The following is a 196791-nucleotide window of genomic DNA, read 5'->3' on the forward strand; positions in this document are numbered from 1 at the left end:
AGGCCATCAGACAGCTTATCCCCCATTCCCCGGCAATTGCTCGCGGATCGCAGCCCGAACAAGGTTCGTCCGCTTCTGGCAGTAACGGCCATTCAGGATGCTTCTAGGAAATGGCAGAAATGTCCCACGTCCAGTCGAACGTTGACACATCGCTCCGAAGGCAGAGGCCACAGGTTCAAATCCTGTCGGGTGCACCATCTTTTCAATGATTTAGCGAAGCATCGCGATGGCCGTACGGAAAACATCGTCGGACGAAATGCGCTCAAATGAACCCTCGGCAAGACGATTCGGGCGACGCTTTTGTGCGCGCCGCGCTAATCGCACAACCTCCTCCACCGATCAGGCGAGGGTTAGCGGGAGGAAGCCTGAGGCTGATATTAAATCATTGATTTTATGTTCAATATATAAAGTCGCAAAAGGTGCCCCCACATTTTTCCCCACACTTTACTGTGAGATTGCCAGGTACGATCTGGTACGGCTGCCGACCGCTACGCGCCCTAATCTCAGCCGTTCAGCCTGACTTTGCCCGGTCCTGAAACCTGCCATTTGTCCAGCCGGCTCCGGGCGGCAGCCTAGATGCCCCTCATGGGCGGCAAAGCCGTCGCTCGCGATGTGGCGGGGGATGCCGGCTTCCTGCCGGAGCGGACATGTGAGGCTCACAGCACCTGCGACAGTGCTGAAAGCATTTAGAGCGATCATAGGTGGTCGAAGACTGAGCCCATCCGGGGGCTAAATAGCCGTTCGTAGGTCTTCAACAAATAGGAATCCGTCATGCCTGCGATATGGTCGCATATAACTCGTATGTCGCCGCCGTCGCGTTCGAACAGAGCGAAGGTGCCGCGTGGGAGAAAGGCCTCTGGTTCGGATGCGAACGCCTCGAACACGGCGACGACCATTTGCTGGCCCTTGAACTCGAGATGCTGGACCGCCGGACTGCGAATAACGCGCTTGTAGACTAGCTTCTTCAGCGCCTTCAGCAGAACGGCCGCACTCGGGTTGATGGCGGCGCGGTAGCGGATGAGAGGCTCTTCGAAATCGCTCTCGTCTTCTAGCACGCAGTGTTGGACGAAATAGCCGACCAGCCTGCTGATCGCGTGTTTCCGCGGCGCCGCGCTACCGAACAACATGGCGACAAGATCGCCATAGGCGTCGTTGCCGGAGGTGCTCCGCTTTCTGGAGTTTACGAAGTCCAGGAAGTGCCCGCAGGCATCCGGCGGAACATATAGTTCGAAGTCCTCGCGAGTGATGAGGGCGAGCGCGAGCGCATCCTCGAGGTCGTGGACGCCGAACGCGATGTCATCCGAGACGTCCATGATGCTGCAGTCCAGCGATTTATGGCGCGTCCGGTGGTGCTCGGGAAGGCCTTGGGCAGCAGGTTCGCTGGTATCGAAGCGCGTGAACAGGTTACGGTCGCTCTCTGACAGGGTCTCCAATATCCACATGACGGCGGCATGTTCGGAGTCCATGTAGCATTTGGGCGGCTTCGCAGACTCGCGATCAATTAGGCTCAGCACGGATGTCTCGGCGCGCAGAGACGGCCTGCGTTCAGGATGCGCCACTGCGCGATAGGAAACCGGATATTTGAGAGTCCCAAGGAGCGTGCGTCTCGCCAGATCGGCACCGTCGCTATCCGAATATTTCTCGAGCCGCGTGAGAATGCGAATGGTCTGACCGTTCCCCTCGAAACCGCCAGATGAGGCCATGCAATAGTTGAGTGCGGCCTCTCCGCCGTGGCCGAAGGGCGGGTGGCCGAGATCATGGGTCGCGCCGATCGCCTGGATTTGGGCCAGCGTCGGCAGATGCTCCGCCGCGGGCTGCCCGGCAAAGTCCTCCCGCAGCTGCCGCGTGACGCTACCGGCGATCTGGGCGACCTCGAGCGAATGCGTCAGGCGGGTCCGGTAGAAGTCGCTGTCGCCGAGATTGAGGATCTGGGTCTTGCCCTGGAGGCGGCGAAACGAGGCCGAGTGGATGATCCGGCCATAGTCGATATCGGCGTCGCTGCGGGCATCGCCGGCATGTTTGCGCCAGCCACTTCGACGGTCACTCCACGGCATTCCGAGCTGTTCCTCACATCATTCCGGCATGCAGATATCACCCTTTCCCGAGCGGTGACATCGCTGCCCGCCGATGGCGTGCCCACGGGCCCTGAATGCGGCGAAGATGTGCGGCAGAACTTGCGCTCCGTTAGCCTGGCGCGCGATCGGCGGATACGCCAGCTTGCTGACTATCGGCGAACTGCTTCGCCCAGCACAGACCGTCCACCAGCTCCATTTGCGCGATCGTCGAGCAGGAAATCTCGAGAAGCCTGGGGTTGGCGAAAATCACAGCGAGGCAGCGCGCTCGGCTGATGGCGACGTTCAACCGGTTGCGGCTGTAGAGGAATTCGATGTTCCGCGGCAGGTCGTCACCCGAGGAGGTCGCCATGGAGATGAGCACCACCGGTGCCTCCTGGCCCTGGAACTTGTCCACCGTGCCCACTCGGGCACCCTCGGGGAGCGTTCGCCGCAGCAGCTCCACCTGCATGTTGTAGGGGGACACGACGAGGATGTCGGCGGTTCCGATGCGATGCTGGATGCCTTGCCGGTCGGTCCAGGAAGAGCCGAGCAGGGCGTGGTAGGTGATAGCGAGCCGCTCGGCTTCCTCCTGTGACCGCTGGGTGCAACCCAGATGATCCACGTCCACGAACCGGAGGCCGGTGGCGGCGAGCGCTGCCGGATCGCGCGCAGGATCGAGTTCGAGCCGCTGCCGTGCGGTCGTCGCTTCGGCGTCGAGGCGGCTGTCGTAGACGGCGTCGGAGATGAATCGGCAGAGATCCGGGTGCATCCGGCGCGACAAGGGCAGGAAGACCCCCTGATCGGCCGGAACCGTGGCATGCCCCTCCAGCAGATGCTCGAGCGCCGACCGGCCGCTGCCCCCCGGGTGCGTCCCCTTGATCGGCTGCGAGAGCTGCATCTGGTCGCCCACCAGGACGATATTGCGCGCGGAGGTTCCCATGGCGATCACGTTGGCGAGGCTGACCTGGCCCGCCTCGTCGACGAACAGATAATCGAATGTCGCGTCCAGCTCCTCGCGGGCGAACAGCCAGGCCGTGCCGGCGACGAGCTGGTGGTGCGGCGACACCCCGCTGCCGTTGCCGCCGACGACGTCTTCGATCCAGCTCCCAGTGCCGAGCATCTGATCCTCGCGCGACGATTTCTTCATGCCGCGGCAATGGAGGCCCTGCGCGGACGCCATGGTCTCGACGTCCTTCAGCAGGTTGTTGATCGCCTTATGCGAATTGGAAGCCACCCCGATCCGCTTGCCAGCGGCGAGAAGCGCGACGATCGCCTGCGCCGAGGTATAGGTCTTACCCGCACCCGGCGGCCCCTGGACTAGCAGATAGCTGTCGTCGAGCACGCGGAGCGCGTCGATCGCGCCGCTCGTCGCGTCGGCACCGCTGGGAACGATCGGCTGCCCGGACGCGCGGCCGGCCAGCTTCGGGCGATCCCGCCGGAGAATGGCGGTGACCGCGCCGTATTTCTGCGCGCCTGCCGCGATGCTCTGTGCATAGCGATGCACTGCGGCGCGAAGCACCTTGTCCCCGATCGGGCCTTCCGGGATCAGCCCGCAGCCGGGCTCGATACGCGAGCGGCTCGGGCCGAGCTTCAGCTCGACGACGCGCTCGTCCTCGTCGAGCGAGACGATCTCGCCGGCCGGCTCGAGCGTGCCCGAGCGTAGCGGCTTGTCGCCGACGCGCATCTTGAAGTCCTGTGGCGGGAAGGTGAACGGATAGACGACCGACTTCTTATCCGCCCATGGGCGACGCATAGGGTGTGGCTGCAGATCGGCGATGCACTCGGCGTCATCGAGCAGCGCGTCCATGTCCATGTCCTGCCGCGCGAACATCGCCCACCAGCCGGGCTTGGCTTCGCGACGGTGGAACTCGAGCAGATCCGCGAGCAGTCGGCGCCACGGGACATCCCCGCCCGCGATCAAGGCTTCGGCGAGCTGGCGGGTCCGTTCGTCCGCCTCCTCCCGCGCGGCGACCTTCGCGGGGTCGGCTGGCTCGAGTGCACGGCCGGTGAACCACGGGGTTTCCGGCAGCCGCAACGACACGAGCCAGTCGCGGCACATGCGCGTCGAACGGCAGTCCAGCTCGTTATATTCTGCGATCTCCTGCAGAAGCTGGTCGCCGCCGATGCGGCGCCAGCGCTCATAGATCACGATGCTGTCACCGGCATTCTTCACCGCGCCCTGACGGCCGCCGGGAAGATAGAAGGCTTCCATGTTCTTGATCGAGTAGCGCGGCTCCGACGTCCGGATCGACTCCGCCACCACCTTATAGAGATCGACGAGCCGGTCACCGCGCAGCAAGTCGTCGACCTCGCGCTCACGGGTCCCGTGATACATCGCCAGCCGCTTCAGCGCCGTCTCCTCATAGGATGCGTAATGGTAGATATGCGCCTGGGGGTGGCACGCCAGGCGCGCGGTCATGAAATCGATGGCCTGCTCGAACGCGATCTTCTCGCTCTCGCGGTCATGGGCCCAGAAGGCATGGAAGCGGTCCTCACCATCCACGAGGCCGAACAGATATTCGAGGCCGTCCTCGAACAACGGGTCCCCTTCCATGTCGAAGAACAGGTCGCCCGCGTCCGGACGGGGTAGGCGCGCGAAACCACGTCCAGGCACGGGCGGGAGGAGTTCGACCCGTCGCTCGCCGGTTTGCCGCTGATGAGCCTGCAGGCGGGCCTGCGCCGACAATTTGGCCAGCGTGCCCGGTTGCATGCCGGCAATCCTGGCGCCGTCCGGCAAGGCGGCAAGGCTGCCGATGTCGTCGATGCCGGCCTGCCGCAGCGCCGTCCTCTGGCTGCGCCCCATGCCGGCCACGATCGAGAGATGATCGGCCGCCTCCCAATCGTCATCGCAACGCTGCGACCAGCGGCAGAAGGTGCAATGGCCGCAGGGGTCCCCCATGGACGCGCTCGGCACGCTGTCCGCGAAGCGCTCGAAGCGATCGCGCGCGATCGAGAAATAATGAATCAGCGCTGCGGTGCGCAGCGTCACGATATCGCCGGTGCCGAGCACGACATGCATCGACGGTGGTGCGGTGCCCTGCACCTCCCGCAGCATGTCGGCATAGACGCATAGCTGCAGCACGTGCTTCGGCTTGGCAGAGCGGGCGAGTTTGGTGTCGGCCACGTCATAGGCGAAATCGCCGAGCGCAGAGGGTATCCCGTGGCGTTTCAGCAGGAAGTCGGAATAGCCGTGCCACCGCCCGGCCAGGAAGGCACCCTGGTAGATGACGTCGTGCCCTGCCTCCATGGCGCGGCGGGTCGCCTCTGCCCGCTCTTCCAAGCTACCGTCGCCGGGAATCTCCGCGACCGAGCCTCGCTCCTGGCGCAGCCGCTCGAGATACGCACGCTCATGCTCGATCCCCTTCTCTTGCAAGAGGACGGCGCTTTCGTCATCGGGTGGAAAGCTGGTCGGAGTGACGAGGTTGCGCAGGTCGAGCACGGTCGCGTGCGCGCACCCCATGAAGTTGACGAGATCGCTCGCGGAGAAGAGCGTCTGCGCGCCGTGCTTCAGCATTGGTGATCCTCCCGTTGCGGAGCATGATCCTCTCGACTCATCTTGGCAGATGGGCATGATAGTAGGACACGACAGAAGTTGTCGCTTCCAGGGGGGAGGTTCGAATTTCTTACCGCAATGCAATCGACTTGCTGACGATCGCGGCCCGCGCGGCATCGTTGCGCGGCGTCAGCCTGGCGGAAATCGAAGAGATCCTCGAGCGCGACTACCGGACCGCACAACGCGTGATCGCGGCACTGGGGCAGTGTTTCCCAGAACTCGAGAAGATCAAGGACGAGGAGTCGGGCAAGGCCAGATGGAGGCTGCCGTACAAGTCCTTGGCCCCGTTGCTCGCGCCGACCGCGGAGGAACTGGCAGCCCTCTCGTTGGCGCTGGAGGTGCTCGGCAAAGGAGCCGGCACGGACCAGGTCGAGGCGCTTCGCTGCCTCCACGCCAAGATCCTGGCACTTATCCCCGGTGAACGCAGCCGGCGGCTCGAGGCCGATGAGGAGGCACTTCTCATGGCCTTGGGCCACGCCGCGCGCCCGGGTCCGCGGCAGGTGGGCAACGAGGCGGTGGATGTGGCGATCTCCACGGCGCTAAAGGGCACGTCCCAGCTGCGCATTCTCTATCGCGGCTGGAAGGACACGGCAGCGCGCGAGCGTATCGTAGCCCCGCATGGACTAATGCTCGGGGCCCGGCGTTATCTCGTCGCCGTCGATCTCGGCAAGGTGGGGGGCGGCATCCAGCATTTTCGCGTCGACGCCATCGAAGCGGCCACCGTTCTCCCCAAGACCTTCGTCCGCAAGGAGGGCTTCGATCTCAACGAACATGCGGAGCGCTGCTTCGGTTCCTATCAGCACGAGGGCGGCATCCATGATGTCGCCTGGCGATTCGCCCCCAAGGCGGTTCGATGGGCCGAGAGCTTCCTGTTCCATCCGGCCCAGACCGTCGAGCACGAGGCGGACGGTTCGCTGGTCGTACGGTTCCGAGCCGCGGGGCTGCTCGAGATGTGCTGGCATCTCTATATGTGGGGAGATGCAGTCGAAGTGATATCGCCACCCGAGCTCGCGCAGATGGTCGCGGGCCACCGCCGCTCCGACTTTCCGGCGATGCCGTGACAGGAGAAGAGCCGGAGCGCTGCTCCGGCTCCCGATCCGGTTGATCAGCAGTCGGGCAAGTCGTCCAGATTGTTGCGCGACGTGGTGTCGCGATCGGTCCGGAGGTACTTGCCGGTCGGGCCGCTGACGACGCGGATCTTGGTCTCCGGGGCGTTTGCCCAGTTGACCCAATATTCGTGCAGATTCTGCTCGATGTCGTTGATCGCATCGGCCTTGCTGCGCGGGGACCAGAACTCGCCGGCGTTGCACAGCCGGGTGATGTCGCCCTGGGTGTTCTTGCCGGTGGCACGCACATAACGCTTTGCCATGATCAGCTCTCCTTGACGGTGGTGTGGGGGCTGGCCTTCCCGTGCGCGGTGGTCACGTACCGCCCCGAGATGGCGCTCCGGTAGTGGCTGCCCGAGCTCCCGCTCCGGCCGACGCTTTCGCGGACGGTGGTGCGGGGGCTGGCCTTGCCATGCTTGGCGGTGACGTACCGCCCACTGATCGCGCTGCGGTAGCTCCCGCCGCCTCGACCTTTGCTCATATTGGTTCTCCATCGTTGATGCGACTCGTGTTCATCGCGAGTCGCAACGTGGAGCATCGAAGCGACAGATCGTGTCGCATCGGTTGGATGGTCGAGTTGTTCGCCGCTTCCCGAAGGACGAAGCGGCATAACCCCAGCAATTCGGCTGCTAGCGTCTCGTTCTGTTGGCTGAGGCCGCGTGACCTACAGCAAGGGCCCGCCATCTAGCGGAGACAGCTTTCAGCGATCCCACATTGAAAGCTGACCGGCAGAAAACGGCCCAGAAGCGGCCCCACCCGCATCAATCGCTCTTTGCTTGGTGGATCTCGATGGAGCACTTTATCGGTTCACTGAGCTGCTCTGCACGTTTACGGCATCCTGCGAGCACATCCGCATTGTCCTTCGCGAGCCGGGCGGCGTCGGCCAGTGCCCGCGCCTGCTGCGGATCGGCAACCTGCATAAGCCGCACGCCCGCGTCCCAAGGTGTTCGCCTGAGGATCGCCGCAGCCCGTTCCTCTGGCCAATGCCAGCTCTCGGGCGCGAGCTGAGCGATAACCGGGGGCACAACAGTGCCAAACGCGAAGCCGATCAATAGCGCCAAAGCGGCTGCCCCCACGATCCAAAGCTGCTGGGTCTCCGCGGAATGGGCCGACGCGACCATCACCTTCAATTCCTGGACTGTGCCGGCAAGGGCATGGCTGGCGCCGTTCCATGCGCGATGATCGTCCGCTCGTCCCTGCGTGCCAGCCGCCTCGATCTGCTTAGCGACATCCTGCGGCGTCAATGCCATCGCAGGCCGCTTGGCCAGGATGTTGATCGCACCGCATACCTTGTCGTAGCACTCTCGAATCTTCTCCAGGTCCGGTCCATAGTCGCGCGCATGCAATTCCTGCTGCCGCGCGGCGAAGCCGTCGACGGCAGCGGTCAGCCCGGCGAGCTTGCGCGACATGTCGTTGAACGCCTGGACGGTCTGGTCCGCTTCTACGGGAGGTTCGTGGATACCCATGGCTACATTCCAATCCCAAGGCCCCGATCGCGATCGATCGAGAAGGTGAGCTGACGGATGATCGAACGGGTGCGGGCATCGTCGCCGAAGGCCCGGCTGACGCCGCCATCGCGGCTGCCTGGTGTCCATTCCGGCGACCACTGCCGCCCGAATAGCTGGTTGCCCCTGCGGCTAAGCGCGACGCCGAGGGCCGGGTCTTTCTCCAACCCCTTCGCCATCGAGCGCATGACGTTCTCAACACCGGCGCGCTTCTCCTCATTCTCCCACCCGCTCAGATTGCCCCGACGCGCCTGAAGCTGCTGCCAGGCTTGAACGAACCGGTCCGCGCGCAGCTCGGGATTGGTGCGCACCTCCGCTTCCAGCTGCATCTGGCGAATGGCGTTGGCGGTGCGACCATTGGCCGCTTCGCTGACCAGACCCGGCGTTCGCTCAAATGCCGTATCGAGATCGTGTGCGCCGTGGGGATGCAGCGCGTTGATCGCCTCGGCAGTGCGCACGAGCGCCGCCTTCTGAACTTCGAGCGGCGTTCGGCCCTGCCCGGTCATACGGCCAGCATCCTGCACGGCACGCGCATAGCCTTCGACCGCCCGCTCAAGCTTCTGGGTTGCGGATGCCTCGGGCGCAGCCGCCGGCACCGACAGCTTGAGCCCATCGAAGCGCAGCTTGGTTGGTGCCCGTTCCGGCTCGGGGATGGACAGCCGCAACCCCTCAAACATGCCGCGGCGCCGTGCTGGTGCAGGCGCGCTGCGTTCCGGTTCGGCGAGTGGTTCCTTGGCGAGCGTATGGAGGATGCGCGACCGTTCGACTCCGCGCCGAGCACCGAAGCGCTCAGCGGCTGCATCATAGTCGAGCGCATTGTCCTTCGGCCGGTCTCGCGACAGCGTGCGGTCCAGCTTGCCCTGGTCGGCGAAATCGTCGCGGCCATAATGGAGGTGCACCGCGTCGCGGTGCCGCGACAGCGCGACATAGGCCGCGTGCCGATCAAGGCCCGGCGTTGCCAGCACGTGCACCCGGTCGACGGTGACACCCTGCGCCTTGTGGATCGTAGCGGCATAGCCATGGGTGATGTCGCCGTAATTCTTGTGGTCGAAGGCGACCTGGCGGCCATCGTCGAGCCGCACGGCCATGCGGGCGTGATCGACCTGTTCGATGGTGCCGAGACTGCCATTCTTCACATCCAGGCTGCGTTCGTTGCGCAGGAACATGACCCTGTCGCCGGCCCCGAACAAGCGTTCTCCTCGGGCGGTTTCGACAGCAATATCAGTATCTAATGACCCACTGCGTTTCATCGCATCCCGGGCTAGTGCATTCAGTTCATCGCATTCCTGGTTGGTATGGGTGAGAATGATGCGCGACGCGCCCGGATCGGCGATCCGCTCGCGATTCCAGCGCGCAATCAGCGCCGATCGCGCCTCGACTCGCGTCTCCGAGTCGACGACCATCCCGGCCTCGGCATAGGCCTCCAGCGCCTCGGCTGTGCGGCCGGTTGCGAGCTGGCGCGTTGCCAGCCGCTGCCAGTCTTCGCGCTGCCGGCGAATGTCGGTGATCTCGATGGCACCATGTCGCTCGGCCACTGATCGGAACGCGGCCCCCGCTTCGATCGCCTGCAGCTGCTCGGGATCACCTACCAGCACCACCTTGGCGCGGCGCTTCTCGGCTTCGGCAATCACCCGCTCCATCTGACGCGAGCCGATCATGCCGGCTTCGTCGATCACCAGGATCGTCCTGTCGGTCAGCAGTTCGCGCCCTTGCTCCCATTGATGCTCGATGCTGGCGATGGTGCGCGACGCGATGCCCGAGCCGCTCTCCAGATTCTCGGCGGCGATGCCCGACAGCGCCAGGCCCTGCACCTGATAGCCGGCACTTTCCCATGCTTCGCGGGCAACGGCGAGCATCGCCGATTTTCCGGTACCGGCATAGCCGACGACCACGCCCAGATCCTTGCCGCTGGTGACATGATCAAAGGCGCTGCGCTGTTCGCTCGACAGGACCAGCCCGCGCATCTCGGCGCGGGCCAAGGCAAGCTTACGATGCTGCTCGTCCATGCCGTGGCGGCGGCTGCCGTCGAGCTTCACGGTCGAGCGCTCCAGCCGCGATTCGGTCTCGATCATGTCACGACTGGTGAAGCGGTCTTCGCCGCGCCCGTCCTTGCCCAGCTTCACCAGCTCGGGCGCAGCGCGCACCGCCGCCATCACCTGGTCAAACTGGTCCTTCCCTTCGCTATGGCGATGCACGAACATCGCCAGATCGCGCGTGGTGAAGGTCGCCTGGGTGCGGGTGATTGCGTTAAGCGCCAGCGCCGGATTGGCGAGCAGCTTCTCGCCATTGGCGCGGGCAATGTCGTGATGCTCTTCCAGCCGTTCGGAGGCGAGCCCCTGGTCGGCCATTCGGGCCGCCGCTGGGCCGATCTTGTGCTGCGGTTCGAGGTCGATCCCCTGCGTTTCCAGCGAACGATGATCGACACGCGCGTCGATATCCAGTTCGGCTAGCCGAGCATTGACGTGCCCAGCCCAGCGCTCGCGCCATTTCTCCAGCAGATCGGTACGGTTCCAGTCGCGATTCTTCTTGCCGAACCCGTCGGCATCCACCTCGCGCAAAGCCAACATGACGTGCGAATGCGGTTTGGGCTCGCCATCAGCGCCGATATCCCAATGGACGTTGAGATCGGCGACCATGCCGCTGTTCACGAACTCCGTCTGGACAAACTCGCGCGCCAGCCGAATGCCCTCGGCCTGGTCCAGCTCACGCGGAATCGCGAATTCGATCTCGCGGGCGAGCTGCGCGTCCTTGCGCAGCTCCACCGCTTCAACCGCATTCCACAGCTTTTCCCGATCGGCGAGATGCTCGGGCGCGCCGTCCGGCAGCAGCACTTCGGAATGCACGACGCCGGCCTTGTTCGAGAAATCATGATGCCGATCCAACCGCTGGTCGTGCAGCCGCGACGCCGAGCGATAGGCAGCAGCGGCCAGCGCCGACGATCCGCTGGCGCGGCTGATGATCTTTGCCGAGAAGTGGTAGATCGCCATAGCGACACTTCACTTACACTAAAACAAGCGACGTCGGCACGACGTATAAGCGCGCCCTCAAAAGATTTCATCTTTTTCGCGACGTGATCATCCCAAGATGTTTCACGACATTTGCGCTGATCGACGCAGTTCCTAAATCACGGATCATCATCCATCAACTGCGGAGGGTTCGATGCGCAAGCCACGGGACTTCGATTCGGAGCTGAAGGCGCTCGACAACAAGGCGCGACAGCTCAAACAAGCCAAGTTCCAACAGCTCGGCGAACTGGTGGTCGCGACCGGTGCCGATACGCTGGCAGTCGAGCAGCTGGCGGGCGCGTTGCTCGCCGCTGCTAACGCGTCCGATATGATCGTACGGGAGGACTGGCGCCAGCGTGGCGCGGCCTTCTTTCAACGGCAGGGCAAAGCTCGCGGCGGCGCTCGTCCGCGTGCGGTATCGGCTGCGGCAGCTGACGGGGGCACGGCACCGGCTGGAAGCCCAGCGGGCGCGGAATGACACCCGGGAATGGGTGGTGAAGCGCCGCGAACGAACGCGCCAGCTGATCGAGCTGGGCGGGTTGGTTGCCAAAGCCGGATTGGTCGAACTCACCGACGATGATCGCGCCGTATTGTTCGGTTTGATGATCGACGCTGCCGCTACGCTCAAAGGCGAACAACGGGATCAGGCGCTGACATTATGGCGAAGACGCGGGCGTCGTGCCTTCGAGCAGCTGCAGAATGAGTAGTCCCGCTGCATCTTCCAATATATTTCAGCAGACGGAGTACGTTCGCTCCTATAATCCTGTTGTCGGAACTATGCCGCAAAAAAGGAGCAGGGACGCAGAATGTCTGAGCAGAGCAATACCGACCCCGTTGAACTCGCAAGCGACCTCACCATTGCCTGGTTGTCGAACCCGAACAATCGCGCGACGATGGACGATGTCTCCACGTTTCTGCGGAAGATGCATGCAGATGTGATTGAGCTTTCAGGTGGCGCCGCGACCGTGGAAGTTGCGAACGAAGAGCCTGCCTCGGAAGAATTCACGCCGGCCGTCTCGGTCCGCAAATCGCTGGCCTCGAAAGACCACATTATCTCGCTGATCGACGGCAAGCCCTATCGCACCCTGCGCCGGCATCTGAGCACGCACGGCCTGACGCCCGAGGAATATCGCGCGCGCTACAATCTGAAGTCCGATTATCCGATGGTGGCGCCGACTTATTCGGAACAGCGCCGCGCGATGGCGCACAAGATTGGTCTGGGCGCAAAGGGCCGCGCAGCACGCAACGCGCCTGCTGAAGCGCCTGCACCGAAGCCGGCGCGCAAGCCGCGCGCGAAGGCGGCACCGACTGCCTGAATCCGATCGCGCGCCGAGGCTCCAAGCCTCGGCGCGCGACGATCATGCGGCGGCAGCTTGCTCCAGCGCCGCGATGCGTTCTTCGCAGATCACCTGCACCGCCTGCCCCAGCACTTCGACGCGCTCGCCGAGCCACGCCAGCTCCTCGGCGGTGATCCGGTAGTGCTTGGAATAGCGCGCCTTCACATAGGCTTCCTTCAGCTTCTCGAACCGCGAACGATCGATGCGTTGGTCCCGGGGCCAAGCGTCGATCAGGCGCGGATCGATGCGTTCAGCCTGCGTGCGCAGAAATCCGAGATTGTGGGTGTGCGGCGTGTAGAAGGTGCAGACCAGTAAAACGCAGTGATAGAGGCGTTCAGCGGCTTGATGCATGTTGAATGCAGCTTCCCGGAGCCCATCTTCTGCCGCCAGGAAATCGGCCGCTCGCTTAAACTTCTCGGCGCTCGGAAACCACTCGACAAAATATTCCCGCGCCAACGCCAGCGCCTGCGGCGGCGTCTTCGGCTTGGGCTGGTGCAGTTCGGTGGGGTCGCTCTCGTAGAGCGCGATGCCGTCGCGGGCGACATCCATGAAGAAGTAGCGGCCATGCGCCAGGCCGTCGTTCACCTCCTGCAGGGTGTGAATGATGAAATTGACCGGCGTGCGCAGCGTCTTGGTGATCCCGAGTTCGCGGTTCAGCCGATCCTCCGCCGTCGCCCAGAACTCCACCCGATCGGTGAGCTTGTCCTTGTTGACGATCACCAACAGGTCGAAGTCCGACTGATAACCCTTGGCGGTGTGCGGCTCGTCTACCCAGCCGCCGCGCGCATAGCTGCCGTAGAGGATCACCTTGAGAATGCGCGCCTGCTTCTTCCAATCCGATGTGGCGATGGCGATCGCGTCGCCAAACTCCTCGAACAGGATCTGGACGACACGCTCCAGCTCGCGCTGCTTGGCTGGGGGCAGATGGTCGAGGCTGGTCCTCATGGATCGATCCTAACGCACTGATGCTGCGGCGTACACCTCGCCCGGTTCCCCGGGCGAGGTGTCGCATCGCTCATGGCTGCTCGCCCCGCTCTGCTCGACCCAGCGCGATCAGCACGCGGGCGACCGTCCGCTCGACCTCCGCCACCGTGCAGCCATGCCGCCGGGCCGTTTCGACGTAGTCCAAATCGTCGAACCGCACCGATCCGAAGATCGCCCGATCCCGCTCGGGCAGCGCGCGGAAAGCACGGCGCATCCGCCGCAGTCGAAGCCAACGCATCATTGCCCCGCCTCCTCGTTTGAGGTGAACGCAAGCAGGTAGTCCGCCGCCTTGCTGGCAGCGCTCGCCGCCCGAAAGATCGCCTTTTCGTCCTCGCGCAGCACCGCCAGCCAGCTACCGACATAATCGGCGTGCCGAACTGTCGGTCGGATCGCCAGCGACGCACAGGTGAACGCGCTCGCCATCTCGGCAACCAGCTCCTCCCTACTATAGGCGGCGCTTCCAAATGCGCCGGATTGGTCGCGACCGAGCCGGGAGCCATGCCCAGTCCAGTGCCCAAGCTCGTGCAGCACGGTGCGATACCAGTTGATGCGGTCATAAAAGGCGAGCTGCGGCGGTACCGCGACATAGTCGCCGCCTGGGCTGTAATAGGCTTCGCCACCCCCGATCCGGATATCCGCGCCGCACGCTTCCATCAGCGCGTGCGCGGCGGGAATGCGGTCGGCCTCCGCCACCGGCTCGCTCTGCGCCACCGCCGTCAGCCGCTCGGGTAGCCCCTCGCACTGGTCGACGTTGAACACGGTGAACCGCTTGAGAAATGCCAGCTGCCGCGCCTCCCGGTCCTCGTCGCGCGCCCGCTCGGCCTCGTCCTTCGGGGTAAAGCGATCCGCATAGCAGATCGTCGTCCCCCGCTCGCCGCGTCGCACGCTTCCACCCGCCGCCTGCGCCTGCCGAAAGGTCAGCCAGCGCTGCGAGGCATAGCACCCCTCGATCACCGCTGCCCAGAGGATCAGCACATTGATCCCAGAATAGCGCCGCCCGGTCACCGCATTGGCCGGCATCGCGCACCCGCAAGCACTGGCATCCCAAGGCTGCACCCAGGGCAGCCGCCCCTGCTCCAGCTCGGCAATCACCCGTCCCGTCACCTCGGCATAGAGGCTCGCCCGGTTCTCGTGTCCAACACCCATGGTCCTGCTCCTTTTCAAAACACCGCAACCGGCGCCGGAAGGGCGGGGGGAGCGGCAGGAGCGAACCGGCAGTCCTGCCAACAGAGGCAGGCCGCACCCCCCGGGGTCCCCATTGCGCAGGCGCAATGGGGACCCCGGGGGGTGCGCCTGCGCAATGGGGTGGGTCTCAGGGCCGAAACAGAGTGGAGGAGCCGGGCACCGCCCGGCTTGCGGCATGCCGCGGCAGGTCTAGAGGCGAGCGACGCTCCCCCCGCCCTTTCCCGCGTGCCGGCTGCACAACGCCGCCGCGCATCCGCGCGGCGACCATCCTGTCAGCGCGACCGCGCTGCCGGGCGCCCAGGCGCCCGGACAAGAACCGCACCCTTGCAACCGGGCGGGCCTCGCACGGGCGGTGTGCGCGCGCCAGCACGTGCGCCAGCCGCCGCCCGTGCCTCTCGCCCGGGCAAGTGTGCCCACGCGGGCACCAGCAGCCTGCAAGCCCTGGTGTCGCCGCAGGCGTGCGCCAGCGCGCGCACCGTACCCGCGTTCCGCTGCCGGCACCTGCCGGCCCGATCCGCAGGATCGGCCAGCGTCCGCGATCAAAACCCGAAGGGCCGAGACGGCCAGGCCGACTCGGCGCCGCGCCAGCGGCGTGCGAGCGCAGTCACGCCGAAGGCGTGAGACGCCCTGGCACCCGCCTTGAACCTCAGAGTTTGCCCATTGGGCGACAGGGGGCCGGGGATCCTCAGATGGCCCCATCTAGCCCCAACCAGCCTCTTTTCCCGACCAGCCGCGCGACGCAGACTTGCCCCGGAGCGCTCCACCAATCCCCAAAAGATACAAGGTGATAGCAATGCAGATCCAGCCCGACCCATCCGATCGCATTCTCCGGATCAAGACCGTGCTCGCACGCACCGGCCTGACCCGGTCCACCCTCTACCGAAAAATGGAAGCCGGCACCTTTCCGAAGAACACCCGGATCAGCACCCGCTGCATCGGCTGGCGCGAGTCCGCCATCGCCGAGTGGCTGCGAAACCCGACCCCGGATCGAACGGGTAACGGTCCAGCCTGACACAGCCAGCGCAACAGCGACGAGATCGGCATGAGTCGCGCGCTGGTCTTCGAACAAACACCACCGCCCTTGCGCCGCGCACGGCCCATGGCATCCTGTTCTCGCGACTCAACCAGAGGAGAGGATCGCCATGTTCCGCGTCTCGACCATCGCCGCCGCCATTGCTCTGATCGCCACCCCTGCCCTCGCCGCAGGACCGTGCAAGGATGCCAAGGGCAAGTTCACGAAATGCCCGCCGGCCGCCTCTGCCGCAACCGCAGCCGGCGGCGTGACCAAGGACAAGAACGGCAAATGCCATGTCGCGTCCGGCCCCAAAAAAGGTCAGTTCACCAAGTGCCCTTGAGCCGCTCGGCACGCTGACGGACGCGTTCCCGTCTCGGAGACGAAGACGGGATCGCGCCTCATGCGGAACACTGCGCCAACACCATCAGCAGCTGCAGCGCCATCAACACTGCAATCACGATCGCCAGCCATCGCGGCTCCGGTTCCTGGTCGCGGGGATCAGGCCAGAGCCGTGGCATGGCCCAGCTTTTCACCCAGCGGGCCGCATGGCAGAGCGGCAGCATGCCGCGCCTCCCCACCGCCCTTCTGCTTACCCTCTCCGCCCCAGCGCCCGCTTACGCCTGGGGAAATGAAGGACATGAAGCAATCGCGCTCATCGCGCGGACTTACCTGACCGTCACTGCCCGCGCGCAGGTCGATGCCATCCTCGCCAGCGACAGCGACCCACTCACCGCTTCCGACATGGCGGCAAGCGCCACCTGGGCAGATGTGTGGCGCGGATCCCACCGCTTCACCGCATCGTGGCACTTCGCCGACATCGAACTGGAGGGAGGCAGCCTCGATACGGCATGCTTCGGCTTTCCACCCCGTCAGGGCCTCGCCAGCGAGGGGCCTGCGCAGGATTGCGTGGTCGCCAAGATCGAGCAGTTCACCCGCGAACTCCGCGACCCCGCGACGTCCGACGCCGAGCGCCGCCTCGCCCTCAAGTTCGTACTCCACTTCGTCGGAGATGTGCACCAGCCGTTGCACGCCGCCGATCATCAGGACCGTGGCGGCAACTGTGTCCGTATCACACTTGGCGGCACACGGACGGTCAATCTCCACAGCTACTGGGACACGGTCGTCGTTGGGGAGATCGCCCCAGACGCCCAGACGCTCGCCATGACACTGCGGGGACGAATAACACCAGCACAGGTCGCGACCTGGAGTACTGGGTCCCCGCGCGACTGGGCACGCGAGTCCTTTGCGCTGGCAAAATCTGCGGCCTACACGCTCGGCTCCGCCGCTGGCTGCGATCGGGACGCTGCGCCGATACCGCTGCCGAATGGCTATGATGCCCAAGCGCGCGCTATCGCCGCCGTCCAAATCGAAAAGGCGGGCGTGCGCCTCGCAACGGTGCTGAACGATGCGTTCAACCACCAGGCGCAGATCGATACCGCGCGTGCGCCGATGGCCGACACACATCGTACGACTCGCTCGCCCGCATCGATCGCGTGCTCGGAGCAGGCCAATCAACAGAACCTCCACGGTAAAGAACGGCGCGCCTTTCGCCGCCGCTGTCTGCGCGGCTAGAGCCAGCGCGCAACGCCACCGTGGTGCGAACATGTGCCGCGGCGATGGAGACTAAAGCTATAGGAACCATCGCCGCAACGTGCGCTCGCTCCATCGGGCGCACGGTTGGTGAACACCGGTCGGTGCACAGACCGTCCGTCGACGTTGGTATAGTACCCGCCGCCATAAGTGATGTTCGATCGATGATGGCTGCCGTGCCCAGCGCGTGCGTGTTGATGATAGCCATGGTGACCGCGCGCGCTCGCCGGAGTTCCGTAAACAACCTGCAGCATCGCTGTCGCCAGCAACGCGAGTGAAATGACCTTTTTGAAGATCATGGAGCCCCCTCCCTGTTCCGCGTCTTCTTAGACCATCACGATGAACAGCTGCAATCGTATCGTTGTTTATCCAGGTTGCAAAAGCGAGAACTAAACTTTGGCTTCCCCGCCCACTTGAAGAACGGCTATGAAAGCGGCCGTGACGAAGAAATGCTCAAGCTAACCGACGAATGGAAGGTTGCCCTGGGCATACGCTTCTAACGCACCCCTGAGCGTGAGCGCGAGGTTTTCACGGGAGGGTCGGCCACGGGTGCGGTCGGCGCGCCTGTCCCGGCTTTTTTGTTCGCTCCTACGCGATCACCAGCTGTTAGACTTGGCGCGACCATCTCATTTTGGCCTCCAGCGGCGCCAGCGGCACGCCCCAAAGAATTGCTGCCCACCGCCTCTTCGCCAGAGGCCGCGACATTATTGGGATCCGCCGCAATTGTTGAATTTCCAGACGCATCGGCAGCGGCATCCTTTTTCGTGCCTTGGTCCGGTTTCGCGGGCGCGGAGGGGGTCAGGATGGCGAGCGCGATCAGCGCTATGGCGGTGATCGCGTAAGCTGCAATCGCGACCTTGCGGGTTCGCTCATAGACGCCTTCGGCTTCGCTCAATGGCTCGGTCGCCAACGCCTTAAAATCGTCGGGGTCGACGAAGCCGTAGAGCTTGACCTGCCATTTCGCCTGGACCTTGCGAAACAGCGCCATGAACCGCGCGTTGGCATAAAGCACCATGCCGAGGCTGAAGGCGAGATAGACCGCGAGCCCATAAAGCAACATATCGGCAAAGGCCGCCTCGCCCTTCCCGGGCGTCGCCAACAATGTGAAGCGCCCGAGCACGGCGGCGACCACGACCAGCAGGTCGCGCCACAGCGTTCCCGTCAGCTCCCGGGTCTGGGTGACAACGCGGGCGACGTCGTCCGCCAGTGTCTTGCGCAGCTCCTGAAGGGATTTGAGCGTTTCCTTGCTCGCGTCGCGCACATGCATGCGGAAAGCCGTTCGGGCGGCTTCAAGCGCGCCGGGGGCACGGTCCGCGAAACTGCTCGCCAGAGGTTCCTCGCCAGGCCATTCGCGCGCGAGTTCATAGACAAACAGGGTATGCCTCGTCTCGGCATCGCGGCCCGAGTTGAAGATCCAGTCGGCGACCTCGGTGGCCAGCTTGAAATCGCGCTCCGGATCGACCGTCTCCAACGCAGCGCGGAGCTTGCGCTTGCGCGGCCCGGTAATCGCCACGCGGGTCTCGCCATCCTGTTTCCAGACCTCGTCGACAAGGCACAGGAGCAATTGCGGAAGCGCGGCAGCCCGCCAGGTTTCGAAGACTCCGCTGACCCGGGGTTCGCCTTGGTGCTGTGGCACAGCAGCATCGGCCGGCGCTTCCTGGCGCGCTTCGCCCGCAACCAGATCGTCGGCCTGAGCCGGAGAAGCAGGCGGTACCGTTAGCAGCAAGGGCCCGATCGAGAGGGGAACAACCGCCAGTTGATCGCGGACGATGCGGCGCGGCACGGGCAGGCCTGGCTCGTCTCCGACCGGTGCGTCGGCGACCATCCCGGTCCAGGGCTCAAAACTGCACTGGACGGTGCGGAATGGCACGAAATCCTTGGCCACGAGCACACGTCGGGCGAGCGCAGCCTTGTCGCAGTCGTCGAGCAGGGTTGCGAGCCCGCGCGCGTGCAGAAAATAATACGTCGAAGCCGTCGGCAGCTTGATGAAGCTCACGCGCAATTCGCCATCGCTCTCCGCCAGAGCTGGGATCGCAACCGCCTCGCCCAACGCGTCGATGGCTTCGAAGGCGCCGAAACCGCCATCGCACCAGGCGGCGGCGGCCGCCGCCAGCTCGGCGCGCAACGGCGCCTCCGGCGTGCCGCGCACGTCCAGGCGATCGAGGCGTTCGCTCAACGACCCGCCGCAGGCAGCAAGGGCGTCAGCGCAGGCGCGAACGCGGTTCGGCGTAGTCATCCTCAACCCTAATGCCGCCGGTTTCGATCACGATCCGCTCGCCGCCGCCCGCAAGGGCTTCGCGCCGGACACGGTCTTCGAACTGCCGGTCGTAAATGACCTCGATCCCCTCGTCGGTGACCATATGCTTGCGCCGCGGCCGGGGCACCGCTTCGCGGTCGAAATCGAACACTTCATTTTCGATCCGCGAGTTGCGCAGCTCCTTATCGAAGGTGCTGCGGACCGGTGAGTCTTCGGGCAGCGGTCCGAACACGGCGGCAAGAAAGGGTTCGCGATTGCCTGGATCGAAGCCGGGCTGCGCCTGGACCGCGTCATAGACCCGCCGGTTGAGCTGGCTCATGACCGCAGGACCGAGCGTGCCGGCATGTTTCCGCGCGGTCTTCTTGGTGATTTCGGAGAGTGTCGTAGTGAGCTGATCCGGTTGAAACCGACGCCGAGCACCGAGGAAACCAGCAAAATAGCGGGTGATCTTGCTTGGCGCCACACGGTCGCGGACCGACAGTTCGCCGCCGGCTCCCGTCAGGCGGATGATCGCTGCCTTTTGCAGTGCGTCGGGTGAACGCACGAAGGTGCTGGTCAGCGCGGCGATGAGGGCGCGGCGCACATCCTCCTCTTCCTCGATCGTGTAGGAAAGCACTTCCTCATGGTCATATTTGATGATCGCGTACAGACGCTCACCCGCGACGTTGAGTACGAACATCAGGAACACGCCGACGCTCGCGGCAGCCGAGTGCATGGTGTTGAACAGGGTCGCGAGATCTTTGGTCTCTGATACGAAGCGGCTCGCATCCTCCTCGATCCGCGTCAAAGACGCCAGCACCGGCGATGCGGCGACGAAGTCGAACATCACGCCATTGGAGGCGGTCCGAATGCGATCGACAAAGAAATCGGCATGATCGCCGGCATCTATTTCTTCGAGCAGCACGAGATTGCCATCGTCGGGTCCGACAACGTGGAAGATCATACGTTCAATAGTGATGTTATTCAGGTGATCGGGCTCAATCATATGGCACTCCCCCTTTGCTCTCAAACCCGAGGTATGCCGAATTCACCACATAGCCAATATCAATGATATATGTTCATTATATGTTCTAGTTAGTGTCGTCAACATCGCTCGCGCACGGGCGTTCGGCTGCTTTAGCGAAATCGGGGCTGATGGCCCGCCATCGGGATTCAGGCAGGAGGATCGCTGAAGAACTCCACCGCGACCGCCCGATCGACATCGTCAAGGCGGCTGCACGGGTCATGCCTGGGACACCTTGCCAATGACCACGAACCGGCGATTTGCTGTGTTTGATATCCATGAGGCGCTTACCAACACCGGCCGACCGACTGCGCGCGCAATCCTTTGGACCAACGCATGTATCTGCTAGCCTCGACGGCAATGCGAGACTCCAACGCCCTTGAACCAAATGATCTTCCGATTCCCGCGACGATGACTTCTGAGCAGGAGCGCTGGGACGAAGCGCTGGCGGTGGATCGGCTGCATGGCCCCCGCGCACCGCTTCATGTCACCGAGCGGATCGGCACGCTTGCGCTGGCGGACGATCTGGCCGGAATGGCGCGTTGGAAAGAGATTGCTGCACGGCTCGATCTACTGATGACCCAGCGCACCTTGCCGCCGCAATGAGCGGCAGCGACGCATCGATTGCAGTCTATGACGCACAGGCGGGCGACCTTGCCGCGCGCTACGACGACCCTGCCTTGCTCCGTATCCACGATCCAATCCTCGGCCTGCTCCCCGAACAGGTGAGCGATGCCGTCGCACTCGATGTTGGGGCGGGTTCTGGGCGTGACGCCGCATGGCTTGCGTCTCGCGGCTATGAGGTGGTGGCAGTCGAACCGGCGGCTGGCATGCGCGCCGAAGGCCAGCGCCGCCATGGCGCTAGCATGATCCGCTGGCTCGACGACCGCCTGCCCGGCCTCACAAAAGCCCATGCGCTGGGTCTCGCTTTCGATCTGATCATGGTCTCGGCGGTCTGGCAGCATGTTGCGCCCGCCGACCGGATGCGTGCCTTCCGCAAGCTCACCACCTTGCTCAAGCCCGGCGGTCTCCTGATCCTGTCGTTGCGCGAAGGCGAAGCCCCCGCCGACCGGCCGATGTTTGCGGTGAGCTTCGGCGAGGTCGAAGCACTCGCAAGGCTAAACGGCGTCGAGGTGCTGCGCGCGGCGCCGAGCGGCGACCGGATGGGACGCGGCGATGTATTCTGGACCCATGTCGTGCTGCGCATGCCTGATGATGGCAGCGGCGCGCTCCCACTCATTCGCGGCATCATTCTCGGTGACGAAAAGAGCGCGACATACAAGCTTGCGCTGTTGCGTGCGGTTGCGCGGATCGCCGATGTCGCACCGGCCACCGCCATGCCGTCTGTGACCGAAGCCGATGCTGTCGACGTGCCGCTGGGTCTCGTCGCGCTCAACTGGTTGCGCATGTACCTGCCTTTAGTCCGTGCCGGTTTCCCGCAGATGCCGCGCAATGCCGGTCCCGATGGACTGGGATTCGCCAAGGCGGGGTTCCGCGCGCTGCTCGACGATCGCTTGTCGGGTATCGATCTGCGGCCCGGAGCCAGTTTCAGCGGCCCCCGTGCGGCGGCGGTCGCCAGCGCGATGGGCGATGCAGCCGCGACCATCGCGACCATGCCCGCCAGCTTCACGCGCTTTCCCGGCAGCGACCAGCGCGTGTTCGGCGCGAACCGCATGCGCGCCCCGCGCACCCGCCAAGCGCTCATCCTCGATGTGGCGACGCTGCGGCAATGGGGCAGCCTCAACGTGCCCGGCCATGTCTGGCGCGCGCTGACCCGGCTCGGCGCCTGGATTGAGCCCGTGCTGGTCAGCGAGTGGGCACGACTGATGCGCGGCTACGCTGATCGCATGGAGCTTGCCCTGCCCCTCGGCGCTCCTGAAGCTGCCCTTGCCTGGGAAGAGCCGCAACGCGATACCTCGCTCGCCCGCCAGGCGGCGGCGCGCATCCGCAAAGGCAGTGCGACAATCGCCTGCATCTGGACCGGCAAGCCGGTCCCCGACACGCAGCTCGACATCGACCATTGCCTGCCCTGGTCGGCATGGCCCTGCGGCGATTTGTGGAACCTGATGCCCTCGACCCGAAGCATCAACCAGCATCACAAGCGCGACCGGCTCCCGGCGCGCGACGCGATGGCGGCGGCTCGCCCTTTTGTCTTCGATTGGTGGCAGCGCGCCTGGCTCGACGATGCAGCGCTGGGACCGCGATTTCTGCGGGAGGCCGCCGCTGCGCTGCCGATCGACGATGCGCCAGAACTTGAGGGCATATGGTCGGCATTGGAATGGCGACGATTGCGCCTGCGGCAGGATCAACAAGTGCCTGAGTGGGGCGGCGTTTCTGCAGCTTTCCGCTACATCTGAACGGGCAATCGAGGTGCTTCATGTCCGCCGAACGGCGGGTCTTGGCACAAGCCGACGTTCCTGCACGTCCCGACGAACGGCCTATGTTGGTCGACTGCTGCCGAATGCGGGATTGACGTGTCTTGGGACTTTACTGCCGTTCGGAAGGCAATTGCCAAGCGTCCGCTTTCACCAAGAGCGGTCATTCGGCCTCCAAGACTGCGGCTTCTAAACCATAGTCGGCTCATCCGCGTCGAACGCCGGTCTTGCCCATAGGAGAGGTAGACCGGCCAGCAACGGGCGTCAGGACTAACTGAAGGCACCATCCATCACCAGATCGTCACACATCATGAAAATCAACTCTTCGGGGACGAGATGCACGCCCCCACATCTCATCGGCGCCCCCAGTCGATCAATTGGTTGCACCTTGTTCTACTCATCGATTGCCGCTTCGCGTGGCCCAATGCCTGCCCCGCCGCCGCCGTTGGTGAACGTCGCGCCGTTCGAAACCTCCAGCGTCGTGCCGTTCGTGGTGATCCCGATGCCGTCGGTATCCACACCGGTGTGGGTTGTCGTGGTTGGAGGTGGGCTGGTTCGGCGCGCATTGCGCCTGCTCCATCGTGGGCAGGAAGACTCCGCGCGCCAGCGTGCTCGTGCTAAGCGCGAGCTAAAGCCGACTGCGGCGCAGTGACGACGCGAAACGAACCATGTCGTATTCCCCGGGGTACGGACTTGTTGCCGCGGTGTGACAAGGCGAAGCCGCGCCGTAAGTCCATTCCTGCCCTCGAAAAATTCGGCGGCCCCGCCGAAATGCTTTCGCCGGAAGCTGTAGAGATGCCAGTCCGGCTCGTTCCAGATCCACCCGCAGACATTTTCCCGCCCTTGATCTCAAGCAGCGCGAAGGGATCGACCGGCGCGCAGCGTTCGCGATGAACCGCGCCGCAATCCTCCATTTCGTTCACTCAGCTGAGATCGGCGCCCAGATAGGGCGTGGCGCCCTTCGGCGACGGCGAACCGGCGGCAAGCAAGCGCGTATGGCGGGCCACGCTAGGCCTCCGCGTCGCTCGGCTGCGCGTGGATCCGCTGCAGCAACCGCAGCAACAGGTGGCGTTCGGCGCTCGACACCTGGGCGAGCAGCTGATCTTCATGTCGGCCGATCCGTTCCAAGCAATCGATCAGCAGCGCCTCGCCTTCCGGAGTGAGCGTGAGGGCGAAGGCGCGGCGATCCTCCGGCGCGACGTCGCGCCGCATCAGCCCGCGTTCGACCAGTTCGTTGGAGAGGCTGACCATGTTCGCCCGCTGGATGCCCAGCGCGGCCCCTACCTGGCTCTGGCTGATGCCGGGATTGGTCGCGACCACCGAAAGGATGCCGAACAGCACCTGCCGCATTCCCGTGCCCGCCGTCGCCGCCGCGAAGTCGCTGGCGAAGACGGCGGAGGCACGACGAAGATGATAGCCCAGCAACGCCTCCTGCAAGCCCGGCCGGACCTCGTCGTTTCCGTCGTTCGCCACATCCACCCCATCGTGATCCGCCCGGCGGCGGACACGCCGCCGGGCGGATCCGCATATCGCCTAGCCAGGACCGATTGCCATCCCCAATAGCGGGCCGATCAGTGGAAGTTCATCCCCAGGCGGATGCCATAGGTACGCGGCGGATCGTAATTGGCCGTCGTCGAACTCCACACCGTGACCAGGTTGTTCGATACGCGATTGTCTTCGAGATTGTTGACGAAGGCGGTGATCGAGAAGCGATCCGCCCCATCCTCGAAGCGCAGGTTCAGATCGGTCTTGGTATAGGCGTCGCGCCGGCTGGTGGCGTAGTTGGCGACATCGCTGTACGTCATCGACTGGGCGTAGAAATCGACGCTGGGGATCACCCGGCCGCCGGCGATGTCGAAGGTGTGGGCGTAGCTGAACCGTCCGCTCCATTTCGGCGCGTTGGCCATGCGGTTGCCCGACGCGTCCAGGGTCAGGTTCGCCGGCAGCGGGGTATAGCCGAGCGCGGCGGCGAAGGCGTTATAATTGCCGCTCGCTGAGCCGAGATTGTCCGACGCGGTGGGGAAGGATCGGATCCGCGCATCGAGGAACGACACATAGCCGCTGATCCGGTCGCGCCGCGTCGGGCGGACGGTCGCCTCCAGTTCGACACCGCGCAGCCGGGCGGTCGCGGCGTTGGTGGTCACCGCCGAGACCTGGTTGGTCAGCGGGTTGAGCACGACGCTGGAGACCTGCAGGTCCTTATAGTCCATCGTGAAGCCGGTGAGGCTGAGATACAGCTTGCCGCCGAGCAGCGTCGATCGCAAACCAGCTTCATAGTTGGTCACCGTTTCGGGCCGATATTGGCGATATTGCGAGGCGTTGCCGCTCGCCTCAAGGCCGCCGCCGCGGAAGCCGGTGCTCACCGTCGCATAGACCAGCGTGTTGGCGTTGAGCGCATAGTCGATGCCGCCCTTCCAGCTGACGTTGGAGAATTTGGCTTCGGGGCGGTTGGTGTCGTCGGACAGCGCATAGACGAATGGGATGCCGGGACAGGTCGTCGCACTCAGATTGGCGAGGGTGACGGTGTCGCCGGGGCAGACCAGTTCGATGTTGCGGGCGTTGACCTGCTCCCAGGTCGAGCGCACGCCGCCGATCAGCTTCAGGCCCGGCAGCACTTCCACCGTGCCCTGGCCGAACACCGCCTGCGACTTGGTCCCCTGCCCGTGATAGCTGGTGACGACGTCGACCCCGCTGATCGTCGAGATCGCGGCCTGCGAATATTTCGCGCCGAACGCGTTGAACACGGTGTTCATCGGCGCGGGCGCGGTATCGCCGGCGTGGAGCAACCGCGTGCCCGAGGGCTGGCGATCCTGGTAGAGGAACCCGCCGACCACGAGGTTGAGGATCCCACGGGTATAGTTCAGGTCCAGTTCGTGCGACCAGCTTTCGGTGCGGCGGTCGATCGATTGCTGCGTGAACACGCCGGTGGCGGAATCGATGCCGTTGTTCTTGAGCAGCGAGAAGCCGGCGAGATAGGTCAGCGACAGATGGTCGGTCGCCTGCCACGACAGGCGCGAGCGCGCGGCATAATAGCGCAGGTCCATGCGGTTGTCGGTGACCTGGGCCTGGCCGATGTTGAGCGCGTCGGTCTCGATCACCTGGCGCGGGCCGAAGGTGCCGGCCGCGAGGTTGGCCTGCGGATAGGCATTGATGCTGGTGAGGAAGGTCGCCGGCACGGTCCCGCGATTTTCGCCATAGTTGAGCGACAGCCGCCACGTCACCGGCCCGAGGTCGAGCAGCGAGGTGACGCGCAGCCCGGCCTGGTCGGTCTTGCCATAGCGGTCGCGCGCGCCATAGGCATCGTTCACGCCGTCATCGGCCTGGCGATAGCCGGCCACGCGGAGGCGGAACGCGTCGCTGATCGGCAGGTCCACCGCCGCCCGCGCGCGAACCTCGTTGAAGCTGCCATATTGGAAATCGGCGGTCACGCCCCGCGTCCGGCCCGGATCCGCGGTGTTGATGTTGACCACGCCCGCGGTCGCGTTGCGGCCATAGACCGTGCCCTGCGGCCCGCGCAGCACCTCGACCGCGCCGAGATCGAACAGGCCCAGCGCCAGCACCGATGCGGATGGCTCGTAGATGCCATCGATCTGCGTCGCGACGGTGGAGTAGCCGCTGAAGCTGTTGTTGTTGCCGATGCCGCGGATCGCGAAGCCGTTGGCGCTGAGCTGGAGATTGGGCGCGGTGGTGGCAAGCGCGTTGGCCGAATCGACGCCTTGGCGGGTCAGCATGTCCTGCGAGACCACGCTGATCGCGACCGGCGCGCGCGACAGGCGCTCGGACGTCTTCTGCGCGGTGACGATGATTTCGCCCGCCATGGTGGCGTCGACCTGCTGGCCATCGGCGACCGGAGCCGGCGGGGCCGCGGGCGCCTCTTGCGCCCGGGCGGCTGCGCCCAGGGGCAGCGCCGTTCCAGCGAGCAGCATCATAACAGTGCGCATCCCACTCCTCCCATCCAAGGTCAGGAGGTGGTGTGCAATCCGAAGCCGCACGACGGCCTCGACGAAACGCGCACGATGCGCGGCCTCGCCCGTCGCGGAAACGCCCTTCGGCACCGCACCCTCTCCTGGTTGGTGTTTTCCAACTGCGATGTGACATAGCTAGTTGCGCAATCGATTGCAAGCGCATCGGCATTCGTCTCCCCGCAAAGGAAGATCAGCCATCTTTTGTACGATATTCACTTGTACACCGCACTATACGCTAGGTCGGCCGGGCCTCTGTGGCGCCGTGGAGCCTCGCCGCCACGCGCCGGTCAACGGCCTTCAAAAGTAATTGCACATATCGATTACGCAAAGCTATCATCTATCTCGACCGGCCCACACAGGGGTATCAAAACGATGTCGGACGCTCTCCCTTCTTCCGCCTGCGCCTGCGCCACCGCCGCCGGCCCGTCACGCCGGACCCTGCTGGGCTTTGCCGGCGGCGTGGCGGGCTGCCTCGGCCTGGCCGACATCGGCCTCGGCACCGATGCGGAGGCCGCGCCAGCACCCAGCCGGCTGACCAGCGTTCCGCTCAGCTTCGTCTATGAGGCGATCGTGACGCTCGGCCCGCCCGAACAGGTGGGCGCCACGCCGCTGGGCAAGCGCGTCCGCATCCCGATCACCGGCGGCCGCTTCGCCGGCCCGCGACTGAGCGGTACCATCCTGCCCGAAGGCATGGACTGGCAGCTGATCCGCGCCGACGGTTCCACCCTGCTCGAAGCCTCGTATCTGATGCGCGAGCGCGACGGCACGCTGCTCCAGATCGTCAATCGCGGTGTCGCGCTGGGGGCGTATGTCCGGACGACGCCGGTGTTCGAGGTGCCGCTGGGCAAGCACCAATGGCTCAACGACGCGATCTTCCTCGGCACGGTAGGCCCGGCCGAACCTTCGGACGGCGCCGCCGTCCGCATCACCGTCTACCAGATCGAATGAAGGACTCCCCGATGATTGACTCTATCCCGGCGACCGAGCGCACCCTGGCCATAGCGTTGATGCTGGCAGGCGTGACGCTGGCGGGCTGTCAGCAACAGGCCGCCCGAAGCCCCGCCGCCCTGCCCTTGCGCGCCGGCGGCAGCTGCGCGGCGCTGCTGTCCGCGGGCAACTGGCCGGACCCGAGCATGCGCATCGTCTCCGCCCAGTCGCAAGCCGCGGGCACGGTGCTCGACCTCGGGCGCGGCGGCAAATCGCCGCCACTGCCGGCGCATTGCGAAGTGACGGGCGTCCTCCAGGAACGCACCGGGCAGGACGGGCAACGCTACGCCATCCATTTCCACCTGCGCCTGCCCGACCAGTGGAACGGGCGCTTCCTGTTCCAGGGCGGGGGCGGCACCAATGGCGAGATCGGCGACGCGATCGGCACTACGCCCAACGGCGCCGCCCCGGCGCTGACGCAGGGCTTCGCGGTGGTCAGCCAGGATTCGGGCCATTCCAACGCGGACAATGCCGATCCCGCGCGCGGCGGCGCGGTCGCGTTCGGCTTCGATGCGGAGGCGCGGCGCAATTACGGCCATGCCTCGCTGAAACTGACCTATGACGCCGCCCGCGCGATCCTGGCGCGGCATTATGGCCGCGACCCCGATCATTCCTATTTCGCCGGCTGCTCGAAGGGCGGGCAGGAAGGCATGGCCTTCGCCCAGCGCTACCCCGATGCGTTCGACGGCATCCTCGCGGCGGCGCCCGGATTCGCGCTGCCCAAGGCGGCGATCGCCGAGGCGTGGGACACCCAGACCTATGCCGCGCTGGTGCGCCAGCCCAGCGCGAAGAGCGTGCCGATCGGCCGGCTGGCCGCCGCCTTTTCGGACAGCGACCTGATGCTCGCACGCAGCGCCGTCCTGGCGGCGTGCGACGCGAAGGACGGGCTGGCCGACGGGCTGGTGCAAGCCTTTGGCCAATGCACCACCCCCGAGGTGACGGCGGCGCTGCGCACCCGCATGTGCAGCAGCACCAAGAACGCCTCCTGTCTCTCCGCCGGGCAGATCGACGCGCTGGTTCGCGGCTTTGGCGGGCCGCACGACAGCCACGGCCGGGCCCTCTATGCCAGCTTCCCCTGGGACGCCGGCATGGCCGATACCGGCTGGCGGATCTGGAAACTGGGCCTGGGCGGCGGCGCGGGCCCCACCGTGCCGGCAATCAACGCCGTGATGGGCGCCCCTGCGCTCGCCACCCTCTTCTCGACGCCGCCGCGCCTGCTTGGCCCCAGCCCGCAGGACGGCATGGACGCGCAGCTCGCCTATGACTTCGATCGCGATCCCGCCGCGATCAACGCGGTCGCGCCGGGCTTTCCCCGCTCCGGCTGGGAGGATGTTTCCGCCCGGTCCAGCGATCTGGCGGGGTTCCGCAGGCGCGGCGCCAAGATGATCGTGCCGCATGGCGTTTCCGATCCGGTGTTTTCGCTCAACGACACGCTCGACTGGTGGCGAGAGGTCGATCGCCGCAACCAAGGCCGGGCGGCATCGTTCGTCCGCGTCTTTCCGGTGCCGGGCATGGCGCATTGCGCCGGTGGCCCCGCCACCGACCAGTTCGACGCGCTCGCCGCGCTGGTCCGCTGGGTCGAACAGGGCAAGGCGCCCGAGCGGATCGAGGCGAGCGCCGGCCGAATGACGCCGTGGCCGGGACGCAGCCGGCCGCTCTGCCCCTATCCGCTGGTCGCCCGCGCCATGCCCGGCGCCAAGGACACCGAGCGCTCGGCCGCCTTCGCCTGCACGCGATGACCCGCATCGGCTGCGCTGGCGCCTGACAGCCGCCGGCGCAGCCAGCGATCGAACAGGATCGGCCAGCAGCCGGCGGCGGCATTGCTGGGCCCCACCCCGAAGCCATGGCCGCCTTCTTCGAACAAATGGAGTTCCACCGGCCGGGCCGCCGCCGTCATCGCGGCTTCGAGCAGCACGGCGTTGCGATAGGACACCTGCGAATCATCGCGGCTGTGCGCCACGAAGATCGGCGGGACCGATGCGTCGATCCGCTCCAGCGGCGAGCGTCGCGCCAGCGTCGCCGCAACCGGCTGCGGCCCCAGCAGGGCGTCGCGCGATCCCGGATGCGCTTCGGCCCCGGCCATGGCGAGCACGGGGTAGAGCAGCCCGCCGGCGACCGGCAAGGCCGAGAGCGCGTCGGCCGCATCCACGTCGTCGTACACCGGCTCCGCAGCGCCGACGAGGAGCGAGGCGGCGAGATGCCCGCCCGCCGAGAAGCCGAGCACCGCGACCGCGGAGGGCGCATAGGCCTCCTGGCCGGCACGCGCGCGGATCAGTCGCATTGCGCGCTGCGCATCCTGCAGCGGAACATCGTCGCGCCGCGCCCACCCCTCGCCCGGCAGGCGATAGGCCAGCACGAAGACGGTATAGCCGCGCGGGCAGAACGCTTCCGCCACGTCTACGCCCTCGTTCTTGATCGATACGAAACCATAGCCCCCGCCGGGCAGCACCAGCAGCGCCGTACCGTTGCTTTCGGCCGGCCGGAACACGCGGAGCTGGGGCTGCGCCAGCTGGGTGCGCCAGCTGGGTGGCAGATCGGGATCCCGCGCCGCAAGCGTGATCGGGCCGCCCGGGGGCGTCCCCGGCCAGAGGTCGATCTGCTCCGCCGCGTCCCATGCCATCGGGATGGCGCACCGCGAAATCGGGACGCACAGGGGCTCCGGGTCGTTCGTCGCGGGCATGGGCGTTCTCCTCGTCGCTGCACCAGTCTCCACCACTTGCCGCGCGGCGACAAAGCAGCTAGCACCTCATAACCTGTGTAATCGTTTGTTCAAGCGATCTAGGGGTCTAGGAATGCGCGAAGAGCCAGTGGAGTCGATCATCGCCCCACGGCCGAGCGAAGGTGCCGCGCGCTGGTGCGGCGCGCGGCTCTCCCGCGCCGGGATCGCGGCGGCGCAGACCATCCCGGCCTTCGCGCTCGACCCCGCCCGTCGCATCCCCGGCCATGACCTGTGGGACATGTGGCCGATCGAAACCGCCGATGGTCGGCAGGCGCGGGGGAGCGGCGGCAACCTGTGGCTCGCGCTCGCGGCGCCGGCCGCCGCCGATCCCGAAGCTCGGCATGCCGTCGCCCGTATCCACCTGGTCGTCGAGCGGGAAGCGGGCTGGCACCTCGGCGCCCCGGTCCTGCCCGACGGCTTCTCGGCAGGCAGCCGCGAATGGTCCGGCTCGGCGCTGTTCGATCCCGAAACCGGGCGCATCACCCTGTTCTACACCGCCGCCGGACGGCGGGGCGAGCCCGCCACCAGCTTCGAACAGCGGCTGTTCCAGCTGAGCTTCGCGCTGGAGGCGCGCGACGACGGCCTGCGTGCAGTCGATCACCGGGACCACCAGCTTTCCGTGGCGGCGGACGAGTACTGGTACATGACCGTCGACCAGCGCGAGGGCGTCGCCGGCATGATCAAGGCGTTTCGCGATCCCGCCTTCTTTCGCGATCCTGCGACCGGGCGCTGGCGACTGTTCTTCACCGGGTCGGCGGCGGGATCAGCCTCCGCCTGGAACGGCGTGATCGGCGTGGCCGAGGCGGTGGACGGCAGCCTGCTGGCATGGCAGCGCGCGCCGCCGGTGGTCGACGCCGACACGCTCAACAACGAACTCGAGCGCCCTCACATGCGGCGCTTCGACGGCCTCTATTATCTGTTCTGGTCCACCCAGGCCAAGGTGTTCGCGCCCGACGGGCCGATCGGCCCCACCGGCTTGTACGGCATGGTCAGCACCAGCGCGGCGGGGCCGTTCGAGCCGCTGAACGGCACCGGCCTGGTCGCAGCGAACCCGGAGCAGGCGCCGTTCCAGGCCTATAGCTGGTGGGTACTGCCCGATCTGCGCGTCACCAGCTTTGCCGATCTGCCCGGGGTCGCCGCAGCGGACGCGCCGGCCGATGTCGCGCGCCGCCGCGCCGCCGCGCCGCCGCGCCGCCTTCGCCGGCTACCCCGCGCCCTATTTTCGGCTGGCCCTGAACGGCAACCGCGCTAGCATCGCCTGAGCGCTTCAGGCCGAGGCGCGCACGATCAGCTTCGGCTCGATCCGCCGGCTTTCGGTTTCCTGCCCCGCTAGCCGCCGCAGCAGCAGCTCGACCATGATCGCCGCGCCTTGCCGCAGCTGCTGGTCGATCGTGGTGAGCGGCGGCGAAACCTGCGCGCCGACCGGCAGCCCGTCATAGCCGACCAGCTTGATCCGGCCCGGCACGTCGATGCCCAGTTCGCCCAGCGCCCGCAGCACGCCGATTGCGGTCACGTCGGATCCGGCGACGATCCCGTCCGGCAGTGCGTCAAGCCGGCCGATCTGGTCGAGGATGTCGGCATAGGCGGCGTTGGGTTCGAAATGCGAGGGCAGTTCGAGCAGCGTCTCGCTCTGCCCCGCTTCGCGCAGCGCCTGCTTGACGCCATCCAGCCGCTCGCCGAATTCCGGGCCGCGGGTGGGCCCGGCAAAGGCGATGCGGCGGCAGCCGCGCGCGATCAGATGGCGGGTGGCCAGCGCGCCACCCTGGCGGTTGTCGGTGCCGACCGAGCAATGGTTCTGCCCCGGGACAAGCCCGCCCCACACCACCATCGGCAGATAGCGGCGCGAAACCGTCTCGATCACACCGAACTCAGTCGACTGCCCGATAACGAGGATCCCGTCGACCTTGCCCGATCCAATATAGCGGTCCAGCCAGCGGTCGCTCTTGGGCAGCACGCGGGAGAGCAGCAGGTCATAGCCATGGTCGCTGAGCTCGTCGGCGAGGAACCCGGTCATCGTGTTGAAGAACGGATCGGAAAGATGCTGCGACGTCTCGTGCCCGAGCGGCACGAGCACGCCGATCGTCATCGTCCGCTGGGTGCGCAGGTTGCGCGCGGTGACGTTGGGTTGATAGCCCAGCCGATCGGCCAGATCGCTGATCCGCTGACGGGTCTCCTCGCTCACCCGGCCGGTCCTGGAAAGCGCGCGCGACACCGTGGCGGTGGAGACGCCGGCGAGTTGGGCGAATTCCTTCAAATTCTTGATCGTCGACATGGTCAGGCCGTTCGTGCCCCTGTTGTTGGTGCTGTGATAGCGACATCCCTGGCGCGCACTTCAGGGCTATTGTGCAAAAAATCGGTTGCAGCAATGCACAATCGATTGCACACCCAAGTATGATCCGGCGCAGGATAGCGTCGGCGACCGGAGGACAGGATGCAGCTAGGCAGGCGTGAACTTCACCGCTGGGCGTTCGGGATGGGCATGACGGCGTTTCTCGCCGGCCCCTCCCGCCTGCTGGCGGCGGCCGATGGCGACCCGCTCACGCTGGTCGATCCCGAGCTGCGGCCCGCCGCGCAGGCGATGCTGGCCCAATCCTTCCCGCCGATGACCCGCGCGGCGCTGCCCGCGCTGCGGGCCGGATGGGTGGCGCCGCCGCTGCTTGCCCCGCCCGCCCCGGCCGTCGAGGTCCGGCAGATACCGGGCCCCCGGGGCGCGCCGCCGGTGAGCATCGAACTGATCGGGGTACGGCCGCGCGCGGCGCCCGCGCCCGCGCTGCTCCACATCCATGGCGGCGGCATGATCTCAGGCCGCGCGCGCAACCTGACGGCCTTCTGCCAGGCGCTGGCGGCGGAGTTCGACTGCGTGGTCGTCAATGTCGATTATCGGCTCGCGCCCGAAACGCCCTTCCCAGGCCCAGTCGAAGACAATTACGCCGCGCTGGCCTGGATCGCCGCACAGGCCGACGCGCTGGGCGTCGATCCGCGGCGCATCGCGGTGATGGGCGAAAGCGCCGGCGGCGGCCTCGCCGCGATGGTGTCGTTGATGGCGCGGGATCGCGGCAAGGTGCAGCCGTGCCAGCAGATCCTGATCTACCCGATGCTCGACGATCGCACCGGCAGCATGGTAAAGCCTTCCCCCCATCTCGCGCCGGTCGGCTGGCCCGCGGCGGCGAACGCGTTCGGCTGGAGCGCTTTTCTCGGCAAGCCTGCTGGATCGGCGCAGGTCCCCGCCGGGTCGGTGCCTGCGCGCGCGGCGACGCTGTCTGGCCTGCCCCCGACCTTCATCGGCGTCGGCGCGATCGACCTGTTCGTCGATGAATCGCTCGCCTTCGGGCGGCGCCTGATCGATGCGGGGATCCCCACCGGGATCCATGTCGCGCCCGGCGCCTTCCATGCCTTCGACTTCGTGGTCCCCGAGGCGGCGGTATCCCGCGCGTTCACGGCGGCGTGGAAGGCCGCGCTGCGCACCGCCTTCGCGGCACGGGCCTGACCATGGCACCGGAACTCACCCGCCGCACGCTGATCGCCGGCGCCGGTGCGGCCGTCGCCGCGACGCCGCTGCTGGCCGCGACTCAGGCAGCGCGCGACCCGCTCGGCCCGCTGCCGCCCAGCTGGCACGCCGCGCCGGTGGTCGACCTGTGGGGCGATCGGATGCCGGAAACCGGCTTCGCTCCGCAGCCGCTGCCGCCGAACGCGCCGCCCGGCTTCTTCCGCAACGTCGCCCGGCCGACGCTGCACCGCTTCCCCGCCGCGACGCCGAACGGGACAGCGGTGCTGCTGATGCCCGGCGGCGGTTACAGCATCGTCGTCGGCACGCATGAAGGCACCGACACCGCGGAGGCGCTCGCCGCGCGCGGCTATGACGTACACGTCCTGATCTATCGCCTCCCTGGCGAGAGCTGGTCGCACCGCGCCGACGTGCCGCTGCAGGACGCGCAGCGCGCCATCCGCCTCGTCCGCGCGCGGAGCAAGGCGCCGCGGGTGGTCGCGATGGGCTATTCGGCAGGCGGCCACCTCGCCGCTTCGCTGACCACCGGCTATGGCGAGACGATCTATGCCCAGCGCGACGCCGCCGACCAGCTTTCGGCACGCCCGGATGCCGCCGGGCTGATCTATCCGGTCATCACCACCGATCCGCGCTACACCCATGCCGGATCGGTGGCCCAGTTGCTCGGCCCCGCGCCCGATGCCGCGGCGCTTGCCCGCCGCTCGCCCGACCTGCACGTCGATGCGCGCACCCCGCCCTGTTTCCTGGTCCACGCGCTCGATGACCCGGCGGTGCCGCCGGAAAACAGCCTGCGCATGCTCGCGGCGCTGCGCCGGGCGAGCGTGCCGGCGGAAGCGCATCTGTTCCAGCGCGGCGGCCACGGCTTCGGCCTGGGGACGCCCGGCCTGCCCAACGGCACCTGGCTCGACCTGTTCGACCGCTGGCTGCGGCAACCCTGAGCAAGGCCAGGGCGTTTTTGGACGAAGAGATACCGAATCCTTTAAGCTTTTGGAGCTAGCCCCTCCTAAACGAAGGGGAATAGGGATGAACGGCGTTACTCTCGTTGGCCCTCCGGGCAGCACATTGGCACTCGGCCCGACGACCCTCGATGCACCGGCTTGGGTCCAGGCCATCGGTTCGATCTTGGCGATCGTCCTCGCGATCTGGATCATGAAAGAACAACGCAGGCAGCAACTCAACGACGAAGTCGTTCGCGACGCTGCTTTCGCGGAGTATATCGAGCGCTTTCTCGATGAAGTGGGGAATACGTTCCGGTCGATCGACGATACGATCGATGCCGTCGGCAGCAAAGACGGCATCGCAGCCGCGTCCGCCTCCGCACTGCAGCTGTACAAGCGACACGTCATCGATTGCCTCAAGAAGCTGGCGGACATGGATCTCACCAGTTGGCCCGACATCGAATTCGCCAATGCCTTCAACGACACCTATCTGGACATGAACGCGCAGTTCAACACGTTGGAAGCGACCGCGGCGGAATTGATGCAGGCCGATGTTCGCGAAAAGCGGCAACGGATCGAACGCGCCGCGCGAGCCCGCGCGGAGGCCGCCACCAGTTTCGCACGATGGCAGGCGGAAGAAGAGGAAGCGCTGGGGGATGTAGACGATGACGAGGTCGTGGTGCGCAACCCGGGCGAGAGCTGGGGTGCGGCCGCGAACCGCCACCGGGAGGTATCCGATGAAGAGCATGATGAGAGGATCGCCTGGAACAAGCATGCCGCGGAGATGGAGCAGTATGAGGCAGAGGACGCCGAGCGCTGGGTTCAGCTGGAGTGGGAACAGGAGAAGGAAATCCTTCAAGAACGCCTGATCAAGCCACTGCATGGCATTTCCGACAAATGGAGTTCAAAGAACGCGCCTTTGTGCAAACTTATCGAGGCATATAAATCCGGCATTCCCGATAAGAACATGAACTACACGCGCAGGGCAGAAGATCGCAAATATCGCCCGATCTGGAAGATCCTGTAATCGAGAGAATTGACGCAACCGCGCGGCGCGCGGCTACCGACATGTTCATGCGTTAGAGCGTTTTCACCTGCCGTAAAGACGCTCTATTCTTTTACGGACTCATTCCCCGAATCGTTGACCGGAAACGAGCAACTTGAAAATGCGCTAACGCCCCAGCTTGCGATCGAAGAACCGCAGGATGACGGCATAGGCCTCCTGCGACTCGGGCACGTCGCTGTTGTAGAAGAAGCCGTGGAACAGGCCCTCCCAGACGTGCAGCTCGGCATCGACGCCCAGGCGCACCAGCGCGCCATGCGTGCGCACCGCCGAGCTCAGCTCGAAGCCGCGCGTCGCGGTGAGGATCAGCGTCGGCGGGAACTTGCCGAGTACTGCATCCGACGCGGCGGGAGCGACCAGCGGATCGCTGGGATCGGTGCCCGCCAGATAGGGTAGCGCCGACCCCGGCCTGGACGACCCGCTCGGCGCGGGGCGCGCCTCCCCCACGGCGGCGGTCATGTAATCGGCGTCGCCGCCGAACCCGTTGGCCGAGCTGGTCAGCCCCGCGCAGAACACGCCGATCGCGCCCGGGCGCGGCAATCCGTGGCGCTGGAACCAGGCGGTCGCCATGCCGGTCAGCATGCCGCCCGCCGAACAGCCATAGATGCCGATATTGGCCGCCGGATAGGTGCGGAGCAGCACCCGGTAGACCGCGGCCACATCCTCACTGGCAGCAGGGAATTTGTGCGCCGGACCCTGGCGATAATCGACCGAGACGACGCGGATCCCGCCCAGCGCCGCGATCGGGATCGACTCGAGCTCGGCGCAGCCGGGGAAGCAGCCCATGAACCCGCCGCCATGCAGGTTGATCAGCACGCGGTGGCGGTTCCCGGGCTTGATCCCCGCGCGCGGCGCATAGTCGAAGACGCGCACCCCGCCGATCCGCCGCTCCGCCAGGCCATAGGCGAAGCGGGCCTTGGCGCGCGCGATATAGGGCATCATGAAGACGGGCACGCCGTCCTTCTGCGCCACCATTGCCGGCTGCTGCATTTCGCGCAGATGCTCGGCGACGTAGCGCTGCGCCTCGGGGCTGAGCATCGGTGAGACCGGGACCGTCATTGCCGGCACATGGACGGTACCATCGGGGTCGACCTGCACGGCTGGCGCGGCGACCTGCTGCGCCCCCGCCGCGCCCGTCGCCAGAAAAGCGGCCAACACGCCCATGCCGATGCGCACCCTTGCCTGCCGCACGCCGCCTCTCCTTCACTGTCGCTTCGGCGAACCTAGTCTATCGCGAAGCCGTCGACAAATAAATTGCAAACGATTACGCATTTGGGTGGAGAGACACTTGCACGGAAGGAACAGGTGCATGCAGCGACAGCCCGAGCACAGCGAGGACGCGCTACTCGCGCGGGTCGATCCGGAACTGCGCGACGGCGCGCAGCAGATCCTTGCCCATCCCCTGCCCGATCCGTTGACCCACGACGCCGTGCTGAAGATGCGCGCCGCCGCGCCGCCACCGGCGAGTCCGCTCCCCACGCCCCGCATCGAACCGCGCGTGGTACCGGGCGCGAACGGGCATCCGGACGTGCGGATCGCGGTGATCGGCGCTCGCACGACGGGAGCCCGCCGGCCGGCGGTGCTGCACATCCATGGCGGCGGCTTCCTCGTCGGGCGATCGCAGGACACCTATGCCGCCTCGCAGCGGCTCGCCGAGGCGCTGGACTGCGTGGTCGTGGAAGTCGAATACCGCCTGTCCCCGGAAACGCGCTTCCCGGGCCCGCTGGAGGACTGCTACACCGCGTTGCTGTGGCTGCACGCCCAGGCGGATGCGCTGGGGGTGGATCGGACGCGCATCGCGGTGATGGGCGAGAGCGCCGGCGGCGGGTTGGCCGCGATGCTCGCCATCGCCGGCCGCGACCGCGGGCAGGTGCCGCTATGCTGCCAGATCCTGATCTACCCGATGCTCGACGATCGCACCGGCAGCACCCGTGCCGTGCCGCCCTTCATCGGCACGATCGGCTGGAACGCGCAGGCCAATCGCTATGGCTGGTCGGCGCTGCTCGGCCAGCCCGCGGGCGGCGCGCGGGTGCCGCCGCGCGCGCCTTCGCCGACGCCTGGCAGCGCGTGCTGCGGGCGGCCTTCGCCACCGCCTGAACCGCCCCCGCCGCAAAACAGTTGCGAGCGTGCGCAGCCGATGATACGCATTGCGCAATCGATTACAAAATCGAATGACGAAGGGGAGGATTGTGATGCCAGGTTTCGAGCCGATCATCGGCGGGATTGCGTGCCGGACCTCCGGTTCGCGGCGGTTGTGGCGGGCGCTGCTGGGTGCTTCCTGCGCGGCGATGGCCGCTTCGCCCGCGCTGGCCCAGCAGAATGACGGCGCGCAGCAGACCCCCGCCGACGACTCCGGCGACGGCGAAATCATCGTCACGGCGCTCAAATCGGGTGCGACCCGGCTGGACCGCGTGCCGCTGGCGATCCAGGCGCTGTCGGGCGAGACGCTCAAGCAGCGAAACGTCCGCGACGGCGCCGACCTCATCCAGCTGATCCCCGGCGCCTCGCAGGCGCAGGAAATCGGCGCCGGCTATCGCATCTTCTCGTTTCGCGGGTCGGGCGCCGGCGGTCCGATCGGCGACGGGCTGATCGGCTATTATCTCGACGACACCCCCTTCGGCGTGCCGAACAACCAGGCGGCGCCGCCGGTCCAGTATTTCGACATCGACCGCATCGAAGTGCTTCGGGGGCCGCAGGGCACGCTGTACGGCCTCGGATCGTCGGGCGGCACGATCATCTACCACACCAAGAATCCGGACCTCGAAAAGGTGACGAGCGCGGGCGAGGCGGAAATCTCGACCACGGCCGATACCAGCACGCCCAATTACCGCGCCGCCGCCGCGGTATCGGTGCCGCTGGTGCCGGGCAGCCTCGGCCTCAGGATCAGCGGCGGCTACGACTATCGCGCCGGCACCGCCGACATCTATGCCGGCGCACCCACCGGCACGCCGCGCGAGCGCAACGCCAACGACGTGCGCGCCAAAGACATCCAGGCGGTGCTGCTGTGGCAGCTCGATACGCGCACCACCGTGCGGCTACGCGGCTGGTACTTCAGCACCGACCAGCATTACCTCAACGTGATGAACTCGGTGAACCCGCCCTATGCGTCGTATCAGGGCGACGTGGTCGGCTATGACAAGCGCCGCGCCTTTTATCTGTCCGGCACCGTCTCGCGCGAGATCGGCACGCTGACGCTGACCAACGCGACGTCGTTCCAACGCTCGCTGCCCGGCGGCTTCGCGGTGGGCCTCAACCTGGGGGCGCCGCTCGGCATCGGCACGTTGATCAATGGTGGGGATGCGAACAGCTTCGTCAACGAACTGCGTGTCGCGACCTCCAAGGAGGGGCCGTTCCACGGCGTCGCCGGCATCTTCTACCAGAAGGCGAAGGGCCTCTACACCTTCAGCCTGAACTTCCCGGCGCTGCAGCTGAGCGGCAACACCATCACCCGCACCGAGAACGCTGCGGTCTTCTCCGAAGCGAGCTACGAGCTGTTCGGCGGCAAGCTCGTGCCGCTGGTCGGCCTGCGCTATTTCAAGGATACGCGCTCATCGGACTCGCTGTCGAACGGCGACCGGGTGTTCAGCCGGGCGACCCCCGATGCGCTCACCTGGCGCGGCAACCTGGCCTATTACCCCAGCCAGCATTGGATGCTGTTCTTCAACGCCGGCACCGGCTTTCGCAGCGGCATCCTCCAGTCCAAGGCACAGGCCGATGCGGTGATCGCCGACGGCGTGCCGAGCGCGCTGTCGCTTTCGCCGGACAAGCTGCGGAACCTGGAAATCGGGGCCAAGGGTTCGCTGTTTGACGGCGCGCTGCGCGTTGCGATCAGCCTGTACGACATCAAGTACACGAACATCCAGAGCGCCTTCAACACCTCGATCGGGCTGTCGGCATTCGCCAATCTGGGCGACGGCAAGACCCAGGGCATCGACCTGGAGACGACTTGGCGCACCCCGCTCAAGGGACTGACGCTGTCACTGATCGGCAACATCAACGATTCCACCTACACGGCGGTGATTCCGGCCTATACCGCCAGCGACCCGCGGATTGCCAACGGGACCCGGCTGCTCAACACGCCGCCGCACAATTTCCGGCTCGACGCCAATTACGATCGCAAGCTGGGCAACGATCTCGACCTGTTCGCCACCGCATCCGCCACCGCCGCCGGCCGCGCCCGGAACGGCGATGCGACAATCAACACGCTCAACCCCTATCAGTTGTTTCAGGCGAGCATCGGCGTGCGGTTCGATCGCTACGAGGTGCGGCTATTCGGCGACAATCTATCGGACGAGCGCGGCCCCACCTCCGCCAATGGCCCGACACTGCTGGCGGGCCCGCGCCCGCGCACCATCGGGCTCACCTTCCGGATGAACAGCCTATAACGGGTGCGGATCCGCGGCTTGATGAAGACGTTTGGCCTTGTCGTGCCTGCGGGCAAAGGCAGCACATTCGACGCTCACGTATGTGCCAAGCTTGGCGAGAGCTCGGACCTGGCGGGCATCATTTTGCCGCTGCTCGAGGCTTGGCGCAGCGTGCGAATGCGCGCAGCCGAACTCACGCGGCGCCTGATAGGCGATGCACGTCAGAGCGAGGCCTGCCAGCTGCTCATGTCTATCCCAGGCGTTGGCGTCGTCACCGCGACCGCCTTCGCGACGGCCGTGGAAGATCCAAACAACTTCCGAACGTCGCGATCCGTCGGTGCCTGGCTCGGGCTGACCACGCGACGCTACCAATCAGGTCAGGTGGACTACAACGGGCATATATCCAGGCGTGGCGATCACCAGGTACGAAATCTTCTGTACGAAGCGGCCTGCGTCATCCTGACTCGCAGCTCCGCTGAGAGTACCTTACGAGAATGGGGCCTCAAGCTTCGCGAACGCATCGGCTTCAAGCGTGCCGCCGTCGCCGTGGCGCGGAAGCTCTCAGTCGTGATGCACGCCATGCTCAAGTCAGGCGAGCTGTTCGACAAAACCGCAGGCGTACCGGCGTAACAACTTCGCCGGCGAGCCGCCGGCGAGCGGATCCGTCCCTGCCGGGACGTGGGCTGAACCATTCCGCTTGATGGGATGCACCGGCTTCTGCCGAGTGCGCCGTCCACATAGGAAGGTTCCGTCCGCCGAAGACCCACCGTGCGGCGGCCCGTGCCGACCGCGAAGACGACCCTGAACCCGGCATACGGTCAGCTCAAAAACTACTTGCAACGGAGGCGGCGATTAGACGACCCCATCAGCTTTTGGTAAAACCCGACGTTCCTGCACCTCCCAACCAAAGGCGTATACTGGGTCGGGAGCAGCCGCGAACCAAAGATCAGCGCGGCCCCGTCAGTCCGACGGAGATGCCTGAAAGCTCCCTGTCCGACGATTCGTGCGGTTGCCTCCCATCTCCTCTCTGAAACCTTGCCCCTCCCCCGGTCATTGAGACAAAATGGCGCTGAGAACTGCTGGTATTTTTGATGGCACCAGGCAATCACTGCAGTAATATTATGACGCATTATCAATGTCATAATTCACTTTCGCAGCACCCGTAGGGGTCACCATTTTCAAGCAGAAAATGGCGCAACACAGTCCGTTTAGGCGATTTGGCCTGATGGTACCCCACAGTTGGTCCCACACATTCTAGTTGCTTCAGCGGCATGAGTTGATGCGTCTTGAGCGATTGGAAAGGTCCTTAACTAGGAGGTTCGCGAGCTCGTGTCTTCGATGGGTGGAGCTTGGGAAAGGGTCATCGTGCGTTCGAACTTGATTGCGAGCTCGATCGACGATCCGACATACTAGCTTTTCGGCGCCGCGGCTGGAAACGTTCGATTACGGTTACCTAGGCAGCTGCATAAGCACTATCTGGAGATGTCAGGCTTCGAAGCGGCCCCTCTCGGCCGCTCAGCAACACGTTTTCCGTTACCATGAGCGGTCCTTCCGATTCCCGGCTCTGGATACTCAAGACCGGATGCCGGCAGCCGTAATGATTTTTGATCCCGAAGCCGAACGCGCGGAAGCGACTTGAGCCTGATGGATCAAGTCTCGGACCACCTGCTGTCCGCAGAGCGTTTCCAAACGAAGGGCCGGGAGCAATCCCGGCCCCCTACAGCATGGCATAAGCCTCAAGCGAAAGACCGCGCGCGATCGGGCAGCGCCCCTCGCACGTGTACGTCGCGCTGAAACGATCGAGGATTCGCCCCAATTCTGTCCACGGTAAACGTCGCCGCCTGTGCGCTCAACGATGTCACTTCGATCGAGAGATTGCGTGCCGCCGCCGAGGTCTGTTCCACCATCGCCGCGTTCTGCTGCGTTGCTTGGTCCATCGCGCTGAGTGCGGCGCTAATCTCTGTCATTGCTGCGGATTGCGCTCGGCTGTCCTCCGCCATGGTGCCGAGCAGGCCGTGCACCGACTCTACATCTTGAGCGATGTCGACAAGGGCGGTATCCACCCGTCGCACTGCCTGCACCGCCGCAGTTATGTCGGCCTGGGTCGCGGTCAGCTGGTCGCGCGCGATCCGAGCTTCCTCTTCCGCGCGCATCGCCAGTGCCGAGACGAGATCGGCGACCACCGCGAAGCCGCGGCCGGCATCGCCAGCTCGCCCGGCCTCCACCGCCGCGTTCATCGCCAGCACGCGAGTTTGGAACGCGATCTTGTCGAGCCCCTCGATCACATTGTCTATGCCCTCGGCGCTGCTGCTCACCCGTCCCATCGCCTGCATTGCTTCGTCGGCAGTTGAGCGGCCGCCTTGCACCGTCAGGATCGCTTGGTCCGCGCGCTTCAGCGTCTGGTCGGAGGCGCTTGCACCAGCGCGCAACCGGCCGTCGATCTGCACCAGCGCGGCGCTGGTTTCCTCTAGGCTCGCCGCATTACTTTCGGTGCGGCGGGCAAGGTCCTCGGAGGCCTGGGCGATTTCCTGCGATCCGGTGCGGATCGTCTGGGTGCTTTCGCCAACCGCGCCGATCAGGTCGCGGAGGCTAGCGAGCGCGGTGTTGAAGTTCTGCTTCAGCCCCTCATACTCGCTCGGAAAGGCCTGGGCGATATCGACGGTGAGGTCGCCCTTGGAAAGGCCGCCCAGGCTGGTGGAAACCGTCTCGACGACGAACTCGGTCTTGGCCTGCTCGTCCACCCGCCGGGCGAGATTGGCCTTTATGTCCTCCTGCATCTTGCGCAGCGCCTCGGCCAGCGTGCCCACTTCGTCCGCCTGGTGGATCGCCAGCGTCTGGTCCAGCTGCTCCTTGGCGATGCCGTTGGCGAACTGGGCGCACTGGCTAATCGGCGTCGCGATACGCTTGGCGGCCAGGCCGATCGCGAAAACCGCGCCGACCGCGACGCCGATGCCGATCAGCAGCTGCAGCACCATGCTTGTGATCGCCTTGGCGCTGAGCGAGCCGCTGAGCGTTTCCGCCTGCGCCATCACCAGCGCGCGCGGGACCGAGATCACCACCGACCAGGGCGTCTTGCTGCGGCCGAGCGTGATCGGCGAATAAACGTCGATATTCGGCTGCTTGGGATCGTCAATCACCCGCGCTTCGCCGGTTTTGACGATTTCGGCGAGTTGCGCCCAGTGCGGATCGGCGCCGGCGGCGGCCTTCCCGATCGTCTCGGGCGCGGCGCTATTGGCAGCGATCAGCCCGGTATTGTTGACGATCAGCACCACGCCCTTGCCCGAGAACAGCGACGCGTTGGTCTTGCTCGCCACCTTCTGGAGAAAATCGAGATCATAATCGGTACCGGAGACGCCGACGAAGCGGCCATGCACCGTGATCGGCACCGACATGGTGGCCAGGAACACCTGCTTGCCCTGCACGATATAGGGCAGCGGGCCGAGAATGCTTTCCTCGCCACTGGCCTTTGGGCCGAGATACCAGCCGCCTTTCACCAGCCCATTCGGGTGGCGTTCGGCGCTGTCATATTCTACAAGAGGCTGGATCGCGACATTGCCGTTCGCGCCGCGCGTCCAATAGGCGAGGAAACGGCCAGTGCTGTCCGATCCGGCCGCGCGATTGTTGGCAAAACCGACATCGTTGCCGTCGATCGCATTGGGCTCCCAGGCCGAATAGGTGCCGTTGAAGCTCGAGTTCTGCTCCAGCACATGGCGCAGCAACGCATTAAACTGCGCGCGGCGTTCGCCAGGCGCGGTGCGTTCTGCGAGCACCGAAAAGCTGTGCGCGTCAGTGCGCGCGGCATCGAATGCGACGTCGAGGGCGCCTTTGATCCCCTGCGCCTCTACCGCAGCTCGGTTCTGCAGCATGTCCTTCGCTTGGGCGCTCACAATGGTGCCGACCTCCCGACCGACGAAAGCATGCGAGTTCCAAGCAAAAATCGCGCTTGCGAGCACGAGGATCATTACTGTCACTGTCAGGAAAAAACCTGCTATCAAAGCGATCTTACGCTGTAGCGAGGTCATTCTATTCAGATATCGCATTGCGTTCATTATTGACATCCTTCCAGGCCCGTAACTCGGCACCCGCCGACGGCAACCCCTCCCTTTTCTTGTAGGCACATAGGGCGGAAGGCATTTTCTTCGATCGAAAGCTCAGGGTGAATGCGTCTCGCATTTGAGACAACGCGTTGAACATTGATTTTCTGTCCAAATGACGGCATCCTGGTGCGCCTGTATGCGAAAGTAGATTCCCCAACTTACTTCGTATCTTGGCAACAAATGCTCAGAGGCAGTCAAGATGATGGGCTTGGCAACAACTCGGGCGCTCAATCTATCTAACCAGAAGCCGAAGGTGGCGCCGCGGAGCACGTCACGCGGATCGTGCCACGCTCCGCAGCGATGGACCGAAGCCGGCAGCTGCGCCGATCAGCTGTCAGGCTTGAAAGGTTCCACCTTGGCGTTTTCTGGTGACTGACCGGCGGCCTTCGTCAAACCGTGCATTCGGCCAAGCAAATCAGAGCATGGCGCTTTGGCGACACTTATATCGAGCGCTGACGCGACGATGCCTCTGGGAGCGGTTGCAATGACGGTGTCACCGTCCGGATGGTTCGCTCATGCCCTCTCGAAGCTGCTGCACGACCATGGGATCCGCCAGCGTAGAGATATCGCCGATCTGATCAGCCTGACCTTCTGCCAGTTTGCGCAATATGCGCCGCATGATCTTACCCGATCGGGTCTTTGGAAGCCCTGGGACGAACTGGATGACATCCGGTGTGGCTATTGGCCCGATTTCCTTGCGCACCAGGCTCCGCAGTTCCTTCCGTAGCGCCTCGCTTCCCTCCTCTCCTGCATTCAGCATCACGAAGGCATAGATTCCCTGCCCCTTGACGTCGTGCGGCATACCTACGACGGCGGCCTCGCTCACCAGTTTGTGCATGTCCAGCGCGCTCTCCACTTCCGCAGTTCCCATGCGGTGCCCGGAGACGTTGATGACGTCATCGACCCGACCGGTGATCCAGAAATAGCCATCTGCGTCGCGGCGCGCCCCGTCACCGGTGAAATAGGTGCCCGGGAAGGTGCTGAAATAGGTTTGGAAAAACCGTTCGTGATCGCCGAAGACGGCACGCATCTGGCCCGGCCAGCTGCGGGTGAGGACCAGATTGCCCTCGGCCGCGCCGGCCAGCGCATGGCCTTCGCCATCGACCAGCTCGGGGCTGACACCGGGCAGGGGAAAGGTCGCGCTGCCGGGCTTGGTTGCCGTCGCGCCCGGCACGGGAGCGATCAGCGCCCCACCCGTTTCGGTCTGCCACCAGGTATCGACGATCGGGCATTCTCCCCGACCGATCCTCTCGTGATACCAGTCCCATGCTTCGGGGTTGATCGGCTCCCCCACCGTTCCGAGCAGGCGGATCGACGACAGGTCGTGGGGCGTCACCCATCGGTCTCCCTCGCGCATGAGCGCGCGGATCGCCGTCGGTGCGGTGTAGAAGATCGTCACGCCCAGGCGCGCGCTCGTTTCCCACAGCCGGCCCGGATCCGGGTAGTTGGGCACGCCATCGAACATGACCGTCCGCGCGCCGTTCGAGAGCGGGCCATAGACGACATAGCTATGCCCGGTGATCCAGCCGATGTCGGCGGTACACCAGAACAGGTCGTCGGACACGTCCCGTCCGTGCTCCGGTCCGAACAGCAGGTCATATGTCAGCGTGGACCACAGCAAATAGCCCCCGGTGGTATGGAGCACGCCCTTGGGTTTGCCGGTCGAGCCGGAAGTGTACAGGATGAAGAGAGGATCTTCGGCATGCATCGCCTCGGGCGCGCAATCGTCGGGGGCGGCGGCGCAAGCCTCCTCCCACCAGATGTCGCGCGCCTCCCGCATCGACACCGGGCCACCGGTTCGCCGCATGACGATGACCGAGCGAACCCCGCTTGCCCGCTCCAGCGCGCAATCGACATTGGCCTTGAGCGGAATCCGCTTGCCGCCGCGGGTTCCCTCATCGGCGGTGACAACGAGAGTCGCGCCGCAATCGATGATCCGGTCGGCCAGGCTTTCGGGCGAAAACCCGCCGAACACCACCGAATGGACCGCGCCGATCCGTGCGCAGGCGAGCATGGCGATCGCCGCCTCCGGCACCATCGGCATGTACAGGACCACGCGGTCCCCCTTGGCGATGCCGTTGATTTTCAGGACGTTGGCGAAGCGACAGACCTCGCGATGCAACGCGAGATAGGTCAAACTACGCCCTTCACCCGGCTCGTCGCCCTCGAACACGATCGCTGGCTGATCGCCGCGCGCCTCGAGATGGCGGTCGAGGCAGTTGACCGACACGTTCAGTTCGCCATCGGCAAACCAGCGTATGCCGAAGTCGCGCTTGTCGAAGCTGCTCTCGTCCGCCTTGGTCGGGAAGACGCTCCAGTCGAGGCGGCGCGCCTCCGCAAGCCAGAAGCCGTCCGCATCCCGATCGTGCGCTGCCTGCATCGCGCGAAGCCGATCTGCCCGGTGCAGCATGGCGATTTCCCCTTCGTCGTAGGCGCGGCTCCGCACGAGGAAGCGCCGGCCCGTCCCGTTGTCAAGGCTGAACATGCCGCCCCGCCCCTCCACTACGTCCAGGATCAGCTGCGTGTGCTTCCATGCCGCGAACTGCCCCGCCCCGATATAGACCGGGGTGGTGTCGATCGTGCCCAGCAGCACGTCCGCGCCGCCGAGGCGGAACTCGCTGCGCGGGTAGACCATGGGACTGGAGCCGTCGCAGCACCCGCCGGACTGGTGGATCAGCACCGGACCATGGCGTGCAGCGATTTCGGCCAGCAGCCTCGCGGCTGCTTCCGTGGCAAGCACGCGGTGGACGGGGCGAGCCTGTGACAGGACCGCCCCGCCCATCGGCGCACGGCTCGTCATCATTGCGTCAGGTCGAGCACGACGCGCCCGTTGATCTGTCCCTTGCGCATCCGCTCGAACACCGAATTGATATCGTCCAGTTTGGCGGTGGAGATGGTCGCCTTCACCTTGCCGTCACCGGCGAAATCGAGCGATTCCTGTAGGTCCAATCGCGTGCCGACGATGGAACCGCGCACGGTGATGCCGTTCAGCACCATGCCGAAAATGTTGAGCGGGAAGTCGCCCGGCGGAAGTCCGTTGAGCGCGACGGTGCCGCCACGCCCGACCATGCCGACGGCCTGTTCGAAGGCCTTCTCGCTCACCGCCGTGACCAGCACGCCGCGCGCGCCGCCGCCGGTCATTCGCTTTACCGCGGCGGCGGGGTCCTTTTCGGTCCGCGCGTTGACGGTTTCCTTCGCGCCGAGTTCGCGTGCAAGCGCAAGCTTGGCGTCGTCCACGTCCACGGCGACCACGTCCAGCCCCATCGCGACCGCATATTGCACGGCCATGTGGCCCAGACCGCCGATACCGGAGATGACCACGGCATCGCCGGGCTTGGTGTCGGTCATCTTCAGCCCTTTATAGACCGTGACGCCCGCGCACAGTACCGGCGCAATCTCGTTGAACCCGATATTGTCGGGCAGTTGACCGACGTAATTGGGGTCGGCCAGGACATAGTCGGCGAACCCGCCATTGACCGAGTAGCCCGTGTTGCGCTGGCTTTCGCAAAGCGTCTCCCATCCGCCCAAGCAGTGGGTGCAATGGCCACAGGCGGTGTAGAGCCAGGGCACACCGACCCGATCGCCCTCCTTCACATGGGTTACCCCCTGCCCCACCGCGGACACGAAGCCCACGCCTTCATGCCCGGGGATGAAGGGCGGGTTGGGCTTGACCGGCCAATCCCCCTCCGCCGCATGCAGATCGGTGTGGCACACGCCCGATGCCTGGATCGCCACCTGGATCATGCCTGGCCCGACTTCGGGCACCGGCACCTCCTCGATCCGCAGGGGTTCGCCGAAGGCGCGCACGACGGCGGCTTTCATGGTCTTCGTCATGATGTCTCTCCTGGATTCTCTTTTGGGCACGGCGCGGCGAGGATTCGCCGCAACGCACCGCTCCGCCCTCGCCTCAGAAAAAGCCGAGTTTCTTCGGGCTGTAGCTGACCAGCATGTTCTTGGTCTGCTGATAGTGATCGAGCATCATGCGATGGTTTTCGCGCCCTATGCCGGACTGTTTGTAGCCACCGAATGCGGCATGGGCGGGATAGGCGTGGTAGCAATTGGTCCACACGCGCCCTGCCCGGATCGCGCGACCGAAGCGGTAGCACGTGTTCGCATCACGGCTCCACACCCCCGCTCCCAGGCCGTAGAGCGTGTCGTTGGCGATCTGCAGCGCCTCGTCATGATCCTTGAAGGTGGTCACGGCGAGTACGGGGCCGAAAATCTCCTCCTGGAAGATACGCATCCGGTTGTTGCCCCGGAACACGGTCGGCTTGACGTAGTAGCCGCCCGCGATTTCGCCGTCGAACCGCGCGGCCTCGCCACCGGTCAACAGTTCGGCGCCCTCCTGCTTGCCGATGTCGATATAGGACAGGATTTTCTGCTGCTGTTCGGACGAGGCCTGCGCGCCGATCATGGTTTCCATGTCGAGCGGGTTGCCGGCCTTGATGGCTTGTACACGGGCGATCGCGCGCTCCATGAAGCGATCGTAGATGCGTTCATGCACGAGCGCGCGGCTGGGGCATGTGCAGACCTCGCCCTGGTTGAGCGCGAACATCACGAAGCCTTCGATCGCCTTGTCGAGATAGTCATCGTCGTCACGGCACACATCCTCGAAGAAGATGTTGGGGCTCTTGCCGCCCAGCTCGAGCGTGACCGGGATGAGGTTCTCGCTGGCATATTGCATGATGAGACGGCCGGTGGTCGTCTCCCCGGTGAAAGCGATCTTTGCGATGCGGCTGCTGCTGGCGAGCGGCTTGCCCGCTTCCAAGCCGAAGCCGTTGACTACGTTCAGCACGCCGGCGGGCAGCAGGTCGCCGATCATTTCCAGCAGCACCATGATCGATGCCGGGGTCTGCTCGGCAGGCTTCAACACCACGCAGTTGCCCGCGGCCAGCGCCGGCGCAAGCTTCCACACCGCCATCAGGATGGGGAAGTTCCACGGGATGATCTGGCCGACCACGCCCAGCGGTTCGTGGAAATGATAGGCGACCGTATCCTGATCAATCTCGGAAATGCCGCCTTCCTGCGCGCGGATGCAGCCCGCGAAATAGCGGAAATGATCGATTGCCAGCGGGATGTCGGCCGCTACTGTCTCACGCAGCGGCTTACCATTGTCCCAAGTTTCCGCGACCGCGAGCTTGAAGAGATTTTCTTCCATCCGGTCTGCGATGCGATTCAGGATCAGCGCGCGCTCGCCGGCACTGGTGCGGCCCCAGGCGTCCTTGGCGGCATGGGCTGCATCGAGTGCGGCTTCGATGTCGGCCGCCTGACTGCGCGCGACCTTGCAAACGGGCTTGCCGGTGACGGGCGAGATATTGTCGAAATACCGCCCATCCTTGGGTGCCGTCCACTTGCCGTCGATGAAGTTGTCGTACTTCTCTGCGAAGGGCGCGCTCATGGAAGCCGCCGGATTGGTTCGCATATCCATCATTCATCCTCTCACGTTGCCGGATGCTCCGGTCTCGAAGAGGATGATTTCGTGAAACAGCGGCACTGAGAAGAGCGGACAGCGCGAAGGGGGCCGGCACTGTCTCGTTGTCGAGACAGCTTGACGGCACCTCGTGTCAATCGCGCGTCAAGCCGACCTTCTCCATCCGCCGATAGAGCGTGGCGCGCCCGATCCCGAGAGCCCTGGCGGCACGCGTCGCGTTTCCATCCGCCTGCGCCAAAGCGCGTCGCAATACCGCGCGTTCCGAGTCGCGAAAGGATGCGGCCTCGCCGCCGCCGAGGATGTCGGCAGCGCTGCGACACCCGGTCAGGCATGCATCGGTAAGATGAAAGCGGTGGCGCGCGGCGTGCGTGGCGCCGATCACCAGATCGTCGCGATCGACTGCCAGCAAAGCCGAATCGCCCCCGGGAAGGTTTGCATCGATGATGCGATGCCCCTCGAAATATCGACGAAAGATGCCGCTTTCGATCCGCCGCGCGGCGTCCTGAACGATCTTCTGGATCAGAGAGCCCATCGCCATCGTGTGATCGTCGCGGCAATTGGAGATGTCCAGCGCGCCTACCAACTGCCCCGCCGCGTCTCGAACCGGAGCATCCATGCAGCTGATGCCGATATTCCGGCTGGCGAAATGCTCATCGCGGTGAATCGTGATCGGACGGCCTTCCACGAGGCAGGTGCCGATCCCGTTGGTGCCTTCGCGGCTCTCGCTCCAGACGCCACCCGGCGTCAGCCCGACCTTGTCGAACATCTCCCGATCACCCGCGCTGCTCCGCGCTTCGAGGATGACGCCTTCATTGTCCGATAGCATGACGGCGCAACCGGTGACTGCGACGATCTGAAACAGCTGGTCGAGCAGAGGGCGCGCGACCTCGAGCATCAGCCCATGACGATGCCGCCGCTGCGTGAGATCGCATCCCGATACCAGATCGGATGCTCGCGCGGCGCCCGCGTCTAACCCGTGCTTGAGGCCCGATCGACACCAGCTTGCCGCGACGAAGGACCTCGCGGCACTCGAGGATGAGTGCAACACCTCCGCCACCGAGTCTTCGTGCTGAGCTGCCATAAGGTCCTCATAATCGGTTTTGCGCAGGTTGGCGACGGAGGACTCGGCAACAAGCTTGCGTCCGCTGCCGATCCTCAATCCTCCGGCTTCATCATGGTGCGCAGCTCAAAACGAGCTCCACTCCCCAGCGCCGGGAGAGGATGAGATCGAGCGTGCGGGCTTCTGCTGCGCGTAAGCCTCCGGCTTGTTCCAGCCGGAACGGACTGCGCCCCGTTCTGATGGCTGACCGATATTGAAATGCGAAGCAGCTTGGGTCAGCTGCATTACTTCGCTTGCGAGATTGCGCGCCGCGGCAGATGTCTGCTCGACCATCGCTGCATTCTGCTGCGTCGTTTGATCCATCGCGTTGACCGTTTCGCTGATCTCGCTAACAGCGTTCGCCTGCGCGTTGTTGTCTTTAGCGATGTTGCCAAGGAGGTCATGCACCTCGCCAACGTCATTCGAGATTCCAACAAACGCGCCGTCGACCTTACGCACCATTTCCACGGCGGATAGAATCTCGGATTGTGTGGTGGTAAGCTGATCACGAGCCCGTCCGGCTTCCTCCTCCGCGCGCATCGCAAGAGCGGACACGAGATCGGCGACGACAGCAAAGCCGCGTCCGGCTTCGCCTGCGCGACCAGCTTCGACAGCAGCGTTCATGGCAAGGACGCGCGTTTGGAAAGCGATCTTGTCCAAACCTTCGATGACGCTGTCGATTCCTTTCGCGCTATCCGAGACTCTCCCCATGGCCGACACCGCATCATCGGCGATAGCTCGCCCATCTGCGACCGTCGAGATCGCAGCATCCGCACGCGAAACCGTCTTGGCCGCCGCAGCAGCCGTTTGCTTCAGGCGGCTGTCCATTTGGGTGATTGCCGCGGTGGTTTCTTCCAAATTCGCGGCGTTCGCCTCCGTTCGCCGCGCCAGATCTTCAGAAGCCGTTGCAATCTCGTTGGCGCCACTCTCGATGGTGGTGGCACTAATAGAAACTGCTCCGATCAGCTCCTTCAGACCTTCCAGCGTCAAATTGAAATCATCTCGCAGCGAAGCGTAATCGGAAGGAAAGGGGTGATCAATCTTGGCTGTTAAATCTCCCGCCCGCACGCGACGGAGGTGCTCACCAAGCTCCTTCACCACATCGGCTTGCTTGATCGCCTGCTGCTGCTGTTCGACCGCGGCATCGCGGAAGGTAAGCATCGCCTTTGTCATGCGCCCCACGCAATCTTTGTAATGCGTGAAGGCAATAGCGCTGCTGAGATCGCCGGCAGCTAGTCCGTAGACTCATAAGCGCGAAGCCACAGTCGCATTGAGGCGAGTTGGACCATGGCGAGGAAGTTAGCCGCTAGCTTGTCGTAGCGGGTGGCGACACGGCGGAAGTGCTTCAGTTTGGAGAAGAACCGCTCGATGAGGTTGCGCTCGCGGTAGAGCCGGTTGCTGAAGCACGGCTTCCAGCGGCGGTTTCTCTTGGGTGGGATGTTGGGCGTTGCCCCCTGTCCCTCGATCAGTTCACGGATGCGGTCAGCGTCATAGGCCTTGTCGGCCAGCACGATGGTGCGCGGGCCGAGATGGTCGAGCAGGATGTCGGCAACCTGTCCATCATGCGCCTGTCCCGCCGTCAGGCCGAGCCTGATCGGGAGCCCTTGCGCATCGACGACCGCGTGGATCTTGGTCGTGAGCCCGCCCCGGGAGCGACCGAGACAATGATCTCGATCCCCCTTTTTGCCGTCGCGGCCTGCTGGTGGGCGCGAACGGAGGTGCTGTCGATCATCTGGATGTCGCCGTCGTGCGCGGCGGTGATGGCGTCCATCATCCGATCCCACACGCCAGCCTTCCGCCATCGCACGAAGCGGTTATAGCAGGTGGTGCGCGCGCCGTAGCGCTCGGGCAGATCGCGCCATGGCGCACCGGATCGCAGCACCCAGAAAATGCCGTTCAGCACGCGCCGGTCGTCGACACGGGGCACACCTCGCGGCTTGTTGGGCAACAGCGGCTCGATCACGCGCCACTCGAAGTCGCTCAGATCATATCGGCTCATGCCGATGCTGAATCAGCTCCGAGCGCGTTGCGCAAGCTGGTGCTGGGGGGACGGGAGAAATCCCTCTGCTCTTCTCAGAGCCCCAGCTGATCCCCTCGCCAAGTCTAACCTCCCGGCTTGGCTGAGAGCACCGGCAGCATAATCGCGCAAGCAGCGCGTCCGCAAGTTTATGGGTTCACAACCTTGTTGCACGGCAGGTTTGAGGTCTCGGCGGTCCGAGGCTAAATGGCAAAGATTGGGTCGGAAGCCGTAGGCCCGTTTGTCGTCATCATCCGCCTCGGACGTAAAAGTTGGCCAACGGTCAGGTGCTGCCTATCGGGGAGGGTACATTGCAAGGTTCGAGCGTCTGCTCCCGCCGAAAGCCGTCGTAGAAGCCGCGAGACGGGAACGACGGCTTCGTCCCGAATTCAGTCTGCCGCGCAGGCGACTTTCACGAATGCTCCAAAGCTCCGACCAGAGCCAAAGCTATGACGGCAAAATGACATAAGGCGCGATCAACGATCCCCGTCGGGCTGGTCGTCTCGATCATAGAGCGCCAAAATCATACGCTCGACAACGCCGTCTTCAGCTTCCCCCCGCCTCCCCTCGTCGGGCGAAGAAAGATCGCGACGAACCGCCTCGGGGGTCGAGGCAAGGCTCGCCGTCAAAATGGCGCTGGCCAGGAATGGGTGCATCACCTCGGCTAAGGGTGGCCGGGCGCCGTTGCCCGCAATCGGGCGGCCACGCTGAAGCAGCGCTGCGATGCTGGTCATCGGCACGAGCGTGATTGCCCCCACCTTGATCACCTCGATCTCACCAGCCTTGATCAGCTCGTAGAACTTCGACCTACCGATGCCAGTGATGCGGCAGGCATCAGCAATCCGCAGCGTGATGGGCGACAGGTCGGTGTTCGGCTTGCTCAGCGTAGGACGCATGGCACACTCCTTCATCTGTCCCTCCCCAGTTCTGGGGATTGACGGTTGGCGATGCGGTTGTTCGTGTCGCCCCGGGCGATTGCTCGACCGACGAGCTCGACGAAGGCGTCGTAGCGAAGCCGGCCGAGACGCTGCGTCTCGGTATCAAAGGCCGGCCGGTGCGCCGTGAGGGTAAGCTGGTGGCGGACGAAGAGCCCGAGGGCTTCGGTCAGATAGTCGAGCTTCTGCTCCATCCGATCGGCGACGCGGTTCTGGCGGTCGAGCCGCGCGCCGAAGCGCTGGTCGAGTTCATGACCGGCACGGCGATCGAACCAGGCGGTCAGCGCGTCGGTCAGGATTGCGGTCTTCGACGATCCCGGCTGCGCAGCCATCGCGTCGAGCTTCGCCGACAGTTCGTCGGGAAGGTAGAATTGGTGGCGGGTCTTGCGCGTCTGCATGTGGCGCAGAATCCGCCTGTTCCCGCTTCCGTTACAGGTCCTGGCTGGTGAATCCCGGTACCTCTTTGAGGACTCTCAGAACCCGCCGATCTCCGGCCCCGAACGCTGGCGCCCGAATGTCCAGCTGATCGTGCCGCCACGATCGATGCCGGTGACGGTTCGGCCGATCTGCTTTTCCAGCACCGGCCGCCAAGGCACCAGCGTGAACTCCCGCGATTTCTCGATCACCGCATATTTCGCGGCGCCGACCTGCACCGCCTTGCGATAGGTACCCTCAATCGCGCCGCCGCGATGCTCGGAATAGCCAAGCCCCATCTCTTTCGAGAGCTGCCCCGCCACCTGCCGCAGTTCGCGACGGCGGAGCTCGGTCAGCAGATTGGCGCGGAAGCGGACGGTATCGCCGTCGCGCCAGGCGAGGTCTTCTTCGATCAGCCACTGGCGGCGAAGCACCAATGCCTGTCGCACCTGCGCGCCGAAGCCGCCGCCCAGCACTTCCGGTTCTTTCGCGACCTGCTGCTCGTCGAGCCAGGTCACGCCGTTGCGGCGGACCAGTTCCAGGACCGGGCGCTCGGCAAGCGCTTCGATCTCAACGGGTCGTGCCGCAGCCGCCCTTCGCTCGAAGGCCAGCACCTTGTCGAGATGATCGGCACAGATTTTCCAGCTGCCATCCGGCATGCGCTCCACCTCGCCCCCTCCCCGTCGCAGCGCTTCCAGCCGCCGGACATGGGCTTCGGCGAAACGCTGGCTGGCACTGGGGTCGTGGCGGAGATGCCCGTCGACGCTGTAGATGCCGTTGTTGGCGGCAGCGACCTCGGCAACAGTTCGATCGACATCGCGGATGCCGGCGATGACCGGCGACACCCGCACAATCTCGGGGCGCTCGCTCACTTCCGAGAGCGACCGATTGCCCAGCTCGACATAGTGGCTGCGCCCGTCGGTCGCTGCCACGATCAGGTAATGGCGGTCGCGATGCTCGTCGGCCAGTCCCGTCGCCACGACACGGCCGATCAGCGGCTTGCCCTCGGCTGGGTCGTAGATCGCATAGTCCTGCGGATGCACCTCGGGCGCCCGTTCCTTCAGCTGCGCGTGCATCGTCGCGATGATGTCGCCGCGGCGGCCCATCACACGCAGCGTGGCTTCCAGATCGTCGGCGAGCCGGTAGCGCCCTTTGCCTTCCTCGGTCGCTAATCCCATCCGGGCGAGCGTGCCGAGGCGCGCGGCGCGCAGCCCCTGCTCGACGCTGTCACCATGCCAGGAGGATACCAGCCCGTCGGCCTCGCGCGCGACCAGCAACCTGCGGTCGATGCTGGTGAACCGCTCTTGGCCCACCTCGCGCTGGCGGCCCTCAAAAATCTCGCGGTCGGTGCGCGGCCCCAGATCAAGATTGACCAGCTCCGCCGCCCGCGCGGCGAGCCCGCGGCTGACATATTCGCGGGCGACGATTAGATCCTGGCCGCGATCGTCGATCCCACGCACCAGCACATGGGTATGCGGATGGCCGGTGTTGAAATGGTCGACGGCAACCCAGTCGAGCTTCGTGCCGAGGTCCTGCTCGACCTGCGCCATCCAGCGCCGCACCAGCGGCTTCAGGTGTTCATATTGCGCGCCGTCTTCGGGTGCAACGATGAAGCGGAACTGGTGCCGGTCGCCGGTGCTGCGTTCGAGGAATGCCTTGCCGTCAGCAACGTCCTGATCAGCAGCATAAAGCGTGCCGCGCTCACCCTCCCGGGTGGTGCCATCCCGCTGCAGATAGCGAAGGTGCGCGGCAGCGCCCTTCGCCCCCTTCCCCGTCACCTTCACGAAGCGGGCCTTCACGACGACGCGGCGCGCGCGAATTCCTGCAAACCGATTGGAAGACCCAAGCACCCGGCCCACGCCCGAACCGCGACCGATCCTGCTGCCATCGAAATGCCTGGCGCGCGCAGCCGGAGATCGGGCCGCGCCGCCCGCCAGATTGGTGGCCTTGCGAAGCTGGTGCGCGAACGGCCGATCCGCGCCGACCCGCCCCAACCATAGCTCGAATGGATCCTCGGCCATGACGCTGTCCCATGCTGGAAAGCGCCAGAAGAGGGGGCGCCAGCGCAGCCCTTCAAGGGCCTCCATTCGGGGGAGCCGGAAAGCCACAGAAATGCTGGCATTCCGGCGACCGCGCCTTCCCGATGGAGGCATCGCCGTGGGTATGCCTCCATCAAAAACGACGTGCAGACGCCACTTCCGGGGCCGCTTGGAGGCACCGCTTTTATCTTGCCATCCCTTCTACCCCCCCGCCGATCCCCACCAGCCTTTCATATGTTCCCTCTACGTTCTACTATCGCGGCGTTTACGAGTCGCTAGGAATAGGCCAGATATGTCGATCAGGATCGAACCACTGGAGAACGGCCGGCTGAAGCTTTCCGGCGACGTGGAGGACGAGATTTGCCTGTCCGCGCGGGCGCTCGATGAGGGCTTTGCCATCGCAATTTCGGACGGCACACTGGTGCAGGGACGCTTCGATAATTGGGTCGACGAGTGCCGATTTTCGGTCGCCGTCGAGGGCGCCGGTATCGCTACAGTCAGCCGCGCGGAGCGCGGCGACGTGCTCGATCTGGCGTGGAAAATCGAGTGGATCAGCGTCGCGATCGCCCGCGATATGCGCTGCGCCGAACGCAGCGAAGCGCCGCAGTTGCAGCGCGAATTGTCGTTCGCGGACGCCGGGAAAATCGCCGCCTAGGTCAGGCGGCGGCGCTGCGTTCCAGTGCCGCGATCCGCTCTTCGCAGATCACCTGCACCGCCTGACCGAGCGCTTCGACACGCTCGCCCAGCCACACCAGTTCCTCTTCGCTGATCCGGTAGTGCTTCGAATAGCGCGCCTTCACATAGGCCTCTTTCAGCTTCTCGAAGCGGGCACGATCGGTGCGCTGGTCACGCGGCCAGGCATCGACCAGACGCGGATCGATGCGCTCGGCCTGGGTGCGCAGAAAGCCCAGATTATGCACGTGCGGGGTGTAGAAAGTGCAGACGAGCAGCACGCAGTGGTAGAGGCGTTCAGCCGTCTGGTGCAGCAAGAAAGCGGCCAGCTTTAGGTCGCCATCACGCTCAGCGTACCCAGCATTCCGTTTGAACCCGGCTGCTGTTGGAAACCATTCTCCGAAATACTCCTGCGCCATGGCCAACGCCTGCTTCGGCGTCTTAGGCTTGGGCTGATGTAATTCGGTATCGTCGCTCTGGTACAACGCGATGCCGTCGCGGGCGACATCCATGAAGAAATAGCGGCCATGCGCGAGGCCGTCATTCACCTCCTGCAGGGTATGAACGATGAAGTTGACCGGCGTGCGCAGCGTTTTGGTAATCGCCAATTCACGATTGAGCCGGTCGTCGGCGGTTGTCCAAAACTGGGCGCGATCGGTGAGCTTGTCGTTGTTGACGATCACCAGCAAGTCGAAGTCCGACTGATAACCTTTGGCGGTATGTGGCTCGTCGATCCATCCGCCGCGCGCATAGCTGCCGCAGAGAATTACCTTTAGGATGCGCCCCTGCTTCTTCCAGTCCGATGTCGCAACAGCGGTCGCGTCGCCAAATTCCTGGAACAGGATTTGAACGACACGCTCCAGCTCGCGCTGCTTGGCTGGCGGCAAATGATCGAGGCCGGTCCTCATGGATCGATCCTAACGCGCTGATGCGGCGGCGTACACCTCGCCCGCAGGTAGCGGGCGAGGTGTCGCGTCTATCACGGCCATTTGTCCCGTTCGGCCCGATCCAAGGCAAGGATCACACGGGCAATGGTCTGCTCCACCTCGGCCACTGTGCAACCATGCCGTTCAGCTGTTTCGATGTAGTCGCAATCGTCGAACCGGACCGATCCGAAGATCGCCCGATCGCGCTCGGGGATGGCACGAAAGGCACGACGCATCCGCCGCAGTCGAAGCCAGCGCATCATTGCTCCGCCTCCCCATCCGACGTGAAACCGAGCAGATAATCGGCTGCCTTGCTGGCCGCGCTCGCCGCGCGAAAGATCGCCTTTTCGTCCTCGCGCAGCACCGCCAGCCAGCTGCCGATATAATCGGCGTGCCGAACCGTTGGCCGGATCGCCAGCGATGCGCAGGTAAACGCGCTCGCCATCTCGGCAGCCAGTTCCTCGCGGGCATAGGTGGCACTGCCGAATGCGCCGGACTGGTCGCGGTCAAGGCGGGAGCGATGCCCGGTCCAGTGCCCCAATTCGTGCAGCACAGTGCGATACCAGTTGATGCGGTTGTAAAAGGCGAGCTGCGGCGGCACCGCGACATAGTCGCCGCCTGGGCTGTAATAGGCTTCGCCACCCCCGATCCGGATATCTGCCCCGCATGCTTCCATCAACGCATGCGCGGCCGGAATGCGGTCGGCTTCTGCCACGGGCTCGCCCTGCGCCACCACCGTCAGCCGATCGGGCAATCCCTCGCACTGGTCGACATTGAATACGGTGAACCGCTTGAGAAACGCCAGCTGCCGCGCCTCGCGGTCCTCGTCGCGTGCCCGTTCGGCTTCGACCTTTGGCGTGAAGCGATCCGCATAGCAGATCGTCGTCCCGCGCTCGCCGCGCCGCACGTTGCCCCCGGCCGCCTGGGCTTGTCGAAAGGTCAGCCAACGCTGCGAGGCATAGCGCCCCTCGATCACCGCCGCCCAGAGGATCAGCACATTGATCCCCGAATAGCGCCGCCCGGTCACCGCATTGGCCGGCATCGCACAGCCACATGCCGCCGCATCCCAAGGCTGCACCCAGGGCAGCCGTCCCTGTTCCAGTTCGGCAATCACCCGTCCCGTCACCTCGGCATAGAGGCTCGCCCGGTTCTCGTGTCCAACACCCATAATCCTGCTCCTTCCAAAACACCGCAACCGGCGCCGGAAGGGCGGGGGGAGCGGCAGGAGCGAACCGGCAGTCCTGCCGTCAGAGGCAGGCCGCACCCCCCGGGGTCCCCATTGCGCCCGCGCAATGGGGTGGGTCTCAGGGCCGTAACGGAGTGGAGGAGCCGGGCACCGCCCGGCTTGCGGCATGCCGCGGCAGGACTAGAGGCGAGCGACGCTCCCCCTGCTCTTTCCCGCGTGCCGGCGCACCAACGCCGCCGCGCATTCGCGCGGCGACCATCCTGTCAGCGCAACCGCGCTGCCGGGCGCCACCGGCGCCCGGACAAGAACCGCACCCTTGTAACCGGGCGGGCCTCGCGCGGGCGGCGTGCGCGCGCCAGCACGTGCGCCAGCCGCCGCCCGTGCCTCCCGCCCGGGCAAGTGTGCCACGCGGGCACCGACAACCTGCGCGCCCTGGTGTCGCCGCAGGCGTGCGCCAGCGCGCGCCCCGCACCCGCGTTTCGCTGCCGGCACCTGCCGGCCGCCGATCCGCAGGATCGACGCTCGCGTCCGCGATCAAAATCCGAAGGGCCGAGACGGCCAGCCCGACTCGGCGCCGCGCAGCGGCGTGCGAGCGCAATCACGCCGCTGGCGTGAGACGCCCAGCATGGTCCACCAAGCCGCCTGTCGATCAAAAGGCGCGACTGAACACGAATAGCCTCAGGCCCATTCAGATCCGTCTGGCCAAGGCTATAGGACCAGCACCGCACTGCCGAAACCGCAGGTTGGATCGCAAGGGAGCGGCACATGGTCACGCGTGAGGAACTCTACCGCCTTATCTGGGCGATGCCGATGACCAAGGTCTCGGCGCAACTGGGCATCTCCTACGGCAAGCTGGTACAGATCTGCACCGCTCTGGGCGTACCGAGGCCAGCGCAGGGCCACTGGACACGCCTTGAGCTCGGCAAGGCCGATCCTGTTCCGCCGTTACCCGCAGCAGCGGAAGGACAGCCCACCACATGGACCGGCGACGGCATGCCCCTCCCCAAGGCGCGACCCGCCGTCCGCACACTTAGGAAAAAGGCGATAACCGGCAACAAGACGGCTCCGGCCATGCACCCGCTCCTGCGCGGCACGAAGGCACAATTCTTGAATAGCCGCCCGGCCAGGGATGATGGCTTTCTCCGACCGTATAAACGCGCCCTGCCCGACCTGCGCACCTCCTCCGCAGCGCTCGATCGTGGGCTGCTGCTGGCGAATGCTCTGTACAATGCCTTCGAGGAGGCTGGTCACCACGTGGTACTCAGCGGGCTCAATTCTGCCGCCCGCCGCCTGCAGATCGACCCCAGAGAGGCACCGATAAAGGGACAGCGGTACGACCCGTATCCACAGCCATGGCGGCCCGATCGACCCACGCTCGTCCAGACAGGCGGGTTGAGCATCGGTCTCATTGTTCTCGAGATGACCGAGCACGTAAAAATGCGCCACACGAACAACGGGTTTGTCCGAGACAGCCCCGAGCTTGCTGCACGCCTGGAGCGGTCCCACGGCTCCGGCTGGACAACATTCGAGGATGTGCCGTCGGGTCGGCTCCGTATCTTCGCCTATGCTGCAGACTCCGGCGTCGACTGGTCGCGAAGCTGGCAGGAATCGGAGGATCAGCCAGCACCGCTCTCGCCCGAAACCATCGTCAAAGCCGTTCTGGCGCAAAAGCGCCAGCTTTTGGAAATGGCAGAGGAAGCCGCGCGCCGGGCCGAGCTTCGACACCGCGCATGGTTGGAGGAACAGGAGAAATGCCGCCGCCGCGAGGACGAGCGCAATATCGCCAAATCCTATGAGAAAGCCTGGCAACCCTGCAACGCGCTATCCAGCGATGGTCGAGGGTGATGGAGATCGAGCAGTTCTTCTCCCAAGCCCAGCAACGCGCAGCGACACTCCCGAGCAAGGCCCAAACGGTCGTTTTGGAGCGGGTCAGCCTTGCCCGAAAACTGATCGGTAATCAGGATCCCCTCGACCTCCTTCGAGAATGGAAGGCACCTGCCGAGATATACCAGCCGCTATATGCCGACTCCGCCGATACCGTGCGGCAGCGAACGCGAAGCAAACTTTGACGGCCGATTGGCGGAAGCCGTGCTCTGGAGTCGGCTGAACATGAGGCCAGCCAGGGAGGCAGCATCCGACCAGATTCAGTCATTCATTAAACGGCGACGACCGGCAGCTTCTGTCGAAAACGGACGTAGCTTCCGCGAGAAGCACTTTTAAGAAAACTCCCGAAGACATCAATTGCAGAGAATATTTATTGATAGTGGTGAGATCGTTTGAGGTGCAATTCTCGGTCAAGCTTCCAGCTATGTCGCTGCGCACGTTTTGCACCTAAATAGTTATGACGCAGCGCTGTAGTTCTTGTGTGAGGTACAATACGCTCTGCTGAAGCCATCTTGTCAGAGAGGGAAGATCGGGCGGAGCGTTCATATGATGTGCAGATCCACCCGGCTTTGGGGAAAGCCACCAGGGAGCCGCGCTTGCGAGATGCATGCGCTCAATTGAGAATTTTGAGAGGAGTTCAGTCGTGCTTCGCTCAGGCAGCGCGGCGTCGAAGTCTTCGACGACTTCCTCCGCATCGGGAACGAAGTTTGCTTCGCTCGCCGTTTGCGCCAGCGCTTCGAGCAGATCAAATTGCCAATGAGGATGGCCCGCGCCCGGACTTTGAAAGGAGAGCTCTCCACCTGACCATGTGCTGATCCCTGGCCATTCCAGTCGGAGGATCTGCGGTTTTGTGGCCTCATACCGTTTCCCGAGGTAGATCGTCAGCCCGGCATTGCGAAAACGGTAGGGTTTCGGACCGGCTATGACATCCCAGACCTCTTGCCAGCCAAGCCAGGATGTGAGGCCGCCGGAGATCTCGCACAACGGTGCGACCAGGGTGGTACCGCCGCGGTTCCGCGTCACCCGTTTGAGCTATGAGGAAAGAATACGTGATAGGGTTTGACGATCCGCCCGTTCTGGATCGAATCCGTCATCGTCGCCAGGCGGAAGTAACGACGCTCCCGTGCCGGCAGCGACTGCCACTCGTCCTGTGTCAACAGTAGGGCATCATTATACCCGGTCTGAATACCTTGTGAGACTTCGAACAGGTCCGAGACGGTCGGCAGGCCAAGTTCCGCCATTTCTGCTAGCAGCCGCTCCGTCGATGGCGTCGGCAATCGCCACGTTCTGCGCCCGACGAGAGAGCTCGCGTTGACGGGAAACAGGCTCCACTGGGGTTCGATAAGCGGCGTCGACGGGGCCGCGCCATCCAGCTTTCGGACCTGACGAAGCGCTTCGCCGGTAGCTGCGGGGTCGTTTTCCGTCAGCAACGCCATCAACGGCTTGGGTTCGGCCGACTGGCCCTTGCGGATTACGGTGCAGGCAACCTGAACGAGGGCGTGGGAGAACAGGCCGAAATCACCAATGGAGGCGAGCATGCGAATGTCGCCGCGATCGGCGAGCTTTTCGCGCCACGTCTCTGCGGCCTTGAGCGACAATAAGCTTGCAGGAAAAAGCGAGCCGAGCGCGCCCCCTTCTTTGAGAGCATCGAGCGCGCGCGACACAAAGGCCATACTATAATCGCCGCGCGCGGCGCTACCGTCGGTCGCTTCACGCAGCTGCTGGCGCTGCTCGGGCGTCTGCGCGCCGAATCCGATGAAAGGTGGATTCATGACGATGACGTCCGCGCGCGGGAAACCCGCTTCACCTAGCGCGTCGCGCTGAACGATCTCGAGTTGAACGCCGCCTGCCGGCGTCCAGTCGCGCAGTGAGAGACTGATGACGAAGCGTGCCATGGCGATCGCCGCTGAGGATATATCCAGGCCTATAATCGTCAGCTTGCCGGCGAACCGGGCGCGCCTGAGCGCACGCAGTGCCTCATGCAGAAACGCGCCGGATCCGCAGGCCGGATCGCACAGAACCAGCTCGGGGCGGGTCGAGAGATCGGGCATTTGAGCAAGAACCTGCTCGACGATGCTTCGGGCTAGCGCGGGCGGCGTAAAATGGGTTCCACCGCGGTGCGTAGCACGTGTTTCCGGGGCATCCACCAGCCCGAACAAATCAAAATCCGGCGAAACCCGGAGCAACTCGAAATGCGCCTCCTGGAACAGCTGACCGCCAGCGTGGCGGATCGCGAGCGCTGGATGGAGCCGAAGGTTAGAGAGCGCGCCGGGCGCCGCGGCTGCCTCGCTACTGGCGGCGTTTAATGCATTTGCCGGAATGCGCGCGTGTAGCTCAGCGACGTCCTCAGCCAAGCCGAGCCCAGACAGGTTCTGCCCGATTGCATCCGGAGCAATGAGCCCGGCTAGGGTCGCCAGGTACACGTCGATCGCCCGCCCGTCCGGCACCTTGGCATGATGAGCGAGCGAACGCACACGCCGGAAAAGATTGAGAAGATGCTCGACGATGCCACGGTTCGACCGCACGCGGTCTTCATTCAGATAGGTATAGAACCGGTCGAGGCTGCGTTCGACGCCGCCGCGCTCATAGACGCGCACATCGCTGGGCATATCCCACCGCACGACTGCCACCTTGCTATCCGTCACCGTCACGTGATGGGGAATGTCGCTCGACCACGCCCAGCCGGCGGTCTCACCAGTGCGCCAGAGATCCTCGGACGACGTCGAGAGCGCGAACGTTCCAAATCCGCCGTCAAGCAAGACGTGGTGATCGCCCGGAATCGCGGTGGTGTCCTGCGCCTCGAAGAGGGGTGCAAGCGCCAGACCGAAGCGGCGGCTCCAGTCGTGGGCGAGAGGCTGCAACTGAGTCATCGCACCGCTATCGCGGGGAAAAGCGGTAGCTGGCTTTCGACCCGCAGATCATTGGGCGTCGCGAGGATTTCCAGATGCGCGTCGAGCTCGACGACTAAGCAGGAGCAGTTCCGCAAAGGGTCGCTCGATACACGCAACGAGGCCTCCCGCGCGTTCGAAAACATAACAGCATGGCCCCAAAGGGACGGAAAGGCACGTTTGCGCAATAGCGCTTGGAGTTGCGCGATCGCCTCGCGCCACCCACTGACCTCAATGGCGTAGCGAAGATGCACCTCGTGCAGCACCCGCAGCGCCAGGATCGTCTGCCAGGAAAACAAGGCGAGATGCCCGCGCCCGGCGGGAGGAACGTCGGCCTCAACGAGCGCCCGACGCCCACACCACTCGCGTAGTTGATGGGCTGTTAGGCCGGAAAGGCGAACAGCTTCTGAGGCCTGAACCAACATATCCGGATGGGTAGCATGCCCATCCCAGCGACACCAACGCCTAATTTGGGACCTGCTTAAGGGCTATCGTTGGTCGCTTTCAGGAAAACCGACCCACTTCACCAGATTGTGCGATGCTGATCCGGCAAATGCCGAATGACAGCTCCGCATTAAAGCCGTCACTCAGCCCTTTGCTCGGTAACGGCAGGAAAGTTCCACTTTTCGCCATTGCCAGCGGGTGAACTCCGACACGAGCGCAAGTCTGGTGCAGGCGCCTCGCCGAGTCCACGCACGGATGGGATCATTGACTTTACAAGCGCCGGTACCGCGGAAGTCGAATACCCGCCGTTTCTTGCTCAGATTTGCATTTCTGGGCGCCAGATGCCAATGTCTCATCCTGCGTTAGGCCCAAGCAAAGCTGGAATCGCCAGCCATTTTGGAATCGAACCCACCCAACATTTGCCGGTGACGGTATATCGCGCGGTATCAGGGCTGACGGTATCTTGTTCAAGTCTTTGAATTAACTTTCATATTTCAGCCAGTTCGATTCCGTCCCCGCATGCTCCATGTTCTGCGGATTGCCAATCTGACAACCAAGAAAGCATTGCCGGCATGCTGGAACAGCAGCGACGCCGGCGATCGAACTCGGAGACCGACTGCTATTTGCGGAGGTGGCGTTCGGGGAGCTTGATGGTGGCGTTGAGGTTCGTGCCACCGGCCGAGGGGGCGCTTGTGAAGCTGTAGGTGGCTGCGGCGAGATGCCATCCCTCCGGAGTCCAGTCGGCGAGGACCTTCGGCTCGATCTTCACGACCACCGAGCGACTCTCGCCGGGCGCCAGCTCTACGCGTTGAAAACCTGCCAGGCGGCGCGTGTCGACGGCGCCCCGCCGGGTCAGGTAGAGCTGCACCACCTCGGCGCCGGCGACCTTGCCGACATTTCGCACGGTAACCGTCGCCTCGGGTTGGGCGCCGCCGCGAATCTGCAAGTCGGACTGCTCGAACCGCGTGTAGCTCAAGCCATAGCCAAACGGGAAAAGCGGTCGGGTGCCTTTGGCGGCGTACCAGCGATAGCCAACGTCCGCGCCTTCGGGATAGCTTACGATACCCTGCGCCCCCTCCGGCTGCCCCCAGCCGGGAATCTCCGCGCGGGGGAGCTGCGTCTCCTCCGACGGGAAGCTTATCGGCAGCCGGCCCGAGGGATTGACCTTGCCGGTCAGCACGTCGGCGATCGCCGCGCCGCCCTCCTGCCCCGGATACCAAGCCTCGACGACCGCCTTCACCTTGCCCAGCCAGGGCATCTTCACTGGATTGCCGGTCTCCAGCACCACGATCGTGTTGGGGTTCGCCTCGGCGACCGCCGCGATCAGCGCGTCCTGCCCTTCCGGCAGTGTCATGCTGAAGTCGTTGCCCTCGCTGCTCCAGGCGGTGGCGAACACGATCGCCACGTCGGACTGCTTCGCGAAGGCCGTCGCCGAGGCGAGGTCATAGCCGCTGTCATATTCCACCTTCGCCCCCGGCATGGCAGCGGCCAGCGCGCGCAGCGGCGAGGAGGGCATGTAGAGCTGGCGCGCCCAGGCTCCCATCATGCCGCGCCCGCCCAGCGGCAGCACGGTCACCGGCCCCTTGGGCGTCACCTGGCTCGACCCGCCGCCCGAAAGCACGCCGAGATCGGCATGGCCGCCGATCACCGCGACCGACTTGGCGCCCGCCAGCGGTAGCGCATCGCCGTCGTTCTTGAGCAGCACGATACCCGCTGCGGCCACTGCGCGCGCAGCGGCGGCATGGGCGGCTTCGTCGATCGCGCCTTCCGCCAGCGGCGCGTCCGCGCCGACGGCATAGAGCGAGCGCAGGATCCGCCGGACGCTGTCGCGCACCCGCGCCATTGGCACCCGCCCGGCGGCCACTTCGGCGCGCAGCGGCTTGTCGAAGAACACCTGCTTGTCGAGCTGCGCGCCCGATTGCTGGTCGAGCCCCTTGGCGAAATAGCTGACGTCGTGCACCGCGCCCCAATCGGACATCACCCAGCCGGGGAAGCCCCAGTCGCGCTTGAGCACCTGGTTCAGCAGGAAGTCATTGCCGCAGGCATAGTCGCCGTTGACGCGGTTATAGGCGCACATCACCGATCCGGGCTTGCCGTCCTCGATCGCCAGCTCGAAGGCGAGCAGGTCGCTTTCCCGGAACGGCTTCTCGTCGATCCGCGCGTCGATCGTGTTGCGCAGCGTCTCCTGGTCGTTGAGCGCGAAATGCTTGATCGTCGAGACGACCTTCTGGCTCTGGATGCCCCGGATCGAGGCGCCCGCCAGCCGGCCGGCGAGCAGCGGATCCTCGCCGAGATATTCGAAATTGCGGCCGTTGCGCGGATCGCGCGCCAGGTTCACGCCGCCCGCGAGCAGGATGTTGAAGCCCTTTTGCCGCGTCTCGTTGCCGGCCACCGCGCCGCCCTTGAAGGCGAGTTCGGGGCTCCACGTCGCCGCCAGCGCGAGGCCGGAAGGCAGGGCGGTCGAATAGTCGCCCTTGCGCAGCTGGAGCGGGTTGGCGACGCCCAGGCTGGCATCGGTTTCGTACAGGTCGGGAATGCCGAGCCGCGGCACGCCAGGGATCCAGCCGGCGGTAGGCTTCAGGTCCGCGCGCGGCAGCGGCGGCGTGCCCGGAAATGCGATCGGCATGATGCCGTGGAGCAGCTGGAACCGCTCGTCGTCCGTCATCTTCGCCTCGGTCGCGAGGGCGCGCGCATCCGCGGTATCGGTGCCTTTCGACGCCGTCTGCGCCATCGCCGTGCCGCTCATCAGGCCCAGGACGAGCCAGCCCAAACCGATCTTCTTCATGTCCCTCTCCCTCTTTTATCGTCGGTTGCGCGGCGGCTGCGGTGCCGCGCAGATGAAGTCGCTTTCCTTCGTGCCATCGCCGTCGCGATGTACGGCGCGTGCCGGATAGGCGCAGATCGGCCGGGTCGCGCCGTCGGCGAGCGTGCCGGTGAGGCGCGCAGGCGCCCGCCCCTGCTCCACCCAGCGCTCGATCGCCGCCTGCGCATCGAACCGGTTGGGTCCGTCGCCACCGCCGCAATGTCCCATGCCCGGCACGAGGAACAGCCGGTACCAGTCCGCCGCCGCGCCGGTGCGCGCGAGCATCTCCCGACGATAGGCAAGCGTATCGAGCGGCGAGACCACGGGATCGGCAAGGCCATGATAGACGAGCAACCTGCCGCCACGTGCGCGATAGGCGCGCAGGTCCGGGTCGGTTGCGTCGATTACGGGCGACAGACGCCGCATCGCGGCGGGCAGGTCGCGCGCATAGGAGAAGCGCCACCAGTTCCAGGCCGGATCGTCGAAGGCCCAGACCCGCCAGAAATTCACCCGCATCGGCTGGTCGGGCTGGCGTGGGTCGGCCCAATAGGCGCTCCACCCCGCCTCGCTGCCGGGCAGCCAGGGGAAGGTGACCTGCGCGCCGCGCGCATCGCGCACCCCCGCCCGCATCTTGGCGACCGCCGCCACCTTCTCGGCGCTGAGGCAACCGCTGCTCTGTCCCGGTCGGCAGAGCAGCGCAGCAGGATCGAGCCGACACTGGAGCGGATCGTTCAGCCAGCGATCGCCGGGCAAGCCTCCAGCCGCATTGCCGTTGGCACTGCGACACGAGGCGAAGCTCTGCGCAGCGATCAGCTTCAGGTCTTGCTTATCCAGGATCGGGGTCTGATCGTCGCCCGTGCGGTGGTTCGAAAGATATTGCCAGAGGAATGCGGCGTTGAGGCGGACGCGGTTGGAACCCGGCGCACCGGCGACGATGCCGTCGAAGTCGCGCGGGAAGCGCTGCGCCTCCATCATCGCCTGGTGGCCGCCGGTCGAGCAGCCGTTGAAATAGCTGTGCGCCGCCGCGCGGCCGTAGAAGCGTGCCACCAGCTGCTTCGCGGCAAGCGCAGTCTCATGCACCGCCCTCCATCCCCAATCGGCGATCGCTTGGCGGCGGCCGCGGGCGAAGTCGGGATCGTCGCCTTGGTGGCCGGTATCGGTCGCGACCACCGCGCTGCGGCGCGCCAGACCGTCCGCCATCGCCGCTTCGGGCAGAGCCGAGGCATAGCCGCCATTGCCGAGCATCTGCAGCCGACCGCTCCATGCACGCGGCAACCAGAGTTCATAGCCGATCCCCGAGCCCGGTACCGGATGCAGCGTGCCGATCACCCGGCAGTGCGCGGGCAAGGGCCGTCCGGATACTAGCCGAGCCTCCGTCCATTCGGTGCGGGTGTCGGGGATCTGCCGCGCCAGCGCCGCGCAGGCGGCTTCGGGTGCCGCCGGGGCCGCCAATGCCAGGGCAAGGCTAGCGAAGGACATCGCTCTTCTCGGCCTGATCGATCAGCCGCGCGCCGTCGTCCGCCAGCAGCCAGCCTTGCGCGATCTGCTCCGCCACCACCGCCCGGACGCGCGCCACGAAGCCTGCATGGTCGCGGTAGCGCGCCTCCAGCGACGGGCGCGGATCGCCCTTGGCGCGGCGTTCGGCTTCGGTGCGAGCGAAGGGGATGAAGCCGCCGATAAAGCCGCAATTCCCGCCCGCACCATAGCCGCGCGCCAGCTGGTTCCAGCCGGTATAGGTGCCGAGCGGCACCAGCAGCTGCACCGAGGGCACGCCCGCCGTCTCGTTGCCGTCAGCATTCACCCGCGGCACCAGCTGCGGGATCGTGCCCCGCACCACCGGCGGCTGGCGGGTGAGCACGCCGCTGAGATCGACGGCATGGAAACCGGGACCGAAATCATAATCGGGCAGCTGGTTGAGCATGCCGGTGGGGCCTGGCACGCCGGGAATTGCCGGCCAGCCCATTGCCGAGGCGGTCGCCTCCACCAGATCGGCCGCGGCGAGCATCGGATAGCGGCTCGGCGGGGGCGCCTTGCCGGTCTGTACCCAGTCGGCCAGCGCCTTGAGCAGCGCACGCCGGGTGTCTATCGAGGGATTGGGGTTGAACGCGAGCGTGCAGGCGGGCGCGCCGGGGAAGGCCTTGTCGCCGTCCAGCGGGAAGCCGCCGACATAGGAACCGCCATGCGTCACGCTGGGGAAGTAATAGCGGCGGACATTGGCCGGCAGCGGCACGTCCGCCCTGGCATCGGTGCCGATCAGCCCCGGCGACATGCGCAGGCCCCAGAACTCGGCCGAGCCGAAGGTCTCGACGATCTTGGGGCAGGTGCGCGTCGCGGTGCAGCGGTCGAGCAGGCTGGAGACGCCCCTGTGCCGTCGCTTGTCGTCGTAGCGGCTCCACCACAGGCTGCCCTCGCTGCCGGGCTCGAACATGCCCGCCGCGCCGCCGGGAACGCCGAAGCGAATGTTGAGCGGCACTTGCCGCGCGGCGATATTGGGGTTGGCGCCGTCGAATATCTGCTGCCCGTCCTCGGCCTGGTTGAAGCCGAGCGCGATCAGGCTGCGGACGAAGTTGCCCGATTGCGATGTGCCGCTGACGATCGCCCAGCGGATCGTGCCCGCCAGCGGATTGGGCGTGCCCTCGTCATCGGCCTTGGCGAAGCGCAGGAACGCGTTGAGGTCGCGCACCGCGGCGAAGCCGATGCCCAGCACCTTGGGATCCTTGCCGCGATAGACGAGCGTATAGCCCTTGGCGGCATCGAACCCGCCGCGCAGGCAGAGCTGGCGGGGGTCGGGCGTGCCGGGAAAAGGCTGTGTGCGGCAATCGGCAAAGGCCCAGTCGCGCGGGGCAATCGCCTTGCGCGGGGCAGCGTCACCCGCCTGCGCGAACAGGGTGGCCTGGCGGGTGTCCAGCGACACCGGCAGCGGGCGCGGCGTCGGGCGGCCGATGCCGCCGTCGATCGGCATGCTCGCCGTGGTGGTGGCGACGCCGGTGAAGCGCTGGAGCACCCAGCCGGTCAGCCCCGCTGCCGTGGGCGCGACGAGGGTCTGGATGCCCGGCTGCGGGGCAATGTCTCCCTGCCAGCCGCTCACCACGCGCACATGGCCTTCGGCGTCGGCGGCGACGTCGCCATTGCCGCGATTGGGCACGTCGTACATCAGGAAGCCGCTGGCCCGCGCGGGATAGGCAGGCAGGGCGATGGCGAAGGTCGCCCGGTAGCCGACCCGGCCATCCTTCTGGCGGGGCGCGGCGGCGAGATCGGTGATGATCGCATTGCGACGATCGCGGGGATCAATCGCGCCTTCATAATAGCCGCGCAGGATCACATAGGCGGGCGCACCGGGCCGTACCGCCGGCACCTCGCGCCGCTGCTCGACGACGAAGCGAGTGACCCGTGCTTCCGCCGCGCCGGTCCTCAACAGGGTGGCCGTGGTGGCCGCCAGCAACAGGTGATGGCGCTTCATTCCGCATCCTTTCCGGGCACGTCATCATCGATCGGCAGGTCGAGCAGTTGGGCGCCCAGCGACTTGCCATGCGCGTCGAGCGCCAACGAGCGGGTGACGCCGCCGCTCAGCGCACCTTCGAGGACGAAATTGAGCGCGCCCAGTCCCGGCAAGGCATAGCGGGTCGCCTGCCGCACCCGCAGCCCGCCGAGATGCGCCAGCACGCGCGGCACGGTCACCGCCGCGACCAGGCGCGGATAATCGGCCGGGTCGAAGGCGATCACCGAGATTTGCGAGAGGTCACCCTTGTCGCCGGTACGGACGTGCGCGATGTCGCCGAGCAGCATTCAGGCCTCCACCAGCGTGATGGCGGGCCGTACCTGCGCCGCCGGGATCAGCGTCGAGGCGACGGCAAGCACCGGGCGCACCGCCGCCGTCGCGCCGCCGCCACCGAAAGGCCCGTTGGTGTACAGGGCCTCGACCTCCCGCCCGATCAGCGCCGCCGCCTCCGCCGTGGCGGAACGACCGACGAGGCGAAGCCGCACCTCGCGCGGGTCGACCGCCGGCGGCCGGCCGGTCCGGTCGACCGAGTCGAGCCCGATCAAGGTGCTGCGCAGCTCCGTCACCGGCGCGCCGATGATCGCCAGGCGCTCCTCGACGATGGCGGCGGCGAGCCGGGCGCGGCCGACGGCACCGGGCCCCGCATAGGAAATCTGACCTTCGCCGATAAAGCCGTCGTCATAGCCGATCGAGACCTTCAGCGCGTCGGGCCGTGGTCGACCGTCGCCGCCGGAGACAGCGATCCGGTCGGGCCCGAGCTCTGCGAAGCGCACCGATCGGAAATCGGCCACGACATCGGCCTGGGCATAGGCGCCCGGATCGAGGATCTCGTACAGCAGCTGCTCCTTGCAGCTGGCCAGCGTCAGCGCGCCGCCCGAGCCGGCGACCTTGCCGAGCACGGCGCTGGCATCTGCCGCCACCTCGGCGAAGGGGAAGCCCAGCCGCGCGAGGCCAGGCACCTGCTTGCGGCCGTCATCGGCGAAATAGCCGCCGGTCAGCTGGCCGGCGCATTCGAGCAGATGGCCGATCACGGTGGCGCGGCCCATCAACGCCGCGTCGTCAAGCGACCAGCCGAATGCGTGCACCATCGGCCCGACGAACAGCGCAGGGTCGCCCACCCGGCCGGTGATCACCACCTCGGCGCCTTGCGCGAGCGCGTCGGCGATCGGCCCGGCGCCCAGATAGGCGTTGGCGGAGACGATGCGGGCGAGATCGGCGCTGGTACCCGGACGGTCGATCAGCGGATGCTCGGCGCTGCGGACCAGATCGAGCACGTCGTCGCCGGTGACGGCAGCGATGCGCAGGCCGTGCAGCCCCATGTCGCGCGCCAGCGTGGCAACGGCTTGTGCGGCGCCGACCGGGTTGGCGGCACCCGCATTGGTGACGATCCGCACGCCGCGCGCGCGCGCCGCCGGCAGCACCCGGCGCATCCGCTCCAGCAACAGCGGATCGAAGCCGCCGTCCGGGTCGCTCTGGCGGAGCTGCTGCGCCGCGGCGATGGTGCGCTCGGCCAGGCATTCGAAGACAAGAAAGTCGAGATCGCCCTGCTCGACCAGCTCCAGCGCCGGTTCGATCCGGTCGCCTGCGAAGCCGGCGCCGGCGCCGATGCGGATGGGTTCCGGTCTCACAGCGGGAGCACTCCGATCAGCAACGCGGCGGCGACCATCACCAGCGTCGCGGCGAACAGCCAGGGGATGGCGAAGCGCTGGTGCGCGCCGAGTTCGATGCCGCTCAGCCCCGCGACGAGGAAGGTCGCCGGGGTGAGCGGGCTGACCGGGAAGCCGGTGGTCATCTGTCCGAGCAGCGCGGCTTGCGCCATGGTCGCCGGCGCGTGGCCGAACCGCGTGCCGACCTCCGCCAGCACGGGGAGCACGCCGAAATAGAAGGAGTCGGGATCGAACAACAGGCTGAGCGGCATCGAGGCGACCCCGAGCAGCACCGGCAGGCTGCCGCCGACTCCGTCTGGCACGTGCCGCGCCACCGCCTCGGCCATCGCCCGGATCATGCCCGATCCGTTGAGGATGCCGGTGAACGCGCCCGCCGCGAACAGCACGCCCGCCATCAGCAGCGCCGCGCGCGCATGCGCGTCGATCCGGGCGCGCTGCTGGGCGGCATCGGGATAGTTGATCATCAACGCCAGCGCCGTGCCGATCATGAAGGCCACAACCGGCTCGACCAGCCCCGCGATCATCGTGCCCACAACCGCGAGGGTGAGCAGAATGTTGAGCGGCATCCGTCGCGGGCGGCGCAAGCCGGGATCGTCCGCCATTGGCTCGGCAGGAGCGCCCGATGCCATCGTTGCGCCGGCCGCGCGGGGCAGCGGGATGCCGGCGGCGATGCGCCGCTCCTCGCGAAGCCCAAGCCACCAGGCCGCGGCGAAGACGAAGCCGAGCCCCGCCGCCTGCACGCCAATCATCGGCACGAACAGCTGCGCCGCCGGCACCTTCAGCGCAGCCGAGGCGCGCAGCGTGGGGCCGGTCCAGGGGAGGAAATTGACGCCGGCGGCGAGCGAGGCGGTGCAGGCCAGCACCCGCCGGTCCATACCGAGCCGGTCGTAGAGGGGACGGAGCGCCGGGATGGTGATGAGGAAGCAGACCGCCCCCGAACCGTCGAGATGGATCAGCAGCGCCAGCAGCGCGGTACCGATGGCGATGCGGCGCGGCCGTTCGCCCACCAGCCGCAGCACCAGCCCCACCAGCGGCGCGAGCAGCCCGGCATCGGTCATGATCCCGAAGAACAGGATGGCGAAGATGAACATGCCCGCGACCGGCGCGATCTTGCCGATGCCCGCCAGCACATAGGCCGGGATCGCCCCGCCCAGCCCGGCGAGCAGCGCCGCGGCCACCGGCACCAGGATGAGTGCGGCAAGCGGCGATGTTCGGTTCGACAAGATGAGCGCGAGCAGTGCCAGGACCGCAAGGGCGCCGATGATGGCCAGCATAATCCTCCCCACCCGATCGATGCCGGGCAGCGCAATCATGCGGAGGTGCAACCCATACCGCAATGTCAAACATTCTATTGATCAATGCAATTTGTTGATCGCTGAGCATCAACGACGACCCATCAACTTTACGGATCAATGCTTCCAAACTTTCTATTTTTTAAAACCGTGTCCGCGTCGCATAGCTGTGGGGCAGGCTCGGGAAGACACCAGCCGAACACCAGGGGAGGTTCTGCGCACCTGCTGCGCCAAGGCCGGCATTTCGCCAGCTGCACAGTCCCCGCCTGCCAAAAATGGAGGGGATTGCCATGACCAACGCTCGATCGCACCGCCTGTGCGCCAGCATCTCGCTCGCGGCCGCCAGCCTTGCGCTGCTGCATGCCGGAACCGCCTTCGCGCAGACGACGCCCGCGCCCGAGGCAGCAGCGCCCGACACCGCGCAAGCCGCGCCGCCCGTCGAGCAGGAGATCGTCGTCACCGGCTCCTTCCTTCGCAACGTGCGCCAAGAGGATCGCGCCTCGCCGGTTCTCTCGGTGAGTTCAGCCGACATCGCGCGCACCGGCGTCAACGCGCTGGCCGACATCACCCGCTATATTCCGCAGAATGTCGGCAGTGCCGGCGGCATCCAGGATCTTGCCAAGGGCGGCGGCGCGGACTCGCGCGACACGCGCTCGGCCAATCTCCGTGGCCTGGGCGCTGGGGCGACGCTGGTGCTGCTGAACGGCCGCCGCGTCGTGCCGACCGACGGCTTCGTCAACCTCAACAGCCTGACGCCCGAGATCGCCGTCGGCCGGATCGAGACCGTGCTGGACGGTGCCTCCTCCACCTATGGCGCCGATGCGGTGGCGGGCGTGCTCAACGTGATCACCGACACCCGGTTCAAGGGCGTCAAGCTGACCGGCCAATATACCTTCATCGAGGACAGCCCCGCGTTCAACGTGCAGGGCATGGTGGGGCTGGGCGACGATCGCATCCGCAGCGTCACCTCCTTCGCCTATCGCAACATCGAGCGGCTGCAGAATGGCGACCGCGACGTCACCAACTTCTTCAATCCTTCCTCGGGCTCCGGCGCCAATCCCGGCGCCTTCGTGCTCTATGCCCGCCCGCGCACTGCGAGCGGCGGCGACGTCGTGATCAACGGCAACAATTATTCGACCCTCTACGACCGCTTCAAGAACGCCGCCGGCACGGTCACGGTCGTCGATCCGGATTGCGGCTCGGCCGCGACGCAGAGCCGTTACGTGCCGGCCGCGAACAGCCCCGGCTTCGGCCTCGGCGCCTGCCAGTTCAGCTTCCAGGCGCAGAACCCGATCCGCCCCGCCTCGCAATCGGTGCTCGTCCACAACGACACGCGGTTCAAGTTCGCACCCGGCCACGAGCTGTACGTGGAGTTCGGCCTCTATCATCAGGATGCGCAGCGCTACGGCGTTCCCTCCTTCGCGCAGAATCGCAACGGCCCTACCCCGCCGATCGTGCCGGCCGCCAACCCGCTCAATCCGTTCGGCGTCGATGTCGGCTTCATCGGCCGCGCGATCGGGTCGCAGGGATTTGCCGGCACCCGCTACAAGGTGCAGCGCGACCAGGTCGACCAGCGGCACCTCGTCGTCGGTGCGGAGGGCGCGATTTCCACCCGCTGGAACTATGCCGCCACCTTCACCTGGTCGCGCGGCGAGGTGAATTCGGTCGACAAGGATACCGACATGCGGCTGTTCCAATCCGCGCTGAACGGCTTTGGCGGGCCGAACTGCAACATCCGCTTCAATGGCGCGGGCTCGGGCGCGGTGCCGGGGTCGGGCAACTGCCTGTACCTCAGCCCCTTCGCCAAGGACAGCCAGACGCAGGACCCGTCGCTGCTCTACAACATCCAGACCGAAGAGGCCTCGACCAACATCCGCGAATATCTGATCGGCGAGGCCGTGCTGAATGGCACGCTGGTGGAGATCGCCGGGCGGCCGTTGGACATCGCGGTCGGCACCCAGTTCCGCAAGGAGCGGCAGGTGGGCCGCTATTCGGACCTGTTCCAGAACGGCTTCGGCGCCTTCAACGGCCCGTTCCGGGATACCGATCTGAAGCGCGAGGTGAAGAGCGTCTTCGCCGAGGCGAACTTCAAGCCGCTCGACACGCTCACGCTGAATGCCGCCGCCCGCTACGAGGATTATGGCAACTTCAACACCGTCGCGCCCAAGCTGTCGGCCAATTGGCGGATCATTCCGGAAATCGCGATCCGCGCCTCGGCCAGCAAGGCGTTTCAGGCGCCGGCGATCGCCAATTCGAGCAGCGCGCTGATCGGCACCAACGTCGCCAACATCATCGATCCGCGCGATGGCTCGCTCGTGTTCCGCTCGGTGCTGCAATATGGCAACCCGTCGCTCCAGCCGCAAAAGGCCGACGTCTTCAATATCGGCACCACGCTGCTGCCGGTGCGCGGTGCCAGCCTGTCGGTCGACTATTGGCACTATCGCTATCGCAGCCAAATCCAGCTGCAGAACGGCCAGGCGGTGATCAACGCCGACCCCAATGGTCCGAACGTGATCCGCGATGCTGCAGGCGTGGCGCAATCGGTGATCGTCACCTCCTACAACGCGCCCAGCGGCACCGCCACGGCGGGCATCGACGTCGCAGGGCGGTATGAAGGCACGATCGGCCCGGTCGGCTTCACCTTCCGCGACAATCTCAGCATCCTCGTCAAATATGACGTCGATACCGGCACGCTGGTCTATGACGGCGTCGGCAAGCGCAACAACTACCAGACCTCGCCGCTCACCGCCGCCGCCGCGCCGCGCTACCGCAACGTCGCCGGTGTCGACTTCTCGCTGGCCGACCATGCGCTGAGCATCGACTGGCGCTACGTCTCCAGCGTCCGCGACGACTACCAGCAGGTCGTCGGTGCGCCGGAAGTGGCGCGGATCGGCGCCTGGTCCGTTTTCGACGCGCAGTATAATTTCCGCTTCGGCCCGGATCGCCGGTTCGAGCTCGGCGTCGGCATGACCAACCTGTTCGGCAAGGCGCCGCCGCACGCGATCTATACCGGCTATCTCTCCTCGGTGGCCGATCCCTATGGCCGCCAGACCTATATTCGCGCGAGCGCCCGCTTCTAGCGCTTGGCCCGATCGGTTCCCTCCTCAGGGGCGCGCGAGCGATCGCGCGCCCTCCTTTTTGTCAGCGGGCGACCTTCAGGAAATGCTCGAGGAAGCGCTGCGCCGCCGGCGGCAGCGTCCGGTCCGCCAGCCGTGCCACGCCGATCGTGCGCTCGATCACCGGATCGACCAGCGGGCGTGCCGCGATGCGGCCACCGTGGAGCATCCGCAGGGTCGATTCGGGGAGTGCCGTGATCCCCAGCCCCGCCTCGATCAGCGCGCCTACCGTTGCCAGCTGCGTGCAGTCGTATAGCGCCCGCGCAGCGACATTCGCCTGGAGCATCGCCGCATCGGTGAGCGCGCGGACGCTGCTACGCGGCGCCATCGCGATAAAAGGATGCTCGGCGAAGATGCTCCAGCGCGCGGGCTTGCCGGTGTCGAGCGGCCCGCCGGCGGGGACCACCAGCACCATCGCGTCCTGCATCAGCGGATCGAAGACGAACTTGCCGGCATCGGGCGGCGTCGTCACCGCCAGGTCGAGCTGGCGCTCTTCCATCGCCTGGAACAGCGCGCCGGACAGGTGATCGCGCAGCACGATCTCGACCTGCGGGTGCAGCTCGCGGAAGCTGGCGATCGCCGCCGGCAGCGTGCCGGCAGCGACCGACGGCAGCGCACCGATCACCACGCGCCCCCGCGATCCGGCGAAGTTCTGCGCCAGTTCCGAGAAGGCGTGGTCAAAGTCCCCGGTCAGCCGTTCGACGATCGGCAGCAGCGCCTCGCCGGCGCTGGTGAGCGCGACATTGCGAGAGTTCCGATCGAACAGCCGGACGCCCAATTGCTCCTCGAGCAGCCGAATCGTGCGGCTCAGCGCCGGCTGCGACACATTGGCCGAGCGGCCGGTCTCGCTGAAACTGCCATGCTGGGCAACCTGCATAAACAGGCGCAGGCTGGTGAGGCTCGGTGTCCGCCGCATTGCACCCTCTCTCCCCTTGAACACTTCGATTTTTGTTATGGTATCGGGGCATCAATCTATTCGGCAAATCGGCTGGGCCGCAAGACGCGACGCATCGTTCCAGCTTTGTAATCAATCGATCCACTAATTCTATTTCTTCGCTGAATAGTGATACGTCATACCTATTTCCGAGCGAAGCCGGTCGACACAGGCCGGGCGCGAGAGGGGATTTCTGAAGCGCACGCGCCGGCATATCCTGCCGCGCCGATCATCGACACGCGCCCGTTCGACACCCGTTCTCGGCCCACCCATCCGACCGACACCCGCTACGGGACGAGCGATCGACATCGTCCCGCAAGACGAAATGGGAGGATGACGATGGAAGCGACGCGACGGCTGGTTCTGTCCGCAGCGGGCATGAGTATTTTGGCGCTGACAACGGCGCTCGCCGCACCCGCCTGGGCGCAGGAGGCGGTGCCGGACACGGCGACGGCCGAGCCGCTCTCGCCTGCCCAGGAGCAGGAAATCATCGTCACCGGCACCAACATCTCGGGGGTCAAGCCGGTCGGGTCGGAGACGGTCACCGTCAATCGCGACCAGATGCTGGCGACCGGCCTTACCGACGTCGCCTCGGTGCTGCAGACGCTGCCGCAGGTGCAGAACAACCCGAATTCGGGCGGCTCCGGCCCGGTCTACCGGCAGGGCGGGACCGCGGGCTATGGCGGCAACTCGACACAGGGCACCGCGATCAACCTGCGCGGCCTGGGCACCTCGGCCACGCTGACGCTGGTCGACGGTCGGCGGGTGGTGCCGAGCGGTGCGGCAACGACCTTCACCGAAGCCATCCAGCTGCCCATCGCCGCGATCGAGCGGGTGGAAGTGGTGAGCGACGGCAACTCGGCCATCTACGGGTCGGACGCGATCTCGGGCGTGATCAACTATGTGCTGCGCAAGCACTTCACTGGCATCGAGGTGACCGGCCGCGGCACGGTGACGCGCTACAACAACCAATGGGGCGGCTCGATCACCGCCGGCTATGACTGGGGCAGCGGCAACGTCATCGCCACCTATGACTATGACTATCGCGAGCCGTTCGCCAACGGCCGCTCCAAGTTCCTCCGTCGCGACCTGCGCGGCGTCGGCGGGCCGGATACGCGCGCGGTGGACGCGACCCTCGGGGTTACCGGGCCGACGCTGATCGTCGGCGGCAACGGCAGTCCGTACAGCTATTACACGCTGCCACGCGCTGCCGGTCCCGGCCTTACCTTCGGGCAGCTGACGCCGGGCGCCAATCTGGTCGACGCGGCCGACTACACCGACTTCCTCGGCAAGCAGAAGCGTCACCAGGCGGCGCTGATCCTGAACCAGGACGTGAACGACGCCATCTCGGTGTTCGCACAAGGCTTCTACACCAAGCGCGATACGCTGAGCCGCGCCTATGGCAACAGTCGGCTGGGCAACAACATCACCATCTGCCAGGGCAGTCCCACCTATATCAGCGGGGCGCCGGCCAATGCCGCCTCATCGAGCGCGCTGTGCGGCGGTGCGCCGGGGCAGCTGATCGCGGTCGACCCGCTGCTGTTCTTCAACGGCCCATCCGTCACCAGCAATCCGGCCGAGACGATCAGCGTCACCGCCGGCTTCACCGGCAAGCTGCCCGGCAGCTGGAAGGTCGACGGCTATTTCACCTACGCGCACGATTCCACCTGCGGCATCTGCAACTACGACAACAACGCCAATGGTGCCGCGCTGTCCGCAGAGATCCGCGCCGGCCGCATCGATCCTTTCACGACGACGCCGCTCACCGCCGCGCAATACGGCACGTTCATGGGATCGAACGTCCAGCTGGCGTACAACACCTTCTACGATAGCGTGCTGAAGCTCGACGGCCCACTGTTCGCATTGCCGGCCGGATCGGTGCGGACTGCGTTCGGCGGCGAGCTCGCCTATAATCGCCAGCATCTGGTCAACGGCAGCAACAACGCGTTCGAGAACAACCCCACCAACAACAGCTACGCCGTCACCAACGATACGACGGTGCGGCGCACCACCGCTTCGGCGTTCGCCGAGCTGTTTGTGCCGATCCTCGGTGCCGACATGGGGATACCGCTCGTCCAGTCGCTCGATCTCGACGCGGCGGTGCGCTACGACAATTATTCGGACTTCGGCTCCACCACCAACCCCAAGGTCGGCGCCACCTGGCGTGTGAACGACGCACTTTCGATCCGCGGGTCCTGGGGCACCTCGTTCCGCGCGCCGGCACTGACCGACACCAACCCAAACAATTTCTCGGCGGCGGTGATCGGCGTGCCGATCGTCAACGGATCCGGACGGCCGGACATCGGCTTCGTCTTTCCGGGCAATTCCAGCGCCTACCAGATCATCGGCGCCAATCCCGACCTTCAGCCGGAAACCGCCACCACCTGGTCCGCAGGTGTCGACTTCGCGCCCAAGACGTCCGGCTTGCGCGCGTCGATAACCTATTACAACACGCACTACAGCAATCAGATTGTCGGCCAGAATACCGGTCTGTTCCTGTCGAGCCCCACCTTCGCGTCGCTCTACAGCCGCTACATCATCCCGGTGAACAATCCGGCGAGCTGCGTCAGCGGCAATCCCGCCACCTATGACCCGGTGCTGGCCCGCTTCATCGCCGGCCATCCCGCGCTCTACAACGTGCCCGTACTCGGCGCCTGCTCGGTCAACGTCATCGTCGACGGCCGCTCGGCCAATGCTGCGACGACCTTCCAGGACGGCATCGACGTGCAGCTGAGCTATACGCTGCAAACCGGGATCGGCCGCTGGTTCGTCAGCGCCAACGCCACGCGGATCCTGAACCAGACGCTGCAGACCGTCGCCGGCGGGATGACCCAGGACGTGCTCGACACCTATTACTATCCGGTCAGTCTGCGCGGCCGCGGGCAGATTGGGTGGAGCAAGTCGGGCTTCGGGGTGAACCTGTTCGTCAACTATGTCGGCAGCTACACCAATACGATCCCGCTGCCCGGGCAGCCCCAATCGAAGGTGCCGTCCTGGACCACCGCCGATCTCGGCATCAGCTATGCCGTGCCCAAGGGCAACAAGCTGCTCGGCGGCCTGCGGCTCGGGCTCAACGTGCAGAACGTCACCAATGAGGATCCCCCGATCGTCCTGACCCGCGCCGGCAGCAATTTCGGTGCCTATGATCCGTCGAACGCGAACATCCTCGGGCGCACGTTCAATTTCCAGATCACCAAGAGCTTCTGATCATGAGACTTATCACGGGAGATGCGAGCATGAAGGCATGGATGACGGCGCTGGCCTGCGGGGCGGCGGCCTGCGCGATCCCCACCGCCACGGTGGCGCAGACGAACGCGCCGGTGGCTGCCACCGACACGGGCAAGGTGCAGGGCGCGATCGAGGACGGCGTGGCCAGCTGGAAGGGCATCCCCTTCGCCGCACCGCCGGTCGGCCCCTTGCGCTGGCGGGCGCCGCAGCCGGCGGCGAACTGGCAGGGCGTGCGCCCGGCTACCCAGTACAGCCATGACTGCATGCAGAAGCCATTCCCCAGCGATGCCGCACCGCTGGGCACCACGCCGGCCGAGGACTGCCTGTACCTCAACGTCTGGAAGCCCGCTGCCGCGCCGGCCACCGCCAAGCTGCCGGTGATGGTATGGATCTATGGCGGCGGCTTCGTGAACGGGGGCGCCTCGCCGCCCACCTATGCCGGTGCCAACATGGCCAAGCAGGGGGTGCTGTTCGTCAGCTTCAACTACCGCGTCGGGCGGTTCGGCAGCTTCGCCCTGCCCCAGCTCACCCGCGAGAATCCGGACGGCGGGCTGCTCGGCAACTACAACTTCATGGACCAGATCGCCGCGCTCAAATGGGTGCAGAAGAACATTGCGGCGTTTGGCGGCGACCCGTCCAACGTGACCATCATCGGCGAGAGCGCCGGCGGCATGTCGGTCCACACGCTGGTCACCTCTCCCCTTTCGCGTGGATTATTCAGCAAGGCGATCGTGATGTCGGGCGGCAATGCCCAGACCGCGAAGAACGCGACGCTCAAGGATGCCGAGGCGATTGGCGAGAATCTCGCCCGCGCGCACAATATCGACCCCGCCGCCCCCGATGCCCTCGCCAAGCTGCGCGCGCTGAGCGCCGAGCAGGTGACCGACGGCCTCAGCATGATGGAGCTGTTCCAGCCCAAGCCGGGCCCGCGCACCTATGGCGGCCCGGTGCTCGACGGCACGCTGCTCGTCGATCAGGAAAAGGCCTATGCCAGCGGCAACTTCGCGCATGTGCCGATGCTGATCGGCGCGACCAGCGCGGACATGGGCGGCAAGTCCGGCTTCATGATCGCTGGCGCGCGCGAGGCGAGCGCGATGGTCGCCGCGCAGAAGGTGCCGGTGTGGGAATACCGCTTCTCCTATGTCGCGGATTCGGTCGGCCAGCCGGGTGCCGGGCATGCGACCGACATCCCGTTCTTCTTCGACAATGCCCGCATCAAATATGGCGCGGCGACCACGGCGAAGGACGAACAGGTCGGCAAGACGATCAGCGCTTATCTCGCCAATTTCGCCAAGAAGGGCGATCCCAACGGTGCGGGCCTGCCGGCCTGGCCGCGCTTCACCGCGTCGGGCGACGAGATCCTCGACTTCGCCGCGGACGGCAAAGCCATCGCGGCGCGCGATCCCTGGGGCGCGGAAATCGACGATCTGCAGGCGCGCACCAAGGCCGCGCAAGCTTCGGGCAAGTATAACAGTCTGACCACGCCGCTGGGCACGATGCTCGACGACCCTGCCGCCCGTGCGGTGCTCGCCAAGCATCTGCCGGACATGGTCAAGAACCCGCAGATCGACATGGCCCGCGGGCAGACGCTGGTCGGCATCCAGGCCTATTTTCCCGCCCTGCTTACCGATGCCAAGCTCAAGGCAATCGATGCGGACCTGGCGACGATACCCACGAAGCCGAGCTGATCCGCGGCTCTCAAGCATCCGGTGACCCCACCGGGCGCAGCAGGCGCGGCACCAAGCGCCGCACCTGCTGCGACGTCTTCGGTCGCGAAGCAGAGACGCCGGCCCGCTCGATCGCACTAACGATCTGATCAGCGCCGCCTGCTCGCCACCGCGAGTGCGAATCCGTCGGCGCTTAAAGCGAGCGACGAATGATCACGCGCGCTGGGCTGCAGCCCGTTCAAGCGATACCGCATATAGGGCGGCGCCGACCCCAGGCTCGTGCAGCGGAGCGACCACTTCGTAGCGCCCTGCCCGGGCAAGGCTGTCAAGGAACGGCTGCCGTACCGCTTCTAACTTCGTCAGCACCCCGCCCGACCAGGACAGCAGCACCGTTTCCTCCACTGCAAATTCAAGCTGCTCGCGAAGCGCCTGCGCGATGGCAGCCAGCTCGGCACCGGCGCGATCGAGAACCGCCAGCGCGTGGGCGTCGCCCGCCTGGGCTGCGCGGGAGACGAGCGGCGCCAGGCCGGCGATCTCGTCGCGCCCCATGCCGCGATCGCCCATGACACGCGCGCAGATGTCCAGATCCTTCGCGAGTCCGAGCGCATCGCGAAACGCCTGCCACAGCGGGGTCCTGGCCAGGCGCCCGTCGCTCATCCGGGTAAACAGGTTGAGGCCCTGGATCGCGATCCAATAGGCCGAGCCTTCGTCACTGAACACCTCGCCCCAGCCGCCGGCCCGCGCCTTGCGACCCTGCCGCTCGCCATAGCCGATCGAGCCGGTGCCGGCGACGAGGTTAATGCCGTCGGCGCAGGCCAGCGAGCCGGCCCAGCCGCACACCATGTCATTGTCGCAGGCGTAGCGATCATGGCCCAGCAGCCGGGCGCACGCGGTGTCGAGCAGCGGATCGATCGCCGCATCTTCGCCAAAAGCCGGAAGTCCGAAAAAGGCGTGGCCGAGATCACCGGGGGCGATCCCCGCCTCGCCGCACACCGCAGCGATGCCCTCTACCAGCCGCGCCACCGCAACGTCCAGCCCGACCTGCAGATGGTAGGTCGTGCCCGTCAGCGCGCGGGCGACGACCTTGCCATCTGCTTCGACAAGGACGAACTCCGTTTTGGTGCCGCCGCCGTCGACGCCGAGGAACAGCGTCATGCAGCCAGCGTATGAATGCGCACGCCCTGCACGACGCGGTTCACCGTGCCGGCGGCGTTGGGCTGGTCGGGCGTGCGGCCGAGCCGCAGCGAGCAGTGCAGGCCGTAGAGCTGCGCGAAGACGATATAGGGGAAGAGCAGGTCGGCATCGGAAAGGTCCGCAGCATGCTCCACCAGCAGCACCTCGCCGCCGGTATCCTGCGCGGCGACGACGAGCACCTCGCTGCAATGACCGTCCGCGCGCAGTTCCTCGATGATGTCTAGATCGTAGCGCCGGGTCAGCGGATCGTTGGAGACGAACACCACTACGAGCGTGCGCGGCGTGACGATCGTCTTCGGGCCGTGGCGAAAGCCGAGCGACGACTCGAACAGCGTCGGCACCGCGCCGTCGGTGAGTTCCAGCAGCTTGAGCGCGGCCTCGCGGGCAAGGCCCTGGAACACGCCGCTGCCCAGATAGACGACGCGCTCGAAGTCGCGCGCGGCGAGCGACGCCGCCACTGCATCCGAACGCCCGAGCATCGCCTCCACGACGCGCGCGATCGCCTCCACCCGCGCATGCATGCCCTGCCCGGTGAAGATGGACAGCGCAGCCAGCAGCATCGCGCTGAAGCTCGACGTCATCGCGAAGGCGCGGTCATGCGTTTCCTCGGGCAGCAGCACGACATGGTTGTTGCCCGTGCTGCGCCGCGACAAGGCGCCCTCGGCATTGCAGGTGATCACGAGGTGGTGGACCGAGGCGATGCGGGCGTCCGCCAGTTCCACCGCCGCGATGCTCTCCGGGCTGTTGCCGGAGCGGCCGAACGATACCATCAGCGTCGGCCGTGCGGCGTCGAGATACAGATGCGGCGCGCTGACGATATCGGTCGTCGCCACCGCTTCCACCGGCCGGCCGAGCGTCGCCGACAGCCAGGGGGCGAGGCACTCGCCGATGAACGCCGACGTGCCGGCGCCGCAGAGGATGATGCGCAGCGCGGCCTGGTCGAGCAGCGGATGCACGAACGCCGCGATCTGGGCTTGGTGCGCGTCCAGCAGCGCCTGGGTCGCGCGCAGGGTGGCGGGCTGCTGGAGGATTTCGCGCCGGGTCCAGCTTTCGGGGCTGGCGGACGGCTGGGCGTCCGCCGGGATCGTGTCACGCATTGGGGTTGCAGGCTCCATGATAGGCGTCGAGCGTCGCGCCGATCTGCGCGACGATGAGGTCTTTGGGGTCACGCGTCACCGTCCCCGCGCGCACCGCCGCATAGGCGACAGGCATGTACTGGCTGAGCAGCGGCAAGGGCGGCACGGCTTCGCGCAGATTGGCGAACAGCCGCGCCTGCGCGTCGGCGATTTCGGAGTCCGGCCAGTAATAGCGGATGCGATCGCTCAGCGAATATTGCAGCTGCAGATCGAGGGCGTGGCCCGCGTCGTGATAATATTTGCGCCAGTTGTTCGGCTCGGCCTTCATCCGCGCGATCGCGGTGGCGCGGAGGTTGGCGCGCTTTTCCGGCGCGACCGTCTCCTGCTCGATGGCATCCAGTGCCCATAGCGCTTCGCGCAGCGCGAAGGTGACGCCCGGGCCGACCTTCAGGATGGCGAAATGGTCGCGCACCAGCGCGGCGAGCGCGCCGGCGGTTTGATAGTCGGTCGAGTGCGCCTCGAACACGATATGGTCGACCGGCACGATTGCGTCGCTGAGCGCGATGGCGGCGGCGGGCTGATAATCGACCACCTTCATGTGATCGAACTCGACGCCCGGCTGGACGACGGTGGCGATCACGCGCTGCCACGCGTCCGCCAGCCCCATCTCGGCGAACAGGCTGCGGTGCATGTCGAGCGTGGCGAGCGCCGCATCGGGGGTGGTCACCGCAAGCGTCTCGAGGTCCTCCGCCGCGCCGCCGGGCACGGGCACTTCGGTACCGATCACATAGACCGGGGCGTCAGCGGCATCGCCGGTAAAGGCATCCTCGGCAACCCGGCATAGTCGGGCCGCCCGCTCGGCGATGGTGCGCTCCGGCAGCGGCGTCGGGTCGTCGGCGCACGACATCGAGCAGTCGAGATGGATCTTGGCGAAACCGGCGCGGACATAGGCGGCGATCATCACCTCCGCCTTGGCCATGGCCGCTTCCGCCGGCAGGCTGGTCCAGGCGTTGGGGCCGAGATGGTCGCCACCAAGAACGAGCCGCGCGCGCGGGAAGCCGACGCGATCGGCGATGCCCTCGACGAAGGCGCGGAAGTCGGCGGGCACCATGCCGGTATAGCCGCCGTCCTGGTTCACCTGGTTGGACGTCGCCTCGATCAGCACGACCGGCGTTTCGTTCCGTAGCGCATGGGCGAAGGTCGCTTCGATCACCAGCGGGTGCGCCGAGCAGACCGAAGTGATGCCCACGGGCGTTCCGCGCTTGTGCTCGGAAACGAGATTTCGAATCAGCTGCATCCAAGTCTCCTTTCCCTGCGATCTACGGCGGTAAAGAATATAACGCAATAAAGAGATGGAAAACGAAACTTACGTGTTTTCCGCTTTGGTTTCGCCGGCGCTGTCGGGCTCCACCGCGAGCAGCAGCGAGGCCGCCACCGCCAGCACGATGCCGACCAGTTTGATCGAGCCCGGCATGACGCCGAGCGCGACAAGGGAGATGATTGCGGTGGCAAGCGGCGCACCGGCATTGGTGAGCGGCGCGACGATGATCGCCTTGCCGTAGCGAAAGGCGAACACCAGCGTCAGCGCGCCGATCGCGTTGAGCAGTTGGATCACTGCCGCCAGCCCGGGCCCGTCCAGCCCGTAGTTGATCGGCCGGCTGAAATCGGTGAGTGCCAGCGCCATCGGCACCAGCGCCAGCCCGGTCACCGTCATGTAGAAGAAGATGCTTTCCCCGGACATGATCCGGTTGGCGGATTTCATGAAATAGGCCTGCAGCCCCCAGCACAGCATCACGATCAGCGCAAGCACCAGCCAGCCGCCGCCCTGCGCACTTCCGCCGGGGGCGAAATCGAAGGTCGGCAATGCCAGCAACGCCAGCACGATGCCGACGGCGCCGAGCCGCCCGGTCCGCTCCCCCATGAAGAGGAAGGAGAGCGCGATCGTCACGACCGGCGACAGCGAGATCACGGGGAAGATCAGATAGGCCGGCCCGCGCGTCACCGCGTAGAACAGCACCATCTGCCCCCCTGCCCCGAGCGCGCCGACGGCAAGGCCATAGGCAATGGCGCGCGGGTTCAGGTCCAGCTTCCACTTGGCGAGCGCTAGGACGATCAGCGCGGGCGGGACCATCGTCAGCGCCCAGACGCAATAGACCAGCGTCTCGGGAAAGCCGTGCTGGGGCGAGAGACCCGAGAACGCTCCCCAGAATCCCCACAGAACCACCGTGGTCATCGCATTGAGCAGCCAGGCGCGGCCGCTGGCACCAGGCGCCGTCATGCAGCGGCCTTTCCGTCAACGGGTGCGGTCTCGAGCATGAGGAAATGGGTGAAGCGCGCAGGCAGCATCGCCTCGGGGCCGCTGACGGTGCCGAGCGACTGGCCGGTGAAGCTGTCGGTCACGTGGTGCCGCCCCGGGGGCAGCCCGCGGAGCGCGATGGGTCCGGACCAGCTATCGGCATAGAAGGCATAGTGCATGCGCCCTTCCTTGCGGACCGCATGGCCCTCGGGCTTGTCGAAGCCGATGTCGTAGAGCCCGCCGAGATACTCGCCCTTGGGCAGCATGTTGGCGCGGTAGAGTGCGATCCACTTGCGCCACAGCGCTTCCTTTTGCGGGTTCAGCACGATGCCGCCCGGCGGCAGCGGATCGGTGGTGTTCACCGGGTCGAGCGGCCAGGTGAACTTGGTCGAGAGCACCGCGCCGATGCCGTAATGGCTGGCGAAATCATCATGCCGGTCGCTCAGCTCGACATGGTCGCCGGCGAACGGCGCGGAGGGCCCCATCATCGCCTTGAACGTCTTGCCCTTGAGGCGGACCTGCCAGGACGAGGTCGGGTCCGAAGCGGGCGTATGGTTCATGCCCGGCATATTGTGGAAGGCGAAGGCATCCCCGCAGGGGCAGATTTCCATCACCGCATGCGGGTTGATCGCAATCGCCTCGTCATAGAGCGCCTTCCAGAAGTCCTGGAGCTTCTCGTAGGATTCCTCCGGCCGCTTGTGATTGTGCGCGGGGTTATAGCAGGGGGCGACGCCGTTGAGGTGCTGGCCGTCGAGCTTCAACCCCTCGAACCCCCAGCCCAGGATGCGGCGGACCTGCGCCCGGAAATAATCGACAACCGGCGGATAGGCCGGGCACAGCGTGAACGCATCCCAGAAGCTGACATTTTGCGCTGCGCCGTTGCGATCGAGCAGCAGCATGTCGGGGTGGTCGCGCAGCAGATCGGTGCCAGGATCCGCGGCGAGCGGCGCGAGCCACAGCCGTGGGCGCATGCCGGCCGCGCGGATCTTCGCGACAAAAGCCTTCATGTCGGCGTCGCCGCGTGGAAATTTGGTGCGGTCGAGCTTCCAGTCCCCCTCCGAGGTCTGCCAGCCATCGTCGAGTACCGTCCATTCGAGGCCGATCTCGCGCGCCTTGCCCATGGCGGTGAGCACCTCGGGAATCTTGAAGTCGCGGCCATAGCCCCAGGCGCACCATACCGGCGCATAGCTCGGCTCCGGGGTGGGGGGGGCGGCGATCCCGCGCTCGGCCATCAGGCGGCGATAGGCGTCCAAGGGACGGAAATGGTCGCCGCCATGCACCATCAGGAACAGCGGCGGCAGCGCCAGCGTGCCGCCCGGCGGCAGCACCGCCGCTTCATCGCCGGCGATGCCGATACGCGTGCCGCTCGGCTGGCCCGCCACCGGCAGCGACACGAGCCGCGGCACCGTATCGACATGGCCGACAGCAAGGCCGGCATCGCGCCGCCACACCACCGCGACGGGCGTGCCGCCGCCATAGTCGGACGCGTTCATCCCCATGAAATTGCGCTGCCCGGTGCCGGGGCGGATCGGCTGCACCCAGTCCCGCCGATCGGGATAGGAGGCGCCCGAAAAGCTCCACGCGCCGTCGGGATGGGCCAGCAGATCGTGCGTCGCCGCCTGCCACCCGGCCACCGCGAGCGGCGAAGCGCCGGTGTTGCGATAGCGGATGTCGAGCAGCGCAAGGCCCGGATAGGCGCTCAGAAACGTAACCGAGATCTGCTTTTCGATGCCGCCCTGCGCGGTGCCGCGCAGATGGTGGACGCGGCCGCCGGGCACGGCTTCCTGGCTATGGTCGAGCAGCAGGAAGCGATCGACGATCCGCTGGTCTTCCAGCCGAAGCCCCTCGCCCGGCTCCATCGCGGTGATCGCGTTGCCGCCCTTGGAGACGCGCGAATGCATGCCCGTGTCGAACTCGAGGGTGAGCACCCCGTCGCCCAACGCCAGGATCGGTGCCTCCTTGAGCGTGATCCGGGCAGCGGCCGGTGCGGCCACGACCAGCGCGGCGGTGCCCGACAGCCTGCCCAGGAGGCGGCGACGGGTCAGCAGGGAATGGGACACGGAACGAACCTCTCACGAAACGCCGCTTGAAATGTGGAACATGCGGCTTTTGCGAGAATGTGCCCGAAGGTTAGCGCTTGCGCAAATCAAAACGCAACATAGTGTAAAGTTCGTTACGTTTCGTTTGGAGAGTATCATGCGCCTTTCGATGAGTCTGATCCCCATTGCCGCGCTTGCGCTCGTCGGGGCGGCGCCCGCACCCTCCACCTATAGCGAAGCCGATTTCGCACGCGTCGCCAAGCTCGACGCACATGTCCACGCCAATCGCGATGCGCCGGAGTTCCTCGCCATCGCCCGCAAGGACGGCTTCGAGCTGCTGTCGATCAATGTCGACTATCCCGACTTCCCGCCGCTCCCCACCCAGGCGGCGATCGCCTACAAGATGCATGCCGCCGATCCCAAGCGCTTCCACTTCGCCACCACCTTCTCGATGGACGGATTCGGCGGCAAGGACTGGACCGCGCAGGCGATGCGCCAGGTCGATGCCGGCTTCGCGCACGGCGCCGTCGCGGTGAAGGTGTGGAAGAATATCGGCATGATCGCCAAGGACAGCGCAGGCAAGCGCGTGTTCCTCGACGACCCGCGCTTCGACGCGATCATGGCGCATATCCAGGCGCGCGGCGTGCCGCTGATCGCGCATCAGGGCGAGCCGAAGAATTGCTGGCTCCCGCTCGACCAGATGACGACGGACAATGACCGCAGCTATTTCAGCGAGCATCCCGAATATTACATGTACCGCCACCCGGAAGAGCCCCGCTACGAACAGTTGATGGCGGCGCGCGACCGCTTCGTGGCGCGGCACCCGAAGCTGGCCTTTGACGGCGCCCATATGGCGAGCCTGGAATGGAGCGTGGACGAGCTCGCCAAGTTCCTCGATCGCTATCCCAACGCGGTGGTCGATCTCGCCGCGCGGATGAGCCAGGTGCAAGTCCAGTCCAACGCCAACCACGCCAAGGTGCGCAGCTTCTTTATCAAGTATCAGGACCGGCTAATGTACGGCACCGACCTGACCGACAGCCCGCCCGATCCCAAGGCGCGCGCACAGAACCCGCCGGCGACCGGCAATTTCATCAAGGAAGCCGACGATGCCTGGCGCTCGGACTGGCGCTACCTGGCCACGCCGCTGTCGCAGCACATCGCCGCGATCAAGGCAGAAGCGCCCGGCCTGGCGCTGCCGCGCGCGGTGATCGACAAGATCTACTATGCCAATGCGCGGCGCTTCTTCCATCTGAAGGGATGACGAGGTGGCCAGCGGCCCGGCGGGCAAAGCGCCCTGCCGGCCCGCGGCGCTCATGCCTCGTGGATGGTGAACCCCAGCCGCTGGGCCGCCGCATGAATGTCCGCCGGCACGTCCCGATCGGCGATGAGGTGATGGATCTCCTCCACCGTCACGATCCGGTGGAGGCAAACCCGACCGAATTTGGAGACATCGGTAACCGCGATCACTTCGCGTGCCGCCTCGACCATCTTGCGGTTCAGCAGCGCCTCGGGTTCGTAATGGGTGGTGATGCCGCATTCGATGTCGAACCCGTCGACGCCCAGAAAGAGCTTGTCGACGCGCAGATTCTCCAACGCCGCAACGGTCTGCGCGCCGTAAAAGGCGCGGTTCTTCCGGCGCAGCATCCCGCCCAGCATGAAGATGTTCAGCCGCTCCTTGGCGGCCAGCACCGAGAGGATGTCGAGATCGTTGGTGAGGACCGTGATGTCCTCGTCATCGGGCAGGAAGCGGGCGATCTGCAGCGTCGTCGTGCCCGAATCGAGCACGATCGATTCGCCGGGCAACACCATCGACGCGGCAAGCTTGCCGATGCGCATCTTCTCGTCAGCATGACTCGACCGCTTGACCTCGACCGCGGGCTCGGCGGTCACGTTCACCGCATCGGCGCTGATCGCCCCGCCATAGGAGCGCTGCATCACCCCCCGCGTTTCGAGATAGCGTAGGTCTTTACGGATCGTCTGCATCGAAACCCCGAAGCGCTTCGCCAGCGGCGCAACCTGCACGCTGCCCCGTTCGCGCACCATCGCGCTGATCTGCAGCCGTCGCTCGCTGGTATCGCGGACGATGCCGCCGTCTTCCTTGCCCACCTGTCTGTACCTATCGTCCTCGGCGTTTGCGCCGTTGTGCCCTTGTTATGTCCCGCGCACCCTTGTCGGGGAAGCCGACAATTTCGCCTGCCCCTTTGCCGAACAGCGCGGTGTCGCGCGCTGGTGCAACGGGCTGGTTCATCGCATCGACTATGGGCGGTTGAACCGGAGCACGGTACAAAACGAACGGCAGCGCCGCAATGGCGTGCTGGTGCATCAGGGAAAGCACGCTCCTGAGAGCGGCGCCACGAAATATATGACGTTTCGTTTTAAAGCGTTTGACATCTTTCTTTCGCGCGAGCTAGCAAAGCGCAACAAAGCGATCGATTGATGGGTCGCGCTGACAGCGGCTTGCGAGAGGGAGGAAATACCATGGGCAAGGCTCCAACATGGCGCATGATCGTGCGCACGGGCATCAGCATCGCAGCGCTGGCTACGGGCACACACGCGATGGCGCAGACCACGCAGCAAGGCCAGGACGCAGCAGCTGGCGCCGGCCAGACCAACCCTGGCTCACCCGTCCAGTCCGGCCCCGGCACCAGCGGTGATGCCACGACCACCACGGTTGCGACCGGCGACGAGATCGTCGTCCGCGGCGTGCGCGGCAGCCTGCTGCGCTCGATCGACACCAAACGCGACGCCTCCACCATCGTCGATGCCATCTCGGCCGAAGAACTCGGCAAGTTCCCCAACCGCAACGTCGCCGAAGCGCTGTCCAACATCCCCGGCGTGACCGTGGGCCGCGATGGTCGCGGCGAAGGACGCAGCGTCACCGTGCGCGGGCTGGGCGAGAATTTCGCGCTCACCACGCTGAACGGCCGCGTGTTGCCGACCGACGGGCCCGATCGCTCCTTCGCCTTCGACGTGCTCCCATCCGAAGTGATCTCGGGCGCCGAGATCCAGAAGGCGGCGCAGGCCTCGCAGCTGGAAGGCAGCATCGGCGGCAATATCGACCTGCGCACCGCGCGTCCGTTCGATCATCGCGGCTTCCATGCCGCCGGCTCGCTCGAGGGCCAGTACAACCAGTTCGCCAAGAAGGGCGGCATCAAGGCGTCGGGCGTCGTCAGCACCACCTTCGCCAACGAGACGATGGGCATCCTGGTTTCGGGAACGTACAACAAGTACAAGTTCCGCACCGACAATCTCGGCGAATATTCCAGCAACGATATCTACGACATCGTCACGGCACCCAACGGTCAGCGCAGCGTCGTCAACGCGCCCGACGGCGGCGGCGTGATCGAGCCCTATTTCTACAGCGTCGGCTATGTGCTGGGCGAGCGCGAGCGCTGGGGCGGATCGACCGCCTATCAGTGGAAGCCGTCGGACACGTTCGAGCTGCGCCTCGACGGCATCTACAGCAACTACAAGGACACCGAGCACAACCACCGCGTCTCGGTGGGCCTGACGCCGTTCGATGACAACGGCAACGTCCGCTACGATCTCGACAATGTGAAGATCGACAGCAACAAGGTGCTGACCAACTATACGGTCAACAATGCCACCATCGACGTGCTGTCGACCGACGAGCCGCGCAAATCGATCACCTACCAGCTCGGCGGCCATATCGACTGGAAGCCACTGGAGAAGCTGAGCGTCGCCGCCGACCTGTCGTACGGCAAGGCCACCAACAACACCGGCGGGCAGAATCGCTTCGTCGTGGTCGGCATCCCCGGGTCGCGCGCCGAGGTGACGACCCGCGACAACGGCATCCCGGACCTGCTCCTGACCATCCCCAATGCCGACGGTAGCGTCACCAACCGCACGCTCGACCAGGCGGGCAATGGCGACCTGCGGGCGCACTATATCGGCATCCAAGGGCAGAACATTGCCGATCGCAGCACCAGCGCCAGGCTCGACCTGACCTATGCGGCCGACAACGGCCTGCTGCGCTCGATCGCGTTCGGCGGCGTCTATACCGATCGCAAGAAGACGGTCGACGTCATCGACAACCAATATACCACCGCGAACAATTTCGGCGGCTACCCCTTCGCGCTTTCGGCGATCGGGGCGAACGTGGTGCAGGCGCCCGAGTTCACCAACATCCTGCCGAACCTCTCCGGCAACTTCCCGCGCGCGATCCCCGCGTTCGACATCGACACCTATCTGTCGTCGCTGTCCAAGGCGGAAAACAATCCCAATGTTCTCAACCCGCAAACGGGAGAGCCATATCCGACCGGCTATGCCACCCAGCGGATCGTGCCCGATCAGCTCGCTTCCTATGCGATCACGGAGCGCACCTGGAACGCCTATGTCCAGTTCAACGTCGGCGGCGATCGGTGGCGGGGAGATTTCGGCCTGCGCTACGTCAACACCACGGTCGACTCGCTCGGCTATGGCACGACGGTGCGCAGCTACCAGGTTGTCGGGGTGGGCACCGCCAATGTGGTGTTCAACCCGATCGCGCCGATCTCCGGCGGCGGCAGCTACCAGCGCCTGCTTCCCTCCGCGAACTTCGCCTATGATATCGCCGATGGCTTGCGGGTGCGCCTGGCCGCGTCGCAGGCGATTTCGCGGCCTACCTTCGGCGAGCTTTCGTCGGCGAAGGATTATTCGGCCGCGCAGTCCAACACCCCCGTGGTGACCGACGCCGGCAACCCGAACCTGAAGCCGGTCTCGGCCGACCAGGCGGACATCTCGCTCGAATATTATCCGAACCGCCGCGTCGCGCTCACGCTGGCGGGCTTCTACAAGCACCTCACCAACTTCGTGACGACGCAGGCCGTGGCGTTCGACCTCGTGCCGACCAACCAGGTCGCGGGGGCGCCGGCGAGCTTCCCGTTCACCGAACTCACCTATGTCAACGGCGACGGCGCAACCGTCTATGGCATCGAGGCCGGCGGCCAGTATTTCCTCGACAACGGGCTCGGTTTCCAGGCCAACGCAACCTACAACCGTTCACGCGCCAAGCGTGCAGGCCTGCCGACAACCGATCTGCAGGACGCAGTGCCTTTTTCGGCGAACGCCAAGATCTTCTACGAGAAGCACGGCATCAACGCGTCGGTTTCCTACCAGTATCAGTCCAGCTTCACGTCGTCCCAGTATAGCTACATCAACACGCTGGCGATCAAGCAGGTCCCCTATCACGAGCTGGCGGCAAGCATCTCCTACGACATCCTGCCGCAGGTGACGCTGTATGCGCAGGGATCGAACCTGCTCGACACGGCGACGCGGCGGTATTCCGGCTACACCAATGTACCGGCGTTCTACGAATATACCGGCCGAGCCTTCTTCTTCGGCGTGCGCGCGCGCCTCTGATCAGGCGCAGCCCCGATATTCGGCGCGTTCGCTGTCGATGCGGTCACAATCGTCCCCGGGGCGTTGACCGGCAAGGCGGATGGAGAGCGCGATGCGGACGGTCATGTTACCCGGTGGCGATCAGCTGCCTGCGTTGGGCCAGGGCACGTGGCGGATGGGGGAGCGACCGGCGCATCGCGCAGACGAGATCCGCGCGCTGCGCGAGGGCGTAGCGCTCGGCATGACGCTGATCGATACCGCCGAGATGTACGGCGACGGCGCGGCCGAGGAACTGATCGGCGAGGCGCTCGGCACGGTTCGCGACCAGCTGTTCCTGGTGAGCAAGGCCTACCCGCAACATGCCGGGCGCGAACGCCTCGCCGCCGCGTGCGAGAACAGCCTCAAGCGGCTCGGCACCGATCGGCTGGACCTGTATCTGCTACACTGGCGGGGCAGCGTGCCGCTCGGCGAAACCGTGCGGGCGATGGAGGCTCTGCAAGCGGCGGGCAAGATCCGCCATTGGGGCGTCAGCAACCTCGATGTCGACGACATGGAGGAACTGGTCGCCGCCGGCGGCAGTGCCTGCACCGTAAACCAGCTGCTGTACAACCTGACGCGCCGCGGCCCCGAGCACAGTCTGCTTCCGTGGCTCGCTGCGCATGACATCCCGGTGATGGCCTATAGCCCCGTCGAGCAGGGCCGCCTGCTGACCAATGCTACGCTCCGCCAGGTGGCCGAGACGATCGGCGCGACGCCGGTTCAGGTGGCGCTGGCATGGGCGATGCGCCGCGACGACGTGATCGCCATCCCGAAGGCGGGAACGGCGGCCCATGTGCGCGAAAACCGCGCGGCAGCCGATCTTCTGCTGTCCGAGGACGATCTCGCCCGACTCGACGCCGCCTTCTCGCCCCCGACCGCGCGTCGACCGCTCGAGATGCTCTGAAGGCGATGGCGCTGTTCTTCACTGCCGATACGCATTTCGGCGACCACCGGACGATCAACATCCATCGTCGGCCTTTCGCAACTGTCGCCGAAATGGACGAGGCGCTGATAGACGGGTGGAACGCGGTCGTAGGTCCAGCCGATACGGTGTGGCACCTGGGCGACGTTGCCCGCCGCCCTGCCGACGTCCCTGGGCTGCTCGCCCGCCTGAACGGCGTCAAACATCTGCTCCGCGGCAACAACGATCCGCCCGCGACGTGCGAGGCCGCGGGATGGTCGAGCGTGGGCGACTATGCAGAGCTGGAGGCCGAAGGGCAGTCGCTGGTGCTCTGCCATTATCCGTTCCGAAGCTGGAACGGGCAACATCGTCGCGCCATCAACCTGCACGGCCACAGCCATGGCAAGCTCAAGCCGATGCTGCGCCAGTTCGACGTGGGGGTGGACGCGCGAGGCTTCCGGCCGGTCTCGCTGACGCAGCTGCTGTCGGCCGACTAGCCGGCGCGACCGCCTGCGCTCAGTAGTTGAGGCTCCACCCTATCAGGTGCGCTACCGCCGCGACCCAGGGGATCCCGAGCAGCGCCAGCGCCACCAGTGCGCCGCGCACGCGCATCCCCTAGCCGAAGCTTTGGCGGAACACTTCGGCGAGGTTCCACATGCCGGCGTCTGCGAACCCGATGGATTTGACCACGGCGATCTGGAGCACGCCTTCGTTCGCTGCGTCAGCCTCGTTCCACTAAACCATGCGCTTAAATTCCAATGATCGACACTTGCGATCGACGCCAATTCCGTCCCAAAGGGTTGCATCTCAACCCATTTGGATGCACCTTTTACAGCAGGTCCGATCGACGATATTTGAGAAATCGTCAGGTGTTCATGGAATCGAACCGATCTGCTTTTTGCATTGACGGTATATCGCACGGTATCGAGGTTGACGGTATCTTGCTTAATACATTGATTTAATTGCTGTATTTCAGTCAGTTCGACTCCGTCCCCGGCACCATCCACCTCTCCGCATCAATCCATAAACATGTCGGAATCGGCGGATTTGCCTGTTCGACGGTATCTGATCCCTTAGGATCTGGGTCGATCGATGCCCCCCTCCTGGCATCTGACTGCATATTCGACGCTATCGGCTTCGCGCCAGCGGAGGAGATACCGTCACGCATCACCGATGCAGACGTCCGTCGAATCAAACCGCTCATGACGCAAGACATGCACGGCATGTACCGCCGCGTTCAGCCTGTCGGTGGTGGCCAATGGCGATGCGACGATCGAGATAACGGCAAACGCGGCACCATCGCCTTGGGCGTCTAGCCGGACGGACCGCTCAAGGAGGCGCGGGAGCGCCGAGACAATGCCCGGAAGCTGCTCGACGAGGGCATCACCCCTCCTCCTACGGCAAGCGGGCAGCGTCTCGGCCGGAGATACGTTCGCCGCGGTTGCTGACGAATGGCTGAAGAAGCGCGAGGCGGAGGGCGAGCGGCAAGGATGCTCGAGAAGCTGCGGTGGCTGATCGGTTTCGCCAACCCGTGGATCAGCACGCGGCCGATCGAAGATATCAGCGCGCCTGCGCTGCTTGCCATGGTGAGGACGGTAGAGGTCCAAAGGCGCTATGAGACGGCACGACGCCTCCGCAGCACCCGCAGCACCCGCAGCAGCGCCATTCGCTACGCGATCGCCACCGGACGGCCCAACGAGACGGCACCGCCGACGACAGCGGCAGTTCGCCGAGGACCATTCCGGCGAACCGCAAGCAAGCGGGCAGGCCCCGGCGGGCTTCTCCCGCCGGTGGGCTTGCGGCAGCCGAGGCTGACGTCCGTCGGCGAACCAACGCTTCGTCGAGCACCCGGCACGCCCCGTTAGAACTCCTTGCCGATCAGGACGCGCAGCGTGCCCGCCATTTCCCGCCCGCCGCCACGATAGCCCCCTTCGAAATCGACCGTCCAATCGCTCGGCAGCAACATGCGCGTGCCGAGGCTGAGCTGGTACTGGTTGCGCGACCAGCCGAAGGTACTGATGCTGTAGAACGCTTCCCCGGGGATGTCGGCGTAATCGAGCCGTTGCGCGGCCGCATCCTGCAGCTCGTGGTTCCACTCGAAGCGAAGCCGCGGGGTCATTCTGATCTCGCCATAACGCCGCTCCATCTCGAGCCGCGCGCCGAGCGTGCCCGTCAGAGAGTGGACGTCGCGACTGTCAAAGCGCAGATCCATGCGTCCGGCGCCGCTCTCCGTATAGCCGTCGAGATTGGCCCGGAGGAACTCGCCGCGCGCGTAGAGCGACCAGCGCAACGGCCCGCCTTCGCGGTCGATACCAAGCGAAACCGCACCCAGGGTAAAGTTGCCGTTCCGGTTTCCGACGGCAGTGGCGTTCGTCGTTCCCTCCAGCCGGCGGGTGGAGAAGCTCAGATCGCCGAAGCCGACCATGCCATCGACGAAGGTGCCGTCGACGGGCATCAGGCTGGCATAGGCAGCGACCAGTCGGCTTTCGCTGCGTACCCGTGCCGCACTGCCGCCGATACGGCTGACGTCGTTGCTGTAGCCGCCGCCGATACCGAAGAGGACGCCTTCCGCCAACTTGATGTCCGCGCCGGTGCTCAGGCCCGATGTGGTTGCGGTGATCTTTGCACGATCGCTCGTCGCATCCTGCGTGCCGATGTCGATGGCGCCGCCGCTCCACAGGGCCACGGAGCCCTTGCGGCGCGTACCGTCACCACCGTCACCATCGTCGTTGCCGGGCGCTGCCCCAAGCCCGGTCGCCGCCGCGCCAGCCGGCGTACTGGCCATCGCCGTGCGCGACAGGTTCCCGGGGACGGTGCCGGAGGCGCCGGCCCCATTCGGGGCCGAGGGCTTGCGGCGGGCAATGGCACCCAGCGCCGGATCCTCGCCAGACATGCGCATCCGCTCGGTGATCGCGGTCGCATAGGAATCGAATGCAGGGTTGCCGCGCACCACCGGGTGCTGGTCCTGCGAGGCCAGGCTGATGCCCATTTGCGGTTTGCCCGAACCCCCTCCGTTGTGCAGCTGCTCGGTGCGGCGCATGAAGTTCGAAACTTGCGCTCGGCCGAAGCGACGCGCGGCTTCCGCCTGTGCGTCGCTGAGCCCGCGGACATTGGGGTCAAGCGTCGGATCGGGACGCGCCGCAACCGTGACGGTGACCGTCGCCGGTGCCGAGGTGCCGAAAGCGTTGGACAACGTATATTGGATGACGATCTTGCCGCCGAAGCGTGCCGCCGGGACGATATCGAGACGATAGGCCTGGCTGGCGCCCGAGCCGCTGGCGACCACCTGGGTCACCGCTGCGTCTGCCGGAGTCATGCTGACTACCGCCGCGCCGGTGAACGGCCCGTTGGTGGCGCCGGCGGTCAGGTCGACCGATACGCGCTGGCCGTCCCCGGTTTCCGCGGTCTTCGGCAATGCCTGCGGCAGCGGGGCAACAACCTGGATGGTCACTGCTGCAGGCGCTGACCGCCCCCCCGGCCCGACCGCGACGAAGCTGAAGCTGTCCGGACCGGTATAGTTTATCGCGGGGGTGTAAACCGCCGTCACGGTCGTCACTGCGAGCGGGCGTACCCCGCCGCCGGCGGGAGAGGCGGTAATGGTTCGCAGCGTGAGCGTGCCGTGCGAGGGCGGCGTTTGGATCTCGATCGAGGTGAAATTGCCGTTCACCAGCGCGGAGAGGTCTATCTCGGACGTGCTGCCCGGTTGCGCCGTCGTGGCCGCAGGGACCGCGCTGTTGCCGGGCACTGCCGCAGGCGGGGGTGGGGTCGCAACGGTCACGTTCACGGTGGCGGGCGTCGAGGTACCGCCCGGGCCGGTGGCGGTGTAGGTGAAGCTGTCCGGCCCGAAGGAACCGCTGTTCGGAATGTAGGTGACCACATTACCGGAGACGGTGGTGCTGCCGTGAGCAGGCGCGGTGGCGACCGCGATACTGGTATAGACGCCGGATACGGACGCGGTGAGATCGATCGGTGCACCCGGGCTGTTATAGGCCACGGTCACGCCGCTGCGGTCCGCCACGGTCGGTGCCGCCGGGGTCGTCACGTTGATGCTCACCGTTCCCGGCGCGGATGTGCCGCCCGGGCCCGTCGCCGTGTAGGTGAAGCTGTCCGCCCCCATGTATCCTGCGGTTGGAATATAGGTAACGATGTCGCCTGCGACGGTCGTCGTGCCATGTGTCGGCGCGGTCACCACCGCGATGCTGGTGTGCACGCCGGTGATCGAACTGCTGAGATCGATCGCCGTACCGGTGCTGCCAGTCGGGACCTCTACGCCGCTGCGATCGGCGACTGTCGGCGCTGCGGGCGTCGCAACCACCAGACCCACGGTCGCTGGTGCGGAGGTGCCGCCCGGGCCCGTGGCCGTATAGGTGAAGCTGTCCGCGCCGTCATAGCCGGCAGTCGGGGTGTAGGTGACCACGTCGCCCGCCACGCTGGTCGTGCCGTGGGCAGGCGCGGTGGCCACGGTGATGCTGGTGTGTACGCCGGAGATCGACGTCGAAAGGTCGATCGCGGTGCCGCCGCTATTGTACGGGATCGCCACGCCGCTGCGGTTCGCGGCGGTGGGCGCTGCCGGCGTGCTGACGGTGATGCTCACCGTCGCCTGGGCCGACGTGCCCCCCGAATTGGTTGCGGTATAGGTGAAGCTGTCGGCGCCGTAATAGTCGGCAGTCGGCGTGTATTCGATCGCCAGGCCGTTGACCGTGGCGGTACCATGCGCCGGCGGCGTCACCACCGCCACGCTGGTAGCGGTCGGCCCGGACAGGGCCAGCGTGATCGAAGTCGCGGACGAATTATAGGCGACGGTGGCGCTGACCGGGCCGGTCGTCGGCGCCGAAGGCGGGCTGACCGTGAAGCTGAAGTTCTCAATGACGGCGTAGGGCGCGCCCAAACCGGACGTCGTATCCCGCGCACGAACGATGAAGCTGAACGTGCCGGCCGTTGTCGGCGTGCCCGACAAGGTGCCGCCCGTGCCGAGGCTCAGTCCCGGCGGCAGCGTGCCGCTAAACACGTCGTAGGTATAGGGCGCCGTGCCGCCACCTGCGACAAAGCCGCCGGTATAGGCCTGACCGACGGTGCCCGACAGGGGCGTCGTTGGGTCAAGCGAGAAGATGGGAGTCGTGACGATCGCCGTATAGGCCTGGCTGGCACTATAGGGGGCACCCGCACCGGTCGACTGGTCGGTCGCGGTGACCGTGAAGTTGTAGTTGTTGCTTGCCGTGGCGGTGCCGGACAGCACACCGCTGGACGATAGGGTCCAGCCAGGCGGCAGCGCGCCGGCGGTGACGGCGAAGGTATAGGCGCCGTTGCCGCCCGAAGCGGTCAGCGTCTGGCTGTACGGCGCTCCTGCGGCCCAGGGCGAGAGACTGGTGGGGGTGATGGTGATCGTCGCCGCGGCGACGGTGAGCGAATAGGCGCGATTGGCGGAGAACGGCGCGCCCGCCCCGCTCGAGCTGTCCGTGGCGGTGACGGTGAAGTTGAAGGTGCCGCCTGCGCTCGGCGTGCCCGACAGCGTTCCGCTGCTTGACAGGGTGAGGCCCGCGGGCAACGCCCCCGCCGTGACCGAATAGGTGTAAGGCGAGACGCCGCCGCTCGCGGTGATCGTCTGGCTGTAGGCGACCCCGGCGGTCGCGCCGGTCAGGGTCGTGGGGGTCAAGGCGATGGTCGGCGCGCCGACGGTGACCGAGTAGCTCTTCGACACCGAATAGGGGCCGCCGCTGCCCGCCGAGGCGCTGTCGGTCGCGGTGACGGTGAAGTTGAAGGTGCCGGTCTGGCTGGGCGTGCCCGTGAGGGTGCTCCCCGAAAGGATCAGTCCGGCAGGAAGCGTGCCCGCGGTGATGGCATAGCTGTAGGGTGCGGTGCCGCTCCCCGCGGTGAAGCTTTGCGAATAGCTCGTGCCGGCAGTGGCGGCGGGAAGCGCCCCGGCCGCCGGCGACAGCGTCAGCGTCGGCGAGGCGATGACCAGCGACAGGCTGCCGGTCGCCTGGGTGAAGCCAGAGGGCGTCGAGCTGTCCGTCACGTTCGCGGTGAAGCTGAACGTGCCGCTCGCCGTCGGCGTGCCGGTGATCGTGCAGTTGGTGTTGAGCTGGGTGCCGGCAGGAAGCGCGCCCGAGGCAAGCGTGGTGCTGCAGCTATAGGGCGAGCTGCCGCCGGTGGTGACGATCTGCACGCCGCTCAGCGCCGAGCCGCGCGTGCCGCTGCCGGTCAGGCTGGCGGAAAGCGTGGGGTTGCTGACCGGCACCGTCACCGTGGCCGGCGCCGAGGTGCCCGCGCCGTTGCTGGCGGTGTAGGTGAAACTGTCGTTGCCGCGGTAGTGGGCCGGTGCCGAATAGGTGACCAGGCCCACATTGCTGATCGAGACGCTGCCGCCATTGGCGGTGGTCGCCGATCCGACCGCGTAGGCGGTGGGGCTGTTCGTCACTTGCCCGGCGAGGCTGAACGTCGCCCCGGTCGCGCCATAGGCGACCGCCGGGGCGGTGTAGGCCGATGCCACGGGTGCCGAAACATAGGTGAACTGGTCTGCTGCGCTGGTCGCGCTGGTGCCCGCGGCGGTGGTGACGCGCACGTCCACCGTACCGGTGCCCGCGGGCGATGTGGCGGTGATCTGCGTGGCGTTGTTGACAGTGTAGCCCGCGGCCGCGGTCGCTCCGAACACGACGCCGGTCGCACCGCTCAAGTTCGTACCCGTGATCACGACGCTGGTACCGCCCGCCGTCGATCCCGACGCGGGCGAGATCGAGGTTACCGTCGGGGTGGCGACCACCACGGTACTATCGGAGTAGCTCGCGGTATTCGATGCGCCGCCGCCCGACAATTGCACGGAGGGCGTGAGTGGACTCGAGGCGTTGCTGGCGAAATTGGCGTTCAGCGTGATCGTCGGTCCCGAGCCCGCGCTGAACCCGGTCGTGCGCGAGCACGATCCCGACTGGCCCGACCCGCTGCAGCTCCAGCCCGAGCCCGAGGCGCTCGAATAGGTCATGCCGCTCGGCAGCGTGAAGGTGGCGGTGAGCGTCGCGCTGGTGGTGGCACCACCCGAGACGCTGGGCGTGATCGTGTACGCAAGCGAACCGCCCTGCACGGCATTGCCGCTGTGGCTCATCGTGACGCCGAGCGTAGTGCCCGACGAGCAGCTTATATTGATCTGGACACTTCTGGCGCTTCCATAGGGCACCGGATTGGTGTTGTTGCCAGTAATGTCGTAGCTCGACAGCCCGAGCTGCAGATTGTCAACGGAACTGGTCCCGGTGAAGGTGAACGATCCACTTCCGCTCGTGGCGGTTGAGTCCTGCAGCGAGTCCGGCGCGTAGGTGGTGTTGTTGTTCTGCGTATAGGTTACGAAGACATGCGCACCCTGCGTATTGCCCGACCAGGAATAGGTGACCGTTTCCCCGTTGACGAGCGGCTGGCTGGTGAAGTTGTAGTCGGGATTGCCGGCCGCATCGACGGTGTAGGTGCGACTGAAGGTGTTGATCTCATTGCAGGCAGCTGATGCTGCAAATGCGTGCGCCGGTGCGAAGACGAACATGCCGCCCGCCACTGCCGCGCGAAGTTTCCGCTGCGCCAGCCAGGAAGGCCACCTAGTCGCACGCGGCGAATCCACGGCATCCTCGTGGCGCGTTTCGCTGAAAACGGCAGCAGCAATCCGGCCATAGGCGGACTGCACCTTTCCCAAACCCCAAACCATGTACAAAGCCCCCAGCTGCCCTCCTCAGGGCGCTACACTCTTATAGACAATTTACTTTGTCAGCAACTGGATGCGTGGAAAATGTGAATTCCAGGTTATCGCGCTTGTACAAATCTTCTAAGATTTAGTGTATTTATCAAATATTCCGCAGTGCGGCGAGCTACCGTGACTCCAGTTTGCCGCGATGAAGCATTCTCACCATGTTTGCCAGTCGATACGTCATTGCCGCCCGGCCGATCTTCCAGAATCCTCTTGCAAATCGTCATGATCGGGTATCTAAAATACTAAATTGGCGTGATGCGGTTTTGATACGGCGCCGTCATGAAATGGTTGGAGGGGGAAGCCTTGTCGGATCCATTTATTGGCCAGATCATGCACACCGGTTTCAGTTTCGCACCGGCGGGCTGGGCATCTTGCAACGGCCAACTCGTCGCTGTTAGCCAGAATACTGCGTTGTTCGCGCTGCTGGGCACTACTTTCGGCGGCAATGGCGTAAGCACCTTCGCCTTGCCCAATGCGGCAGGCCGATCGTTTGTGGGGCTCGGCCTGAGCACAGCCAGCGGCCAGACCTATGATCCGGGCGAAGTCGGCGGCACTGAAAACCAGACGCTGACGACCGCCAACATGCCACAGCACAACCATAGCGCCACGTTCGTCGGCGCAGCGGGGCAGACAACGGCTACCGGTTCGCTTCAGGTGGTCACCGGTCAAACCACCACGCAGGTCAATACGCCTGCGGATGGCTCCCTCCTGGCGAACTGTGCGAATGCCGGTCCCGCTCAGGTAAAAATCTATGTTCCGGCAGGCACCAGCGGCACGCCGGTGAACCTGGGCGGTGTCAACATCACGGGCGGCAGCTTCACGCCGCAAGGGTCGGTCCAGGTAAACCCCGCGGGGAACAACATCCCGTTCTCCATCATGAGCCCGTTTCTGGCCATGCAGACCAATATCGCGCTTCGGGGGATCTATCCCGCACGGAATTGATCAGATGGATCCATGCGTGCCACGCGGTGTATGCGCATGGCCCGATACGCGCCCTCCACCGTCAGGAAAAAACGGCCTCGTAAAAGCGACGGTCGGAGGGTCGCAACTGCGTCAGCAGGATGGCGTGCGGGCCGCCCTTTCCGCAATCGAGATCATAGGTCCCGTCGATCAGGAAGACGTGGAGCGGCGACTCGAAGAACAGTGAAAATGGTTCGCGAACATCGAAGCCCCGCATCGGGTTGCGCCGATCGATCCGCTCCAGCGTGATTTCCACCGGCTCGGGGAGCGTTGCCACCCGCACCTTGCGACCTACCCAAGGCTCGAAGTCTTCGGGTGTAAGCAAATGCATCTTTTGTCCCGCTCCGGATTGTGCACGTTGTTGTCGGTGAAGTATCCTGCCGTGAACTATCGACTATGGGAAGCGCACGAACATCGGAATTGCGCGTCAGAGATCTGCCGTTGACCGAGAGACTATTGCGCTTCCCCCCCTTTCCGCCAAGTCGACGTCCGGCGGTCGACACCGGCGCGCTGCAAGCCTTCGGGATCACGTTGCGTGCCGCGTCGCTGGGAGATCTTCCTGAACTGGCTGGCCTGTATGCCCAACTTCGCCTGCCCGAATTGTTGTTTCACCCCTGGTCGCAGGCGGAGAAGCACGCCTTTGTCGACGAGCAATTCCGCCTCCAGCACCACCACTTCGTCCGGCATTACCGGCGGGCGGACTTCTGGATCCTGCTGCGCGACGATGTGCCAATCGGCCGCCTGTATCTCGACCGCAGCACGTCCGAATGGCGCATCATCGACATCCTTCTCGCGACCGTCTGGCGGGCCCGGGGCCTTGGCTCGAAGGTGATCGCCTGGGTCCAGCAAGGCGCTGCCGCCGCCGGCGCGCGCAGCGTGGCGCTATCGGTCGCCGTCGACAATCGACGCGCGCACCTGCTCTACACCCGCCTCGGCTTCACCGACGTGGACGCAGGTGACGGCCTCCACCAGCCCATGCGGTGGCGAGTGCCCTCAGCTCCCTCCGCATAGTTGCGCGTGCAGCCAGGGGCTCATTTCCGCGTCGATCACCAGATGGACGCGCGCGTCGGCGCCTGCGTTGTCGACGCGGTGCGGGTCGCTCAGCCGGAGATACCAGACCTCGCCGGGCGCCATCACCACGGGGTGGCGATTGACCTCGAACCGCACTTGGGAATTGGTAAGGATGGGTATGTGGAGCCGCACCAGCCCTTCTTCCGCGCAGAGACCCCCGTCGCGATGCTCGCGGATGCACGAGCCCGGTCCCAACCGCATCAGCCGTACGGAACGCAAGGCGCAATCGAAGTGGGTGAGCACCGCGCGCAGATAGGGCGCATGCTGCAAGGCTGGCGCATCGACGAAGTCGCGGGCGTCCGGCTGCGCGGCGATCTGCAGGATGGGATGGTCGGCGCCGACGGGCGTGCGGAGCGGCATCACGCCCCAGTCCCCCTTGTAGTTCTGCGGCACGAAATGCGGCGTCCAAGCGCTCCCGGCTAGCACCGCGAGATCCGCGTGCAGCCGCGCGGGATCGAAGATCAGCGGCAAGCGCACGCGATCGGGATAGACGTAGCGCATCTCCGCTTCCACGCGATCCTTCCCTCCCGGTCATCGGCTGCACCGCTTGCAAATGCGCCGCCACCTGCGATCATGCGACCGGGGAGAAGAATGCGCAACGCATTGCACGCCTTTCAGACGGCAGTGATGGCAGATCCCGAACTGCAGCGGCAGCTCGGGGCATGCGAGCGCCACGAAATCTTCTCGGCACTGGCGATGGCGGTGGCCGACCGGTTGGGACTGACACTGGCCCAAGAGGACCTCGCACCCCGCGCCCGCGCCGTGCCGGTTGAACCAACCCCGGAATGGCCTCCGCTCGAATGGCTGCCGGTGGGTTTCGTCCCGTCCGAGTACGGGCCCTTGGTCGACTGGGCCTATTTCGGCGACGACGCGCTGCAGGACAGCTTTTTCGAAGAATCGGTGCAGCGCGCGCGGTCGCGACCGTTCAATCGGGTTTTTCGCCGGGTCACCAGGCTCGACGACTTCATCGACAACGCACTGCCCGATGAAGCCGCCCCGTTGCGCGGGCTTGTGTATCACATGTCGCGCTGTGGCTCGACGCTGGTCGCACAGATGCTGGGTGCGCTGCCTGCGACGCTGTCCTTGTCGGAGCCAGGCCCGTTCGACGCAGCGATCCGTCTCGCCATGAGCAGAGCGGACCTCGCCGGCGAGCGCGGTGGCGCGCTGCTGCGCGCGATGGCCTCGGCGCTGGGCCGCGCGCGACGCAGCGAACGACACTGTTTCTTCAAGCTGGACAGCTGGCACATCCTGGCTTTCCAGCGGATCCAGGCCGCCCTCCCGCACGTGCCATGGGTTTATCTGTTTCGAGACCCGGTGGAGGTGCTCGTCTCGCAGGTGCGGCTGCGCGGGTACCAGACGGTCCCCGAGCTCGTGCCCAGCGGGCTATACGACATTGGTGACGACGTGCCCGGGCCGGAGGATCTGTGCGCCCGCATTCTGGCGAAACATCACGAGGCGGCGATTTGTGCGCTCGCCGGACCGCAGGGCATGGCGATAAACTATGCCAGCTTGCCGGACGCCCTGGCGGACAGGCTTGCCCCGCATTTCGGCCTGTCGCTGACCCGCGACGAACGGGCGGCGGTGGCGCGTGCCAGTCGCAGGAATGCCAAGGCGCCCGAACAGCTTTTTGTTCCCGACGGCGCGCGGAAGCATGTCGATGCCAGCCCGGCAATATTGGAAGCCGTACGTTGCCATCTTGCCGCGCTACATGGAAAGCTTGAAGATGCCGAGAACCTCGCAAGCTAGACCGACGATAGGACCTAGTGCACCGATAACGGCCATGTGCTAACAGGATCGCAAGCCTATTCTAGAAGGCGCACGTCTTGGCGGCACTATCAACTCTGGGGGTAACCAGCCTCGCCTAGACGAGGCGATGGAGTTCCGCACGCATGACGATGCGGTGCTCCGTTCAAGATCAACCTGCTTCCGCAGGCGCCGATCGGCCTGAGACCCTAGCGGCTCCTGCTTCTGATCGGTGCGCCTCGGCATTGCCGCAGAGACGCCGGGCAAGGGCATCGCTGCGCGCACCCCTGCCCATGCCGGAGCAATGGCCCCAACTGGCCGCACGCCAAAGAAACCACGCCATCAGCTCAAATCATGATGACTTGACTACGCCCAATCCACGGCACTCCCGTCCATTTTGGCGCAGTTGGCACTAGTTGAACCATGTCTACCGTTAATATACATGGGACCCCGATGGGGGTGCAACATGGTCGATTCTCTACGAGCTGTCATATTGCCGGTTCTTGAAACCATGCCGGATTCGCGCATCAGGGACAATCTTGTTGATGGGTTTTCCAAGCAATCGCATGCGCTTGACAGGATAGAGGACGGGTTTCACGCGCTGACGCGGCAGCGGCAGGATGCGGAAGCACTGTGCCTGTTCTTCCATAGCTGGTCGCAGACCAACAACAGTGCCGCGACCGTTGCAGGCATCGGAAACCGCCTGACACTCATGCTGCATCGCGGGCAGCAGGTGCGCGATGCGGACGCGCTGCTGCGCACGCTCACCAGTCTGGACCGGATCATCGACGAGGATCTCGCGGTGACGCACCGGGTCCTTCATGCGGACATGTTCTACCGCATGGCCACCGATATCGTCGGCGAGGATCGTTGGATGTCGCGGCGCTATCTTCACCCGGCGGCGAAGGCGTTCAAGGACTGGAAGGATCACAATTCGCTGCGCGAGCGCGATCCGATGATCGCGCTGCTGACCACGTTGACGCACGAGATCTACACACACGGCGAAGTCGAGTTCATCCTCCCGCTTTTCCGGCGCTGGCTGGCCCGCGACTATGGCTTCCCCGAAGCTTCGGTCCGCCAGACCCTCGCCTGGATCAGCGTCCATACCGGCCCTACCGAGAAGAACCATTTCTTCCACGCGCTGCGGGCGCTGGAGCATTTTGCCACGGCCATGGACGTCGCGATCGGCGACTATGCTCTGGAATCTATCGTCGCCGATTATCTGGAGAAGAAGGCCCAGGTGATCGAGCAGATCTGCCTGCGCAGTGCGATCGGGATCGAGGCGGTCCATTGAGCGCTGCAAGCCCGGACGCGCCCCTGCTGCGTATCGCGCCGCGCGGCTTTGCCGAAGACGAACGCGCCGCGCTGGCGGCAAGGATCGGTGTGCCGTCGATCGTGGACGCGGAGCATCTTGCCGCGCGCCCGGTTATGGTCCAGCCCGCGTATCTGGCCAAGCTCGCCCGCCTCAATCAGCTGCTCGACAAGGCGCTGCGGGCGATCGTCGCGCGCTATTTCGACGATCCGCGCATCCGCGCCATCTATGCCTTGCCCGCGGCGATGGAGGCGATCCTGCGCATCGCGCACGGAACGCCGTACCGCATCGGCTGGCACCGCCCCGACCTCGTCCATGACCGGGATGCGCACCCCCGGCTTTGCGAGATCGGGGCCCGGTATCCGCTAAACGGGTGGATGCTGAGCGAGCGTGCCGCGAAGGCGCTTGCCCCCCATGCGGCAGCGGGGATGGGCGCGCCGACCGGCCATGGTTTTGTCGATGCGCTTTGCGAGGCGTATCGCGCCGGCGAAACCGTGGCGATGCTGCATCAGCGCGAGACCGGAACCGAAATCTTCCTGCTCGCCGAGGCGCTCCGCGCGCGCGGCATCGGCTTCGTGCCCGTCACGCCGGCAGCGATCGAGCTGGCGGGCGGCCGCCTGCGGGCGGGCGGGCAGGCGATCGATCACGTCATCCTCCAGATGGACCGGACCGAACTGCCGCTGATTCCCGATCCGGTGCTGCGCCACCTCGTGGCGACCGGTCGCTATTTCAACGATGTCCGCACGCTGATCCTGGTCCATGACAAGCGCGTGCTCGCCGTGCTCTGGGACGATGCGATACGCCAGAGCCTGTTGCCCCGCGACGAGGCCGAGGCGCTGCGCGCGTTCCTGATCCCCTCCTGGACGATCGGCGATGCCGAGGGCTGCGCCTCGCTGCTCGCTCGCGACATCGACATGATCGCCAAGCGCAGCAGCGGCGGCCGCGGCATCGATACGCAGGTCCGCCACGATTGCGGCGAGGCGGCCTGGCGCACACGAGTCGAGCGCGACTGGCCGTTCGACATGTACCAGCAGTATCTCCCCCAGCACGATTTCGGCGCGCCGGGCGAGACGGCTCCCACGCACCTGATCGGGATGCAGCTGTGCCGCGACGCGACCAGCTATGGTCCCGGCATCTTCCGCGGCTCCAGTGCCTCGGTGATCAACCTGCACGGCGATCGAGGCCTGACCTACGTGCCGCTGGTAACGCCATGACCAGCCTTGCGGTTGTCATCCCGCTGTTCAACAAGCGCGCGTTCGTCGCGGAAACGATCGCCTCGCTGGCCGCACAGGACGCTCCGCCCGACAGCTTGATCCTGGTCGACGACGCAAGCACCGATGGCAGCGCTGCGGTGGCGGAACAGGCACTCGCCATGCACGCGGCGGCGCTGCGCGGGACGCGGATTGAATGGGTGCGCCGCGCGGAGAATGGCGGCCCCGGCGCGGCGCGAAACGCCGGGATCGACCGCGCGGACCGCGCGCTGCTCCTCTGCCTCGATGCCGACGACCGGCTGCAGCCGGGCGCCCTGCGGCACCTGCGGACAGCGATGGATCGCCATGCCCTTGCGATGGCGGTGATCGGCTTCGCCAGCGAGCCGGCGGGGGAGGTGTTTCCGGAACCGGCGCTGTTCGCCGATGCGCTGGCGCCGATCGAGGATGACCTGTTCCTGCTCGCCGATCCGCTGCGTGCCGTCGCCCATCCCGACTTCATCATGGGACGCGCGAGCAACGTCGTCGTTCGACGGCGCTGGCTCGGCGACCACCGCTATGCGGACGCCCGGCTGAACGAAGGCGTCGATCTCTGGTATCGAGTGCTCAAGGATGTCGCCGCGGCGGGCGCGCGGGCGGGTCTGGTCGCTGCGCCGCTGATCCGCTTTCGCATCGTCCCCGACAGCTTGTCTCATCGCCCCTGCTGCGATTGGCGCGGGCTGGAAGTACCACCGACGGTGCTGCGCTATCGCCACAGCGCCGACCCAAGCGACCGGAGGATGGCCGCGATGCTCGCCGCACGCTGGCACCAGCATGCGCTGGCGACGCTGCCCGAGGACCAGCGGCCGGCGTTCGCCGCGCAGTATCGCGAGTTGCTCGAGGCGATCGACGCATGAGGCACGCCGCCGACGATGCGCTGCTGCGCGAATGCTTCGCCCTTGCCAAGGCCCACCCTTTTTACCGCGACCATCTTGCCGCGTTCGACGGGCCCGACGGAGCACCGACGATGGACAAGATGGTGCTGAAGCCGCACCTGGATAGCTTCGCACCCGGCGCAGAGACCCGCGGCGTCTATCTGGTGCGCTCGGGCGGAAGCACGACGACGCCGCTGGTGTTTCCGGTCGACATCGCGGAGAATCACCGGCAGCGTCAGGCGCTCGCCACGGCATTGCGCGCCGATGGGATCTTCGATGCGGGAACGGTGGCGCTCAATCTGTTCGGCTATGCCGACATGTATCGCACCGCCGCCATCCTCGACGACCTGCTCGAGCGCTGCGAAGCGACCTCGCTGCCGATGAGCGCGCATGCACGGTACGACGAGGTCGAGGCGGCCGCGCAGCGCTTCGCACCGACGCATCTGCTCGGCACGCCATCGAAGCTCCAGCTCTTTGCCGAGTTCCTCAACGGCGCGGGCACGCGCCTGGCGATCCCGCAGTTGCTCTATGCCGGGGAGCCCCTGCTCGCCAGCGCCGCCGAACGCTTTGCCGAGCGCTTCGGCACGCGGCGCTTCTGGTCGCTCTATGGCGGCGCCGAGACCGGAATCTGGGCATGGTCCGATGCGAGCGGGGAGGCCGGACGGTTCCGCATCCTGCCACAGGTGGTCGTGGAAGTCGTGGCACCGGACGGCGACGGGTTCGGCGAGCTGGCGGTGACCAATGGCTATCGGCGGCGGTTTCCGGTGTTCCGCTACCTCGTCGGCGACGTGGGGCGGCTGGTCGAGCGCGACGGCGTACGCCTGCTGGAGCTGCGGGGCCGCAATGCGCGCTCCTTCCTGCTGGCCGAGCAGCATTTCGATCTTGCACTGTTCCTCCCCCTCGCTGCGGGCGCCGAGGCCTTCCAGATCCAGCTTCGCCGCGGGGAGCAGGGCTGGGATCGCCTCGACCTGCTGTTGGTCGATCCCGCCGGCAGATGCGCGATCGACGCCGCCGAAGCCGGCCTTTCGCAGCGGATCCATCCGACGGCGCCGCAGGTCGGGCTGGGGGCACAGCGGGTGGCCATGGCGGCATTGCACCACGATCCGGTGACGGCGAAACGGCCGATGATCGCCGACTTCCGACGATGACGGGCGCGCGCGCAGGTTCGCGCCGGGATGGGCGTGCGCCGCGCGACGGATGGGATGTCATCGGCATGCGGAGCCACCGGAAAAGGCGCTGGACCCTGCCGCAGCACGCGGCGGCAGGCGCCGGCCGGGCCGTAGCCCGGTCCTGCCAGCACCCGGACGCGCCACTCTGCGACGCGGCTTCACGCGACCAGGAAATGGCCGCTCGCCCTATGGCGCAACGGCTATCGCGCGGCTAGGCTTCCCCAAAACGGGAGGATCATCACGATGGGGCGTGTGCGTTCGGGGGTTTCGGCAATGGTTCTGGCCGCGTTGCTCGCCGGATGCGGCGGCGGAGGCGGCAGCAGCCCCGGCAACGTCGTCCAGCCCGGCACCGGCACCGCCACGCCTGCCCCGACCTCCAGCGCCTGCACGCTTCGCGCGCGGCAGGACTGGATCCTTGCGACGATGCGCGAATGGTATCTTTTCCCCGAAACGCTGCCATCGGGCCTCAACCCGTCCAGCTACGGCACCGCCAGCGACTATCTCGACGCGCTCACCGCCACGGCACGCGCCCAAGGCCGCGACCGCTATTTCACCTACCTGACCTCGATCGCCCAGGAGACCGCCTATTACACCAGCGGCTCCAGCGCGGGCTTCGGCTTCCGCCTGACCAGCGACGGCAGCAGCACCCTGACCGTGGCGGAAAGTTTCGAGGGCGGCAACGCACTCCAGGCCGGCATCGACCGCGGCACCCAGATCCTCGCCATCGGCACCAGCAGCAGCGACCTGCGCGACGTGAGCACCCTTTTCAGCACGCAGGGCTCGGCCGGCGTGCAGGCGGCGCTGGGGCCCGATACCAGCGGCACCACGCGCGTGCTGCGCGTGCGGGACCCGAACGGCACCGTCCGCACCGTCACGCTCGCCAAGTCGGACTTTACGCTCACCCCGGTATCGAGCCGCTACGGCGCGCAGATCCTCACCGATCCGAACGGCGGCGGGCGCGTCGGCTATGTCAATCTGCGCACCTTCATCGACACCGCCGATCCGGCGCTGCGCAGTGCCTTTGCCAATTTCAAGGCGCAGGGCATCGACAAGGTGATCGTCGACCTGCGCTACAATGGCGGCGGGCTGGTCTCGATCGCCGTGCTGTTCGGCAATCTGCTCGGCGGCGCACGTGCCTCGACCGACGTGTTCGCCTATACCAGCTTCCGGCCCGAGAAATCGGCGAACGACAAGGTCGACCGGTTCGCACCCCAGCCCGAATCAATCGCCCCCACCCGCATCGCCTTCATCGGCACGCGCAGCACGGCATCGGCCAGCGAACTCGTGATCAACGGCATGATCCCGTACCTGCGCGCCAATCTGGGGCTGATCGGCACCAATACCTATGGCAAGCCGGTCGGCCAGGTCGCGATCGACAAAGCCGAGTGCGACGACCGGCTCCGCGTGATCGCCTTCGCCACGCAGAACGCCAATCGCCAGGGCAGCTATTTCAACGGACTCGCCAGCAATGTCGAGGCGAGCTGCGCCGCCGGCGACGACCTCTCGCAGCCGCTGGGCGACGTGCGGGAGGCCTCGGTCAGGGCGGCGCTCGATTTCGTCGCCGGCCGCAGCTGCAATGCGATCGGCGGCTTCGCGCTGGCACGCGCCGCGTCCGCGCCGAACGAACTGCTGACGCCAGAGCGGCCGAATACCGCGCAGCGCGAGGTGCCGGGACTGTTCTGATCCCCGTCATCACAAAGTAACGTCAAGTAAACGCACGTTAATTTGCAACCATCCTGTATCTGGCCGGTTGATCGGCCGACGACCAGGAGGGAAATGATGAAGACGATATTCTTATGCGGCGCCATCGCGTCGCTGGCGATGACGGCTGCCACTGCGGCGGAACTGCCCCGTACCACGACGCCGCAGACCGAGCCGATGGTCCCGACGCAGATGACGATGCCGCGCGATGCGATGGGCTATGCCCGCATGGCCGGCGCCGGCGACCTGTACGAGATCGAATCCTCGCGGCTCGCGCAACAAAAAGCCGCCACCGGCGCGGTGCGCCAGTTCGGCCAGATGATGATCGAGCACCACACCCAGACCACCCAGGCACTGACCAGCGCCGCCCGCGCCGCCGGCATGACCCCGCCGCCGCCCGCGCTCGCACCGCGCCAGCAGAAGATGATCGACGAGCTTCGCGGCCTGTCCGGCGCACAGTTCGATGCCGCCTATCTCCGCCAGCAGCGCATGGCGCACCAGGAGGCACTCGCGCTCCATTCGGGCTATGCCGAAAATGGCGACAACGCCGCGCTGCGCAAAGTAGCCGCGACCGCGGTGCCGATCGTCCAGCGCCACATCGATCTGCTCGCCCAGCTGCCGAAGGGCTGATCTGCTGCACGCGGAGGGCGGGTCGACCTGCACCGACTGTAAGGTTAGGAACAGGCGTCCGCCCTAAGGATGCCGATCATGCAGTCCCCGCCCGACCCGTCGCCCGCCGCCCTTCGCATCCTCGTCGTCGAGGACGACGCCCAGCTCAGCGCCCTGCTCGTCCGGCAATTGGGCATGCTCGGCTATACGGTCGAGGCCGTCGCCGACGGCCGCGCCGCGATCGCCACGCTCGGCCGGGCGCAGTTCGACGCGGTCCTGCTCGACCGGCTGCTGCCTGCGATCGAGGGCGTCGAGGTACTGCGCCGTATCCGTGCCGAGGGCGTCGAAACGCCGGTGATCCTACTCACCGCGCTGGGGCTTACCCAGGAACGGGTTGAGGGCCTGGAAGCCGGCGCCGACGACTATATCGTCAAGCCGTTCGAGATCGACGAGCTCAACGCCCGCATCCGCGCGGTGCTCCGCCGCCGCAGCGCGCCCGGCGCCGACACGGCGACGCTGACGGCCGGCGACGTGACGGTGAGCGTGCTCCGCCACCGCGTTACCCGCGCCGGCAAGCCGATCGAGCTGCAGAAGACCGAGCTCAAGCTGCTCGCCGAACTGGTCCGCGAGGCCGGCAGCGTGCTCTCGCGCAAGATGCTGATCGAGCGCGTCTGGGGCTATGACTTCGTGCCGACCACCAACATCGTCGACGTCCATATCCTCAAGCTGCGCCAGCGGCTGGATATGCCCGGCCTGCCGGACCCGATCGCGACGGTGCGCGGGGTCGGCTATATGTTCCGCGCCTGAGCGGTGGCGCGCCGGCGCCTCCGCTCGCTCGGCCGGATCGCGATCGCCTTCGCGCTGGCGCTCTCCGCGACGACGGCGCTCGCCGGGGTCGCCGTCTATCTCGCCTTGCTCGACGCGATTGATCACCAGGTCGACCTGCGGCTGCAGGGCGAGGCGCGGGAGCTGCTGGAGGGCGGCGCGGGCGTGCCCGAAATCGTCCGCCGCATCGCCCGCGAAAGCAGCGAGCGCGAAAGTGCCGATATCGGCTTCCTGCTGCGCGATTCCCTAGGGGAACGAATCGCCGGCAACATCGCGCCCGCCCATCCGCTGCCGATCGGCGTCTCGACAGTCACCACCGATGCCGCGATTCCCGGCCTGAGCCGCGGGCGGGCCTGGGTAAAGCGACTCCCAGGCGGCGAGACATTGGCGCTGGTGGCCGAGAGCGAACCGATCGACCAGCACGACCATCGGCGAGGACGCATTCTGGCGATCGGCTTCGGCGCGGTGGTGGCGCTGCTGCTGATCGGCACCTTCGCGCTGATCCGCGCGATCCGCATCAACATCGCCGCGATCGCCGGCACGGCGGAGGCGATCATCGATGGCGATCTGCGCGCGCGCGTGCCGGAGGAGCGGCCAGGCAGCGTATTCGGCGGGCTGGCGGTGACCTTCAACCGCATGCTCGATCGCATCGGCGAGCTGATGAGCGGCATGCGCAGCATCTCCAACGACATCGCGCACGACCTGCGCACCCCGCTGGCGCGGCTGCACGGCCGGCTGGCAGCGCTGGCCGACACGCCCGAGGCGGCCCCGGTGCGCGAGGAACTGGCCGACGCGGTGGCCGAGAGCGAGGAAATCCTGGCGATCTTCGCCGCGATCCTGCGCATCACCGAAATCGAGGGCGGCGAACGCCGCGCAGGCTTCGAGCGGCTGGACCTGGCGGCGCTCGCGGCGGATGTCGCCGAAGGGCTGGCGTTGCTGGTGACCGAGAATGGCCGATACTTCATGGCCCCTGCACCGGCCGCCGCCGTGCCAGTGGAAGGCGACCCGCGCCTCCTTACCCAGCTGATCGTCAACCTGATCGAGAATGCCGTGACCCATACCCCGCCGGGCACGACGGTCCGGCTGGCGGTGCACCGCGACGGCGACGCGGCGCTGCTATGCGTTGAAGATGACGGCCCCGGCATTCCCACAGCGCAACGCGAGCGCGCCTTGCGCCGCTTCGGGCGGCTGGATGCGAGCCGGCACACGCGCGGGCACGGGCTCGGCCTGCCGCTCGCGCTGGCGATCGCGCGGCTGCATCACGGCACGCTGACGCTGGAAGACGCCCAACCCGGCCTGCGCGTGGCGCTGCGGATGGCGCTCGCGGGCTGATCGTGCCGTTGCTGGGAGGAAGGTGAAGGCGGTGGTGGAGCTGAGGGGAATCGAACCCCTGACCTCTGCAGTGCGATTGCAGCGCTCTCCCATCTGAGCTACAGCCCCGCCGCCTTTATCCCGGGCTGGGCCCGGGAGGCGCTCCCCTTAGCGAGCCGAAACGGGCGATGCAACCGGCTTGTCGCATCTTCGCGCCGGATTCGTATCGCTGGCGACGAAGTGCCTGTGACGCAGGTTAAAATTCGGGGAACCCATCCCCCCCTCCAGTCGCTTGGACGGGGCGTGACGGCAAGCATGCCGCAGCCGCCGAAATCTCAGCAGGAGAGATACGATGGACGACCGCAACAATCGCTACGGCCCCTATGGCCCCACCGGCTACAACGACAGTGGCACCCCCGGCGACTATGGCCGCGATTACGGCTCCGGCCGCGATTACACCTATAGCAGCGCGCGCGACTATGCCGCCGCCGGCGAATATGGCCGCGGACGCGATCGCAACCAGCGCGACGACTGGAATCGCGGGCGCAACCAGGATCGCTCAAGCTATGGCGCGCAGGGCTATGGCCAGCGTAGTCAGGAGCGCAGCGGCTGGGATGGCAGCAGCAACGACTGGAGCGACACCGGCTCGCGCAGCTACAGCAACTATGGCGGCTATTCGTCCCAAGATCGCGACCGCGACTATGGCCAGCGCAACTATGGCAATAGCGACTGGGGCAGCCGCGATTCGTTCGCCCGCAGCTATGGCCAGCAGGACCAGGACCGCTCGCGCTATGGTCGTCAGGACCAGGGCCGCAGCGCCTATGGCTATGACCGTAATCGCGGCGAAGACCTGCGCGGCTATGATCGCGACCGCGGCTTCTTCGACCGCGCCGGCGACGAGGTCCGCTCGTGGTTCGGCGACGAGGAAGCGGAGCGCCGCCGCCGTCAGGATCAGCGCTATGACGAGCAGCAGGCGCGCAACGAAGGTGCGTCGGACAGCCATTATGGCGAGTGGCGCCGCAGCCGGATCCAGGAATTCGACCGCGACTATGACGAATATCGTCGGGAGAACGCCCAGCGTTTCCACAACGAGTTCGACAGCTTCCGCACCGAGCGCACCGGCCAGCGCGACGCGCTCCGCCGCGTGACCGAGCATATGGAAGTGCTCGGTTCGGACGGCAGCCATGTCGGCACCGTTGACAAGGTGCGCGGCGACCGCATCATCCTGACCAAGAACGACACGGATGCCGAGGGTCGCCACCACTCGATCCCGTCGCGCTGGATCCAGACGGTCGACGACAAGGTGACGCTGCGCAAGACCGCTGACGAAGCCAAGAACCATTGGCGGGACGAAGAGCAGTCGGGCGCGATGTTCGGCGAGGACAAGACCAAGTCCACCGCCACGACCACCGATCAGAACAGCACGGGCGAGCGCTCGCAGGACTGGAACACCACCGGTAATCTGAACGCGAGCTTCAAGGGCACCTACTAAGGTCCGCTGAAGCGTAGAAAGGGGCCGTCCGGCAGTGCCGGGCGGCCCCTTTTTGTTCAAGCCTATCCTCCCCCGCCAGGGGGAGGTGGCGCCGAAGGGGACGGAGGGAGGATGCGAGAACGGAAGCCGTGGTGCTTCCGCCCCCTCCGTCAGGCTGCGCCTGCCACCTCCCCCTGGCGGGGGAGGAAACAGCATGGCAGCGACCTGACCTTCACCCGATCACAGATCGACCCGGTCGACGTTCATCACCTTGGTCCAGGCCTTGCCAAACGCTTCGACGAACGCCGCCTCGGCATCGTCGGTCGCATAGGCTTCGGCCAGCGCCCGCAGCTGCGAGTTCGAGCCGAAGATCAGGTCGACGCGCGTGCCGGTCCACATCGCCTCGCCGGTCTTGCGATCCTTGGCAACGAAGCTGCCGTCGCCCTGCGCTTCCCACTTCGCGGTGAAGCTGGTGGTCAGCAGGTTGCGGAAGAAGTCGTTGCTGAGCGTCTCGGGGCGGTCGGTGAACACCCCGTGCTTCGCATCGCCATGGTTGGCGCCGAGCACGCGCAGGCCGCCGACCAGCACGGTCATCTCCGGCGCGGTGAGCGTCAGCAGCGCGGCGCGGTCGACCAGCAGCTCCTCTTCCGACCAGCCCATCGTGTCGCCGGCATAGTTGCGGAAGCCGTCCACCTTGGGCTCGAGCGCTTCGAAGCTGTGCGCATCGGTCTGCGCCTCGCTCGCATCGGTGCGGCCGGGTGCGAAGGGCAGCGCGAGCGCATGCCCCGCCTTCTTTGCCGCCGCTTCCACCGCTGCCGTGCCGCCGAGCACGATCAGGTCCGCGAGCGAGACCTTCTTCCCGCCGGTCTGGGCGCCGTTGAACTTCGCCTGGATCCCCTCCAGCACGCCGAGCGCCTTGGCGAGCTGGGCCGGTTCGTTCACCGCCCAGTCCTTCTGCGGGGCGAGGCGGATGCGCGCGCCATTGGCGCCGCCGCGCTTGTCCGAGCCGCGATAGGTGCTGGCCGACGCCCAGGCCGTCTTCACCAGCCGCGCGATCGACAGGCCCGAGCCGAGGATCTCCGCCTTGAGCGCCGCCACATCCGCGGCGTCGATCAGCGGGTGGTCGACCGCCGGGACGGGGTCCTGCCAGATCCGCGGCTCGGCCGGCACTTCTGGCCCGAGCAGCTTGGCATGCGGGCCGCTGTCGCGGTGGGTCAGCTTGTACCAGGCCTCGGCAAAGGCATGGGCGAACTGGTCCGGATTCTCGTAAAAGCGCCGCGAAATCGCGCCATAGGCAGGGTCGAAGCGCAGCGCGAGATCGGTGGTCAGCATCGTCGGGCGGTGCTTCTTCGACGGATCATGCGCGTCCGGGATGACTTCACCGGCATCCTTCGCCACCCACTGGTGCGCACCGGCCGGGCTCTTGGTGAGCTCATACTCATAGTCGAACAGGTTCTTGAAGAAGCCCATGCCCCACTGGGTCGGCGTCTCAGTCCAGGTGACTTCGAGGCCGCTGGTGATCGTGTCCCCGGCATTGCCCGTGCCGAAGCTGTTGGCCCAGCCGAGCGCCTGCATCTCGATGCCCGCACCTTCGGGCTCCGGACCGATATACTGGCTGGGGTCCGCCGCGCCGTGGGTCTTGCCGAAGGTGTGGCCGCCGGCGATCAGCGCGACGGTTTCCTCGTCGTTCATCGCCATGCGCGCGAAGGTCTCGCGGATGTCGTGCGCGGCGAGCAGGGGATCGGGGTTGCCGTCCGGGCCTTCCGGATTGACGTAGATGAGGCCCATCTGCACCGCGGCCAGCGGGTTCGACAGGTCACGATTCCCCGAATAGCGGCCGCCCGGCTTCTCGCTGGTCTGCAGCCATTCCCGCTCGGGGCCCCAGTTGATGTCGCGCTCGGGCTCCCACACGTCGGCGCGGCCGCCGCCGAAGCCGGCGGTCTTGAAGCCCATCGATTCCAGCGCGCAATTGCCGGTGAGGATCATGAGATCGGCCCAGGACAGCGCCCGGCCATATTTCTGCTTGATCGGCCAGAGCAGCATGCGCGCCTTGTCGAGATTGGCGTTATCCGGCCAGCTGTTGAGCGGCGCGAAACGCTGCGTGCCCGAACCCGCACCACCGCGGCCGTCGCCGATGCGATAGGTGCCGGCACTGTGCCAGGCCATGCGGATGAACAGCGGGCCGTAATGGCCGAAGTCCGCCGGCCACCAGTCCTGCGAGTCGGTCATCAGCGCGAAGATGTCGGCCTTCACCGCCGCCAGGTCGAGCTTCTGGAACTCGGCGGCATAGTCGAAATCGGCGCCCATCGGATCACCGGCGGGCGGGTTCTGGTGGAGCACGGTCAGGTCCAGCTGGTTGGGCCACCAGGTCCGGTTCGTCATCTCGAACAGGACGGCGTTGCCCTCCATCTTGCCACCATGCATCGGGCATTTGGATTCGGCGTTCATTCGGGCATCTCCTTCGGGTTCGGGCCATGATCTGCGCAAAGCCTCGCACGGCCGGAGCGATCGATAAAATGGATTAGTCCGGGCACACTGATCGATCCCGCCGCTCATGTCAGTATATCCCAATGGATAGGTGTCGGCCACGTCGCGCAAACGAAACGATGTTGCGCCACGGCGGTTACGGACTTGGCTGGTTTGCCTGCCCGAACTGGTTACACTCGCAACCAACCGTAGAAGACACATCGGAGAGCCTGCACATGACCGACGCCACCGAAGCCGATCTGACCGGCGGCACCCCCCGCCCCCGCCCCGAGGGCGAGGTCGACAAGATCGGCGGCCGCAAGCTGAAGCCGGCGACGATGATGATGGGGCACGGCTATGACCCGATGCTCTCGGAAGGCGCGCTGAAGCCGCCGATCTTCCTCACCTCCACCTTCGTCTTCCCCAATGCCGCGGCAGGCAAGCGCCACTTCGAGGGCGTGACCGGCAAGCGCCCGGGGGGCGCCGAGGGCCTGGTCTATTCGCGCTTCAACGGACCGAACCAGGAGATCCTGGAAGACCGGCTCGCCGTGTGGGAAGAGGCCGAGGACGCGCTTGCCTTTTCCTCGGGGATGTCGGCGATCGCGACGCTGTTCCTGTCGATGGTCAAGCCCGGCGACACCATCGTGCATTCGGGCCCGCTCTATGCCGCGACCGAGACGCTGATCTCGCGCATCCTCGGCCGTTTCGGGGTGAACTGGCTGGACTTCCCCGCCGGTGCCACCCGCGAGGAAATCGACGCGGTGCTGACCAAGGCGGCGACGGGCAATGTCGCGCTGATCTATCTGGAGAGCCCGGCCAACCCGACCAACGCGCTGGTCGATGTAGAGGCGGTCGCCGCCAGCCGCGACGCGATCTTCACGGGCGAGAACAAGCCGCCGATCGCGATCGACAACACCTTCCTCGGGCCCCTCTGGGCGCAGCCGCTGAAGCAGGGTGCCGACATCGTCGTCTATTCGCTGACCAAATATGCGGGCGGCCATTCGGATCTGGTCGCGGGCGGCGTGCTCGGCACCAAGGCGCACATCAACACGATCCGGCTGATGCGCAACACGATCGGCACGATCTGCGATCCCAACACCGCCTGGATGCTGCTCCGCTCGCTGGAGACGCTGGAACTGCGGATGAGCCGCGCGGGCGAGAATGCGGCAAAGGTGTGCGAATTTCTCGCGGCGCATCCCAAGGTGGAAAAGGTCGGCTATCTCGGCTTCCTCGAGCGCGGCGAGGACAAGCGCCAGGCGGACATCTATCGCCGCCACTGCACCGGCGCGGGCTCGACCTTCTCGCTCTACCTCAAGGGCGGCGAGAAGGAGGCGTTTGCGTTCCTCGACGCGCTCAAGATCGCCAAGCTGGCGGTGAGCCTGGGCGGCACGGAGACGCTCGCCTCACACCCTGCGGGCATGACGCACCTGTCGGTCGCCGAGGAGCGCAAGCAGGCGCTGGGGATCACCGACAATCTCGTCCGCATCTCGATCGGCGTCGAGGATGCCGATGATCTGATCGCCGACTTCGAGAATGCGCTGAAGGCCGTCTGAACTGGTCGGGGAGCGCGGCAGCCGCCATGCTCCCCCCCCTTTCGTCATCCCAGGAACGCCATCAACATCCGCTCGAACACTGCCGGCTGGTCGAGCATGAGGAAGTGGCCGCTGTCGCTCACGCCCTTGATCGTCGCGTGTGGCGCTCCGGCATATTGCGCACGGTAAAGGCCGAGGATCTTCTCCTCGCCGCCGCGCGCCTCGGTCCAGGGTACGAGCACGGTGATCGGCGCGGCAATCTTGGGCAGCTCGGCGCGCAGGTCGGTGGTCAAGTCCTCGTAGATTGCCTGGCCGCTTACGCGCAAGTCCGCATTGGCAGACCAGCCGGCGACCTTTTCCTGCGACGCGGGCTTGAGCGCATTCTGGCGCGCGATCATCTGCCCGACCTGTTCGGGAATGGGCTTGCCGTAGAGGCCGGCCATCTGCGCCCGCATCATCTCCGCCTGCGGCTTCAGCAGTTCCGCGGTGGCAGCGGGGGCAAAGAGGGTCCCGATGAACGGCAGCGCGTCGACGATGAGCGCCTTCTGCACATCCTCCGGATGCGCGCGGGCAAGCATCAGCGTCACCAGCCCGCCCATCGAATGTCCGACCACCGGCACCGCACTGAGCTTGCGGCTCTCGATCAGCGTGTGGAGATCGGCGACGATTCCGTCCAGGATGCCGGGCTGCAGGTTACCGCGCGGATCGTCCCCGCCGAAACCGTTGACCTGCACCAGATAGACGCGGTGGCGCTTGATCAGCTCCGGCACGACTCCGTCCCAGGTGGCGCGCGGGCTGGACAGGCCGGGGATCAACACCACCGGGCTGCCGCGGCCGAGCACCTGCACCGAAATATGGTCCATCTGCACCAGCGTGTCGGCGGCCGTGGCGACCGATGTCGGGGCCGGCGCGGCATGCGCCTGCTTGAAGAAGCCGTTGGCCGCCAGCAGCGCGATCAGGATGGCGAACCAGGGAAGCCGGTTGTCCCGGCGGCACAGGCAGCGAACGAAGCGGTTCATTGGTCCGTCTCCTTGGTGGGGTTGCGGAAGATGTCCTCGATCGCGAGCCCGAACAGGTCGGCGATCTTGAAGGCGAGCGGCAGCGAGGGATCGTAGCGGCCGGTCTCGATGGCGTTGACGCTCTGGCGCGAGACCTCGAGCCGTTCGGCGAGATCCTGCTGGCTCCATGCGCGCTCGGCGCGGAGCACGCGGAGGCGGTTGTTCATGCGTCGGCTCCGGCATCGCGGTCGCGGGCGCACAGGACCGCCTGCACGATCCCGAAGAACATGCACCACGCCGGAAAGGCGAAGAACACCGGCACTGCGCCCACGATATGCTCGAACTGAAGGAACCCCAGGACGCTGGTTACCGACAGCAGGATCCCGATCGCTGCCAACATCGCGGTGACGAGACGGTAGCGGACGAACTCGTCGGTTTCTTCCCGGATATACAACCCCATCACGGCGATCATCCCGATGATGGGCAGCGAGGTCAGTACCGCCATCCCCCCGAGCACGAGTTGCGGTGGCGCGAACGCCCGGCTGATCGCGACGTTCAGCACGATCAGGGCGACGTACACGAGCGTCACGCGCATGAAGCGACGCCGATAGTTTTTCGCTGCAACCGTCGCCATGGAAAGCTCCCTGTCTAATTTGACAAGCAAGCTTTACGTCAGCCACGCTTTACATGTCAAGCGAGGTTGACACCGCAGGACGCCTGACACCCCCCTCCCGCCTGCGGGAGGGGGCGACAGAGCCGCAGCGAACCGCTTGTCGGGAGTGTGCTGCGTCAGCCGCGCAGCCGCGCCACCATGTCCTCAGCCAACTGGCTGAGCGTGTCGTCGCGCGCGCCCATCACCACGATGCGGTCGCGGGGCCGCGCCTGCGCCACGAGGTGCGCCGCGGCCGCCTCGCGGCCGGGGATGTGCAGCGCCTGCGCGCCGGTCGCCGCGACGTCGGTGACGATGTCGGCGCTGGTCACCTCGCGGGCCACGGTGCCGCCCTGGTAGACCGGGTCCGGCAGCACCAGCAGGTCGTCGCGGCCCAGCTTGGTCGCGAACATCGCGACCAGCTCGCGCCGCATCACCTTGAGCGGACCATAGCCGTGCGGCTGGAACAGCAGCAGCAACCGCCCCGGAAAAGCGTGGAGCGTGTCGAGCGTCGCGGCGATCTTGTCCGGGTTGTGCCCGAAATCGTCGATCACCGACACGCCGCCCGCCTCGCCGACCAGCTCGAACCGCCGCCGCAAGCCGGTAAAGCCCTCCACGGCCTTACAAGCGTCCTCCAGCGACACCCCCGCCGCCGTCGCCGCGCCGATCGCCGCCAGCGCATTGGCGACATTGTGCCGCCCAGGCACCTGCAGCCGCACCCGACGCACCGTCTCGCCCATCACCAGATCGAAGCCGATCGCGAAGGCCTCGGGCGCCAGGTTCCGCGCCATCAGGTCGGCGTCAGCCTCCACCGCGAAGGTCAGCGTCCGCCCGCGATCCAGCCCCACGGCCAGCGCCGCGCTCTCGGCATCGCCGACATTGACCACCGTCGTCGCCGCCTTGCCCGCGAAGGCGCCGAACAGCAGCCGCAGCTCTTCCAGCGACTTGTGGTCGAGGCTGACATTGTTGAGCACCGCGATCCGCGGCCAATAGTTGGCTATCGAGCCGTCGCTCTCGTCCACCTCGCTGACGAAGGCGTCCCCTGCCCCCACCAGCGCGCTGGCGAAGGGCGCGTCCGGCGTGGCGAAATTCTTCATCACCGCGCCGTTCATCACCGTCGGATCGCGCCCGCAGGCATGGAGGATCCAGCCGATCATCCCCGTCACGGTCGACTTCCCGCTTGTGCCCGCCACGCCGATCGGCAGCGGTGAGGCGTTGAACAGGCTCGCCAGCAGCTCGGCCCGCGACATCCGCGCGCAGCCCAGCTCGGCCGCGCGCACCATGTCCGGCACGGTCGGCTCGATCGCGGCGGAGGCGACCACCACCTGCTCGGCCGACTGCACGCCGCTGCCGTCCTGCGGGAACAGGTCGACCCCGCGCGAGCGGAGCCAGTCGAACTTGGAGGCCAGCCGCCCGCCGTCGAGGCTGCGGTCCGAACCCGAGACCCGGGCGCCGCGGCCGGCGAGGATCATCGCCAGCGGCATCATCCCCGAACCGCCGATCCCTACGAAGAAGGTTGCTTTGCCATGCTGCATGGGCACGCTATCGGCGAAGCGAGGAGACCATACAAGCATATGCGGATCGGAGTCGTCGCGCCGGCGCGGCCAGTCACCCGGGAATCGTCAGCGCGGATGGCGGCGTTCATGGCGCTCACCTATCCGGAGCATGAGGTGGTGTTCCACCCGCAATGCTATCTCTCGGCCGGCCATTTCGCCGGCACCGATGCCGAGCGCGCGGCGGCCTTCCTGGAGTTCGCCAACGATCCCGCGATCGACGCGATCTGGTTCGCGCGCGGCGGCTATGGCTCGAACCGCATCCTCGACGCGGTGATGCCGCATCTGGGCGACGCGGCGCGGCGCAAGACGTACATGGGCTTTTCCGACATGGGCTTCCTGCTCGGCGCGCTCTACGCCCGCGACATCGGCCATCCGGTCCATGCCTCGATGGCGAGCAGCATCGGCAAGAACGATGCAGGCGTGGACACCGGCTGGGCGCTCGGCTGGCTGATCGAGCGCGACCGGCGCGGGCTGGACCCCAGCTTGGCCGACGGTCGCCCCGCCGCCGCCTTCAACCTCGCGATCCTCACCTCGCTGATCGGCAGCAAGTACCTGCCCGACCTCACCGATCATGTGCTGATGATCGAGGAAGTGGACGAGCCGCTCTACCGGATCGACCGGATGCTGTTCAATGTCGCCCATGCCGAGCAATTGAAGGGCATCGCCGGAATCCGCCTCGGCGCAGTGACCGCCATCGCCGAAAACGACCCGCCCTTCGGCGAAACTATCGACGAGATGATCGTCCGCTGGTGCAAGGAGATGGGCGTGCCCTATCTCGGCCGCTGCGGAATCGGGCATATCTCGACCAACCACGTCGTGCCGTTCGGCGTCGCATGAGCCCCGATCGCCGGGCGCTGCGGACCCGCCACGGCGCGGTGTCGCTGCTCGCCCACCCCTCGTCGATCGAGCGCCTGGCGCGGCTGGAGGCGGCGCTCGGCACCGGCGTGCGGATCTATGTGAAGCGCGACGATGTGGCGGGCATCGGCGGCGGCGGCAACAAGCTGCGCAAGCTCGAATTCTTGCTCGGCGACGCGATCGCCCAAGGCTGCGACACCTTCGTCACCACGGGCGGGCTGCAATCGAACCATGCCCGGCTGAGCGCGGCGGCGTCCGCACGGACGGGCCTAGCCTGCGAGCTGGTGCTGGCCGATGTCGTCCCCCGCCACGACGCCGACTATCGCGGCAACGGCAACCTGCTGCTCGACGCGATCTTCGGCGCCACCGTCCACCGCGTGTCCGGCGACACCGACCCGCTCGCCTTCGCCCATGCCCGCGCCGAGGCGCTGCGGGCGGAGGGGCGCAAACCCTATGTTGTCGGTGCGGGCGGATCGTCGCCGGTCGGCGCGCTCGGCTATGTCGCCTGCGCCTGGGAGATCTTGGACCAGGAGGCGGCGCTGGGCGAGCGCTTCGCCCGCATCGTCGTCCCCAATGGCAGCGCCGGCACCCATGCGGGCCTCGCCGCCGGCATGGCGGCCGCGGGCGCGGAGGTGACGCGCGTCGTTTCCTACGCCGTCCTCGCCACCCCCGAGCGCGCTCACGCCGAGACGCTGGCGCTCGCCCAGGCGACGCTCGCCGCCAACACCCTGCCGGGCAGCGTGACGGCAGACGAGGTGGCGATCGACGGCAGCCAGCGGGGCGAAGGCTATGGCATCCCCACGGATGCGATGCGCGAAGCGGTGGAAATGCTCGCCCGCACCGAGGGCCTGCTGCTCGACCCCGTCTACAGCGGCAAGGCGTTCGCCGGGCTGCTCGCCGCGATCTGCAGCGGCGCGTTCCAGCCGGGCGAGGCGGTGCTGTACGTCATGACCGGCGGCGTGCCGGGGCTGTTCGCGTATCGGGAGGTGTTTGAACCTGTCTTCTAGACCCCTGGCAGGCGGCGTCCGACAGGTCAAAAGCGCTTCCGCAAACCAAGTTGAAGGGTTCGGCCAACGGGATCGAGATTCCTCGGATGCAAGGCGAAGGGCAGCGCGGCGCCATCGGCTTGCACCCGCGGGCGCGCATTGAGAAGATTGGTGACCCCCACCTTGATCCGCAGCCCCGCGGATTCCTCGTCCTGCCCGCTCCGATGGCCGATGTTGAGCGTAACCTGACCGTCCATCGTCAGCAGCGCCGAATAGTGCAGGCGCAAAGTCTCCCCATCACCCTGTCGCAGGGTGCCGCTTGTTCCCTGCCGCCAGTTGCCACTGAACTGTGCGGTGAATCGCGCGCTCCCCAGCCCCGCCCGGGCTTGCACCGTGTGTCGCGACGGCAGTTGCCCCGAGGAACTGAGCGGTGCTGCCAGGAGATCGATCGGCGACCTCCCCGCGCGCAGCAGGAGCGACTCCGATAGGAGCCAGCTATGGGAGAGCCCCAATTCCCAATGCGTCCCGCCGAGCATCGCCGACGGCGCCCGGCTCTGCGGATCGCCCTCGGCGCGGTGCCCTTTCAGCTCGCCGGACAAGTGGAGATCCGACAGCAGGCTTTTACGCTCCCGACGCACTCCGTTGAGCGGGCGCATGTCGACCGTCAGCAGATTCCCGGTCGCGTCGCGGACAAACCGTTCCGGGAAGGCTTCCTCCAATGCGGTACCGGGGCCGTTGACCGATATCACCGGATCGCCCGTTCGCTGCCTGCTATAGTTCACGCCCGCCGACGCGCGCGCCGTGCCGATCCTTTTCTGGAAGTTCGCCCGGATGGTCGAGGAGGTGTCGAGCTGGCGCTGCAGGCCCGCATTGCCGCCCAGAAGTCGGATCGGCGCCACGGTAGTGTTCGTCACAGGATCGAAAAGCAGCACGCCAGACTGGCGCACCAGCGGCGCGTAGAGCTGCGACGCGCCGGGGAATGTTGTCGCACGAACGGTGCCGAAGCCCAGCGTCAGGCTCGGCAACAGCGCCCAGTTGAGGCTTGCGTCATAGCTCGGCGCGCTCCGCAGCCGGCTGGTATGAGCATATCCCATGCTCGCGCTGCCCGACACATCGCCGAGAAAGCCGAGCGGCCCATCGCCGCGCCGGACTAGCGGCGCGCTGACGTTCGTGCGCCAGCTCCAGGTGCGGCGACTCTGCGGATCGTCTCCCATGACCGCCCCGGCTGCATTCTGCGTGGCGTGATCGGCGGACGCATCCGCCGTCATGTTGAAAGAGGCCCACCCCGCAGGCAGCCGCAGAAAGGAACCCCCGACCATTCCGGAAATCGCGTAGCGCGCCGTTGTCGACGCGCGCTTGGGGAAGGCAGTGGGGTCCGCCAGCAAGGGCACGCCCCCCGCCCCAGCCTGGCGCGGGTCCGGCAAGGGCTGGACGACCGTGGACAAGGTGGACGATCCCAGTTCGACGCGCCCATCGACGGACCAGGAAAGCTTTCCCGCGCTTCCTCCCAGCGTCGCACCGGATTGCGCGGTCGTAGACCGGCTGTCCTGGCGCAATATGCCAACAGAGCCGCTCCCCGTTCCCGTGCGGGCAAGGCCGCCAAATTGACTGCTGGCCTGGATGCCGACACGCATTGTCATATTGATGTTCATGCTGCCCAGCGGACGCGCGAAACCGACGGTCCCGCTGGCGGAGTCGGTTGCCGGAACAAGGCTGCGATTCGAAAATGTCGGATCGCTGGCGAGGGAGAAGCGATCGGTCCAGCGCAGGGAGCCCGCGTGGCGGACGTTGAGGCTGGCATTGATGCGCCGCTCGCCTTCAAGATTGGCGTAGCGCGCATCGCCGGTGACGGTTTCGGCACCGCCGTCGGTCGATGTCCCCGCGCTCGCCTCGCCGATCACGCTATGGAAGTGCTGGCGCAGCACCAGATTGAGGACTTTGCGTTCGGCGCCCACGCCATAGCCACCGCCCGATTGGGCCGGCAGGATCTCGATCTTCGCCAGCGCTTCCGGCGGCAATTCCAGAATGTCGTCGATCCCGCCCAGCCGGCGCCCGTTGACGATGATGGAGAAACCGTTCCCGCCATGATAGTCGCGCAGCCGCGCAATGACATCGGCAACGCGGTCTGCGCCGAACGTCACGATGTCCGCCGCCGAAAGGGAATCCTCGGCCTGGGCGCTTTCCTCTGCTGGACGCCTGCCCACGACAATGATCTGGTCGCGATCCTGCCCACTCGCGCCCGCAGGAGCCTGTTGCGCCTGGAGTTCGACCGGCGCCAACCCCGACGCCACGATGAAGAATAGAACCGGGGCGCTCACGCCGCGGGCCGGGCTCAAGTTCATTTTCAAAGCACCAGCACGCAACCCAAGGGGGGCGACGGTTCCTCGCCAGAACGAATATACGGCTAAGGGCGGCCCACATCGTGCAGACCGCCCCCGGCTTTTTACATGGACTGCGAAGGCGCAGCGGTCATCGAGAAGAAGACGTTGCTGCCAGACGAGATCCGGCCGTTGCACGTGGGCAGTTGACCCGTGTTGGACGCAGGCCGCGTTGCCGTAACCGAAGCGATCGTGCCGCTGCTGTTCTGCACCGAGAACCAGAAGTGGCAAATCTGCGGCGCGGAGCCGTCGGTGGGGGTGATCGTCGCATCGAACTGGAGTTCAGAATAGCCATAGTCAAGCACGGTCTTCAGACGACCGACTTCCGTACGACTGGGAAGGATCGTCGTCGGAAGCTGGGGGTTATAGGACCCGCTCCACGACACGTTGGAAATGACGATGTTGGACGACGCATTCAAATTCTGCACGTAAGCATAGAAATAATCCCCGGCTGCCTGTGCCGGCTGCGAAGTCACGACTGCACCAACCGACATCAGCGCAGCAACACACACGCGTGAAAAGATACCCATGCTCACAACTCCCCATTGAATAGCGTCATGTAACCCAATGCCGCGGTAACGCAGATCACCGCAAGCACACACAGCCTCAGGCCGCATGCATGGCGTAACGTGCCGCTGCTACATTTTCGTGTCAACGAGTTATGTTCCAATCTTAATATATTTTTGCTCTCGCAATGCATCCACCGATCAAGTTAACCTTATTTTAACTACTCGCTATTCAGCACCCCCCTTTTCCTATCTTGTTAGTATTACTTGCCACGCCTGCGCCAGCCCGCTCCTCCCCTCCCGCGCTTATCCGAGAGCGCGGACGACTCCGCGACGATTGCCACGTGCACCTTCGGCATCGCGCCCTACCCGCGCAGCTACGACGTCACGACGTACTTCAGGCCGGCTGAGAACGGCACCCCATCCCTTTTCGCCAAAGCCTTGCCTATATCGCACCCGCGCGGGCATAAGCCGCGCTCCATTCCACACCCATGAAAGGGGTTCTTCCCGTGTCCGAGATGTTCCGCATTACGCTGCCCGACGGTTCCGTCCGCGAGGTAGCCCCGGGGACTACCCCGGCGGACATCGCCGCGGCGATCGGCCCCGGCCTCGCCAAGGCGGCGCTCGCCGCGCGCGTCGATGGCGAGCTGCGCGACATCGGCCGTCCGTTCGAGGGCGACGCAAGCCTCGCGCTCGTCACCGCCAAGGACGAGGCCGACGCGCTCGAACTCGCGCGCCACGATTATGCGCATATCCTGGCCGAAGCCGTGCAGCACCTGTTCCCAGGCACGCAGATCACCTTCGGCCCGTCGACCGACGACGGCTTCTACTATGACTTCGCCCCCAAGGACCGCCCCTTCACCGAGGAGGACCTGCCGGCGATCGAGGAGGAGATGCGCCGCATCATCGCGCGCGACGAGCCGCTGATCCGCGAAGTCTGGTCGCGCGCCGACCTGATCGCGCGCTGGACCGCGCAAGGCGAGACCTTCAAGGCCGAATGGGCCAAGGAACTGCCCGAGGGCGAGGAGCTGACCGTGTACCGCGCTGGCAAGGGCGAGGACGCCTGGCTGGACATGTGCCGCGGCCCCCACCTCGCCTCCACCGGCAAGGTCGCGGCGGATGCGTTCAAGCTGACGCGCGTGTCCGGCGCCTATTGGCGCGGCGACCAGAAGAACGCGATGCTCAGCCGCATCTACGGCACCGGCTGGCTGAACAAGAAGCAGCTGCAGGAGCATCTGACCCGCCTGGAAGAGGCCGCCAAGCGCGACCACCGCAAGCTCGGCGCGGAGATGGACCTGTTCCACCTCCAGCAGGAGGCGCATGGCTCGGTGTTCTGGCACCCCAACGGCTATGTCATCTACCGCGTGCTCGAAGATTATATGCGCCGCGCGGTCAACGGCGCGGGCAGCAAGGAAGTGAAGACCCCGCAGGTGATGGACGCGCGCCAGTGGGAGCAGTCCGGCCACTGGGGCAAATATCGCCAGAACATGTTCGTCATCCCCGACGAGACGCCGAACATCGAGGACGACGGCCCGATGGTGTCGGACGACGTCCAGTGGATGGCGCTCAAGCCGATGAACTGCCCGGCGCACGTGCTGATCTTCAAGCAGGGCATCAAGTCGTATCGCGACCTGCCGATGCGGCTGGTCGAGAATGGCTGCTGCCATCGCAACGAGCCGCACGGCGCGCTGCACGGGCTGATGCGCGTCCGCCAGTTCACCCAGGACGACGGCCATATCTTCTGCCGCGAGGACCAGATCGTCGACGAGGTGAAGGCGTTCTGCGCACTCGCCGACCAGGTCTACAAGCATTTCGGCTTCACCTATGCGATCAAGCTGGCGCTACGCCCGGAGAAGCGCTTCGGCACCGACGAGATGTGGGACCAGGCCGAAAACGAGCTGCGCGACGCCGTGGTCGCCGCCGGCCTCGCCACGCCCGAATATGGCTGGGAGGAGCTGCCCGGCGAAGGCGCCTTCTACGCGCCGAAGCTGGAATGGCACCTCACCGACGCGATCGGCCGCACCTGGCAGGTCGGCACCATCCAGTCGGACCGGGTGCTGCCCGAGCGGCTCGATGCGTCCTATGTCGGCGAGGATGGCGAGCGCCACCGGCCGGTGATGCTCCACCGCGCGATCTTCGGCTCGTACGAGCGGTTCATCGGCATCCTGATCGAGCATTTTGCCGGCAAGCTGCCGACCTGGCTCGCGCCGGTGCAGGCGGTCGTCGCGACGATCGTGTCCGATGCCGACGACTATGCGCGCGAGGTGGTGGCGAAGCTCCAGGCCGCGGGCATCCGCGTCGAGAGCGACCTGCGCAACGAGAAGATCAACTACAAGGTGCGCGAGCACTCGCTCGCCAAGGTGCCCAACCTGCTGGTGGTCGGCAAGCGCGAGGCGGAGGAGAGCACCGTGGCGCTCCGCGTCCTCGGCAGCCAGGGCCAGACCATGCTGACGCTGGACGAGGCGATCGCGCGGCTCACGGCCGAGGCGCTTGCCCCCGACCTGCGCTGATCCCGACGCCCCCTTCCGCTTGCGGGAGGGGGCGTCGCTCCCGCTGCATCTTCAGAACCGGTATTTCACCCCGACCTGCAGGATCGGATAGACCGGATAGCCGTCGGCTCGATCCTGCAGCTTGCGCTTCTGCTTGCCCAGTTCGGTTCGATAGGTATCGCCAGCAACGGTCTGGTCGGTCGCCAGCGTGCCATTCGAGGTGAAGTCGCGGATGCGCACCGCACCCTGGAACAGGGCACCGGCCTCGATGTTAAAGCTCAGCCCCTTGCGCAGCCCGCCGCCATAGCCGAGCGTCAGCTGCGGCACGAATTCGCGCACGTCAGCGCGTCCGGTGATGGTCCCGATCTCGGTGGGCGTATAGACCCGATCGCCGATCTGGGTGGGCCCGGTCGGTGTCGCGCGAACCCGCGCCTCGTTGCCATTGTAGCGCAGGCCGCCGGACAGCCGGAAGCCGCCTCCCAAGGGATAGACGTCGACGATCATGCCACCCGAGCTCAGCTTGGCATGGCCGCGATAGTCGATCCCGTCGGACGTGAAGCTATGATCGATGCCTAGGAAGCCGCCGTTCGCCCGCACGCCGACATGCTGGTTGAAGCGGTAGCCGACCTCCGGCCCCACCCCCAGCGTGCCCGCGGCCACGCCCACGCTCACCCGGCCTTCGCTCTCCGCGGACTGCGCCAGCGCCGATCCCGCAACCGTCATCGCGGCGACACATGCCGCCGTTCGCACCATCCACTGCATGGCTAACCCCCGTTGCTGGCCGCGCATGCACGCGCGCGGACCCTCCCGACATTATAGGAAAAGCTTGCAGTAACCCAGCAGCGGGTCGGGGTTTTTGGAACAAAGCGTCTGCCGGGCAATATCGCAGCAGAATGGCATCGAGGAGACCTTCTCTCGCGGCAGATTCATGTCTATATAGGGTGCTGATCAACTACAGGAGCCAGTCTTATACGTTCTCCCATGCCCCGGCGCCCGATGGCGCCCGCGATGCCGCTGAACGGGCCGCGGTTTAACGAATTCATCCAGTCGCCCAAGGTTCGCGTGATCGACCAGGACGGCGAAAACCTTGGCGTGATGTACACGCGCGAGGCGATGGCGCAGGCTGCCGAGGTCGGGCTCGACCTTGTCGAAGTGTCGCCCAACGCCGATCCGCCCGTCGCCAAGTTCCTCGATGTGGGCAAGTTCAAGTACGAGGCGCAGAAGAAGGCGAACCTCGCACGCAAGACCCAGAAGACGCAGGAGATCAAAGAGATCAAGATGCGTCCCAACATCGACGACCACGATTACGACGTGAAGATGCGCAACGTGCTGAAGTTCATCGGCGAAGGCGACAAGGTGAAGATCACCCTGCGCTTCCGCGGCCGTGAGCTTTCGCATGGCCAGCTCGGCATGCAACTGCTCCAGCGCGTCCAGCAGGATGCGGCGGAAGTGGCCAAGGTGGAGAGCTATCCGCGCATGGAAGGCCGTCAGATGCTGATGGTGCTTTCGCCCAAGTGATGCGCCGGCGGCGGTTCGCGTTTGCGGCCGCCGCCGCAGCCTGGTTCCTGCCGGCAGCGGTGGTCGCGCAGACCGCCGCCTTGCCGCCCATCCCCGCCGCTGCCGACGAATCGATCGCCGTTCCCAAGGACGCGCGACTCGTCTGGGCGGACGAGTTCGACTCGGGCCGGCTGCCTAACCCGAAGCGTTGGGCCTATGATACCGCCCGCAACCGCGAGGGCTGGTACAACCAGGAACTGCAATATTACGCCGCGAACCGGCCCGAGAATGCGCGGATCGAGAACGGCCACCTGATCATCGAGGCGCGCCGCGAGCGGCTCTCGAGCGAAGCCGATTATGGCGGTCAGGACTATAGCTCGGCCCGCCTGTTCACGCGCGGCCTCGCCAGCTGGACCTATGGCTTTATCGAGGTTCGCGCCAAGCTGGCCTGCGGCAAGGGGCTATGGCCGGCGATCTGGCTGCTCGGCACCGACGGCAGCGCCGGCTGGCCGCGCCTCGGCGAGATCGACATGATGGAGCTGGTCGGCTGGGACCCGCAGACAGTCCATGGCACCATCCACACCGGCGCCTATAACCACGCCCAGCATAGCCAGAAGGGCGCGACGACGCAGGTGCCGGACGCCTGCACCGCCTTCCATACCTATCAGCTCGACTGGACCCGCGACCGCATCCTGATCGGCGTCGACGGCCATGCCTATATGCGCTTCGACAACGACCATAAGAGCGATCCCGCGACCTGGCCGTTCGACAAGCCGCAATATCTGCTGCTCAACGTCGCGGTCGGCGGCTGGGGCGGCATGCAGGGCATCGCTCCCGCCGCCTTTCCGTCGCGGATGGAGGTTGACTATGTCCGCGTCTGGCAGACCGCGGAGCAAACGAAGGGGCGGTGAGCGTGCCTCAGCCTTTCGTCATCCCCGCGAAGGCGGGGATCCATTGGCGCTGAAGCCGCAGTTCCTGCCCCCAGCGCCCTGGCAAATGGATTCCCGCCTGCGCGGGAATGACGATGGAAGCTTGGTGGCGCGAGGAAGGAGTGGCAGCTTCCCCCTCCCCGCCCGTTCTCAATCCTCGGCGGCGATCCGCACGCGCAGGCCGTCCAGCGCATCGGTGAAGGGCAGCTGGCACGACAGGCGCGAGGTCGCGTCGCGATCGCTGGTGCTGTCGAGCAGATCGTCCTCGTCCATGCTCATCTTCGGCAGTTTGTCCGCAAATTCCGGGTCGACATGGACGTGGCAGGTCGCGCAGCTGCAGCAGCCGCCGCACAGCGCCAGCAACTCGTCGAAGCCATTGTCGCGAATCACTTCCATCACGCTGAGACCGGCCTCGCCGGTTACCGTGCGTTCGGTTCCGTCACGCGTCACGACCGTAAGCTGGGGCATCTGCATCTCCTTGGTTCGCCGTGTCCATGCCGGTGAACCGAGCCCGTTTCAAGGAGCCAATCCATGGGCCTTACCGCCGACCAGCTGAAGGGGTCGATCGACGCATTGGCCGCGATCGAACCCGCGTTCGCCGCCGCCCTCGAACGCGCCGGATATCCCGAGCCGCGCATCCGAGAGCCCGGCTATGCGACCTTGCTCCGCACGATCGTGGGGCAACAGGTGAGCGTCGCCGCCGCGACGGCGGTGTGGAACAAGCTCGATGCCGTACTCGGCAATGCCGAAGACCCCGCGCTGCTCGCCGCGGCGAGCGACGAATTGCTGCGCAGCGCCGGCCTGTCGCGCCAGAAGATGGGCTATGCCCGCAGTCTATCCGAGCAGGTGACCAGCGGCGCGCTCGATCTCGCCACGCTGCCGCAGGACGACGAGGAAGCGATCGCCGCCCTCACCCGGATCAAGGGCATCGGGCGCTGGTCGGCGGAGATCTACCTGCTGTTCGCCGAAGGCCGGCCGGACATCTGGCCGGCGGGCGACCTGGCGGTGCAGATCGAGATCGGCCACATCCTCGGCCACCCGGAGCGGCCGAGCGAGAAGCTGACGCGCGAATGGTCCGAGGCCTGGCGCCCGCACCGCGGCGCCGCGGCGATCTTCGCCTGGCACCATTACGGGATGATCAAGAGCGCGATCTGAACCGGCAAGGTTCCCCCTGAAGCAGGGAGACCCTGTAGCAACGTACCTTGCAAGAAACGCGGCGGCCTGGGCGTGCTTAGAGCAAGTGCAGATTAGCGCTTGTTCGGGAACAGAAATCGCTTTGGGCGGCGCCCAACCTATGCGACACTGGCAACACCTAACAAAATATGTGCGGAGAGGATCATGCAGTCTGTCAACGGACTTGTTGTCGTGGCGCTCGTTTTTGCCTCGCTATCTGTGAGCGCCACACAGGCGCGGCCCGCAGCAGAGGATCCATCCGTCGCCGAACGATCACGACTGCTCGCCGAGTTCACCGACTGCGTCGCGGCGCAGAAATCCAGACAATCGGCAATTCAGACCTTTCTGCGCGCGATCCCTCGCCAGCCCTCGTTCGACGCCGCTGCGATGAAGGCGGCGGACCTCAGCTGCCTCAACAAGGCTGCGGCGCGCACGCACAGCCGCATCGAAATGCGGTTACAACCTGAGACCTTTCGGGCAGCGCTGTACCCCTCGCTCTATCGCCGCGAGTTCGGCAACAGCGGACCCGTTGCTGGTCTCAGCGCACTGCCGCCGCTTCGCCTCTCCGACGAATTCGACGGCGACGTCGCCAGCCTGCCGGCCGATTTTGTCGCCGCCCGCCTGTTCGGTGACTGCGTCGCCCGCGACAATCCCGGCGGTGCCCACACCCTGCTGATCGCCCAGCCCACCGGAGCGGAGGAAAGCGCAGCGATAGAAAAGCTGAAACCAGCCTTCACCGCGTGCATCAAGCAGGGGCAGACGGTGAGCCTGACACGGTCCGCCATCCGCGCGAGCGTGGGAGAGGCAATGGTCAAGCTGTCGCGGGCGGCGGCAACGCGCTAGGACGCGACAATTGCGAGAAGTAGAGCACTGAGCGACGGTGTAGCCGGGCTTGGGCGGGCTGCCTGCTCGCCCTCGCCTGCTTGACTGCACTGCTCGCAGGGAGGGAAGGCGCAGGTCGTACCGCTTGGCGGCTATTCCGGCGCCCCGCGTTCGGCAGTAGCCAAGCTAGCCGATCCCGGCTTGCCAGGTTTCGGCCACTAGACCGTTGCGATCGGGCAGCACATTCGCCTGCTCCCCGGCTATGCCAACGCGGCAAAGGCACATGTGACGGCAACAGGCGCCTACACGGTCGAAGAACACGGTGGTGCGCGGTTCCTCGATGCGTGGGCGCTCGGCTTTCTGCCGGAACGTCTCACGCGCAGCGACGGCATCTGCTTCGACTTTGGCGCGCAATATGTCGGCGGCGCCGTCTCCGATGGCCGGCTGCGCCCAATCGGCCACGGGCAGCGGATTATCGAGAAGCCCAGGGCGCTGCCGCCACAAGGCTCTGCGATCGGCTATGTCGGCACGGCGTGGAGCTACGCGGCGTGCCGCGACGCCAAGACAGCGGAAACCCTGGTTACGCCGCCCTCGGCGAAGACATTTGATCCGATATTCGCCATCGCCGCGATGAACGGGCCGGATCGGCCCAGCGGCGACGTTACGCTGGTCGGGCGGATCGACGGACGACTGACGATCGTCGTCCTAGAGGTCGGCTATTGGAGGAAGCGGGCGAGGCGTGCCGACATTCGGCAGCCTCGCAAGCTGGGCTCAGCCCTCGGCGCCGTCCTCGCCCTTCGCCTCTTCCGCAGCCGCCTCGCCGCCGCTCTGGAACCAGGCCTCGACCGGGCCGACCAGCTTGATCGTCAGCGGGTTGCCCTTGCGGTCGGTCTTCTTGCCGAGCGCGACCCGCACCCAGCCTTCGGAGATGCAGTACTCTTCGACATCGCGGCGCTCGACGCCCTTGAACTTGATGCCGACGCCGCGCTCCAGCAGTTCGCGGGTGAAATAGGGGCTGCTCGGGTTGACCGACAGACGATCGGGAGGGGTATCGCTCATGCGCGGCTCATGCCGTCATTCGGCCGCGGGTTCAAGATAGCGGTGGATGGCCGAGACCACCACCGATCCCTCGCCCACCCCCGAGGCGACGCGCTTCACCGATCCCGCGCGCACATCGCCCACCGCGAACACGCCGGGCGCGGTCGAGCAGAAGAAGGTCTCGCCGCTGCCCGTCTGCACGAAGCCGCGCGTGTCGAGATCGACACAGCCCTCCAGCCAGTTCGTGTTGGGCACCGCGCCGATCATCACGAACAGCGCGCCCACCGCACGGCGCTCCACGGCACCGGTCCGGCGATCGGTCCACGCCAGACCGGTTAGTGCATGCTCGCCTTCGAGCGCGGTGACTTCGGTGAAGGGGTGCAGCGTGATCCGGTCCGAAGCCTCGATCCGATCGATCAGATAGCGCGACATGGTCGCGGCCAGTCCGGGACCGCGCACCAGCACGTGGACGTGCGCCGCATGGCCCGCGAGGAACACCGCCGCCTGCCCCGCGGAGTTGCCGCCGCCGACCACCACCACCTCGGAGCCCGCGCACAGCCCGGCTTCCATCGCGGTGGCGGCGTAGTAGATGCCGTTGCCCTCCAGCGCGGCGTAGCGCGGCAGGTCGAGCTTGCGGTAGCGCGCACCCGTCGCCACCACCACCGCGCGGGCCTGGAGCGTCGCGCCGTCGTCGAGGTGGAGCCGCAGCGGCCGCTCCTCGCATTCGATCCGCACCACCGAGCGCGAGACGAGCAGCCGCGCACCGAACTTCTGTGCCTGCACCTGCGCGCGCCCCGCCAGCGCCTGGCCCGAAATGCCGGTGGGAAAGCCGAGGTAATTCTCGATTTTCGAGCTGGTCCCTGCCTGGCCGCCGGGCGCCACCGCCTCAATCACGATCGTGTCGAGCCCTTCGGACGCTGCATAGACCGCCGCCGCCAGTCCTGCGGGGCCCGCGCCGACGACGGCAACGTCATGGACATGCTCCGGATCGAGGGCGGTGGCGAGGCCCAGCGCATCGGCCAGCGCGGCGTTGCTCGGGTTGCGGAGCACACGGCCCTCCAGCACTACCACGGGGAGATCGTCCTCGGTCAGCGCCAGGCATTCCAGAAATCCAGCAGCGTCAGGATCGGTATCGGTGTCGATCCGCCGGTGTGGCATCGCGTTGCGGGTGAGGAAGGTCTCGATCCGCCCCATGTCCGCGCCGTGCCCCGGCCCGGCCAGCGCCACGCCTGCGTCGCTGTGGCGGAGCAGACCGACCCGGCGCAGGATGAAGGCGCGCATCACGATCTCGCCGATATCGGGCTCCGCCGCCATCATCCGGCGGAACGCCCCGCGGTCGATCCGCACCACGCGCGTGCCGGGCAGCGCGCGGGCGCTCACCAGGATCTTGCGGTCGTTGAACAGGTCCAGCTCGCCGGTGAACTGGCCGGTCTCATTAACGTGGAAGACATGCTCCGCGCCCTCGCTGTCGGTATCGACGATCGCAATGCCGCCGGACAGGCACAGGAAGAAATCCACGCTGTGATCGCCGCGGCGATACAGCATCGCGCCCTCCGCCACCGCTTCCTCGATGCCGAAGGCAGCGACCCGCGCGATCATCTCGGCGGTCAGGACCGGGAAGGTCTGGGCGGATCGCGCATAGGGATCGGCCGGGTCGAGCGATTCGGTGGTTGCCATGGGCCCACTCTAGCCGGACCGCAGCGGCGCGCGAGCCATCTCAAGGGATGGTCGCGCGCCCGGGGGTCAGTCGCAGTAGCGGATCAGCACCGGCCGGCCGAGATAGGGGTCCCATACCCGCCGCACGTCGCAATATTCATAATAGCGATAGCGCGGATAATTGTCCCGGTACCAATAGCCGTCGGTCGGATAATAGCCGCGCTCGCGGTAGAAGCGGCGGTCATAATCGTAGCGCCGATCGTTCGAAATTGCCGCGCCGATCGCCAGGCCCGCGATGCCCGCCACCAGCGCCGCGCCCGCCGCATCGCCGCCGCGATCGCGGTAATAGTGCCGACGATAGCGCCAGTCCTGCGCCTGCGCGGGCGCCACCGCGGCCAGCAGGCTCGCGCCCGTGGCGATGCCCAGCACCAGCTTCTTGGCCAGATGGTTCATGTCACTCGCTCCTCACCTCAAGGCGCCCGGCGAGTCGCTCGGCGCCGATGGCCTTCCGATACAGAATCGCGGCTTAATCGGTACGGAACCGGCTGTTCAGCCGCGGTTTAGCTGGGTAACGGGCGGCATGGCCTACTGGATCCTTCGCTCCGAACCCGACGTCTATGGCTGGGATGACCTGGTGCGCGACGGCAGCACCGAATGGAACGGCGTGCGCAACTATACCGCCCGCAATTTCCTCAAGGACATGGTCCCCGGCGACCAGGCGATCTTCTACCATTCCAACATTCAGAAGGCCGCGGTCGGCATCATGGAGATCACCCGTGCCTGGCAGCCCGACGGCGACGACGACAAATGGGCAAGCGTGGAAGTGAAGGCGCTGCGTCCGCTGGCCAAGCCGGTGCCGCTGCCCGAGATCAAGGCCGAGCCGCGGCTCAAGGACCTCGAGATGGTGCGCCAGTCGCGCCTGTCGGTGACACCGGTGCGGCCGGAGGAATGGGCGGTGCTGCTGGAGATGAGCGGAACGGCACCGGATCGCTGAGGTCGATCGGCACGCGCTTCGACTTGTCGGGCTTCTTCTTGAACGCCCGGCCGACCCCCTTGCCGGCATCGCCGACCAGCTTGAAGAAATTGGTCGATTCGCCCGGCTCCTCGCAGCAACTGCCCGGGCTGATTACCTTGCCGACGCCCCGGACCAGCGTGGTTGCCGCACCGAAGATGTCGACGCCGACCTGGCATCCCCCCATTCGCGTCGCGCACGGAGCATCGGCAGCACCGAGCGCCCCGATGCCGGTCAGGTCCGGATTGCTCGGTCGCGGCCGGTCGGGCGGCCCGCGCTCCTCCGGCAGCGGCAAGCGCGGCGCATCGACGCCCTTGCCGCACACCACGATCTGATCGCCATTGGTCTGGGCGGACGCGCAGGGATCCGCCAGCACCGACCAGCGCTGCGACCCGTCCGCCGCCTGCTGCGGGGCGTCCACCGACGCGGTGGTAGCGGGCGCAGCCGCCTGGGTCTGGGGCGAAAGGCCCATCAACAACGCGGCCAGCAACATGCGATACTCTCCGGCAGGACGCGCTCCTTAGATCATGCCGGGCCGGCGAGCGGAAGCGCATTCCGCACCTTCGGCATTGCGCGAGCGCTGCGTTCAGGCCGCCGTCCCGTCCGCGAACTGGTCGTACGCCCGCAGCGCATCTGCCGCGTACATCAGCGCCGGGCCGCCGCCCATGTACACGCACATCGCCATCACCTCGGCGACTTCGGCGCGGCTCGCACCCATCCCGACCAGCGCCTTGGCGTGGAAGCCGATACAGCCGTCACAGCGCTGGGTGACGCCGATCGCCAGTGCGATCAGCTCCTTGGTCCTGGCGTCGACCGCCCCTTTCGCCCCGGCCGCCTTCGCCATGGCGTGGAAGCCCGCCATCGTTTCCGGCGCCAGCTTGCGCAGCTGGGCGGAATAGGCGGAAATGTCCTGCGTCAGCGCGCGATAATCCTTGGCCATGGGGCAACTCCCTATTGATTCGTATACTCATGAATTGATATAGTCATGGAATGAACGCAAGCTTTTCCGTGAATCCCCTGATGGAAGCGATGGCGCCCAAGGCCGCGGGCGCCGCCGCGCTGCTCTCCGGCCTCGCCAATCCGCACCGGCTGATGATCCTGTGTGCGCTGGTGGAGGGGGAACAGAGCGTCGGCGCACTGATCGCGGCCACCGGCATCGCGCCGACCTCGATGTCGCAGCATCTGGGCAAGCTGAAGGATGAGGGCATCGTCGCCGCGCGGCGCGACCATCGCACGCTCTTCTATTCGATCACCCACCCTGCCGCGCGCGAGCTGATGGCCGTGCTCCACGCGCATTTCTGCGGAAAGGAAAACGCATGACCGCGACGATTTCGGCCCCCGAGGCGCACCGCCTGCTCGCCGGCGGCGGCGCGCTGCTGATCGACGTGCGCGAGCCCGACGAGTTTCGGGCAAGCCACATTCCCTATGCCGCATCGATGCCGCTGGGCAGCCTGCCGGCGGTGCTGGCCGATGCCGATCTTCCGGCGGACCGACTGCTGATCTTCCAGTGCCAGAAAGGCGGCCGCGGCGGCCAGGCCTGCGCGCTAGCGGGGCGCAGCCTGGGGGGCCGGGTGCGCAACCTCGAAGGCGGGATAGAAGCTTGGGCTGCCGCCGGGCTGCCGGTGACGAGTGTCGGTGTGCCGCGCGTGTCGGTCTTCCGCCAGGTACAGATGATCGTCGGGCTACTGGTGCTGGCCGGCACGCTGGCCGGGCTGGCGGGGTTCGTGCCGGGTTTCTACGCGGCCGCGTTCTTCGGCTTCATGCTGGCCTTTGCGGGGGTCAGCGGCTGGTGCGGGCTGGGCGTAGCGCTGCAGCGCATGCCGTGGAACCGCGCGGCCTGAATTCAGGCCGCCGGCGCCGCAAGATATCGTTTCCTCACACGGAGCAAGGCTCCAGGGGGGGGGACCACCGCCGAAGGCGGCAGCGGAGGCGGCGAGTGCCGGGCAAGCGCCCTCTACCACGCCGCTGGCGCGGCGCGGTCCCCCTCCCCCGCTTCGCGGGAGAGGAAACGCTCTGGTGTAGGACGCCGGCCTTCAACGAAAAGGCCCCCGCCGTTGCCGGCAGGGGCCTTTCTTCACCGTAGCAGCGTCGCTTACGCGGCCGACTTCGCCCGGCTCTGGCGCTTGCGCTCGTTCGGGTCGAGGAAGCGCTTGCGCAGACGGATGTTCTTCGGGGTCACTTCCACCATCTCGTCGTCGTCGATGTACGCGATGGCCTGTTCCAGCGTCATCTTCTTCGGCGGGGTCAGGCGGATCGCGTCGTCCTTGCCGCCCGAAGCGCGGAAGTTGGTCAGCTGCTTCGCCTTCATCGGGTTGACCTCGAGGTCTTCCGTCTTGGCGTTCTCGCCGATGATCATGCCCTCGTACAGGGCCTCACCGTGGCCGACGAACAGGATACCGCGCTCTTCGAGCGGACCCAGCGCATAGCCCTGGGCTTCGCCGGCGCCGTTGGAGATCAGCACGCCGTTCTTGCGGCCTTCGATCTTGCCCTTGTACGGCCCGTACTTCTCGAACAGGCGGTTCATGATGCCGGTGCCGCGGGTGTCCGAAAGGAACTCGCCGTGATAGCCGATCAGGCCGCGCGACGGTGCCGAGAAGGTGATGCGGGTCTTGCCGCCGCCCGACGGACGCATGTCGGTCATCTCGGCCTTGCGCTGGTTCATCTTGTCGACGACCGTGCCCGAGAATTCCTCATCCACGTCGATCACGACGGTCTCGTACGGCTCTTCACGGCCATTCTCGCCGTCGCGGAAAAGCACGCGCGGACGGCTGATGCCGAGCTCGAAGCCCTCGCGGCGCATCGTCTCGATCAGCACGCCGAGCTGAAGTTCGCCGCGGCCGGCGACTTCGAAGCTGTCCTTCTCGTCGCTCTCGGTGATCTTGATCGCGACGTTCGATTCCGCCTCGCGGAACAGGCGGTCGCGGATCATGCGGCTGGTCACCTTGCTGCCCTCGCGGCCCGCCATCGGCGAGTCGTTGACGGCGAAGCGCATCGACAGCGTCGGCGGATCGATCGGCTGCGCCTGGAGCGGCACGCTGACCGAGGTGTCGGCGATGGTGTTCGACACGGTGGCGACGGCGAGGCCGGCGAGGCTGATGATGTCGCCCGCCTTGGCTTCTTCCACCGGCACGCGGTCGAGCCCGCGGAACGACATGATCTTCGAGGCGCGACCGGTCTCGATGATGTTGCCGTCGTTATCCAGCGCGTGGATCGCCTGGTTCATGCGCACCGTGCCGCTCTCGACACGGCCGGTGAGGATACGGCCGAGGAAGTTGTCGCGGTCGAGCAGGGTGACGAGGAACTTGAACTCGGCGTCCGGGTCCACCTGGGGCGGCGGGACATGGTCGACGATCTTCTGGAACAGCGGGGTCAGCGTGCCCTCGCGCGCTTCGGGGTCGTCCGAGGCATAGCCGTTGCGGCCCGAGGCGTAGAGCACCGGGAAGTCGAGCTGCTCGTCGGTCGCTTCCAGCGTCACGAACAGGTCGAACACTTCGTCGAGCACTTCCTGCACGCGCGAATCGGCACGGTCGATCTTGTTGACGACCACGATCGGGCGCAGGCCCAGCTTCAGCGCCTTGCCGGTGACGAACTTGGTCTGCGGCATCGCGCCTTCCGACGAGTCGACCAGCAGGATCACGCCGTCGACCATGCTCAGGATACGCTCCACCTCGCCGCCGAAGTCGGCGTGGCCGGGCGTGTCGACGATGTTGATGCGGATGCTGTTCTCTTCGGTGCCGTCGGGCGACCAGTCAACCGACGTCGGCTTGGCGAGAATCGTGATCCCGCGCTCCTTTTCGAGGTCGTTCGAGTCCATCGCACGCTCTTCGACGCGCTGGTTGTCGCGGAAGGTGCCGGACTGGCGGAAGAGCTGGTCGACGAGGGTGGTCTTGCCGTGGTCGACGTGCGCGATGATCGCGACGTTGCGGAGATTCATGCGATTTCCTGATTGGCGCGGAAGCGCGCGTACGGGCGGGCCCATAGCGGAATTTGTGCGCCGCGGGAAGGCCCCCGTATTTCCCGCTATAGGATCCGGTAGACCGTGATCCGCACCGCCGGCCCTTTCCCCTCCGGCGGCGCGCCGATCGTGCCGGTGAACACGGACTGGTTGAGCCAGGCATGCGGCCCTTCCGGCACCTCGAACCAGGGCACCGTCCGCACATAGCGGCGCTTCGGATCGTGGCTGATCAGCCCCTTGTTGATCACATGGATCAGCGTGCCGTCTTCGGCCTGCATCATGTAGTCGGCGTAGATGTCGAGCATCCGGTCCGGCCGCTCCAACTGCCAGTCCATGCCGCCCGCGAGCACCGTGCCGCGAATGCGGGGGCCCTCGAACGTGCCGCCGGTGATGGGGATGCGGTTCCGCGTGCCATAGGGCGTCTTGCCAACCGGGGTGCCGGCGCCGAGCGTGACGATGGCTTCATAGGCGAACTCCAGCGGCAGGCTTGTCTCCGGCGCAGCGCTGGCGGGACTCGCCACGCCGCCCGCCACAAACCCCGCCGCCCCCATCGCGCCCAGCATCTCGCGCCGCTGCATCCACCCTCTCCGATTGCTATACGACAATACAATCCCCGTGCCTGACCCCGATCAAGTTGCAATCCATACTGTGCTATCTACATGACACACTTGCGGGATACGTGCTTCGCCTGCATGGTTATCCCTACGGAGTTGGAGAGAGTGACGATGGCGACTGTGACGGATACCGCAGAACAGGGTCTGGTGCTCACGCCCCCGGATCCCGTCCCCGTCGTGGCACCCGAAAAGGCTGCCGGGCTGGTGCCGGTCGAAGACACCAAGAAATCCGAGCTCGACAAGCGCGTCGACGGCTTCATCGACGATCTGATCGCGCAGGACGTGAACTCGCCCGAATTCGGCAAGCGCGTCGATGCGATCGCGGCGATGGGCCAGAAGGAAATCCGCGACGCCGCCGGCCAGTCCAACCGCTTCCTCGATCGCCCGGTGCGCGCGATGGGCAGCGAGGGCGGCGTGGGTGCCGACCTGCTCGCGCTGCGCAAGACCGTGGAAGACCTGGACCCCTCGCGCAACGGCAAGCTGATCGGCGGCAAGGACGGCTTCCTCTCGAAGATCTTCGGCGGCGGCGGCCTGACCAACTATTTCCGCAAATACCAGTCGTCGCAGAGCCACATCAACGCGGTGCTCAAGAGCCTGGCCAACGGCAAGGACGAGCTGCTGCAGGACAATGCCGCGATCGCCACCGAGCGCGCCAATCTGTGGAACGCGATGGGTCGCCTCGAGCAGATGATCTATCTCTCCAAGGCGATGGACGCGAAGCTCGAGGACAAGGCCAACGAGCTCGATCACACCGATCCGGCCAAGGCCAAGGCGATCCGCGAGACCGCGCTCTTCTATGTCCGCCAGCGCACCCAGGACCTGCTCACCCAGATGGCGGTGACAGTGCAGGGCTATCTCGCGCTCGATCTGGTCAAGAAGAACAATGTCGAGCTGATCAAGGGCGTCGACCGCGCCTCCACCACCACCGTCTCGGCGCTGCGTACCGCAGTGACCGTGGCGCAGGCGCTCAACAACCAGAAGCTGGTGCTCGACCAGATCACCGCGCTCAACACCACGACGGCCAACCTGATCGAATCGACCGGCCAGCTGCTCAAGAGCCAGACCGCCGCGATCCACGAACAGGCGGCGAGCGCCACCATCCCCGTCGAGACGCTGCAGCGCGCCTTCCAGAACATCTACGACACGATGGATGCGATCGACACGTTCAAGCTCAAGGCGCTCGACAGCATGAAGGTGACGGTCAACACGCTGTCGAACGAAGTCGAGAAGTCGAAGGGCTATATCGCCCGCGCCGAGGGTGCCGAGCAGAACCGGCTGGGCGGCCCTACCGATGGCTTCAAGCTGGAGGCGATGTAAGCCGCGATGCCGAGTGACGTGGACCGCCTGCTCGCCCGCGGCGAGGAACTGATCGAGCGCTCGCGCGTCCGCACCGAAGGTGCGCTGGCCACCCGCACGCGCAAGCGGCGCGAGGCGGAGATCCTTTCGCGGCTCGGGCGGATCGCAGCGGCGGACGCGGTGATCATCATCGCGGCGATCACGATCGGCATGTTCGTGCCGCTCGGCATGTTCGGGGCGCTGGCGGTGATGGCGCTGCTGATCCTGGCGACACTCGTCTTCGCATCGCTTCCCGTCACCAGCGCGCCGCGTGTCGAACAGCTGGTGCAGGTGCCCTTGAAGGCGCTGCCCTCCACCACCGAACGCTGGCTGGAAACGCAGCGGCTGGCGCTGCCGGCCCCTGCCCGCACGTTGGTGGACTCGATCGGGGTGAAGCTGGAGACGCTGGCGCCGCAGCTGGCCCGGCTGGACGAATCCTCCCCCGCCGCCAACGAGGTCCGCAAGCTGATCGGCGAGCAGCTGCCTGAGCTGGTCAAGGGCTATGGCCGCGTGCCCGAGCCGCTGCGCACCGTGCCCCGCAACGGCATGACGCCCGACCAGCAGCTGGCGCAGGGCCTGCAGGTGATCGACGAGGAAATCGCCGAGATGACTGCGCAGCTGGCGCAAGGCGACCTCGACGCGTTGGCGACGCGGGGTAACTTCCTGCAGATCAAGTACAAGGACGACGAGCTGGGCTGAAGGAGACGCGTCGCTCTCCGCCTGCGCTCCCCTCCCGCTTGCGGGAGGGGTCGGGGGAGGGAGTGACGTGGCGATGGCGGACCCAAGCTGCCGCGCTCCCCTCCCCTAGCCTATCCCGCAAGCGGGAGGGAAACATGCCAGCCCTCAGAGCAGCGCGAGCAGGTAGCGGATCAGGTCGGCGATCCCGCTCGCGCTGACCGGCAGCAGCAGCAGGATCAGCGCATAGACGAGGAACATCCGCGTCAGGAATCGCTCGCGCCGCCCGGGCGGTACGGGCGCGGGACGCTGCGGTTCCGGCCGCGGCCAGACGCGATTCTCGTCAAAGAACATCGTACAGGAGGGTGCCGCATCGCGACTGGGCCCGCAACCGCCCCTTGGGCCAGCGGAGCGCCGGATCGGACCGACCGACCACCTAGGAGGTTTGCGTAAAGACCCCGCCCTCACGGCGTGGCAGGCGAGGCGATCAGGCTCGCTTCGATGACTACCGCCTCCCCCGCCGAACGCCCCAGCGTGTTGCTCGTCGAAGACGATGACGGCGTGCGTCGCTCGACTCAGCTGCTGCTGCACGGCCAGGGCTATCAGGTGCGGGCGCACAGCGTGGCCTCGGCCTCGCTCGCCGATCCGGCCGCACTCACCGCGGATTATCTGGTCGCCGATTACTGCCTGCCCGACAGCGACGGCATCGCCCTGCTGCGGGCGCTGCAGGCGCGCGGCTGGACTGGCCGCGCCGTGCTGATGACCGGCTATCCCAGCCCCGCGCTGACCGCCGAGGCGGCAGCGACCGGCTATGCCGCCCTGCTCGAAAAGCCGCTGCGCACCCACGAACTACTCGGCGCGCTGGGGAATTGAAGCCACGACAATCCTCCCCCGCCAGGGGGGGAAAGGGGTTCAGCCCACCACCTCGGCATCCTCGCGCTTTTCGGGGCGGATATAAATCGAGCTGAGCTGCGGCAGGGCCGCCTTCAACTTGGCCTCGATCCGCTCGACCAGCGTCTCCGCCTCGCCCATTGCCAGGCTGTCGTCAAAATCGGCGCTGATCGCGACGAATACCCGGTCGGGTGCGGTGTGGATGGTGCGGACATGGTTGACCGCGGTGATGCGCGGCTCGGCCTCCAGCATCGTCCGCACCTGGGCGATCAGGTCCGGGTTGGCGCGCTCGCCGATCAGCAGGCCCTTGGCCTCGCGCGCCAGCAGCGTCGCGACGGCGGCAAGGATCAGGCCGATGACGATCGAGGCCATGCCGTCGATCCGCGGGTCATCCCAGGCATGGCTGGCCCACACGCCGATCGCGGCGACGACCAGCCCGGCCAGCGCCGCCGAGTCCTCGAACAGCACGATGAAGCCGGCGGGATCCTTGGATTCGCGGATCGCCTTCCACCAGCCGCAATCGCCCTTGTTCTCGCGGAACTCGCGGATCGCGATCACCCAACTGGTGCCTTCCATCGCGGTGGCGATACCGAGCACGATATAGTTGACCAGCGGGTCGCGAAGCGGCTCCGGGTCGATGATGTGGAGATAGCCCTCGTACACCGACACGCCGGCGCCCAGCCCGAAGATCAGGATCGCGACGACGAAGGCCCAGAAATAGAGTTCGCGGCCATAGCCGAAGGGGTGTTCGGCATCGGGCGGCCGCTTGGCGCGGCGTTGGCCGTAGAGCAGCAGGATCTGGTTGAGGCTGTCGACCAGGCTGTGCACGCCCTCGGTGAGCATCGAGGACGACGCGGTGATCGCCGCCGCGACGAACTTCGCGACGGCGATCCCGATATTGGCGGCGAGCGCCGCGTAGAGAACCAGATTGGCGCGCCAGCCCGACGCGGGAGACGCAGCCATGCGGGACTGCCTTAGTCGAGGCCGAGCTTGTGCAGGGCCTTGTCGATCAGGCCACGATCTTCCTTGGGCGCGTCTTCCTTACCTTCGGCGCGATTTGCTTCGGCCTTGGCATCATAGCCCGAGCTCTCCGGAATCTCGTTGTTGTGCACCGGCTGGGTCGAAGCGGGCGGATCGGATGCGTCCATCGACTCGTCGAGCGCCCGGTCGAGCCGGGCTTCCTTGCTGGCGGGATCGCGGGCCAGCCGCTCCTCGATGGAGCTGTCCGTGCCCGCATCGGCCGAGTGGACGGCGCCCTTGGCCGCTTCATCGTCGGCACGGGGGTCGGGAGCGACCGACATCCGGTCCATCGCGGGGTCGAGGGGATTGTTGGTCATGCTGCACTCTCCTGAGCGTTACCCGGATTAAACGGACATGCCGGGATTCGCGTTCCGCCGCATCGCGCCTGCGCAAAACAAAAGGCCCGGCGGATCGCTCCACCGGGCCCTTGGTTGCCGTGTTCCGCGCGGGGATCAGTCGCGCGAGCTGCCGAACAGGCGCAGCAGGAACAGGAACATGTTGATGAAGTCGAGATAGAGGTTCAGCGCCCCCATAATCGCGACCTTGCCCTGCTCGCGGGTGCCCGCGACATAGGCGTAGATGCTCTTGATCTTCTGCGTGTCATAGGCGGTGAGGCCGGCGAAGATCAGCACGCCGACGGCGCTGATCACCAGGCTCATCGTGCCCGACTGCAGGAAGAGGTTGACGATCGACGCGACGATCAGACCCACCAGGCCGATGATCAGGAAGGTACCGAAGCCCGACAGATCCTTCTTGGTGGTGTAGCCGTAGAGGCTCAGTGCACCGAAACCGGCCGCGGTGCCGAAGAACACCTGGGCGATCGACATGTCGGTATAGGTGACGAAGATCGTCGAGAGCGACGCGCCCAGCAGGCCTGCATAGGCGAAGAACAGCGCCTTGAGCGTGCCCTCGGACATGCGGTTCTGGCCGAAGCTCATCGCGAACACGATCGCCAGCGGCGAGATCATCACCACCCAGCCGAGCAGCGTCGGCTGCAGCGACAGACCGCGGGCGGTTTCCACCACCTGGAACAGCAGCGCCTGCAGCGAGGCGACCTTGCCGAACGCCAGCGCGACAATGCCGGTCAGCAGCACGCCGGACAGCATGTAGTTGTAGACCGACAGCATGTACGACCGGAGCCCCGCGTCATGCGCCGCGGCGCGTGCACTCGCGGTCGCGAAGGGCGACTCGCTCGTGCGGGGATCGGACCAGTTAGCCATTCGAAAAACTCCTTTGACCGGCGCAATGCCGGATGGCTGGAATATCGGCCTCGCCACAGGGGTTTTCAAGCAAAACCCGGCCCAGCAACGTTTCGATACACAGGCGGCGAGGACTTTGTGTGCGCTTTGAACACGCTAGCGGGTCGGCTAGAACGCCGCTGATGCATCGTCTGTTCGTCGGCTTCCGCCCGCCATCCGCGATTCGCGCGCAATTGCTCGGCCTTGCCGGCGGCGTGCCGGGCGCGCGCTGGCAGAGCGACGAACAGCTCCACTGCACGCTGCGCTATATCGGCGAGGTCGAGCGGCCGGTGGCGGAAGACGTCGCACTCGCGCTCGGCAACGTCCGCTTCGCGCCGTTCGAGCTAGTGGTCGATGGGGTCGGCGAGTTCGACTCGCGCGGGCGGCCCAATGCGCTCTGGGCCGGGCTGCGACCGCACGAGATGGTGACCCAGCTCCACCACAAGATCGACCAGGCACTGGTGCGGGCGGGCCTGGCGCCCGAGCGTCGTGCCTATCTGCCGCACATCACCTTGGCCCGGATGAACGCACAGGCGGGCGCCAACGAACGCTTCCTCGAAGCGCATGCCGGTCTCGCCAGCGCACCCTTCATGGTCGACAGCTTCCTGCTCTACGAAAGCCATCTCGGCCGCGAGGGAGCCAGCTACGAAGCGATCGAGCGCTACACGCTGCGCGGCTGAGCCCCCGCGACGCCGTCCGCCACCAGCGCCACCGCGGCGCGGACCACGTCGTCCTCGGCCGGCACCTTGCCGTCGAGCGCGAGCGTCGACAGGCCATGGACCACGCCCCAGGCGGCGAGCGTCGCCGGCCCGGGATCGCCGCCCGCGAGGCTCGCGACGCGCCGCGACAGGATCGCGAAAGCCTCGCCATATTGCTTGGGCTCCACCGCGCAGCCGGGATTGCCGCCGAACATCAGCCGGAACATCGCCGGGTGCGCCTGTGCGAACCGGAAATAGGCAATTCCCTGCGCGACCAGGGCCGCCTTGGCCGGCTCTGCCCGATCGGCCTCCGCCAGCACCGCCGCCAGTTCGGCGAACCCCGCCTCCGCGACCGCGCCGAGCAGCGCCGCCTTGTCGGCAAAGTGCCGATAGGGCGCCATCGCCGACACGCCCGTCGCCTTGGCCAGCGCGCGCAGGGTGACGCCCGCCTCGCCCTGCTCGTCCAGTAATGTCGTCGCGGCGTCGATCAGCCGCGCGCGCAGTCCGTCTGCAGTTTCCATCTTGTTTACACCGTAAACTAAGCTTATCGTGTACAGTGTAAACAAGGAGACTCGCCATGCAAGCCAACACGCTCCGCGACACGGTCGATCTCGCTGCCTATCCCGAACTGATCGTCGTGATACTGGGGTTCAAGCTGCGCCGCTGGCGCGCGCTCCCCGCGATGATGCGGATCGGCAAGGGGCTCGCCGAGATCAAGAAGAACCCGCCTGATGGGCTGCTCGGCGAGGACGGGATGCTGTTCGGCTGGAACCATGTCGGCTTCCGCCAATATTGGCGCGACCTGCCGAGCCTGGAAGCCTTCACCCGCAGCGCACCACACAGCGTGTGGTGGCGCGATTTCCTGAAGGACCCGCAGGGCGCCGGCTTCTGGCACGAGGCCTATAGCGCCCGCGGCATCGAGGCGGTGTATGTCAACCTGCCCGGCCAACGGCTCGGGCTCGGCATGTTCGCGCCGATCGCCAAGCCGGTGGGGACGCTGATGTCGTCCCGGCAGCGCCTACACGCCCATGCGGGCATGGAGGGCTGAGCCGGGCGGGCGTCGTCAGAACGACGCCCAGTCGCCGTCCGCCATCGCAGGGGCAGATGCGGGTGCGGCCCGGCCAGCCCCGCCGCTGCGCTTCGACAGGTTGGGACGCTGCAGCGGCAGGCTCATCCGCGAGTTGTGCGCCTCGCCGACATTGAAGGCCTGCGCCGAACGCTTCAGCGCCTCGACCTCACGGTTCAGGCTGCGCGCGGCGGCGGAAGTTTCCTCGACCATCGCCGCATTCTGCTGGGTCGCCTGATCCATCACCGTGATCGCGGTGCTGATCTCGCCGATCGACGAGGCCTGGGCCTGGTTCGCGGTCGCCATGCTGCCGAGCAGGCCATGCACCTCGCGGACATCGGTAGCGATCGCGGCAAAGGCGCCGTCAACGCGCTGGACCATGCCCACCGCGGCGGTGACGTCAGCCTGGGTCGTCGTCAGCTGATCGCGGGCGCGGCCGGCCTCCTCCTCGGCCCGCATCGCCAGGGCGGAGACGAGATCCGCGACCACCGCGAAGCCGCGTCCTGCCTCCCCGGCGCGACCGGCTTCCACAGCGGCGTTCATCGCCAGAACCCGCGTCTGGAAGGCGATCTTGTCGAGGCCCTCGATCACGTCGTCGATGCCCTTGGCGCTTTCCGACACCCGGCTCATCGCCGCAACCGCCTCGTCGGCGACGTCGCGGCCGGCCTGGACCGAGGCAATCGCCCCGTCGGCGCGCGCGACCGTCTGGTTGGCGCTGCCGGCGGTGCTGCGCAGGCGCTGGTCCATCTCGCCGATCGACTGGACCGTTTCCTGCAGGCTCGACGCTGCGCTTTCGGTGCGGCGCGACAGGTCCTCGGAGGCCACCGCAATTTCGGCAGAGCCGGTGCTGATCGTCTCCGCCGAGGTCGCGACCGACCGCACCAGTTCGCGCAGCGCGGCCAGCGCTTCGTTGAAATTGGTCTTGAGCACGGCATTGGCGCCGGGGAAATCGGCGGTCACGTCGGCGGTCAGATCGCCCTTGGCGAGCCGCTCGAGCGATTGGCCGAGCACCCGCACCACGTCGGCCTGCTGCTCGGCAGCCTCGCGCTGCGCGACGGCGGCGTCGCGGAAGATGAGCATCCCGCGGGAAATGCGGCCGACGCAATCCTCATAATCGGTATGCGCGATCGGCGCGGCGAGATCGCCGGCGGCCAGCCCCTCCATCCGCACGACGGTGGCGACATAGGGATCGGCGATGACTCGGGCGAACATCCGGGTGAGCACGAAGGCGGTGGCGATCACCACCACGTTCAGGCCCAGCATCACCCAGTGCGGCAGCACCAGGTTGAGCACCGCCAGGACCACCATGATCCCGATCATCGCGCCGAAGGTGACCTTCAGCTTCTCCCGAATGGGAGCCTTTACTTCCAACCAGTGCAGCATGTTCGTCCCTCACGATCGGGTACCGGCCTTCCTCCGCCGGTCCCGCGTTCAGCCCACCCAGCTGCATTGTAGAGGGCAAGAGGTTGAGAAAGTTCATTCTGACATGCGTTGGAAACAATTTGTCTGAAACCCCCAACCCGAAATGAGAGGGGCGCCCGGGTCACCCTCGCCCGGGGTCGATCAGGAACTTCTCGCCGGTCGCCTTGCGCTCATAGGCGCGCAGCACGTCCGGCTGCAGCGCTTCGGCGAGCCCGATGGTGCGGGTGTAGCGGCTGGCGAAGGTGGTGGTGAGCTCGGCGAGGATGCGCTGCCGCATCGCGCCCAGCGTCTCCATGCCGGCGCGGCGCAGGAACGGCGTCAGCAGCCAGCCCGAGACGCTCCACTGGAAGCCGAAGGCCAGCCGGTTGAGCGTCGTCGGCGCCATGTCGAGCGCGCCGTAGATATAGAGCTGCTTGAACTGTTCGGATCCATAACGGCTATATTCGGTCATCTTGCGCACCGCCGCCGCTTCCATCGCCTGGAGGATGTCGCTGCCGAGCGTACCGCCGCCGATCGCGTCGAACGCCACCGTCGCGCCGGTCTCGGCCACTGCGTCGGTCAGCCTGGAGCGGAAATCCTCGTCGCGGCTGTTCACCACATGGGTGGCGCCGATGTCACGCAGGATCGCCGCCTGTTCCTCGGAGCGGACGATGTTGACCAGCGGCACCCCATCGGCGAGGCAGATCTTCTGGAGCATCTGCCCCAGGTTCGACGCGGCGGCGGTGTGGACGATCGCGCTGTGCCCGTCGCGCCGCATCGTCTCGACGAAGCCGAGCGCGGTCAGCGGATTGACGAAGATCGCCGCGCCGTCCGCCGCCGCAGTACCCTCGGGCAGTTCGACCACGTCGCGCGCCTTGAGCACGCGGTAATCGGCGAACATCGCGCCGCCCACTGCAGACACGCGCTTGCCCATCAGCGCCGCGGCATCGGCGCCCGCGGCGACGACCGTGCCCGCGCCTTCATTGCCCACCGGCATCGAGTGGCCGAGCCGTGCCTTCATGCTGCCGAGGCGCCCCTTCGGCACGTCGAACACCAGCGCGTCGCCGTTCTCGCGCAGCGTATCGACCTGTGCCGGGCCGAGCAGCAGCCCGAGATCGCTCGGGTTGATCGGTGCCGCCTCGATGCGGACGATCACTTCGTCCGCCGCCGGCTCGTCATAGGTCACCTGCTCCAGCGAGAGCCGCAGCGTGCCGTCCTCGCTAAGGGTCGAGCGCAGTTCGCGTCCGGTGAATGCCATGATCGCTCTCCTTCTATTGGTTCAACGGGTTTGTACGAGGTCTTCCACCAGCCGGTCGGCCGCCGCGCGCACCTCGTCCCAGGTGCGCTCGAAGCCTTCCGGCCCGCCATAATAGGGGTCGTCGACGGCGCGGCCCTCCCAGCCCGGCACCACATCGAGCAGCAGCCGCAGCCGCGCGCGACCGTTCACCGGGGCGATCCGGCGCAGGTCGGCAAGATTCTGCGGATCGAGCGCGAGGATATGATCAAACCGGTCGAAATCGTCGCGCGTCACCTGGCGCGCGCGCTGGCCGGTGATGTCGATGCCGTGCTTGGCCGCGACGGCGATCGAGCGGCGATCGGGCTGCTCCCCCGCATGCCAGCCGCCCGTCCCGGCCGAATCGGCGATCACCGCCACGCCGGCATCTTCCGCCGCCGCGCGGAACGCCGCCTCGGCCAGCGGCGAGCGGCAGATATTGCCCAAGCAGACGAAAAGGAATGCCGGTTCGGCCATCGCGAAAATCATCCTTTCGTAAAACGGGTACGCTCTGCTAGCCTCACTGGCAACGGCACGCACAACGCCGAGGGAGAGGATATGGCCAGCATGCCCCCACCGCCCGACGGGGCGAACGCGACCCCCTATGCCTGGTATGTGCTGTCGCTGCTGCTGCTCGTCTATATCCTCAACTTCGTCGACCGGCAGATTGTTGCGATCCTGGCGGACGACATCAAGCGCGACCTGGGGCTGCGCGATCAGGATATCGGGTTCCTCTATGGCACCGCCTTCGGGGTGTTCTACGCGCTGTTCGGTATCCCGCTGGGGCGGCTGGCGGACAATTGGCATCGCGTGCGGCTGATGACGCTAGGGCTGGCGCTCTGGTCGAGCATGACTGCGCTTTCGGGATTCGCCCGCACCGGGCTGGTGCTCGGCCTGGCACGGATGGGCGTCGGCGTGGGCGAGGCGACCGCCGGGCCCGCCGCCTATTCGCTGATCTCCGACTGGTTTCCCAAGCGCCTGCGCGCCACCGCGCTCGCGCTCTATTCGTCGGGGGTTTATCTCGGCGGCGGGCTGTCGCTGTTCCTCGGCGCGCTGATCGTCCAGCGCTGGAACCAGGCTTATCCCGGCGGCGGACCACTGGGGCTGGTCGGCTGGCAGGCGGCGTTTCTCGCGGTCGGCGTGCCGGGGCTGCTCGTCGCGGCCTGGATCGTTACCCTGCGCGAGCCGCCGCGCGGGCTTTCCGAAGGCATGACGACCCCGCCCCACCCCGCCCCGTTCCGCGCCTTTTTCGAGGAGCTGCTGACGATCATCCCGCCCTTCACGCTGATCGGCGCGGCGCGGCTGGGCCGGGGGGCACTGGCGCGCAACCTGGCGGTGCTCGCGCTGGTCGCCGGGCTGGTCGCGCTGCTCGTTCACCTAGGCGAGCCTCCGGCGCAGTGGATCGCGGTTGGGATCGGCGCCTATGCCGTGGTCAGCTGGGCGACCGCGCTCAAGCGGCGCGACCCGCCGACCTACGCGCTGATCGTCGGCACCCCCGCATTCCTGTGCGTGGTGCTGGCCTATGGTCTCAACACCTTCCTCGCCTATGCGATGGCGGGGTTCGCGCCGAGCTTCCTCCGCCGCGCCTTCGACATCCCGCCGGAGCAGCTGGGCTCGCTCGGCTTCTGGATCGGTGCGCCGGTGGCACTTGCAGGTTTTCTCGGCGTGACGATCGCCGGGCGCGTCGCCGATGCCCTGCGCGCGCGCAGCCCGGTCGGGCGAATCCACGTCCTGCTCTTCGCCTGCCTCGCACCGATTGCGCCGATCGTGCTGCTGTTCACCGCGCGCGACCTCACCACCGCCTATGTGATGCTGCCGCTTGCGCAGTTCCTCATCTGCGGCGGGCTGGGTGCGGCTGCGGCGACCACGCAGGATCTGGTGCTGCCCCACATGCGCGGCACCGCCACCGCCGCCTTCTTCATCGGAACGACGCTGATCGGCCTGGCGCTCGGGCCCTATTGCGCCGGGCGGATCGCGACGCTGACCGGCGACCTCGCGACCGGCGTGCTGGCGCTGCTCGCCAGCGTCCCTCTCGCCCTCGCGGCGATCGGGGCAAGCTATCGGCTGCTGCCGGCGGCGGAGGCGAGCAAGCTTGCCCGCGCCCGCGCCGCCGGCGAGACGGTCTGACGGCTCAGACCGTCTGGAACACGCCGCAGGCGATGCGGCCGCCGCTGTTGCCGGCGGGATCGCTCTTGTAATCGTCCTCGCCGGCATGGACGACCAGCGCTGCGCCATCCTGGTCCATCAGTTGCTCGAAGCTGCCGCCAGCGAGCGTGAAGCTCAGATGCCCATGCCCCTTCTCGTCCACCTTCATGTTGGGCAGGTCGCCGGCATGCGGGCCCATCGGATTTTCCTTGCCGTGCTTGGTGGCGCCTGGGTTCCAGTGTCCGCCGGCGCTGGCGAAATCCGGGGGCGTGCAAACGCCGGTGGTGTGGACGTGCACACCGTGCGGCCCCGGCGAGATGCCGTTCACGTCGACCAGCACGCGAATCGATCCCTCGACCTGCTCGGCCACCGCGGTGCCCACCACCTTGCCGCCGGCGTCGTGCAGTTCCGCCTGGGCGCGAAAATGGCCGGCCATGTAACGTTCGTTCTGCTGCGTCGTCGCGCAACCGCCGAGCAACATCCCGATCGCGGCCGCGCCCGCGCCGATTCCCCAAGCCTTCATCTTCAATCTCCCGGCCATGTCCTTGGTCTAGCCTAATGGGCCTTCTCGCCCGCGGTTCCAAGAGCCGCGCCGCGTCGGTCCGCCCACCCGGCAGTCGCGCACGGCGGATTGCTTCGGTTCGCCGCACCAGACCGTACGCCCACCGCAGCTTTTACTTTTCGTTAACTTTCGTTTACGATTTTGTCCCGTGGGACCGTCGCGGCACAGCGCCTCCCATTGGTTCACGGGGCCAAAAAGATTCACAGGGGAAGTATCATGCACCGGCTCGCCTTTGCGATGCTCGCTCTGCCCATGCTGGCCGGCTGCCAGGCAAGCACGACCAAAACGGATCTTCGCCCGATCGCAGTGGTAGAGATGCCGCCGCCCCCGCCCCTGTGGCGCACCCGCATCGCCGAGGCCGACATGCCGCGCCTCGAGAGTCTGCCGACCAGCTGGCGTCAGCTGTACGAGAATGTCCGCGCGCCGGTACGCAAGCTGCAGGGCGCGGTGCTCGATCCCGATGCCGGTCGGCCGCACCCGGCACTGCCGCCCGGTTCGTACCGCTGCCGCACGCTGCACCTGCGGCCCGGCCCCGCCGGCCGTGCGCTGGTCCAGCCCAGCCCCGCGGGATTCTGCTACATCTCCGCCTCGAGCGAGCTCAAGGACGACGCCCCGCTCGGCCTCGCCAAGCAGACCGGCACCGACATCGTCGCTGGCTATGTGTTCCCGGACGGCAAGCGCTACGTGTTCCTCGGCGCGCGCCAGGCCAAGCCGGGCGCGAACGACATCGGCTATGGCAATCCCGGCGCGCGCGACGTGGTGGGCATGGTCGAGCGCTTCGGCACCTTCCGCTGGCGGCTGGCGGTGCCCGGCGCGCTGCCCGGCAGCGTCGACGTGTATGAGCTGACCCCCGTGCCCGCAGACGTCCAGCCCAAGGGCTGACCTGAGGGCCGCGATCGAGGCCCCGTATCGAAACGTTTGTTCATCGGGGCGACAGAAACCGTTGCCGCAGTGCAACACTTCTTCGTCAAATGCTTCGCGGCAATGCAACCTTGCGCTTGGCCCGGGCATTGTGCGCCCATCTCCGGCCACCCCGCCCTTTGTAGCGGGCTTGGTTCGGAGGATGTGTGTTTCACCAGCGTAGAGGTTATCCCCCCATGCGTAAGATCATCGCCGTCGCGGCAGCCGCTGCCGCGCTCCCCTTCGCCGTCCCCGCCTTCGCCCAGGACACCACCACCGGTGCCGGCACGATGGAGACCACTGCCGCACAGGACAGCGGCACGCCGACCGCACCGGACGGCTCCAAGGCCTTCGGGATCGAGCCCTATGTTGGCGTGCTCGGCGGCTGGGAGCGTTTCGACCGTCAGGCGAACGCCGGCATCCCGATCCCGCCGAACAACTATCGCCTCGACGGCGCGCTGATCCAGGGCGTGGCCGGTGTGAACGTGCCGCTCGGCCCGGTGTTCGTCGGCGCCGAAGGTAACGTCGCCAAGGGCGTCAGCGGCGACATCGACTGGGAATATGGCGCCGCCGGCCGCTTCGGTCTGCGCGCGGGCGACAGCGGCCTGATCTACGGCAAGGTGGGCTACCAGTGGGTCAATTTCGACAAGAACGCCAACACCAACCGTGATTATCACGCGATGACCTATGGCGTCGGCGTCGAAGTCGGCCCGAAGGACATCGGCCTGGGCGGCATCACCGGCCGCAGCGGCCTGCGCCTGCGCCTCGAGATGAACACGTTCAGCGACGCGAAGAGCTTCCGCCCGATGGCGGGTGTGATCGCGCACTTCTGATCCGGCTGGCCGCCCCCCCTGGTGGGGGGCGGCCTACCATTGATTCCCGTCAAGCCGCGCCCGCCATTTTCGGCTAAAGCGCGCCCCCATGTCCGAATCGTCCCTGCCCTTTGATCGCATCGGCGGCGAAGAGTCCGTCCGCGCCATCGTCGACCGCTTCTATGATCTGGTCGAGCAGGACCCCGCCTATGCGGCGCTCCACGCGATGCACCAGCCGGACCTGATGGCGCTCCGCCAATCGCTCACCCGCTTCCTCGTCGCCTGGCTCGGCGGCCCGCGCGACTGGTTCGAGGCACGGCCGGGCATGTGCATCATGGGCTTCCACCGCCAGCTCGCCGTCACCGCGCAGACCGCAGCGCAATGGGCGCACGCGATGGACCGCGCGATCGCCGCCGATCCGGGGCTAGAACCCGAAACCGCCCGCCAGATGAGCGAGGCGCTTCACCGCATATGCCGCGCCATGGCCGTGCAGGCGCGCACCGCCGCCGAAGCCGCCGCACCTCCCGCTACCGCTACCGCCGCCATACCGGCGGGTTGATCCGCTTCGGAGCAGGTCTCCACCGCCAGCAGCAACGGATGCGCTACAAGAGGTTCCGTGATGAACGCGCGGATCACCCCCGTCGATAGGCCGCTGGAAGTCGCCTGTGAACATTGCGGCCGCCTGGGGGTGACGTGCGAGGCGTGGGCGGAATGGAGCGTGGCCGAGCAGGCATGGGGGCTCAGCCACCTGTTCGATTTCGCCTTCTGCCACCACTGCCATCGCTCCACGCGGCCGATCGAACGACCGGCAAGCGACAATGGCGCGGCAGCGAAGGGAGCGGTTTGAAACGGGCGGCGCGGGTTAACCCCCTCTCGTGCTTCCCGCAGCGCGCAAGCGCGGGGGACGGGTCTGCCGGGAGTTGAGCCCCGGCAGGCCCGCAACTCGGCGGGCAAGGGCTTCGGCGGGCAAGAGCTTAGGCAACAGGGTAACCACTTCGCAAACACGAACGCTTTCGCCGCGACGAACGCATCGAGCTGTATACGAAGCGGGCTGACTGGCAGCTCCCGCCCACTTGCAGCCACTCCCTTAAGTGATATGCTCGCGACGTCTGACTGAACCCGCGGGCATGGGTGGGCGATATGATATCGAAATGGTATGCTGCTGTCTGGCTCGACGCAGTTCTGGCCGTCCCGATGTGGACTGAATTTCGTGAGCCTAATCAGCTGATCTGGAACGCATTCCTCGCAACCTTTTTAGTGAGTGCAGTGGCCGCCGCTTTCTTTGGGCTGCGCCATCTGGAGCGGAACCAAGTGTCGGTAGGGGAGGCGCGTTTCAAAGCACCCCGGCAACATAGCGACGGCAGCTAGCCACCAGTTTCGAACGCTACCGGCTCGCGGTGGCGGGCGTCGGGAGACAGGGCCGCAGCCCGGCGCTATGAGCACCGGATGCCCCGGCTGCTCCTGTTCAACAAACCCTTCGGCGTCCTGTCGCAATTCACCGATCGCGGATCGCCGACGCTACGCTCGACCCTGTCGGACTTCATCGCCGTGAAGGGCGTCTATCCCGCCGGCAGGCTCGATCGGGACAGCGAGGGCCTGTTGCTGCTGTGCGATGACGGGCGGCTACAGGCGCGCATTGCCGATCCGCGCTTCAAGATGCCCAAGACCTATCTGGTGCAGGTCGAAGGCGATCCGCAGGAGGCAGAGCTGGCGCGCTTGCGGCAGGGCGTCCTGCTCAAGGACGGCATGACCCTGCCTGCCGAGGCAGCGCGGATCGACGCGCCTGACCTGTGGCTGCGCGATCCGCCGATCCGCCAGCGCAAGTCGATCCCGGACAGCTGGCTGAAAATCACCATCCGCGAAGGCCGCAACCGGCAGGTGCGCCGGATGACGGCGGCGGTCGGGTTGCCGACGCTGCGGCTGGTCCGCTGGTCGATCGGCGACTGGTCCGTCGCCGGGATTCCGCCAGGCCAGTTCGAGGTGCGCTCCAGCCCCACTTAGGGGGTGACCGCGGGAACGCCCGCGCTTGGCAACGCGCCTGCTGCCGGTTACCGCCGGGTGCGCAAGCGCATGCGGGGCGTCGACACCCGTCGCCCGGCAAGAACATTGCGCATTGCCCAAAACCCGTCGCAGCCGCCACGGCATCGCCGGCGGCAGGATACACCCCCGTCAGCGCATCTGGGTATGACGCGTACAAAGGCCAGTCGGCAGGATTTCGGATCGCAATGAACTATCGCCACTCCTTCCATGCCGGCAACAGCGCCGATGTCGTGAAGCACAGCCTGCTGATCGCCCTTGTCCGGGCGTTGCAGCAGAAAGAGGGTGCCCTGACCCTGATCGACACCCATGCCGGCTGCGGACTCTACGACCTTGGCGGCGAGCAGGCCCAGCGCACCGGCGAGGCCGCCCACGGCGTGCTGCGGGCCTTTGCCGACACCAACCCCTTGCTCGACGACTATCGCGCCGCCGTACGGGCGGTGAACCTGGGGGCAGAGCCGACCCTCTATCCCGGCTCGCCGCAGTTCCTGGCGCAGCTGCTGCGCCCACAGGACCTGCTGATCCTCAACGAAAAGCATCCCGAGGACGCCCACGTCCTGCGCGGTGCGATGCGCGGGTCGCCGGCCGCCGTTCACCAGCGCGATGCCTATGAGCTTTGGCTGGCGATGCTGCCGACCCGGACGCCGCGCGGCGTGGTGGTGGTCGATCCGCCGTACGAGCAGACCGACGAACGCGAACGCATCACCGCCACGCTCGCCGCGGCGCACCGCAAATGGGCGCATGGCGTGACGGTCATCTGGTATCCGCTGAAGGACCGCACGACGCATCAGCAGTGGAAGAACAAGCTGCGCAATCTCGGCATCCCCAAATTCCTCTCGGTGGAGCATTGGCTGTATGATGCGGATGTGCCGGGCACCTATAACGGCGCGGGTCTCTTCATCGTCAATCCGCCCTATGCCTTCACCCAGGCGCTGCCGCCGCTGCTCGAGGCCCTCCGCGCCGCACTGGCGCCGGAAGGACATCGCGGCGAGATCACGGCGAAATGGTTGAACGGCTGAAGCGGAGCCTGGCCCGCTTCCGGGGCACCCGGCCGCAATGGCTGACGCGGGGCGTAACGCCTCTCCCCCTGGCCCCGCGCTTCGTGTAGGCCCGCCGACGATGTTTCGCCGTCCGCTGCTCGCTTCGCTCTTTCTCGGCATCGCCTCCGCCACCGGCTTCGCGCCGCTGGAATGGTGGCCGCTTGCGCTGCTCTGCTTCGCCGGGCTGTTCGCGCTGGTCCACGCCGCGCCCACGCTGCGCAGCGCGCTCTTGCGCGGCTGGCTGTTCGGGCTCGGCCATTTCACGCTGGGCGACAACTGGATCCAACACGCCTTCGACTTTCAGGACAAGATGCCGCCCGCGCTCGGCTATGCCGCCGTGGTGCTGCTGGCGCTGTACCTGGCGATCTACCCGGCGCTGGCGATGGGCGCAGCCTGGCTGTTCGCGCGGAAGGTGACGCCGCGCTCCGGCTGGGTCGAACCGGACCTCGGCTATGTCCTTGCAGGCGCCGCCGCGTGGATCGTCACCGAATGGCTGCGCGGGGTGGCGTTCACCGGCTATCCGTGGAACCCGCTCGCCGTCGTGTGGGTGCCGGTGCCGGGCGTGCGCAACCTCGCGACGCTGTTCGGCACCTATGCGCTGTCCGGCGTGACGATCGCGATCGCGGGCAGCCTCTACCTTGCCTTCCAGCGCCAGTATCGGCCGCTGCTCGTCGCCGCCGTGGCGCTGCTCGCGCTGGGGTTCGGCTGGTCGGATCGCTGCGACCGGATCCGCTGCATCAGCACCGCGAGCGGCAAGGAGGTGGTGATCGTCCAGCCCAATATCGGCCAGGACGCGGTCAGCCGCCCCGATTATGCCGAGTTCCTCCTCAACCGCATGCTCGCGCTCAGCGGCAAGCCCGGCGCGCTGCCCCGGCTGGTCGTCTGGCCCGAGGGTATGGTCGATTACTTTGTCGAGGACGGCTATCCGGTGCAATGGTACCGGCAGGACCCGCGCCTGATCCGCGCCCGCATCGGCGCGGTGCTGGGCCCCTGGGATCAGGCGCTGATCGGCGGCAACGCGCTCGAGTTCGACCGCACCAGCCAGCTGCAGGGCGCGGGCAATTCGGTGTGGGCGCTCGGGCCCGACGGCATGCTCGGCGGCCGCTACGACAAGGCGCATCTGGTGCCCTATGGCGAATATCTGCCGATGCGCCCGCTGCTTGCACCGCTCGGCCTTGCCCGGCTGGTGATGGGCGACGTCGACTTCCTGCCTGGCCCGGGCCCGCGCGCAATTGACGTGCCCGGCTTCGGCAATGCCGGCATCCAGATCTGCTACGAGATCATCTTCTCGGGCCAGGTGGTCGACCGCGCCCACCGCCCCGACTTCCTGTTCAACCCTTCCAACGACGCCTGGTTCGGCAGCTGGGGCCCGCCGCAGCACCTCGCCCAGGCCCGGCTGCGCGCGATCGAGGAAGGGCTGCCGATCCTCCGCTCCACCCCCACCGGCATCTCCGCACTGATCGACGGGCATGGTCGCCTGCTCGGCACCATCCCGCCCGGCGAGGCCGGCGCGATCCGCCTGCCGCTGCCCCGTCCGCTGCCGGCGACGCTCTTCTCGCGGCTCGGCAACTGGATGGTGCTGCTGGTCGCGGTGCTTACGGGGTTGTTCGCGATTGCCAATCGCCGCTTCGCCCGCTAGGGGAAACATATAAGGAAAGCTTTATATGGGCATGGCAACGGCCCGGCGATCCTTCCCAACCTGAGGAATTTACATGCGTTCCAACTATCTCTTCACGTCCGAGTCCGTGTCCGAGGGCCATCCCGACAAGGTCGCCGACCAGATTTCCGACTCGATCGTCGACCTGTTCCTGTCGAAGGATCCCGAAGCGCGTATCGCCTGCGAGACGCTGACCACCACCCAGCTCGTGGTTCTTGCCGGCGAAATCCGCTGCAAGGGCGTGTACGAGAACGGCGCCTGGGCCCCGGGCGCGCAGGAAGAGATCGAGAAGACCGTCCGCGAGACGGTGAAGCGCATCGGCTATGAGCAGTCGGGCTTCCACTGGCAGACCTTCCGCTTCGAGAACAACCTGCACGGCCAGTCGGCGCATATCGCGCAGGGCGTGGACGCGAGCGGCAACAAGGACGAAGGCGCCGGCGACCAGGGCATCATGTTCGGTTTCGCCTGCGACGAGACCCCGGACCTGATGCCGGCGACGCTCGACTACAGCCACAAGATCCTCGAGCGCATGGCCGCCGACCGCCATTCGGGCGCGGCCCCCTTCCTCGAGCCGGACGCGAAAAGCCAGGTGACCCTGCGCTTCGAGAACGGCAAGCCGGTCGCCGCGACCGCGATCGTCGTCTCGACCCAGCACGCGCCGGGCTATGACCAGGGCGAGAAGGAAGCGGAGCTCCACGCCTATGTGAAGAAGGTCGTTGCCGACCTGCTTCCGGCCGAGCTGCTCTCGGACGCGACCGAGTACCACATCAACCCGACCGGCTCGTTCGAAATCGGCGGCCCGGACGGTGACGCAGGTCTGACCGGCCGCAAGATCATCGTCGACACCTATGGCGGCGCTTCGCCCCATGGCGGCGGCGCGTTCAGCGGCAAGGACCCGACCAAGGTCGATCGTTCGGCGGCGTACATCACCCGCTATCTGGCGAAGAACATCGTCGCGGCCGGCCTCGCCCGTCGCTGCACGATCCAGCTCGCCTATGCGATCGGCGTGTCGAAGCCGCTGTCGCTCTATGTCGACACCCACGGCACCGGCACCGTCGGCGACGACAAGATCGAGCAGGCGATCCAGGGCATCGAGAAGCTGGGCGGCCTCACCCCGCGCGGCATCCGCACCCACCTGGGTCTCAACAAGCCGATCTACCAGCCGACCGCTGCGTACGGCCACTTCGGCCGCAAGCCCGAGGGCGATTTCTTCCCTTGGGAGCGCACCGACCTGGTCGAGGACCTGAAGGCCGCGCTCGCCGCCTGATCGGGCTTCCTGATCCGAACACGAAAACAGCCCCGCCGGCACCCGCCGCGCGGGGCTTTTTCATGTCTCCCCACCCGCTTGTTTCGCCTGCGACCTATAAGGTCTTGTGGGGCCCGCCATGGTTAACGCGGGCAGCGGAGGGAGTAGGAATGGTTCTCGACACGGAGGACTGGCAGGCCGCACCGGCACCGGGCCTGCATCTCGCATTTCGACCGGTACACGACGTCATCACGGCCCGCGTCTTCGCCTATGAGGCGGTGCTGCGCGGACCAGACGGCGAGGAACGCGACGAGATCCTCGCCCAGCTTCCCGCCGATCGCCATGCCGAGCTCGATCGCCGGGTCGCCGCCGGTGCGGTGACCAAGGCGATGGAGATGGGCTTGGGTGCCACCGCCGCGCGGCTGCTGATCCCGATTCACGCACCCGCCGCCGCGCCGGCGGACGCCGCGCTCGCCGCGGCCACGCACGCCGGACACCGCACCGGCCTGCCCCCTGAACGCATGATCTTCGGCATCCATGGCTTTGCCGACGTGCCCGGCCAGCAGCTCGCCGATCTGGTCGACGGCCATGCCCGTGCCGGCGCGCTCACCGCGTTCCTCGGCCTTGGCCATGATCCGATCGGCTTCAGCCCCTGCGTACGCTACCGCCCGGCGATGGTGCGGCTCGATCCCGATCTGGTGAACGGCATCGACTCGAGCTGGTCGCGCCGGCTGATGCTCGAGGAACTGGCACCGCGCCTGCGCGAGCACGGCATCCGGGTGATCGCCGACGGCGTGGCGAACGAGGCCGTTCTGCGCCGCCTGCGCAGCTTCGGCATCTTCCACCTCCAGGGCGATCTGGTCGCGCCGCCGACGCCCGGCATGCTGCCGCCGACGCGCATCGAGCGCCCCGCCGCGGCGGCCTGATATGGTGTTAGCCCGAGCGTCACCATCAACGCTCGGGTAATCACTTCCGCCTACCATTCGAGACAAGGGGATCCAGCTTGGAGATGCCCCGTGCTCGACCAAATCGCCCCCGCTCCTCTTCAGGATGCCATCCGCCGGGACTGGTTCGCGATGGCGTTCCAGCCCGTCGTCAACACCTCCACCCTCATCGTCACCGCCTATGAGGCGACGTTCCGCGGCCCCGAGGGCGAAGGCCCCGCCGACTTTGTGGAGACGCTGGCTGAGGACAAGCGCCCGACCTTCGATCTGCGCTGCCGCGTCGCCGCGATCGAGCAGGCGATGCAGCTCGGCATCACCGAGCGCCACACCCGCCTCGCGATCAAGGTGATGCCGCGCTACATCACCGATCCCGTCGCCGATGCCGATCGCATGCTGCGCATCGTGCGGCGACTCGGTTTCCCCGCGCGCGAGCTCGTGTTCGAGTTCAGCGACCGTGACGACCTCGAAAGCGACAAGATGCTCAGCCTGATGAAAGCCTATCGCAAGCAGGGTTTTCTCATCGCATTCGACGATTTCGGCGCCGGCGACATGGGGCTGGACCTGCTCTCCGCCTTCACGCCCGACACGCTGAAGCTAGCGCCCGAACTGGTGCATAGCCTGTGCAGCAGCTGGGCCAAGCGAATCGTCGTCGAACGCGTCGCCGAGATCGCCAAGAAGAGCAAAGTCCGCCTGATCGCGGAGGGCGTTGCGACTCGTGCGGAGCATGACCGGCTGCGCTCGCTCGACGTGATGCTGATGCAGGGCGACCTGATCGCACCCGCGCAGGTGGGGGCACTGCCGGCACCGGCCTTGCGGCTCAACGCGGCGGCATGAGGCGCGAATCGCGGAATCGTTTGCGGTCGTCGAATGCAACCATCGTAGTTTTCCCAACCGTTTGAATCCGCTGCGGCGACGCACGGAATGGGAGGGTTGGGCCGAAATGGGTACTCAGGCTTCAGGTTCACAAGAATCGCGTAGAGGAGCACACCCCATGGCTACCACGATGGATCTTCGGATCGACCTGCAGCCGATCACGGCGCAAGGCAGCACCGAACCCTTCGCCTGGCATGCCGGCATCCAGGCGCGCCCCCAAGCCTTCCACACCGTCGATGCGATCCTGCTGCGCGAGGACCGCGCCGAACTGGAAGCCGCCCGCCTCGATCGCGCGCTCGCCGCCGCTGCCGCCGCCGGGCTGGCGGATGCCGGCACGCTGCTGGTAGTGCCGGTCCAGGTCCGCGCCGGTTCGCCCGATCGGCTGCTCGGCCACCTGTTCCGCGCCGCGCTGCGCCACCGCTTCCCGCTCGACCAGATCGTCGTCGAGATCAGCGCCGACGAATCGACCGATCGCGATGCCGCCGCCCAGATGATCCATGCCTGCACCGATCGCGGCATGATGATCGGCCTGAGCGATTTCGCCGCCGGCCCGCTGGCGCTGGGCCTGCTCGCGCACTGCTCGCCGCGGCTGATCCGCCTCGCGCCGTCGCTGGTCCATCATCTTGAGGCCGCGCCTGCCCGCGCCCGCCTGGTCGAAGGCGTGCTGCGCCTCGCCCGCGGCATGGGCGTCACCGTGATCGCGCCCGTCCCCAGCGAGGAAGCCGAGCAGCGCGCCGCCGCCGCCGCCGGGCTCCGCCACTTCCAGGGCACGCCGAACGCCGCACCGCGCGTCCGCCGCTACACCCGCCCGGTCCGCCGCTGGGATGCGCCGGTCGCGGTGACCCGCCTCGCCGCCTGAACGCCCCGGATTTGCCAGCACGCGGCGGCGCGACTATGCGCTGCGCCCCATGCCAGATCCCGTCACGCTCCGCCGCCTCTATGGCCGCCGTCAGGGCCACAAGCTCCGCCAGGGCCAGTCCGCGCTCGTCGAGGAGCTGCTGCCCCAGGTGAGCGTGCCCGATGCCGGTCCGCTCGATGCGCGCACCCTGTTCGGCGACGACCGCCCGCTCGAATTCGAGATCGGCTTCGGCGGCGGCGAGCATCTTGCCGGCCAGGCGACGATGCGCCCCGACCATGGCTTTATCGGCTGCGAGCCGTTCCTCAACGGCGTGGTCGGCGCGCTTAATCATATCCGCGACGGCGAACTCGACAATGTCCGCCTGCACATGGGCGATGCGCTGGAAGTGATGGAGCGGCTGCCCGACGCCAGCCTTAGCCGTGTCTACCTGCTCCACCCCGATCCCTGGCCCAAGGCGCGCCATGCCAAGCGCCGCATGGTCAACCACGGCCCGCTCGACCTGATCGCCGCCAAGCTCAAGCCCGGCAGCGAGTTCCGCCTCGGCACCGATGATCCCACCTATTGCCGCTGGGCGATGATGGTGCTGGGCCAGCGCAAGGACTTCGTCTGGCAGGCAAAGACCGCGCAGGACTTCCTCACGCGCCCCGCCGACTGGCCCGAGACCCGCTACGAGCGCAAGGCGCGCCGCCAGGGGCACGAGGTGTGGTACTTCCGCTATGTGCGAGTCTGAACCGGGCCACCAGATCGAAAGCGTCGAGACGGTCTATCAGGGGTGGGGCCGGCTGCTGCTGGCGACGCTGCGTACCCCCGATGGCAGTGTCATCACCCGCCAGATCGAGGATCACGGCGATGCCGTCGCGGTGCTCCCCTATGATGCGGCGCGCGGCACGGTGCTGCTGGTCCGCCAGTCGCGCCCGCCGCTGCTCTTCCGGGGTGAGCCCGAGCCAGTCTATGAGGCGCTCGCCGGGCGGATTGATCCGGGCGAGGATGCCGACACCACCGCCCGCCGCGAAGCGATCGAGGAGTGCGGCGTCACCCTCGGCGCGATCGATCTGGTCGGCCATTTCTTCGCGATGCCGGCGGTCTCCACCGAGCGGCTGAGCCTGTATCTCGCGCCCTACAGCCCGGCCGATCGCACGAGCGCGGGCGGCGGGCTGGCGCACGACCATGAGGATATCGAGGTGATCGAGATGCGGCTGGACGATCTTTGGGCAAAGGGCATGGCGGCGCTGGCCGACATGAAGACCGCAATCCTCATCCTCGCGCTGCGCGAGCGGCTCGCCGCTCAGGCCTGGCCACCCGCCGCCTGACCGCTGCGGCGCCACGCCCCGCGCAGCAGCCGCGCGGCGAACGCCTCCAGCCCCGGCCGCACGAAGATCCAGTCGCGGATCGCCGGGCCCTTGCTGGCGCCCATGGTCTGCTTGTAGCCGCTGTCGCCCGCGCCCCAATCGACCAGCTTCACCCCGCGCGCGCGGGCGCGGAGCAGGTTGCGATACTGGAGCAGCTTGCCCGGCGACTGCCTCGCCACCGCCGGATCATAGCTGTTGGCGATGGCATGGCAGCGCGTGCCGGTGATCAGGTCGAACGAAAAGGCCATCGGCCGTCCGTCGATTCGCAGCACCGCGGCGGAAAGCATGTCCGCCAGCACGGGATCGTGCAGAGCCGCTTCCCAGAAGGCGCCGTGCCCCTCGGCGGTGAACTTGGCGTCGCACCCGTTGGTACGGTCGGCGATCCAGCTGCGCCGCTCGATGTCAGCGAGCGCGTCGATGTCCGGCGGTCCCCATTCCCAGGCAAGCGTGCCTGCGCTTGCGAGGTGTTTCTCCAGATGCCGGTTCTTGCGCAGCGTCGAGCCGCGCGGCCAGTCCTCGGTCGCGATATCGAGCAGGAAGCTGTCGGCGACGTGGCGGTCGAGCAGCGTCCATCCGGCCGCCAGCGCGCGGGGCTTCAGCCAGTCGAGCGCGGGATCGCCGTCACAGATCGGTCCGACCCGCAATGCCCGCACCTGCCGCGCCAGCGCACCGAGCAGCGCCTCCGCGGCCGCCGGGCTGGCGCCTTCCGCCACGGGGAAGCTGCGGACGGGCCAGTAGCAGCCGGGGATCTCCGCCAGCCCCAGCCAGCGCGGCCCCTTGACGACCAAGGGCAGCGCCGCCACCGGCGCGCCCGCGTCTCCCACCACCAGCGTCCGCGCCGTTCCGCCATAGGCGTGGAGCGCTGCGGCGTACCACCCGCGCCGGAGGAAGCAGTGGCTTTCCGGCGCTAGCCCCGCAACCGCGTCCAGCGCGTCCGCGAGGCCCGGCACGAAAGTAGCGGACACGCCCTCTCCCGGCCGCTCGTCATCCCCGCGAAGGCGGGGAACCATTGATGGGAACGCCTGGGCTTCTTCCCCGCCAGTCCTGGCAAATGGATCCCCGCCTTCGCGGGGATGACGCCGGGGTTGGAGGAACGGCAAAGCCATGCACCCGTCTTACCCCCGCACCCGTTACCATCCGGTGCAGCCTGCGCTTGCACCGCGCGCACCACCGCTTGCATAAGGAGCATGCATGCAAGGCTTCTACCTCTCCACCGTCTCGGAAACGATCCAGGCTGCGATCGCGCCGGTGTTCCTGCTCGCCGGCATCGGCGCGTTCCTGAACACCATGGTCGGCCGCCTCGCCCGCATCGTCGATCGCGCGCGGGTGATCGAGGAGCTCCATCCCCGCTCCAGCGGCCCCGAGCATGACCGCCACGTCTGGGAGCTGCGCATCATCGATCGCCGCATCTCGGTGATCAACAACGCGATCTTCCTGTGCACCGCCAGCGCGCTCGCCATCTGCTTCGTCGTCGCGATCATGTTCATTTCGCGCCTGGCCAACCTGCATGTCGGCATCTGGATCGCGGTGGCCTTCATCGTCTCGATGCTGCTGCTGATCGCGGGGCTGCTCTATTTCCTCGTCGAGGTGCGGATGTCGCTCAAGGCGATCCATGTCCGCGAGGAACTGCTCGAACTCGACCGGTGACCCATTGCCCTGGGGCCGCACCCTGACTAACACCCCGCTTCCATTCCACGGTCGGGCAGGCAATGGCGGACGCACCTCTTATCGGCATCATCATGGGCAGCACCTCCGATTGGGAGACGATGCGCCATGCGGCCGACATCCTTACCGAACTGGGCGTGCCGCACGAGACCAAGGTCGTCTCCGCGCATCGAACCCCGCAGCGGCTCTATGACTACGCCACCAGCGCCGCCGATCGCGGGCTCAAGGTGATCATCGCCGGTGCCGGCGGCGCGGCGCACCTCCCCGGCATGGCGGCGGCCATGACGCACCTGCCGGTGCTGGGCGTGCCGGTGGAATCCAAGACGATGAAGGGGCTCGATAGCCTCTATTCGATCGTCCAGATGCCGGGCGGCATTCCCGTGGGCACGCTGGCGATCGGCAAGGCCGGCGCCAAGAACGCCGCGCTGCTCGGCGCCGCGATCCTCGCCACGGCAGACGCAGCGCTCACCGAGCGGCTGGTCGCCTGGCGCACCGCCCAGACCGAAAGCGTCGCGGAGGAACCGGCATGAGCGAGGTGCTTCCCCCCGGCTCGACCATCGGCATCCTCGGCGGCGGCCAGCTCGGCCGGATGATCGCGGTCGCGGCGGCCAACCTCGGCTATCGCACCCATGTCCTCGCCCCCGACGAGGAGAGCATCGCCGCGCAGACCGCCTCCAGCTTCACCCGCGCCGACTATCACAGCCATATCGTGCTCGACGAACTGGCGAGCCACGCCGACGTGATCACCTACGAGTTCGAGAATGTCGCGCTCGCCCCCGTCGCGCACCTCGCCGCCAAGGTGCCGGTGCGCCCCGGCGCCAAGAGCCTGGAGATCGCGCAGGACCGCGCCAACGAGAAATCGTTCGTGGCGGACCTCGGCGGCCGCACCGCGCCCTGGGCGCTGGTCACCACCCGCGACGAGCTGCACGACGCGATCGCGAAGATCGGCGCGCCGTCGATCCTGAAGACGCTGCGGCTCGGCTATGACGGCAAGGGCCAGGTGCGCCTGCACGATGCGTCCGAGGCGGATGCCGCCTGGGCGGCGATCGGCGAGCGGCCGGCGATCCTCGAAGGCTTCGTCACCTTCAGCCACGAATTCTCGATCATCACCGTGCGCGGGCTCGACGGCACGCTGGCCAGCTATCCGCCGCCCTGGAACGAGCACAAGGACGGCATCCTCGCCCGCTCCACCCTGCCCGCCCCGACCGCAATCGCCCGCCACTGGACCGAGGCGGCAGCGCTCTCCGGCCGCGTCGCCGAGGCGCTGGGCCATATCGGCGTGCTGACCTGCGAGTTCTTCGCGACCGAGGACGGCCCGGTGTTCAACGAAATGGCGCCGCGCGTCCACAATAGCGGCCACTGGACGATCGAAGGTGCCGAGACCTCGCAGTTCGAGAACCATGTCCGCGCGATCTGCGGCCTGCCGCTCGGCTCGACCGCGCTGACCGGCACCCATGTGGAAATGGAAAACCTGATCGGCGACGAGGCCGACCGCTGGCCCGAACTCCTCGCCGAGCCGGGCACCCATCTCCACCTCTACGGCAAGGGCCAGGCCCGGCCGGGGCGCAAGATGGGGCATGTCACAAGGGTGAAGCGGGGCTAGGAACTTTGGAGAGCATTGTTCCGGAATACACGCCACCGGCTGTGACGTGTAAGGCCCATGCGGTGTAGTTCTTGTTTGCTTGTCACGCCATTATGCAGCCCAAAGCTTTTCCGGGGCATCGATCGGCGTGACGGTGTATCCGTTTTCTTCGCTTCTGCTTTTCGGCAAGTGCCTCTCGACCTCTGAACGACAGTAAAACTTGTCGGAGCCGTCGTCGAATGCGCACAGGCCAGAAGCTTCCATCAATTCGAAGATGATGGCTTTGATGGTGTCGTTGTAGAAGGGCCGCTCGGCAGAAATGCACCCTATGAAGCCGGGCCGCGTCTCTTCCGCAAAAATCTCAAAGCCCTCGCCTTCGTACACACCTTGGGTCCCTTCGTAAAAGCACACGCCCGGCGCCGGAAAATCCACTCCGTGGCGCTTCAGGACGCGGAAACCGCGCTGAATTCGATATCGCACTCAGCACCGTTGATGTATTTCACGAGATAGAGACTGACACCCACGACATCTCACTCCAAGTTCGAGCGGATAGCGTGGCGTGGAAGTGTGAATCTTTTCGAAACCGGAAGGCTCACGTCAGGACGGTCAACCTGTGGGCGGCGACCGCAAACCGACCGCGTTACGCGGGTGAGGTGGGGCTAGCCCTCCGTCACCCGCGCGCGCGCCATGGCGGGGCAGGTGCCGCTCAATTGCCCTCCGAATCCACGACGAACACCTCGGGCTTGCCCCGCGACAGGGGATCCCAGCCGGCCGAGAGTGCGGAGCGGACGCAGCGCGCGATCGTCGCGTCGTCCAGCTGAAGACGCCCGCGCGGCAGTCCCTTGAGCAGCCGCTTGGGCGCCGGGAATTCCAGCCACGCCTCGCGCTTGGCATCGCGCTGGGCGACCGCGATGGTCATCCCCTTCCAGCCCTCGTCGTCCGACAGATGGGGCTCGCGCTGCAGACGCCAGTCATAGGTCACGCCATCCAGATCGATGGCACCGCTGGTGCTAAGGGATTTCGACATTGGGCGCCCCTAGCACGGGAACCGCGCCGACGCACGCGCTCGGGTCCGCCGTCCTACTGCGCCAGCCCCGCCACCACCGGCAGCGCCGACGCGAAGATCGTCGGCAGGCCGTTGTGGATGTAGATCCACTTCGCATAATCGAGGAAGATGTCGGTGCGATAGGCCGTCACGTCGTTGCCGAAGGTGAACAGCACATAGTCGCTGCCCAGCCGCCCGGTCAGGGCATCGCTCTCGGCGGTATCCATGCACTGGATCTCGAAGTGAATCACCGCCGGGCGGCAGCCATGGTCGAGCACATCGTCGATGATCGCCTTGTCCATGCCCTCGGCATCGATCACCAGGATCTCGGGCGTGCGGCCTTCCGCCTGCGCCGCCAGCGCGTCGAAGCCGGTCACCGGCACGGTGACGCGTTCGATGCAGGTCTGGATGCGGCGCGTCGTCTCCGCATCGATGGTCAGCCCCCCGATCGCGTTCTTGTCGTCATAGACCGACGAAATGCCGAGCACCCAGCGCGGCAGGCCCGCCGCCGCCGCCTTGTCCGGGTTGATCGCGTTGAGCACCAGCGGCTTGCCGTCGCTGCTATAGGCCTGTTGCAGCAGCACGGCGTTGCGGTTGTTGGCATAGCCGCGCTCAAGCATGCCGAACATGTACGGGTTGGGCTCGAGCAGCAGCGCGGGCGGATCGTAATTGACCATCGCCGAGCGCAGCGGATCGACGAGGACGCCGTCCGCCGCGCCGATCTGCCACACCATGCGATCGCGGTCCTGCGCGAGCAGCCAGTGGACGATCTTGTCAAATGCGAAGACCGGGCGATCCGCCGGCGCCACCGCCAGGCTGCTGCTGAGGAACTGCGCCGCCTCGGCGGCCATCCTGCGCGAATCGGCCATCACGGTGAGCACGAGCCGGAGGTCCGTGGCCCATTTGTCGTCGAAGCCCTCCAGGATGCCGGCGGCGTCGACCAGGTCGCCCTTGGCGAGCAGATCGAGCGCCTTGCCCTTCTTCTGCTCGGGCGGCAGCCAGGCGCCGCCCCATACATGGATGCCCAGCGTCTGGCCGAGGTCCTTGCGGCGGATCGAGGATAGGGGGGCGTCGTACAGATAGGGGTAGAAGCTTGCCGGCGGCAGCCGACGATGCGCATGCTTCGCCAGGTAGCGGCCGAACAGCCAGGGGCCGGTCGTCACGTTGGGGCGCGATTCATCCGGTTCCGCCGCGCAGATATGTTCGATCAGGTCGCGGAAGATCGGATGCCCCGCCGGCGCGCCGATGAAGCCGATCGAGCAATATTCGGTGGCATCCGTCTCGTTGCATACGGTGAGTTCGCGGCGCAGCGCCTCCGGCTCGAAATGCGCATAGGGCATGATGTCGCAATCGAGATAGATGCCGCCATGCGTGTAGAGGATCTCGTAGCGCGCGAGATCGGCACGCGAGACGTGGCTGGTGAAGCGATCGAGCGCCCGCCGCGACAGCGTCAGCTGATCGAGATCGCGATCGGTCCAGGTGCGGAATGCGCAGTCCGGGAATTGCCGCTGCCAGGCCTGCCAATAGGCTTCGTACGCCGCCGGGATCGGCCGGGTGCCGAACCAGATCCGGTGGAACATGGTCGGCGCGCCCGGCGCACTCGCGGCGACGGGCGCGGGCTGCGGGCGCACGGCGACGACAGGCGCCGGTTGCTGGTCATCGGCCGGGGTCGGGGCGGGTGCCGGAGCAGCCTTCGGGCCCGTCACCACCTGCTGGTGCAATTCGTCATAGATGCCGAGCGTGCTGCCCCACATCTGCTCGGCATAGACAGGCCCCGGGCCTTCATATTTCACGCCGGAGAAATGCTCGGGGATGAAATAGTGGCTCGGGTAGATGCGCAGGCCGTGATAGCGATATTGGCGATAGGAGTCGGTCAGCCGCTTCGGGCCGACGCTTTCCCACGCCATCCGGTCGACCACCGTCGGTTCCTGATAGATGTCGCCGATGATCTGCGCGACGAACGGGTTTTTGGGGCTCGCGGCGAAATAGCCCGCGGCGATCAGCCCGGGCCGCGTCATTTCATTCTCCCAGCAGGCGAAGGCCTCGCAGTCGAGCAGATGGTCGTCGAGCGGCCGCACGCACACGCTGTCCGCATCGACGACGAAGCCGCCATGCTCGTACACGATCTCCCACCGCATCATGTCGGCGACACCGTTCAGCTCGCGCTCGGACATCTCGCTCATGTGGCGCCCATTGATCCAGCCGCGCTGCTGGAGGGACTCGTTGCCCCAGATCCTGATCTCCCAGCCGGGATTGCGGGCGCGCCAGGTGTCGATGCAATTGTCCGGCCGCTTGGTTTCGTCTCCCACCCAGATGAAGTGCAGAATCTTGGGTATCATGCAGCAGTCCTTCGATCCGATGGGCAGTGTTCGCCCAACCCCCGGCAGCGCGGGCGCACGCAGGCAGCGGCCGCACACGTCCGGAAGCATGGAATATCTCTAGGTCTTATAGACGCGGGGCGCCCGGAAGGTCGGCCGGGTGAAGACTTGATTCAGCATGAATGCTAACCGCCCGCATCGACGCACAGCGATGGTCGGCCGTTACGCTATCGCTGTCCGGGGTCCACCCGACCGGCCAGCCGCGCCACGGCGGCGGCGTGGATACCCTGCGTCGTCGCGAGCACGCCATACGCCTCGCCCGCGGGGGTGTTGAAGCCGAGCGGCTGGCCGAGCGCGTCAGTCACCGCAGCACCCGCCTCCCGGGCGATCAGCACCGCCGCTGCGATATCCCATTCGTGGCCCCAGCGCAGCGTCGCGACCAGATCCGCCTCGCCCGCCGCGACCATCGCGATGCGCAGCGCGATCGAATTGGGCTTGGGCACCGCCACCAGGTCGCGGTCGACCTTGGGGAGCTGGTCCGCCGGTACCCGCGCGCCGGGCAGCTCGGCACGCTCGGCGGCCTGCAGCGCCACGCCGTTGCGCCAGGCCCCCACCCCGGCCCGTGCCGTCCACACCTCGCCGCGGGCGGGGGCATCGAGCACGCCGATCACCGGCTGGCCATGCTCCACCAGCGCGATCGAGACCGCCCAACCCGGGCGCCCGCGCAGATAATCGCGGGTGCCGTCGATCGGATCGACCACCCACAGCCGGGACAGCGCCAGCCGATCGGCATTGTCCACCGTCTCCTCGGAGAGCCACCCGGCATCGGGGAGCAGCGCGCCGAGCCGTTCACGCAGCAGTGCATCCACCTCCAGGTCGACCGCGCAGACCGGGTTGCCCGGCGCCTTTTCCCAGCGCGCGAAATCGCTCTGCCAGCGCGCCATCGCGTGTCGGCCCGCCTCGGCGGCGATGGCCGCGATCTCGGCGGCGAGCTCAGGCACCGGCGATCGTCATCCCGTCGATGCGGACCGTCGGCGCGTTGATGCCATAGCGGAACTCGAGGTCGTTGGCAGGCGTCAGCGCGAGGAACATGTCCTTGAGGTTGCTTGCGATCGTCACTTCGGACACCGGCACGGTCAGTTCGCCCTTCTCGATCAGGAAGCCCGCGGCACCCCGGCTATAGTCGCCGGTCACACCGTTGACGCCCTGGCCGATCAGCTCGAACACATAGAGGCCATAGTCGATCTCGCCGATCAGCGTTTCGGCGGGGACATGGCCCGCTTCCATATAGAGGTTGCTCGGCGACACCCCCGGCGCCCCGCCGCCGCCGCGCGTCGCATGGCCGGTCGGCTCGAGCCCAAGCTGGCGGGCGGCGGCGCTTTCGAGCAACCAGGTCTCCAGCATCCCCTCGCGCACGATCTGCATCCGGCTGACCGGCAGCCCCTCGCCGTCGAACGCGCGCGAGCGGATGCCGCGCGGGCGGTGCGGGTCGTCCCAGATCGTCACGCCCGGCGCGAAGATCTGGGTGCCCAGCGCATCGAGCAGGAAGCTGGTCTTGCGCGTGATCGCCGCGCCCGAGATCGCCCCCATCAGATGGCCGAGCAGCCCCGAGGAGACGCGGCGATCGAACACCACCGGCATCGCGCCGCTGGCGATCTTGCGCGGGTTCAGTCGCGCCACCGCCCGCTCGCCGGCGAGCCGCCCGATCACCTCGGGCGAGTCCAGCTGCGTCGCATGGCGGGCGGAGTGGTGCGCGTAATCGCGCTCCATCGCCCCTTCGCTGCCGGCAAGCACGCTGGCGGAGATGCCGTGGCTCGACTGCGCATAGGCGCCGTGGAAGCCGTGGCTGGTGACGAGCGCGAGCTGCACCCGGCTTGCGCCCGCGCCCGCGCCTTCGCTGTTGGTGACGCCCTCTACAGCGCGCGCGGCTTCCTCGGCGGCGAGCGCGCGGGCCTTGAGCGCGGCGGGCTCCACCTCGGCGCCGTCGTCCAGGTCGAGGTTCGGCGGTGCCCCGTGCATCAGCCGCTCCTCGGGGGCGAGGCCCGCCCACGCATCCTCGGGCGCCTCGCGCGCCATCGCGACGACGCGCTCGACCAGCGTCGCGATCGCGTCGCTGCTCAGGTCGCTGGTCGAGACGCTGGCCGAGCGCTTGCCGACGAACACGCGCAGGTCGAGCTCCTCGGCCTCGGAGCGCTCGACATCCTCCAGCGCCCCCATCCGGACGGAAACGGAAAGCGAGCGGTCGGCGGAGAAGACGGCGTCGGCGGCGTCGGCACCGGCACGGCGGGCACGCGCCACCGCATCGGCGGCGCGCTCCAGGGCCTGATCGTTGTTCAGCATCCCCGCGACTTAAGGTCGCGGGGCAACAAAATCAAAGTCCGGACATCCCCACTACCGCGCAGGCGGCAAGCATCAGGAACCCGGCATCGCGATTGGCGCGGAAGCGGCGCAGCGCATTTGCGCCCTCGGCGGGCTTGAGCGTCGCCAGCTGCCAGACGAAATGCACCGCCACCGGCAGCAGCGCGAGCAGCGCCAGCGGGTCGGGCCGCACCGCCCACAGCGCCGCCCCCCACAGCGCCACCGCGCCGAGATAGAGCAGCCCGACGCCGCCGCGGACATGCGCGCCCATCCGCCGCGCCGAGGAACGCACGCCGACGATCGCATCGTCCTCCACGTCCTGCAGCGCATAAATCGTGTCATAGCCGATCACCCACAGGATCGTGCCGCCATAGAGCCACCACTGCGCCCCCTGCCGGCTGGCGAACGCTGCCCCGGGGTCGCCCGCGACGAACCCCACCACCGCGCCCGATCCGAACACGATGCCGAGAAACGCCTGCGGCCACCAGGTGATCCGCTTCATGAACGGATAGGCGGCGACCACCGGCAGCGTCGCCAGCGACCAGAGCCTGGCGGGGGTGGGCATCGCCAGCCACACCCCGAAGCCGATCGCGAGTAGCACCGCCAGCCAGGTCCAGGCCGCACGCACTGGGACCGCGCCGCTCGGCAGCGGGCGGCTGCGGGTGCGCTCCACCTGCGCGTCGAGGTCGCGGTCGACGATGTCGTTGTAGACGCAGCCCGCCCCGCGCATCGCGATCGCGCCGAGCAGCATCGCGCCGATCCGCCACCACGCGCCGTCGGGCATCCCCGAGAGCACCGCCCCCCAGGCGCAGGGCAGGAACAGCAGCCACCAGCCGATCGGCCGGTCCAGCCGGGCGAGCAGCGCATAGGGTCGCCAGCCGCGCGGCAGCAGGCCGATAAGGCCGCGATGTTCGGTATCGGGGGTGATGGGGGTGGCGCCGGTCATGCGCCGCCTGCTGCCACAAGCGCGGCCCTGCGCCCAAGCCGAAATTTGCGGGCACATTTTTGCGACAATCGCTAGCTAGCGGGACGAATCGATTTTCGGGTGGAGGGTTCAGAGATGCGGATGCTGGGTTTGGCAGGACTGTTGCTGGTGCTGGCGAGCGGTGCGCAGGCGCAGGACGGAACGCCGCCGCCGGGCGGACCGGGGGGCCCCGGGGGTCCGCGTCCGCGCGGCCTGTTCGTCAGCCCGATGGGCGAGCCGTTCCGCGGGACGGTGGACGGCAAGGCGCCGCAGGATGCCTGGTTCGACGGCGCCGATGCCGATCATGACGGCGCGCTGACGCTCGACGAGTTCCGCGACGATGCGATGCGCTGGTTCAAGATCCTCGACCGCAAGGGCGACGGCGAGATCGACCCCGCCGACATCGAGCATTACGAGACCGTCCTCGCCCCCGAGGCGCGCGGCGGCGGCTTCGAGACCGGCGGCCCGACCATGGGCGACAATGGCGAGGTGAAGGCCGCCGATATCGGCTCGACGCGGGTGCTGAGCGGCCTCGCCCGCTTCAACTATCTCGGCAGCCCGGAACCGGTAACGGCGGCGGATTCGAGCCTCAACGGCGGCGTCAGCGCGATCGAGTTCACGAGCGCCGCCAAGCGCCGCTTCGACCTGCTCGACACGAATCACGACGGCAAGCTGACCAAGGCCGAACTGCCCGAGCTCCGCACCGGCGGGTTGAAGCGCCGCGGCGGTCGCGGCGGCGAGGGCGGCGGCCGGCGCGGCGGGGGTCACCGCGGCGGTTATATGGGCGGTTCGATGGGCGGCAGCATGGGCGGCGGCATGGGCGGCTAAACCCACGCACCCTCACCCTCCCCACCGCCTGCGGCGGCGGGTCCCCTCCCTCTCCCGCAGGCGGGAGAGGGCCCAATTCCCTCTCCCGCCTGCGGGAGAGGGAGGGAGGCGCGAAGCGCCGGAAGGGTGAGGGTGACTGAGGGTAGCGGAGGGCCCCCCTACTCCCGCTCGGGCACCGGCACGTTGAACCCGTTGAGCGTCACCGACACCAGGCTGTACAGCCCCACCAGATAGATCAGCTCGTTCGCGCCGTGCTGGCCGAAGGTCTTCACCGCCAGCCGGTAGCACGGTTCGGGCAGCACCCCGCCCTTGACCAGCGCATAGGCGACGTCGAACGCGACATTCTCCTGCTCGTCCAGATCGCCCGGCTTGAGCCCCGCGCAGATCGCCGAGATCCGCGCCGGGGACATCTTCTCCGTCTCGGCCACCGCGACGTGCGCGTAGATCTCGTACGCCGCATCGAAATGCGCGCCGGTGACGAGGATCGCCACCTGCCGCGCCGGATCGGGCAGCGTCGCTTCCATCGACATCGCCTTGGTAAGTTCCCAGATCGCGCCGCCGATCCGGGGCTCGTGCAGCCACGGATTCCACGGCCCCATCAGGCTGCCGTCCTCGCCCACCGCGACGAAGGCGTTGAAGTTCGAGGAAATGCCGCGCTTCATGTCTTCGTACAGCGGCTTCTGGTCGTCGGAGAGCTGATCGGGCTTCAGGAGAGGCAGGCGCATGGTCGTGCAGTCCTTCGCTGGACGCGGCAAAGATGCCGCGCTGCACAAATGCTACAGCACGCGGTTGGCTCCGGCGATCCTGCGCGGGGATAGAATGTGGTCTTGGACGCATACACCGGCGCCTGCAGACGAGCGCGGCAAGCGGCTGAAGTTGGTGGGAAGCGGACATTAAGTATCTAAGCGTAATGCTTTTTCATCACCTTCCCAAAAGCGGTCGAGCTTTAGCCACCAGCGTTTGCTTTCGGGGCCAAGCCAAGGCCCGACGGTTGTTGGGCGCCTGCCGGTCCCGCCCGATTGATTCTGCAGCGATTCAAGAAGGCCTATGCTCGCCGCTTCACTGACATAGGCATCACCTTCCGTATGCCAGCGTTCAACGACAGCAAAGATGCGGTCGAAACCCTCTGTGTCCCTGTCTTTCAAGCGCTTCAGCAGGTGCTCGGCGAGAGAACTTAGCGCCAAATAAAGGGGGAGGTCCGGTTCATCACTCCAGTCTGCCAAAAATTCATCCCACCGTGGCTGGAAAGATGGGTCCGCAGCCAGCAGCGGTTCAAACATGGTCTCACGTTGGATCATGGGGACAGCCATGGAAGTACGTTCCGCTGATCAGATTAATGTCCGCAACTCGGCGCAAGCCGACGCGAGTCTAAGGCCCCCGCCCTACCCCGCCGCCAGCGCCGCGCGGATGCCGTCGATCACGAACTGCACCGCCAGCGCCGCGAGCAGCACGCCAAGCAGCCGCGACACCACCGCCTCGATCCGCGCCCCCACGATCCGCATGATCGGCCCCGCCGCGAGCAGCGCCAGCACGCACAGCAGCAGCACCGCCAGCATCGCCGCCAGCACGACCAGCGACTGCTCGATCCCCTTGCTCTGCGCCATCAGCAGCATCACCGAGGCGATCGAGCCCGGCCCGGCGATCATCGGCATCGCCATCGGAAAGATCGAGATGTCGACCGGATCCTCGGCCTTCACCTTCTCGGCGCGGTCCTCGCGGCGCTCGGTGCGCTTCTCGAACACCATTTCGAGCGCGATCAGGAACAGCATGATGCCGCCGGCGATGCGGAAGGCGTTGAGGCTGATCCCCAGCGCATGGAGCAGCGCCTCGCCGAACAGCGCGAAGCCGAGCAGGATGATCGAGGCGACCATCACCGCGCGCACCGCCATCGCACGGCGATGCACCGCATTGGTCCCCGCCGTCAGCCCTGCGAAGATCGGCGCGCAGCCGGGCGGGTCGATGATGACGAAGAAGGTGACGAAGGAGGAGACGAACAGCTCGATCAAATCGCGTCTGCCTCGAGCGGAACCCCCGCATTGCGGTGCGCGGCGACCAACGTGTTGCGCAGCAGGCAGGCGATGGTCATCGGGCCGACGCCGCCCGGCACCGGGGTGATAGCGCCCGCGACGCTCGCCGCGCCGTCGAAGTCGACATCGCCGACCAGACCGTCGTCGGTGCGGTTGATGCCGACGTCGATCACCGTGGCGCCGGGCTTGAGCCACTCGCCCTTGACGAAGTGCGGGATGCCGACAGCGGCAACGACGATGTCGGCATGGCGGAGATAATGCGGCAGGTTGCGGGTGCGCGAATGCGCCACGGTCACCGTCGCGCTCGCCTTGGTGAGCAGCGCCGCCATCGGCCTGCCGACGATGTTCGACCGGCCGATCACCACCGCGTCGAGGCCGGACAGGCTGCCTAGCTTGTCCTGCAGCAGCATCAGGCAGCCGAGCGGCGTGCAGGGCACGAAGCCCTCCAGCCCGGTGGCGAGGCGGCCGGCGTTGACCGGGTGGAAGCCGTCGACATCCTTATCGGGCGAGATGCGCAGCAGCACTTCCTGCTCGTCGATATGCTTGGGCAGGGGCAACTGAACGAGGATGCCGTCCACCGACGCATCGGCATTGAGCTGGTCGACAAGCGCCAGCAGCGCTTCTTGCGTCGTATCAGCGGGTAGGCGATGCTCGAAGCTCGCCATGCCGGCCTCGCGCGTCTGCTTGCCCTTGGAGCGGACATAGACGGCGGAAGCGGGGTCCTCGCCCACGAGCACCACGGCGAGGCCGGGCACGCGCCCCGCCGCCGCTTCGAATACAGGAACCAGGGTCGCGATGCGGGCGCGCAGGCCCGCGGCAAATGCCTTGCCGTCGATGATCTCAGCCGTCATGCCCCTCGCCATAGAGGCTGCGGGCGATTTGTTCCAGCGCCGCACCGTCTCCGGCGATCGAAAGTCGCTTGAGCCGCGATGTCTCCCCCGCGATCAGCGTCACGTCGCGCTTGGGAACGCCGAAGGTCTTGGCGACCAGCGGCACCAGCGCGGCATTGGCGGCACCCTCGACCGGCGGCGCGGCGAGGCGGGCGGCGAAATGGTCGTCGGTCCCCGCCGCCAGCACGTCGCGCGACGCCCGGGGCGTCACGCGCACGGCAATCTCGAGTCCCGTGGCGCTAGGCCGCCAGGCCGGCACGGCTCAGAACGCGGCGCCGGCGATCATGATCGCGATCCGCGGGATCACGATGTTCTGCAGGATGTAGAGAATCAGCAGCACGACCAGCGGCGACAGGTCCAGCGCACCGAAATCGGGCAGGATGCGCCGGAAGGGGCGGTAGAGCGGCTCGGTGATCCGATGCAGCGCGTTCCACACCGCGCGGACGAAATCGCTGTGCGTGTTGATCACGTTGAACTGGATCAGCCACGACAGGATCGCCTGGATCACGATGATCCACCAGACGATGTTGAGCAGCACCTGCAGGATCTGCAGCAGCATCAGGCCAATCTGGGTCAATTCACTCTCCGCGACACCGTTTCAGGTGCGATATAGGATGAAACGCGCGCCGAACAATCAGGCGTGAACGAGCGTACCCACGCCCTGGCGGGTAAAGATCTCGAGCAGCATGCCATGCGGGATGCGCCCGTCGAGGATCACCGCCGCGTCGACGCCTGCCGCGACCGCGTTCACGCAGGTCTCCACCTTGGGGATCATGCCGCCCGAAATCGTGCCGTCGTCCTTGAGCGCCTGCACCCGCGCCGCATCGAGATCGGTGAGCAGGTCGCCCGTCTTGCTGAGCACGCCGGGCACGTCGGTCAGCAGGAAGAAGCGCTTGGCGCCGCACGCCCCCGCGATCGCGCCCGCCATGGTATCGGCGTTGATGTTGTAGGTGTGCCCGTCCGCGCCCAGCGCGATCGGCGACACCACGGGGATGAAGCCCGAGGCCGCCAGCGACTGGAGGATGGAGATGTCCACCGCCACCGGCTCGCCGACAAAGCCGAGGTCGACATGCCGCTCGATGCCCTGCAGCGGATCGGCCTCGCTGCGCTGCACCTTTTCGGCGCGGACCAGGCCCGCATCCTTGCCCGAAATGCCCACCGCCTTGCCGCCGGCCGCCGCGATCCAGGCGACGATTTCCTTGTTGATCGATCCGGCCAGGACCATCTCGGCGATCTCGGCGGTCGCCTTGTCGGTGACGCGCAGGCCGCCGACAAAGGTCGATTCGACGCCCAGGCGCTTGAGCATCCGCCCGATCTGCGGGCCGCCACCATGGACGACGATCGGGTTGATCCCCACGGCCTTCAGTAACACCACGTCCTCGGCGAAGTCGCGCGCCAGCTCGGGGTCGCCCATGGCGTGGCCGCCATATTTCACGACGAAGGTGGCGCCGGCATAGCGCTGCAGATAGGGCAGCGCCTCGGTGAGGGTCTCGGCCTTGGCGAGCAGCGCCGGATGGGGTGCGTGGTCGGTCATGCGCGGCCCTTTAGAACCGCTCAGGCTCTACGTCCATCGAGAGCGCGTCCCAGCGCCACCGCGCCGGTGATAAGGAACGGCACGAGGGCGATCGACAGCACCACCTTGGTGAGCATCTGCCCGGCCATCAGCTCCAGGATCGGCCGCTCGCCGAGGAAGGAGATGCTGATGAACAGCACGGTATCGACGATCTGCGAGACGACGCTGGCGATCATGCCGCGGAACCAGACGAGCCCGCCCGGCCCCTCGCGCCCGCGCAGCTTGTTGAAGATGAACACGTTGAGCGTCTGCGACGTGCCGTAGGAGATGAACCCGGCGAGCATCATCCGCATCCCCTGCCCCACCACGATCGGGAAGGCGGCGACCGCGGGCGGGTACATGCCGGGATCGGTCGGCAGGATCAGCACCAGCTGGATCAGCGCGGCGGACATCAGCAGCGGCACGAAGCCCAGCCGCACCAGCCCGGTGGCGATCGCCTGGCCGTGCAGCTCGGCGACCGCGCTCGACAGCACAACGAGCAGCAGGAAGGCGAAGATCCCCGCCTCCACCGCAAGCGGCCCGAGCGCGACCTGCTTCACCCCCAGCACGCCCGCCATGCAGACCATGCCGCCATAGAGGATGGCGTAGACGAACAGCGAACGGGGGATGGCGAGCTTCTGGGTATCCATCGCCGGGTGCTAGCGCCAAAGGCGGCGCGGTGGAAGATGGCGTGAGCGGGACGGGGTTTCCCGGCGGACGCCAGGTCGCGCACCGCATGCACCCCGCCATCCGCTACAGCACGCGATGGCGCGCGCCGTGCTCAGCCGTGGAAGAGCGCGAAGTCCCGCGCGTAAAGCTGCTCGACGCGACGGACCGTGACATCCGACATCTGAATCGGCTCGACGCTCGAGCGATTGAGTCGCGGCAGCGCCTCGATCCCGAGCCATCGATTGAGATCGTCTGGCATTCGCCCACCCTCCATCCGGAAGAGGCGGTCGACGATGAGGTCGCCTTGGGCGTCAAACACGAAGTCGGCCTGGGATTGAAGGGTAGTGATCGTCGTCAGCAGCTTGGGGTGCCGGTGAAGGTGCTCGACGAACTGATCGAACGTATCGGCGCCGCGCAACCGGAACATGTCATAGCGACTGACGGCGATGACATCGGTACCGCCATATTTGATGAACCGGTAGGCGGATTTAAGCCGCTCTAGCGGCTCGCGCAGCACGGCGAAGCTGGGAACGCCCGCGATTTCGGTACCATATATCTCCCGCCAGAAGCTTGCCGTCGCATGCGGAAGGTTGCGCCCATACAGATTGGCGCAGATCGACGTCCCGCCGGTCTTGGGTATGTGGATGAACAGCCGACCCGCGGCGAGGACGGGCGGCACCATCGCACCGCGGAACGCGCGGCGCCACACCGGGCGCGTCAGGCGAGAAGCCGCCATCGCTGCGCCCAGATGGACGATGCCGTGGCGAAGCGTATCCTTTGCAAGCAGGACATGCTCGGGCAGGAACCGCCAATCCACCAGATAGGGCTTGTACTTGGCCGGAATGTCGACCGGGGGCAGCACTGGCGCCGCCGGCGTCCAGTCGTCGCTGGCCGATGAAGGAACATCAGCGACGCCGAACTGCTGGTACGAGTCGTTCCTCAGGTGCGGCTTCAACATTCAATTCCTAACGCAGTACAAAAAGTTACACGCTTGCAGGCTCGATTGCCAAGACCTTTCGCGCAACACCCTGGGAGGAAACCGGCACCGCCCCAACAAACAAAGTTAAGTTTACCCCATGTAGATTTGGTTAACGCCCCCGATAGCGCATGTTCGTCTCGCCCGTCTTACGTTTGAGAAACACGGCTGCAACCAAGGCGGATCCGCGCGAAAACAGTTCATCTGATCTAGTGGGCGGCCGGCCCTGGAACAGGACGCGACATACCCGCCGCGGGGCACCGATCTGGTAGTCATCCGCCGCTTGCCGCCCCGGCGCGCGCAGCTATGGTGTCGCCCGCAACCATCCCCGGGGGATTTCGCTTCGATGCCGTCAATGCGCCTGCTCTGCACCACTGCCCTGATCGCGCTCGCCGCGCCTGCCCTGTCCGCCTTGGCCCAGCAAGCGCCCGCCGCCACCGCACCCGCGCCGCTTGCCACGCTCGTCGACCAGGTGAAGCTGCCCTACGAACAATTCACGCTCGAGAACGGCCTGCGCGTGATCGTGCATACCGATCGCAAGGCGCCCGTCGTCGCGCTGTCGGTCTGGTACGATGTCGGCTCCAAGCACGAGCCCGCAGGCAAAACGGGGTTCGCGCATCTGTTCGAGCATCTGATGTTCAACGGCTCGCAGAACGCGCCCGGCGATTTCTTCGAGCCGCTCAAGCAGGTCGGCGCCACCGATCTCAACGGCACCACCTATTACGACCGCACCAATTATTTCGAGACGGTGCCCAAGCCCGCGCTCGCCCGCGCGCTGTTCCTCGAAAGCGACCGGATGGGCTGGCTCACCCCCGCCATCACCCAGGGCGTGCTCGACGAACAGCGCGGCGTCGTCCAGAACGAGAAGCGCCAGGGCGACAACCAGCCCTATGGCCTGGTCGAATATGCGCTCGCCGAAGGGCTTTTCGGCGACGGACCCTATGGCCATTCGGTGATCGGTTCGATGGCCGATCTCGACAAGGCGAGCGTCGCCGACGTCAAGGGCTGGTTCCACGACCATTATGGCCCGAACAACGCGGTGCTCGCGCTCGCCGGCGACATCGACGCCGCCGAGGCGCGGCCGCTGGTCGAGAAATATTTCGGCAGGATCGCGCGGGGACCGAAGAGCGAATTGCCCAAGGTCACCATCCCCACCCTGCCCGCCGCCAAGACGGTGGTGCTCAAGGACCGCGTGCCCGCCATCCAGATCACCCGCAACTGGGCGATTCCCGGGCTCAACGATCCCGATGCCGCAGCACTCGACGTGTTCGGCCAGGTGCTCGGCGGCCTCGCCAGTTCGCGGCTCGCCAATGCGCTGGTCCGCGAGGAGAAGCTGGCGGTGGGCGCCTATGCCTATGCCGAGACCTTCTCGCAGGCGGGCACCTTCACCATCGGCGTCACGCTGCAGCCCGGCGTCGACCCGGCCAAGGTCGACAAGCGGATCGACGCGATCCTCGCCGATCTGATCGCCAAGGGCCCGACCGCCGACGAGGTCCAGCGCGTCGCCACCACCAATGTCGCCGGCACGATCAAGGGCCTGCAGTCCACCCGCGCCCAGGCCGCCACGCTGGCGGAGGGGCTGCTCTATTCGAACGACCCGGGCTTCTTCCGCAAGCGGCTGGAAGAAATCGCGCGGATGACCCCGGCCAAGGCGCAGGCCGCCGCCGCCAAATGGCTCACCCGCCCGGCCTTCACCATCCGCGTCGAGCCCGGCGAGCGCGAGGCCTATCAGGAGGCGGCCGCGGTCGCTCCCGCCAAGCCGGCCGCCGAGGAAGCGATTCCCAAGGGCGATCGCGGCGCGATGCCCGATGTCGGCGCGATCCGCGACATCCGCTTCCCCACGGTCGCGCGCACCCGGCTCGCGAACGGCATCGAGCTGATCTACGCACAGCAGACCGCAGTGCCGGTGACGCGCATGGTGCTGAGCTTCGATGCCGGCGCCACCGCCGATCCCGACGGCAAGCCCGGCACCCAGAACCTCACCCTCTCGCTGATGGACGAGGGCACGACCAGCCGCAATTCCATCGCGATCGCCGAGGCCAAGGAGCGGCTGGGCGCCGAAATCGACGGCGGCAGCTCGGCCGACCGCACCTATCTCAGCCTCGGCGTGCCGAGCGCCAATCTGGGCGGGGGCGTCGAGCTGTTCGCCGACATCGTCCGCCATCCGGCATTTGCGCCGGCGGAGGTCGAGCGGCTGCGCGCCACCACGCTCACCGCGATCCAGTTCGAGCTGAGCAGCCCGAGCGGGCTCGCCAATCGTGCGCTGCCGGGGCTGCTCTACGGCCCGGCCAGCCCGTACGCCAAGCTTGCCAACGGCTCGGGCGATCCGGCGGTGGTAGCGAAGCTGTCGCGCGACGAACTGATCGCCTTCCATCGCGCCTGGATCCGGCCGGACAAGGCGAAGCTGTTCGTGGTCAGCGACCTGCCGCTGGCGCAGGTGAAGGCGGCGCTCGACGCGCGCTTCGGCGACTGGAAGGGCGAAGGCGCCGCGGGCGTGAAGGCGTTCACCGCCAAGCCGCAACCGGCCTCTCCGCGCATCCTGCTGGTCGACCGGCCCAATTCGCCCCAGTCCCTGATCGTCGCCGGTCAGATGACCCCGCTGGATCCGACCAGCGACCTGCTCGTCGCCCTCACCGCCAACCAGGTGCTGGGCGGCGGCTTCCTCTCGCGGATCAACATGGACCTGCGCGAGGCGCGGCACTGGTCGTACGGCGCCGGCGGCGGGTTCAACTGGCTGGAGCACGCGGTGCCCTATGCGGTGAACGCGCCGGTCCAGGCGGACCGCACGGGGGACTCGATCAAGGCGATCCGCGACGACGTCCGCAGCTTCCTGACCACCAGCGGCGTCACCCCGGCCGAGCTCGCCCGCGAGATCACCGGCAGCACCCGCGAGCTGGCCGGGCGATTCGAAACCGCCAACGCCGTGCTCGGCGCGATGCAGCAGAACGACATCCGCCACCGCCCGGACGATTATTACGACGGCATCGCGCAAAAATATCGCAGCATGACCGCCGCCCAGCTTGACGCTGCGGCACGCGGGGCACTCGATGCCGATCGCTTCGTTTGGGTGGTGGTGGGCGACGCCGCCAAGGTCCGCCCGCAGCTTGACAGCCTCGGCCTGCCTGTCGAGGTGATCAGCGCGAGTTCTCTGGCGGGGAAGGCCCCGCCGGCAACCAAGTAACCAGGCAAGTAGGAGAGATCCAAATGGCGAATGTGGATGGCAGCTGGAACACCGTGACCAAGTCGCCGCTGGGCGACCAGCAGGCGACGCTCACCGTCACCAGCAACGGTGACAGCTTCACCGGCAGCTTCAACGGCGCGATGGGCCAGACCGAGATCAAGGACGGCAAGGTGAACGGCGACACGCTCAGCTGGTCGCTCGACATCTCGGTCCCGATGCCGATGACGCTGACCTGCGAGGCGACCGTCAATGGCGACAGCCTCGACGGCACCGTCACCGCGGGCGCCTTCGGCAGCTTCCCGATCACCGGCACGCGCGCCTGATCGCGTTCGGCAGCCCCTCTTGCTGAGAGGGGCTGCCGCTACCGCGCCGCCCGATCGGCGGTGCGGCGTTGCGAGGCGCCGATGGACGGCAGACGATGCCGCTCGCGCCCACAGCCTTCGGTTCCGAATGCGCCAGAACGCGCAGCGCGAATGTAAAGAACCGTTGCTGTCACGGAACTGTTGCAGAAGCGCAACCAAACTGACCCCATCGCAGCATAGCTGCCTCAGCAAACAAAGCTGATTCAGGGGGCTTCCATGACATCGAGTACCAAGGCGCTTCTCGCGTCCGGCGCGAGTGCGCTGGCCTGCATCCTCGCTACCGCCGCCGTGGCGCAGACCACCGACCAGCAGGCCCAGCCGGCGGTCGAGGGGCTCGGCGACATCGTCGTCACCGGGGCGCGGCCGATCGCAGAATCCGAGTCGATGGCACTGCGCATCCAGCGTGCCTCGGATTCGCTCGTCACCGTGGCCGCCGCCGACGGAGTCGGCCGCCTGCCCGACCAGAACATCGCCCAGGCCGCCAGCCGCCTGCCCGGCATCGCGGTCGAGCGTGACCAGGGCCAGGCGCGCTACATCTCGCTGCGCGGCTCGCCCAATTACTGGACCACGCTGTCGTTCGACGGCATCACCGTCGTTAGCCCCGAAGGGCGCGACGCCCGCTTCGATTCGATCCCCTCGGCGATCGCCTCGCAGATCGTCGTCTCCAAGGCCGTGACGCCGGACATGACCGGCGAGACCGTCGCCGGCAACGTCAACGTCATCACCCGCTCGGCATTCGATTATCGCGGCGCGCATTTCGCTGGCAAGGCGGGCTATGGCATCGCCGACCTCGGCAGCCGCAAGCAGTATGAAGTCTCGGCCGTCGCCTCGGATCGCTTCAAGGTCGGCGAAGGTGAACTCGGCGTGCTTGTGTCCGGCAGCTATTTTCAGCGCGGCATGATCACCGACAATTTCGAGACCGATTACGAGCGCGTCTCGCAGGACCAGCGCCCCGGCAACGCCACCCGCTTCTGGGCGCAGGAAGCCGAGAACAAGCTGTATCGCCTGACCCGCCGCAACTGGTCGGCCTCGGGCCGGGTGGACTACAAGCCCGACGACAGCAACACCATCTCGCTGCGTTCGATCTACACGATCTTCAAGGACGACGAGGCGCGCGACAATTATCGCTTCGACCTTGACGATCGCCAGAGCGACCTCGTCGCCAACACCGCCGAGTGCGATCGCAGCGTCAAACCGGCGCCGACCACCACCGGCTATGCGGACGTGTGCGTCGGCAACACGCCCCTGCGCGGCACGGTCTACGGCATCGATATCCGCCAGCGCTCAACCCTGCGCGCCTTTCGACAGTCGATCTTCACCAACAGCATCGTCGGCGAGCATGATTTCGCGCCGGGCTGGCACCTGTCCTGGGTGGGCAACTACACCGAATCCAAGGACGATCGCTCGGTCGTCGGCGAAATTGCGTGGGACAGCCCCAACACCCGCACGCTGCGCCCGACCGTCGACTATGACTTCAGCGATCCCAACCGCTCGCGCCTGCGGCTGTTCAACACGCTCCAGCTGAGCGGCCCGACCCGCTATGCCGCCGGCGCCCGAGTCACCGCGATCGACACGTTCACCAAGCCGGCTTCGTCGCTGACCGTGCTCGACGCGATCGACACGACCAAGGCCTATACCGGTCGGCTGGTTCTGGCGCGCGAGACGCGCTTCCTCGGCAGCGACGCGGTGTTCAAGGCGGGCTTCCAGTTCGACCAGCGCACCAAGGTCGCCGACGAGGAGCAGATCCTGGTCAACACCGCCGCCGGCCTCACCGCGATCGGCGTGCCGACCAGCTACGCCGATTTCTCGCTGAACGATCCGTTCGCGGGCAAGATCGCGATGGACTATACCTTCCGCTATTTCGACACGGACAAGATGCGCACCGTCGCCAATGCCGCGCGCAGCCAGTTCGCCTTCACGCCCAACACCGCCAACAACTATGATGTGCGCGAACGCATCTACGCCGGCTATGTGATGGGCACGCTGCGCTACGATTGGGGTTCCATCCTCGGCGGCGTGCGTGTCGAGCGGCTGGAGAATCGCGGCAACGCGGTCGCCACGCTCGGCGCGACCACCGGCCCCGTCACCGCGAGTTCGGACCAGACGATGGCGTTCCCGAGCCTGCACATCAACTACAATGTCGATGACACCAAGAAGCTGCGCCTGTCGTTCAACTCGGGTGCGGCGCGCGCCGATTACGACCAGCTCCGCCCGAACGTGGTGATCAACGATGCCAACCAGGTCATCTCGGGCGGCAACCCGGCGGTGAAGCCCGAGCGGGCGTACGGCATCGACGGCTATTTCGAATGGTATGTCCGTCCGCAGGGCTATCTGATGGCCGGCGTCTTCTACAAGAAGGTCGAGGACGTGCTGTATCGCCAGTCGCGCACCTTCGGCTCGAACGCGCTGGACAGCAACGGCATCGATCGTTCGGCCTACACCTTCACCGGCATCACCAATGGCGGCGACGGCCGCATTTTCGGCGCCGAGGCGGCGGCCCAGCTCCAGCTCGAACCGTGGACCGGGTCGCTCGGCCTGCCGGGCTGGATGGGCGGCTTCGGCATCTCGGCCAACGTCACGCTGAACGACAGTCAGGTCACCAAGCCTGCGCTCGGTGCCATCCCCGCGCGCAAGGTACGACTGCCCGGCACCTCGGACCTCGTCTACAATATCGGCGGCTATTACGAGAAATACGGCCTGTCGCTCCGCGTCCAGTACCAGCGGCGCAGCGACTGGCTCGATACGATCGCCGACGACCTGACCGATGGCGGCGACACCTATTGGGCCTCGGACGAGGAAATGGACATCTCGGTGCGCTATGCGATCACCAAGCGCTTCGAGATCTATGCCGATGCCCAGAACGTGCTGAACCAGCCGGGCCGCCGCTATTCGGATCCGGGCAACCTGCTCACCGCCACCGGCAGCCCGACGCCGCGCATCAAGGCGCAGACGATCGAGTGGGAGCGCTTCGGCGCCCGCTACGCCGCCGGCTTCCGGGTGACCTTCTGATGCCGCGCGCAGGCCTTTCTGCACTGGCGGTGCTGGTGCTGGCGGGTTGCGCCGGGACCGCGCGGCACCCCGCGCTCTCGCCGCTTCCCACTGCAACCGTGGTGGCGCGCGGCGAGACGCAGGCGGTCGGCACCGCCAATGCCGACGCCGCCGACGATCCCGCGATCTGGCGCAACCCGGCGGATCCCGCCGCCAGCCTGATCGTCGGCACCGACAAGCAGGCTGGGCTCTATGTCTACGACCTGGCCGGGCGCCAACGCGCGTTCCTCGATGCCGGCCGGGTCAACAATGTCGACCTGCGCGACATGGGCGCCCCCGGCATCATCGTCGCCGCGAGCGATCGCAACGATCCGCTCCATGCCAAGGTCTCGCTGTTCCACCTCGATCCGGCGACCGCGACGCTGTCCTGGTTCGGCACCTTCGGCGTGGGTACGGGCGAGGCCTATGGCGTGTGCCTGTACCGGGCGGGCGCGCGGCTCTATGCCTTCAACGTGCTCAAGGACGGCACGATCACTCAGCTCGACCTGAGCAGCGGCGCCGCGCCCCGGATCGTCCGGACGATGAAGCTCGCCACCCAGTCCGAAGGCTGCGTCGTCGACGATCGCACCCACCGGCTCTATGTGGCGGAGGAAGATGTCGGGCTCTGGCGCTTCGACGCGCGGCCCGAGGGCAGCACCCAGCCGACCCGCATCGCCGCCGCCGACGGCCGCCAGATCGTCGCCGATGCCGAAGGCGTCGCGATCGCCGCCGAGGGCCCCGACAATGGCGGCTATCTGCTCGTCTCGAGCCAGGGCGACAATGCCTATGCCGTCTACCGCCTCGCCGACGATGCCTATGTCGGCCGCTTCCGCGTCGCCGCGGGCACCTTGGGCAGCACCGAGCAGACCGACGGCATCGAGCTGATCGTGGGCGATTTCGGCCCGGCCTTTCCCGGCGGACTGTTCATAGCGCAGGATGGCATCAACCCGCCCTCGGCGCAGAACTTCAAGCTCGCGGCCTGGGCCGATATCAAGGCCGCGCTCGGCCTTCGTTGAAGCGAAGCCGGGGATTGCACCCGCGCCCCGGCTTCCTACAACGTCTGCATGACCGATTTTCCCACGCCGCCCGTCGCCGCGACCCGCCCGCACAGCGTCACCCATCACGGCATCACCATCGAAGACCCCTGGGCCTGGCTGCGCGACCCCGGCTACCCCGAGGTCACCGACAAGGACGTGCTCGCCTATCTCGAGGCCGAGAACGCCTATTTCGACGCGGTGATGGCGCCCCACAAGGCACTCTCCGAGACGCTGTTCCAGGAGATGCGCGGCCGCATCAAGGAAGACGAATCCACCGTCCCCCAGAAGGACGGCGACTGGCTCTACTGGACCGATTACGAGACCGGCGGCGAATATCCGCGCTGGTGGCGCAAGCCCGTCGCGGGCGGCCCCGACGAACTGATCCTCGATGAACCCGCGCTCGCCGCGGGGAAGGAATATTTCCGCGTCGGCGCGGTCAGCATCAGCGAGGACGGCACGCTGATGGCCTATTCGACCGACGACAACGGCTCCGAACGCTACACCATCCGCTTCAAGGACCTGGGCACCGGCACCGCCAAGGACGAGGCCATCCCCGGCGCCGCCGGCCGCTGGGGCAATGTCGCGATCGAGGGCTCGATCGGCAATCTCGTCTTCACCTCCGGCGGCGACGCGCTGCTCTACGGCCTCACCGACGAGCATTGGCGCACCCGCACGATCAAGCTCCACCGCCTCGGCACCGATCCGGCGGAGGACGTGGTGGTCTATCACGAGGAGGAGCTCGGCTTCTCGGTCGGCGTCGAGACGAGCAGCGACCGCAAGTGGATCCTGCTCACCACCAGCGACCATGAGACCAGCGAGATCCGCCTCCTCCCCGCGCACGATCCGCTCGCCGAGGCGATCCTCGTTGCCCCGCGCAAGACCGGCCGCGAGTATGATGTCGACACGCACGGCGACACGCTGTTCATCCACACCAACGATACCGACACCAACTGGCGCCTCGTCACCGCCCCGATCGCCGCGCCCGGCGAGTGGACCGAGCGCATCGCCCCCTCGCGCCATTTCTACATGACCGGGGTCGCCTGCTTCGCCGATTTCTTCATCGTCGAGGGCCGCGAGGACGGGCTCGATCAGATCGAGCTGCACCGCTACGACGCGAGCGTCCCCCCGACGCGCCTCGAGTTCCCCGAGGCGAGCTATGTCGCGGGCCTGGGCGACAATCCCGAATACGCCGTCACCAAGCTGCGGCTCGGCTATGAATCGATGGTCACCCCCGGCACCGTCCAGGATTACGACGTCGCGACGGGCGCGCTGGAGACGCTGAAGGTCCAGGAAATCCCCAGCGGCTATGACGGCACCAAATACCGCACCGAGCGCCTGACCATCACCGCGCGCGACGGCACCGCCGTCCCCGTCTCGATCGTCTACCCACACGACTTCCCGCGCGACGGCACCGGCAAGCTCTATCTCTATGCCTACGGCGCCTATGGCCACGCCATCCCGCCGGGCTTTTCGACCAGCCGCATGTCGTTCCTCGATCGCGGCATGGCCTTCGCCATCGCCCATATCCGCGGTGGCGACGATCTCGGCCAGCACTGGTATCACGAGGGCAAGCTGGAGAAGCGCACCAACACGTTCAACGATTTCGTCGACGTGGCCAAGGGGCTGATCGCGCTCGGCTATACCGCGCCGGGCAAGATCGCCATCGCCGGCCGATCGGCGGGCGGCGAGCTGATGGGCGCGGTGGTCAATTCGGACCCCGAGCTGTGGGGCGCGGTGATCGCCGACGTGCCGTTCGTCGACGTGCTCAACACGATGCTCGACGCCGATCTGCCGCCTTGTCCTCGATCGGATTGCCCCATTCGGGCCATTCGCCCGGCGTCAGCGGCAGATCGGCGTCGAGCATCGTGTTGAGCACATCGACGAACGGCACGTCGGCGATCACCGCGCCCCACAGATCGGGATCGGAATTGACGATCGCGCCCATCAGCTCGCCGCCCGCCGAGCGGCCCGCGGTGGCGATGCGGCCGGCGCTGGTCCACCCCTGCTCGATCAACCCCTTGGCGACGTCGACGAAGTCGTTGAACGTGTTGGTGCGCTTTTCGAGCTTGCCGTCGTGATACCATTGCTGGCCGAGGTCGTCGCCGCCGCGGATATGCGCGATGGCATAAGCGAAGCCGCGGTCGAGCAGGCTGAGGCGCCCGGTCGAAAAGCCCGGCGGGATCGCATAGCCGTAGGCGCCATAGGCGTAGAGGAACAGTGGCTGCGACCCGTCGCGCTCGAAACCCGCCGGATAGACGATCGATACGGGCACCTGCGTGCCGTCGCGGACCGTGATCTTCAACCGTTCGGTGCGATAGCCGGCGGCGTCATAGCCTGCGGGAATTTCCTGCACCTTCAGGACGGTCAGGCCGCCGGTCGCGACGTCATAGTCATAGACTGTGCCGGGCGTCACCATCGATTCATAGCCCAGCCGCAGCGTCGCGACGTCATATTCGGGATTGTCGCCGAGGCCCGCGGCATAGCTCGCCTCCGGGAAGGTGATCGGCTGGGGCACGGTCGGCGCGTCGTAGCGGTGGATGGCGATCTGATCGAGGCCGTCGCGGCGCCCTTCGACGACGAAGAAGTCCCGATAGCATTCGACCCCGGTCATGTAGAAATGCGGATCGGCCGGGATCAGCTCGTGCCAGTCGCCGGGCGCGTCGAGGCTGGCGGTACACAGCCGCCACATCGGATCGGTATCGTTGGTGTGGATGAAGAGCGTGCCGTCGTGCGCGTCGACGTCATATTCGCGGCCTTCCTGGCGGGGCGCGACCAGGATGGGCGTGGCGAAGGGGTCGTCGGCGGGCAGCAGCCGGACTTCGCTGGTGACGTGATCGCCGGTGCCGATGACGATCCACTGGCGATCGCTCGTCTCGGCGACGGCGACGCGATAGCCTTCGTCATCCTCGTGGAACAGCTCGACGTCGTCCGCGACGGGCGTGCCGAGCCGGTGGAAGCGCGCATTGTCGGTGCGCCACTGGTCGTTGGCGACGCCGTACAGGAAGCCCGTATCGTCGGCGGTCCAGACGATCTCGGACAGCATGCCGGGGATGACCTCGGGCAGATGCTGGCCGGTGGAAAGGTCCTTCACGCGCACCTCGAACCGCTCGGCGCCGCTGTCGTCGATCGCATAGGCGAGCAGCCGTCCGTTGTTGCTGATCGCGAAGGCGCCGAGGCGGAAATAGTCCTTGCCCTCGGCGAGGGCGGGCTCGTCGAGCAGCAGTTCGTCCGGCCCGCCCGCGACGGGCTTGCGCCACCATTTGCGATACTGGCCGCCGGTCTCGAAGGCGGTCCAGTAGAGCCAGTCGCCGTCCTTTTGCGGGACCGAGGATTCGTCCTCCTTGATGCGCGCCTTCATCTCTTCGTACAGCGTGTCGACCAGCGGCTGGTGCGGCGCCATGACGGCCTCGAAATAGGCGTTCTCGGCGTCGAGATAGGCGAGGACGTCGGGGTCGGTGACCTCGGGATACTTCGGGTCCTTCAGCCAGGCATAGGGGTCGTCGATCGTCACGCCATGCGTGGTGAAGC

The 196791-nt window shown here is 66.5% G+C and carries 173 protein-coding genes, 1 tRNA gene and 2 pseudogenes; 80 read left to right on the forward strand and 96 right to left on the reverse strand.

What is annotated here, in order from left to right; genetic code table 11:
* Positions 1-695: 695 nt before the first annotated feature.
* Positions 696-2054: an anti-phage deoxyguanosine triphosphatase gene (locus QZ670_RS10470; protein ID WP_294254796.1), complete on the reverse strand. Its 1359-nt coding sequence runs from the start codon at positions 2052-2054 to the stop codon at positions 696-698.
* 130 nt (positions 2055-2184) lie between these two features.
* On the reverse strand, positions 2185-5568 hold the full coding sequence (locus tag QZ670_RS10475; RefSeq protein ID WP_294254798.1) for a TM0106 family RecB-like putative nuclease: 3384 nt from the start codon (positions 5566-5568) through the stop codon (positions 2185-2187).
* Between the two features lie 128 nt (positions 5569-5696).
* Between QZ670_RS10475 and QZ670_RS10480 the strand changes: the two genes are divergently transcribed.
* On the forward strand, positions 5697-6668 hold the full coding sequence (locus QZ670_RS10480; protein WP_294254800.1) for a WYL domain-containing protein: 972 nt from the start codon (positions 5697-5699) through the stop codon (positions 6666-6668).
* 44 nt (positions 6669-6712) lie between these two features.
* Here QZ670_RS10480 and QZ670_RS10485 read toward each other — a convergent pair whose 3' ends face one another.
* The 4 genes from QZ670_RS10485 to traA form a co-directional block, all read right to left on the reverse strand.
* Entirely contained in the window at positions 6713-6976 is a 264-nt protein-coding gene (locus QZ670_RS10485; RefSeq protein WP_084584440.1) for a DUF3892 domain-containing protein, read from the reverse strand.
* Between the two features lie 2 nt (positions 6977-6978).
* Positions 6979-7194: a hypothetical protein gene (locus QZ670_RS10490; RefSeq protein WP_294254805.1), complete on the reverse strand. Its 216-nt coding sequence runs from the start codon at positions 7192-7194 to the stop codon at positions 6979-6981.
* A gap of 280 nt (positions 7195-7474) precedes the next feature.
* Positions 7475-8179 (reverse strand): DUF6118 family protein, encoded by a 705-nt coding sequence (locus QZ670_RS10495; protein WP_294254807.1) that lies wholly within the window; start codon positions 8177-8179, stop codon positions 7475-7477.
* 2 nt (positions 8180-8181) lie between these two features.
* The gene (gene traA / locus QZ670_RS10500) at positions 8182-11205 is read right to left on the reverse strand and encodes a Ti-type conjugative transfer relaxase TraA (RefSeq protein ID WP_294254809.1); all 3024 of its coding nucleotides are present in this window, start codon (positions 11203-11205) and stop codon (positions 8182-8184) included.
* Positions 11206-11377: 172 nt separating this feature from the next.
* Here traA and traD point away from each other — a divergent pair, with 172 nt between their 5' ends.
* The 3 genes from traD (at position 11378) to QZ670_RS10515 (ending at position 12539) form a co-directional block, all read left to right on the forward strand.
* The gene (gene traD / locus QZ670_RS10505) at positions 11378-11701 is read left to right on the forward strand and encodes a conjugal transfer protein TraD (RefSeq protein WP_294254812.1); all 324 of its coding nucleotides are present in this window, start codon (positions 11378-11380) and stop codon (positions 11699-11701) included.
* A gap of 16 nt (positions 11702-11717) precedes the next feature.
* Positions 11718-11930, forward strand: coding sequence for a conjugal transfer protein TraD (locus tag QZ670_RS10510; protein ID WP_294254815.1), 213 nt, complete (start codon positions 11718-11720; stop codon positions 11928-11930).
* Positions 11931-12029: 99 nt separating this feature from the next.
* The gene (locus QZ670_RS10515) at positions 12030-12539 is read left to right on the forward strand and encodes a MucR family transcriptional regulator (protein WP_294254817.1); all 510 of its coding nucleotides are present in this window, start codon (positions 12030-12032) and stop codon (positions 12537-12539) included.
* A 42-nt stretch (positions 12540-12581) separates the two neighbouring features.
* Here QZ670_RS10515 and QZ670_RS10520 read toward each other — a convergent pair whose 3' ends face one another.
* The 3 genes from QZ670_RS10520 to QZ670_RS10530 form a co-directional block, all read right to left on the reverse strand.
* Positions 12582-13505, reverse strand: coding sequence for a HEPN domain-containing protein (locus QZ670_RS10520; protein ID WP_294254820.1), 924 nt, complete (start codon positions 13503-13505; stop codon positions 12582-12584).
* A 70-nt stretch (positions 13506-13575) separates the two neighbouring features.
* Complete coding sequence (locus QZ670_RS10525) at positions 13576-13785, reverse strand: sigma factor-like helix-turn-helix DNA-binding protein (RefSeq protein ID WP_294254823.1); 210 nt, start codon at positions 13783-13785, stop codon at positions 13576-13578.
* Positions 13782-14690, reverse strand: a complete 909-nt coding sequence (locus QZ670_RS10530; protein ID WP_294254826.1) for a zincin-like metallopeptidase domain-containing protein — start codon at positions 14688-14690, stop codon at positions 13782-13784. The genes QZ670_RS10525 and QZ670_RS10530 overlap by 4 nt, the downstream gene beginning before the upstream one ends.
* An 832-nt stretch (positions 14691-15522) precedes the next feature.
* Here QZ670_RS10530 and QZ670_RS10535 point away from each other — a divergent pair.
* The gene (locus QZ670_RS10535; RefSeq protein ID WP_294254829.1) at positions 15523-15741 is read left to right on the forward strand and encodes an AlpA family phage regulatory protein; all 219 of its coding nucleotides are present in this window, start codon (positions 15523-15525) and stop codon (positions 15739-15741) included.
* 130 nt (positions 15742-15871) lie between these two features.
* The gene (locus QZ670_RS10540; RefSeq protein WP_294254832.1) at positions 15872-16084 is read left to right on the forward strand and encodes a hypothetical protein; all 213 of its coding nucleotides are present in this window, start codon (positions 15872-15874) and stop codon (positions 16082-16084) included.
* 58 nt (positions 16085-16142) lie between these two features.
* On the opposite strand, the gene QZ670_RS10545 is transcribed toward QZ670_RS10540, so the two are convergent.
* On the reverse strand, positions 16143-16307 hold the full coding sequence (locus QZ670_RS10545) for a hypothetical protein (protein WP_294254835.1): 165 nt from the start codon (positions 16305-16307) through the stop codon (positions 16143-16145).
* Here QZ670_RS10545 and QZ670_RS10550 point away from each other — a divergent pair.
* Positions 16306-17316, forward strand: a complete 1011-nt coding sequence (locus tag QZ670_RS10550; protein ID WP_294254839.1) for a S1/P1 nuclease — start codon at positions 16306-16308, stop codon at positions 17314-17316. The genes QZ670_RS10545 and QZ670_RS10550 overlap by 2 nt on opposite strands.
* Here QZ670_RS10550 and QZ670_RS10555 read toward each other — a convergent pair.
* The 3 genes from QZ670_RS10555 to QZ670_RS10565 all read right to left on the reverse strand — a co-directional run bounded on the left by QZ670_RS10555 (position 17313) and on the right by QZ670_RS10565 (position 20576).
* Positions 17313-17633: a DUF3761 domain-containing protein gene (locus QZ670_RS10555; protein ID WP_294254842.1), complete on the reverse strand. Its 321-nt coding sequence runs from the start codon at positions 17631-17633 to the stop codon at positions 17313-17315. The two genes, QZ670_RS10550 and QZ670_RS10555, sit on opposite strands and share 4 nt — an antisense overlap.
* A gap of 197 nt (positions 17634-17830) precedes the next feature.
* Positions 17831-19510, reverse strand: a complete 1680-nt coding sequence (locus tag QZ670_RS10560; RefSeq protein ID WP_294254845.1) for a hypothetical protein — start codon at positions 19508-19510, stop codon at positions 17831-17833.
* 25 nt (positions 19511-19535) lie between these two features.
* Positions 19536-20576, reverse strand: coding sequence for a nucleoid-associated protein (locus tag QZ670_RS10565; RefSeq protein ID WP_084583939.1), 1041 nt, complete (start codon positions 20574-20576; stop codon positions 19536-19538).
* 354 nt (positions 20577-20930) lie between these two features.
* Between QZ670_RS10565 and QZ670_RS10570 the strand changes: the two genes are divergently transcribed.
* Both QZ670_RS10570 and QZ670_RS10575 read left to right on the forward strand, forming a co-directional pair.
* The gene (locus QZ670_RS10570) at positions 20931-21200 is read left to right on the forward strand and encodes a hypothetical protein (RefSeq protein ID WP_294254855.1); all 270 of its coding nucleotides are present in this window, start codon (positions 20931-20933) and stop codon (positions 21198-21200) included.
* Positions 21197-22951, forward strand: a complete 1755-nt coding sequence (locus tag QZ670_RS10575) for a methyltransferase domain-containing protein (protein ID WP_294254857.1) — start codon at positions 21197-21199, stop codon at positions 22949-22951. The genes QZ670_RS10570 and QZ670_RS10575 overlap by 4 nt, the downstream gene beginning before the upstream one ends.
* Before the next feature lie 411 nt (positions 22952-23362).
* On the opposite strand, the gene QZ670_RS10580 is transcribed toward QZ670_RS10575, so the two are convergent.
* The 3 genes from QZ670_RS10580 to QZ670_RS10590 all read right to left on the reverse strand — a co-directional run bounded on the left by QZ670_RS10580 (position 23363) and on the right by QZ670_RS10590 (position 26910).
* Positions 23363-23488, reverse strand: a complete 126-nt coding sequence (locus QZ670_RS10580) for a hypothetical protein (protein ID WP_294254860.1) — start codon at positions 23486-23488, stop codon at positions 23363-23365.
* Between the two features lie 489 nt (positions 23489-23977).
* Positions 23978-24442: a MarR family transcriptional regulator gene (locus tag QZ670_RS10585; protein WP_294254863.1), complete on the reverse strand. Its 465-nt coding sequence runs from the start codon at positions 24440-24442 to the stop codon at positions 23978-23980.
* 98 nt (positions 24443-24540) lie between these two features.
* Positions 24541-26910: a TonB-dependent receptor gene (locus QZ670_RS10590; protein WP_294254866.1), complete on the reverse strand. Its 2370-nt coding sequence runs from the start codon at positions 26908-26910 to the stop codon at positions 24541-24543.
* Positions 26911-27306: 396 nt separating this feature from the next.
* Between QZ670_RS10590 and QZ670_RS10595 the strand changes: the two genes are divergently transcribed.
* Entirely contained in the window at positions 27307-27882 is a 576-nt protein-coding gene (locus QZ670_RS10595; RefSeq protein WP_294254869.1) for a DUF3237 family protein, read from the forward strand.
* 11 nt (positions 27883-27893) lie between these two features.
* Entirely contained in the window at positions 27894-29660 is a 1767-nt protein-coding gene (locus QZ670_RS10600; RefSeq protein ID WP_294254872.1) for a tannase/feruloyl esterase family alpha/beta hydrolase, read from the forward strand.
* On the opposite strand, the gene QZ670_RS10605 is transcribed toward QZ670_RS10600, so the two are convergent.
* Positions 29585-30541, reverse strand: a complete 957-nt coding sequence (locus QZ670_RS10605; protein WP_294254874.1) for an alpha/beta hydrolase — start codon at positions 30539-30541, stop codon at positions 29585-29587. The genes QZ670_RS10600 and QZ670_RS10605 overlap by 76 nt on opposite strands.
* 172 nt (positions 30542-30713) lie before the next feature.
* Here QZ670_RS10605 and QZ670_RS10610 point away from each other — a divergent pair, with 172 nt between their 5' ends.
* The gene (locus tag QZ670_RS10610; protein WP_294254876.1) at positions 30714-31892 is read left to right on the forward strand and encodes a glycoside hydrolase family 68 protein; all 1179 of its coding nucleotides are present in this window, start codon (positions 30714-30716) and stop codon (positions 31890-31892) included.
* A 15-nt stretch (positions 31893-31907) separates the two neighbouring features.
* Here QZ670_RS10610 and QZ670_RS10615 read toward each other — a convergent pair whose 3' ends face one another.
* Positions 31908-32912, reverse strand: coding sequence for a LacI family DNA-binding transcriptional regulator (locus QZ670_RS10615; protein WP_294254878.1), 1005 nt, complete (start codon positions 32910-32912; stop codon positions 31908-31910).
* Between the two features lie 207 nt (positions 32913-33119).
* On the opposite strand from QZ670_RS10615, the gene QZ670_RS10620 reads away from it, so the two are divergent.
* The 3 genes from QZ670_RS10620 to QZ670_RS10630 all read left to right on the forward strand — a co-directional run bounded on the left by QZ670_RS10620 (position 33120) and on the right by QZ670_RS10630 (position 36110).
* Positions 33120-34127, forward strand: a complete 1008-nt coding sequence (locus QZ670_RS10620; RefSeq protein WP_294254882.1) for an alpha/beta hydrolase — start codon at positions 33120-33122, stop codon at positions 34125-34127.
* A gap of 2 nt (positions 34128-34129) precedes the next feature.
* The gene (locus QZ670_RS10625; RefSeq protein ID WP_294254883.1) at positions 34130-35083 is read left to right on the forward strand and encodes a prolyl oligopeptidase family serine peptidase; all 954 of its coding nucleotides are present in this window, start codon (positions 34130-34132) and stop codon (positions 35081-35083) included.
* Positions 35084-35168: 85 nt separating this feature from the next.
* On the forward strand, positions 35169-36110 hold the full coding sequence (locus QZ670_RS10630; protein WP_294254885.1) for a hypothetical protein: 942 nt from the start codon (positions 35169-35171) through the stop codon (positions 36108-36110).
* Between the two features lie 144 nt (positions 36111-36254).
* On the opposite strand, the gene QZ670_RS10635 is transcribed toward QZ670_RS10630, so the two are convergent.
* Positions 36255-37337, reverse strand: a complete 1083-nt coding sequence (locus tag QZ670_RS10635) for an alpha/beta hydrolase fold domain-containing protein (protein ID WP_294254888.1) — start codon at positions 37335-37337, stop codon at positions 36255-36257.
* Between the two features lie 118 nt (positions 37338-37455).
* On the opposite strand from QZ670_RS10635, the gene QZ670_RS10640 reads away from it, so the two are divergent.
* From QZ670_RS10640 to QZ670_RS20085, 3 genes and pseudogenes are all read left to right on the forward strand, one after another.
* Positions 37456-38469, forward strand: a complete 1014-nt coding sequence (locus tag QZ670_RS10640; protein WP_294254891.1) for an alpha/beta hydrolase fold domain-containing protein — start codon at positions 37456-37458, stop codon at positions 38467-38469.
* Positions 38435-40420 (forward strand): annotated as a pseudogene (locus QZ670_RS20080) (TonB-dependent receptor); the annotation flags it as partial. The gene QZ670_RS10640 and the pseudogene QZ670_RS20080, both read left to right, overlap by 35 nt.
* A 48-nt stretch (positions 40421-40468) precedes the next feature.
* A pseudogene (locus tag QZ670_RS20085) lies at positions 40469-41140 on the forward strand (IS110 family transposase); the annotation flags it as partial.
* 1106 nt (positions 41141-42246) lie between these two features.
* Here the strand turns inward: QZ670_RS20085 and QZ670_RS10655 are convergent.
* From QZ670_RS10655 to rlxS, 10 genes are all read right to left on the reverse strand, one after another.
* On the reverse strand, positions 42247-44559 hold the full coding sequence (locus QZ670_RS10655) for a methyl-accepting chemotaxis protein (RefSeq protein WP_294254894.1): 2313 nt from the start codon (positions 44557-44559) through the stop codon (positions 42247-42249).
* 541 nt (positions 44560-45100) lie between these two features.
* Positions 45101-47410, reverse strand: coding sequence for an acetate--CoA ligase (gene acs / locus QZ670_RS10660; protein ID WP_294254897.1), 2310 nt, complete (start codon positions 47408-47410; stop codon positions 45101-45103).
* On the reverse strand, positions 47407-48441 hold the full coding sequence (adhP, locus tag QZ670_RS10665) for an alcohol dehydrogenase AdhP (protein WP_294254900.1): 1035 nt from the start codon (positions 48439-48441) through the stop codon (positions 47407-47409). Before adhP ends, acs begins: the two co-directional genes overlap by 4 nt.
* 73 nt (positions 48442-48514) lie before the next feature.
* On the reverse strand, positions 48515-50035 hold the full coding sequence (adh, locus tag QZ670_RS10670) for an aldehyde dehydrogenase (RefSeq protein ID WP_294254903.1): 1521 nt from the start codon (positions 50033-50035) through the stop codon (positions 48515-48517).
* Between the two features lie 136 nt (positions 50036-50171).
* The gene (locus QZ670_RS10675) at positions 50172-51197 is read right to left on the reverse strand and encodes a GAF domain-containing protein (RefSeq protein WP_365894630.1); all 1026 of its coding nucleotides are present in this window, start codon (positions 51195-51197) and stop codon (positions 50172-50174) included.
* A gap of 27 nt (positions 51198-51224) precedes the next feature.
* Complete coding sequence (locus tag QZ670_RS10680) at positions 51225-52310, reverse strand: methyl-accepting chemotaxis protein (RefSeq protein ID WP_365894631.1); 1086 nt, start codon at positions 52308-52310, stop codon at positions 51225-51227.
* Positions 52311-52369: 59 nt separating this feature from the next.
* A protein-coding gene (locus QZ670_RS10685) for an IS5 family transposase (protein WP_294254906.1) occupies positions 52370-53136 on the reverse strand; the annotation gives its coding sequence in 2 pieces (ribosomal slippage) (positions 52370-52824 and positions 52824-53136; 768 coding nt in all).
* A 494-nt stretch (positions 53137-53630) separates the two neighbouring features.
* Complete coding sequence (locus tag QZ670_RS20090) at positions 53631-54050, reverse strand: helix-turn-helix domain-containing protein (RefSeq protein ID WP_365894633.1); 420 nt, start codon at positions 54048-54050, stop codon at positions 53631-53633.
* An 11-nt stretch (positions 54051-54061) separates the two neighbouring features.
* The gene (locus tag QZ670_RS10695) at positions 54062-54487 is read right to left on the reverse strand and encodes a CopG family transcriptional regulator (protein WP_294254908.1); all 426 of its coding nucleotides are present in this window, start codon (positions 54485-54487) and stop codon (positions 54062-54064) included.
* 75 nt (positions 54488-54562) lie between these two features.
* Positions 54563-56590, reverse strand: a complete 2028-nt coding sequence (gene rlxS, locus QZ670_RS10700; protein ID WP_365894635.1) for a relaxase/mobilization nuclease RlxS — start codon at positions 56588-56590, stop codon at positions 54563-54565.
* 244 nt (positions 56591-56834) lie between these two features.
* Here rlxS and QZ670_RS10705 point away from each other — a divergent pair, with 244 nt between their 5' ends.
* The gene (locus QZ670_RS10705; protein WP_294254910.1) at positions 56835-57197 is read left to right on the forward strand and encodes a hypothetical protein; all 363 of its coding nucleotides are present in this window, start codon (positions 56835-56837) and stop codon (positions 57195-57197) included.
* Between the two features lies 1 nt (position 57198).
* Here the strand turns inward: QZ670_RS10705 and QZ670_RS10710 are convergent, their stop codons facing one another.
* The 3 genes from QZ670_RS10710 to QZ670_RS10720 form a co-directional block, all read right to left on the reverse strand.
* Positions 57199-58122, reverse strand: a complete 924-nt coding sequence (locus QZ670_RS10710) for a nucleotidyltransferase and HEPN domain-containing protein (protein ID WP_294254913.1) — start codon at positions 58120-58122, stop codon at positions 57199-57201.
* Positions 58123-58193: 71 nt separating this feature from the next.
* Positions 58194-58403, reverse strand: a complete 210-nt coding sequence (locus tag QZ670_RS10715; RefSeq protein ID WP_294254917.1) for a sigma factor-like helix-turn-helix DNA-binding protein — start codon at positions 58401-58403, stop codon at positions 58194-58196.
* Positions 58400-59308, reverse strand: coding sequence for a zincin-like metallopeptidase domain-containing protein (locus tag QZ670_RS10720; RefSeq protein WP_294254919.1), 909 nt, complete (start codon positions 59306-59308; stop codon positions 58400-58402). Before QZ670_RS10720 ends, QZ670_RS10715 begins: the two co-directional genes overlap by 4 nt.
* Positions 59309-60091: 783 nt before the next feature.
* Between QZ670_RS10720 and QZ670_RS10725 the strand changes: the two genes are divergently transcribed.
* A complete protein-coding gene (locus tag QZ670_RS10725; protein WP_294254921.1) occupies positions 60092-61171 on the forward strand; it encodes a hypothetical protein in 1080 nt (359 codons plus the stop codon).
* Positions 61171-61395 (forward strand): hypothetical protein, encoded by a 225-nt coding sequence (locus tag QZ670_RS10730; protein ID WP_294254924.1) that lies wholly within the window; start codon positions 61171-61173, stop codon positions 61393-61395. Before QZ670_RS10725 ends, QZ670_RS10730 begins: the two co-directional genes overlap by 1 nt.
* 262 nt (positions 61396-61657) lie before the next feature.
* Here QZ670_RS10730 and QZ670_RS10735 read toward each other — a convergent pair whose 3' ends face one another.
* From QZ670_RS10735 to QZ670_RS10775, 9 genes are all read right to left on the reverse strand, one after another.
* On the reverse strand, positions 61658-62233 hold the full coding sequence (locus QZ670_RS10735; protein ID WP_294254926.1) for a hypothetical protein: 576 nt from the start codon (positions 62231-62233) through the stop codon (positions 61658-61660).
* Complete coding sequence (locus tag QZ670_RS10740) at positions 62230-64080, reverse strand: N-6 DNA methylase (protein WP_294254928.1); 1851 nt, start codon at positions 64078-64080, stop codon at positions 62230-62232. The genes QZ670_RS10735 and QZ670_RS10740 overlap by 4 nt, the downstream gene beginning before the upstream one ends.
* A complete protein-coding gene (locus QZ670_RS10745) occupies positions 64077-64523 on the reverse strand; it encodes a hypothetical protein (RefSeq protein ID WP_294254931.1) in 447 nt (148 codons plus the stop codon). The genes QZ670_RS10740 and QZ670_RS10745 overlap by 4 nt, the downstream gene beginning before the upstream one ends.
* Before the next feature lie 638 nt (positions 64524-65161).
* On the reverse strand, positions 65162-67327 hold the full coding sequence (locus tag QZ670_RS10750) for a glycoside hydrolase family 3 C-terminal domain-containing protein (protein ID WP_294254934.1): 2166 nt from the start codon (positions 67325-67327) through the stop codon (positions 65162-65164).
* A 15-nt stretch (positions 67328-67342) separates the two neighbouring features.
* Entirely contained in the window at positions 67343-68824 is a 1482-nt protein-coding gene (locus tag QZ670_RS10755) for a tannase/feruloyl esterase family alpha/beta hydrolase (protein WP_294254936.1), read from the reverse strand.
* On the reverse strand, positions 68811-70805 hold the full coding sequence (locus QZ670_RS10760; RefSeq protein WP_294254937.1) for an alpha/beta hydrolase domain-containing protein: 1995 nt from the start codon (positions 70803-70805) through the stop codon (positions 68811-68813). Before QZ670_RS10760 ends, QZ670_RS10755 begins: the two co-directional genes overlap by 14 nt.
* Complete coding sequence (locus QZ670_RS10765; RefSeq protein WP_294254940.1) at positions 70802-71131, reverse strand: hypothetical protein; 330 nt, start codon at positions 71129-71131, stop codon at positions 70802-70804. Before QZ670_RS10765 ends, QZ670_RS10760 begins: the two co-directional genes overlap by 4 nt.
* A complete protein-coding gene (locus QZ670_RS10770) occupies positions 71132-72472 on the reverse strand; it encodes an acyclic terpene utilization AtuA family protein (protein WP_294254942.1) in 1341 nt (446 codons plus the stop codon).
* On the reverse strand, positions 72469-73785 hold the full coding sequence (locus QZ670_RS10775; RefSeq protein WP_294254944.1) for a citrate:proton symporter: 1317 nt from the start codon (positions 73783-73785) through the stop codon (positions 72469-72471). Before QZ670_RS10775 ends, QZ670_RS10770 begins: the two co-directional genes overlap by 4 nt.
* 308 nt (positions 73786-74093) lie before the next feature.
* Between QZ670_RS10775 and QZ670_RS10780 the strand changes: the two genes are divergently transcribed.
* Positions 74094-76883 (forward strand): TonB-dependent receptor, encoded by a 2790-nt coding sequence (locus QZ670_RS10780; protein WP_294254946.1) that lies wholly within the window; start codon positions 74094-74096, stop codon positions 76881-76883.
* A gap of 61 nt (positions 76884-76944) precedes the next feature.
* Here QZ670_RS10780 and QZ670_RS10785 read toward each other — a convergent pair whose 3' ends face one another.
* A complete protein-coding gene (locus tag QZ670_RS10785; RefSeq protein WP_294254948.1) occupies positions 76945-77835 on the reverse strand; it encodes a LysR family transcriptional regulator in 891 nt (296 codons plus the stop codon).
* A 396-nt stretch (positions 77836-78231) separates the two neighbouring features.
* On the opposite strand from QZ670_RS10785, the gene QZ670_RS10790 reads away from it, so the two are divergent.
* The gene (locus tag QZ670_RS10790; protein ID WP_294254950.1) at positions 78232-81060 is read left to right on the forward strand and encodes a TonB-dependent receptor; all 2829 of its coding nucleotides are present in this window, start codon (positions 78232-78234) and stop codon (positions 81058-81060) included.
* Between the two features lie 29 nt (positions 81061-81089).
* Positions 81090-82769: a carboxylesterase family protein gene (locus tag QZ670_RS10795; protein WP_365894637.1), complete on the forward strand. Its 1680-nt coding sequence runs from the start codon at positions 81090-81092 to the stop codon at positions 82767-82769.
* A gap of 192 nt (positions 82770-82961) precedes the next feature.
* Here QZ670_RS10795 and QZ670_RS10800 read toward each other — a convergent pair whose 3' ends face one another.
* The 5 genes from QZ670_RS10800 to QZ670_RS10820 form a co-directional block, all read right to left on the reverse strand.
* A complete protein-coding gene (locus QZ670_RS10800) occupies positions 82962-83903 on the reverse strand; it encodes a BadF/BadG/BcrA/BcrD ATPase family protein (RefSeq protein WP_294254953.1) in 942 nt (313 codons plus the stop codon).
* Positions 83900-85039, reverse strand: a complete 1140-nt coding sequence (locus tag QZ670_RS10805) for an SIS domain-containing protein (RefSeq protein WP_294254956.1) — start codon at positions 85037-85039, stop codon at positions 83900-83902. Before QZ670_RS10805 ends, QZ670_RS10800 begins: the two co-directional genes overlap by 4 nt.
* Entirely contained in the window at positions 85032-86315 is a 1284-nt protein-coding gene (locus QZ670_RS10810; RefSeq protein ID WP_294254958.1) for a D-tagatose-bisphosphate aldolase, class II, non-catalytic subunit, read from the reverse strand. The genes QZ670_RS10805 and QZ670_RS10810 overlap by 8 nt, the downstream gene beginning before the upstream one ends.
* 69 nt (positions 86316-86384) lie before the next feature.
* Positions 86385-87296 carry a DMT family transporter gene (locus QZ670_RS10815; protein WP_294254961.1) on the reverse strand — a complete coding sequence of 304 codons (912 nt, stop codon included), beginning with the start codon at positions 87294-87296 and terminating at the stop codon, positions 86385-86387.
* A complete protein-coding gene (locus QZ670_RS10820) occupies positions 87293-89374 on the reverse strand; it encodes a glycoside hydrolase family 36 protein (RefSeq protein WP_294254964.1) in 2082 nt (693 codons plus the stop codon). The genes QZ670_RS10815 and QZ670_RS10820 overlap by 4 nt, the downstream gene beginning before the upstream one ends.
* Before the next feature lie 136 nt (positions 89375-89510).
* Here QZ670_RS10820 and QZ670_RS10825 point away from each other — a divergent pair, with 136 nt between their 5' ends.
* A complete protein-coding gene (locus QZ670_RS10825; protein ID WP_294254967.1) occupies positions 89511-90614 on the forward strand; it encodes an amidohydrolase family protein in 1104 nt (367 codons plus the stop codon).
* 50 nt (positions 90615-90664) lie between these two features.
* Here the strand turns inward: QZ670_RS10825 and agaR are convergent, their stop codons facing one another.
* Positions 90665-91459, reverse strand: a complete 795-nt coding sequence (gene agaR, locus QZ670_RS10830; protein ID WP_294254970.1) for a transcriptional repressor AgaR — start codon at positions 91457-91459, stop codon at positions 90665-90667.
* Here agaR and QZ670_RS10835 point away from each other — a divergent pair.
* The 4 genes from QZ670_RS10835 to QZ670_RS10850 all read left to right on the forward strand — a co-directional run bounded on the left by QZ670_RS10835 (position 91452) and on the right by QZ670_RS10850 (position 96130).
* Positions 91452-91790: a hypothetical protein gene (locus QZ670_RS10835; RefSeq protein ID WP_294254972.1), complete on the forward strand. Its 339-nt coding sequence runs from the start codon at positions 91452-91454 to the stop codon at positions 91788-91790. The two genes, agaR and QZ670_RS10835, sit on opposite strands and share 8 nt — an antisense overlap.
* Positions 91791-91855: 65 nt before the next feature.
* Positions 91856-94714, forward strand: coding sequence for a TonB-dependent receptor (locus tag QZ670_RS10840; RefSeq protein ID WP_294254975.1), 2859 nt, complete (start codon positions 91856-91858; stop codon positions 94712-94714).
* 91 nt (positions 94715-94805) lie between these two features.
* On the forward strand, positions 94806-95636 hold the full coding sequence (locus QZ670_RS10845; RefSeq protein WP_294254978.1) for an aldo/keto reductase: 831 nt from the start codon (positions 94806-94808) through the stop codon (positions 95634-95636).
* A gap of 5 nt (positions 95637-95641) precedes the next feature.
* The gene (locus tag QZ670_RS10850) at positions 95642-96130 is read left to right on the forward strand and encodes a metallophosphoesterase family protein (RefSeq protein ID WP_294254980.1); all 489 of its coding nucleotides are present in this window, start codon (positions 95642-95644) and stop codon (positions 96128-96130) included.
* A 663-nt stretch (positions 96131-96793) separates the two neighbouring features.
* Here QZ670_RS10850 and QZ670_RS10855 read toward each other — a convergent pair.
* Both QZ670_RS10855 and QZ670_RS10860 read right to left on the reverse strand, forming a co-directional pair.
* On the reverse strand, positions 96794-97240 hold the full coding sequence (locus QZ670_RS10855) for a hypothetical protein (RefSeq protein WP_294254982.1): 447 nt from the start codon (positions 97238-97240) through the stop codon (positions 96794-96796).
* 254 nt (positions 97241-97494) lie between these two features.
* Entirely contained in the window at positions 97495-103314 is a 5820-nt protein-coding gene (locus QZ670_RS10860) for a putative Ig domain-containing protein (RefSeq protein ID WP_294254984.1), read from the reverse strand.
* Between the two features lie 321 nt (positions 103315-103635).
* Between QZ670_RS10860 and QZ670_RS10865 the strand changes: the two genes are divergently transcribed.
* Positions 103636-104298: a tail fiber protein gene (locus QZ670_RS10865; RefSeq protein ID WP_294254987.1), complete on the forward strand. Its 663-nt coding sequence runs from the start codon at positions 103636-103638 to the stop codon at positions 104296-104298.
* A gap of 61 nt (positions 104299-104359) precedes the next feature.
* Here the strand turns inward: QZ670_RS10865 and QZ670_RS10870 are convergent, their stop codons facing one another.
* A complete protein-coding gene (locus QZ670_RS10870) occupies positions 104360-104647 on the reverse strand; it encodes a hypothetical protein (protein ID WP_294254990.1) in 288 nt (95 codons plus the stop codon).
* A 110-nt stretch (positions 104648-104757) separates the two neighbouring features.
* Between QZ670_RS10870 and QZ670_RS10875 the strand changes: the two genes are divergently transcribed.
* The gene (locus QZ670_RS10875; RefSeq protein ID WP_294254993.1) at positions 104758-105327 is read left to right on the forward strand and encodes a GNAT family N-acetyltransferase; all 570 of its coding nucleotides are present in this window, start codon (positions 104758-104760) and stop codon (positions 105325-105327) included.
* Here QZ670_RS10875 and QZ670_RS10880 read toward each other — a convergent pair.
* The gene (locus tag QZ670_RS10880) at positions 105310-105900 is read right to left on the reverse strand and encodes an aspartyl/asparaginyl beta-hydroxylase domain-containing protein (protein WP_294254997.1); all 591 of its coding nucleotides are present in this window, start codon (positions 105898-105900) and stop codon (positions 105310-105312) included. The genes QZ670_RS10875 and QZ670_RS10880 overlap by 18 nt on opposite strands.
* 114 nt (positions 105901-106014) lie before the next feature.
* On the opposite strand from QZ670_RS10880, the gene QZ670_RS10885 reads away from it, so the two are divergent.
* The 9 genes from QZ670_RS10885 to QZ670_RS10925 all read left to right on the forward strand — a co-directional run bounded on the left by QZ670_RS10885 (position 106015) and on the right by QZ670_RS10925 (position 116200).
* The gene (locus QZ670_RS10885) at positions 106015-107133 is read left to right on the forward strand and encodes a hypothetical protein (RefSeq protein ID WP_294255001.1); all 1119 of its coding nucleotides are present in this window, start codon (positions 106015-106017) and stop codon (positions 107131-107133) included.
* A 463-nt stretch (positions 107134-107596) separates the two neighbouring features.
* Positions 107597-108424, forward strand: a complete 828-nt coding sequence (locus tag QZ670_RS10890; RefSeq protein WP_294255003.1) for a hypothetical protein — start codon at positions 107597-107599, stop codon at positions 108422-108424.
* Positions 108421-109656, forward strand: a complete 1236-nt coding sequence (locus QZ670_RS10895; protein ID WP_294255005.1) for a hypothetical protein — start codon at positions 108421-108423, stop codon at positions 109654-109656. The genes QZ670_RS10890 and QZ670_RS10895 overlap by 4 nt, the downstream gene beginning before the upstream one ends.
* Positions 109653-110546 (forward strand): glycosyltransferase family 2 protein, encoded by an 894-nt coding sequence (locus QZ670_RS10900; protein ID WP_294255007.1) that lies wholly within the window; start codon positions 109653-109655, stop codon positions 110544-110546. The genes QZ670_RS10895 and QZ670_RS10900 overlap by 4 nt, the downstream gene beginning before the upstream one ends.
* Entirely contained in the window at positions 110543-111712 is a 1170-nt protein-coding gene (locus QZ670_RS10905) for a hypothetical protein (protein ID WP_294255009.1), read from the forward strand. Before QZ670_RS10900 ends, QZ670_RS10905 begins: the two co-directional genes overlap by 4 nt.
* A gap of 294 nt (positions 111713-112006) precedes the next feature.
* Positions 112007-113416 (forward strand): S41 family peptidase, encoded by a 1410-nt coding sequence (locus tag QZ670_RS10910; RefSeq protein ID WP_294255011.1) that lies wholly within the window; start codon positions 112007-112009, stop codon positions 113414-113416.
* A 96-nt stretch (positions 113417-113512) separates the two neighbouring features.
* Positions 113513-114064, forward strand: coding sequence for a DUF4142 domain-containing protein (locus QZ670_RS10915; protein ID WP_294255013.1), 552 nt, complete (start codon positions 113513-113515; stop codon positions 114062-114064).
* Between the two features lie 78 nt (positions 114065-114142).
* Positions 114143-114850: a response regulator transcription factor gene (locus tag QZ670_RS10920; protein WP_294255015.1), complete on the forward strand. Its 708-nt coding sequence runs from the start codon at positions 114143-114145 to the stop codon at positions 114848-114850.
* Between the two features lie 3 nt (positions 114851-114853).
* Positions 114854-116200, forward strand: a complete 1347-nt coding sequence (locus tag QZ670_RS10925) for an ATP-binding protein (protein WP_294255017.1) — start codon at positions 114854-114856, stop codon at positions 116198-116200.
* Between the two features lie 32 nt (positions 116201-116232).
* On the opposite strand, the gene QZ670_RS10930 is transcribed toward QZ670_RS10925, so the two are convergent.
* A tRNA-Ala gene (locus tag QZ670_RS10930) sits at positions 116233-116308 on the reverse strand.
* Positions 116309-116531: 223 nt separating this feature from the next.
* Here QZ670_RS10930 and QZ670_RS10935 point away from each other — a divergent pair.
* Complete coding sequence (locus QZ670_RS10935) at positions 116532-117671, forward strand: DUF2171 domain-containing protein (RefSeq protein WP_294255018.1); 1140 nt, start codon at positions 116532-116534, stop codon at positions 117669-117671.
* Between the two features lie 219 nt (positions 117672-117890).
* Here the strand turns inward: QZ670_RS10935 and katG are convergent, their stop codons facing one another.
* Positions 117891-120098, reverse strand: a complete 2208-nt coding sequence (gene katG / locus QZ670_RS10940; protein ID WP_294255020.1) for a catalase/peroxidase HPI — start codon at positions 120096-120098, stop codon at positions 117891-117893.
* A gap of 254 nt (positions 120099-120352) precedes the next feature.
* Here katG and QZ670_RS10945 point away from each other — a divergent pair, with 254 nt between their 5' ends.
* Positions 120353-121669 carry a cystathionine gamma-synthase family protein gene (locus QZ670_RS10945; RefSeq protein ID WP_294255022.1) on the forward strand — a complete coding sequence of 439 codons (1317 nt, stop codon included), beginning with the start codon at positions 120353-120355 and terminating at the stop codon, positions 121667-121669.
* A gap of 44 nt (positions 121670-121713) precedes the next feature.
* On the opposite strand, the gene QZ670_RS10950 is transcribed toward QZ670_RS10945, so the two are convergent.
* The 4 genes from QZ670_RS10950 to QZ670_RS10965 form a co-directional block, all read right to left on the reverse strand.
* Positions 121714-122667 (reverse strand): alpha/beta hydrolase, encoded by a 954-nt coding sequence (locus QZ670_RS10950; protein ID WP_294255024.1) that lies wholly within the window; start codon positions 122665-122667, stop codon positions 121714-121716.
* Entirely contained in the window at positions 122664-122873 is a 210-nt protein-coding gene (locus QZ670_RS10955; protein WP_294255026.1) for a helix-turn-helix transcriptional regulator, read from the reverse strand. Before QZ670_RS10955 ends, QZ670_RS10950 begins: the two co-directional genes overlap by 4 nt.
* Complete coding sequence (locus tag QZ670_RS10960) at positions 122870-123280, reverse strand: hypothetical protein (RefSeq protein WP_294255027.1); 411 nt, start codon at positions 123278-123280, stop codon at positions 122870-122872. Before QZ670_RS10960 ends, QZ670_RS10955 begins: the two co-directional genes overlap by 4 nt.
* A 155-nt stretch (positions 123281-123435) precedes the next feature.
* A complete protein-coding gene (locus QZ670_RS10965) occupies positions 123436-124830 on the reverse strand; it encodes a Mur ligase family protein (protein WP_294255029.1) in 1395 nt (464 codons plus the stop codon).
* 39 nt (positions 124831-124869) lie between these two features.
* Here QZ670_RS10965 and QZ670_RS10970 point away from each other — a divergent pair, with 39 nt between their 5' ends.
* Positions 124870-125688: an LD-carboxypeptidase gene (locus QZ670_RS10970; protein ID WP_294255031.1), complete on the forward strand. Its 819-nt coding sequence runs from the start codon at positions 124870-124872 to the stop codon at positions 125686-125688.
* Positions 125685-126713, forward strand: coding sequence for a D-cysteine desulfhydrase family protein (locus QZ670_RS10975; protein WP_294255033.1), 1029 nt, complete (start codon positions 125685-125687; stop codon positions 126711-126713). Before QZ670_RS10970 ends, QZ670_RS10975 begins: the two co-directional genes overlap by 4 nt.
* Before the next feature lie 26 nt (positions 126714-126739).
* Here QZ670_RS10975 and QZ670_RS10980 read toward each other — a convergent pair whose 3' ends face one another.
* Together QZ670_RS10980 and QZ670_RS10985 are read right to left on the reverse strand one after the other, a co-directional pair.
* Positions 126740-129034, reverse strand: coding sequence for a hypothetical protein (locus tag QZ670_RS10980; protein WP_294255035.1), 2295 nt, complete (start codon positions 129032-129034; stop codon positions 126740-126742).
* Positions 129035-129135: 101 nt separating this feature from the next.
* Positions 129136-129600, reverse strand: coding sequence for a hypothetical protein (locus tag QZ670_RS10985; RefSeq protein ID WP_294255038.1), 465 nt, complete (start codon positions 129598-129600; stop codon positions 129136-129138).
* 494 nt (positions 129601-130094) lie between these two features.
* Here QZ670_RS10985 and thrS point away from each other — a divergent pair, with 494 nt between their 5' ends.
* Complete coding sequence (gene thrS, locus QZ670_RS10990; protein WP_294255218.1) at positions 130095-132086, forward strand: threonine--tRNA ligase; 1992 nt, start codon at positions 130095-130097, stop codon at positions 132084-132086.
* Positions 132087-132137: 51 nt separating this feature from the next.
* On the opposite strand, the gene QZ670_RS10995 is transcribed toward thrS, so the two are convergent.
* On the reverse strand, positions 132138-132827 hold the full coding sequence (locus QZ670_RS10995; RefSeq protein WP_294255041.1) for a hypothetical protein: 690 nt from the start codon (positions 132825-132827) through the stop codon (positions 132138-132140).
* A 219-nt stretch (positions 132828-133046) separates the two neighbouring features.
* Here QZ670_RS10995 and infC point away from each other — a divergent pair, with 219 nt between their 5' ends.
* The gene (gene infC / locus QZ670_RS11000; protein ID WP_029623153.1) at positions 133047-133583 is read left to right on the forward strand and encodes a translation initiation factor IF-3; all 537 of its coding nucleotides are present in this window, start codon (positions 133047-133049) and stop codon (positions 133581-133583) included.
* Positions 133583-134473, forward strand: coding sequence for a glycoside hydrolase family 16 protein (locus tag QZ670_RS11005; RefSeq protein ID WP_294255046.1), 891 nt, complete (start codon positions 133583-133585; stop codon positions 134471-134473). The genes infC and QZ670_RS11005 overlap by 1 nt, the downstream gene beginning before the upstream one ends.
* A gap of 168 nt (positions 134474-134641) precedes the next feature.
* Here QZ670_RS11005 and QZ670_RS11010 read toward each other — a convergent pair whose 3' ends face one another.
* The gene (locus tag QZ670_RS11010; RefSeq protein ID WP_064311720.1) at positions 134642-134959 is read right to left on the reverse strand and encodes a 2Fe-2S iron-sulfur cluster-binding protein; all 318 of its coding nucleotides are present in this window, start codon (positions 134957-134959) and stop codon (positions 134642-134644) included.
* 63 nt (positions 134960-135022) lie between these two features.
* Here QZ670_RS11010 and QZ670_RS11015 point away from each other — a divergent pair, with 63 nt between their 5' ends.
* Positions 135023-135646, forward strand: coding sequence for a DNA-3-methyladenine glycosylase 2 family protein (locus tag QZ670_RS11015; RefSeq protein ID WP_294255051.1), 624 nt, complete (start codon positions 135023-135025; stop codon positions 135644-135646).
* Positions 135647-135829: 183 nt separating this feature from the next.
* Complete coding sequence (locus QZ670_RS11020; protein ID WP_294255054.1) at positions 135830-136507, forward strand: hypothetical protein; 678 nt, start codon at positions 135830-135832, stop codon at positions 136505-136507.
* Between the two features lie 165 nt (positions 136508-136672).
* Here the strand turns inward: QZ670_RS11020 and QZ670_RS11025 are convergent, their stop codons facing one another.
* The 4 genes from QZ670_RS11025 to QZ670_RS11040 form a co-directional block, all read right to left on the reverse strand.
* Positions 136673-136948, reverse strand: a complete 276-nt coding sequence (locus QZ670_RS11025) for a hypothetical protein (protein ID WP_294255057.1) — start codon at positions 136946-136948, stop codon at positions 136673-136675.
* Positions 136949-137257: 309 nt separating this feature from the next.
* Positions 137258-137545: a DUF3297 family protein gene (locus QZ670_RS11030; RefSeq protein ID WP_294255065.1), complete on the reverse strand. Its 288-nt coding sequence runs from the start codon at positions 137543-137545 to the stop codon at positions 137258-137260.
* 15 nt (positions 137546-137560) lie between these two features.
* A complete protein-coding gene (locus tag QZ670_RS11035; protein ID WP_294255068.1) occupies positions 137561-139201 on the reverse strand; it encodes an FAD-dependent oxidoreductase in 1641 nt (546 codons plus the stop codon).
* A 66-nt stretch (positions 139202-139267) separates the two neighbouring features.
* Positions 139268-139633, reverse strand: a complete 366-nt coding sequence (locus tag QZ670_RS11040) for a hypothetical protein (RefSeq protein WP_294255071.1) — start codon at positions 139631-139633, stop codon at positions 139268-139270.
* Positions 139634-139760: 127 nt separating this feature from the next.
* Between QZ670_RS11040 and QZ670_RS11045 the strand changes: the two genes are divergently transcribed.
* Entirely contained in the window at positions 139761-140174 is a 414-nt protein-coding gene (locus QZ670_RS11045; protein WP_294255073.1) for an EVE domain-containing protein, read from the forward strand.
* Here the strand turns inward: QZ670_RS11045 and QZ670_RS11050 are convergent.
* Together QZ670_RS11050 and QZ670_RS11055 are read right to left on the reverse strand one after the other, a co-directional pair.
* Positions 140068-140685 carry a hypothetical protein gene (locus tag QZ670_RS11050; protein ID WP_294255076.1) on the reverse strand — a complete coding sequence of 206 codons (618 nt, stop codon included), beginning with the start codon at positions 140683-140685 and terminating at the stop codon, positions 140068-140070. The genes QZ670_RS11045 and QZ670_RS11050 overlap by 107 nt on opposite strands.
* Before the next feature lie 93 nt (positions 140686-140778).
* Entirely contained in the window at positions 140779-141132 is a 354-nt protein-coding gene (locus QZ670_RS11055) for a carboxymuconolactone decarboxylase family protein (RefSeq protein WP_294255078.1), read from the reverse strand.
* 68 nt (positions 141133-141200) lie between these two features.
* On the opposite strand from QZ670_RS11055, the gene QZ670_RS11060 reads away from it, so the two are divergent.
* Both QZ670_RS11060 and QZ670_RS11065 read left to right on the forward strand, forming a co-directional pair.
* Positions 141201-141512: a metalloregulator ArsR/SmtB family transcription factor gene (locus QZ670_RS11060; protein ID WP_294255080.1), complete on the forward strand. Its 312-nt coding sequence runs from the start codon at positions 141201-141203 to the stop codon at positions 141510-141512.
* The gene (locus QZ670_RS11065; protein ID WP_294255082.1) at positions 141509-142033 is read left to right on the forward strand and encodes a rhodanese-like domain-containing protein; all 525 of its coding nucleotides are present in this window, start codon (positions 141509-141511) and stop codon (positions 142031-142033) included. Before QZ670_RS11060 ends, QZ670_RS11065 begins: the two co-directional genes overlap by 4 nt.
* A gap of 251 nt (positions 142034-142284) precedes the next feature.
* Here the strand turns inward: QZ670_RS11065 and typA are convergent, their stop codons facing one another.
* Both typA and QZ670_RS11075 read right to left on the reverse strand, forming a co-directional pair.
* On the reverse strand, positions 142285-144126 hold the full coding sequence (gene typA / locus QZ670_RS11070; protein ID WP_294255084.1) for a translational GTPase TypA: 1842 nt from the start codon (positions 144124-144126) through the stop codon (positions 142285-142287).
* A gap of 86 nt (positions 144127-144212) precedes the next feature.
* Positions 144213-144725, reverse strand: a complete 513-nt coding sequence (locus tag QZ670_RS11075; protein ID WP_294255086.1) for a DUF3237 domain-containing protein — start codon at positions 144723-144725, stop codon at positions 144213-144215.
* 147 nt (positions 144726-144872) lie between these two features.
* On the opposite strand from QZ670_RS11075, the gene QZ670_RS11080 reads away from it, so the two are divergent.
* On the forward strand, positions 144873-146078 hold the full coding sequence (locus tag QZ670_RS11080) for a toxic anion resistance protein (RefSeq protein ID WP_294255088.1): 1206 nt from the start codon (positions 144873-144875) through the stop codon (positions 146076-146078).
* Positions 146079-146084: 6 nt separating this feature from the next.
* Positions 146085-146795: a hypothetical protein gene (locus QZ670_RS11085; RefSeq protein ID WP_294255090.1), complete on the forward strand. Its 711-nt coding sequence runs from the start codon at positions 146085-146087 to the stop codon at positions 146793-146795.
* A 144-nt stretch (positions 146796-146939) separates the two neighbouring features.
* Here the strand turns inward: QZ670_RS11085 and QZ670_RS11090 are convergent, their stop codons facing one another.
* Positions 146940-147125, reverse strand: coding sequence for a hypothetical protein (locus QZ670_RS11090; RefSeq protein ID WP_294255092.1), 186 nt, complete (start codon positions 147123-147125; stop codon positions 146940-146942).
* A 147-nt stretch (positions 147126-147272) separates the two neighbouring features.
* On the opposite strand from QZ670_RS11090, the gene QZ670_RS11095 reads away from it, so the two are divergent.
* Positions 147273-147644, forward strand: a complete 372-nt coding sequence (locus QZ670_RS11095; protein WP_294255095.1) for a response regulator — start codon at positions 147273-147275, stop codon at positions 147642-147644.
* A 39-nt stretch (positions 147645-147683) separates the two neighbouring features.
* On the opposite strand, the gene QZ670_RS11100 is transcribed toward QZ670_RS11095, so the two are convergent.
* The 3 genes from QZ670_RS11100 to QZ670_RS11110 all read right to left on the reverse strand — a co-directional run bounded on the left by QZ670_RS11100 (position 147684) and on the right by QZ670_RS11110 (position 149902).
* Complete coding sequence (locus tag QZ670_RS11100; RefSeq protein WP_294255099.1) at positions 147684-148625, reverse strand: cation diffusion facilitator family transporter; 942 nt, start codon at positions 148623-148625, stop codon at positions 147684-147686.
* An 11-nt stretch (positions 148626-148636) separates the two neighbouring features.
* Positions 148637-148999, reverse strand: a complete 363-nt coding sequence (locus QZ670_RS11105; RefSeq protein ID WP_294255103.1) for a hypothetical protein — start codon at positions 148997-148999, stop codon at positions 148637-148639.
* A gap of 135 nt (positions 149000-149134) precedes the next feature.
* The gene (locus QZ670_RS11110) at positions 149135-149902 is read right to left on the reverse strand and encodes a Bax inhibitor-1/YccA family protein (protein WP_294255105.1); all 768 of its coding nucleotides are present in this window, start codon (positions 149900-149902) and stop codon (positions 149135-149137) included.
* 161 nt (positions 149903-150063) lie between these two features.
* On the opposite strand from QZ670_RS11110, the gene thpR reads away from it, so the two are divergent.
* Positions 150064-150600, forward strand: a complete 537-nt coding sequence (thpR, locus tag QZ670_RS11115) for an RNA 2',3'-cyclic phosphodiesterase (protein WP_294255108.1) — start codon at positions 150064-150066, stop codon at positions 150598-150600.
* Here thpR and QZ670_RS11120 read toward each other — a convergent pair.
* Positions 150582-151139, reverse strand: a complete 558-nt coding sequence (locus QZ670_RS11120) for a TetR/AcrR family transcriptional regulator (protein WP_294255110.1) — start codon at positions 151137-151139, stop codon at positions 150582-150584. The genes thpR and QZ670_RS11120 overlap by 19 nt on opposite strands.
* Positions 151140-151195: 56 nt before the next feature.
* Between QZ670_RS11120 and QZ670_RS11125 the strand changes: the two genes are divergently transcribed.
* The gene (locus QZ670_RS11125) at positions 151196-151666 is read left to right on the forward strand and encodes a DUF4188 domain-containing protein (RefSeq protein ID WP_294255113.1); all 471 of its coding nucleotides are present in this window, start codon (positions 151196-151198) and stop codon (positions 151664-151666) included.
* Between the two features lie 15 nt (positions 151667-151681).
* Here the strand turns inward: QZ670_RS11125 and QZ670_RS11130 are convergent, their stop codons facing one another.
* The 3 genes from QZ670_RS11130 to QZ670_RS11140 form a co-directional block, all read right to left on the reverse strand.
* Positions 151682-153067, reverse strand: a complete 1386-nt coding sequence (locus QZ670_RS11130) for a methyl-accepting chemotaxis protein (protein ID WP_294255116.1) — start codon at positions 153065-153067, stop codon at positions 151682-151684.
* A 160-nt stretch (positions 153068-153227) separates the two neighbouring features.
* Positions 153228-154343: a zinc-binding dehydrogenase gene (locus QZ670_RS11135; RefSeq protein ID WP_294255119.1), complete on the reverse strand. Its 1116-nt coding sequence runs from the start codon at positions 154341-154343 to the stop codon at positions 153228-153230.
* 21 nt (positions 154344-154364) lie between these two features.
* Positions 154365-154835 (reverse strand): low molecular weight protein-tyrosine-phosphatase, encoded by a 471-nt coding sequence (locus QZ670_RS11140; RefSeq protein WP_294255121.1) that lies wholly within the window; start codon positions 154833-154835, stop codon positions 154365-154367.
* A gap of 81 nt (positions 154836-154916) precedes the next feature.
* Between QZ670_RS11140 and QZ670_RS11145 the strand changes: the two genes are divergently transcribed.
* Positions 154917-156485 (forward strand): MFS transporter, encoded by a 1569-nt coding sequence (locus QZ670_RS11145; RefSeq protein WP_294255123.1) that lies wholly within the window; start codon positions 154917-154919, stop codon positions 156483-156485.
* 4 nt (positions 156486-156489) lie between these two features.
* Here QZ670_RS11145 and QZ670_RS11150 read toward each other — a convergent pair whose 3' ends face one another.
* Entirely contained in the window at positions 156490-157026 is a 537-nt protein-coding gene (locus tag QZ670_RS11150) for a superoxide dismutase family protein (RefSeq protein ID WP_294255125.1), read from the reverse strand.
* Positions 157027-157281: 255 nt separating this feature from the next.
* Here QZ670_RS11150 and QZ670_RS11155 point away from each other — a divergent pair, with 255 nt between their 5' ends.
* The 13 genes from QZ670_RS11155 (at position 157282) to QZ670_RS11215 (ending at position 168743) form a co-directional block, all read left to right on the forward strand.
* Positions 157282-157947, forward strand: a complete 666-nt coding sequence (locus QZ670_RS11155; protein ID WP_294255128.1) for a DUF4893 domain-containing protein — start codon at positions 157282-157284, stop codon at positions 157945-157947.
* A 215-nt stretch (positions 157948-158162) separates the two neighbouring features.
* Positions 158163-158798: an opacity protein gene (locus QZ670_RS11160; RefSeq protein WP_294255130.1), complete on the forward strand. Its 636-nt coding sequence runs from the start codon at positions 158163-158165 to the stop codon at positions 158796-158798.
* Positions 158799-158886: 88 nt separating this feature from the next.
* Positions 158887-159336, forward strand: a complete 450-nt coding sequence (locus QZ670_RS11165; RefSeq protein WP_294255132.1) for a globin — start codon at positions 158887-158889, stop codon at positions 159334-159336.
* A gap of 60 nt (positions 159337-159396) precedes the next feature.
* Positions 159397-159624: a hypothetical protein gene (locus tag QZ670_RS11170; protein WP_294255134.1), complete on the forward strand. Its 228-nt coding sequence runs from the start codon at positions 159397-159399 to the stop codon at positions 159622-159624.
* Between the two features lie 599 nt (positions 159625-160223).
* The gene (locus QZ670_RS11175; RefSeq protein ID WP_294255136.1) at positions 160224-160778 is read left to right on the forward strand and encodes a pseudouridine synthase; all 555 of its coding nucleotides are present in this window, start codon (positions 160224-160226) and stop codon (positions 160776-160778) included.
* Positions 160779-161002: 224 nt separating this feature from the next.
* Positions 161003-161833, forward strand: a complete 831-nt coding sequence (gene rlmJ / locus QZ670_RS11180; protein ID WP_294255137.1) for a 23S rRNA (adenine(2030)-N(6))-methyltransferase RlmJ — start codon at positions 161003-161005, stop codon at positions 161831-161833.
* Positions 161834-161933: 100 nt separating this feature from the next.
* On the forward strand, positions 161934-163493 hold the full coding sequence (gene lnt / locus QZ670_RS11185) for an apolipoprotein N-acyltransferase (protein ID WP_294255138.1): 1560 nt from the start codon (positions 161934-161936) through the stop codon (positions 163491-163493).
* A gap of 73 nt (positions 163494-163566) precedes the next feature.
* Complete coding sequence (gene metK / locus QZ670_RS11190; protein ID WP_294255140.1) at positions 163567-164778, forward strand: methionine adenosyltransferase; 1212 nt, start codon at positions 163567-163569, stop codon at positions 164776-164778.
* A gap of 149 nt (positions 164779-164927) precedes the next feature.
* Positions 164928-165683, forward strand: a complete 756-nt coding sequence (locus QZ670_RS11195) for an EAL domain-containing protein (RefSeq protein ID WP_294255142.1) — start codon at positions 164928-164930, stop codon at positions 165681-165683.
* Between the two features lie 90 nt (positions 165684-165773).
* Entirely contained in the window at positions 165774-166535 is a 762-nt protein-coding gene (locus QZ670_RS11200) for an EAL domain-containing protein (RefSeq protein WP_294255144.1), read from the forward strand.
* Positions 166536-166692: 157 nt separating this feature from the next.
* Entirely contained in the window at positions 166693-167433 is a 741-nt protein-coding gene (locus tag QZ670_RS11205; RefSeq protein WP_294255146.1) for an EAL domain-containing protein, read from the forward strand.
* A gap of 49 nt (positions 167434-167482) precedes the next feature.
* The gene (gene trmB, locus QZ670_RS11210) at positions 167483-168163 is read left to right on the forward strand and encodes a tRNA (guanosine(46)-N7)-methyltransferase TrmB (protein ID WP_294255148.1); all 681 of its coding nucleotides are present in this window, start codon (positions 167483-167485) and stop codon (positions 168161-168163) included.
* On the forward strand, positions 168150-168743 hold the full coding sequence (locus QZ670_RS11215) for an NUDIX hydrolase (RefSeq protein ID WP_294255150.1): 594 nt from the start codon (positions 168150-168152) through the stop codon (positions 168741-168743). Before trmB ends, QZ670_RS11215 begins: the two co-directional genes overlap by 14 nt.
* Here the strand turns inward: QZ670_RS11215 and QZ670_RS11220 are convergent.
* Positions 168719-169747 carry a GNAT family N-acetyltransferase gene (locus QZ670_RS11220; RefSeq protein ID WP_294255153.1) on the reverse strand — a complete coding sequence of 343 codons (1029 nt, stop codon included), beginning with the start codon at positions 169745-169747 and terminating at the stop codon, positions 168719-168721. The genes QZ670_RS11215 and QZ670_RS11220 overlap by 25 nt on opposite strands.
* A 226-nt stretch (positions 169748-169973) precedes the next feature.
* On the opposite strand from QZ670_RS11220, the gene QZ670_RS11225 reads away from it, so the two are divergent.
* From QZ670_RS11225 to QZ670_RS11235, 3 genes are all read left to right on the forward strand, one after another.
* Complete coding sequence (locus tag QZ670_RS11225; RefSeq protein WP_294255154.1) at positions 169974-170429, forward strand: DUF2721 domain-containing protein; 456 nt, start codon at positions 169974-169976, stop codon at positions 170427-170429.
* Between the two features lie 62 nt (positions 170430-170491).
* Positions 170492-170977: a 5-(carboxyamino)imidazole ribonucleotide mutase gene (gene purE / locus QZ670_RS11230; protein WP_294255157.1), complete on the forward strand. Its 486-nt coding sequence runs from the start codon at positions 170492-170494 to the stop codon at positions 170975-170977.
* Positions 170974-172050 (forward strand): 5-(carboxyamino)imidazole ribonucleotide synthase, encoded by a 1077-nt coding sequence (locus QZ670_RS11235; protein ID WP_294255159.1) that lies wholly within the window; start codon positions 170974-170976, stop codon positions 172048-172050. Before purE ends, QZ670_RS11235 begins: the two co-directional genes overlap by 4 nt.
* 90 nt (positions 172051-172140) lie before the next feature.
* Here QZ670_RS11235 and QZ670_RS11240 read toward each other — a convergent pair whose 3' ends face one another.
* From QZ670_RS11240 to ubiA, 6 genes are all read right to left on the reverse strand, one after another.
* On the reverse strand, positions 172141-172461 hold the full coding sequence (locus QZ670_RS11240) for a hypothetical protein (RefSeq protein ID WP_294255161.1): 321 nt from the start codon (positions 172459-172461) through the stop codon (positions 172141-172143).
* Between the two features lie 274 nt (positions 172462-172735).
* Positions 172736-173056, reverse strand: coding sequence for a hypothetical protein (locus QZ670_RS11245; protein ID WP_116469591.1), 321 nt, complete (start codon positions 173054-173056; stop codon positions 172736-172738).
* A gap of 53 nt (positions 173057-173109) precedes the next feature.
* The gene (locus tag QZ670_RS11250; RefSeq protein WP_294255164.1) at positions 173110-175413 is read right to left on the reverse strand and encodes a glycosyltransferase; all 2304 of its coding nucleotides are present in this window, start codon (positions 175411-175413) and stop codon (positions 173110-173112) included.
* A gap of 206 nt (positions 175414-175619) precedes the next feature.
* Positions 175620-176393 carry a 3'(2'),5'-bisphosphate nucleotidase CysQ gene (locus QZ670_RS11255; protein WP_294255166.1) on the reverse strand — a complete coding sequence of 258 codons (774 nt, stop codon included), beginning with the start codon at positions 176391-176393 and terminating at the stop codon, positions 175620-175622.
* Positions 176386-177732 (reverse strand): metallopeptidase TldD-related protein, encoded by a 1347-nt coding sequence (locus QZ670_RS11260; protein WP_294255167.1) that lies wholly within the window; start codon positions 177730-177732, stop codon positions 176386-176388. Before QZ670_RS11260 ends, QZ670_RS11255 begins: the two co-directional genes overlap by 8 nt.
* Before the next feature lie 31 nt (positions 177733-177763).
* Complete coding sequence (gene ubiA / locus QZ670_RS11265) at positions 177764-178696, reverse strand: 4-hydroxybenzoate octaprenyltransferase (protein ID WP_294255172.1); 933 nt, start codon at positions 178694-178696, stop codon at positions 177764-177766.
* A 114-nt stretch (positions 178697-178810) separates the two neighbouring features.
* On the opposite strand from ubiA, the gene QZ670_RS11270 reads away from it, so the two are divergent.
* On the forward strand, positions 178811-179542 hold the full coding sequence (locus QZ670_RS11270) for an EF-hand domain-containing protein (protein WP_294255173.1): 732 nt from the start codon (positions 178811-178813) through the stop codon (positions 179540-179542).
* 158 nt (positions 179543-179700) lie between these two features.
* Here the strand turns inward: QZ670_RS11270 and QZ670_RS11275 are convergent, their stop codons facing one another.
* From QZ670_RS11275 to QZ670_RS11315, 9 genes are all read right to left on the reverse strand, one after another.
* The gene (locus tag QZ670_RS11275) at positions 179701-180267 is read right to left on the reverse strand and encodes a carboxymuconolactone decarboxylase family protein (RefSeq protein WP_294255176.1); all 567 of its coding nucleotides are present in this window, start codon (positions 180265-180267) and stop codon (positions 179701-179703) included.
* 168 nt (positions 180268-180435) lie between these two features.
* Positions 180436-180852 carry a hypothetical protein gene (locus tag QZ670_RS11280; protein WP_294255178.1) on the reverse strand — a complete coding sequence of 139 codons (417 nt, stop codon included), beginning with the start codon at positions 180850-180852 and terminating at the stop codon, positions 180436-180438.
* A 72-nt stretch (positions 180853-180924) separates the two neighbouring features.
* The gene (locus QZ670_RS11285; protein ID WP_294255183.1) at positions 180925-181548 is read right to left on the reverse strand and encodes a MarC family protein; all 624 of its coding nucleotides are present in this window, start codon (positions 181546-181548) and stop codon (positions 180925-180927) included.
* A complete protein-coding gene (gene folD, locus QZ670_RS11290; protein WP_294255185.1) occupies positions 181545-182420 on the reverse strand; it encodes a bifunctional methylenetetrahydrofolate dehydrogenase/methenyltetrahydrofolate cyclohydrolase FolD in 876 nt (291 codons plus the stop codon). Before folD ends, QZ670_RS11285 begins: the two co-directional genes overlap by 4 nt.
* The gene (locus tag QZ670_RS11295) at positions 182410-182718 is read right to left on the reverse strand and encodes a DUF167 domain-containing protein (protein ID WP_294255187.1); all 309 of its coding nucleotides are present in this window, start codon (positions 182716-182718) and stop codon (positions 182410-182412) included. The genes folD and QZ670_RS11295 overlap by 11 nt, the downstream gene beginning before the upstream one ends.
* A gap of 3 nt (positions 182719-182721) precedes the next feature.
* On the reverse strand, positions 182722-183018 hold the full coding sequence (locus QZ670_RS11300) for a YggT family protein (protein ID WP_294255222.1): 297 nt from the start codon (positions 183016-183018) through the stop codon (positions 182722-182724).
* 75 nt (positions 183019-183093) lie between these two features.
* Positions 183094-183993 (reverse strand): acetylglutamate kinase, encoded by a 900-nt coding sequence (gene argB, locus QZ670_RS11305; RefSeq protein WP_121073451.1) that lies wholly within the window; start codon positions 183991-183993, stop codon positions 183094-183096.
* A 20-nt stretch (positions 183994-184013) separates the two neighbouring features.
* Positions 184014-184661 carry a queuosine precursor transporter gene (locus QZ670_RS11310; protein WP_294255195.1) on the reverse strand — a complete coding sequence of 216 codons (648 nt, stop codon included), beginning with the start codon at positions 184659-184661 and terminating at the stop codon, positions 184014-184016.
* 131 nt (positions 184662-184792) lie between these two features.
* A complete protein-coding gene (locus QZ670_RS11315; protein ID WP_294255198.1) occupies positions 184793-185638 on the reverse strand; it encodes a hypothetical protein in 846 nt (281 codons plus the stop codon).
* Between the two features lie 364 nt (positions 185639-186002).
* Here QZ670_RS11315 and QZ670_RS11320 point away from each other — a divergent pair, with 364 nt between their 5' ends.
* The 5 genes from QZ670_RS11320 to QZ670_RS11340 all read left to right on the forward strand — a co-directional run bounded on the left by QZ670_RS11320 (position 186003) and on the right by QZ670_RS11340 (position 195135).
* Complete coding sequence (locus QZ670_RS11320) at positions 186003-188837, forward strand: pitrilysin family protein (RefSeq protein ID WP_294255201.1); 2835 nt, start codon at positions 186003-186005, stop codon at positions 188835-188837.
* A gap of 23 nt (positions 188838-188860) precedes the next feature.
* Positions 188861-189160, forward strand: coding sequence for a hypothetical protein (locus tag QZ670_RS11325; protein ID WP_294255203.1), 300 nt, complete (start codon positions 188861-188863; stop codon positions 189158-189160).
* 255 nt (positions 189161-189415) lie between these two features.
* Entirely contained in the window at positions 189416-192208 is a 2793-nt protein-coding gene (locus QZ670_RS11330) for a TonB-dependent receptor (protein ID WP_294255206.1), read from the forward strand.
* Positions 192208-193242: a phytase gene (locus QZ670_RS11335; protein ID WP_294255209.1), complete on the forward strand. Its 1035-nt coding sequence runs from the start codon at positions 192208-192210 to the stop codon at positions 193240-193242. Before QZ670_RS11330 ends, QZ670_RS11335 begins: the two co-directional genes overlap by 1 nt.
* A gap of 48 nt (positions 193243-193290) precedes the next feature.
* The gene (locus tag QZ670_RS11340; protein ID WP_294255210.1) at positions 193291-195135 is read left to right on the forward strand and encodes a prolyl oligopeptidase family serine peptidase; all 1845 of its coding nucleotides are present in this window, start codon (positions 193291-193293) and stop codon (positions 195133-195135) included.
* Here the strand turns inward: QZ670_RS11340 and QZ670_RS11345 are convergent.
* Positions 195029-196791: S9 family peptidase (locus QZ670_RS11345; protein WP_294255212.1), on the reverse strand; the 1763-nt coding region annotated here is incomplete at its 5' end. The genes QZ670_RS11340 and QZ670_RS11345 overlap by 107 nt on opposite strands.

Source organism: uncultured Sphingomonas sp. (genome assembly GCF_913774285.1).
Classification (GTDB): Bacteria; Pseudomonadota; Alphaproteobacteria; order Sphingomonadales; family Sphingomonadaceae; genus Sphingomonas.

Excerpts from the sequence above, each read along its gene's own strand:
- QZ670_RS10870 (WP_294254990.1), bottom strand. The coding sequence starts at position 104,647 with ATGCATTTGCTTACACCCGAAGACTTCGAGCCTTGGGTAGGTCGCAAG.
- QZ670_RS11165 (WP_294255132.1), top strand. The coding sequence starts at position 158,887 with ATGTCCGAATCGTCCCTGCCCTTTGATCGCATCGGCGGCGAAGAGTCC.
- QZ670_RS10935 (WP_294255018.1), top strand. The coding sequence starts at position 116,532 with ATGGACGACCGCAACAATCGCTACGGCCCCTATGGCCCCACCGGCTAC.
- thrS (WP_294255218.1), top strand. The coding sequence starts at position 130,095 with ATGTTCCGCATTACGCTGCCCGACGGTTCCGTCCGCGAGGTAGCCCCG.
- QZ670_RS10950 (WP_294255024.1), bottom strand. The coding sequence starts at position 122,667 with ATGAACCGCTTCGTTCGCTGCCTGTGCCGCCGGGACAACCGGCTTCCC.
- QZ670_RS11125 (WP_294255113.1), top strand. The coding sequence starts at position 151,196 with ATGCAAGCCAACACGCTCCGCGACACGGTCGATCTCGCTGCCTATCCC.
- folD (WP_294255185.1), bottom strand. The coding sequence starts at position 182,420 with ATGACGGCTGAGATCATCGACGGCAAGGCATTTGCCGCGGGCCTGCGC.
- QZ670_RS10575 (WP_294254857.1), top strand. The coding sequence starts at position 21,197 with ATGAGCGGCAGCGACGCATCGATTGCAGTCTATGACGCACAGGCGGGC.
- QZ670_RS11040 (WP_294255071.1), bottom strand. The coding sequence starts at position 139,633 with ATGAACCATCTGGCCAAGAAGCTGGTGCTGGGCATCGCCACGGGCGCG.
- QZ670_RS10640 (WP_294254891.1), top strand. The coding sequence starts at position 37,456 with ATGCAGCGACAGCCCGAGCACAGCGAGGACGCGCTACTCGCGCGGGTC.
- QZ670_RS10615 (WP_294254878.1), bottom strand. The coding sequence starts at position 32,912 with ATGTCGACGATCAAGAATTTGAAGGAATTCGCCCAACTCGCCGGCGTC.
- QZ670_RS10715 (WP_294254917.1), bottom strand. The coding sequence starts at position 58,403 with ATGATGCGCTGGCTTCGACTGCGGCGGATGCGTCGTGCCTTTCGTGCC.
- QZ670_RS10565 (WP_084583939.1), bottom strand. The coding sequence starts at position 20,576 with ATGATTGAGCCCGATCACCTGAATAACATCACTATTGAACGTATGATC.
- QZ670_RS10865 (WP_294254987.1), top strand. The coding sequence starts at position 103,636 with ATGAAATGGTTGGAGGGGGAAGCCTTGTCGGATCCATTTATTGGCCAG.
- QZ670_RS11030 (WP_294255065.1), bottom strand. The coding sequence starts at position 137,545 with ATGAGCGATACCCCTCCCGATCGTCTGTCGGTCAACCCGAGCAGCCCC.
- QZ670_RS10550 (WP_294254839.1), top strand. The coding sequence starts at position 16,306 with ATGCCGCGCCTCCCCACCGCCCTTCTGCTTACCCTCTCCGCCCCAGCG.
- QZ670_RS11215 (WP_294255150.1), top strand. The coding sequence starts at position 168,150 with ATGTGCGAGTCTGAACCGGGCCACCAGATCGAAAGCGTCGAGACGGTC.
- QZ670_RS11150 (WP_294255125.1), bottom strand. The coding sequence starts at position 157,026 with ATGAAGGCTTGGGGAATCGGCGCGGGCGCGGCCGCGATCGGGATGTTG.
- QZ670_RS11020 (WP_294255054.1), top strand. The coding sequence starts at position 135,830 with ATGCAGTCTGTCAACGGACTTGTTGTCGTGGCGCTCGTTTTTGCCTCG.
- QZ670_RS11105 (WP_294255103.1), bottom strand. The coding sequence starts at position 148,999 with ATGACCAACAATCCCCTCGACCCCGCGATGGACCGGATGTCGGTCGCT.
- QZ670_RS11250 (WP_294255164.1), bottom strand. The coding sequence starts at position 175,413 with ATGATACCCAAGATTCTGCACTTCATCTGGGTGGGAGACGAAACCAAG.
- QZ670_RS11075 (WP_294255086.1), bottom strand. The coding sequence starts at position 144,725 with ATGCAGCGGCGCGAGATGCTGGGCGCGATGGGGGCGGCGGGGTTTGTG.
- QZ670_RS10885 (WP_294255001.1), top strand. The coding sequence starts at position 106,015 with ATGGCAGATCCCGAACTGCAGCGGCAGCTCGGGGCATGCGAGCGCCAC.
- QZ670_RS10740 (WP_294254928.1), bottom strand. The coding sequence starts at position 64,080 with ATGACTCAGTTGCAGCCTCTCGCCCACGACTGGAGCCGCCGCTTCGGT.
- typA (WP_294255084.1), bottom strand. The coding sequence starts at position 144,126 with ATGAATCTCCGCAACGTCGCGATCATCGCGCACGTCGACCACGGCAAG.
- QZ670_RS11175 (WP_294255136.1), top strand. The coding sequence starts at position 160,224 with ATGCCCCGGCTGCTCCTGTTCAACAAACCCTTCGGCGTCCTGTCGCAA.
- QZ670_RS11095 (WP_294255095.1), top strand. The coding sequence starts at position 147,273 with ATGACTACCGCCTCCCCCGCCGAACGCCCCAGCGTGTTGCTCGTCGAA.
- QZ670_RS10760 (WP_294254937.1), bottom strand. The coding sequence starts at position 70,805 with ATGAAGCGCCATCACCTGTTGCTGGCGGCCACCACGGCCACCCTGTTG.
- QZ670_RS10765 (WP_294254940.1), bottom strand. The coding sequence starts at position 71,131 with ATGCTGCTCGGCGACATCGCGCACGTCCGTACCGGCGACAAGGGTGAC.
- QZ670_RS10850 (WP_294254980.1), top strand. The coding sequence starts at position 95,642 with ATGGCGCTGTTCTTCACTGCCGATACGCATTTCGGCGACCACCGGACG.
- QZ670_RS10520 (WP_294254820.1), bottom strand. The coding sequence starts at position 13,505 with ATGAGGACCAGCCTCGACCATCTGCCCCCAGCCAAGCAGCGCGAGCTG.
- QZ670_RS11050 (WP_294255076.1), bottom strand. The coding sequence starts at position 140,685 with ATGTTGCTGGCCGCGTTGTTGATGGGCCTTTCGCCCCAGACCCAGGCG.
- QZ670_RS10905 (WP_294255009.1), top strand. The coding sequence starts at position 110,543 with ATGAGGCACGCCGCCGACGATGCGCTGCTGCGCGAATGCTTCGCCCTT.
- QZ670_RS11085 (WP_294255090.1), top strand. The coding sequence starts at position 146,085 with ATGCCGAGTGACGTGGACCGCCTGCTCGCCCGCGGCGAGGAACTGATC.
- rlxS (WP_365894635.1), bottom strand. The coding sequence starts at position 56,590 with ATGGAGGCCCTTGAAGGGCTGCGCTGGCGCCCCCTCTTCTGGCGCTTT.
- QZ670_RS11225 (WP_294255154.1), top strand. The coding sequence starts at position 169,974 with ATGCAAGGCTTCTACCTCTCCACCGTCTCGGAAACGATCCAGGCTGCG.
- purE (WP_294255157.1), top strand. The coding sequence starts at position 170,492 with ATGGCGGACGCACCTCTTATCGGCATCATCATGGGCAGCACCTCCGAT.
- QZ670_RS11120 (WP_294255110.1), bottom strand. The coding sequence starts at position 151,139 with ATGGAAACTGCAGACGGACTGCGCGCGCGGCTGATCGACGCCGCGACG.
- QZ670_RS10710 (WP_294254913.1), bottom strand. The coding sequence starts at position 58,122 with ATGAGGACCGGCCTCGATCATTTGCCGCCAGCCAAGCAGCGCGAGCTG.
- QZ670_RS11015 (WP_294255051.1), top strand. The coding sequence starts at position 135,023 with ATGGGCCTTACCGCCGACCAGCTGAAGGGGTCGATCGACGCATTGGCC.
- QZ670_RS11090 (WP_294255092.1), bottom strand. The coding sequence starts at position 147,125 with ATGTTCTTTGACGAGAATCGCGTCTGGCCGCGGCCGGAACCGCAGCGT.
- QZ670_RS10495 (WP_294254807.1), bottom strand. The coding sequence starts at position 8,179 with ATGGGTATCCACGAACCTCCCGTAGAAGCGGACCAGACCGTCCAGGCG.
- QZ670_RS10785 (WP_294254948.1), bottom strand. The coding sequence starts at position 77,835 with ATGCGGCGGACACCGAGCCTCACCAGCCTGCGCCTGTTTATGCAGGTT.
- lnt (WP_294255138.1), top strand. The coding sequence starts at position 161,934 with ATGTTTCGCCGTCCGCTGCTCGCTTCGCTCTTTCTCGGCATCGCCTCC.
- QZ670_RS11080 (WP_294255088.1), top strand. The coding sequence starts at position 144,873 with ATGGCGACTGTGACGGATACCGCAGAACAGGGTCTGGTGCTCACGCCC.
- QZ670_RS10775 (WP_294254944.1), bottom strand. The coding sequence starts at position 73,785 with ATGCTGGCCATCATCGGCGCCCTTGCGGTCCTGGCACTGCTCGCGCTC.
- QZ670_RS10620 (WP_294254882.1), top strand. The coding sequence starts at position 33,120 with ATGACGGCGTTTCTCGCCGGCCCCTCCCGCCTGCTGGCGGCGGCCGAT.
- QZ670_RS11310 (WP_294255195.1), bottom strand. The coding sequence starts at position 184,661 with ATGGATACCCAGAAGCTCGCCATCCCCCGTTCGCTGTTCGTCTACGCC.
- adh (WP_294254903.1), bottom strand. The coding sequence starts at position 50,035 with ATGGATATGCGAACCAATCCGGCGGCTTCCATGAGCGCGCCCTTCGCA.
- QZ670_RS10535 (WP_294254829.1), top strand. The coding sequence starts at position 15,523 with ATGCAGATCCAGCCCGACCCATCCGATCGCATTCTCCGGATCAAGACC.
- QZ670_RS10945 (WP_294255022.1), top strand. The coding sequence starts at position 120,353 with ATGACCGACGCCACCGAAGCCGATCTGACCGGCGGCACCCCCCGCCCC.
- QZ670_RS10605 (WP_294254874.1), bottom strand. The coding sequence starts at position 30,541 with ATGGCATGGGACGCGGCGGAGCAGATCGACCTCTGGCCGGGGACGCCC.
- QZ670_RS10985 (WP_294255038.1), bottom strand. The coding sequence starts at position 129,600 with ATGGGTATCTTTTCACGCGTGTGTGTTGCTGCGCTGATGTCGGTTGGT.
- QZ670_RS11340 (WP_294255210.1), top strand. The coding sequence starts at position 193,291 with ATGACCGATTTTCCCACGCCGCCCGTCGCCGCGACCCGCCCGCACAGC.
- QZ670_RS11065 (WP_294255082.1), top strand. The coding sequence starts at position 141,509 with ATGACCGCGACGATTTCGGCCCCCGAGGCGCACCGCCTGCTCGCCGGC.
- QZ670_RS10595 (WP_294254869.1), top strand. The coding sequence starts at position 27,307 with ATGTCGGACGCTCTCCCTTCTTCCGCCTGCGCCTGCGCCACCGCCGCC.
- QZ670_RS10525 (WP_294254823.1), bottom strand. The coding sequence starts at position 13,785 with ATGATGCGTTGGCTTCGACTGCGGCGGATGCGCCGTGCTTTCCGCGCG.
- QZ670_RS10680 (WP_365894631.1), bottom strand. The coding sequence starts at position 52,310 with ATGACAAAGGCGATGCTTACCTTCCGCGATGCCGCGGTCGAACAGCAG.
- QZ670_RS11035 (WP_294255068.1), bottom strand. The coding sequence starts at position 139,201 with ATGGCAACCACCGAATCGCTCGACCCGGCCGATCCCTATGCGCGATCC.
- QZ670_RS10790 (WP_294254950.1), top strand. The coding sequence starts at position 78,232 with ATGAGTATTTTGGCGCTGACAACGGCGCTCGCCGCACCCGCCTGGGCG.
- QZ670_RS11005 (WP_294255046.1), top strand. The coding sequence starts at position 133,583 with ATGCGCCGGCGGCGGTTCGCGTTTGCGGCCGCCGCCGCAGCCTGGTTC.
- QZ670_RS11320 (WP_294255201.1), top strand. The coding sequence starts at position 186,003 with ATGCCGTCAATGCGCCTGCTCTGCACCACTGCCCTGATCGCGCTCGCC.
- QZ670_RS11140 (WP_294255121.1), bottom strand. The coding sequence starts at position 154,835 with ATGGCCGAACCGGCATTCCTTTTCGTCTGCTTGGGCAATATCTGCCGC.
- QZ670_RS11110 (WP_294255105.1), bottom strand. The coding sequence starts at position 149,902 with ATGGCTAACTGGTCCGATCCCCGCACGAGCGAGTCGCCCTTCGCGACC.
- QZ670_RS10980 (WP_294255035.1), bottom strand. The coding sequence starts at position 129,034 with ATGAACTTGAGCCCGGCCCGCGGCGTGAGCGCCCCGGTTCTATTCTTC.
- QZ670_RS10995 (WP_294255041.1), bottom strand. The coding sequence starts at position 132,827 with ATGCAGTGGATGGTGCGAACGGCGGCATGTGTCGCCGCGATGACGGTT.
- QZ670_RS11170 (WP_294255134.1), top strand. The coding sequence starts at position 159,397 with ATGAACGCGCGGATCACCCCCGTCGATAGGCCGCTGGAAGTCGCCTGT.
- QZ670_RS10955 (WP_294255026.1), bottom strand. The coding sequence starts at position 122,873 with ATGAACAACCGCCTCCGCGTGCTCCGCGCCGAGCGCGCATGGAGCCAG.
- infC (WP_029623153.1), top strand. The coding sequence starts at position 133,047 with ATGCCCCGGCGCCCGATGGCGCCCGCGATGCCGCTGAACGGGCCGCGG.
- QZ670_RS11205 (WP_294255146.1), top strand. The coding sequence starts at position 166,693 with ATGGCTACCACGATGGATCTTCGGATCGACCTGCAGCCGATCACGGCG.
- QZ670_RS10795 (WP_365894637.1), top strand. The coding sequence starts at position 81,090 with ATGAAGGCATGGATGACGGCGCTGGCCTGCGGGGCGGCGGCCTGCGCG.
- QZ670_RS10470 (WP_294254796.1), bottom strand. The coding sequence starts at position 2,054 with ATGCCGTGGAGTGACCGTCGAAGTGGCTGGCGCAAACATGCCGGCGAT.
- QZ670_RS11010 (WP_064311720.1), bottom strand. The coding sequence starts at position 134,959 with ATGCCCCAGCTTACGGTCGTGACGCGTGACGGAACCGAACGCACGGTA.
- QZ670_RS11260 (WP_294255167.1), bottom strand. The coding sequence starts at position 177,732 with ATGCTGAACAACGATCAGGCCCTGGAGCGCGCCGCCGATGCGGTGGCG.
- traD (WP_294254812.1), top strand. The coding sequence starts at position 11,378 with ATGCGCAAGCCACGGGACTTCGATTCGGAGCTGAAGGCGCTCGACAAC.
- QZ670_RS10705 (WP_294254910.1), top strand. The coding sequence starts at position 56,835 with ATGTCGATCAGGATCGAACCACTGGAGAACGGCCGGCTGAAGCTTTCC.
- QZ670_RS11300 (WP_294255222.1), bottom strand. The coding sequence starts at position 183,018 with ATGCTGCTGCAGATCCTGCAGGTGCTGCTCAACATCGTCTGGTGGATC.
- QZ670_RS10545 (WP_294254835.1), bottom strand. The coding sequence starts at position 16,307 with ATGCTGCCGCTCTGCCATGCGGCCCGCTGGGTGAAAAGCTGGGCCATG.
- QZ670_RS11135 (WP_294255119.1), bottom strand. The coding sequence starts at position 154,343 with ATGGCATTCACCGGACGCGAACTGCGCTCGACCCTTAGCGAGGACGGC.
- QZ670_RS11270 (WP_294255173.1), top strand. The coding sequence starts at position 178,811 with ATGCGGATGCTGGGTTTGGCAGGACTGTTGCTGGTGCTGGCGAGCGGT.
- thpR (WP_294255108.1), top strand. The coding sequence starts at position 150,064 with ATGCATCGTCTGTTCGTCGGCTTCCGCCCGCCATCCGCGATTCGCGCG.
- QZ670_RS10805 (WP_294254956.1), bottom strand. The coding sequence starts at position 85,039 with ATGCGTGACACGATCCCGGCGGACGCCCAGCCGTCCGCCAGCCCCGAA.
- QZ670_RS10540 (WP_294254832.1), top strand. The coding sequence starts at position 15,872 with ATGTTCCGCGTCTCGACCATCGCCGCCGCCATTGCTCTGATCGCCACC.
- argB (WP_121073451.1), bottom strand. The coding sequence starts at position 183,993 with ATGACCGACCACGCACCCCATCCGGCGCTGCTCGCCAAGGCCGAGACC.
- QZ670_RS10475 (WP_294254798.1), bottom strand. The coding sequence starts at position 5,568 with ATGCTGAAGCACGGCGCGCAGACGCTCTTCTCCGCGAGCGATCTCGTC.
- QZ670_RS10745 (WP_294254931.1), bottom strand. The coding sequence starts at position 64,523 with ATGTTGGTTCAGGCCTCAGAAGCTGTTCGCCTTTCCGGCCTAACAGCC.
- QZ670_RS10840 (WP_294254975.1), top strand. The coding sequence starts at position 91,856 with ATGATCGTGCGCACGGGCATCAGCATCGCAGCGCTGGCTACGGGCACA.
- adhP (WP_294254900.1), bottom strand. The coding sequence starts at position 48,441 with ATGACGAAGACCATGAAAGCCGCCGTCGTGCGCGCCTTCGGCGAACCC.
- QZ670_RS10845 (WP_294254978.1), top strand. The coding sequence starts at position 94,806 with ATGCGGACGGTCATGTTACCCGGTGGCGATCAGCTGCCTGCGTTGGGC.
- QZ670_RS10970 (WP_294255031.1), top strand. The coding sequence starts at position 124,870 with ATGCGGATCGGAGTCGTCGCGCCGGCGCGGCCAGTCACCCGGGAATCG.
- QZ670_RS10860 (WP_294254984.1), bottom strand. The coding sequence starts at position 103,314 with ATGGTTTGGGGTTTGGGAAAGGTGCAGTCCGCCTATGGCCGGATTGCT.
- QZ670_RS11130 (WP_294255116.1), bottom strand. The coding sequence starts at position 153,067 with ATGCTGCACTGGTTGGAAGTAAAGGCTCCCATTCGGGAGAAGCTGAAG.
- QZ670_RS11235 (WP_294255159.1), top strand. The coding sequence starts at position 170,974 with ATGAGCGAGGTGCTTCCCCCCGGCTCGACCATCGGCATCCTCGGCGGC.
- QZ670_RS10750 (WP_294254934.1), bottom strand. The coding sequence starts at position 67,327 with ATGAAGAAGATCGGTTTGGGCTGGCTCGTCCTGGGCCTGATGAGCGGC.
- QZ670_RS10815 (WP_294254961.1), bottom strand. The coding sequence starts at position 87,296 with ATGACGGCGCCTGGTGCCAGCGGCCGCGCCTGGCTGCTCAATGCGATG.
- QZ670_RS10655 (WP_294254894.1), bottom strand. The coding sequence starts at position 44,559 with ATGAACGCAATGCGATATCTGAATAGAATGACCTCGCTACAGCGTAAG.
- QZ670_RS10630 (WP_294254885.1), top strand. The coding sequence starts at position 35,169 with ATGAACGGCGTTACTCTCGTTGGCCCTCCGGGCAGCACATTGGCACTC.
- QZ670_RS10625 (WP_294254883.1), top strand. The coding sequence starts at position 34,130 with ATGGCACCGGAACTCACCCGCCGCACGCTGATCGCCGGCGCCGGTGCG.
- QZ670_RS20090 (WP_365894633.1), bottom strand. The coding sequence starts at position 54,050 with ATGCGTCCTACGCTGAGCAAGCCGAACACCGACCTGTCGCCCATCACG.
- QZ670_RS10485 (WP_084584440.1), bottom strand. The coding sequence starts at position 6,976 with ATGGCAAAGCGTTATGTGCGTGCCACCGGCAAGAACACCCAGGGCGAC.
- QZ670_RS10695 (WP_294254908.1), bottom strand. The coding sequence starts at position 54,487 with ATGCAGACGCGCAAGACCCGCCACCAATTCTACCTTCCCGACGAACTG.
- acs (WP_294254897.1), bottom strand. The coding sequence starts at position 47,410 with ATGATGACGAGCCGTGCGCCGATGGGCGGGGCGGTCCTGTCACAGGCT.
- QZ670_RS11155 (WP_294255128.1), top strand. The coding sequence starts at position 157,282 with ATGCACCGGCTCGCCTTTGCGATGCTCGCTCTGCCCATGCTGGCCGGC.
- QZ670_RS10590 (WP_294254866.1), bottom strand. The coding sequence starts at position 26,910 with ATGCGCACTGTTATGATGCTGCTCGCTGGAACGGCGCTGCCCCTGGGC.
- QZ670_RS11160 (WP_294255130.1), top strand. The coding sequence starts at position 158,163 with ATGCGTAAGATCATCGCCGTCGCGGCAGCCGCTGCCGCGCTCCCCTTC.
- QZ670_RS11280 (WP_294255178.1), bottom strand. The coding sequence starts at position 180,852 with ATGGCTGTCCCCATGATCCAACGTGAGACCATGTTTGAACCGCTGCTG.
- QZ670_RS10910 (WP_294255011.1), top strand. The coding sequence starts at position 112,007 with ATGGTTCTGGCCGCGTTGCTCGCCGGATGCGGCGGCGGAGGCGGCAGC.
- ubiA (WP_294255172.1), bottom strand. The coding sequence starts at position 178,696 with ATGACCGGCGCCACCCCCATCACCCCCGATACCGAACATCGCGGCCTT.
- QZ670_RS10515 (WP_294254817.1), top strand. The coding sequence starts at position 12,030 with ATGTCTGAGCAGAGCAATACCGACCCCGTTGAACTCGCAAGCGACCTC.
- QZ670_RS11100 (WP_294255099.1), bottom strand. The coding sequence starts at position 148,625 with ATGGCTGCGTCTCCCGCGTCGGGCTGGCGCGCCAATCTGGTTCTCTAC.
- QZ670_RS10920 (WP_294255015.1), top strand. The coding sequence starts at position 114,143 with ATGCAGTCCCCGCCCGACCCGTCGCCCGCCGCCCTTCGCATCCTCGTC.
- QZ670_RS10755 (WP_294254936.1), bottom strand. The coding sequence starts at position 68,824 with ATGTCCTTCGCTAGCCTTGCCCTGGCATTGGCGGCCCCGGCGGCACCC.
- QZ670_RS11325 (WP_294255203.1), top strand. The coding sequence starts at position 188,861 with ATGGCGAATGTGGATGGCAGCTGGAACACCGTGACCAAGTCGCCGCTG.
- QZ670_RS10570 (WP_294254855.1), top strand. The coding sequence starts at position 20,931 with ATGTATCTGCTAGCCTCGACGGCAATGCGAGACTCCAACGCCCTTGAA.
- QZ670_RS10730 (WP_294254924.1), top strand. The coding sequence starts at position 61,171 with ATGGAGATCGAGCAGTTCTTCTCCCAAGCCCAGCAACGCGCAGCGACA.
- QZ670_RS10490 (WP_294254805.1), bottom strand. The coding sequence starts at position 7,194 with ATGAGCAAAGGTCGAGGCGGCGGGAGCTACCGCAGCGCGATCAGTGGG.
- QZ670_RS10780 (WP_294254946.1), top strand. The coding sequence starts at position 74,094 with ATGACCAACGCTCGATCGCACCGCCTGTGCGCCAGCATCTCGCTCGCG.
- rlmJ (WP_294255137.1), top strand. The coding sequence starts at position 161,003 with ATGAACTATCGCCACTCCTTCCATGCCGGCAACAGCGCCGATGTCGTG.
- QZ670_RS11145 (WP_294255123.1), top strand. The coding sequence starts at position 154,917 with ATGGCCAGCATGCCCCCACCGCCCGACGGGGCGAACGCGACCCCCTAT.
- QZ670_RS10890 (WP_294255003.1), top strand. The coding sequence starts at position 107,597 with ATGGTCGATTCTCTACGAGCTGTCATATTGCCGGTTCTTGAAACCATG.
- QZ670_RS10915 (WP_294255013.1), top strand. The coding sequence starts at position 113,513 with ATGAAGACGATATTCTTATGCGGCGCCATCGCGTCGCTGGCGATGACG.
- QZ670_RS10965 (WP_294255029.1), bottom strand. The coding sequence starts at position 124,830 with ATGCAGCATGGCAAAGCAACCTTCTTCGTAGGGATCGGCGGTTCGGGG.
- QZ670_RS10800 (WP_294254953.1), bottom strand. The coding sequence starts at position 83,903 with ATGACGCTGTTCCTCGGCGTCGACGGCGGCGGCACCAAAACGGAGTTC.
- traA (WP_294254809.1), bottom strand. The coding sequence starts at position 11,205 with ATGGCGATCTACCACTTCTCGGCAAAGATCATCAGCCGCGCCAGCGGA.
- metK (WP_294255140.1), top strand. The coding sequence starts at position 163,567 with ATGCGTTCCAACTATCTCTTCACGTCCGAGTCCGTGTCCGAGGGCCAT.
- QZ670_RS11045 (WP_294255073.1), top strand. The coding sequence starts at position 139,761 with ATGGCCTACTGGATCCTTCGCTCCGAACCCGACGTCTATGGCTGGGAT.
- QZ670_RS10900 (WP_294255007.1), top strand. The coding sequence starts at position 109,653 with ATGACCAGCCTTGCGGTTGTCATCCCGCTGTTCAACAAGCGCGCGTTC.
- QZ670_RS10810 (WP_294254958.1), bottom strand. The coding sequence starts at position 86,315 with ATGCAGCTGATTCGAAATCTCGTTTCCGAGCACAAGCGCGGAACGCCC.
- QZ670_RS10610 (WP_294254876.1), top strand. The coding sequence starts at position 30,714 with ATGCGCGAAGAGCCAGTGGAGTCGATCATCGCCCCACGGCCGAGCGAA.
- QZ670_RS11315 (WP_294255198.1), bottom strand. The coding sequence starts at position 185,638 with ATGTTGAAGCCGCACCTGAGGAACGACTCGTACCAGCAGTTCGGCGTC.
- QZ670_RS11335 (WP_294255209.1), top strand. The coding sequence starts at position 192,208 with ATGCCGCGCGCAGGCCTTTCTGCACTGGCGGTGCTGGTGCTGGCGGGT.
- QZ670_RS10825 (WP_294254967.1), top strand. The coding sequence starts at position 89,511 with ATGCGCCTTTCGATGAGTCTGATCCCCATTGCCGCGCTTGCGCTCGTC.
- QZ670_RS10555 (WP_294254842.1), bottom strand. The coding sequence starts at position 17,633 with ATGATCTTCAAAAAGGTCATTTCACTCGCGTTGCTGGCGACAGCGATG.
- QZ670_RS11195 (WP_294255142.1), top strand. The coding sequence starts at position 164,928 with ATGGTTCTCGACACGGAGGACTGGCAGGCCGCACCGGCACCGGGCCTG.
- QZ670_RS10600 (WP_294254872.1), top strand. The coding sequence starts at position 27,894 with ATGATTGACTCTATCCCGGCGACCGAGCGCACCCTGGCCATAGCGTTG.
- QZ670_RS11055 (WP_294255078.1), bottom strand. The coding sequence starts at position 141,132 with ATGGCCAAGGATTATCGCGCGCTGACGCAGGACATTTCCGCCTATTCC.
- QZ670_RS11330 (WP_294255206.1), top strand. The coding sequence starts at position 189,416 with ATGACATCGAGTACCAAGGCGCTTCTCGCGTCCGGCGCGAGTGCGCTG.
- QZ670_RS10725 (WP_294254921.1), top strand. The coding sequence starts at position 60,092 with ATGGTCACGCGTGAGGAACTCTACCGCCTTATCTGGGCGATGCCGATG.
- QZ670_RS11245 (WP_116469591.1), bottom strand. The coding sequence starts at position 173,056 with ATGTCGAAATCCCTTAGCACCAGCGGTGCCATCGATCTGGATGGCGTG.
- trmB (WP_294255148.1), top strand. The coding sequence starts at position 167,483 with ATGCCAGATCCCGTCACGCTCCGCCGCCTCTATGGCCGCCGTCAGGGC.
- QZ670_RS10720 (WP_294254919.1), bottom strand. The coding sequence starts at position 59,308 with ATGGGTGTTGGACACGAGAACCGGGCGAGCCTCTATGCCGAGGTGACG.
- QZ670_RS10530 (WP_294254826.1), bottom strand. The coding sequence starts at position 14,690 with ATGGGTGTTGGACACGAGAACCGGGCGAGCCTCTATGCCGAGGTGACG.
- katG (WP_294255020.1), bottom strand. The coding sequence starts at position 120,098 with ATGAACGCCGAATCCAAATGCCCGATGCATGGTGGCAAGATGGAGGGC.
- QZ670_RS10960 (WP_294255027.1), bottom strand. The coding sequence starts at position 123,280 with ATGGCGACGGTTGCAGCGAAAAACTATCGGCGTCGCTTCATGCGCGTG.
- QZ670_RS11275 (WP_294255176.1), bottom strand. The coding sequence starts at position 180,267 with ATGCGCCTGCCTCTCCTGAAGCCCGATCAGCTCTCCGACGACCAGAAG.
- QZ670_RS10975 (WP_294255033.1), top strand. The coding sequence starts at position 125,685 with ATGAGCCCCGATCGCCGGGCGCTGCGGACCCGCCACGGCGCGGTGTCG.